At 61.7% G+C, this 225,944-nt stretch carries 209 protein-coding genes, 1 tRNA gene, 8 pseudogenes and 2 riboswitches (1 of these 220 only partly in view); of the genes and pseudogenes, 109 read left to right on the forward strand and 109 right to left on the reverse strand.

Going from position 1 to position 225,944, the window contains the following annotated elements:
* Window positions 1-1,234: the 5' portion of an MFS transporter gene (locus J2J99_RS11325; protein WP_168297122.1), read on the reverse strand. Its footprint begins 194 nt before the window's first position; 1,234 of the gene's 1,428 nt are visible here — the first part of the coding sequence; it begins with the start codon at window positions 1,232-1,234; its stop codon lies beyond the left edge, outside the window.
* Window positions 1,235-1,371: 137 nt separating this feature from the next.
* On the opposite strand from J2J99_RS11325, the gene J2J99_RS11330 reads away from it, so the two are divergent.
* The gene (locus J2J99_RS11330) at window positions 1,372-2,265 is read left to right on the forward strand and encodes a LysR family transcriptional regulator (RefSeq protein WP_168297121.1); all 894 of its coding nucleotides are present in this window, start codon (window positions 1,372-1,374) and stop codon (window positions 2,263-2,265) included.
* Between the two features lie 106 nt (window positions 2,266-2,371).
* A complete protein-coding gene (locus J2J99_RS11335) occupies window positions 2,372-2,596 on the forward strand; it encodes an alkylphosphonate utilization protein (protein ID WP_168297120.1) in 225 nt (74 codons plus the stop codon).
* 31 nt (window positions 2,597-2,627) lie between these two features.
* On the opposite strand, the gene J2J99_RS11340 is transcribed toward J2J99_RS11335, so the two are convergent.
* From J2J99_RS11340 to J2J99_RS11350, 3 genes are all read right to left on the reverse strand, one after another.
* Entirely contained in the window at window positions 2,628-3,437 is an 810-nt protein-coding gene (locus tag J2J99_RS11340) for a transglutaminase-like domain-containing protein (protein WP_168297119.1), read from the reverse strand.
* A 112-nt stretch (window positions 3,438-3,549) separates the two neighbouring features.
* Entirely contained in the window at window positions 3,550-4,443 is an 894-nt protein-coding gene (locus J2J99_RS11345; protein ID WP_168297118.1) for a transglutaminase family protein, read from the reverse strand.
* Window positions 4,444-4,944: 501 nt separating this feature from the next.
* A complete protein-coding gene (locus J2J99_RS11350) occupies window positions 4,945-5,100 on the reverse strand; it encodes an entericidin (RefSeq protein WP_168297117.1) in 156 nt (51 codons plus the stop codon).
* Window positions 5,101-5,674: 574 nt separating this feature from the next.
* On the opposite strand from J2J99_RS11350, the gene J2J99_RS11355 reads away from it, so the two are divergent.
* On the forward strand, window positions 5,675-5,929 hold the full coding sequence (locus J2J99_RS11355; RefSeq protein ID WP_168297116.1) for a GlsB/YeaQ/YmgE family stress response membrane protein: 255 nt from the start codon (window positions 5,675-5,677) through the stop codon (window positions 5,927-5,929).
* Between the two features lie 79 nt (window positions 5,930-6,008).
* Here J2J99_RS11355 and J2J99_RS11360 read toward each other — a convergent pair whose 3' ends face one another.
* Complete coding sequence (locus J2J99_RS11360) at window positions 6,009-6,290, reverse strand: hypothetical protein (protein WP_168297138.1); 282 nt, start codon at window positions 6,288-6,290, stop codon at window positions 6,009-6,011.
* Between the two features lie 220 nt (window positions 6,291-6,510).
* Here J2J99_RS11360 and J2J99_RS11365 point away from each other — a divergent pair, with 220 nt between their 5' ends.
* The 5 genes from J2J99_RS11365 (at window position 6,511) to J2J99_RS11385 (ending at window position 12,190) form a co-directional block, all read left to right on the forward strand.
* Window positions 6,511-8,403, forward strand: a complete 1,893-nt coding sequence (locus J2J99_RS11365; RefSeq protein WP_168297115.1) for a peptidylprolyl isomerase — start codon at window positions 6,511-6,513, stop codon at window positions 8,401-8,403.
* A gap of 229 nt (window positions 8,404-8,632) precedes the next feature.
* Window positions 8,633-9,649 carry an anthranilate phosphoribosyltransferase gene (gene trpD, locus J2J99_RS11370; protein WP_168297114.1) on the forward strand — a complete coding sequence of 339 codons (1,017 nt, stop codon included), beginning with the start codon at window positions 8,633-8,635 and terminating at the stop codon, window positions 9,647-9,649.
* Window positions 9,650-9,658: 9 nt separating this feature from the next.
* Entirely contained in the window at window positions 9,659-10,471 is an 813-nt protein-coding gene (gene trpC / locus J2J99_RS11375) for an indole-3-glycerol phosphate synthase TrpC (RefSeq protein ID WP_168297113.1), read from the forward strand.
* 1 nt (window position 10,472) lies between these two features.
* Window positions 10,473-10,970, forward strand: a complete 498-nt coding sequence (moaC, locus tag J2J99_RS11380; protein ID WP_168297112.1) for a cyclic pyranopterin monophosphate synthase MoaC — start codon at window positions 10,473-10,475, stop codon at window positions 10,968-10,970.
* Window positions 10,967-12,190 (forward strand): molybdopterin molybdotransferase MoeA, encoded by a 1,224-nt coding sequence (locus J2J99_RS11385; protein WP_168297111.1) that lies wholly within the window; start codon window positions 10,967-10,969, stop codon window positions 12,188-12,190. The genes moaC and J2J99_RS11385 overlap by 4 nt, the downstream gene beginning before the upstream one ends.
* On the opposite strand, the gene J2J99_RS11390 is transcribed toward J2J99_RS11385, so the two are convergent.
* The 5 genes from J2J99_RS11390 to J2J99_RS11410 form a co-directional block, all read right to left on the reverse strand.
* Window positions 12,159-12,866 carry a class I SAM-dependent methyltransferase gene (locus tag J2J99_RS11390; protein ID WP_168297110.1) on the reverse strand — a complete coding sequence of 236 codons (708 nt, stop codon included), beginning with the start codon at window positions 12,864-12,866 and terminating at the stop codon, window positions 12,159-12,161. The two genes, J2J99_RS11385 and J2J99_RS11390, sit on opposite strands and share 32 nt — an antisense overlap.
* Window positions 12,867-13,099: 233 nt before the next feature.
* Window positions 13,100-15,070, reverse strand: a complete 1,971-nt coding sequence (locus J2J99_RS11395; RefSeq protein ID WP_168297109.1) for a DEAD/DEAH box helicase — start codon at window positions 15,068-15,070, stop codon at window positions 13,100-13,102.
* 99 nt (window positions 15,071-15,169) lie between these two features.
* Window positions 15,170-17,026 carry a CHASE2 domain-containing protein gene (locus J2J99_RS11400; protein ID WP_168297108.1) on the reverse strand — a complete coding sequence of 619 codons (1,857 nt, stop codon included), beginning with the start codon at window positions 17,024-17,026 and terminating at the stop codon, window positions 15,170-15,172.
* Window positions 17,027-17,031: 5 nt separating this feature from the next.
* A complete protein-coding gene (locus J2J99_RS11405) occupies window positions 17,032-17,550 on the reverse strand; it encodes a FecR domain-containing protein (RefSeq protein WP_168297107.1) in 519 nt (172 codons plus the stop codon).
* A gap of 136 nt (window positions 17,551-17,686) precedes the next feature.
* Window positions 17,687-18,832 carry a citrate synthase gene (locus tag J2J99_RS11410; RefSeq protein ID WP_205918857.1) on the reverse strand — a complete coding sequence of 382 codons (1,146 nt, stop codon included), beginning with the start codon at window positions 18,830-18,832 and terminating at the stop codon, window positions 17,687-17,689.
* Between the two features lie 83 nt (window positions 18,833-18,915).
* On the opposite strand from J2J99_RS11410, the gene J2J99_RS11415 reads away from it, so the two are divergent.
* The gene (locus J2J99_RS11415; protein WP_168297105.1) at window positions 18,916-20,004 is read left to right on the forward strand and encodes a citrate synthase/methylcitrate synthase; all 1,089 of its coding nucleotides are present in this window, start codon (window positions 18,916-18,918) and stop codon (window positions 20,002-20,004) included.
* 59 nt (window positions 20,005-20,063) lie between these two features.
* Here J2J99_RS11415 and pyrG read toward each other — a convergent pair whose 3' ends face one another.
* The 4 genes from pyrG to J2J99_RS11435 form a co-directional block, all read right to left on the reverse strand.
* The gene (gene pyrG / locus J2J99_RS11420) at window positions 20,064-21,692 is read right to left on the reverse strand and encodes a CTP synthase (RefSeq protein WP_168297104.1); all 1,629 of its coding nucleotides are present in this window, start codon (window positions 21,690-21,692) and stop codon (window positions 20,064-20,066) included.
* 142 nt (window positions 21,693-21,834) lie between these two features.
* On the reverse strand, window positions 21,835-22,353 hold the full coding sequence (gene secG, locus J2J99_RS11425; RefSeq protein ID WP_168297103.1) for a preprotein translocase subunit SecG: 519 nt from the start codon (window positions 22,351-22,353) through the stop codon (window positions 21,835-21,837).
* Between the two features lie 137 nt (window positions 22,354-22,490).
* Complete coding sequence (gene tpiA / locus J2J99_RS11430; RefSeq protein WP_168297102.1) at window positions 22,491-23,261, reverse strand: triose-phosphate isomerase; 771 nt, start codon at window positions 23,259-23,261, stop codon at window positions 22,491-22,493.
* Between the two features lie 125 nt (window positions 23,262-23,386).
* Window positions 23,387-24,286 (reverse strand): alpha/beta hydrolase, encoded by a 900-nt coding sequence (locus tag J2J99_RS11435; RefSeq protein ID WP_168297101.1) that lies wholly within the window; start codon window positions 24,284-24,286, stop codon window positions 23,387-23,389.
* 208 nt (window positions 24,287-24,494) lie between these two features.
* On the opposite strand from J2J99_RS11435, the gene parE reads away from it, so the two are divergent.
* The 3 genes and pseudogenes from parE to J2J99_RS11450 all read left to right on the forward strand — a co-directional run bounded on the left by parE (window position 24,495) and on the right by J2J99_RS11450 (window position 28,384).
* Window positions 24,495-26,576, forward strand: coding sequence for a DNA topoisomerase IV subunit B (parE, locus tag J2J99_RS11440; RefSeq protein ID WP_168297100.1), 2,082 nt, complete (start codon window positions 24,495-24,497; stop codon window positions 26,574-26,576).
* 50 nt (window positions 26,577-26,626) lie between these two features.
* A pseudogene (locus tag J2J99_RS11445) lies at window positions 26,627-27,064 on the forward strand (esterase-like activity of phytase family protein); the annotation flags it as partial.
* Window positions 27,065-27,178: 114 nt separating this feature from the next.
* Complete coding sequence (locus J2J99_RS11450) at window positions 27,179-28,384, forward strand: AI-2E family transporter (RefSeq protein WP_168297099.1); 1,206 nt, start codon at window positions 27,179-27,181, stop codon at window positions 28,382-28,384.
* Between the two features lie 15 nt (window positions 28,385-28,399).
* On the opposite strand, the gene J2J99_RS11455 is transcribed toward J2J99_RS11450, so the two are convergent.
* Window positions 28,400-28,858 carry a GNAT family N-acetyltransferase gene (locus J2J99_RS11455; RefSeq protein ID WP_168297098.1) on the reverse strand — a complete coding sequence of 153 codons (459 nt, stop codon included), beginning with the start codon at window positions 28,856-28,858 and terminating at the stop codon, window positions 28,400-28,402.
* A 127-nt stretch (window positions 28,859-28,985) separates the two neighbouring features.
* Here J2J99_RS11455 and J2J99_RS11460 point away from each other — a divergent pair, with 127 nt between their 5' ends.
* Window positions 28,986-29,402 carry a hypothetical protein gene (locus J2J99_RS11460; RefSeq protein ID WP_168297097.1) on the forward strand — a complete coding sequence of 139 codons (417 nt, stop codon included), beginning with the start codon at window positions 28,986-28,988 and terminating at the stop codon, window positions 29,400-29,402.
* Here the strand turns inward: J2J99_RS11460 and J2J99_RS11465 are convergent.
* The 3 genes from J2J99_RS11465 to J2J99_RS11475 all read right to left on the reverse strand — a co-directional run bounded on the left by J2J99_RS11465 (window position 29,399) and on the right by J2J99_RS11475 (window position 31,846).
* Window positions 29,399-30,544 carry a DUF2336 domain-containing protein gene (locus J2J99_RS11465; protein ID WP_168297096.1) on the reverse strand — a complete coding sequence of 382 codons (1,146 nt, stop codon included), beginning with the start codon at window positions 30,542-30,544 and terminating at the stop codon, window positions 29,399-29,401. The two genes, J2J99_RS11460 and J2J99_RS11465, sit on opposite strands and share 4 nt — an antisense overlap.
* A 100-nt stretch (window positions 30,545-30,644) precedes the next feature.
* Window positions 30,645-31,262 carry a flavin reductase family protein gene (locus J2J99_RS11470; protein ID WP_168297095.1) on the reverse strand — a complete coding sequence of 206 codons (618 nt, stop codon included), beginning with the start codon at window positions 31,260-31,262 and terminating at the stop codon, window positions 30,645-30,647.
* Entirely contained in the window at window positions 31,262-31,846 is a 585-nt protein-coding gene (locus J2J99_RS11475; RefSeq protein ID WP_168297094.1) for a nitroreductase family protein, read from the reverse strand. The genes J2J99_RS11470 and J2J99_RS11475 overlap by 1 nt, the downstream gene beginning before the upstream one ends.
* Before the next feature lie 113 nt (window positions 31,847-31,959).
* Between J2J99_RS11475 and J2J99_RS11480 the strand changes: the two genes are divergently transcribed.
* A complete protein-coding gene (locus tag J2J99_RS11480) occupies window positions 31,960-33,057 on the forward strand; it encodes a hypothetical protein (RefSeq protein ID WP_168297093.1) in 1,098 nt (365 codons plus the stop codon).
* Between the two features lie 133 nt (window positions 33,058-33,190).
* Here the strand turns inward: J2J99_RS11480 and J2J99_RS11485 are convergent.
* The 5 genes and pseudogenes from J2J99_RS11485 to J2J99_RS11505 all read right to left on the reverse strand — a co-directional run.
* Window positions 33,191-33,460 (reverse strand): annotated as a pseudogene (locus J2J99_RS11485) (GNAT family N-acetyltransferase); the annotation flags it as partial.
* A 100-nt stretch (window positions 33,461-33,560) separates the two neighbouring features.
* Entirely contained in the window at window positions 33,561-35,567 is a 2,007-nt protein-coding gene (thrS, locus tag J2J99_RS11490) for a threonine--tRNA ligase (protein ID WP_168297092.1), read from the reverse strand.
* Between the two features lie 122 nt (window positions 35,568-35,689).
* Window positions 35,690-36,217, reverse strand: coding sequence for a DUF1697 domain-containing protein (locus J2J99_RS11495; protein WP_168297091.1), 528 nt, complete (start codon window positions 36,215-36,217; stop codon window positions 35,690-35,692).
* A 125-nt stretch (window positions 36,218-36,342) separates the two neighbouring features.
* A complete protein-coding gene (gene yidD, locus J2J99_RS11500) occupies window positions 36,343-36,741 on the reverse strand; it encodes a membrane protein insertion efficiency factor YidD (RefSeq protein WP_168297090.1) in 399 nt (132 codons plus the stop codon).
* A gap of 5 nt (window positions 36,742-36,746) precedes the next feature.
* Window positions 36,747-37,193, reverse strand: a complete 447-nt coding sequence (locus tag J2J99_RS11505) for an iron-sulfur cluster assembly scaffold protein (protein WP_168297089.1) — start codon at window positions 37,191-37,193, stop codon at window positions 36,747-36,749.
* Between the two features lie 309 nt (window positions 37,194-37,502).
* Here J2J99_RS11505 and folE point away from each other — a divergent pair, with 309 nt between their 5' ends.
* From folE to J2J99_RS11520, 3 genes are all read left to right on the forward strand, one after another.
* A complete protein-coding gene (folE, locus tag J2J99_RS11510) occupies window positions 37,503-38,117 on the forward strand; it encodes a GTP cyclohydrolase I FolE (RefSeq protein WP_168297088.1) in 615 nt (204 codons plus the stop codon).
* 24 nt (window positions 38,118-38,141) lie between these two features.
* The gene (gene hisI, locus J2J99_RS11515) at window positions 38,142-38,594 is read left to right on the forward strand and encodes a phosphoribosyl-AMP cyclohydrolase (protein WP_168297087.1); all 453 of its coding nucleotides are present in this window, start codon (window positions 38,142-38,144) and stop codon (window positions 38,592-38,594) included.
* A gap of 116 nt (window positions 38,595-38,710) precedes the next feature.
* The gene (locus J2J99_RS11520) at window positions 38,711-39,673 is read left to right on the forward strand and encodes a patatin-like phospholipase family protein (RefSeq protein WP_168297086.1); all 963 of its coding nucleotides are present in this window, start codon (window positions 38,711-38,713) and stop codon (window positions 39,671-39,673) included.
* Window positions 39,674-39,735: 62 nt separating this feature from the next.
* Here the strand turns inward: J2J99_RS11520 and J2J99_RS11525 are convergent, their stop codons facing one another.
* Together J2J99_RS11525 and J2J99_RS11530 are read right to left on the reverse strand one after the other, a co-directional pair.
* Window positions 39,736-40,170 (reverse strand): CBS domain-containing protein, encoded by a 435-nt coding sequence (locus J2J99_RS11525; RefSeq protein WP_168297085.1) that lies wholly within the window; start codon window positions 40,168-40,170, stop codon window positions 39,736-39,738.
* A 95-nt stretch (window positions 40,171-40,265) separates the two neighbouring features.
* Window positions 40,266-41,057, reverse strand: coding sequence for a rhomboid family intramembrane serine protease (locus J2J99_RS11530; protein WP_168297084.1), 792 nt, complete (start codon window positions 41,055-41,057; stop codon window positions 40,266-40,268).
* 263 nt (window positions 41,058-41,320) lie between these two features.
* Here J2J99_RS11530 and J2J99_RS11535 point away from each other — a divergent pair, with 263 nt between their 5' ends.
* The 7 genes and pseudogenes from J2J99_RS11535 to J2J99_RS11560 all read left to right on the forward strand — a co-directional run bounded on the left by J2J99_RS11535 (window position 41,321) and on the right by J2J99_RS11560 (window position 47,345).
* Entirely contained in the window at window positions 41,321-41,965 is a 645-nt protein-coding gene (locus tag J2J99_RS11535) for a PAS domain-containing protein (RefSeq protein ID WP_205918856.1), read from the forward strand.
* A 124-nt stretch (window positions 41,966-42,089) separates the two neighbouring features.
* Window positions 42,090-42,701 carry a PilZ domain-containing protein gene (locus J2J99_RS11540; RefSeq protein ID WP_168297082.1) on the forward strand — a complete coding sequence of 204 codons (612 nt, stop codon included), beginning with the start codon at window positions 42,090-42,092 and terminating at the stop codon, window positions 42,699-42,701.
* A 423-nt stretch (window positions 42,702-43,124) separates the two neighbouring features.
* Window positions 43,125-43,281: pseudogene (locus J2J99_RS33980) on the forward strand (prolyl aminopeptidase); the annotation flags it as partial.
* 375 nt (window positions 43,282-43,656) lie between these two features.
* On the forward strand, window positions 43,657-44,262 hold the full coding sequence (locus tag J2J99_RS11545; RefSeq protein WP_168297081.1) for a transglutaminase-like cysteine peptidase: 606 nt from the start codon (window positions 43,657-43,659) through the stop codon (window positions 44,260-44,262).
* A gap of 214 nt (window positions 44,263-44,476) precedes the next feature.
* Window positions 44,477-45,262 carry a hypothetical protein gene (locus tag J2J99_RS11550; RefSeq protein WP_168297080.1) on the forward strand — a complete coding sequence of 262 codons (786 nt, stop codon included), beginning with the start codon at window positions 44,477-44,479 and terminating at the stop codon, window positions 45,260-45,262.
* A 116-nt stretch (window positions 45,263-45,378) separates the two neighbouring features.
* Complete coding sequence (locus J2J99_RS11555) at window positions 45,379-46,956, forward strand: D-alanyl-D-alanine carboxypeptidase (protein ID WP_168297079.1); 1,578 nt, start codon at window positions 45,379-45,381, stop codon at window positions 46,954-46,956.
* Between the two features lie 113 nt (window positions 46,957-47,069).
* Complete coding sequence (locus tag J2J99_RS11560) at window positions 47,070-47,345, forward strand: hypothetical protein (RefSeq protein ID WP_009994808.1); 276 nt, start codon at window positions 47,070-47,072, stop codon at window positions 47,343-47,345.
* Window positions 47,346-47,380: 35 nt separating this feature from the next.
* Here J2J99_RS11560 and J2J99_RS11565 read toward each other — a convergent pair whose 3' ends face one another.
* The gene (locus tag J2J99_RS11565) at window positions 47,381-47,818 is read right to left on the reverse strand and encodes a DUF1489 family protein (RefSeq protein ID WP_168297078.1); all 438 of its coding nucleotides are present in this window, start codon (window positions 47,816-47,818) and stop codon (window positions 47,381-47,383) included.
* A 117-nt stretch (window positions 47,819-47,935) separates the two neighbouring features.
* Window positions 47,936-49,339, reverse strand: a complete 1,404-nt coding sequence (locus J2J99_RS11570) for an L-serine ammonia-lyase (RefSeq protein ID WP_168297077.1) — start codon at window positions 49,337-49,339, stop codon at window positions 47,936-47,938.
* Between the two features lie 403 nt (window positions 49,340-49,742).
* On the opposite strand from J2J99_RS11570, the gene J2J99_RS11575 reads away from it, so the two are divergent.
* On the forward strand, window positions 49,743-50,507 hold the full coding sequence (locus tag J2J99_RS11575) for a DUF599 domain-containing protein (RefSeq protein ID WP_168297076.1): 765 nt from the start codon (window positions 49,743-49,745) through the stop codon (window positions 50,505-50,507).
* Window positions 50,507-51,496, forward strand: a complete 990-nt coding sequence (locus J2J99_RS11580) for a heparan-alpha-glucosaminide N-acetyltransferase (protein ID WP_168297075.1) — start codon at window positions 50,507-50,509, stop codon at window positions 51,494-51,496. The genes J2J99_RS11575 and J2J99_RS11580 overlap by 1 nt, the downstream gene beginning before the upstream one ends.
* A gap of 25 nt (window positions 51,497-51,521) precedes the next feature.
* On the opposite strand, the gene J2J99_RS11585 is transcribed toward J2J99_RS11580, so the two are convergent.
* On the reverse strand, window positions 51,522-51,914 hold the full coding sequence (locus tag J2J99_RS11585; protein ID WP_011425479.1) for a MerR family transcriptional regulator: 393 nt from the start codon (window positions 51,912-51,914) through the stop codon (window positions 51,522-51,524).
* Between the two features lie 65 nt (window positions 51,915-51,979).
* Window positions 51,980-53,392 (reverse strand): magnesium transporter, encoded by a 1,413-nt coding sequence (mgtE, locus tag J2J99_RS11590; protein ID WP_168297074.1) that lies wholly within the window; start codon window positions 53,390-53,392, stop codon window positions 51,980-51,982.
* A gap of 240 nt (window positions 53,393-53,632) precedes the next feature.
* Here mgtE and J2J99_RS11595 point away from each other — a divergent pair, with 240 nt between their 5' ends.
* The 3 genes from J2J99_RS11595 to J2J99_RS11605 all read left to right on the forward strand — a co-directional run bounded on the left by J2J99_RS11595 (window position 53,633) and on the right by J2J99_RS11605 (window position 55,383).
* Window positions 53,633-54,127: a peptide deformylase gene (locus tag J2J99_RS11595; protein WP_168297073.1), complete on the forward strand. Its 495-nt coding sequence runs from the start codon at window positions 53,633-53,635 to the stop codon at window positions 54,125-54,127.
* A 71-nt stretch (window positions 54,128-54,198) separates the two neighbouring features.
* Entirely contained in the window at window positions 54,199-54,711 is a 513-nt protein-coding gene (locus tag J2J99_RS11600) for a BON domain-containing protein (protein ID WP_168297072.1), read from the forward strand.
* A gap of 306 nt (window positions 54,712-55,017) precedes the next feature.
* Window positions 55,018-55,383 carry a hypothetical protein gene (locus tag J2J99_RS11605; protein ID WP_168297071.1) on the forward strand — a complete coding sequence of 122 codons (366 nt, stop codon included), beginning with the start codon at window positions 55,018-55,020 and terminating at the stop codon, window positions 55,381-55,383.
* A 55-nt stretch (window positions 55,384-55,438) separates the two neighbouring features.
* Here J2J99_RS11605 and J2J99_RS11610 read toward each other — a convergent pair whose 3' ends face one another.
* Both J2J99_RS11610 and J2J99_RS11615 read right to left on the reverse strand, forming a co-directional pair.
* Entirely contained in the window at window positions 55,439-56,083 is a 645-nt protein-coding gene (locus J2J99_RS11610) for a methyltransferase family protein (RefSeq protein ID WP_168297070.1), read from the reverse strand.
* A 292-nt stretch (window positions 56,084-56,375) separates the two neighbouring features.
* Window positions 56,376-56,460: transfer RNA gene (locus J2J99_RS11615), tRNA-Leu, on the reverse strand.
* A 182-nt stretch (window positions 56,461-56,642) separates the two neighbouring features.
* On the opposite strand from J2J99_RS11615, the gene lipB reads away from it, so the two are divergent.
* The 7 genes and pseudogenes from lipB to J2J99_RS11650 all read left to right on the forward strand — a co-directional run bounded on the left by lipB (window position 56,643) and on the right by J2J99_RS11650 (window position 63,267).
* The gene (lipB, locus tag J2J99_RS11620; RefSeq protein WP_168297069.1) at window positions 56,643-57,362 is read left to right on the forward strand and encodes a lipoyl(octanoyl) transferase LipB; all 720 of its coding nucleotides are present in this window, start codon (window positions 56,643-56,645) and stop codon (window positions 57,360-57,362) included.
* Between the two features lie 175 nt (window positions 57,363-57,537).
* Window positions 57,538-58,457: pseudogene (locus tag J2J99_RS11625) on the forward strand (DMT family transporter).
* Between the two features lie 97 nt (window positions 58,458-58,554).
* Entirely contained in the window at window positions 58,555-59,259 is a 705-nt protein-coding gene (locus tag J2J99_RS11630) for a hypothetical protein (protein ID WP_168297067.1), read from the forward strand.
* A 75-nt stretch (window positions 59,260-59,334) separates the two neighbouring features.
* On the forward strand, window positions 59,335-61,344 hold the full coding sequence (locus J2J99_RS11635; protein WP_168297066.1) for an acetyl-CoA carboxylase biotin carboxylase subunit: 2,010 nt from the start codon (window positions 59,335-59,337) through the stop codon (window positions 61,342-61,344).
* Window positions 61,345-61,845: 501 nt separating this feature from the next.
* Window positions 61,846-62,331, forward strand: coding sequence for a GNAT family N-acetyltransferase (locus tag J2J99_RS11640; protein WP_168297065.1), 486 nt, complete (start codon window positions 61,846-61,848; stop codon window positions 62,329-62,331).
* A complete protein-coding gene (locus J2J99_RS11645; RefSeq protein WP_168297064.1) occupies window positions 62,328-62,795 on the forward strand; it encodes a YaiI/YqxD family protein in 468 nt (155 codons plus the stop codon). The genes J2J99_RS11640 and J2J99_RS11645 overlap by 4 nt, the downstream gene beginning before the upstream one ends.
* 157 nt (window positions 62,796-62,952) lie before the next feature.
* Entirely contained in the window at window positions 62,953-63,267 is a 315-nt protein-coding gene (locus tag J2J99_RS11650; RefSeq protein WP_168297063.1) for a DMT family transporter, read from the forward strand.
* Window positions 63,268-63,314: 47 nt separating this feature from the next.
* Here J2J99_RS11650 and J2J99_RS11655 read toward each other — a convergent pair whose 3' ends face one another.
* The 7 genes from J2J99_RS11655 to crcB form a co-directional block, all read right to left on the reverse strand.
* Window positions 63,315-63,707, reverse strand: a complete 393-nt coding sequence (locus J2J99_RS11655; protein WP_168297062.1) for a DoxX family protein — start codon at window positions 63,705-63,707, stop codon at window positions 63,315-63,317.
* A gap of 139 nt (window positions 63,708-63,846) precedes the next feature.
* The gene (locus J2J99_RS11660; RefSeq protein ID WP_168297061.1) at window positions 63,847-65,379 is read right to left on the reverse strand and encodes an acyl-CoA carboxylase subunit beta; all 1,533 of its coding nucleotides are present in this window, start codon (window positions 65,377-65,379) and stop codon (window positions 63,847-63,849) included.
* Window positions 65,380-65,404: 25 nt separating this feature from the next.
* The gene (locus tag J2J99_RS11665; protein ID WP_168297060.1) at window positions 65,405-65,863 is read right to left on the reverse strand and encodes a calponin homology domain-containing protein; all 459 of its coding nucleotides are present in this window, start codon (window positions 65,861-65,863) and stop codon (window positions 65,405-65,407) included.
* 67 nt (window positions 65,864-65,930) lie between these two features.
* Entirely contained in the window at window positions 65,931-66,716 is a 786-nt protein-coding gene (locus J2J99_RS11670; RefSeq protein WP_168297059.1) for an ATP12 family chaperone protein, read from the reverse strand.
* Between the two features lie 9 nt (window positions 66,717-66,725).
* The gene (locus J2J99_RS11675) at window positions 66,726-67,379 is read right to left on the reverse strand and encodes an HAD-IA family hydrolase (protein ID WP_168297058.1); all 654 of its coding nucleotides are present in this window, start codon (window positions 67,377-67,379) and stop codon (window positions 66,726-66,728) included.
* Entirely contained in the window at window positions 67,376-68,374 is a 999-nt protein-coding gene (locus J2J99_RS11680; protein ID WP_168297057.1) for an RluA family pseudouridine synthase, read from the reverse strand. The genes J2J99_RS11675 and J2J99_RS11680 overlap by 4 nt, the downstream gene beginning before the upstream one ends.
* Before the next feature lie 94 nt (window positions 68,375-68,468).
* Window positions 68,469-68,846 carry a fluoride efflux transporter CrcB gene (gene crcB / locus J2J99_RS11685; protein ID WP_168297056.1) on the reverse strand — a complete coding sequence of 126 codons (378 nt, stop codon included), beginning with the start codon at window positions 68,844-68,846 and terminating at the stop codon, window positions 68,469-68,471.
* A 120-nt stretch (window positions 68,847-68,966) separates the two neighbouring features.
* Between crcB and J2J99_RS11690 the strand changes: the two genes are divergently transcribed.
* Entirely contained in the window at window positions 68,967-69,233 is a 267-nt protein-coding gene (locus J2J99_RS11690) for a hypothetical protein (protein WP_097583869.1), read from the forward strand.
* A gap of 74 nt (window positions 69,234-69,307) precedes the next feature.
* Here the strand turns inward: J2J99_RS11690 and J2J99_RS11695 are convergent, their stop codons facing one another.
* Window positions 69,308-70,321, reverse strand: coding sequence for a copper chaperone PCu(A)C domain-containing protein (locus J2J99_RS11695; protein ID WP_168297055.1), 1,014 nt, complete (start codon window positions 70,319-70,321; stop codon window positions 69,308-69,310).
* A gap of 73 nt (window positions 70,322-70,394) precedes the next feature.
* Window positions 70,395-70,775 (reverse strand): hypothetical protein, encoded by a 381-nt coding sequence (locus J2J99_RS11700; protein WP_168297054.1) that lies wholly within the window; start codon window positions 70,773-70,775, stop codon window positions 70,395-70,397.
* Between the two features lie 158 nt (window positions 70,776-70,933).
* Window positions 70,934-71,025: riboswitch (glycine riboswitch) on the forward strand.
* Between the two features lie 157 nt (window positions 71,026-71,182).
* On the opposite strand from J2J99_RS11700, the gene gcvT reads away from it, so the two are divergent.
* From gcvT to J2J99_RS11720, 4 genes are all read left to right on the forward strand, one after another.
* On the forward strand, window positions 71,183-72,319 hold the full coding sequence (gene gcvT / locus J2J99_RS11705) for a glycine cleavage system aminomethyltransferase GcvT (protein WP_168297053.1): 1,137 nt from the start codon (window positions 71,183-71,185) through the stop codon (window positions 72,317-72,319).
* A 27-nt stretch (window positions 72,320-72,346) separates the two neighbouring features.
* On the forward strand, window positions 72,347-72,709 hold the full coding sequence (gene gcvH, locus J2J99_RS11710; protein WP_168297052.1) for a glycine cleavage system protein GcvH: 363 nt from the start codon (window positions 72,347-72,349) through the stop codon (window positions 72,707-72,709).
* Window positions 72,709-75,573 (forward strand): aminomethyl-transferring glycine dehydrogenase, encoded by a 2,865-nt coding sequence (gcvP, locus tag J2J99_RS11715; protein ID WP_168297051.1) that lies wholly within the window; start codon window positions 72,709-72,711, stop codon window positions 75,571-75,573. The genes gcvH and gcvP overlap by 1 nt, the downstream gene beginning before the upstream one ends.
* A gap of 209 nt (window positions 75,574-75,782) precedes the next feature.
* Window positions 75,783-76,823 (forward strand): glycoside hydrolase family 25 protein, encoded by a 1,041-nt coding sequence (locus tag J2J99_RS11720; protein WP_168297050.1) that lies wholly within the window; start codon window positions 75,783-75,785, stop codon window positions 76,821-76,823.
* Window positions 76,824-76,895: 72 nt separating this feature from the next.
* On the opposite strand, the pseudogene J2J99_RS11725 reads toward J2J99_RS11720, so the two are convergent.
* Window positions 76,896-77,658: pseudogene (locus J2J99_RS11725) on the reverse strand (IS5 family transposase).
* Between the two features lie 78 nt (window positions 77,659-77,736).
* Complete coding sequence (speB, locus tag J2J99_RS11730; RefSeq protein ID WP_168297049.1) at window positions 77,737-78,792, reverse strand: agmatinase; 1,056 nt, start codon at window positions 78,790-78,792, stop codon at window positions 77,737-77,739.
* Between the two features lie 96 nt (window positions 78,793-78,888).
* Here speB and J2J99_RS11735 point away from each other — a divergent pair, with 96 nt between their 5' ends.
* Window positions 78,889-80,049, forward strand: a complete 1,161-nt coding sequence (locus J2J99_RS11735; protein ID WP_168297048.1) for an aminotransferase — start codon at window positions 78,889-78,891, stop codon at window positions 80,047-80,049.
* On the opposite strand, the gene J2J99_RS11740 is transcribed toward J2J99_RS11735, so the two are convergent.
* The 4 genes from J2J99_RS11740 to hutC form a co-directional block, all read right to left on the reverse strand.
* Window positions 80,026-80,565, reverse strand: coding sequence for a flavin reductase family protein (locus J2J99_RS11740; protein ID WP_168297047.1), 540 nt, complete (start codon window positions 80,563-80,565; stop codon window positions 80,026-80,028). The two genes, J2J99_RS11735 and J2J99_RS11740, sit on opposite strands and share 24 nt — an antisense overlap.
* Window positions 80,562-81,917 carry an LLM class flavin-dependent oxidoreductase gene (locus J2J99_RS11745; RefSeq protein ID WP_168297046.1) on the reverse strand — a complete coding sequence of 452 codons (1,356 nt, stop codon included), beginning with the start codon at window positions 81,915-81,917 and terminating at the stop codon, window positions 80,562-80,564. Before J2J99_RS11745 ends, J2J99_RS11740 begins: the two co-directional genes overlap by 4 nt.
* 114 nt (window positions 81,918-82,031) lie before the next feature.
* Window positions 82,032-82,961 carry a LysR family transcriptional regulator gene (locus tag J2J99_RS11750; RefSeq protein ID WP_168297045.1) on the reverse strand — a complete coding sequence of 310 codons (930 nt, stop codon included), beginning with the start codon at window positions 82,959-82,961 and terminating at the stop codon, window positions 82,032-82,034.
* Window positions 82,951-83,694 carry a histidine utilization transcriptional repressor HutC gene (gene hutC, locus J2J99_RS11755; protein WP_168297044.1) on the reverse strand — a complete coding sequence of 248 codons (744 nt, stop codon included), beginning with the start codon at window positions 83,692-83,694 and terminating at the stop codon, window positions 82,951-82,953. The genes J2J99_RS11750 and hutC overlap by 11 nt, the downstream gene beginning before the upstream one ends.
* A gap of 223 nt (window positions 83,695-83,917) precedes the next feature.
* On the opposite strand from hutC, the gene J2J99_RS11760 reads away from it, so the two are divergent.
* The 6 genes from J2J99_RS11760 (at window position 83,918) to J2J99_RS11785 (ending at window position 88,168) form a co-directional block, all read left to right on the forward strand.
* Window positions 83,918-84,751: a transporter substrate-binding domain-containing protein gene (locus tag J2J99_RS11760; protein ID WP_425526053.1), complete on the forward strand. Its 834-nt coding sequence runs from the start codon at window positions 83,918-83,920 to the stop codon at window positions 84,749-84,751.
* Window positions 84,752-84,848: 97 nt separating this feature from the next.
* Complete coding sequence (locus J2J99_RS11765; RefSeq protein WP_168297042.1) at window positions 84,849-85,490, forward strand: amino acid ABC transporter permease; 642 nt, start codon at window positions 84,849-84,851, stop codon at window positions 85,488-85,490.
* A complete protein-coding gene (locus J2J99_RS11770) occupies window positions 85,487-86,155 on the forward strand; it encodes an amino acid ABC transporter permease (protein ID WP_097599285.1) in 669 nt (222 codons plus the stop codon). Before J2J99_RS11765 ends, J2J99_RS11770 begins: the two co-directional genes overlap by 4 nt.
* Window positions 86,152-86,943 carry an amino acid ABC transporter ATP-binding protein gene (locus tag J2J99_RS11775; protein WP_168297041.1) on the forward strand — a complete coding sequence of 264 codons (792 nt, stop codon included), beginning with the start codon at window positions 86,152-86,154 and terminating at the stop codon, window positions 86,941-86,943. The genes J2J99_RS11770 and J2J99_RS11775 overlap by 4 nt, the downstream gene beginning before the upstream one ends.
* Before the next feature lie 188 nt (window positions 86,944-87,131).
* Entirely contained in the window at window positions 87,132-87,437 is a 306-nt protein-coding gene (locus J2J99_RS11780; protein WP_168297040.1) for a flagellar basal body protein, read from the forward strand.
* 107 nt (window positions 87,438-87,544) lie between these two features.
* Window positions 87,545-88,168: a hypothetical protein gene (locus J2J99_RS11785; protein WP_168297039.1), complete on the forward strand. Its 624-nt coding sequence runs from the start codon at window positions 87,545-87,547 to the stop codon at window positions 88,166-88,168.
* A 77-nt stretch (window positions 88,169-88,245) separates the two neighbouring features.
* Here J2J99_RS11785 and sufA read toward each other — a convergent pair whose 3' ends face one another.
* The 7 genes from sufA to J2J99_RS11820 all read right to left on the reverse strand — a co-directional run bounded on the left by sufA (window position 88,246) and on the right by J2J99_RS11820 (window position 95,451).
* Window positions 88,246-88,638, reverse strand: a complete 393-nt coding sequence (gene sufA / locus J2J99_RS11790; RefSeq protein WP_168297038.1) for a Fe-S cluster assembly scaffold SufA — start codon at window positions 88,636-88,638, stop codon at window positions 88,246-88,248.
* A gap of 113 nt (window positions 88,639-88,751) precedes the next feature.
* Entirely contained in the window at window positions 88,752-89,132 is a 381-nt protein-coding gene (locus J2J99_RS11795) for an SUF system Fe-S cluster assembly protein (protein ID WP_004675587.1), read from the reverse strand.
* A gap of 12 nt (window positions 89,133-89,144) precedes the next feature.
* The gene (locus J2J99_RS11800) at window positions 89,145-90,386 is read right to left on the reverse strand and encodes a cysteine desulfurase (protein WP_168297037.1); all 1,242 of its coding nucleotides are present in this window, start codon (window positions 90,384-90,386) and stop codon (window positions 89,145-89,147) included.
* A 12-nt stretch (window positions 90,387-90,398) separates the two neighbouring features.
* Window positions 90,399-91,673, reverse strand: coding sequence for a Fe-S cluster assembly protein SufD (gene sufD, locus J2J99_RS11805; protein ID WP_168297036.1), 1,275 nt, complete (start codon window positions 91,671-91,673; stop codon window positions 90,399-90,401).
* A 24-nt stretch (window positions 91,674-91,697) separates the two neighbouring features.
* Window positions 91,698-92,453: a Fe-S cluster assembly ATPase SufC gene (gene sufC / locus J2J99_RS11810; RefSeq protein ID WP_168297035.1), complete on the reverse strand. Its 756-nt coding sequence runs from the start codon at window positions 92,451-92,453 to the stop codon at window positions 91,698-91,700.
* 192 nt (window positions 92,454-92,645) lie between these two features.
* On the reverse strand, window positions 92,646-94,115 hold the full coding sequence (gene sufB / locus J2J99_RS11815) for a Fe-S cluster assembly protein SufB (protein ID WP_168297034.1): 1,470 nt from the start codon (window positions 94,113-94,115) through the stop codon (window positions 92,646-92,648).
* A gap of 169 nt (window positions 94,116-94,284) precedes the next feature.
* A complete protein-coding gene (locus J2J99_RS11820) occupies window positions 94,285-95,451 on the reverse strand; it encodes a cysteine desulfurase family protein (protein WP_168297033.1) in 1,167 nt (388 codons plus the stop codon).
* Between the two features lie 217 nt (window positions 95,452-95,668).
* Between J2J99_RS11820 and J2J99_RS11825 the strand changes: the two genes are divergently transcribed.
* A complete protein-coding gene (locus J2J99_RS11825) occupies window positions 95,669-96,346 on the forward strand; it encodes an alpha/beta hydrolase (RefSeq protein WP_168297032.1) in 678 nt (225 codons plus the stop codon).
* 143 nt (window positions 96,347-96,489) lie between these two features.
* A complete protein-coding gene (locus J2J99_RS11830) occupies window positions 96,490-97,656 on the forward strand; it encodes an acyltransferase family protein (RefSeq protein WP_168297031.1) in 1,167 nt (388 codons plus the stop codon).
* A gap of 5 nt (window positions 97,657-97,661) precedes the next feature.
* On the opposite strand, the gene J2J99_RS11835 is transcribed toward J2J99_RS11830, so the two are convergent.
* Both J2J99_RS11835 and J2J99_RS11840 read right to left on the reverse strand, forming a co-directional pair.
* On the reverse strand, window positions 97,662-98,177 hold the full coding sequence (locus J2J99_RS11835) for a GNAT family N-acetyltransferase (protein WP_168297030.1): 516 nt from the start codon (window positions 98,175-98,177) through the stop codon (window positions 97,662-97,664).
* Window positions 98,174-99,292 (reverse strand): anhydro-N-acetylmuramic acid kinase, encoded by a 1,119-nt coding sequence (locus tag J2J99_RS11840; RefSeq protein WP_168297029.1) that lies wholly within the window; start codon window positions 99,290-99,292, stop codon window positions 98,174-98,176. Before J2J99_RS11840 ends, J2J99_RS11835 begins: the two co-directional genes overlap by 4 nt.
* Window positions 99,293-99,424: 132 nt before the next feature.
* Between J2J99_RS11840 and tyrS the strand changes: the two genes are divergently transcribed.
* A complete protein-coding gene (gene tyrS, locus J2J99_RS11845; protein ID WP_168297028.1) occupies window positions 99,425-100,681 on the forward strand; it encodes a tyrosine--tRNA ligase in 1,257 nt (418 codons plus the stop codon).
* Window positions 100,682-100,763: 82 nt separating this feature from the next.
* On the opposite strand, the gene J2J99_RS11850 is transcribed toward tyrS, so the two are convergent.
* A complete protein-coding gene (locus J2J99_RS11850) occupies window positions 100,764-101,045 on the reverse strand; it encodes a hypothetical protein (RefSeq protein ID WP_168297027.1) in 282 nt (93 codons plus the stop codon).
* A gap of 187 nt (window positions 101,046-101,232) precedes the next feature.
* On the opposite strand from J2J99_RS11850, the gene J2J99_RS11855 reads away from it, so the two are divergent.
* The gene (locus J2J99_RS11855; RefSeq protein WP_168297026.1) at window positions 101,233-102,894 is read left to right on the forward strand and encodes an alpha-amylase family protein; all 1,662 of its coding nucleotides are present in this window, start codon (window positions 101,233-101,235) and stop codon (window positions 102,892-102,894) included.
* Between the two features lie 18 nt (window positions 102,895-102,912).
* On the opposite strand, the gene J2J99_RS11860 is transcribed toward J2J99_RS11855, so the two are convergent.
* On the reverse strand, window positions 102,913-106,311 hold the full coding sequence (locus J2J99_RS11860) for a YhdP family protein (protein ID WP_168297025.1): 3,399 nt from the start codon (window positions 106,309-106,311) through the stop codon (window positions 102,913-102,915).
* Between the two features lie 125 nt (window positions 106,312-106,436).
* Here J2J99_RS11860 and J2J99_RS11865 point away from each other — a divergent pair, with 125 nt between their 5' ends.
* The 5 genes from J2J99_RS11865 (at window position 106,437) to J2J99_RS11885 (ending at window position 111,248) form a co-directional block, all read left to right on the forward strand.
* The gene (locus J2J99_RS11865; RefSeq protein WP_168297024.1) at window positions 106,437-106,910 is read left to right on the forward strand and encodes a peroxiredoxin; all 474 of its coding nucleotides are present in this window, start codon (window positions 106,437-106,439) and stop codon (window positions 106,908-106,910) included.
* Complete coding sequence (locus J2J99_RS11870) at window positions 106,907-107,734, forward strand: ferritin-like domain-containing protein (protein ID WP_168297023.1); 828 nt, start codon at window positions 106,907-106,909, stop codon at window positions 107,732-107,734. Before J2J99_RS11865 ends, J2J99_RS11870 begins: the two co-directional genes overlap by 4 nt.
* 104 nt (window positions 107,735-107,838) lie before the next feature.
* A complete protein-coding gene (locus tag J2J99_RS11875; protein WP_168297022.1) occupies window positions 107,839-109,161 on the forward strand; it encodes a M23 family metallopeptidase in 1,323 nt (440 codons plus the stop codon).
* A gap of 157 nt (window positions 109,162-109,318) precedes the next feature.
* Window positions 109,319-110,818 carry a DEAD/DEAH box helicase gene (locus tag J2J99_RS11880; protein ID WP_168297021.1) on the forward strand — a complete coding sequence of 500 codons (1,500 nt, stop codon included), beginning with the start codon at window positions 109,319-109,321 and terminating at the stop codon, window positions 110,816-110,818.
* A 7-nt stretch (window positions 110,819-110,825) separates the two neighbouring features.
* A complete protein-coding gene (locus tag J2J99_RS11885) occupies window positions 110,826-111,248 on the forward strand; it encodes an NUDIX domain-containing protein (protein WP_168297020.1) in 423 nt (140 codons plus the stop codon).
* A gap of 267 nt (window positions 111,249-111,515) precedes the next feature.
* On the opposite strand, the gene J2J99_RS11890 is transcribed toward J2J99_RS11885, so the two are convergent.
* Window positions 111,516-111,836, reverse strand: a complete 321-nt coding sequence (locus tag J2J99_RS11890; RefSeq protein WP_168297019.1) for a TfoX/Sxy family protein — start codon at window positions 111,834-111,836, stop codon at window positions 111,516-111,518.
* A gap of 32 nt (window positions 111,837-111,868) precedes the next feature.
* Window positions 111,869-112,363 carry a flavin reductase gene (locus tag J2J99_RS11895; protein WP_168297018.1) on the reverse strand — a complete coding sequence of 165 codons (495 nt, stop codon included), beginning with the start codon at window positions 112,361-112,363 and terminating at the stop codon, window positions 111,869-111,871.
* A 281-nt stretch (window positions 112,364-112,644) separates the two neighbouring features.
* Between J2J99_RS11895 and J2J99_RS11900 the strand changes: the two genes are divergently transcribed.
* The 5 genes from J2J99_RS11900 to purB all read left to right on the forward strand — a co-directional run bounded on the left by J2J99_RS11900 (window position 112,645) and on the right by purB (window position 117,142).
* Entirely contained in the window at window positions 112,645-113,727 is a 1,083-nt protein-coding gene (locus J2J99_RS11900) for an ABC transporter substrate-binding protein (protein ID WP_168297017.1), read from the forward strand.
* Between the two features lie 62 nt (window positions 113,728-113,789).
* Complete coding sequence (gene rpe, locus J2J99_RS11905) at window positions 113,790-114,467, forward strand: ribulose-phosphate 3-epimerase (protein ID WP_168297016.1); 678 nt, start codon at window positions 113,790-113,792, stop codon at window positions 114,465-114,467.
* Window positions 114,464-115,189, forward strand: coding sequence for a DUF2259 domain-containing protein (locus J2J99_RS11910; RefSeq protein ID WP_168297015.1), 726 nt, complete (start codon window positions 114,464-114,466; stop codon window positions 115,187-115,189). Before rpe ends, J2J99_RS11910 begins: the two co-directional genes overlap by 4 nt.
* 38 nt (window positions 115,190-115,227) lie before the next feature.
* Complete coding sequence (locus tag J2J99_RS11915) at window positions 115,228-115,704, forward strand: hypothetical protein (RefSeq protein ID WP_168297014.1); 477 nt, start codon at window positions 115,228-115,230, stop codon at window positions 115,702-115,704.
* A gap of 130 nt (window positions 115,705-115,834) precedes the next feature.
* Window positions 115,835-117,142 (forward strand): adenylosuccinate lyase, encoded by a 1,308-nt coding sequence (gene purB, locus J2J99_RS11920; protein ID WP_168297013.1) that lies wholly within the window; start codon window positions 115,835-115,837, stop codon window positions 117,140-117,142.
* 551 nt (window positions 117,143-117,693) lie between these two features.
* On the opposite strand, the pseudogene J2J99_RS11925 reads toward purB, so the two are convergent.
* Window positions 117,694-117,956 (reverse strand): annotated as a pseudogene (locus J2J99_RS11925) (integrase core domain-containing protein); the annotation flags it as partial.
* Between J2J99_RS11925 and tnpC the strand changes: the two are divergent.
* Window positions 117,937-118,902: pseudogene (gene tnpC, locus J2J99_RS11930) on the forward strand (IS66 family transposase); the annotation flags it as partial. The pseudogenes J2J99_RS11925 and tnpC overlap by 20 nt on opposite strands.
* A gap of 110 nt (window positions 118,903-119,012) precedes the next feature.
* Window positions 119,013-120,074, forward strand: a complete 1,062-nt coding sequence (locus J2J99_RS11935; protein WP_168297137.1) for a DMT family transporter — start codon at window positions 119,013-119,015, stop codon at window positions 120,072-120,074.
* A gap of 263 nt (window positions 120,075-120,337) precedes the next feature.
* Here the strand turns inward: J2J99_RS11935 and J2J99_RS11940 are convergent, their stop codons facing one another.
* Both J2J99_RS11940 and J2J99_RS11945 read right to left on the reverse strand, forming a co-directional pair.
* Window positions 120,338-120,829, reverse strand: coding sequence for a low affinity iron permease family protein (locus J2J99_RS11940; protein WP_168297012.1), 492 nt, complete (start codon window positions 120,827-120,829; stop codon window positions 120,338-120,340).
* A gap of 104 nt (window positions 120,830-120,933) precedes the next feature.
* Complete coding sequence (locus tag J2J99_RS11945; protein WP_168297011.1) at window positions 120,934-121,737, reverse strand: DUF2189 domain-containing protein; 804 nt, start codon at window positions 121,735-121,737, stop codon at window positions 120,934-120,936.
* A gap of 173 nt (window positions 121,738-121,910) precedes the next feature.
* On the opposite strand from J2J99_RS11945, the gene J2J99_RS11950 reads away from it, so the two are divergent.
* The 7 genes from J2J99_RS11950 to J2J99_RS11980 all read left to right on the forward strand — a co-directional run bounded on the left by J2J99_RS11950 (window position 121,911) and on the right by J2J99_RS11980 (window position 127,857).
* Window positions 121,911-122,468 (forward strand): alpha/beta hydrolase, encoded by a 558-nt coding sequence (locus J2J99_RS11950; RefSeq protein WP_168297010.1) that lies wholly within the window; start codon window positions 121,911-121,913, stop codon window positions 122,466-122,468.
* Between the two features lie 91 nt (window positions 122,469-122,559).
* On the forward strand, window positions 122,560-124,812 hold the full coding sequence (locus tag J2J99_RS11955; protein ID WP_168297009.1) for a putative bifunctional diguanylate cyclase/phosphodiesterase: 2,253 nt from the start codon (window positions 122,560-122,562) through the stop codon (window positions 124,810-124,812).
* Between the two features lie 271 nt (window positions 124,813-125,083).
* Window positions 125,084-125,848 (forward strand): phosphoribosylaminoimidazolesuccinocarboxamide synthase, encoded by a 765-nt coding sequence (gene purC / locus J2J99_RS11960; RefSeq protein ID WP_004676256.1) that lies wholly within the window; start codon window positions 125,084-125,086, stop codon window positions 125,846-125,848.
* Between the two features lie 15 nt (window positions 125,849-125,863).
* Complete coding sequence (purS, locus tag J2J99_RS11965) at window positions 125,864-126,106, forward strand: phosphoribosylformylglycinamidine synthase subunit PurS (protein WP_010017683.1); 243 nt, start codon at window positions 125,864-125,866, stop codon at window positions 126,104-126,106.
* A 45-nt stretch (window positions 126,107-126,151) separates the two neighbouring features.
* Complete coding sequence (locus J2J99_RS11970) at window positions 126,152-126,706, forward strand: RNA 2'-phosphotransferase (RefSeq protein ID WP_168297008.1); 555 nt, start codon at window positions 126,152-126,154, stop codon at window positions 126,704-126,706.
* A complete protein-coding gene (gene purQ / locus J2J99_RS11975) occupies window positions 126,703-127,374 on the forward strand; it encodes a phosphoribosylformylglycinamidine synthase subunit PurQ (protein WP_168297007.1) in 672 nt (223 codons plus the stop codon). Before J2J99_RS11970 ends, purQ begins: the two co-directional genes overlap by 4 nt.
* Window positions 127,375-127,458: 84 nt before the next feature.
* Window positions 127,459-127,857, forward strand: coding sequence for a hypothetical protein (locus J2J99_RS11980; RefSeq protein WP_168297006.1), 399 nt, complete (start codon window positions 127,459-127,461; stop codon window positions 127,855-127,857).
* A 28-nt stretch (window positions 127,858-127,885) separates the two neighbouring features.
* Here J2J99_RS11980 and J2J99_RS11985 read toward each other — a convergent pair whose 3' ends face one another.
* Window positions 127,886-128,143 carry a DUF1127 domain-containing protein gene (locus J2J99_RS11985; RefSeq protein WP_168297005.1) on the reverse strand — a complete coding sequence of 86 codons (258 nt, stop codon included), beginning with the start codon at window positions 128,141-128,143 and terminating at the stop codon, window positions 127,886-127,888.
* Between the two features lie 81 nt (window positions 128,144-128,224).
* Between J2J99_RS11985 and J2J99_RS11990 the strand changes: the two genes are divergently transcribed.
* The 4 genes from J2J99_RS11990 (at window position 128,225) to J2J99_RS12005 (ending at window position 132,945) form a co-directional block, all read left to right on the forward strand.
* Entirely contained in the window at window positions 128,225-129,643 is a 1,419-nt protein-coding gene (locus J2J99_RS11990) for an aminotransferase-like domain-containing protein (protein WP_168297004.1), read from the forward strand.
* 122 nt (window positions 129,644-129,765) lie between these two features.
* Window positions 129,766-130,341, forward strand: a complete 576-nt coding sequence (locus tag J2J99_RS11995; RefSeq protein WP_168297003.1) for an acyloxyacyl hydrolase — start codon at window positions 129,766-129,768, stop codon at window positions 130,339-130,341.
* 119 nt (window positions 130,342-130,460) lie between these two features.
* Window positions 130,461-132,692, forward strand: coding sequence for a phosphoribosylformylglycinamidine synthase subunit PurL (purL, locus tag J2J99_RS12000; protein WP_168297002.1), 2,232 nt, complete (start codon window positions 130,461-130,463; stop codon window positions 132,690-132,692).
* A 19-nt stretch (window positions 132,693-132,711) separates the two neighbouring features.
* Window positions 132,712-132,945, forward strand: coding sequence for a BolA/IbaG family iron-sulfur metabolism protein (locus J2J99_RS12005; protein ID WP_004676237.1), 234 nt, complete (start codon window positions 132,712-132,714; stop codon window positions 132,943-132,945).
* A gap of 185 nt (window positions 132,946-133,130) precedes the next feature.
* On the opposite strand, the gene J2J99_RS12010 is transcribed toward J2J99_RS12005, so the two are convergent.
* Window positions 133,131-134,276, reverse strand: coding sequence for an IS4 family transposase (locus J2J99_RS12010; RefSeq protein ID WP_168302472.1), 1,146 nt, complete (start codon window positions 134,274-134,276; stop codon window positions 133,131-133,133).
* 320 nt (window positions 134,277-134,596) lie between these two features.
* Complete coding sequence (locus J2J99_RS12015; RefSeq protein ID WP_168300691.1) at window positions 134,597-135,769, reverse strand: hypothetical protein; 1,173 nt, start codon at window positions 135,767-135,769, stop codon at window positions 134,597-134,599.
* 164 nt (window positions 135,770-135,933) lie between these two features.
* Here J2J99_RS12015 and J2J99_RS12020 point away from each other — a divergent pair, with 164 nt between their 5' ends.
* The 5 genes from J2J99_RS12020 to J2J99_RS12040 all read left to right on the forward strand — a co-directional run bounded on the left by J2J99_RS12020 (window position 135,934) and on the right by J2J99_RS12040 (window position 139,906).
* Window positions 135,934-136,164 carry a hypothetical protein gene (locus tag J2J99_RS12020; RefSeq protein WP_168300690.1) on the forward strand — a complete coding sequence of 77 codons (231 nt, stop codon included), beginning with the start codon at window positions 135,934-135,936 and terminating at the stop codon, window positions 136,162-136,164.
* Between the two features lie 236 nt (window positions 136,165-136,400).
* Window positions 136,401-136,736, forward strand: coding sequence for a Grx4 family monothiol glutaredoxin (gene grxD, locus J2J99_RS12025; protein WP_009994514.1), 336 nt, complete (start codon window positions 136,401-136,403; stop codon window positions 136,734-136,736).
* 137 nt (window positions 136,737-136,873) lie between these two features.
* Window positions 136,874-138,079, forward strand: coding sequence for a multidrug effflux MFS transporter (locus J2J99_RS12030; protein WP_168300689.1), 1,206 nt, complete (start codon window positions 136,874-136,876; stop codon window positions 138,077-138,079).
* 35 nt (window positions 138,080-138,114) lie between these two features.
* The gene (locus J2J99_RS12035) at window positions 138,115-139,395 is read left to right on the forward strand and encodes a multidrug effflux MFS transporter (protein ID WP_168300688.1); all 1,281 of its coding nucleotides are present in this window, start codon (window positions 138,115-138,117) and stop codon (window positions 139,393-139,395) included.
* Between the two features lie 34 nt (window positions 139,396-139,429).
* Window positions 139,430-139,906, forward strand: coding sequence for a GNAT family N-acetyltransferase (locus J2J99_RS12040; protein ID WP_168300687.1), 477 nt, complete (start codon window positions 139,430-139,432; stop codon window positions 139,904-139,906).
* A gap of 97 nt (window positions 139,907-140,003) precedes the next feature.
* Here the strand turns inward: J2J99_RS12040 and J2J99_RS12045 are convergent, their stop codons facing one another.
* From J2J99_RS12045 to J2J99_RS12090, 10 genes are all read right to left on the reverse strand, one after another.
* Window positions 140,004-140,828 (reverse strand): inositol monophosphatase family protein, encoded by an 825-nt coding sequence (locus tag J2J99_RS12045; RefSeq protein ID WP_168300686.1) that lies wholly within the window; start codon window positions 140,826-140,828, stop codon window positions 140,004-140,006.
* Window positions 140,829-140,868: 40 nt separating this feature from the next.
* A complete protein-coding gene (locus tag J2J99_RS12050; RefSeq protein WP_168300685.1) occupies window positions 140,869-141,696 on the reverse strand; it encodes an inositol monophosphatase family protein in 828 nt (275 codons plus the stop codon).
* A 48-nt stretch (window positions 141,697-141,744) separates the two neighbouring features.
* Window positions 141,745-142,617, reverse strand: coding sequence for a tRNA 2-thiocytidine(32) synthetase TtcA (ttcA, locus tag J2J99_RS12055; protein ID WP_168300684.1), 873 nt, complete (start codon window positions 142,615-142,617; stop codon window positions 141,745-141,747).
* 86 nt (window positions 142,618-142,703) lie between these two features.
* A complete protein-coding gene (locus J2J99_RS12060; protein WP_168300683.1) occupies window positions 142,704-143,633 on the reverse strand; it encodes a glutaminase in 930 nt (309 codons plus the stop codon).
* 72 nt (window positions 143,634-143,705) lie between these two features.
* A complete protein-coding gene (rpsD, locus tag J2J99_RS12065; RefSeq protein WP_011425572.1) occupies window positions 143,706-144,323 on the reverse strand; it encodes a 30S ribosomal protein S4 in 618 nt (205 codons plus the stop codon).
* Window positions 144,324-144,548: 225 nt separating this feature from the next.
* Entirely contained in the window at window positions 144,549-146,060 is a 1,512-nt protein-coding gene (locus J2J99_RS12070; RefSeq protein ID WP_168300682.1) for a helicase HerA domain-containing protein, read from the reverse strand.
* Window positions 146,061-146,189: 129 nt separating this feature from the next.
* Window positions 146,190-146,990, reverse strand: a complete 801-nt coding sequence (gene murI, locus J2J99_RS12075; protein WP_168300681.1) for a glutamate racemase — start codon at window positions 146,988-146,990, stop codon at window positions 146,190-146,192.
* Window positions 146,971-147,801, reverse strand: a complete 831-nt coding sequence (locus tag J2J99_RS12080; RefSeq protein ID WP_168300680.1) for an RNA methyltransferase — start codon at window positions 147,799-147,801, stop codon at window positions 146,971-146,973. The genes murI and J2J99_RS12080 overlap by 20 nt, the downstream gene beginning before the upstream one ends.
* Window positions 147,802-147,805: 4 nt before the next feature.
* Window positions 147,806-149,845 (reverse strand): FUSC family protein, encoded by a 2,040-nt coding sequence (locus J2J99_RS12085; protein WP_205919097.1) that lies wholly within the window; start codon window positions 149,843-149,845, stop codon window positions 147,806-147,808.
* 98 nt (window positions 149,846-149,943) lie between these two features.
* On the reverse strand, window positions 149,944-150,471 hold the full coding sequence (locus J2J99_RS12090) for a hypothetical protein (RefSeq protein ID WP_168300678.1): 528 nt from the start codon (window positions 150,469-150,471) through the stop codon (window positions 149,944-149,946).
* A gap of 188 nt (window positions 150,472-150,659) precedes the next feature.
* Here J2J99_RS12090 and J2J99_RS12095 point away from each other — a divergent pair, with 188 nt between their 5' ends.
* The 3 genes from J2J99_RS12095 (at window position 150,660) to J2J99_RS12105 (ending at window position 153,100) form a co-directional block, all read left to right on the forward strand.
* Complete coding sequence (locus J2J99_RS12095) at window positions 150,660-151,871, forward strand: NADP-dependent isocitrate dehydrogenase (RefSeq protein ID WP_004676199.1); 1,212 nt, start codon at window positions 150,660-150,662, stop codon at window positions 151,869-151,871.
* A gap of 66 nt (window positions 151,872-151,937) precedes the next feature.
* Window positions 151,938-152,384, forward strand: coding sequence for a GNAT family N-acetyltransferase (locus J2J99_RS12100; RefSeq protein WP_168300677.1), 447 nt, complete (start codon window positions 151,938-151,940; stop codon window positions 152,382-152,384).
* A gap of 89 nt (window positions 152,385-152,473) precedes the next feature.
* A complete protein-coding gene (locus J2J99_RS12105; RefSeq protein WP_168300676.1) occupies window positions 152,474-153,100 on the forward strand; it encodes a glutathione S-transferase family protein in 627 nt (208 codons plus the stop codon).
* A 49-nt stretch (window positions 153,101-153,149) separates the two neighbouring features.
* Here J2J99_RS12105 and J2J99_RS12110 read toward each other — a convergent pair whose 3' ends face one another.
* From J2J99_RS12110 to recA, 3 genes are all read right to left on the reverse strand, one after another.
* Complete coding sequence (locus J2J99_RS12110; RefSeq protein ID WP_168300675.1) at window positions 153,150-154,001, reverse strand: AraC family transcriptional regulator; 852 nt, start codon at window positions 153,999-154,001, stop codon at window positions 153,150-153,152.
* Window positions 154,002-154,144: 143 nt separating this feature from the next.
* Window positions 154,145-156,799 (reverse strand): alanine--tRNA ligase, encoded by a 2,655-nt coding sequence (alaS, locus tag J2J99_RS12115; RefSeq protein WP_168300674.1) that lies wholly within the window; start codon window positions 156,797-156,799, stop codon window positions 154,145-154,147.
* Window positions 156,800-156,951: 152 nt separating this feature from the next.
* On the reverse strand, window positions 156,952-158,040 hold the full coding sequence (gene recA, locus J2J99_RS12120) for a recombinase RecA (protein WP_168300673.1): 1,089 nt from the start codon (window positions 158,038-158,040) through the stop codon (window positions 156,952-156,954).
* Window positions 158,041-158,268: 228 nt separating this feature from the next.
* Between recA and J2J99_RS12125 the strand changes: the two genes are divergently transcribed.
* Entirely contained in the window at window positions 158,269-159,213 is a 945-nt protein-coding gene (locus tag J2J99_RS12125; protein WP_168300672.1) for a carbohydrate kinase family protein, read from the forward strand.
* Between the two features lie 89 nt (window positions 159,214-159,302).
* Window positions 159,303-160,229 carry a pseudouridine-5'-phosphate glycosidase gene (locus tag J2J99_RS12130; protein ID WP_168300671.1) on the forward strand — a complete coding sequence of 309 codons (927 nt, stop codon included), beginning with the start codon at window positions 159,303-159,305 and terminating at the stop codon, window positions 160,227-160,229.
* Between the two features lie 164 nt (window positions 160,230-160,393).
* Here the strand turns inward: J2J99_RS12130 and J2J99_RS33985 are convergent.
* Window positions 160,394-160,621: pseudogene (locus J2J99_RS33985) on the reverse strand (AAA family ATPase); the annotation flags it as partial.
* A 34-nt stretch (window positions 160,622-160,655) separates the two neighbouring features.
* On the reverse strand, window positions 160,656-163,259 hold the full coding sequence (gene cckA, locus J2J99_RS12135; protein WP_168300670.1) for a cell cycle histidine kinase CckA: 2,604 nt from the start codon (window positions 163,257-163,259) through the stop codon (window positions 160,656-160,658).
* A 298-nt stretch (window positions 163,260-163,557) separates the two neighbouring features.
* Here cckA and J2J99_RS12140 point away from each other — a divergent pair, with 298 nt between their 5' ends.
* Window positions 163,558-164,586 (forward strand): flagellar biosynthetic protein FliO, encoded by a 1,029-nt coding sequence (locus J2J99_RS12140; RefSeq protein ID WP_205919096.1) that lies wholly within the window; start codon window positions 163,558-163,560, stop codon window positions 164,584-164,586.
* Window positions 164,587-164,992: 406 nt separating this feature from the next.
* Entirely contained in the window at window positions 164,993-165,691 is a 699-nt protein-coding gene (locus J2J99_RS12145; RefSeq protein ID WP_246638588.1) for a DUF1062 domain-containing protein, read from the forward strand.
* Window positions 165,692-165,835: 144 nt separating this feature from the next.
* Here the strand turns inward: J2J99_RS12145 and dksA are convergent, their stop codons facing one another.
* The gene (gene dksA / locus J2J99_RS12150; RefSeq protein WP_008525884.1) at window positions 165,836-166,255 is read right to left on the reverse strand and encodes an RNA polymerase-binding protein DksA; all 420 of its coding nucleotides are present in this window, start codon (window positions 166,253-166,255) and stop codon (window positions 165,836-165,838) included.
* Window positions 166,256-166,530: 275 nt separating this feature from the next.
* Between dksA and J2J99_RS12155 the strand changes: the two genes are divergently transcribed.
* From J2J99_RS12155 to J2J99_RS12170, 4 genes are all read left to right on the forward strand, one after another.
* Window positions 166,531-167,025, forward strand: a complete 495-nt coding sequence (locus tag J2J99_RS12155) for a SixA phosphatase family protein (RefSeq protein ID WP_168300668.1) — start codon at window positions 166,531-166,533, stop codon at window positions 167,023-167,025.
* A 132-nt stretch (window positions 167,026-167,157) separates the two neighbouring features.
* Window positions 167,158-168,633, forward strand: coding sequence for a YcjX family GTP-binding protein (locus J2J99_RS12160; RefSeq protein ID WP_168300667.1), 1,476 nt, complete (start codon window positions 167,158-167,160; stop codon window positions 168,631-168,633).
* Window positions 168,630-169,709 carry a YcjF family protein gene (locus tag J2J99_RS12165; RefSeq protein WP_168300666.1) on the forward strand — a complete coding sequence of 360 codons (1,080 nt, stop codon included), beginning with the start codon at window positions 168,630-168,632 and terminating at the stop codon, window positions 169,707-169,709. The genes J2J99_RS12160 and J2J99_RS12165 overlap by 4 nt, the downstream gene beginning before the upstream one ends.
* Window positions 169,710-169,919: 210 nt before the next feature.
* Entirely contained in the window at window positions 169,920-170,471 is a 552-nt protein-coding gene (locus J2J99_RS12170) for a hypothetical protein (protein WP_168300665.1), read from the forward strand.
* Between the two features lie 68 nt (window positions 170,472-170,539).
* Here J2J99_RS12170 and folK read toward each other — a convergent pair whose 3' ends face one another.
* The 3 genes from folK to folP are packed head-to-tail and all read right to left on the reverse strand — an operon-like array spanning window position 170,540 to window position 172,282.
* A complete protein-coding gene (gene folK / locus J2J99_RS12175; RefSeq protein WP_168300694.1) occupies window positions 170,540-171,058 on the reverse strand; it encodes a 2-amino-4-hydroxy-6-hydroxymethyldihydropteridine diphosphokinase in 519 nt (172 codons plus the stop codon).
* Window positions 171,051-171,416: a dihydroneopterin aldolase gene (folB, locus tag J2J99_RS12180; RefSeq protein ID WP_168300664.1), complete on the reverse strand. Its 366-nt coding sequence runs from the start codon at window positions 171,414-171,416 to the stop codon at window positions 171,051-171,053. Before folB ends, folK begins: the two co-directional genes overlap by 8 nt.
* Window positions 171,413-172,282, reverse strand: a complete 870-nt coding sequence (folP, locus tag J2J99_RS12185; RefSeq protein ID WP_168300663.1) for a dihydropteroate synthase — start codon at window positions 172,280-172,282, stop codon at window positions 171,413-171,415. Before folP ends, folB begins: the two co-directional genes overlap by 4 nt.
* Before the next feature lie 102 nt (window positions 172,283-172,384).
* Between folP and J2J99_RS12190 the strand changes: the two genes are divergently transcribed.
* Entirely contained in the window at window positions 172,385-173,011 is a 627-nt protein-coding gene (locus J2J99_RS12190; protein WP_168300662.1) for a DUF922 domain-containing Zn-dependent protease, read from the forward strand.
* 386 nt (window positions 173,012-173,397) lie between these two features.
* On the opposite strand, the gene J2J99_RS12195 is transcribed toward J2J99_RS12190, so the two are convergent.
* Together J2J99_RS12195 and J2J99_RS12200 are read right to left on the reverse strand one after the other, a co-directional pair.
* A complete protein-coding gene (locus tag J2J99_RS12195) occupies window positions 173,398-173,718 on the reverse strand; it encodes a 2Fe-2S iron-sulfur cluster-binding protein (protein WP_011425597.1) in 321 nt (106 codons plus the stop codon).
* 268 nt (window positions 173,719-173,986) lie between these two features.
* Window positions 173,987-174,370, reverse strand: a complete 384-nt coding sequence (locus tag J2J99_RS12200; protein ID WP_205919095.1) for an Hpt domain-containing protein — start codon at window positions 174,368-174,370, stop codon at window positions 173,987-173,989.
* Between the two features lie 463 nt (window positions 174,371-174,833).
* On the opposite strand from J2J99_RS12200, the gene J2J99_RS12205 reads away from it, so the two are divergent.
* Together J2J99_RS12205 and J2J99_RS12210 are read left to right on the forward strand one after the other, a co-directional pair.
* Window positions 174,834-181,940, forward strand: a complete 7,107-nt coding sequence (locus J2J99_RS12205; protein WP_168300660.1) for an apolipoprotein A-IV repeat region-like domain-containing protein — start codon at window positions 174,834-174,836, stop codon at window positions 181,938-181,940.
* A gap of 102 nt (window positions 181,941-182,042) precedes the next feature.
* Complete coding sequence (locus tag J2J99_RS12210; protein WP_168300659.1) at window positions 182,043-182,603, forward strand: cysteine hydrolase family protein; 561 nt, start codon at window positions 182,043-182,045, stop codon at window positions 182,601-182,603.
* A gap of 23 nt (window positions 182,604-182,626) precedes the next feature.
* Here the strand turns inward: J2J99_RS12210 and J2J99_RS12215 are convergent, their stop codons facing one another.
* Together J2J99_RS12215 and J2J99_RS12220 are read right to left on the reverse strand one after the other, a co-directional pair.
* Complete coding sequence (locus J2J99_RS12215; protein ID WP_168300658.1) at window positions 182,627-183,145, reverse strand: P-loop nucleotide/nucleoside kinase family protein; 519 nt, start codon at window positions 183,143-183,145, stop codon at window positions 182,627-182,629.
* A 6-nt stretch (window positions 183,146-183,151) separates the two neighbouring features.
* On the reverse strand, window positions 183,152-183,301 hold the full coding sequence (locus tag J2J99_RS12220) for a hypothetical protein (protein ID WP_168300657.1): 150 nt from the start codon (window positions 183,299-183,301) through the stop codon (window positions 183,152-183,154).
* A 168-nt stretch (window positions 183,302-183,469) separates the two neighbouring features.
* Here J2J99_RS12220 and J2J99_RS12225 point away from each other — a divergent pair, with 168 nt between their 5' ends.
* Window positions 183,470-184,342, forward strand: coding sequence for a D-alanyl-D-alanine carboxypeptidase family protein (locus J2J99_RS12225; protein ID WP_168300656.1), 873 nt, complete (start codon window positions 183,470-183,472; stop codon window positions 184,340-184,342).
* A gap of 8 nt (window positions 184,343-184,350) precedes the next feature.
* Here J2J99_RS12225 and J2J99_RS12230 read toward each other — a convergent pair whose 3' ends face one another.
* From J2J99_RS12230 to J2J99_RS12250, 5 genes are all read right to left on the reverse strand, one after another.
* Window positions 184,351-185,604, reverse strand: a complete 1,254-nt coding sequence (locus J2J99_RS12230) for a sensor domain-containing diguanylate cyclase (RefSeq protein ID WP_168300655.1) — start codon at window positions 185,602-185,604, stop codon at window positions 184,351-184,353.
* A gap of 138 nt (window positions 185,605-185,742) precedes the next feature.
* A complete protein-coding gene (locus tag J2J99_RS12235; RefSeq protein ID WP_168300654.1) occupies window positions 185,743-186,354 on the reverse strand; it encodes an ABC-type transport auxiliary lipoprotein family protein in 612 nt (203 codons plus the stop codon).
* A gap of 25 nt (window positions 186,355-186,379) precedes the next feature.
* Window positions 186,380-187,750, reverse strand: a complete 1,371-nt coding sequence (locus J2J99_RS12240; RefSeq protein ID WP_168300653.1) for an MlaD family protein — start codon at window positions 187,748-187,750, stop codon at window positions 186,380-186,382.
* Between the two features lie 9 nt (window positions 187,751-187,759).
* A complete protein-coding gene (locus J2J99_RS12245) occupies window positions 187,760-188,599 on the reverse strand; it encodes an ABC transporter ATP-binding protein (RefSeq protein ID WP_168300652.1) in 840 nt (279 codons plus the stop codon).
* 1 nt (window position 188,600) lies between these two features.
* On the reverse strand, window positions 188,601-189,770 hold the full coding sequence (locus tag J2J99_RS12250; protein ID WP_205919101.1) for an MlaE family lipid ABC transporter permease subunit: 1,170 nt from the start codon (window positions 189,768-189,770) through the stop codon (window positions 188,601-188,603).
* 98 nt (window positions 189,771-189,868) lie between these two features.
* On the opposite strand from J2J99_RS12250, the gene dgcA reads away from it, so the two are divergent.
* A complete protein-coding gene (gene dgcA, locus J2J99_RS12255; RefSeq protein ID WP_168300651.1) occupies window positions 189,869-190,852 on the forward strand; it encodes an N-acetyl-D-Glu racemase DgcA in 984 nt (327 codons plus the stop codon).
* On the opposite strand, the gene J2J99_RS12260 is transcribed toward dgcA, so the two are convergent.
* Together J2J99_RS12260 and J2J99_RS12265 are read right to left on the reverse strand one after the other, a co-directional pair.
* Window positions 190,804-192,024 (reverse strand): MFS transporter, encoded by a 1,221-nt coding sequence (locus J2J99_RS12260; protein WP_168300650.1) that lies wholly within the window; start codon window positions 192,022-192,024, stop codon window positions 190,804-190,806. The genes dgcA and J2J99_RS12260 overlap by 49 nt on opposite strands.
* Window positions 192,025-192,200: 176 nt before the next feature.
* Window positions 192,201-193,040: a UDP-2,3-diacylglucosamine diphosphatase gene (locus J2J99_RS12265; RefSeq protein WP_168300649.1), complete on the reverse strand. Its 840-nt coding sequence runs from the start codon at window positions 193,038-193,040 to the stop codon at window positions 192,201-192,203.
* A 178-nt stretch (window positions 193,041-193,218) separates the two neighbouring features.
* Between J2J99_RS12265 and J2J99_RS12270 the strand changes: the two genes are divergently transcribed.
* The gene (locus J2J99_RS12270) at window positions 193,219-193,968 is read left to right on the forward strand and encodes a histidine phosphatase family protein (RefSeq protein WP_168300648.1); all 750 of its coding nucleotides are present in this window, start codon (window positions 193,219-193,221) and stop codon (window positions 193,966-193,968) included.
* A gap of 37 nt (window positions 193,969-194,005) precedes the next feature.
* On the opposite strand, the gene J2J99_RS12275 is transcribed toward J2J99_RS12270, so the two are convergent.
* Window positions 194,006-195,445: an FAD-binding oxidoreductase gene (locus J2J99_RS12275; protein ID WP_168300647.1), complete on the reverse strand. Its 1,440-nt coding sequence runs from the start codon at window positions 195,443-195,445 to the stop codon at window positions 194,006-194,008.
* A 220-nt stretch (window positions 195,446-195,665) separates the two neighbouring features.
* On the opposite strand from J2J99_RS12275, the gene J2J99_RS12280 reads away from it, so the two are divergent.
* Complete coding sequence (locus tag J2J99_RS12280) at window positions 195,666-197,978, forward strand: NADP-dependent malic enzyme (protein ID WP_168300646.1); 2,313 nt, start codon at window positions 195,666-195,668, stop codon at window positions 197,976-197,978.
* Window positions 197,979-198,023: 45 nt separating this feature from the next.
* Here the strand turns inward: J2J99_RS12280 and J2J99_RS12285 are convergent, their stop codons facing one another.
* The gene (locus J2J99_RS12285; protein WP_168300645.1) at window positions 198,024-198,542 is read right to left on the reverse strand and encodes a ribonuclease H family protein; all 519 of its coding nucleotides are present in this window, start codon (window positions 198,540-198,542) and stop codon (window positions 198,024-198,026) included.
* Window positions 198,543-198,694: 152 nt separating this feature from the next.
* Between J2J99_RS12285 and J2J99_RS12290 the strand changes: the two genes are divergently transcribed.
* Window positions 198,695-199,792 carry a DUF2865 domain-containing protein gene (locus J2J99_RS12290; protein WP_168300644.1) on the forward strand — a complete coding sequence of 366 codons (1,098 nt, stop codon included), beginning with the start codon at window positions 198,695-198,697 and terminating at the stop codon, window positions 199,790-199,792.
* 3 nt (window positions 199,793-199,795) lie between these two features.
* Here J2J99_RS12290 and bluB read toward each other — a convergent pair whose 3' ends face one another.
* Window positions 199,796-200,485, reverse strand: coding sequence for a 5,6-dimethylbenzimidazole synthase (gene bluB / locus J2J99_RS12295; protein WP_168300643.1), 690 nt, complete (start codon window positions 200,483-200,485; stop codon window positions 199,796-199,798).
* Window positions 200,486-200,527: 42 nt separating this feature from the next.
* A riboswitch (cobalamin riboswitch) is annotated at window positions 200,528-200,714 on the reverse strand.
* 235 nt (window positions 200,715-200,949) lie between these two features.
* Here bluB and J2J99_RS12300 point away from each other — a divergent pair.
* From J2J99_RS12300 to J2J99_RS12310, 3 genes are all read left to right on the forward strand, one after another.
* A complete protein-coding gene (locus J2J99_RS12300) occupies window positions 200,950-202,824 on the forward strand; it encodes a methyl-accepting chemotaxis protein (RefSeq protein ID WP_168300642.1) in 1,875 nt (624 codons plus the stop codon).
* A gap of 60 nt (window positions 202,825-202,884) precedes the next feature.
* Window positions 202,885-203,466: a hypothetical protein gene (locus J2J99_RS12305; RefSeq protein WP_168300641.1), complete on the forward strand. Its 582-nt coding sequence runs from the start codon at window positions 202,885-202,887 to the stop codon at window positions 203,464-203,466.
* Window positions 203,467-203,805: 339 nt separating this feature from the next.
* Window positions 203,806-204,873 carry a 3-deoxy-7-phosphoheptulonate synthase gene (locus tag J2J99_RS12310; RefSeq protein ID WP_168300640.1) on the forward strand — a complete coding sequence of 356 codons (1,068 nt, stop codon included), beginning with the start codon at window positions 203,806-203,808 and terminating at the stop codon, window positions 204,871-204,873.
* Here the strand turns inward: J2J99_RS12310 and J2J99_RS12315 are convergent.
* Together J2J99_RS12315 and J2J99_RS12320 are read right to left on the reverse strand one after the other, a co-directional pair.
* The gene (locus J2J99_RS12315; protein WP_168300639.1) at window positions 204,870-205,697 is read right to left on the reverse strand and encodes a TolB family protein; all 828 of its coding nucleotides are present in this window, start codon (window positions 205,695-205,697) and stop codon (window positions 204,870-204,872) included. The genes J2J99_RS12310 and J2J99_RS12315 overlap by 4 nt on opposite strands.
* A gap of 26 nt (window positions 205,698-205,723) precedes the next feature.
* On the reverse strand, window positions 205,724-207,403 hold the full coding sequence (locus J2J99_RS12320) for an NAD+ synthase (RefSeq protein ID WP_168300638.1): 1,680 nt from the start codon (window positions 207,401-207,403) through the stop codon (window positions 205,724-205,726).
* A 191-nt stretch (window positions 207,404-207,594) separates the two neighbouring features.
* Between J2J99_RS12320 and J2J99_RS12325 the strand changes: the two genes are divergently transcribed.
* Window positions 207,595-208,125 (forward strand): DUF1003 domain-containing protein, encoded by a 531-nt coding sequence (locus tag J2J99_RS12325; RefSeq protein ID WP_168300637.1) that lies wholly within the window; start codon window positions 207,595-207,597, stop codon window positions 208,123-208,125.
* Here the strand turns inward: J2J99_RS12325 and J2J99_RS12330 are convergent.
* Entirely contained in the window at window positions 208,122-208,520 is a 399-nt protein-coding gene (locus tag J2J99_RS12330; RefSeq protein WP_168300692.1) for a GFA family protein, read from the reverse strand. The two genes, J2J99_RS12325 and J2J99_RS12330, sit on opposite strands and share 4 nt — an antisense overlap.
* Before the next feature lie 295 nt (window positions 208,521-208,815).
* Here J2J99_RS12330 and J2J99_RS12335 point away from each other — a divergent pair, with 295 nt between their 5' ends.
* On the forward strand, window positions 208,816-210,654 hold the full coding sequence (locus J2J99_RS12335) for an ABC transporter ATP-binding protein (protein ID WP_168300636.1): 1,839 nt from the start codon (window positions 208,816-208,818) through the stop codon (window positions 210,652-210,654).
* Between the two features lie 136 nt (window positions 210,655-210,790).
* Here J2J99_RS12335 and J2J99_RS12340 read toward each other — a convergent pair whose 3' ends face one another.
* Together J2J99_RS12340 and J2J99_RS12345 are read right to left on the reverse strand one after the other, a co-directional pair.
* Window positions 210,791-212,161 carry an IS1182 family transposase gene (locus J2J99_RS12340; protein WP_168302470.1) on the reverse strand — a complete coding sequence of 457 codons (1,371 nt, stop codon included), beginning with the start codon at window positions 212,159-212,161 and terminating at the stop codon, window positions 210,791-210,793.
* Between the two features lie 99 nt (window positions 212,162-212,260).
* Complete coding sequence (locus J2J99_RS12345; RefSeq protein WP_168302014.1) at window positions 212,261-213,634, reverse strand: class II 3-deoxy-7-phosphoheptulonate synthase; 1,374 nt, start codon at window positions 213,632-213,634, stop codon at window positions 212,261-212,263.
* Between the two features lie 226 nt (window positions 213,635-213,860).
* Between J2J99_RS12345 and J2J99_RS12350 the strand changes: the two genes are divergently transcribed.
* A complete protein-coding gene (locus tag J2J99_RS12350; protein ID WP_168302013.1) occupies window positions 213,861-215,150 on the forward strand; it encodes a vWA domain-containing protein in 1,290 nt (429 codons plus the stop codon).
* A gap of 9 nt (window positions 215,151-215,159) precedes the next feature.
* Here the strand turns inward: J2J99_RS12350 and gor are convergent, their stop codons facing one another.
* Window positions 215,160-216,545 carry a glutathione-disulfide reductase gene (gor, locus tag J2J99_RS12355; RefSeq protein ID WP_168302012.1) on the reverse strand — a complete coding sequence of 462 codons (1,386 nt, stop codon included), beginning with the start codon at window positions 216,543-216,545 and terminating at the stop codon, window positions 215,160-215,162.
* Window positions 216,546-216,767: 222 nt separating this feature from the next.
* On the opposite strand from gor, the gene J2J99_RS12360 reads away from it, so the two are divergent.
* Entirely contained in the window at window positions 216,768-216,986 is a 219-nt protein-coding gene (locus tag J2J99_RS12360) for a hypothetical protein (RefSeq protein ID WP_039620082.1), read from the forward strand.
* Between the two features lie 49 nt (window positions 216,987-217,035).
* Here J2J99_RS12360 and J2J99_RS12365 read toward each other — a convergent pair whose 3' ends face one another.
* From J2J99_RS12365 to rpiA, 3 genes are all read right to left on the reverse strand, one after another.
* The gene (locus tag J2J99_RS12365) at window positions 217,036-217,317 is read right to left on the reverse strand and encodes an acylphosphatase (protein ID WP_168302011.1); all 282 of its coding nucleotides are present in this window, start codon (window positions 217,315-217,317) and stop codon (window positions 217,036-217,038) included.
* Window positions 217,318-217,411: 94 nt separating this feature from the next.
* Window positions 217,412-217,969, reverse strand: a complete 558-nt coding sequence (locus J2J99_RS12370; protein ID WP_168302010.1) for a DUF2059 domain-containing protein — start codon at window positions 217,967-217,969, stop codon at window positions 217,412-217,414.
* Window positions 217,970-217,984: 15 nt separating this feature from the next.
* On the reverse strand, window positions 217,985-218,683 hold the full coding sequence (gene rpiA / locus J2J99_RS12375) for a ribose-5-phosphate isomerase RpiA (protein ID WP_168302009.1): 699 nt from the start codon (window positions 218,681-218,683) through the stop codon (window positions 217,985-217,987).
* Between the two features lie 83 nt (window positions 218,684-218,766).
* Between rpiA and J2J99_RS12380 the strand changes: the two genes are divergently transcribed.
* Complete coding sequence (locus J2J99_RS12380) at window positions 218,767-219,627, forward strand: HAD family hydrolase (protein WP_375337299.1); 861 nt, start codon at window positions 218,767-218,769, stop codon at window positions 219,625-219,627.
* 162 nt (window positions 219,628-219,789) lie between these two features.
* Here the strand turns inward: J2J99_RS12380 and J2J99_RS12385 are convergent, their stop codons facing one another.
* Both J2J99_RS12385 and J2J99_RS12390 read right to left on the reverse strand, forming a co-directional pair.
* Window positions 219,790-221,700, reverse strand: coding sequence for a L,D-transpeptidase family protein (locus tag J2J99_RS12385; RefSeq protein ID WP_168302007.1), 1,911 nt, complete (start codon window positions 221,698-221,700; stop codon window positions 219,790-219,792).
* Between the two features lie 92 nt (window positions 221,701-221,792).
* Window positions 221,793-222,122, reverse strand: a complete 330-nt coding sequence (locus J2J99_RS12390) for a hypothetical protein (protein ID WP_168301988.1) — start codon at window positions 222,120-222,122, stop codon at window positions 221,793-221,795.
* Here J2J99_RS12390 and fumC point away from each other — a divergent pair.
* A complete protein-coding gene (gene fumC / locus J2J99_RS12395) occupies window positions 222,121-223,512 on the forward strand; it encodes a class II fumarate hydratase (protein WP_168302006.1) in 1,392 nt (463 codons plus the stop codon). The two genes, J2J99_RS12390 and fumC, sit on opposite strands and share 2 nt — an antisense overlap.
* Before the next feature lie 460 nt (window positions 223,513-223,972).
* Window positions 223,973-225,580, forward strand: coding sequence for a fumarate hydratase (locus J2J99_RS12400; RefSeq protein ID WP_168302005.1), 1,608 nt, complete (start codon window positions 223,973-223,975; stop codon window positions 225,578-225,580).
* The last annotated feature ends 364 nt before the right edge of the window (window positions 225,581-225,944 follow it).

The raw sequence follows: 225,944 nt of genomic DNA on the forward strand, positions 1-225,944 counted from the left end.
GCCCGAGATTGCGCGACAAGTTGAGCGTCCCCGAGATGACGCCGCGCTGGTCGGGAGCGACATCTGCCATGACGGCCGTGTTATTCGCCGCCTGGAATAGCTGATAACCGGGCGTGAGAATGACGATGGCGGCGATGTAGCCGGCAATGCCGGGAAGCAGGGCAAGTGCCGTGGCGCCTGTCACCATGGCGACGAGTCCCGCGGCGATCACGAATCGCGCATCCAGCCGATCAACCAGGCGACCGGCCGGAATGCCGCTCAGGATGGAGATAACCGGGCCGATGGACATGACTGCGCCAACGGCAGCCTCGCCGAGGCCGAGCGCACGGGAGAGATAGAAGGGCGCGACCACCAGGGTCGCCATCATGACAGTCGAGACCAGCGCGTTCGTGGCCAGGCTGGCGCTCAGCACGGGATTGCGGAACACCGCCAATCGGATCAGCGGCGAGGCCGTCCTCGCTGAGACGAAGATGAAGAGGCCGGCGCCGCAGACGGTCGCCGCCAGCAGGACCAGGTTCAATGGCCCGAAGCTGCCGCGGCCGATCGTCATTGCCAGCGCATAGGCTGAAAGCGTCGCGGCAAGCAGCACAGTGCCGGCCATGTCGAAGCCGGACTGCTGCGTTTTTCCGATCTTGGCATCGACAGGCAGAAAACGATAGGCGAGAGCGAAGGTGACGGCGCCGAGCGGCACGTTGACGAGGAAGATCGCCGGCCAGCCAAGCCCCGCGATCAGAACGCCGCCGAGCGACGGACCGAGAGCGGTGCCGATCGCCGACATGGTTCCGAGCAGCCCCATGGCGCTGCCGGTTTTCGCTTTCGGTACCGTATCGCCGACAAACGCCACGGTGAGAGCCATCATGATCGCCGCGCCGATGCCCTGCACCGCTCGCGCAGCCGTGATCAGCCAGAGCGCTGGCGCGATCGCACACAGGACGGACGCCAGCGTGAAAAGCAGGATGCCGATAAGCAGCAGCCGTCTGCGGCCGGTCAAATCGCCGAGCCGCCCGACGCTCACGATCAGAGTGGTGATGGCGAGGAGATAGGCCAGCACAATCCACTGCGCGTCCTGGAAGGAGCCATTAAATGCCCGCGCCAGGGCCGGCAGGCCGACATTGGCGATGCTGGTGCCGAGTGACGGCAGCAGCATGGAGAGCGAAAGACTGGCGAGCGTCCAGCGGACGGATGTCGGGCGTTCGACGCCCGCCGCGCCGTGTTCTGCAATGATCGGCTTCACTTTGACCTCCGTTTCGCGCTCCTAAAATGGAGCTCACGAAACCTAGTCTTGTCGTTGCCATGGCGGAAGGCGCAGCATTTGCAGTTCATCCATGCGTTTGACGCCACATGATGGGAAAGCATGTTACACTCGCATGCATGTCGACACCTGATCTCAACCTGCTTGTCACCCTTGATGTCCTGCTTGCCGAAGGCAGCGTTGCCCGTGCCGCCGAGAGGCTGCGTCTCAGCCCGTCGGCGATGAGCCGGCAACTGGCGCGATTGCGCGAAGCCACGGGCGATCCGCTGCTGGTGCGCGCCGGCCGCGGCCTGGTCCCGACGCCGCGGGCGGTCGAGCTGCGCGAGCAGGTCGGCCGGATCGTCGAAGATGGCCGGGCGGTGCTGCGGCCGGCCGAGGCGCTTGATATCAGCCGGCTCGTCCGAACCTTCACACTGCGCGCCAGCGAAGGCTTTGCCGAAAGCTTCGGCCCCGGTCTCATTGCTCACCTCAGCGGGCAAGCGCCCGGCGTGCGGCTGCGCTTCGTTCAGAAACCGGACAAGGACAGCACGCCGATGCGCGATGGAAGCGTCGATCTGGAAACCGGTGTCGTCGACGAAACGATAGGACCGGAGGTGCGGACGCAGGCCTTGTTCCGCGACCGTTTCATCGGCGTCGTGCGCATCGGACATCCGCTTTGCCGGGACGAGATCACGCCCGCCCGTTACACAGCTGGCGGTCACATCGCCGTCTCCCGACGCGGGCTCGACAAGGGATCGATCGACGACGCTCTGAACGCGCTCGGGCTGGACCGGCAGGTCGCCACCATCGTCGGCGGTTTTTCCACAGCGCTGGCGCTCGCCCGTGCCTCCGACCTTATTGCCAGCGTTCCCGAACGGCACACCGTCGCTTTGCGGGTGGGAATGCACAGTTTCCCGCTTCCCGTCCCGACGCCGGAGCTGACGATTTCACTGCTGTGGCACCCCCGAATGGAAGCCGATCCCGCGCATCGCTGGCTGCGCAACTGCGTTCGTGACGTCTGCGCAGCGACGTGACGGGAGAGCCCGCGAGGCCGAGGTCGGATCGGACTATCCGGGGGACGGCGGTTGACTATCCTGTGCCGCCGTGATTTCCCCTCCCGTATTAGCAAGTGAGGACATCATGGCCGAGGACATTATCGTAAAGGACAGCAACGGAAGCCAGCTTCACGACGGCGATTCCGTGACTCTCATCAAAGACCTCAAGGTCAAGGGCACCTCAGAGACGCTGAAGCGCGGGACTTTGGTGAAGGGCATTCGCCTGACGGACAATCCCGGCGAGATCGAGTGCAACACCAAGCAGGTCAAGGGCCTCGTGCTGAGAACGGAATTCCTGAAAAAGGCTTAGGCTTTGCTCGCCGGCGGCTCCTCCTGAGTGTCTATTCCGCCACTTCCTCGGTGACCACTTCGAAGCGGGAGAGTGTTGCAGGGCCGAACGCCGTCGACATGGCGACGTCGGTGGCATCGCGACCGGTCGCCATCAATATCCTGCCGATCCGCGGAGTGTTGTGCCGGGCATCGACCGTATGCCAATGACCGCCGAGAAAGACCTCGAACCAGGCGCTGAAATCCATTGGATTGGGATCGGCTGGAACGCCGATATCGCCGAGATAGCCCGTGCAATATCTGGCAGGAATATTCATGCACCGGCAAAGCGCGATGGCGAGATGGGCAAAATCACGGCAGACGCCGCTTTTGTCGGTAAAACCGCCATGCGCAGTCCGGAGAACGTCGGCCTTCTGGTAGTCGAAAGTGATGTGGTTGTGCACAAAGTCGCAGATCGCCTGCACGCGCGCCCAGCCGAGCCGCGTCGATGAAAAAGTTTCCCAGGCAAAATCCGAGAGCCTGTCGGTGTCGCAGTAACGGCTGCCAAGCAGGAAGACGAGCACCTCGTCGGGCAGGTCCTTGATCGCGTGCTGCACGGCCTCGGTGGGCACGACGTCGGCTTGCCCGGTATCGTAGATCTCAAACCGCGTCGAAATCGTCGTCAGCCCGGGCGGAGAGACAATCCGGCTGCAGGCATTGCCGAAACTGTCGGTATATTCCCAGGCGTCGATTGGCCGGTCGAATGTCAGGACCTGCTCGCTCAAAAGATCGGCACGACGGGAGGGGTGAATGTTGAGCACCAGCAGCATCGGCGTCGGCTGGATGCACTCATAGCCCAGATGAAACCCGGCGCGTATCTTCATTGTGGCTTCCTCGTGCTCTCCCCGCATCGGCGAAGGTGAGTATGGAACGCCAATCTCGCTGCCCGGTTCCAGCAGGCGGCGCACCTGTCATTGAACCGCGGGCGATCCACCATCACCCCTCTTTAATCCACGCCTGCCGCGTGGTCACGTTGACCTGCACCGTCATGCTGTCGAAATCCGACCCGTCGCCGTCATAGCTGCCGCTCAATGGAATTGCCTGGCGCGGATCACGGGCAACGGCCACGCGAATGAGATCGCGGTTGCCGACGATGCCATTGGTCGGATCGAACTCCGCCCACCCGGCCCCGGGAAGATAGACCTGACACCATGCATGCGTGGAGCCGCCACCGAGCACGGTGGAGCCGTCCCGATCGGGAACGTAAACATAGCCGCTGACGAATCGCGCTGCCAGGCCGAGCGTACGTGCTGCCTCCATCATCAGAAGCGCGAAATCCCGGCACGTGCCGGAGCGCAGATGCAAGGTCTCAAGCGGTGTCTGCGTGCCATGTTCCTGGCGCCGCGCATAAACGAAGCTTTCCCGAATGGCATAACAGAGCGTCATCAAGAGGTGCCCGGTCTCGGTCGGGTGCCCCAGGCGCACGAACCGGCGCGCCCAGCGGCCGATCTCATCGCCCGGATCGGGATAATGGCGCTGCATCGCCGGCGCGAGATCGGCGATTTCGTCCTTGTCGTAGGAGAAGGGATAGGTGAGCGCCGCCTCGTCGATTCGAATATCCGGGGCGAGCTGGGGTGTATGGTCGAGCGTGATCCAGGTTTCGAAACGAAGCTCGGACGACGGCCGCGAAAAATCGACGAGCGCCACGCAATTGCCGAAAACATCGTGGATCCAGCGCACATGACTTTGCTCCGGATAGGTCGTCAGGGACGCTTCGATCAGCCGCTGGTCGAAACTGTCGCGCGGCCGGAACATCAGACGATGCTCGCCGAAATCGACCTCCCTGCGGTAACGATAGGCCGTGATGTGGCGGACGGAGAAAATTGTCATGGCCCGCCACCGGCTGATCTATTCACCTTACTGCTCCCAAGATGGCGACTCCGTCTCCTCATGAAGCGCCCTTCCCGCTTCCCCGCCTATCCCGATTTCTTGTCATATAAGCAGGTTTGAAAGATTGCTATTGTACCTTCACCGATCGACGGCAGAGCCGTTCAAGCTGAGAGGATAACATGCACATCATCTGGGACGTTCTGACGCTTCTGCTGACCATCGGTTCGCTCTATGGCGGTCGCGAATATCGGATTATTCGCGCCCGTGCCCGCGCCCAGAATTGGGGCAACTTCTAAAACCGATCCTGGCGGTCGCGGCCGCAATCTGTCGGTCGCGATTACGTCGAATGACGCAATGTCAAACGCTTAAGGAAATGCTGTATTAGTCGAGACGGTTTCCATCCGTCTATTCTCTCTGTTATGCCAAGCCCGCCTCACCCCAGGCGGGCTTTTTTCATGCACGCTCGGCTGCTCGGCGACGGCGCGCGTTTCGCTGCTGCCGCTACTTCTTGGCGCCGGCCGAAAGCACCCGATGCGTCGCGTCGTCCATTGCGTGGCTGGCCTCCTGTCCATCCTTCTTCAGTCCGTACGCGGTATTGCCGCAGGCGGAAAGCGTCAGCAGGGAGAGGCAGGCGAAGGCGACAGCAGCTTTTGACATTGTTTTTTCCCGGATGGAGGCGACCTGCATGAAAAATGATGCAGTCGGCGCCAAAATCAATCCGCCGCTCAGGACATGAAAGCGGCAGCCAGCCGAAGAGCTCAACCAACTGCACCAGATCGGGGCAAGTTCCGGCGCCCATTCCCACACTGATCTAGGTTACGCCTGACAAAAACTCCATGGGCCGTTGCACTGCTTGAGGATTGGCGCAAGAACCACCAGTAGACCGTGTATTTACGCTTATATCAAATCGGGAAACCCTACCACGTATGTAGTAGTTATACTTTTATTTAAATATCATTCTTAACTATTCATTAACAATAACCTTGTGTCGCTCGCGCTTAGGCTTATTCTTTACTCCAAAGGGGAGAGGAAAGAATGTTTAGCAAAAGCCTGATCATGCCTTTCGGCTTCGCAATGCTTGCTGCGGCTGGCCTGCTGTTCCAGCTGATCGCCTACCTGCTCGAAACACCCGTCACCCTGCTGCAGCCGTAAATCGCCTAAGTTCCTCCAGCAGTGGAACTTTCTGCGGTTTCGTGCTTTCCTGCGAGTCGGTTTACCAGGAGGGATGACCATGGAAGGTGCAGGCGTGGGTTGGATTGCAGCCATCATCATCGGCGGTATCGCCGGCTGGCTGGCGGAAAAAGTCATGAGCAGCAGCATGGGCGTGCTCATGAACATTTTGCTTGGCATCGTCGGCGCGATCGTCGCCAACTGGATCCTCGGTATCTTGCACATTCAGCCGCTGGCCGGCTGGCTCGGCTACCTGATCACCGGCTTCATCGGTGCCTGCCTTCTTATTTTCATCGGCCGCGCCATCCGTCGCTGATGGCGCAGACATAACGATCAGACATGACTCAAAGCCGGGCGCGCTTTGCGTCCGGCTTTTTTCTGTTTCGAATTCCGTGTCAGCGGCGGCTCAGCAGGCCGAAAACATAGGCGATGCCCGCCGTCACTGCGAGCGCCATGATCGGCTCTTCGCGAACCTTGTCGCGCAGCCGTTCCGTCATCAGCGAAGCTTCGTCCGTCACCACCGACTTCGCCCCCTGTCCCAGCGCCCGCACGCTCTCCGTCAGTCTAGACAGATCTTCACGGAGTGCCGTGACCTGCGCCGACAGATCGTCTGCTGCAAGATCCGCCTTGACGCGCGCAGCGGTGGATTCGGCGGAAGCGGTTTTCAAATCTGCCATGGTCTGCTCCTGTTTCATGGGATGCCGCTTCAACGAAATGACGGCCCGAAAGGTTCCGCCGAAGCCCGACTTTTGTTGGCTGTCAACGCCTTGCATCGCCACCGCCTCTCTACGCAGCTTTTCGCGTGACAAACCCTTCATTTCCTGTTGGGTTTGTTCTAAGGAACGTCGAATGTCTGCCCGCGCGCGGGTCAATGAATACTGCGAGGTTTGCGTTTCCATGTTCCATTTTCTGAGAAGAGCTGCTCAGACCTGGGTTGCCAAGCTGCTCCTGCTTCTCCTTGTGGCCTCCTTCGGCATCTGGGGCGTATCGCGTGAGCTGATATCGGGCGGCAGCAGCACCACGGTCGTGACCGTCGGCGATCAGCATGTGGGCGTCAACGAGTTCCACCTCGCCTATCAACGCCAAGTGGCAAGCCTCGGCCAGCAATTCGGCATGCGCCTCACCCCGGAACAGGCCCGTGCCTTCGGCGTCGAACAGCAGGTCCTCTCCCAGCTCATCGCGGGCGCTTCGCTCGACCAGCTCGCCGAAGACATGAATCTCGGCCTGTCAGAGGATCGCCTCGCCCAGCTGATCGGCGATGATCCGGCTTTCAAGGCCGTCAACGGCCAGTTCGACCGCGAGCTGTTCGTCTCGCGGTTGCGCAATGCCAACATCCGCCAGGACGATTACATCAAGGAGCGCAGCAAGGTCGCCGTCCGCAGCCAGATCGTCGACGCGGTTTCCAACGGCTTCACTGCGCCGAAGACGCTGATCGACGCGATGAAGCTTTACGGCGATGAAAGCCGCAGTGTCGACTACCTCTTGCTCACCAACGCGAATATCGAGCCGATCAAGGCGCCGGCCGATGACGTCCTGGCCGCCTGGTTCGAGGGCGTCAAGCAGCGTTACCGCGCACCGGAATATCGTAAGATCGCCTATCTCAAGCTGCAGCCGGCGGATATCGCCGATGCTGCGACCGTCACCGACGACCAGGTCCGCGAGGCCTTCGATAAGGGCAAGGACAGCTACCGCACGCCGGAAAGCCGCACTATCGAGCAGCTGACCTTCACCAGCAAGGATCTTGCCGCAGCCGCCGAAACCGCGCTGAAGAGCGGCACCAGCTTCGATCAGCTGGTCTCCGACCAGGGCAAGACGGCAAGCGACGTGATGCTTGGCGAATTCACCAAGGACAAGGTTCCCGACCAGGCCGTCGCCGATGCCGCCTTCGCGGTTTCGAAAGACGGTGGCACGACGCCGGTTGTCGACGGTTCTTTCGGTCCCGTCATCCTGCGCATCACCAACATCAAGGCGGAAACGACGAAGAATTTCGACGAGGTGAAGGAGGAGATCCGCAAGCAGCTGGCGCTTTCCAACGCCTCGCAGGAAGTGATCAACGTTCACGACCACATTGAGGATCTGCGCGCTGGCGGCACTACGCTTGAAGATATCGCCGGCCAGTTGAAGCTCAAGGCCGTAACCATCGATGCCGTCGACGCGACCGGTGCAGACAAGGACGGCAAGGAGGTCAAGGATATCCCCGTCAAACAGCAGCTGCTCGGGGAAGCGTTCAAGACCGAAGTCGGCGTTGATGCGCCGCCGCTTCCGATCGGCAATGACGGCTATGTCTGGTTCAATGTCCGCGAAATCACACCGGACCGCGACCGCCCGATTGCCGAGGTGCGCGAAAAAGCCGTCGAGGACTGGACGGCGGAGCAGCAGAAGGCCGAACTCGCCAAAAAGGCCGAGGAATTGAAGGCCGAGGCGCAAAAGGGCATCGCCCTTGCCGACATTGCGACGCCGCTCGGCATCGCCGTCGAAAGCAAGAGCGGCATCACCCGCTCCACCGACGATCCAGTTCTCGGCCGCGCCGGCGTCAAGGCGGCCTTCTCCGGCCCTGTCGACACGGTGGCGAGCGCTGTCGGCGCCGATCCCTCGACGCAGATCCTGATGAAGGTCACCGAGGTCAACAGCCAGCCGACCGGCGACGTGCTGAACAACCGCGATGCCCAGCTCACCGCCATGGCCAACGCCGCCGGCGATGATATCCTCGATCAGATGGTCAACCTGCTGCAGACGCAGTACGGCGCGCAAGTCAACCAGACGCTCGCCGAACAGACCGCGGCACGCTAGAACAGGATGATTTTAGGCCCGGTCGGCCTGAAATCTGAATCCTGTTCTGATTTAGATATTAGAGCATGATGTCGTCCGAAAACCGCTCACACTTTTCGGCATCATGCTCTAGAACAGGATGATTTTAGGCGCTTGCCTAAAGTCTGAATCCTGTTCCGAATTCAACAGTTAGGGCATGATGTCCGCCGAAGGTCATTAGAGTTTTCGGCAGCCTGCTCTGGGAGGTTTTATGACCGATCTGAAGCCGTTCCTGGCCAAGGCCGCAAGCCGCGAGCCGCTGACGCGTGACGAGGCGCGCGATGCCTTCGACATCCTGATGTCGGGCCAGGCGACGCCTTCGCAGATCGGCGGCTTCCTGATGGCGCTGCGCGTGCGTGGTGAAAGCGTCGACGAGATCGTCGGCGCCGTCACCACCATGCGGTCGAAAATGCTGACCGTCGAGGCGCCCGCCGATGCCATCGATATCGTCGGCACCGGCGGCGATGCCAGCGGCACCTACAATATTTCGACGCTGGCGGCGCTGATCGTTGCCGGCGCCGGTGTGCCGGTGGCAAAACACGGCAATCGGGCACTGAGTTCGAAATCAGGCGCGGCGGACAATCTGTCGGCACTTGGCGTCAACATCGATGTCGGTCCCGAGATCATTTCCCGCTGCATTGCCGAGGCCAGCGTCGGCTTCATGTTCGCGCAGCTTCATCATTCCGCCATGCGCCATGTCGGCCCGTCCCGCGTCGAACTCGGCACCCGCACCATCTTCAATCTTCTTGGACCGCTTTCCAATCCGGCCGGTGTGCGCCGCCAGCTGCTTGGCGTCTTTTCGCCGCAATGGCTGGTACCGCTGGCCGAAGTCATGCGCGATCTCGGCTCCGAATGCGTCTGGGTCGTCCATGGCGACGGTCTCGACGAGATTACCACGACCGGCATCACCAAGGTTGCAGCCCTCGAGGGCGGCAATATCCGCACCTTCGAGCTGTCGCCGGCCGACTTCGGCGTCAGCCCCTGCGTGCTCGCCGATATCAAGGGCGGCGACGGCGTCGCCAATGCTGCAGCACTTCGCGCGGTTCTTGGTGGCGCGAAGAACGCCTACCGCGATGTCTCGCTGGCAAATGCTGCCGCCTCGCTCGTCATCTCGGGCAAGGTCGAAACGATCCGCGACGGCATGAAGCTTGCCGCGCATTCGCTCGATAGCGGCGCGACGGCGCTCGCCCTCGACAAACTCATCGCCGTTTCCAACGATATCGATTAGGATTGCCGGATGAGCGATATCCTGAAGAAGATCGAACTCTACAAGCGCGAGGAGATCGCCGCCGCCAAGGCGACGGTGTCGCTGGCCGACCTGAAGGCGATGCAGGCCGGGCAGTCCGCGCCGCGCGGCTTTTACCAGGCGATCACCGCCAAGCGTGAGGCTGGCCTTTTCGGCCTGATCGCCGAGATCAAGAAGGCAAGCCCGTCCAAGGGTCTCATTCGTCCAGATTTCGATCCGCCGGCGCTGGCAAAGGCCTACGAAGCCGGCGGCGCAGCCTGCCTTTCCGTGCTGACCGACACGCCGAGTTTTCACGGCGCACCGGAATTTCTGACGGCGGCGCGGGCCGCCTGCGCCCTGCCCGCCCTGCGCAAAGACTTCATGTTCGAGACCTATCAGGTCCATGAGGCGCGCGCCTGGGGTGCCGACTGCATTCTGCTGATCATGGCGTCGCTGACCGATGACGAGGCGGAGCGTTTGCAGGACGAAGCTTTCTCGCTCGGCATGGATGTCTTGGTCGAGGTTCATGACGCGCCGGAAATGGAACGGGCGCTGAAGCTCTCGTCGCCGCTTATCGGCATCAACAACCGAAACCTCAGGACTTTCGACGTCAGTCTGACGGTCAGCGAGATGCTTGCTTCCATGGTGCCGGCAGAGCGGCTGCTCGTCGGCGAAAGCGGCATCTTCACCCATGCCGATTGCAAGCGTCTGCAGGCCGTCGACATCAATACCTTCCTTGTCGGCGAAAGCCTCATGCGCAAGGACGACGTGGCGGCCGCCACCCGCGCGCTGCTCTTTGGCGAAGCCGCCGTCGCGGCCGAATGACATGAGCGGCGCAAAGCCCGGTCTGACCCATATCGATGCCTCCGGCGAGGCTCATATGGTCGATGTCTCCGACAAAGCCGAGACGGTGCGCGTCGCCACCGCCGAGGGCCATGTGAAGATGGCGCCGCAAACGCTCGCGCTCATCCGCCAGGGCAATGCCAAGAAGGGCGATGTCATCGGCACAGCGCGCCTTGCCGGCATCATGGCGGCAAAACGAACCGCCGATCTCATCCCGCTCTGCCATCCGCTGATGCTGACGAAGGTCACGGTCGAGATCGAGGAGGATGCCGCCCTGCCCGGCCTGCGCGTCACGGCAACGGCCAAGCTGACCGGCAAGACCGGTGTGGAGATGGAGGCGCTGACCGCGGTCTCGATCGCTTGTCTGACGATCTACGACATGGCCAAGGCAGCCGACAAGGCAATGGAGATCGGCGGCGTCAGGCTGCTCGAAAAATCCGGCGGCAAATCCGGCGGTTTCCGTCATCCGGAGGCGAAATGAACCTTCTGCCGGTCGCCGAGGCACAGAACCGACTGCTTTCCCGGGCAAAGCCGGTTACAGCATCCGAGACGCTGCCGCTCGCCGAAGCAGAGGGCCGCGTCCTCGCCACAGATCTCACGGCGAGCCTGACACAGCCACCCTTCAATGCATCGGCGATGGATGGCTATGCGTTACGCCGCGACGACGCGCCGGAGCCGGGTGCTGTGCTGAAGGTCATCGGCACCTCGGCCGCCGGCCACGGCTTTGCCGGAAACGTCGGCCACGGAGAAGCCGTCCGCATCTTCACCGGTGCGCCTGTGCCGTCAGGCGCCGACAGCGTCCTGCTGCAGGAGGATGCGGAGCAGATCGAAGGTGGAATCAGAACCAGTTTCCCTGTTCGCCCGGGCCAGCATGTGCGTCCTCGCGGCCAGGATTTCGTCGAAGGCGAAGCCGTGCTGTCGGCCGGAACCGTGCTCGATTTCCCGCGGCTGACGGTCGCCGCCGCCATGAACCGGCCCGATGTCGAGATTCTCAAACGCCCGCTGATCGCCATCCTCGCAACCGGCGACGAACTGCTGCCGCCCGGAAGCACGCCCGGCCCTTCGCAGATCATAGCATCCAATACGTTCGGTATCGCAGCCCTTGCCCGCAAGGCCGGTGCCGACGTGCTCGATCTCGGCATCGTCCCGGACAATAAGGCAAGGATTACCGCGGCGATCGATAAGGCGCGGGGCGCCGAGGCCGATGTCATCGTCACGCTCGGCGGCGCTTCGGTCGGTGATCATGATCTGGTGCAGGCGACGCTGATCGAAGCCGGGATGCAACTCGATTTCTGGCGCATCGCCATGCGCCCCGGCAAACCGCTGATGGTCGGCAGCTTCGGCCAAACGCATGTGCTCGGTCTGCCCGGCAATCCGGTCTCGAGCCTCGTCTGTTCGCAGCTGTTCCTGGAACCGCTGATCCGCAAGCTCGCTTCCCTGCCGCCAGTGCGCCGCGAGGCAACAGTGGAGGCGGCCGTCTCTCTGCGTGCCAATGACCATCGGCAGGACTATATCAGGGCGAAACTTTCGAAATCGGCCGCTGGCAATTGGCTGGCCGAACCTTTCGCCAAGCAGGACTCCTCGCTGATGAAAGTATTTGCCCAAGCCGATTGCCTCATCATCCGCCCACCGCATGCGCCGGAATTACCAGCCGGAGCGCCCTGCCCGGTCATGCTGTTGCGGCCGGACCTTCTGGTTTAGTTGCGTCGTCAGCTATCCCGGAAAGCGAAAAGACGCCCGCCTGCACCGCCTTGTCTGCCGATCCCGCCCCGAAATCCGCAACCCCATGGGTTGCGATTCGCGTGAGTTCCCCGTGTGGGAGATGGGCGCGCTCGGGATCGCCGATCAACACCTCGATACCGGCGGCCTGGCAGCGCCGCAGGAAGGCCATCACCCGTGAAGCAAGTGAGGGATCGTAGAACAGGTCGCCGACCACGAGGAGATCGAGTTCCTCCGGCGGCGGCTCGTCGATGATGTCGGCGGCAACCGCAACGATGCTCACACCGTTCACTGCGGCGTTGAGACCGATTGCGGCAATGGCATTGGCATCGACATCGACCGCCATCACGGCGACAGCCCCGGCCTTGGCCGCCGCGATGGCAACCAGCCCGGAGCCGGCACCGAGATCAATGATGCGGCGGCCGGCAACCACTTCCGGGCACTCGAGCAGATGGCGGGCAAGCACGACGCCGCCGGCCCAGGGATAGGCCCAGTAGGGCGCTGGATCGCCTTCTTCGCTGCCGGCAAGCCGCCAGAGCCCGCTCCTGGGGCCCGCGATATGAAGCAGGATTTCTGGGATTGAGGGAACCGGTGATATCGGCAGATTGGCCTGAATGAAGGCGGCGGGATCGGGATGCGGCATGCCGGAGCGTTTCATCGTCGTCTGCATCCTCCCCATTTAGACACAAGCAGTAGGAAACTGTCGCCCTAAGGGGTCGCCGCCTGCCCCGGCTGCCGCCACCGCCCGGAGACGAGCCACGGGTCTTGACCCCGGCCAGGGCCAGGGTTAGGCGCAATCTTCGTCCAACAAGACAGCAGTGCTGCCCATCGCGAAATCCGATTCAAAAGTCCTCATGTGAATGCGGCATATCGCTGTTCTGCCCGGCGAAATCAGCCGGGCTTCTTCTTCGAAAACTTGTTCTTCGGCCCCGCGTCGCCCTTGCCCTCATATTTCGGGCGTTCGGATTTGCCGCCTTCGAATTTCGGCTTGTCATATCCGGGCTTGTCGGATTTCTGGCGATCGAAGCCAGGCTTGCCGGGTTTCTTGCTCCAGGGTTTGCTGTCTCGCCGCTCCTGGCCGCCATTCTCAGCCGCGGCGTAACCGCCGGCCGAACCCTTGCCGAACTTCTTCGTCGGCCGCTCATCGCGGAAGGAGTCGCCCGGCCGTTCGTCACGCGAGGTCTTGCCGGCATAGGGCTTGGCCGCCGCCGCACGGCTGAAATCCGGTGTACCGGAAAGCCTGGTGACGCGGATGCCGCGTTCCAGCGTCTTGTTCGGGCCGAGAGCCTCCTGGAAACCGTCGGCGCTTGCTACGGCGATCTCGACATAGGTTTCCTCGGGCTGCATCTTGATCGCGCCGATCTCGCGCTTCGTCACGTTGCCATTGCGGCAGAGCATCGGGATGAGCCAGCGCGGCTCCGCATTCTGCTTGCGCCCGACCGAGACGGAGAACCACACGCTGGGGCCGAAATCCTCGCGCGGTCCCTTCTGTGCCGGCGCATAGGGCTCGGCATTGTCGCGACGCTTGCGGTTGCGCTCGTCCTGCACGCTGACTTCGATCAGATCTTCCGGAGCCGAATGATTGGTGCGGTAGAGGCGCAGGAAGGCGGCGGCGAGCTTCTCGGCGCCGTGGCTGGCGAGAAGTTGCTGCACCAGCCCCTGCTCTTCTTCCTGCGGCGCGTCGTGAAAAATCGGATCGGCAAGCAGCCGTTCGTCGTCGCGCTCGTTCACTTCCTCGGCAGATGGCGGTCGCGCCCAGGCAGCTGAAATGCCGGCGTTCTCCAGCAGGCGTTCGGCCTTGCGTCGCGCGTTCAACGGCACGATCATGGCGCTGATGCCTTTGCGCCCGGCCCTGCCGGTACGGCCGCTGCGATGCAGCAGCGTTTCCGGATTGGTCGGCAGGTCGGCATGGATGACGAGATCGAGGCCTGGCAGGTCGATGCCGCGGGCAGCGACGTCGGTCGCGATGCAGACACGGGCGCGGCCGTCGCGCATCGCCTGCAGCGCATGGCTGCGTTCGTTCTGCGTCAGTTCGCCGGAAAGCGCCACGACGTCGAAATTGCGGTTGTTGAAGCGCGCGGTCAGATGATTGACGGCGGCACGTGTCGAACAGAAGACGATGGCGTTGGTCGCCTCGTAATAGCGCAGCACGTTGATGATCGCGTTTTCGCGGTCACTCGGAGCCACGACAAGCGCGCGATATTCGATATCGACATGCTGCTTTTCCTCGGCCGCGGTGCTGATGCGCACGGCATTGCGCTGATAGCTCTTGGCAAGCTTGGCGATCGCCGCCGGCACAGTGGCCGAAAACATCAGCGTCCGCCGTTCGTCCGGCGCCGAATCGAGAATGAATTCCAGGTCCTCGCGGAAGCCGAGATCGAGCATTTCGTCGGCCTCGTCGAGCACCGCGGCCTTCAGCTTCGACATGTCGAGCGCATTGCGGCGGATATGATCGCAGAGCCGCCCCGGCGTCCCGACGACGATATGGGCGCCGCGTTCCAGCGAGCGGCGCTCGCTGCGGATGTCCATGCCGCCGACGCAGCTGGCAATCACCGCGCCGGTCATCTCATAAAGCCATTCGAGCTCGCGTTTGACCTGCAGGGCAAGCTCGCGGGTCGGGGCGATGACGAGGGCGAGCGGAGCACCGGCATTGCCGAAGCGTTCCCTGCCCTCAAGCAGCGTCGGCGCTAGCGCCAGCCCGAAGGCAACGGTCTTGCCGGAACCGGTCTGCGCGGAAACCAGGGCGTCGGACGCGGCGAGATCCGGATCGAGCATCGACTTCTGCACCGGGGTGAGTTCGACGTAACCGCGCTTCTGCAACGCCTTGGCGATCGCCGGAACGACGCCGTTGAATTCTGTCATGAGTTCGATCTTTCGGAGCTGTCAGGCGCGAAATGCGCCATGGCCGGAGCCAGCCGGCGGGATATTTTGCGCCGTTCCTAGCCGCTCCCGCAGCGATTGTCAAAGCGTGCGGCTGCGCCACAGCCAGGCGTCGATATGGCTTGCCCGGCCGCGCAGCTCCGTTTCCAGCGGACCATCCATCCGCCCGGCCTGCAGCAGCGCGCTGTCGGGGCCTGCGGCGCGGACGATTTCGTCGCTCAGCGCCAGTTCCACGCCGTTGCTGGCGGCGACCTCCATCAGCCGGGCGCCGACATTCACCGTGTCGCCGGCCGCGGTGATTTGCTGCCGGTCGCCAGTGCCGAGCCGCGATGCGACGATCGGGCCGCAATGGGCGCCGACCTTGAAGCCGATCTTCTTCTCGGCAAAGCCCGCATGCGCGCCAAGCCAAGCCCGCGTACGCTCGCAGAGGCCGACCGCACAAGCGACGGCGCGGGCTGCATCGTCATCGGCCGGCTCCGGCAGGCCGAACAGGATCATTGCCCCGTCGCCCATAAAGCTGGTGATGGCGCCGCCGTGAGCGCGGGCCTCCTCATCGATGATTTCGAAGAAACCGCTCAGAACTTCGCTGACCTTGACCGGTCCGAGCTTTTCGCTGAACCCGGTGAAACCGGAGAGATCGATGAAGATGACGGCAGCATTCTGCCGCACCGGCGCGGCAAGGAAATTAGGATCGCGCGCCAGCCATTCTCCAAGACCGGGAGCCTCAATGCGCTGCAGAAGGGCGCTCTGCTCGGCGAAATGGCGGGCGCGGCCGCGGTCGAGCCAGAGTTCGGCCGCACCGAGCATCAATGCCGGCGGCAGCGCTGCGGCGATCGGCAGTGCCGCACTCAGCCAATAACCATGGGCAAAGGCCGACAGATTGAGCATGGCCCAGACCACCAGAACCATCACGATGATGAGATAACCCGCAGCACTCCGCCGCCAGGCCACCAGCGAAACGAGCAGGAGCGCCAGGCCGATGGCCGTGCCGGCGTCGATCAGTCTCATCCTGTGATCGCGCACCATGCCGTCGCTGGTGACGAGATGGGTGATTGCCGTCGACATCACCTCGACCCCGGGCATCACGGGATCGAACGGCGTCGGGAAGACGTCGCCGCCGCCGGTGACCGTCGAACCGATGACGACGATGCGGCCTGCCACCGCCGCTGCCGGCAGCTTGCCGTCAAGCGCATCGGCGGCGCTGAAGGTGGCGATGCTGCCGCGCCCGCCATAGAAGGTCACCGGCAGGCGCTGTCCGATATCCGTGGGGATACGCAGCGCTCCAAGTGTGATGGCATCGCGTTCGATACTCGGATCGGCGCCGAGCGCCACAGAGGCGACACGCAGCGGAAAAGCCGGATCCAGCCGGTCGGCGCTGCGCGAAATCAGCGGAATGAAACGCGGCGTACCGGTCTGATCGGTTGCGACATTGACGATGCCGACCGCGGCCGCCTCGGCAAAGCGCGGGAGCGGCAGCAGAAGCTGGCTTGCCTCGGGGATGGCGGCCAACGGGTCTTCGGCGGCATTGCTGACCCGCTGTCTGCTTTGCGCAAAAGTGGCCGCGCCCGCAATAATGGTCGGCCCTTGACGCAAGGCGACGGTCAGGGCAGCATCACCCTCCTCCGGCCCGGGATCGACGAGCAAGATGTCGAGCGCCAGGGCTTTCGGCTTGCCCGCATTGATCGCGCCGACGAGGTGGGCAAGCGTCGCGCGGTCGAGCGGATAGCCGTGGACGGCGGCGGTTCGGTCATCGATCGCGACGATCGAAACGACGGCCGGCGGCTCTCTTGCCCCGACCACGAGGCTGCGGATATCCGCAAGCGTGGCTTCCACCCGGTCGAGAAGGCGGACTTCGCCGTTGAGATTGAGATAACCGAGTGACGCGCCCCAGAGACCGGCGAACAGCAGCGCGATCACGGTCAGCAGACGATGGCTCATGATATCTATTGGCCGAGGCGGGCAAGAAGGGCAGCGACGCGCGGCGCCGGCCAGCGGCGCACGACAAGGGGTTCGGTTGAGCTGGTCACATCGACGCCCTCGCCTGGCGACAGCACCACGGGTTCGCCGGCCGTTCGACGGACGGCAACGCTGCCCCTGACCACCAGCACCGAGGTCTTGCCGCCTGCGACGTCGACGGCCCATTGCGTGCCGCGCACGGCAGCAATCGCCTGCGGCGTCACCACCTGGAAACCACCTGTGTGCTGACTGCTGTCGACATCGACAAGAATGGCCTTGCGCCGCAGCGACGCTGAGTCGGGACTACCGTCATGGTTGCGGTCGGCAAGGCGGAAAGATGCTCCGGCTTCTGCCGTCACCTTGACGCCGCCGGGGCAGTTCAGCACCTGACGGGCGCCGGCGTCACGCGATATTGCACAGCCTGCAGACTGCGCGAAGGCCGCCCCATGCGGTATGAAGCCGGCAGCCAGCGCGGCGGCAAACAGGTTGCGAAGCGTCGTATGCATCGAAAGCCCCTTTGACCGTACGGAACAGCTTGTGCGAAAGCGCCCGCCAACCGTCTTCTTCCATATCAGCCATGATAGCCGAATTCCGATATTTCCCTAGGCGAAAAAGCAGACCGGTAAAACCACCGGCGACTTCTCAGGGACCACTTCTTACCTGCGGCGCCGGCCCGGCATAACGCGCGCGCGGCCGAATCAACTCTCCGCTCTCGATCTGCTCCATCGCATGCGCGAGCCAGCCGATGGAACGGGCAAGCGAAAAAATGATGATCGGCGCCTCTCGAGGCAGACCGAAGGCGGCGGCCATGGCGGCAAGCGCGAAATCGACATTGACCTTCTCGCCGACCATCTCCTCGCCCGTTTCTCGAAACTCGGCAAATTGCGGCGGCAGGGAAAAGTGCGAAAGCAACGCCAGAGCCCTGATATCGCCATCGGGATAGAGCGGGTGGCCGAAGGCCGCGAGGTGATTGCCCTGGACAAGCGAGCGGCGGATCGCCTGCTCCGCGCCGAGAGCCGAGGATGACTCGATCAGCGCGTTGACACGCTGCCAGGCCGCGCCGTGCAGCGGCCCCGTCAGCGTTGCGAGACCGGAGAGCACGGCGGCCGACAATGCGGCACCCGCCGAGGCGGTGACCCGCGCCGCAAAGGTCGAGGCGTTGAGCTCGTGATCGGCAAGCAGTACCAGCGCCCGGCGCAGGCAATCGGCGGCATCCGGCCGGTCCCAGCTTGCCGCCAGCCGCAGATGCAGCGGCTGGTCCGCAGGCCCCGCCGCCAGCGCATCGGCGATGGTCGAGACAACGCCGTGCGCCTCGCGCCGCAGGGCCACCTGCGATCGACCGAGCGCTGGCAGATCCGCCGTCACCCGCCCTGCCAGCGCCAGGAACGCAGCCTGAATCGAGGGCGGCGCACTTCCGGATCCTGTGCTTGAGAAGAGCGTTGCCGCGCCGTTCCAGAGAAGTGCCGCAGTCTGCTCCAGCGTCGCCGCCTCGGCGAAATCGGTGGCATCCTCTCCGCGATAGAAAAGCCGTCCTGCGATGATGGTGGCGATCGCCGAGGAGAGAACCGGGTCGCCCCAGCGTATCGTCTCGGCGGCAACCGTTTCGGCCTTGCGGCGGCCTGCATGGCGTTCGGCCAGTCGCTGCACGTCGGCAGCCTGGTAGAGGCTGCGGCGCGGATCGGCTGGATCGGGCTTGGCGCGGATGCGCCCGCGGCTGACATTGGCGTAAAGCGTCTGCGGCTTGGTCTTCAGTGCCTGCAGCGCCTGTTCGGCGGTCAGCCACGGCATCGGAGCCTCATATTGATCAATTGCATCAAGATTGACGTCAATGAAACTAGGCCGGATCATTTTTGTGGTAAAGGAGAAACAATATGAAAAATGGCTTGGAAGACGTCATTGCCGCCGAAACGCAGCTCTCGGATGTCGATGGCGAAGCGGGGCGGCTGATTATCCGCGGCGTATCGCTGGATCGTCTCGTCGCGGATGGAACCTATGAGGGCGTCGCCGCCCTGTTGCTCGATGGTCTGATGGAGCGGAGCTTCGATCAAGCGGAGTTGCGCGGCTGGCTGGCGAAAGCGCGAACGAAAATCTTCGTCCATACCGAGGCAGCCGACGCCACCCTGCTCGCGCTGCCGCCGGTCGATGCGATGCGGGCGCTGATCGCACGGCTGCCCGACGGAGAGGATTTCGACACCGCGCTCGGCCTTCTGGCGGCGCCCGCAGTCTTCCTGCCCGCGGTGCTCCGGCTGCAGCGCGGCCAAAAGCCGATCGCTCCCGACGCCGCGCTGTCGCAGGCGGCCGATATCCTGCGCATGTTGACCGGAAAATTGCCGAGCAAGGAGCAAGTGGCGGCGCTCGATACCTATCTCGTGACGATCTCAGACCATGGTCTCAACGCCTCGACCTTCGCATCGCGCGTCATCGCTTCGACCCAAGCCGGCCTCACCTCTTCCGTGCTGGCGGCGCTGGGCGCGCTAAAGGGACCGCTGCATGGCGGCGCGCCGGGGCCCGTCCTCGACATGCTGGATGCAGTGGGAACGGCGGAGAATGCCGGCCGTTGGCTCGGCGAGGCGCTCGATCGCGGCGAAAGGTTGATGGGCTTCGGCCACCGCATCTACCGCGTCCGCGATCCGCGCGCCGATGCGCTGAAAGGCGCGCTGAAGCCGCTGATAGCGTCAGGACAGGTGGACAGCGCCCGCGGTGCGCTGGCGGAAGCCGTAGAGGCCGCAGCATTGGCGATTCTGAAGGCGCGCAAGCCGGACCGGCCGCTCGACGTCAATGTCGAATTCTACACCGCGCTGTTGCTCGAAGCGCTCGGCTTTCCGCGGCAAGCCTTCACCGGCGTGTTCGCTATCGGCCGCACCGTCGGTTGGCTGGCGCATGCGCGCGAACAAGCGCTCAACGGGCGGCTGATTCGTCCGCGTTCGGTCTATATCGGGCCGTTGCCGGCTGCTGCATGAAGGCTGATCCGGAAGGATATCCAGATCGCGCGTAATCGCGCGATCTGGTGCCGCACTCGTCAGACGAGACGGCTCTGTTCCGTTGCAGCTTCGATGAAGCTGGCAAACAGCGGATGCGGGTCGAGCGGGCGGCTCTTCAGTTCGGGGTGATACTGCACGCCGATGAACCAGGGGTGATCGGGATATTCGATGGTCTCCGGCAGGACGCCGTCCGGCGACATGCCGGAGAAGACGAGGCCGCAGCTCTCGAGCCGGTCCTTGTAGTCGACATTGACCTCATAGCGGTGGCGATGACGCTCGGAAATATCGGTCGAACCGTAGATTTCCGAGATCTTCGTGCCCTTCTTCAGCGCCGCCTTATAGGCGCCGAGGCGCATCGTGCCGCCGAGATCGCCGGCCGCGGTGCGCTTCTGCAGCTCGTTGCCCTTGACCCATTCGGTCATCAGGCCGACCACCGGTTCCTTCGTCGGGCCAAATTCGGTCGACGAAGCGACCTGCACGTCGGCCAGATTACGCGCCGCCTCGATGACGGCCATCTGCATGCCGAAACAGATGCCGAAATACGGCACCTTGCGCTCGCGGGCGAAGCGCGCCGCATGGATTTTACCCTCGGAGCCTCGCTCGCCGAAGCCGCCCGGCACTAAGATGCCATGCACCTTTTCCAGATAGGGCGCCGGATCTTCCTTCTCGAAGATCTCGGACTCGATCCATTCGAGATTGACCTTGACGCGATTGGCGATGCCGCCGTGATGCAGCGCCTCGATCAGCGACTTATACGCATCCTTGAGGCCGGTATATTTGCCGACGATCGCGATCGTCACCTCGCCTTCTGGCGTACGGATGCGGTTGCAGACCTCTTCCCACTGGTCGAGGCGCGGCTTCGGCGCCGGCTCGATCCCAAAAGCGGCGAGCACTTCGTCGTCGAGGCCTTCCTTGTGGTAGGCGATCGGGACGTCATAGATATTGGCGACATCGAGCGCCTGGATGACGGCGGACGGGCGCACATTGCAGAACAACGAGAGTTTGCGGCGCTCCGCTTCCGGAATTTCGCGATCGGCGCGCACCAGCAGGATATCGGGATGAATGCCGAGCGCCTGCAGTTCCTTCACCGAATGCTGGGTCGGCTTGGTCTTGAGTTCGCCGGCCGCCGGAATATAGGGCATCAGCGTCAGATGCACATAGACCGCGGTGCCGCGCGGCAGGTCGTTGCCGAGCTGGCGGATCGCCTCCATGAACGGCATGGCCTCGATGTCGCCGACCGTGCCGCCGATCTCGCAGATGACGAAATCGTAATCCTTATTGCCCTCGGTGACGAAATCCTTGATCTCGTTGGTGACGTGCGGGATGACCTGCACCGTCGCGCCGAGATAGTCGCCGCGCCGTTCCTTGTCGATGATGTTCTTATAAATGCGGCCGGTGGTGATGTTGTCGGTCTTGGTCGCCGAACGCCCGGTGAAGCGCTCGTAGTGACCAAGATCGAGATCAGTTTCCGCGCCGTCGTCGGTGACGAAGACCTCACCGTGCTGGGTCGGGCTCATCGTGCCCGGATCCACGTTCAGATAGGGGTCGAGCTTGCGAAGCCGGACCCGATAACCACGAGCTTGCAGCAAGGCTCCGAGAGCCGCGGCCGCGATTCCTTTTCCGAGGGAGGAAACCACGCCGCCAGTGATGAATACGTATCGCGCCATGGGATTCACCGGATACCTTTTCAAAAACGATTCCACCAGCCCAAAAATTCTTTTCCAGAACTTTCGAAGCCTGACGCGGAATCTGAACAAAAGAAAACCGGCAGACCCGAGGGCCTGCCGGCGGTTTATGTCGAAGACCGGTTTACTGTCCCGTCGGGACGCCGGAGGGCTGAGCCGGCGCCGGCGCGGCCGGAGCTGCTGGCGTTGCGGGGGCAGTCGTTGCCGGTGCGGTTGCTGCCGGCGCATCCGTTGAAGGCGCGCTGGCCGCCGGGGCCTGGGCTGCCGGAGCCTGCGGAGCGGGCGCGGCGGCGCCGCTGCTCGGAACTCCGTTGCCGGCCGGCTGGCTGGCCGGAGCCTGTGCACCGCCGCCAAGCGAATCGAGAATGCCGTTGCCCTGACCACTCGTGGCCGGGATGCGGTTGAGGATGTCGCTTGGGCGGCCCTCGTAACGCGTCAGTATGCCGAGGCCAAGCGACGTCAGGAAGAACAGCGTGGCGAGGATGGCGGTCGTCCGCGTCAGCGCATTGGCCGTGCCACGGGCCGACATGAAGCCCGAACCGCCGCCGATACCGAGGCCGCCGCCTTCCGAGCGCTGGATGAGCACGACGCCGACGAGGGCGAGCACGATCATAAGATGGATGACAATCAATACTGTCTGCATGGGTCCAGTCCTGCCCGCCGGAAGACGGACATAATTGAAAATTCTGGCGGCTCTTTACATGAGGCGTTCATCTATTCCAAGCCCTTCGGCCGAGAATACGCCCGGATTGAACGAATAACCCGGGAATAAACAAAGCCTCAGGCGAGCAGCGCCTCGTACGCCCGGTAGATGGCAAGGAAGTCGGTGGCTTTCAAGCTCGCCCCGCCGATCAGCGCGCCGTCGACATTGGAAATGCCCATCAGTTCGCCGGCATTGGCCGGCTTCACCGAGCCGCCATAGAGAAGCCGCATCTTGCGGCCCTCTTCGCCGAAGCGTGCCGCCATTTCGGCGCGCATGAAGGCATGCGCCTTTTCCACGTCGCCCGAAGTCGGCGTCACACCGGTACCGATCGCCCAGATCGGCTCATAGGCGATGACAGTATTCTCGGCGGTTGCGCCATCGGGAACGGAAGCCGAAAGCTGGCGCTTGATGATGTCGAGCGCCTGCCCGGCGCGGCGTTCGTCTGCAGTCTCGCCGATGCAGATGATCGCCGTCAGCCCGGCGGCAAAGGCGGCCTCCGCCTTGGCGCGCACCAGGTGGTCCGTTTCGGCGTGATCGGTGCGGCGTTCGGAATGGCCGACGATCACGTAGGTGCCGAAGCTGTCAGCGATCATTTCGGCCGAGATGTCGCCGGTATGTGCCCCGGACGCCTTCTGATGGCAGTCCTGCGCGCCGATCGAAAGCGGGCTGTCGGTGCAAAGCGCGGTCGCCACATAGAGCAGCGTCGCCGGCGGGCAGATCAGCGCCTCGACCTTGTCGGCGAGCGGCGGGCGAACACCCTCGGCGATCGCCTTGATCTGATCCAGAGAGGCACGCGTGCCGTTCATTTTCCAATTTCCCGCCACGAGCGGGCGCACGTCAGGTGTCATGCCGGCCTTCCCTCAATCTGCTTATGCTGCGGCCATATCAAAAGCTTGCGGCAAAGAAAAGCGTGATGCCCTTGACGTAAGGGGAATCTCGGCGATCCCAGGCAGATTTTGCCGAAAATCCGCCGCTAGGCCGCAAGAATCCAATTCAACACCCTGCGCCAGTCGATCATCCGGATCGGCGTTCCGTGATTGCCGGTCTGAAACAGCGTGAAGCGCGTCGGATATTTTGCCTTGTGCAGTTTTTCGAACAGCGTCTGCTGGTCGCTGGCGGCATAGACCGGATCGCGGCTGCCATGCGCGAACCAGAGCGGCAGTTTCGCTTTGTAGAAGGCGCTTCTGGTGAAATCAGGATCGGTAACCCCGCTCATCACAAGCATGCCCTTCAGCCGTTGGACGCTGGCCTCGTCGCGGGCAATGCCCCAGCAGACCTGGCTGCCCATCGAGGCGCAGGAGAGAATGACCGGACGGCCGGGCGATTGGGCGCTGGCATAACGGATGAGGCCGGCAATGGCGGCAACGCCGTTGCTGTCGAAGCTCTTGACCGTCGGCGAATAATAGACGCCGCCATTGCCGGCGGCGAGGTTCTTCAGCCGGTTGAAATTGCCGCCGAAGCTGTAGTCGTTGGCCCCGAGCCGGCGGTCGCCGTCGCGGCCGTGGATGAAAATCACCGTGAATGCGGCATTTTGCGTCGGTCCCACCCTGGTGACATCGAGACTGATGCCGTCGAGGGAGAGCGTTTCGTCTGCCTGGGCCTTGCGGATGCCGAGCGCCACGTACTTCTGCTGCACCCGCTTTTGCGGGACCTGGTCGCGGCCGTTGATATCGCGCATCTCGTTATAGTCGATGACCTCGAACGCACCGTCGTCGCCCGTCTGGAGAATGGTCTGCTTCGAGAACAGTTCGTCCTTGAAGGGCGCCAGCGCGCCGGCCGCCTGCGCCGGCCCGCCTGATGACAGCATGGTCGCAGACAGAAAAAACGCCGCAATTGCGGTGATAACAGTGCAATCACTTGTGGACATTCGCATGCGGATGGTTTCCTGAAGCCTGCCGCCGCTTGCCATTCCGCGCCCGGCAACGCAAATCATGTGTCAAACTCCGCCAAAATTGGCGGTGTCGCGTATAGAGGTGCTTTCTGGCAGAATCTGCCTGATTCGCAAACGTGACATCAAATGCGGTGATTTTGGGTCGGCGGCGGATGCAAGCCCAAGACAGGATGAAGATCTGAACGGCTCCATGGACGACAGCAACGACCTTTTTTCCGGACTGCCCCTCTCTGAAAAACGCGAGGAGGCGCTCAAGCCAGCCACGCCGGCTGAGCGGCCAGCGCCCGCCGCTGCGACGCCGCCCGCCGCCTCTGCGCGCCCGGCGCCCGCCGGATCGAATGCGGACGAATACGGCGCCTCGTCGATCCGCGTCCTCGAAGGCCTCGAGCCGGTGCGCATGCGCCCGGGCATGTACATCGGCGGCACCGACGAAAAGGCGCTGCATCACCTCTTTGCCGAAGTCATCGACAATGCGATGGACGAGGCGGTCGCCGGACACGCCAATTTCATCGAAGTGCATCTCGATATGCAGGGTCATCTCACCGTCACCGACAACGGCCGCGGCATTCCCGTCGAGAACCATCCGCAGGTTCCGGGCAAATCGACGCTCGAAGTCATCATGACCAAGCTGCATGCCGGCGGCAAATTCGACGGCAAGGCCTACGAGACATCGGGCGGTCTGCACGGCGTCGGCGTCTCGGTCGTCAATGCGCTGTCCGACTTCCTCGAGGTCGAGGTCGCGCGCAACCGCAAGCTCTACCGCCAGCGTTTCTCCCGCGGCCTGCCACAGGGCGGGCTCGAGGAATTGGGTGACGTCCACAATCGCCGCGGCACGCGCGTGCGCTTCCATCCCGACGCCCAGATCTTCGGCGAGCATATGAAGTTCGATGCCGCCCGTGTCTTTCGCATGGCGCGCTCCAAGGCCTATTTGTTCGGCGGCGTCGAAATCCGCTGGAGCTGCGACGCGGGCGTTCTGCCGGAAGGGTCGGAGGTGCCCGACAAGGCGGTCTTCCACTTCCCCGGCGGCCTCAAAGATTATCTCCAGGCGACGATGGGCAAGGAGTTCACCGTCACCCGCGAGATCTTCGCCGGCAAGACCGAGAAGGCCAGCGGCCACGGCTCGATGGAATGGGCGATCACCTGGTACGGCGGCGATCCGCAGGTGCATTCTTATTGCAATACCATCCCGACCCCTGAAGGCGGCACGCACGAGGCTGGCCTGCGCATCGCGCTGACCAAGGGGCTGAAGGCCTATGCCGAACTGACGCAGAACAAGCGTGCGGCGCAGATCACCACCGACGATGTGATGATCTCGGCCGTCGGCATGCTGTCGGTCTTCATCCGCGAGCCGGAATTCGTCGGCCAGACCAAGGACAAGCTGGCGACCGTCGAGGCCCAGCGCATCGTCGAGAACGCGTTGCGCGACCCCTTCGATCACTATCTCGCCGACAATCCGAACGAAGCGGCCAAGCTGCTCGATTGGGTGATCGAGCGCGCCGAGGAGCGCCTGCGCCGCCGCAAGGAAAAGGAAGTCAACCGCAAGACGGCGGTGCGCAAGCTGCGCCTGCCCGGCAAGCTCGCCGACTGCTCACAGAATACCGCCGATGGGGCCGAACTCTTTATCGTCGAAGGTGACTCGGCAGGCGGTTCGGCAAAGCAGGCGCGCAACCGCGCCAACCAGGCGATCCTGCCGCTGCGCGGCAAGATTCTCAACGTCGCCAGCGCCGGCCGCGAGAAATTCGGCGCCAATCAGCAGCTCGCCGATCTCATCCAGGCGCTCGGCTGCGGCACCCGCGCAAAGTATCGTCAGGAAGACCTGCGCTACGAGCGCATCATCGTCATGACCGATGCAGACGTCGACGGCGCCCATATCGCTTCGCTGCTCATAACCTTCTTCTATCAGGAAATGCCGGAGCTGGTGCGCGGCGGTCATCTCTTCCTTGCCGTTCCGCCGCTCTACAAGATCACGCAAGGGGCGAAATCCGCCTATGCCCGCGACGATAATCATCGCGCCGAACTGATGCAGACGGAATTCAAGGGCAAGGCCAAGGTGGAGATCAGCCGCTTCAAAGGTCTCGGCGAAATGATGCCCGCCCAGCTCAAGGAAACCACCATGGACCCGTCCAAGCGCACCCTCCTCCGGGTGCTGATCGACGAGGTGGATTTCGAAGGCACCCGCAGCGCTGTCGACGATCTGATGGGCACCAAGCCCGAGGCCCGCTTCCGCTTCATCCAGGAGCGCGCCGCCTTCGCCGAGAACCTCGATATCTAAGCAGGCCCGAGGCGCCCCGAGCCTTCGACAGATACTTCCGGCGCACCATCACCGGCGAACCGAAGGCGCAATATGTTTACCCGGTCTCGCCGATCCCGCAGGCCGCCGCCAAGGCCGACGGCGGCAATGACAATGGCATGTCGGACATGCTCGCTCTCGACGATCACCGCCTGCTCGCCGTCGAGCGAAGCTATGCCGCGGGCGTCGGCAATAACATCAAGATCATGGTGCTGGATCTCGCCGACGCGACCGACATATCCGCCATCGCATCGCTCGCCAAGAACGACCAGCGTGTCGTCCCGGCTCGCAAGAGCCAGATCCTTGATCTCAGAGCAATCGGCCTTGTCCCCGACAATATCGAGGCCATGTCGCTCGGCAAGACCAAGGATGGAACCGACGTCCTCATTCTCGGCTCGGACAATAATTTTTCGGCCAGCCAGAAGACACAATTCTACGCCTTCAAGGTTCTCGGCCGACCGCACCAGTAAGACGCCCTGTTGACGGCCGAATAGCGATGCTTTGTATACGCTTTGACGGCGCGGACCTTGAAACCGCCGGGTTGATGGCCCATAACCAGAATACAAGAATAAGAAGAGGCGCGCGTGGGTGTGTTCAATCGTCAGAAAAGCAATCATGAGTCGCGATGGCTAGGGCCGTCGGCGCCAACTCGGACGCCGCTGATCCCCTCAATTTCGGCGGCGCGGTGGTTGCTGGTGCTGATCGCCGCCGCCGGCGTCTATTTCTTCTACGGTTTCCTGGTGCCGGTGCTGGCAGCCCTCGTCATCGGCTTCGCCAGTTGGCCGCTCTATCGCAAGCTTCTTACGCGCGTCGGCGGGAATACGACGATTGCCGCGACTATCGCCATCCTCATGATCATCACCTTCCTGGTCATCCCGATCGGGTTTGCAGTCACCTATACGACGGGCGAGGTGCGCAACTGGGTCGCGTGGGCGATCCATGCCAATCGCGCCGGTGCCGAAACGCCGAACTGGATCGTGGCTCTGCCCTGGGTAGGAGCCTATCTGGATGAAGTCTGGACAAAATATATCGGCAGTCCGGGCGCCTTGGGTGAACTTATTCAGGCCGTCAGCGGCGCCAATATCGGCAACATCTATCGGGCCGTGCTTGCAGCCGGCGGCGGCGCCTTCCACCTTCTCCTGACGCTGCTCTTCATGCTGATTGCGCTGTTCTTCGTCTATCGCGACGGCTTCTCCTTCTCCAAGCAGATCGACATGCTGGGCGAACGCATCCTGCCGAACCGTTGGGAGCGCATTTCCCGCGTCGTCCCGGCGACGATCAGCTCCACCGTCATGGGCATGACGTTGATCGCGATCGGCGAAGGCATCGTGCTGGGCCTTGCCTATTGGATTGCCGGCGTGCCGTCGCCGGTGACGCTCGGCGTGCTGACCGGCGTGATGGCGCTGATACCAGGCGGTGCGCCGCTCTCTTTCACACTGGTCTCAATCTATCTCCTGGCGAGCGGAGCGCATGTCGCCGGCGTCGGTCTTTTCGTCTGGGGCACGGTGGAACTCTTCATCGTCGACAAGACGCTGCGGCCGAAACTTGTCGGCGGTCCGATCAAGCTGCCCTTCCTACCGACCTTTTTCGGGCTCGTCGGCGGCGTCAAGACAATGGGCTTCCTAGGCCTCTTCATCGGCCCGGTGTTGATGGCGCTTATCGTCGCCATCTGGCGCGAATGGATCCACGAGGCCCGCAACGCCGAGAACAGCGAGAGCGTGCCGCAAATCGTCATCGACGAACAGGCTCCGCCGCCGTCTAAACCGATCCCCCGCGTCGCCGAAGGCTGAAGCCTACGCAGCTGCCTAGGCCAGCTGCTTTTCCATGAACAGGCTGAGCGGATCCGGCAGATAGGCGCCGAAGGCCTCGATCTCCCGATATCCGTATTTGCGATAGAGCGCGATCGCCTCGGGCTGGTAGATGCCGGTTTCGAGCCGGATCGCCATCACTCGTTTTTCCCTCGCGACCGCCTCCAGCGCCTTCATCAGGCCGCTGGCGATCCTCAGTCCCCTCGCCTGCGGGTCGACGAACATGCGTTTGATCTCTGCCGTACCGTCGCCGGCCTCCACCAACGCGCAGCATCCGACGATAGCGCCGTGGTTGCGCGCGACGAAGAAACTCACCGAAGGCTTTTCCAGGACAGAAAGATCCACCAGATGATTGCTCTCGGCCGGGTAGAGCGACTGCGCATAGGCATCGGAAAGGTCGAGAAGGCGGATGACGCCCTCCTGCCGCGGCGGCTCCTGGGCAATGGTGACGGACATGCTGGCTCCCGATACTTGCGAGGCGCAATTTTTGCCTGACATGACGCAGAGTAATGCTCCTGCCTTCATTCGGTTGGAATTGCGCCGTCTAAGACGATGTTAGGTTCAATAGCCAAGGAAGCAGAAGATGCAAGCGGTGCTCATCGCGATGACGATTCTCGGTTGCGACGATTCCGTCAGCCAATGCAGCTATGTAGCGACCGTCGACAAGCGTTGGGAAACGGTTGCCGCCTGCGACGCCGAGGCAGAGCGCCGGCTGAAGGCCTATGCCAATGTCAGCTATCCCTCGGTGATCGCGGTCTGCGAGGCGCCGAAAGCGGTCGCCGCCGCCGAGCCGCCGAAGCCGGCGCCCGTGCTGGGCCCGATTCCTGCGCCCGAGCCTGTCGAAGAACCCGTGGGAAAACTTGCGAGCTTCGCTGAAAATATCGCCGGCCAGGTCCGCGCGCATCTTCCGTCGGGACAGGACGTCAAGGAAACGCTTTCGAAGCCGGTGCATTTCGTATCCGCCGGCTATTCCTGGGTGGTGACACGGATATCCGATTAGGCCGCTGCAAGAGCCGCATAGACGCGCGCCGATTGTCGCTGTTCGGCGACATGCAGCTTCTCCACCATGTCGAGCAGTTCGCCGACCGCACCGTGTGCGCCGTCGTGATGGCGGAATTTTTCGAGCAGACGACCGCAGACCGTGCCGAGCACGCTGCCGGGTGCCTTCCGTGCCGCCTCGCGCCACAGAAGCGTCGCCTCCACGAAGATCACGCTGATATCCCTCGGCAGGCCAGCGGCTTCATAGAGCGCCCGCACCGCATGCATGCGTCCCGTCGCCAGGATCGAGCGCACGCGGCGCTCGCCGCAGCCTGTCAGATCGACAATCGCTCCAGCGAAGAAGTCCACCTTCCCGCAGCAGAGGGCGTGCATCAAAAACGACGGCGTCAGGCGGCCGTTGAGGCGCAAATGTTCGACGAGGTCGGGTATCTCCCGCGGCGCGATATCGCCAGCGATCGATACGATCGCCGCTTCCGTCGCCTCGCGGCTGATCCGCTGCAGCCGCTGCAACCCGATCGCCGCCTGAGCGAGCGGCAGACCGACGAGCGCATTGCTGACGTGCTGGGTGAGCAGCTGGCGGGCATCGGCCGGAAGATCGCTGCGCTCGAGAAGCAGATTGCGGATATCGCAGCAGTCGCCGAGCCGTCCGGCGATGCGCTTCAACGAGTGGCCGGAAATGACAGCGCCCTCATTATCGAGCAGGCAGAGCAATTCTTCTTCATCGCCAACCTCGGCAAGGGCGGCTGAAACCGGGCGCGTCACACGCGCCCTCGCCGCGATCAGCATTCGGGTTGCGCCATTGCCGCGAGCGGCGAGATCGACGAGATCGGCATCGGTCAGAAGCGGTGAACAGGTAACCGCGTGGCAGGCGATCTCAGGCTGATCCGCGGCAAGCGAAAGGACCAGGCTGCGCGGCGCATCTGGCGACCAGGCGACCGCCTCGGCAAGAGCAAGCCGAACGCGCGGCGACGGATCGTCGAGCAGAAAGGTCATCGCCATCTCGGCCGCTGCCCGCTCCTCCGCGCTCATCCGGGATTGCAGATAGGCTCGACCAAGTGCGTTCGCGGCCCGGGCCCGGTCGCCGGTCTTGGCGGTTTCGATCCAACGAAGGAAAGCTTCTATGATCACGCGACGCCCCAGCACTTGAACGCGATTCCCTCGCGTCCTTTCATTGCCGCGACCGTAGCGGCAAAAGGTTTAAGATTGGTTCACCATGTTTCTTAAGCCTTTGTATGCCTTGCGCTCAGGCCTCCACCTTCGGCAGTTGCGGCCGGAGCATCTCGAACACATCGCTGCCCTCGCTGTAATCCATGTAGCCCATGCGGGCCACAGGCCGGGCTATCGACATGTCGAGGCGTCCGTCCCTGACTATCGCCTCATCGAGGCGAATGCCAATGACCTCGCCGAAGACGAGGACGTTTTCGGACGGCGCGCCCGACAGCGTCGTCGGTTCGATGATCTCGGTAACCCTGCACTCGAGCACCGCGAAAGCCTCGCCGACATAGGGGGCGTCGATGAGTTCGGCCTGCTTCGGCGTCAGTCCGGCGAAGCCGAATTCGCTTTCGCCATAGGGCAGTGCAGCTGAAGAAAGGTTCATCTTCTCGGCGAGATCGCGGCTGACGAAATTGCATGTGAAGACGCCGGTCTCGGCGGCGTTGCGCTGGCTGTGCTTGCGCCCGGCGGAAGAAAACATCACCAGTTTCGGCCGGTCGGCGACGGCGTTGAAGAAGGAATAGGGCGCGAGATTGATCGAGCCATCCCTGCCCTTGCTGCCGATCCAGCCGATCGGCCGCGGCGACACGATCGCCTTGAAGGGATCATGCGCCAGCCCATGGCGGTTGGTGTCGGTCGTGTAGAACATCAATCCTCTCCGCCGATCCAGGTGACGGTGTCGGCAAGCTCCGGCCGCGGCCGCTCAATTGCCGGAAATGTCGTCGAGCCGATATGGATGAAGCCCGCCACCTTTTCATCGGATCCGACGCCGAGCAGCCGATAGGCGCGCTCGTCATAGGCGAACCACTCCGTCAGCCAGTTGGCGACGTAGCCATTGGCATTGGCTGACAGGATGACGTTGAGGCACAGAGCCCCGGCCGACATCAGCTGCTCCCATTCCGGGATCTTGATATGCGGCCCCGCCCTGCTGACTACGGCCACGACCACAGGCGCACGGGTGAAGCGGGTGCGCTCGACCTTGATCATCTCTTCCGAAAGATCCGGTTTAGTCTCGAGCGCCAGCTTCAGCAGCGCCTCGCCGAGACGGACTCGTTCCTGCCCGCGGTAGACGATGAAGCGCCAGGGCGCGATCTTGCCGTGATCGGGAACACGCAAGGCAAGACGCAGGATTTCCTCGATTTCGGCCTTCTCTGGGCCGGGTTCGCACATCTGGAAAGCAGGGATGGAGCGGCGCACGGCGAGGTAGTCGATCAGCTTGATATCGGATTTCATGCGGGAGAAGCTTTCATTTTTATGCTGCTGCAAAGCGTGGGTCTTGAATTTGCCATCGCGTTGGTCTTGAAGTGGCCTTTGCGATTTCAGAAGTCAATCGGTTCACGAAACAGATGTTTGGCATTTCGCCTTTTGCACGCCTCGGCCTCGCCATCGCCCTGATGGTCGTCACGCCCCTCGGCGCCGGCGCACAAGACGCCTTCAAGGACTTCAAGCAGATCGAATCGACGCCGAAAATGCCAAAGCTCAACGCTTTCGTGGCGCCCGGCACCGCCCCCGAAGCCGGCAAGTTGCGCGACGTCGCGATGGAAGCCAAACTGACCGCCGACGGCACGCCTGTCGAGGATGGTCTGTCCTGGTACGTCTTTAGCCCGATCGCCGGAACCGACGGCAAGCTGCCGCTGATCGCCAGCGCCAAGGGCGGACCTGCCGCCTTCCAGCTCGCTCCGGGCGATTATTTCGTCAATGTCTCCTTCGGCCGCGCCGGCGTCACCAAGAAGCTGACGGTACCGGTCGACGGCGCGGTCGACAAGCAGGTGATGGTGCTCGATGCCGGCGGCCTGCTGCTCAATGCCGTCTCCGGCACCGATGCCCGCATTCGACCCGATGAGTTGAGCTTCTCGATTTATTCCTCGGAAGTGCGCGACGATGGCGAGCGGGGCCTCGTCGTGGCCGACGTCTCACCGAACACGGTCGTGCGCCTCAACGCCGGCACCTATCATATCGTTTCCGAATATGGCAACGTCAACGCCGTCATCCGCGCCGACATCCAGGTCGAGGCCGGCAAACTGACCGAGGCGACGATCCAGCACCGCGCCGCCCAGATCACCTTCAAGCTGGTCTCCGAAGCCGGCGGCGAGGCGATCGCCGATACGGCCTGGTCGATCCTGACGGCGGCCGGCGACAGCGTCGGCGAAAGCGTCAGCGCCTTCCCGACCATGGTGCTTGCCGAAGGCGAATACTCGGCCGTAGCCCGCAACAAGGACAAGATCTACCAGCGCGATTTCACCGTCGTCGCCGGCAGGAACACCGATGTCGAGGTTCTGATGAAGGACCAGGAACCCCAGCAGCCGGCCAGTGCGGCGCGCACGGTGCAGCAGGTGCCCGCCGGCACGCCGCCGTCGCCGGGCGTCCAGCCGGCTCCGGAAGAACCGCTGCCCTCCTACGAACAGCTCGTGCCGCAGGGCGGCGACGGCGCCAGCCTCGATTGACCTTACCGCAAGCGGTGTCGGCTCAGCCACGGTCTCGGCCGCTTTGAGGGCGGCGCCATCGAGAATACGGCCTCATGGAGGCGGGCGAGCAGATCTTTGCAGTTGTTACCCGTGCTCAATGACTCCCAGCACTGCCGATGCCGAAAGGATGGTTGGCGACGACGACGATCGGTTCAGCGGGAACGGGTTCGAGCGGCCAGTGGCCCTTGACCTCGATCGCGACGTCGATGAGATCGAGCGTCCTGGCGAAGACGCGATCGCTTTTGTCGATGATGTCGCGGCGCCAGATCTTGTAGAGGCCGACATAATCATCGCGGCCCGAAAGCCCTTCGATCGAGCGGATCAGCCACCGCTTCAGCCGCGGGTCCGCGTCTGTGGCATAAGATAGTTCTTTGAAGCACACGCCGGCCTCGAGATGATCCGCTCTCCGTTGGCGACGACAATATTGCGATTTCGTATCAGATTTCCGACAGCGCCGGATGGCGCTGCCGGATAGGATGTTTTCACGCCGCCTTGGCGTTTTTTGCCTCGGCCTTGCGGCGAATATCCGGCGGCGTCGCCTCGAGCGTCAGGCTCTCGACAGCGGCGTCGAGCCCCATCGAAACCTGGTCCTGTCTGCCGAGGCGGCGAATATTGACGGTGCGCTCCTCGGCTTCCTTCCTGCCGCAGACGATGATCACGGGGACCTTGGTGACCGAGTGCTCACGGATCTTGTAGTTGATCTTCTCGTTGCGGAAATCGGTCTCGACGTTGAGCCCGGCATCACGCAGCGCCTCGGCCACCTCAAGCCCGTAGGCATCGGCCTCCGAGGTGATCGTCGCCACCACCACCTGCAGCGGCGATACCCAGAGCGGCATATGGCCGGCGAAGTTCTCGATGAGGATGCCGAGGAAGCGTTCCATCGAGCCGCAGATGGCGCGGTGGATCATCACCGGCTGCGTCTTTTCGGAGTTGCTGTCGATGTAGAAGGCGCCGAACCGTTCCGGCAGGTTGAAGTCGACCTGCGTCGTGCCGCACTGCCATTCGCGGCCGATGGCATCCTTCAGCGTATATTCGAACTTCGGACCGTAGAAGGCGCCCTCGCCCGGCAGGATGCCGGTCTTGATGCGGCCTTCTGACTGGGCCTCGATCGTCTTCAGCACATCGGTCATGACAGCTTCGGCGCGATCCCAGAGCGCGTCGGAACCGACACGCTTTTCCGGACGGGTCGAAAGCTTGACGACAATTTCCTTGAAGCCGAAATCTTCATAGACCGAGAGGATCAGGTCGTTGATCTTCAGGCATTCGGCCGCCATCTGCTCGTCGGTGCAGAAGATATGCGCGTCGTCCTGCGTGAAGCCGCGCACGCGCATCAGCCCATGCAGCGCCCCCGAAGGCTCGTAGCGATGCACCAGGCCGAATTCGGCAAGCCGGATCGGCAACTCGCGATAGGACTTCAAGCCATGCTTGAAGATTTGCACATGCCCCGGGCAGTTCATCGGCTTGAGGGCGAAGACGCGGTTGTCCGCTTCCTTGTCATCGGGATGGGTCATCGCATGCGCCGATTTCACGGCGAACATGTTTTCCTGATACCAGCCCCAATGACCCGAGGTTTCCCAAAGTGACGTGTCGAGCACCTGCGGCGCGTTGACTTCCTGATAATCTGCAGCGAGCCGGCGGCGCATATAGGCGACGAGCGTCTGGAAGATGCGCCAGCCCTTGCCATGCCAGAAGACGACGCCCGGGCCTTCCTCCTGGAAGTGGAAGAGGTCCATCTCGCGGCCGAGCTTGCGATGGTCGCGCTTCTCGGCTTCGGCCAGCATATGCAGGTAGTTGTCGAGATCGGCCTGATCAGCCCATGCCGTGCCGTAGATGCGCGACAGCATGGCGTTGTTGCTGTCGCCGCGCCAGTAGGCGCCGGCAACCTTCATCAGCTTGAAGGCGGTGCCGACCTGGCCGGTGGAGGCCATGTGCGGACCGCGGCAAAGGTCGAACCAGTCGCCCTGATGATAGATCTTCAGATCCTGCCCTTCCGGGATCGCATCGACGAGCTCGACCTTGTACTGTTCGCCCTTGGCGGCAAAAACTTCCTTGGCCTTCTCGCGCGACCATATCTGCTTGGTGAAGGGCGCGTTGCGGGCGATAATCTCCTTCATCTTCTTTTCGATCTTCGGCAGATCGTCGGGCGTAAACGGCTCGTTCTTAGCGAAGTCGTAATAAAAGCCGTTTTCAATGACCGGGCCGATCGTCACCTGGGTGCCGGGCCAGAGTTCCTGCACGGCCTCGGCCATCACGTGTGCGGCGTCATGGCGGATAAGCTCCAGTGCGCGCCCGTCCTTGCGCGTGATGATTTCGATCTTGCCATCCGTGACGGCATCGGAAAGGTCGCGCACGGCGCCGTTGATCGCGATGGCGACGGCACTCTTGGCAAGCGACTTCGAAATGGATTCGGCGACATCCTTGCCGGTTGCGCCAGCCGGGAAGCTGCGCACGGAACCATCGGGAAATGTCAGGGAAACAGCTTGGGACATTGAAATTCTCCTTGTCCAGTCCCGCCAACGAATGCGGGTGGTTGAAACGAAGCGCCTCCGTCCTTTGGACGGCGCTGCCGCCTGATACTCAGATTTCCCTCTGGAGTAAAGGAGGAGCGGGCCTACATGATCATTTGCGCGAGGCCGCAGACCGTGTTCCAGTTGCGCATCGTGCCAATGCCTATCCGCTTGGTCGTCAGCGCCGACAGCAGTTTGGATTGGCTCGGTTTGCCGGCAAAATCGATCCAGAGGTCGCCGCCGACGATGGCGATGCGCTGGCCTTCCATCATCAGCGGCTTCAAAGCCTCGACCTTCTTCGGGTCGACCGGCAGGCGCATCACCCGGACGATTACCTGGTCGCCGCTGCCGTCCCTGAACGGATTGGTGCTGCAAAGCGCCATCCAGGTGCAGTCGCTGCGCACGATGATATCGACATGTTTGCCGAACTTCTCCTCAAACGCGGCCTCAAGCGCGACTTCGAGTTCATGCGGCCGCATTTCGTCGGCCTCGAAAACGAGATTGCCGGTCGAAACCAGCGTGCGCGGTTCGCGATAACCAAGCTCTTTGGCAAGCGCGCGCAAATCTTCCATGATCACGCGGCGATCGGGCGTCAGGACGATGCTGTGCAGGAGGGCGATGAAGGTGCTCATGGCCGCCAGGACTCCTCGTTATCCCAGGTGAGAACCCACGATCACCGAATGGTGACCGTACCCCGTCCGTCGTCGCTGCAGGCTCTCCGCCACGCACGCATCATTGCCTGGTATCGTCATGGCGCTCACCCTCTTTTGCGTCCGAGGGAGAAATACCGCCAGGGCGTCCACCAGTAGAAGCCGTCGCCGAGCGCCGCAGGCACCGGGTCGAGCCCGCTGGTGCCTCCCGGGCCGCAGCGGCTGACGCGAAACAGCGTCAGCCAGCCGCCGGCCCACAATCCGTGCCGGGCAACCGACTCATAGCCATATTCGGAGCAGGTCGGGATATGTCGGCAGGAATTGCCGACAAAGCCGGACAGCGTCAACTGATAGAGGCGGATCAGCCCCATGCCGAGCAGGCGGTCGGGGGTCTTGCGGAACGCACCGGTATAATTGCGGGAATAGCGTGCAGCTCCTTTCTGAGGCTGGCTCGATCCGGCCGCGCCGCCATCCTCCTCAGCCTGCCGGGCGCAGAACTCGCACATCTCGGTTACGCCTCGATCACTTCCGCCCGTTTCGCCTCGATCTGCCCGATCGCATCGACGACCGCATCGAAGGTCAGCATCGTCGAAGCATGGCGGGCCTTGTAGTCGCGCACGGGCAAGAGGTAGCGCATGTCTTCGAACCGTCCGGCAGGCCCCGCCCCGTCGGCCTTCAGCATGGCAAGCATGTCCTCGCGGGCCTGCCGCAATTCACCCGATGTGGCGCCGACGACATGGCGAGCCATGATCGAGGACGATGCCTGGCCGAGGGCGCAGGCCTTCACGTCATGCGAAAAGGCGCTGACGACATCGCCGTCCATCTTCAGCCAAATCCGCACCTTCGAGCCGCAAAGCCTGGAGTGTGCCTGGGCGGTGGCATCGGCGTCCGCCAGCATGCCGGTCAACGGAATATTGCCGGCGAATTCGAGGATTTTGCTGTTGTAGATGTCGTCCATGCTGAGTTTCCGCTCCAAAATCGCTGCGGATCGGCCTTAATGGCGCTGTTATTGTTATTGAAACAAAAAACACACCGTGTCATGTGAGGATACTTACATACGATGGCCGTCTTCCTATATGTATGTCGTTCGAAGGCCATCAAAATGCAATGGCCTTGTGTAAGTTTGATTGGGAAACCGTGCCGGACGGGTATTGAAATTGCCCTGAAAGCCCCGGAGCCTGCCAAAGGTGCATGAATTCCCGCAGGGGACTGACCAGTGGCAATTCCGACAGATGGGTCCGCGATGCGGACTAGGAGACCATTGATCATGGACGCCATCGTAAAGAACTTTCCGCAGCCGAACCGTGACTCAGACCGCCCCTCACAGCAGGAGGCGGAGGACGCCGTACGTGTTCTGCTGCGCTGGGCCGGTGACGATCCGACGCGCGAAGGCCTCATCGAGACGCCCGCTCGCGTCGCCAAGGCCTATCGCGAGCTTTTCGCCGGTTACGACATGGCGCCGGAGGACGTGCTAGGCCGAACCTTCGAAGAGGTCGCAGGCTACGACGACATGGTCCTCGTCAAGGACATTCCCTTCTACTCGCATTGCGAACACCATATGGTGCCGATCATCGGCAAGGCCCATGTCGCCTATATGCCGGATGGGCGCGTGCTCGGCCTGTCGAAGATTGCCCGTGTCGTTGAGATCTATGGCCGCCGCCTGCAGACGCAGGAAACGATGACGGCCCAGATTGCCCGCGCCATCGATGATACGCTGCAGCCGCGCGGTGTTGCCGTGATGATCGAGGCCGAACATATGTGCATGGCAATGCGCGGCGTTCAGAAGCAGGGTTCGACGACATTGACGACCACGTTTACCGGAACGTTCAAGACGGAACCGGCCGATCAGGCCCGTTTCATGAGCATGGTGCGGAGCCGCTGATACCGGCTCCGCAGGAGGGCCGCGATGAGTCACTTGATCTTCAATCAACCATCCGAGGACAAGTCGGCGTTGGAAGACGCCGGCGATTTCACGCCACGTTTCGACGATCGCGGCCTGATCACCGCGATCGTGACCGACGCCTGCGATGGCGAACTGCTGATGGTCGCGCATATGAACGCCCAGGCGCTGGCGCTGACCATCCAGACGGGAACGGCCCATTATTTCAGCCGCTCGCGCGGCAAGATCTGGAAGAAGGGTGAGACCTCGGGCAACCTTCAGACGGTGAAGGAAATTCGCACCGATTGCGATCAGGACGCCATCTGGCTGAAGGTCGAAGTCGCCGGCCATGACGCCACCTGTCACACCGGCCGCCGTTCCTGCTTCTATCGCACGGTCACGCTTCGCGATGGAAAACCTATGCTCGATATCGTCGACGACGAGCGCCATTTCGATCCGCAGGACATTTACGGAAAATAGCCCGAACTTCTCGGCATTTGCCCCTTATTGCGCCAAAAACCGCTTCTATATACCATTTGGCAACTGCTAGGGCACACTATCTCACCATACGTGTTCTGCTGGGAGGGGAGAGCGCAATGCTGAACTGGAGTCTGCATCGTCAAAGCGCTGAAGGCGAAGGTTCCGGTTCCGGCATGTCGACGATACTCGAGACAATCCCTTCCCCTGCGACTGTCAAGAAAATCAAGATCGCGCTCGCGCTCGGCGGCGGCGCGGCCCGCGGCTGGGCCCATATCGGCGTATTGCGCGCCCTTGACGAAGCCGGGGTCGAAATCGGCATGATTGCCGGCACGTCGATCGGCGCCCTGGTCGGCGGCTGCTATCTTGCCGGTAAACTCGACGAACTCGAGGCTTTCGCACGCTCGCTGACCATGCGCCGAATCGCAAGCCTGCTCGATCTGACCATCGGCGGCAGCGGCCTGTTCGGCGGCATGCGGCTGACCAAGCGCATGCAGGAGCATCTCGAAGGCCTGAATGTCGAGGATCTGGACCGGCCTTTCGTCGCGGTCGCCGCCGAGGTCAATACCGGCCACGAGGTCTGGATCGCCAATGGTTCGCTGATCACGGCGCTGCGCGCATCCTATGCCCTACCCGGCATCTTCGAGCCGGTGCGCAGCAATCAACGCACGCTGGTCGACGGCGCGCTGGTCAATCCCGTTCCCGTCTCCGTTTGCCGCGCCTATGAGGAACCACTGGTTGTCGCCGTCAATCTCAATTACGATCTCTATGGCCGCTCGGCCGTCGTCCGGCACAATGCCAGCCTCTCGCAGCAGGAAGTGCAGAAACAGGAAGAAGCGCCCTATGCCCGCCTCGGCATGACCGGCGTCATGGTGCAGGCCTTTAACATCATTCAGGACAGGATTGCCCGCGCCCGCCTTGCCGGCGATCCGCCCGACATTTCGCTGCAGCCGCGCCTCAGCTATATCGGACTCTCAGAATTCCATCGGGCCGGTGAGGCGATCGAACGCGGCTACGAGGAAGCCAGAGCCAGGCTTCCCGAGATCAAGCGCATGCAGGAAGTCTATGCCAGCCCGCCATAAGGCGTCGCCCCCTGCGATAGGCGGCACGGGACGACGGCATCGTTCGGACAAATGGGCGAAGCTCAGCCGGCAATATAGGCCTTGATATCCTCGGCCTCGCGCTCGACTTCGGCAATCCGCGATTTCACCACGTCGCCGATCGAGATGATGCCGGCAAGCTTGCCGTTGCTTTCCACCGGAACGTGGCGGAAACGGCGGCTGGTCATCAGTTCCATCAGCTCGTTGACGGTCGTCTCCTCATGGCAGCGGTAGACCTTCGCGGTCATGACCTGGGCGAGCGACTGGTCAAGGCCGTCCTTGCCGTGTTTGGCGATGGCATGCACGAGATCGCGCTCGGTGAACATGCCCGAAATCCGATTCTCCATGCCGACGACGACGATAGCGCCGATCTTCTTCTTGCTGAGGATGACGGCGGCCTCGGCGACGGTGGTGTTCGGCCCGGCGGTAACGACGTCCCTGCCCTTCAGGTCGAGGATTGCTTTGACTGAACTGGTCATTCGAACCTCCTATGTCGAAACTGTAACGCTTGTCACAGCTATCCGCGGCGGTTTCTCCCCCCAATCGCGGATCGTTCGATGGTGCACTGCCCGGCTCAGGATTGCAACACATCCTTCTCGGTTCCGGCAGGTTCGATCGGCGGCTGCGGCGGCGCTCGGTCGAACAGCGAAAACAAAAAGAAGCCGAAGACGAAGCCACCGATATGCGCGTCCCAGGCAATCGCCTGATCGCTGTCGCCGACGAGCGGGATGCCGACGGCGATCAGGGCGTTGCCGACCAGCCAGAGCAGCATGAAGATGACGACTGTCCGGTTCTTCAGCGCCTCGATGATGGAAAGCCGGGCATTGACATGCGCCGCCAGCATCGGGCTTCGCTCGGCGGGAAAGGCGAACCGGCAGGCGGCTCCCATCAACCCGGAAATGACGCCGGAAGCGCCGATCAGCAGCGACACGTCTCCCCAGTTGAGCACCGCGTGCAGGGCGGCGGAGGCAGTGGCGGAAAACAGCCAGAAGAAAACGAAACGCAACGTCCCGATGCGGCGCACAACCGGCGCGCCGAAGGCCATCAGCCAGAACGCGTTGAAGACGATATGCTGGACGCTGCCATGCAGCAGCGAATAGGTGACCGGCGTCCAGAACAGCTCCAGGCCCTGCTGCGACAGCGGAATCACGTAGCGGGCGGGCACGAAGCCAAAGGTGAAGAGCAGCCAGCTGACGGCATCGTCGGACAGGACGAGCGCCTGCACCGCATAGATGACGACAAGCAGGCAAAGGCTGAAGAACAGCGCCGGCGGAAGGTTGAAGACAGGCACGCGCGGGGGACGCGCCGGCGGCTGGGCCTCGAAAGGTTCGGGCGCCTTCTGCGGCTCGCCCGTCTGCTCATTCATCTGTGTTCGCCTCGTTTTGGTCCCAGCCATACAGGAGCGATGGTCAAAAAAAAAGCCGCCCGAAATGTCGGGCGGCGTACCGGGAACCCTGAGGAAAGATCTCGGCCCGGGCAGGCTGTGCAGAACTTCGAAAGTCGAAGTGATGGCGCGACAGTGTCACGGCAGGCGTCACGCCTCAACTGAAACCCTTTCTTAACCTTAACGGTGGGGATTTGGCATGAAACCCGCAAGGTAGAAGTTGTCCGGGCAATGAGTGCCCGAAAATGATCCGGAATGGGACAGGTTGGTGTGAAATGCGTGTGCAAACGACCATCGAAATTTTTGACTATTGGAACCGTATCCGCGGCGCTGCCGATGCGCCGCTGAAATCCCAGGTCGAACCGTCCGCCGTACCCCATCTACTGCAAAGTCTCTTTATCCTTGAGGCGCGCGAGGACGGAGACATCGTTTTCCGGCTCGCCGGCACCCGCATCTGCGATCTCTTTGGACGGGACCTGCGCGGCGAACGGTTCTCCTCGCTCTGGGCGCATGGCCAGGACGGGGATATCGAACGCACCGCGATCGGGGTCATGGACCACGCCATGCCGGCCCTGTTCAATGCCACAGGCTACAGCACCGTCGGGCACCAGGCCTCCTTCGAAATCATCACGATGCCGCTGCGCTCCTCGCACGGCGCTTGCGATCGGGTGCTCGGCGCGATCGCGCCGGTGGTGGCTGCAAGCTGGCTGGAGATCGTACCGCTCGAATTCCTGGCGCTCGACCGCAGCCGCCTGCTGCCGGAAAAAATCAGCAAGGTCGCGCCGGCCGAACTGCGCCCGATCAACGAGATCGTCGCGGCAAAAAGCATCGGGTTTGGCGAGGCCATGCGCCGCGTGGTGTCACAGCTGCTGAGTGCCGAGGCGCGCTGAGCGTCTCGTTTCGGGACAGCGGCCATACTCGTTTTCGGCTAGGTCGAAAGCGGCCGAAACAACCTTCTGTTAATGGATTGGAGGTAAAGATTGGCCTCTGAGATTTTCATGAAGAAGCCTTTTGATGCACTCGTTCCAGCCAGCTCAGACGCAACGACCTGTGCCGCGCCCTGAACAAGGCGTTTTTCAGCGCGTGCCGATCAATATGCAGGGCCGGCTGATGCTTGCAAACTACGAGGAGTTTGAATGCATGGTGATCGACATGTCGCCCGGCGATATGTACGTCACCTGCTCCGGCCGGCCGCGCGCCAACGAACGCGTCGTCGCCTATATCGACCATCTCGGACGCGTCGAAGGTTATGTCCAGACGCTCGACGGCCGCGGCTTCACCATGTCGATCAATGCCACCGAGCGCAAACGCGAGAAGCTCGCCGCCCAGCTCACCTGGCTTGCCAACAAGCACGAGCTCGGCCTGCCGGAAGATCGCCGCCACGACCGCCTGACGCCCCGTGACGTCAAGACAGAACTGACGCTCGATGACGGCACGCGATATGCCTGCCGTATCATGGACCTTTCGCTCTCAGGCGCGGCCATCGACGTCGAGATGCGTCCTTCCATCGGAACGGCCGTACGTCTCGGCAATATGCGCGGCCGTGTCGTGCGCCATTTCGTCGAAGGTGTGGCGATCGAATTCCTGTCGATCCAGTCCCGCGAGACGCTGCGGGAGTTCCTCTGACAGCTGCTGGCAAGCGCGCTGACCTGCCGGGCATGTTCGGCGGCAGCATTCCGCCAGACTTTCACCGAAGCTGCCGCCAGCGCCGGCGCGCACCCGGTCAGGCCGCGTCGAGAACGCCTGGATTTGACCGCAACAGGTCTGCAAGCGGCAACATATCCGGCTTTGGAAAGCAAGCGCGAAATCCTGTCGCAAGTTGTTCCGTCTGATAGATACGCAGTCTTATGTGCGGAATAACCTGCGTCATCGAGCCGGTGGACGCAGGTTGCGCAAAAATTAGATGGCGATCTTGCGCCCGGCAGCGCCGCCCTTCCCTTCGTCATCGATATGATGGATAAGGTGCGCCTCGACCGCAGAGGCATGGATGTCAGTTCTCTATCCGGAAATCAAACCTCATTCCAGGCATCCTCTTGCAGGACGGTTCGAGTCGAAGCATCACTTGTGACCGCCTGGGAACTGGCGCGTCTGGCCCGAAAGTGAGCTCAGAATTCTTCCGCACACTGCCCATTCCACAGCAGATCCTGACATGAGCGCGGCGATCGTCGCCGCCGTCCACCGGCTTCGCGATTTGCCGCAAAAATAATTTTCGCGGTTGAGCCGGTCGGCGCGGCGATTTTCCCATCACGGGTCTGACGATTCGCGCCATTCCAGCCCTTTTGTCCGAAGACTGCGTGCCACCGGCAAGGGTCGGCTTCCCGCAGGAATTTACTCAGCTCAGGGAAAACTCTTAACGGTCGGGCGGCAGCACAGCGCTCTTCGAGCGCCAAAGCCTTGCTGCGTAAATTACAATTTTAATCGACTTCGAGACAAATGCACCTCGAATTTTATGCGCATTCGACTTTGTTTTTAGCCAAGTTTTATCGGCATTTGATTCAACTAAACCTTTAATTCTATTGCGTAATTTTGCATCGGATAAAAACGTCTGTGTCATTGTCGCCTCAACTTAGGGGAGACGGCAATGACGACTGCGAATATCCTGAAAGGCGGCCTTCTGGCCAGTGTCATCGCAATGACCATGGCGGGCTCTGGACAGGCGATGCCCGCCAGCATGGCCCTGGCTGGCAACGCCAGCCCGCCGATCGGACATTATGAATTCTGCAAGGCCAGCCCGAAAGAATGCGCCTATGCCGGCGGCGATGCCGGACCGGCCATCCTGACCGAGGATCGCTGGAAGGACATCCTCAAGGTCAATTACACCGTCAATTCGTCTATCCAGCCGGAAACGGATGAGCAGATCTACGGCGTCGAAGAGCGCTGGGCCTATCCGACCAGCGTCGGCGACTGCGAGGATTACGCCTTGCTGAAGCGCAAGATGCTGATCGACGACGGCTTCTCACCATCCGACACACTGATAACTGTCGTGCTGCAGCCGAACGGCGAAGGCCATGCCGTGCTGACGGTCCGCACCGATCATGGCGACTTTATTCTCGACAACATGCGCAACAAGGTGCTGCTGTGGTCGGACACCGAATATACCTATCTGAAGCGCCAGTCCGCCGACGATCCGGCCCGCTGGTCGAAGCTTCAGGACGGTCGCACCGTCGCCGTCGGTAGCGTCAAGTAAGCAGTGCCCGCCGGCCAAGCCGGCGCTGGTTTCGGCCCGGTCAGTCCCCGCATCCCGTCCCCGACCGGTGCCCAAGAGCCGTTCCCGCTGTCCCGGGAACGGCTCGCTTCATTTTGGGGCACAGGCGACGGCTTACGACTTTGAGATCTTAGTGATTTATTAACCCTGCCGGTCTGATCATACCGATCAGATTCATCATCGGCACCGGCGGCTCATGTTCTTCCTGCGGCGGACCGAAACGCCACGAGCCGTTATGAGCCATGCCACGCAAAGCGCCCCCGACGAGCAACCGCTGCTTTCCATGGGGTTTCTCCTACGCACGACGGCGGTGATATCAGTCCTGGCGATCCTGACTGTCGCCATCAGCATCGGCGGCCGTTGGTTCGGCCGACATATCTCCCTTGCCGGCAACAGCGACAGCCCAGCTGAAATTACGCTGACCATCGGCCGCGACACGGTGAAACTTCCCAAGAATGCCATCCGCTTCCCGAGCCAGCGACATGAAGGTGCAGCCGAGCGCGTCGATCTCTATCTCGCCTGGCCTGAGATGCGGGGTTACGGCAAGGACAACCATTTGCGATTCGACGATGTCGCCCAATCCTCTGGCCTGCTCTTCCTGCAGATCGCCCAGAGCACCATGTCGCGCGACATGTCCGGCCGGCTGGAGCCGATCTATTCGCATCTGATCGAAGGACCGGGCGAGGCTTTTCGCGACGGATTGACGCTCCACCGTCTTCGCGCCGACGCCGGTTACGGCGACGAAGTGCTGCTGACGGCAGCCGTCAAGGGCGGACCGGATTATGTTGTGCGCTGCATTTTGCCTTCCACTCCGGACAAGGCGACGAGCGGAGATTGCCAGCGTGACATCAAGGTCGGCAAGGATCTCAGCGTCCTTTACCGGTTCTCAAGCAGCCATCTCGACGATTGGGAACATATTGATGCCGCGATCCGCACCTTTGTAGAGGCGCGTCTTATGAACCGTTCTGCGACAGGTCCCTAAAATGCTTCCCGATGGCGAGTGAAACGATTCATCATAAACGGATTGGTAACGCTGAATCGGTAATTTCAAAAGACGAGCTGTGCGGCGGGGTGTGCGGTTCCTGCCCAATATCTGAAATGCAAGCAAAGAGTGAAATAGTGTCAAGGTCAGTCTCCTCCGTATCATCGTTCCGGTCCGGCAGCTTTTTCGCAAAGCTCCTGGCGATCCTTTCGATGGCAGTCACGGCCGTCCTGGTCGATTCGGTCAATGCCGAAGCGGAAGCGGCCAATCCGAAATATGCGGGCATCGTCGTCGACGCCAAGACTGGCAATGTCCTCTACAGCGAGAACGCCGATCGGCTGCAATATCCCGCATCACTGACCAAGATGATGACCCTCTATATGACCTTCGAGGCATTGGAGCAGGGTCGCATCCGCCTCGACACGCCGGTCCCCTTCTCCGCTCACGCTGCCGCCCAGGCCCCGACCAAGCTCGGCGTGCGCGCCGGCGGCACGATCACCGTCGAGCAGGGGATCCTCGGCCTTGTCACCCTGTCGGCCAATGATGCCGCGACCGCGCTCGGCGAGATGCTGGGTGGCAGCGAAGACCGCTTCGCCCAGATGATGACCGCCAAGGCGCATGCGCTCGGCATGACGCGCACCACCTATCGCAACGCCAACGGCCTGCCGAATACGGCACAGATGACGACGGCGCGGGATCAGGCTCGCCTCGGCATCGCCCTTCGCCAACATTTTCCGCAATATTACGGCTATTTCTCCACTCGCGCCTTCAAGTTCGGCACCCGCACGATCCGCAGCCATAACCGCCTTGTCGGTTCGGTGCGCGGCGTCGACGGCATCAAGACCGGATATACGCGCGCCGCCGGCTTCAATCTGGTAAGCTCGGTGCAGGTCGACGGCAAGTCGATCGTCGGCGTCGTGCTCGGCGGTGCTTCGGGGCCGGCTCGCGACGCTCAGATGCGCAATCTGATCGCCGCCTACCTGCCGAAAGCATCGAGCCGCGGCGGGTCGTCGCAACTCATGGCTCAGACAGCCCCTGCCCCGGCGATGATCGAAACGCCCGCTCCCGTCCAGCCGCAGAAGGCCACACAGGTCGCCCGGCAGCAGGTCGTTCCACAGCAGCAGGTTGCTCCCCAGCAGGTCGCAAAGACGATCACTGCAGCGCAACCGCCAATTTCCGCCGCTGCCGCCGATCTCAGTCTGCCGCATAAGGGCCCGCTGCCCGACGCCCGCTATCAGGTGGCCGCGACCGAAGTCGCCTATACTGAAACATCCACGACGAAGTCCGACAACCCGCTGGTCGCCCAGTCCATGCCGGCACCGACCAAGGTCAAGACCACGAGCTTCAAGCAGCAGGCTCCGGCCGCCGCACCTGCCAAACCGGACAGCGCCGCCGTCGATCACGTCACGACTGCTTCGACCAGCGCCGCCCCGGCAAGCGCCGTGCCTGCGGGCTGGGTCGTACAGGTCGGCGTCTCGCCGAGCCAGCAGATGGCTATGGAGCTCCTAGAGGGCGCCAAGAGCAAGGGTGGCAAGGCGCTGTCCTCGGCAAAACCCTTCGCCGTCGCCTACGGCAGCGGCAATGACCAGGTCTACCGTGCGCGCTTCGGCGGCTTCGACGACCAGCGTGATGCGGTCAACGCCTGCAAGGCCTTGAAGAAGGCCGGTATCAAGTGCTGGGCGGCTGCACAATGAGCTATTCGATGCTGCCTGCAACATGGCCGGCGGCATTGGTAACGGCCGGAATCGGTGTTTGCGTTTCCGGCCACCATTCTTGAACTCGATCAGTAGTGCGTACGGGGAAGACAATGGCGATTAATGAGAATGTTCCGGGAATGCCAGGCGACCGCCGCATTGGGGCCAAGGGGCGCTCAGCCCTGCATCCGCTGCACGAAGCGGCACTGCGGCTCGCCGAGATGGGCCTGCAGCGGCCGAGAGCGAAATCTGCCAAGACCCGCGATCTCATCAATCTGCTGCTTTGCCACGGCGCCCGCGCCTGGCGCTATTCCCAGCCGGAAGCCCGGATCCATCTGCATGTGACCTCGCCTGATGGCAGCGCCCCGGTGCAATTGCGCCTGCGCTAAGCCGCAGGCGGGAATAGTTCCATTCAGCGACAGCGTTAGAGCAGGCCAAGCTCGGTAAGCTCACGCCGCAGGTCCGCCGGCATTTCGGCGATGCCGGTGCCGAGACTCGCCAGATCGGCCGGCACGTCATCCTGCGTATAGTAGCGCCAGCCCTGGAACGGCCGCTTCGGCTGTACCGCGGTTTCGATGACTTCGGGACCGAGCATCAGGCGGCAGCGTGAAATTCCTTCGTCGTCGGTGAAGGTCTCGATGCCGAGCAGCCGCTGTCTCGCCTGCACCTGCCCTTTGATCACCCAGTAGAGCGAGCCGCCGTCAAGCAGCTCCTCCATGCGTTTGGGCACCATGCGGGTCGTATGCACAGAATGCGGCTCGAGCCCGGCGGCAATGGCGCGCAGCGAGCGCTCCGCCACCCATTCGCGCAGATCGTCGATCGAGTCGGCGCCGACACAGAGTTTGATGAGATGCAATGCCATGCCGCCGTTGAAATCCTTTTGGCGGCGAGCGTCAAGCGCCTAAGACATTCCGCACGAAACTGTGCAGCGGTTTTGCGCCGGCCTGAAATCCCGAACCGTTCTAACGCGCTCACAGACTCAGCATTCGACGACATTGACGGCGAGACCGCCGGTCGAGGTTTCCTTGTATTTCTCGCTCATGTCGTGGCCGGTCTGGCGCATCGTCTCGATGCAGGCGTCAAGTGGCACGAAGTGCTGGCCATCGCCCTTGACGGCGAGTGATGCCGCCGTGACCGCCTTGACCGCGCCGAGTGCGTTGCGCTCGATGCAGGGAACCTGCACGAGGCCCGCAACCGGATCGCAGGTCATGCCGAGATGATGTTCGAGCGCGATCTCGGCGGCGTTCTCGATTTGCTCCGGCGTGGCGCCCATGACGGCCGCAAGCCCGGCAGCCGCCATGGCCGCGGCCGAGCCGACCTCGCCCTGACAGCCGACTTCGGCACCGGAGATCGAGGCATTGTGCTTGATGATACCGCCGATGGCAGCAGCCGTCAGCAGATAATCGCGGATACCGTTCTGGTCCCAGTCCTCGTGGAAATGCTCGTAATAGCGGATTGTCGCCGGAATAACGCCGGCCGCCCCGTTGGTCGGCGCAGTGACGACGCGACCGCCGGCTGCATTTTCCTCGTTGACGGCCATCGCATAGACGCTGAGCCAATCGTTGGCGAGCAGCGGATTGGCGCGATTGCTGCGCCACTCTTCCTGCAGCTTGTCGTGGATCCTGCGGGCGCGGCGCTTGACGTTGAGGCCGCCCGGCATGACTCCCTCGACCTTGAGACCGCGCTCGATGCAGGAGCGCATTGCCTCCCAGATGCGGTCAAGCCCCTGATCGAGCTCTTCGCGCGAACGCTGGCTCTCCTCGTTCGCCCGCTTCATCTGCGCGATCGAAAGCCCCGAGCGCTCGGCCATGTCGAGCATCTGCTTGGCGGTGGCGAAGGGATAGGGGACACGGGTGCCGCCCGCGGCGTTCTTCTTTTCCCGCATCTGCTCCAGCTCTGTATCGGTGACGACGAAGCCGCCGCCGACCGAATAGTAGATGCGTTTCAGGAGCAGCCGGCCGTCGCGGTCATAAGCGGAAAAGATCATGCCGTTGGCATGGCCGGGCAGCGGCTGCTTCTTGTCGAACACCAGATCGGTCTTCGGCTGGAATTGGTAGGCCGGATGGCCCGCCGGCGTGATGCGGCCGGTGCGCTCGACGGTATCGATGATGCCGTCCATCTTGTCGGGATCGACGCTATCGGGTGCTTCACCCATCAGCCCGAGAATGACGGCCCTGCCCGTTCCATGGCCGATACCGGTATGAGCGAGCGAACCATGCAGGCTGACCTTGATCGCGGCGACCTGCGCGCCCGATGAAGGGCGTGGCCATTCATTCGACAGGATCAGATCGAGAAACCGGTTGGCAGCCGACATCGGACCCATCGTGTGCGAGCTCGACGGCCCGACACCGATCTTGAACACGTCGAATACCGAAAGAAACATGGATGCGCCTTTTGAATATGAAGTTGTAAGCTTAAGCAAGGTCGGTTTCCAACCCGCGCGGGCCACCGACATCGCCTGCAGCCGATGCGACATTCCCTGGACCATACACCCGGAGTAGGATGCCGAAAAGCGGCAGCAGTTTTCGGACAGTATTATGCTCTAACTAATTAATTTGGAACAGGATTCAAAGCTCGAGCCGAGCCGGCCCGAAATCATCCTCTTTCAGCGCATCGGCCGGAATATCGGAATCGCTTTTCGGAAGGTACGATGTATCGATGCAGAGCGTTGCAGCGTGCTTTCGGACACGCCAGGCGCCGAAATCCGGCGGCCCGGCCTTCCGGTCATTGCAGCATTTCGATGCATATGTAAGGTGGCCGCATTTCATGCGGAGACTGAATCACTGATGACGACGGCGGACTACATTGCTCTGGCCTTCTTTGCCTGTGTCTGGATGGGCTATTCCTGGCTACTGAAGGGCCGCACCTTCTTCGGCCGCACCAGTCTGACGCATGCGATGACCGAACGGCGCCGCGAGTGGATCTACAATTCGCTGCGCCGCGACCTGAAGATGATCGACACACAGATCATGGCCGGCCTACAGAACGGCACGGCCTTTTTCGCCTCGACCTCGATCTTCGCGATCGGCAGCTGCTTCGCGTTGCTGGGGGCCACCGAGAAGGTCGACGCGGTCTTTGCTGACCTGCCCTTCGTCTTCCATGGCGGTCATGCCGCCTTCGAGATGAAGGTCGGCGGACTGGCAGCACTTTTCGGTTATGCCTTCTTCAAGTTCGGCTGGTCATACCGGCTGTTCAACTACTGCACGATTCTCTTCGGCTCGATCCCGATGGTGCGCGACGCCGAGAGCGACATCATCGCCGCCGAGCGGGCGGCCGAACGCGTCATCCGCATGAACGTCATTGCCGGCAGCAATTTCAACGAGGGCCTCAGGGCGATTTTTCTGTCGATCGGCTATCTCGGCTGGTTCATCAACCCTTATGTCTTCATGCTGACGACGGCGATCGTCATCTTCGTCCTGGCGCGCCGACAATTCTTCTCGCAGGCGCGGCTGGCGATCACGGATGCCGGCACGCCGTCCAATCTCCACCTTTCTCCTATCCGCCGCGACCTGCCGTCGAGCGGCGGAAGCGATTTGCCCGAGGGACTTTGATGACAATGCCGGCAATGCAGGTCGATGCGGCAGCGAGACCCCCGCGCATCGGTCTATTGGATATGGCCCGCGGCGTCGCGCTGATCGCCATGGCGAGCTACCATTTCAGTTGGGACATGGAGTTCATGGGATATCTCGCGCCGGGTACGGCCGAGACCGGCTGGCTGAAGATCTATGCCCGGGCAATTGCCACGACCTTTCTCTTCATCGTTGGGGTCAGCCTGGTGCTCTCCAGCACGCCGGCGATTCGCTGGCCGTCCTTCTGGAAGCGTTTCGGCATGATTGCCGCGGCGGCCGCGGCCATTTCGATCGCCACCCGCATCGCCATGCCGGACGGGTGGATCTATTTCGGCATCCTGCATTGCATTGCGGTGCTCACGCTCATCGGCATCGTTTTCATCCGGCTGCCGCTCGCCGTCACGCTCGTCGTCGCGCTGGCGCTGCTGGGCGCCTGGATCATCGATAATTTCGGCCCGCCGGGCCTCCTGCGCTCGTCCTTTTTCGATTCGAGATATCTTGCCTGGATCGGCCTTGCCGCCATGCCGGAAAGGTCGAACGACTACGTGCCGCTGTTTCCCTGGGCAACGCCGTTCTTTGCCGGACTGAGCTTCGCCTCGATCGCCGTCAGAACCAGGCTGCCGCAGCGGCTTGCCGCCCTTGGCACCGGCTCCTGGTGGCCGGCGCGACTTGGCCGCCACAGCCTGGTCTTCTACCTCATCCACCAGCCTGTGCTGATCGCGATCGCCTATGGGCTGTCTCTTCTCGTCCCGCCGCCGACGCAGGATCCGGCGGAAACCTACCTAAGGCAATGCAACTCCACTTGCGTCATGCAGCAAGGCGAAGCGCTCTGCCGCAGTTTCTGCCAATGTACGCTCGCAAAATTGCAGGCCCAAAACCTGTTGATCCCGCTGCAGGCAAACGAGATCGACGTTCAGAAGGATGAACGGGTCCAGACGCTCGTCACCGAATGCAGCGCCGAGGCCGAATAAGGACGGGCAGAGGTCCCGCCCCTTGTCAGGTAGTGACGCCGATTTCGGCGAGGCGGCCGAGGCAGGCCTCTTCAATGTTGTCGAGTTCGGTCAGCGTGTCGTCTATATCCTTGCGCTTCTGGCGCAGGTCCTCACGCTTCTCGTCGACGCGCTTCATCAGAAGCTTCAGCTGGCCGAGTTCGCCCGGTGGCTCCTTGTAGACCTGGATGATCTCGCGAATCTCCGCGATGGTGAAACCGATCCGCCGCCCGCGCAGGATTTCGCCGATCAGCCGTCGGTCGGCCGGCCGGAAGAGACGGGTGCGCCCGCGCCGCTCCGGATGGATCAGTCCTTCGTCTTCGTAGAATCGGAGCGTGCGCGTCGAGACACCGAATTCGCGCGTGAGCTCCGTTATGCTGTAGTATTTGTTCACCGGCATGTCTTCCCCGTCGTCGAACCGGCAATAATATTGACTTTTACGTAATAGTCAATTTCGGCGACCATTCAAATGCCGAACCACCAAGTCGCGATGCCGAGAAAGGCGAAGAAACCGGTACAGTCGGTCACCGTGGTGACGAAGACCGAGGAGGCGATGGCCGGATCAGCCCCCATCTTGTCGAGCAGCAGCGGCAACAGGATGCCGGCAAGGGCTGCCGCCATCAGATTGATGATCATCGCCGCCGCGATCACCCCGCCGAGCTGGTAGTCGTGGAACCAGGAGCCGGCGATCGCGCCCATGATCGTCGCGAAGATGACGCCATTGAGAATGCCGACGCCTGCCTCTCTGCGGATGATGCGGCCGGCATTGTAGATGTCGAGATCGCGGGTGGCGAGCGCGCGCACCGTCACAGTCATCGTCTGCGTGCCGGCATTGCCGCCCATCGAGGCGACGATCGGCATCAGCACCGCAAGCGCTATCATCTTCTCAATCGAAGCGTCGAACAGGCCGATGACGCTCGCCGACAGCATCGCCGTGGCAAGGTTGATCAGCAGCCAGAGGAAGCGCGAGCGCGCGGTCGAAATCACATTGTCCGACAGCTCTTCGTCGCCGACGCCGCCGAGGCGCTTGATGTCCTCGTCCGCTTCTTCGTGGATGACGTCGACGACGTCGTCGATGGTCAGCACGCCGACCAGCCGGTCGTTTTCGTCGACGACGGCGGCCGACAGAAGGTCGTACTGTTCGAAGAGCTGGGCGGCCTCTTCCTGGTCCATCTCGGCCGGAATCGGATGGTTGGTTTCGCGCATGATCTGCTCGATCTTCGTCTGCCGCTTGGTGCGCAGGATCTGATCGAGATCGACGGCGCCGAGCAGCTTGAAGGTCGGATCGATGACGAAGATCTGCGAGAAGGAATAGGGCAGATTCTCCTCGTCGCGCATGTAGTCGATCGTCTGGCCGACCGTCCAGAACGGCGGCACGGCGACGAATTCCGTCTGCATGCGGCGCCCGGCCGAACTTTCGGGATAGTCGAGTGCCCGGCGCAGCCGCACCCGCTCGGTGAATGGCAGCTGCGCAAGGATCTCTTCCCGGTCTTCCTTGTCGAGATCTTCGAGAATGTAGACCGCATCGTCCGAGTCGAGATCGCCGATCGCGGCGGCAATCTGCTCGTTCGGCATCTGGTCGACGATCTCGCGGCGGATCGCCTCGTCGACCTCGGTCAGCGCCGTCATGTCGAAATCTTCGCCGAGCAGGCGCACCAGCGCCAGACGCTGATCCGGCTGGATCGATTCCAGCAGATCGCCTATTTCGGATTCATGCAGGCGGGCGACATTCTGGCGCAGGAACAGCGTATCGCGATCGGCGATCGCGGCGCCGACGAGGGCCAGGAAATCGCCGCGGACATTGCCGTCCTCGTCGTAAATATCCGCTTCCTCGTCATCGCGCCGGCGAATGCGGTCGTCCGTATCGCTCGTCGTCATCTGCCGCCCTCGCACCTGGTTCGAATTTCAACGACGGCCGCGCCGCACTCGCAAATGTCGGCCGAAAACACATTGTCAACAAGCGGATAGTAAATCCCGCGTGCGGCTCCCGCAGTCGGAATTCCAGCTCCTGCTAGCTCAAAGCGTCCCTGCCGTAAAGCGCCAAACCGCGCGTCCTGATGACAATGCCTGCGGCTGGCTATAGTTTCCCCCACCCGCTCAATCAGAGGAAGCCGCTTCATGCCCGTCCGCCCAATCCTGCGCTATCCGCATCCGGGCCTGAAGACCGTCTGCGCGCCGGTCACGGCCTTCGATGCATCGCTGGCCACGCTGGCCGACGACCTGCTGGCGACGATGCGCGCAGCCCCCGGCGTCGGCATCACCGCCGCCCATATCGGCGTCTTCCTTCGTGTGACGGTGCTCGAGCTGGACCGGGCCGACGGCGTTCGCCTCTATGTCAATCCCGTGATCACCTGGCGGTCGCAGGAGACGATGATCCACGCCGAGGGCAGTGTCTCCATGCCCGGCGCGACCGACGACGTCACGCGCCCGCGGGCGATCCGCTTCCGCTACCAGGATGTAGACGGCAAGATCCACGACGAGTCCGCCGACGACTTCCTCGCCATTTGCATCCAGCACGAGGTCGACCAGCTCGACGGCATCTTCTGGCTGCAGCGGCTTTCGCGGCTGAAGCGCGACCGCCTCGTCAAAAAATGGGAGAAAGCCCGAGGCTGACAAATCACCCGGCGCAGCGAACCATTCGCCTCTGTCGACGTTCTCCCGCAGAGAAACAAGGAGCGACTGTAATGGCAAGGATCGGTGACAAGCCCCCGATTTCACGCGAGGCCCCGGAGCTTTCCCGTGAAGAAGATTATCGCGACCTCGAAGAACGCAATCTCGACGATGGCTGGCCCTACGCTGACGGCACCGCTGCCGGCGATCCAGCCAACCGCCCTTACGGCGAGACCAAGGCAAATTTCGACAGCGACCCCAACCGGGGATTTCGCATCGATGGCACGGATAAGAACGGCAACGAGAACCGCCTGAAGGATTCGCTGCGCGCCGGCACGATCGATCGCGACGACAGCGACGAGCTCGAGGCGCGGGTAAACGACAATCTCGAAAACATTCCGGAAGTCGACATCAACAGCATCGAGGTCCATGCCGATGGCCATGTCATAACCCTGGAAGGTTCGGTGGAGACGATCGGCATTGCCCGCAAGGTCGAGCTCGGCGCGCTTTCTGTCGACGGCGTCCATCATGTCCGCAACAGGCTGCAGCTGACCGGCGTCGACGCCCATATCCCCAACGAAGACTGAACGTCACTCTCGACATCGCCATTAGGACGGGAGGCGGGCTGCTGCCTCCCATAGGCTCCGTTTAATATTACCAAAAGTTAACAATTTCCGATTGTAGTGAGGGCGGGCAATTCGTCGATCATTTTGTTAGGCGGCTGCCATAACGAAGACGTCGAGTTCATTGACAAGACCGTGATTTCATTTGAACAAAAGGTTTTCAACCAACCGTATTCCGTTCACAATTTCGCCTGAATTGCGGCGCGAATTCTTGAATCGCCGGGGATGGTTATGTTGTTGAATTCAACAACAGATTGAGGAGAAGAAACCATGCGCATCAAATTTGCCCTCGCCGCATCCCTGTTCGCCGTCAGCCTCGCGGGCGCAGCCTTCGCTCAGCCGACATATTCCGACGATTACACCAATGACAGTGACGGCTTCGCGCCGAGCCCGATGTCCAAGCCCGCTCCGGTCCGCTACAGCAACCGCAAGGCTCCGGCCTATTCCAGCGATTACACCAATGACAGCGACGGCTTCGCCCCGTCCCCCATGGCCGCTCCCGCCGTCGACAAGATGGCGACCGCAAGCATCAAGCCCCTGCCCCCGTGCCACAGCATGGTCGGTCCGAGCGGCTCCCATACGAAAGGAGCCGACAGCGGCGCCTCGCGCACCGAAGCCTGCCGCGCAACGCATTGATCCAACCGAAAGGGGCCGGCAAACCGGCCCCTTCCCTCCAATCCGCTTCGAACGCTTAGAACACGAATGGAACGAGCCGGTAACGCGTCGTGGCCATGAAGGCCCTGTAGGCGGGATCCTCCTTGAGCAGCCGTTCCTCCGCCAGCAGCCGCAGACATTGCGCGGCAAGCGCCGTCGCATAAATGGCGAAATTCAAGACCGACGGATTGGCCAGGAAGAAACTGACATGCGTCATCAAATAGCCCGCATACATCGGGTGGCGGACAAACCGGTAGGGACCGCCAATCTTGACGCCGCGATTGGCCGGCACCAGACCGAAGCTTCGCCGCAATACCAGCTTTGCGGAGATTTGCAGGATAAAGCCGAGACACATCACCATTCCACACAGCCAAAGCGGCGCAAGCGGCTCCGTCGTCGTTGGCGAGACGAGCAGCGGGAAGAGCGTTCCTATGGCGGTGACAGTCCAGTCATAGACCCGCAGCGACGCACTCCTCGTCGGTCGGCGGGTCAGGATCAGAAAGGCGGCAGCACCTTCCGAGACGAGCAGCAGGCAATCGATAATCGCTCTGTCACCGTGAGCCTGCGGCAGGATGCGCAGCACAATCGCGACAAAAAGATAAACGACGAGAACCTTCTCGATGATGTCGAGGACGAAATAGATGTCGAGGAACGACCCGCTTGCCGCGTTTTTTGTCTTCATTATACCCAATGCTTCCGCAGATACACACTGGGCCGACATATATCTTGGCCGCAACTAATGGCGGGTTAAGCCGTTTACGGGAAATCTCGCAGAGGTGTCTCAAAATCACATCGCGACCTTCGAGAACTGCTGATCGCGTGGGTCGCGGTTGAGATCGGTCCGACGTGTTTCACCGTCATCAACGCTCATGTCCGACGCGCGGCAATCATGGCCAACCGGCCGCGTCGCACATATCCAAAGGTAATCAAGCCATACCGAAATAATCGGCCGGCGAGCGTTCCCTGAAAAGGGATGGTGCGGTCGAGAAGACTCGAACTTCCACGGGTTGCCCCACAGCGACCTCAACGCTGCGCGTCTACCAATTCCGCCACGACCGCATCGTGGTAGGTGCCGATTTGCGTCGGCGGGGCAGCATGTAGCAAAAGCATTTGGGGTGCACAAGGGCGATGTGACAGTTTTTTTGAAATCCTTTGACAGCATTTGAATTGGCTGGAAAACGGGTCCATATAGTGTGCCTGCCGCCCCTAATTGTCAGGCATTTCAGGGCAAGCGGCAAGGAATGGCCATGCTTCGCACCGATCTCGAATTCTCCATGCTACCCAAACTCGATAGCCGCCCGGTGCGCTGGCGCATCGCCGATGGGCTCGTCGCCTATGAGGAAGCGGTAGAAGCGATGGAGCGGGAGGTAGCGGCGATCGCAGAGGGCGGCGACGAGCTTGTCTGGCTGGTCGAGCATCCGCCGCTCTATACCGCTGGCACCAGCGCCAATGCGAGCGACCTCGTCCAACCGGATCGGTTCCCGGTCTTTGCGACGGGACGCGGCGGCGAATACACCTATCACGGACCCGGTCAGCGCGTCGCCTACGTCATGCTCGACCTGAAGCGCCGGCGCCAGGATGTGCGCGCCTTCGTCGCCGCCCTCGAGGAGGTCGTCATTCGCACGCTCGACATGATGAACGTGCGCGGCGAACGCCGCGAGGATCGTGTCGGCGTCTGGGTGCGCCGGCCGGAAAAACCACCGCTGCCCAACGGAGCCATGGCTGAAGACAAGATCGCCGCCCTCGGCATCCGCTTGCGCAAATGGGTGACCTTCCACGGCCTGTCGCTGAATGTCGATCCGGACCTCGAGCATTTCGGCGGCATCGTGCCCTGCGGGATATCGGCCTATGGCGTGACCAGCCTGGTCGACCTCGGCCTGCCCGTCATGATGGCGGATGTCGATATCAGGCTACGCGCCGCTTTTGAGACGGTTTTTGGCGAGACCGTGAACGAGCCCTGACCGCGAGGCGCTTCGCGATCCTTCAGATCGCCTCTTGCGCTCTCGGTTTTTGTTTTCCGCTGTCGTTCCCGCACCGCTGCACCCTTTGCGCACATGCTTTAGCGAAGTTTCGTGGGCTTGATTTGTCCGGCTTTCCTGTGATTGATGGGCACCATTCCCGCAAGAATCGGACGTCATGTCAGAGCCCCGTCAAAACTCCCTGCAGGGCATGGCCATCATGTCCGGCGCCATGTTCATCCTGCCGACCATGGACGCCATCGCGAAATACATGGCAACCTTCGAGGCGATGTCGCCGGGCCAGGTGACCTTCTACCGATTCTTTTTCCAAATCGCTTGCACCCTGCCGATCCTCGTCGCTCTCTTCGGGCTCAAGGCGGTTTCGGCCAAACGACCGTGGATGAATATTCTGCGCGGCGTGCTGCACGGGGCTGCAAGCCTGCTGTTCTTCGTCGCCGTCAAATACATGCCACTTGCAGACGTCTTCGCCATCTATTTCGTCGAGCCCTTCATGCTGACCGCCATGTCGGCTGTGTTGCTTGGAGAGAAGGTTGGCTGGCGCCGCTGGATGGCGATCGCGGTCGGTTTCGGCGGCGCGATGATCGTCATTCAGCCCAGTTACGAGATTTTCGGCCTCAAGGCGCTGCTGCCGGTCGCATGCGCCTTTCTGTTCTCGCTCTATCTTTTCCTCAATCGCGCGATCGGCGAGGCCGATTCGCCGCTCACCATGCAGACGATGGCCGGCATTGGCGGAACGGTCTTCATGGCCGCCGCCCTTCTCGTCGGCAGCGCCGCCGGCAGTGCGGATTTCGCCATCTCCCTGCCTGCCTCCGGCCTCGGTCTCGCGCTGCTTCTCGCCCTCGGCTCGATCTCCGGATATGCGCATATGCTGGTGGTCCGGGCTTTCCGGCTTGCGCCGCTGTCGCTGCTTGCGCCGTTCCAATACTTCGAGATCATATCGGCCACCGTGCTCGGCTATGCGCTGTTCAACGATTTCCCGAGTTTTTCCAAGTGGATCGGCATCTACATCATCGTTGCATCGGGCCTTTTCATCATCTGGCGCGAGCGGCAGCAGCACAATCGCTAAAATCCTCCTGATTTCGGGAATGTCGGGTTAACGCCTCTTCTTGAGGGATCGTCAATTCGCAGGCGATAAAACTGTCTCCGGCTTCATGATGAAGCCTGGAGTTAAAACATGAGCGAATTCCGTCTCGCTTTTCCGGCCTGTGTCGTGGCCGGCAAGCATCGGCTGGCGGCCGAAGATATCGCATTACTGCGCAAACATGCTTTTCCTGAGGGAATCCGGACATCCCAGGATGTCGTGGCGATGTTGGCGCTCAACAATTCCTGTCCTGAAAAATGTGCCGAGTGGAACGCTTTCTTCGTGGAGCAGCTCGCCGGTTTCATCGTCAACCACACCTATCCGCAGGGCTCGTTGGATGAAATCAGCGTTGCCTGGATCATGCGCATGTTCACCACCGATGGCGTCGTCAACTCGGCGCTGGAGCTCGAGCTCATTCTCCACGTCATGGAGATTTCGGCCGATGTCCCGGGTGAACTGCGGGCGCTTGCCCTCGACCAGTTGCGCCTGGCGATCACCGACGGCATCGGCGGCTACAAGCTGTCGCGCGCCGCCGACAGAAGGAGCATAACCCGCCAGGACGTCGACTTTACGATGCGCATCTTCAGAAACATCGCCGCAGGCGGCGTCATTGTCGTGTCTCCGGCCGAATATGGTGTCTTTCAGCAGATCGAGCAGGCAACCCTGGCGGCCGCCAACCATCCGCATTGGGCCGGCATCATGGCTGCCGTCGAACTGCGCGATCGTCCCGAGCCACGCCGCAGCCGCTGGCTTCGCATCGTCGACGAAGAACCGGTTGTCGAAGCTACCTTCGCCTGAGCTTTCTCAAGCCCGATTGTGCGTTCCGGTGTTTTATGCGTAAAACTCCGGAACGCATTTCTGGGTGGAGTCTCGATGTTCAAGAAAATCCTGATCGCGAATCGCGGCGAGATTGCCTGCCGCGTGATCAAGACCGCGCGCCGCATGGGCATTTCGACCGTTGCGGTCTATTCGGATGCGGATCGGGATGCGTTGCATGTCGAGATGGCCGACGAGGCCGTGCATATCGGCCCCGCTGCAGCCTCGGAAAGTTATCTGGTCGCCGAAAACATCATCGCCGCCTGCAAGGCGATGAGCGCCGAGGCGGTGCATCCCGGCTACGGTTTTCTTTCCGAGCGAGCCTCCTTCTGCGCCGAACTGGAAAAACAAGGCGTCGTCTTCATCGGCCCGAAGCCGAAGGCAATCATGGCGATGGGCGACAAGATCGAATCGAAGAAATTCGCCAATGCCGCCGGCGTCTCCACCGTGCCCGGCCATCTCGGCATCATCGAGGATGCCGCCCATGCGGAAACGATCGCTGGCGCAATCGGCTATCCCGTCATGATCAAGGCCTCGGCCGGCGGTGGCGGCAAGGGCATGCGCATCGCCTGGAACAAGGCCGAGGTTCGCGACGGCTTCGAGCGCGCCCGCTCGGAGGCGAAAAGTTCCTTCGGAGACGACCGCGTCTTCATCGAGAAATTCGTCGTCGAGCCGCGCCATATCGAGATCCAGGTGCTGGCCGATGCGCATGGCAAGGTCGTCTATCTCGGCGAACGCGAATGCTCGATTCAGCGGCGCAACCAGAAAGTGGCCGAAGAGGCACCCTCGCCTTTCCTCGACGAAAACACCCGCAAGGCCATGGGCGAACAATCGGTGGCGCTGGCCAAAGCCGTCGAATATCAGAGCGCCGGCACCGTCGAATTCATCGTCGACCGCGACCGCAACTTCTATTTCCTCGAAATGAACACCCGCCTGCAGGTCGAGCACCCCGTCACCGAACTCGTCACCGGCATCGATCTCGTCGAACAAATGATCCGGGTCGCTGCCGGCGAGCCGCTCAGCTTCGAGCAGGCGGATGTCCGCCTCGACGGCTGGGCGATCGAAAGCCGGCTCTATGCCGAAGACCCATACCGCAACTTCCTGCCTTCGATCGGCCGCCTGACGCGCTACCGCCCGCCGGCGGAAGGCCGGATTGGCAATGTCGTCATCCGCAACGATACCGGCGTCTTCGAGGGTGCGGAGATCTCGATGTATTACGACCCGATGATCGCCAAGCTCTGCACCTGGGCGCCGACGCGCGGCGAGGCCATCGACGCCATGGGCCGGGCGCTTGACGGTTTCGTCGTCGATGGGATCGAACACAATGTCCCCTTCCTGTCGGCGCTGATGAAACATCCCCGCTGGCGCGAGGGCCGGCTTTCCACCGGTTTCATCGCCGAGGAATATCCTGACGGCTTCGCACCGATGAAGCCGGACAGCCAGGAGGAAGCAACGCTTGCCGCGATTGCGCTGTCGGCTTCGTTGATCGAGACGAACCGCCGCGAAGATTTTGCCGATCGCCTGCGCGCCGCATCCGGCACGCTGCGTGAGCATTGGGTGGTCAAAACAGACGAAAACTACGTCAATGTCAGATTGCTCGACGGCCTCGTCACCATCCCCTTCGCTATGGACATGGCGGTAGAGGGCGAAAACCGGAGCGTTGTCACCGACTGGCGACCGGGAGATCCGGTCTGGGGCGGCAAGGTCGGCGGCCGGGATATTACTGCCCAGATCCGTCCCGTTCTCAACGGCCTGCGCATTGACTGGCAGGGGCTGTCCGTCACCGCCAAGGTCTTTTCGCCGCGCCATGCTGAACTGGATAAGCTGATGCCGGTAAAGTTGCCGCCCGATACGTCGAAGCTCCTCCTTTGCCCGATGCCCGGCCTCGTCGTGTCCATTGCGGTCGCCGAGGGCCAGGAGGTCAAGGCCGGCGAGACGCTTGCGATCGTCGAGGCGATGAAGATGGAAAATGTCTTGCGCGCCGACCGCGATCTGGTGGTCGCGAAGATCAAAGCCGCGGCCGGTGAAAGCCTTGCCGTCGATGCGGTGATCATGGAGTTCGCTTGAGTGAGATGGCCGACCTTGAACTGATGCAATTCGGACTTCTGCTCGCAGCGTGAAACTCGTTTTGAATTTGCTCAAGAACTGGAAATTGAAACTGCGAACGGGAAGCTGAAAACGGCTTTCCGCCATTTCACCGCAATTGCAGACGGAGAGGTCATGATCTCCAACTCGGATTTTGGCACCACGGCGGGCGTGGCAGTCTTCTTTTCGATACAGGCTGGGCGAGCGACAACGAGACTATCGACATGGTCGTGACGATTGGTCGGGAGGTGGGACTTAATGCGTCCGGGCGAATCCACGTTCACTCGACCGAGCCGCAGCAGCCTCCGCTAGACGCTCCTCATGCGTACGGCTTGAACTTTCATCAGTACGTTCGCGAAATTTAGGCGGATTCCCGAAATGGGAGCAGCTATTTCCTCGCTTGAAGTCAGCCGTCCCGTCGTACATATACGGAAAACCTAGACCTCAGCACTCCGGCGAGGCAGCTAAACGTGGATTCTATTCATGGCTTCGACGGCTTACACGACCGACCTCAGGGGGTTCGATGAGTTCTCGGCGCGGGAACTCTATGATCTTCTGAGAATGCGCGTCGACGTTTTCGTCGTCGAGCAAAGCTGCCCCTATCCGGAGCTCGACGGCAAGGATGTCGACGCCCTGCATCTACGGCTGATGGAGAGCGGCAAACTCTTGGCTTCAGCACGGATTCTGAAACCGCACGAGCCGCAGGAACCCTCAAAGATCGGTCGCGTCGTCGTCTCGCCCGCCCATCGCGGCAGGCGGCTGGGCGATGCTTTGATGAGCGAAGCGATCTCCGCTTGCGAGCGACTTTATCCGGAACGAGCGATCGCCTTGTCGGCGCAGGCCCACCTGCGTCGATTCTACGAAAGCTTCGGTTTCGTCGTGGCATCGGAGGAATATCTGGAAGACGGCATTCCTCATATCGATATGGTCCGCCAGCCCGCCGTCCAGCCGGCAGGGATATTGTCATGATCTATGTCGATGCCGATGCCTGCCCGGTGAAGCCGGAAGTCCTGAAAGTTGCCGAACGCCACGGCCTCGAAGTTACCTTCGTCGCCAATTCCGGCCTGCGTCCTTCCCGCGATCCTATGGTTCACAACGTCATCGTCTCCAACGCCTTCGATGCCGCCGACAACTGGATCGCCGAGCACGCCGGTCGGGGCGACGTCGTGGTCACAGCCGACGTGCCGCTCGCCGTGCGCTGCGTCGCCACCGGAGCTTTCGTCAGCGGCCCGACGGGCCGTGTCTTCGACGAGACCAATATCGGCATGGCCAGCGCCATGCGCGATCTCGGCGCGCATTTGCGCGAAACCGGCGAGAGCAAGGGCTATAACGCCGCCTTCAGCCCGAAAGATCGTTCACGTTTCCTCGAAACCTTTGATCGGCTCTGCCGCCGCGCCAAGAGCCTTTCAGCCGAGGCTGGCGGTCAGTCCTGATCACGCGGGCATGAAACGGGTGGCATGGCGGCCATGCGGATTCCTACCTTGAACACAGCCGTCCCCTCACGCATATAGACACGATCGCAGACGACTGCGGCGTCCTGAGGACGCAACCGTCGCGGGGACGGCCTCGCTCTTCAACAAGGAGAGGCTTATGGCCTGGTTTCTGCTTTTTCTCGCTGGTCTTTTCGAATGTGGCTGGGCGATCGGACTTAAATACACTGAGGGTTTCACACGGCCGTTGCCGACGGCACTGACCGTCATCTCGATGGTGGTGAGCGTCGTCTTGCTCGGCATGGCAGTGAAGCACCTGCCGATCGGCACCGCCTATGCGGTCTGGACCGGAATCGGCACGGTCGGCACCGTGCTACTCGGCGTCTGGCTGCTCGGCGATGAGGCAAGTGTCTCGCGTCTTGCCTGCATCCTGCTAATTGCCGGCGGCATCGCCGGTCTCAAGCTGACCGCCTGAGAAGGAAATCGCTGCGGGGCATCGTCACGCCCCGCAGTTATATCTGCTCAGGCCGTCTTGCGGTTATCGACGGCAAGAGCGCCGGGACCGGAGAAAAACAGGTAGAGGAAGACGAAGCAGAACAGGATCGCAGCGTCGCCCTGGTTGATAGCAGGGAAGAAACTGTTCGGCGCATGCGCCATGAAATAGGCGACCGCCATTTCGCCGGCAAGCAGGAAGGCGACCGGACGCGTCAGCAGGCCGACGAGAATGAGGACGCCGCCGACAAGCTCGAGAAGAGCCGCGAACAGCATCAGCGGCGGCAGCGATCCGGACATCTGCGAAGCAGGAAAGCCGAAAAGCTTCATCGTGCCGTGTTCGATGAACAGCAGCGCGGTGATGATTCTGAGAGCGGCCAGCCCATAGGGGCGATAGGCGGAAAGACGCTCGAAAGTTGACATTAAACCTCTCCATTTAAGACAATGCAGCCGAGCGTTAGCTTGTCACCGGCAAGGATTGAACACACGGATCGCTGACGGACGTTCACTTTTTCGACAGCGGATAAACACCCGGCCGTGCGACTTTGTTCGGTGGAGATTCTTAGAGCGGGATGTTGTCGTGTTTCTTCCAGGGATTGGCGAGATCCTTGTTGCGCAGCATCTTCAGGCCGCGCGCCAGCCGCCGCCGGGTCGAATGCGGCATGATCACCTCGTCGACATAACCGCGCTCGGCGGCGACGAAGGGTGAAAGGAACCGGTCCTCGTACATTTTCGTATGTTCGGCGATCTTCTCAGGATCGGCGATATCCTTGCGGAAGATGATCTCGACGGCGCCCTTGGCACCCATCACGGCGATCTGCGCCGTCGGCCAGGCATAGTTCAAGTCGCCGCGCAGATGCTTCGACGCCATCACGTCATAGGCGCCGCCGAAGGCCTTGCGGGTGATGACGGTGAGCTTCGGCACCGTCGCCTCCGCATAGGCAAAAAGCAGCTTGGCGCCATGCTTGATCAACCCGCCATATTCCTGCGCAGTGCCCGGCAGGAAGCCCGGCACGTCGACGAAGGTGACGATCGGAATGTTGAAGCAGTCGCAGAAGCGCACGAAGCGGGCGGCTTTGCGCGACGCGTCGCTGTCGAGCACGCCGGCCAGCACCATCGGCTGGTTGGCGACGAAACCGACGGTGGAGCCTTCGATACGGCCGAAGCCGCAGACGATGTTTCCGGCAAAGCTCGCCTGGATCTCGAAGAAATCCCCCTCGTCCGCCACCTTCCGGATCAGTTCCTTGATGTCGTAAGGCTTGTTTGCGCTCGCCGGTACCAGCGTATCGAGTGAGGCGTCGGTCTCCGTCACAGACTGGTAACATTCGATCTCTGGCAACGGCGCGGTATTCGAAAGCGGCAGGAAATCGATCAGTCGGCGCACTTGCAGCAGCGTCTCGACATCATTGTCATAGGCGCCGTCGGCGATCGATGAGCGCGTCGTGTGCACCACGGCGCCGCCGAGCTCTTCAGCGGTTACCGTCTCGTTGGTGACTGTTTTCACCACATCGGGGCCGGTGACGAACATGTAGGATGTATCGCGCACCATGAAGATGAAATCGGTCATCGCAGGCGAATAGACGTCGCCGCCGGCACAAGGCCCCATGATCACCGAAATCTGCGGGATGACGCCGGAAGCCAGCACGTTACGCTGGAACACCTCGGCATAACCGCCAAGTGCCGCCACGCCTTCCTGGATGCGGGCGCCGCCTGCATCATAGATGCCGACGATCGGGGCGCGGTTCTTCAGCGCCATGTCCTGCACCTTCATGATCTTCTCGGCATGCGCCTCCGAAAGCGAACCGCCGAAGACGGTGAAGTCCTTGGCGAAGACGAAGACCGTGCGGCCGTTGACTGTACCCCAGCCGGTGACGACGCCGTCGCCGGCGATACGGCTCTTGTCCATCCCGAAATCGGTCGAGCGATGTTCGACGAACATGTCGAACTCCTCGAAGGAGCCTTCGTCGAGGAAGAGGTCGATGCGCTCGCGCGCGGTCAGCTTGCCACGCTTATGCTGGGCCTCGATACGCGTCTTGCCGCCGCCCAGGCGGGCAATGCCGCGGCGGCGTTCCAGTTCTTCGAGAATTTCCTTCATGCAATCTCCCTTGCCGCTGCGTAGGCTAGCGGCTTCGTCCGCTGAGCGAGAAAACCGAGCGAATCCTGGCTGCCACATCCTCGGCGATGATATCGTCGGCAAGCTTGGGATCGGCGGCCATGCTGGTCACGTCAAAGGCGCTGACGGCGATCACCGACCCATCCTCCACGGAAGCCGCGTCGACGCTGATCTTGGCGACGTTGCGGTCCTTTTGGAAGCCGAGACCTTTCTGGATGGAAACCACCCGGATCGTCAGAACAACCCGCGGCAGCATGGTATCACGCACGGTGGCATTGATCGCGGCATTGACGCGGTCGTTGATGCCGGAGAGCAGCTCGGCCGGCATGTTCGGTCCGGAGAGAACGACCGCACTACGCACATCGTAGAGCGGCGCCGCAGGCTTCGGGCCCAAAAGGTTGGCGCAGGCCGTGAGCGCAATACAGACGAGTGCGGCTCGGCAAAAACACGACCTCAGCCAATTCATCGCAAAATCCCGCACCACCCCGTTGGAGTCGCAGATTTCGTCATAATGCCCGGGAAGGCAATATGTTTCAGGTGCTTAGGGCGAAAAAAACGTCCGCCGCCGCCTTGAACTCGACAAAGCGCTTGGCGCGGCGCTCCTCGGCTTCCTCATCACGCCCCCAATGTTCGATTGTCCAGTCCTCGTCGAGGTGGGCAAGCGACCACACCTCCTCGACCGTCAGCCGAGCCTCGGCCAAGGCGAGCGCCAGAATCGCCGAGCCGGTCAGCGTCGTGATGGTGTGGAGAGCGGCGAGCGCAATCGGGCTCTGATGCCGCGCCAGCGTCACGGCGAAGGCTGCGGTCGCCTCGCGCGGCTGTTCATGGTGCATCACCCCTTCGATGAGGATGAAGCGGGCGCCCAGATCATTTGCCGCCCAGTCGAGGACCGGATCCCAGCGCTCACGCTGGCGCTCGACCAGCCGTTCGGGGCCGTCCGCGCGGTAGCAGAGGAGGTCGCTCGAGGAAAAGCGCAGGATATCTTCGAAGGTTGCCTGGGCATTGGTTGCCACGCCGTCGAGCGCGGTATTGACCAGCCGCGTCGCCGGCATGGTCACGGGATCGATCTCCTCGCCCTGGGCCTGCCATTCGGCGGAGACAAGCTGCGCGAGCGCCTCGGTCGGCACGGCGAGAACCTGCCGTGCCGGCGTGCGGACCATTTTGCCGTCGAGTGCAATCGAAAAACCACTCTCATGCTCGGCGACAGCGACTTCGGCGTAGAAGCGCTTCGGCAGCGGCTTCTTCATCTGGATCTGCGACCGGCGGATGGGATCGGGATGACTCAGGCCTTCGGAATGATCGTTCAGCAGATCGCGCATGGGCTCACCTCAGGAAAAATGGCGCAATATCTCGTTTGGATGATAGGCGATCGCATCGGCGCCATTGGCGATCAGCGCATCCACGCTGGCATAGCCCCAGGCAACGCCGATCGCCTTGGCACCGGCGGCCTTTGCCATCTGCATATCGTAAACCGCGTCGCCAATGACAATGGCGTCGCGCGCATTCATGCCGATTTCGTCACAGCATTCCGTCACCATGGCCGGATGCGGCTTGGACGGGCAATCATCGGCAGTGCGGGCAACGACGAAATGCTGGTCGAAGCCGTGCGTCTCCATCACGAGGTTGAGCCCACGCCGGGATTTGCCGGTCACCGCGCCGATCAGCAGGTTCTCGCGGCCGCTGATCGCGTCGATCATCTCGCGAATGCCGGGAAACAGCGGCTCCCTGTAGTCGAGATCCTGACGCACAACTGTAAACAGCGATTTATAATGCGCCGTCATGTCGATGTCTTGCTGCTCGACATGCGGCCTGCCCTGCATCCGGGCGATCGCGATATCTAGCGACAGGCCGATAATGGCCTTGGTGTCCTCGAACCGAGGTTCCGCTTTGCCGAACTTCTCGAAGGTGCGGCGCATGGTTTCGTGGATCAGCCCGGCGCTGTCGACCAGTGTGCCGTCGCAATCAAAAAGCGCAAGTTTCATGCTTCATCATCCAGGATAGGAGCCGAGTTTTCATCAAAGCCGAGCAGGTTCCAGCTCTGCACCATATGCGGCGGCAAAGGCGCGGTCACGCGCAGCCGCCCGCCCGAGGGATGCGGGATATCGATATGGCGAGCGTGCAGATGCAGACGTTTCTGAACGCCGCCTGGAAAATCCCAGTTCGGATCATCATCGAAGTATTTGGGGTCGCCGATAATCGGATGGCCGATATGAAGCGCATGAACACGGAGCTGGTGCGTTCGCCCCGTATAGGGCTCCATCTCCAGCCATGCGAGACGCTGGGCGGCAGTCTCGACGACGCGGTAGTAGGAGACGGCGTGGTCGGCCCCGTCCTCGCCGTGCTTGGCAATCCGCATCCGGTCGCCGTCGGCGGTCGGCTCCTTGACGAGCCAGGTCGAGATCTTGTCCTCGTGCTTGCGCGGCACTCCCTTGACCAGTGACCAGTAGGTCTTCTTGGTGTCACGCTCGCGGAAGGCGGCCGTCAGTTTCTGGGCGGCGCCGCGCGTTCGGGCGATGACAAGAACACCCGATGTGTCGCGGTCCAGGCGGTGGACGAGCCGCGGCTTTTCGCCTTTGGGGCTGATCCATGCTTCGAGCATCTGGTCGATATGCCTGGCGACGCCCGAGCCGCCCTGCACCGCAAGCCCGGGCGGCTTGTTGAGGACGATCACCTTTTCGTCCTCATGCAGCACCATGCGCGACAGGAGTTCGAAGTCGCTGGAGTGCTTGAGATCCTTGCCGGCAATCGGACCGGATTTCAGCTTCGCGTCGACATCGAGCGGCGGCACGCGCACCATCTGGCCGGGCTGCACGCGCGCATCCGATTTGACACGGCCGCCGTCGACGCGCACCTGGCCGGAGCGCAAGAGCTTCTGCAGCGGACCGAAGCCGAGCCCGGGAAAATGTACCTTGAACCAGCGATCGAGCCGCATGCCGGCTTCGTCGGGTTCAACCTTGATATGTTCTATGCCAGCCATCGTCGATCTTTCGGAAATTGCCGCACGGGCCGAGCCGGCGTTCTTGCCGCAGCCTTTAGAGCATTTTCACACAAAACGGAAACCGGAATCGAAATCAAGCCAAAGCGCGCATCACGGCAAGCCCGGCGATGACAGCCGCCATCGAAAGCCCGACGCTTGCAGCGATGTAGATCCCGCCGGCGACGGCCTCACCGCGCTCGAACAAGTAGATCGCATCCAGCGAGAAGGCCGAGAAGGTGGTGAAGCCACCGAGAAAGCCGGTAATCAGCAAAAGGCGCAGCTCTAGCGAGGCGTTGAACTTGCGCGCGATCAGCTCGGCAAAGACGCCGATGACAAAGCAGCCGACCACATTGACGGCGAGCGTGCCCCAGGGAAAGGCGGGCCCCACGAGCCTCAGCGCCCATTGGCCGACGTAATATCTGAGCACGGAACCGATAGCGCCGCCGAGGGCGACAAGGAGAGCCTGAATCATAAGCCGGATTTACCGCAATTCGGGATCAACTCCAATCCAATCGCGCGAATTCCCAGCACTCAGTAAAATGCCAATGATTTTCTTAGGATAGCGCCAAGATCATGCCGATACCGTGACGGCATGACGCAGCTCCTGTCCATATCGGCCAACACCGCCGCCATTGCCTTCGAATCGCTGAGGATCCCGCAGCGTGTGGCAACGAGCACGGCAGCGCGTGATGCAAAGCGCATTGCCGACCGGCAATTGAAGGCCGAAAGCCCCGACCAGGCCGAGGAGCCCTCCAGCATCATTCAATCGACGGAAGTGGCGCTCGACCTGATGGCCAAAGGCAACCGCCAGCCGCAGACCGGCCTCAAGCAGGCTCTGCAATCCTACGAGGACGTCTGAGGCAGCCGCTTTCCGAACGAAACCAACCCTGGTATGAGCCCGCAGCCAGGGCCGCGGGCTCTTGGACTGCGCTGTCACTTGCCCTGGGCCGACAGCACCTGCAGCACCAGGTCGACCTTGCCGGCCTTCTCGAAGGTCAGCGTCACGGGCACGGTATCGCCCTGCTTGAACGGCGTTTTCACCTTCTGGAACATCAGATGCAAATTGCCGGGCTCGAGCTTGACGGTTTCGCCAGCAGCGATGACGATGCCATCCTTCAGCTCCCGCATCCGCATGACATTGTCCTTGGTTTCCATCGCATGGAGTTGAACCTCGCCGGCAGCCGGCGAGGTTACCGACACCAAGCGATCGTCCGTCTGGCCGCTATTCTTCACCGTGAAGAAGCCGCCGCCGACCGGCTGACCGGGCAGCATCGCCTTGGCGAAACCGCCTGATATTTCGAGATCGCCGGCCTTGACCGTTTCGCCGGCCGACGCTGCAGCCGGCATGCCGGTCATGTCCATGCCGGCCTTACCGGTCATGTCCATGCCGGGCATGTCGTGGTCGTGACCATGGCTATTGCCCGCGACGACCTCAAGGAGCGGCGCCGGGCTTTTTATCCCATGCGGGTCGCTGCCCTCCTCCGCCACCTGATCCCAGGCGGCGACCGCATCGCCGCACATCTGGATCACCGGGAAGGCGAGCGAGGTGCCGGCTTCAACCCCTGACACCTTACCCTGGATGACGAAGGTGTCGTAAAAATCGTCAGAGAGATTGCCGTTCTTCCAACGAATCTCGACCGCGCCCGTCTTCAGCTTGTCACCGTGATTGTCATAGGTCTTCTGGTAGTCGCCTTTGATCACTTCGAGCTCCCAGCCGGCCTTCGGCTGCGGCTTGGCCAAGATGAAGCCTTCCGGCAGCTTGACCCGCACCTCGGTGGTCGCCTTGCCGTCGCAGCCATGTGGCACCTGTAGCGTGGCGATAATGGTGCTTTCCTGGCTCACCTCCTTGTCGAGAAAGCTCACATGCGCCTCGGCGCCGGCAAAGGCGGTTGCAGAAAGAAGGGCGGCAAGCGGGAATGTCTTGCCAAATGTCTTGATGGTCTTCATCGGATATCTCCTCGCCGGCCGCGATCTTCTGTTGGGCGAACCGGCACGCTTCATCTTCGGTTGCAAGGGCAGGTCAGATGAGGACCGGAGGGGCGCGGGAATTCGGCTGGGTGACGGCGCTGACGCCGGCAACGGCTGCGGTCTCGATCGGTGAATTGACGAGAGAGGCGAGCTTGCGCTCCAGCCACGAACCCGAATCCGGCTTCGGCAGGATCACCGAGGCAGACAGCCGGCAGGCTTCACAATTCGGCTTGAAGCCGACAGTCTTGCCTTCGGCCTCATTCTCGGTGACGCAGAGCGAGGCAAAGGTGCCATCGGGCAGCATGTAGGCCGCGGCATCATATCCATCGGAAGCGACAGCCTGCGGCGCTTGATGGGCGAATCCGAGCAAAAGCAGGCTCAAGGCGCAAAGCATGCGCAGGAAGAGCGTCGCTTTCAGTCCGTTCTGCCGCATGAGATCCCCTTCAACAGCAAGTCGCGATAGCCGTTTTTCCTGCCCAATGCAAAAGCAGATTTGCCGCAGCTCGGGGCCGGACCTGACTATGGCGACAAAAATTTGTCCGGTCACGACATTTGGCCTTGCCAAGCGCTACGCTCGCCGGATAATTGCCGTCAACCTTGTTGGGAGAATCCGGTGCTTTGCCACCGGTGCCGAAGGAGCAACCGCCCCGGAAACTCTCAGGCCAAAGGACCAGCAAGGGGCAGACGGAACTCTGGAGAGAAGCGTTCTCGAAACGCTCGCCGAAGGGATAACAATCTCAGGCGTCAAGGACAGAGGGGGCTCAGGAGAGAAGTGCGCAGCCGCGCCTTCAGATTTGAGCCCGCGCCTTCGCAACAAGGCGCAAACCCCGGAGGCGTCGTTTGGACGATACTGCTGCCCTGAAGAAAACCCCGCTGCATGCCCTGCATCTTTCGCTCGGCGCCCGCATGGTGCCATTCGCGGGTTACGACATGCCGGTGCAATATCCCGCCGGCGTGATGAAGGAGCATCTTCACACCCGTACAGAGGCCGGCCTCTTCGACGTCTCGCATATGGGCCAGGTCATCGTGAAAGCGAAGTCGGGCAGCTATGAGGATGCGGCGCTGGCGCTCGAAAGCCTGGTGCCGGTCGACATCCTCGGCCTCGCCGAGGGTCGCCAGCGCTACGGCTTCTTCACCGACGACACCGGCGGCATTCTCGACGATCTGATGATCACCCATCTCGACGACCACCTCTTCGTCGTCGTCAACGCCTCCTGCAAGGAAGCCGACCTCGCCCACCTCCAGGCCCATATTGGCGACCGGTGCGACATCACGCTTCTGAATCGCGCTTTGATCGCGCTGCAAGGGCCGCGCGCCGTCGAGGTTCTCGCCGAACTCTGGGCCGATGTCGCGGCGATGAAGTTCATGGATGTGCGCCACTGCCGTCTGCACGACGTTTCCTGTCTCGTCTCGCGTTCGGGCTATAGCGGTGAGGATGGCTTCGAAATCTCGATTCCCGCCGATAAGGCCGAGGATGTCACCATGCGGTTGCTCGAACATCCCGACGTTCAGGCGATCGGTCTCGGCGCCCGTGATTCGCTGCGCCTGGAAGCCGGCCTCTGCCTCTTTGGCAACGATATCGACACGACCACCTCGCCGGTCGAGGCCGCGCTGGAATGGGCGATGCAGAAGGCGCGGCGCGCCGGCGGCGTCCGCGCCGGCGGCTTTCCAGGTTCCGGCCGCATTCTCTCCGAACTCGAAAACGGCGCCGCCCGCCGCCGCGTCGGCCTGAAGCCGGAAGGCAAGGCGCCGGTGCGCGGCCATGCCAGGCTCTATGCCGAAGCCGAAGGCCGGACCGAAATCGGCGAAGTCACCTCGGGCGGCTTCGGCCCCAGCGTCGAGGGCCCTGTCGCCATGGGCTATGTGCCGTTATCTCACGCTGCCGTGGGCACGCTGGTCTATGCTGAAGTCCGCGGCAAGTTCCTGCCCGTCACAGTCTCCGCCCTGCCCTTCGTCAAGCCGACTTACAAACGCTGAAACCCAGTTTTCCGAGAGGATATTTCCATGCTGAAATTTACCGCTGAACATGAATGGCTCGAGCTTGACGGCGATGTCGCGACCGTCGGCATCACCACCTTTGCCGTCGAACAGCTCGGCGATCTCGTCTTCGTCGAGCTGCCGGAAGTCGGCAAGAGCTTCGCGAAGAACGACGATGCCGCGACCGTCGAATCCGTCAAGGCTGCTTCCGAAGTCTATTGTCCGCTCGATGGCGAAATCACCGAGGTCAACGAGGCGATCGTCGCCGATCCCTCGCTCGTCAACTCCGACCCACAGGGCGCCGGCTGGTTCTTCAAGCTGAAGCTCAAGAACCGTGCCGATGCCGACGGCCTGCTCGACGAGGCGGCCTATAAGGAGCTCACCGCGTAATGACGACGCCGACCGAATTCCAGTTCACCGATTACCAGCCCTACGACTTCGCCAATCGCCGTCACATCGGTCCCTCGCCCGCCGAAATGAACGATATGCTGAAGGTGATCGGCTACAACAGCCTCGACGGGCTGATCGACGCGACGCTGCCGCCCTCGATCCGCCAGAAGGCGCCCCTCGTCTGGGGCGCGCCGATGACCGAGCGCGAGGCGCTCGACAAGCTGCGCGAGACCGCCAACAAGAACAAGGTGCTGGTCTCGCTGATCGGCCAGGGCTACTACGGCACGATCACGCCGCCGGTCATCCAGCGGAACATCCTGGAGAATCCTGCCTGGTATACGGCTTACACGCCCTATCAGCCTGAGATCAGCCAGGGCCGGTTGGAAGCGCTCTTGAACTACCAGACGATGATCTGCGACTTGACCGGCCTCGATGTCGCCAACGCCTCGCTGCTCGACGAGGCGACCGCCGCTGCCGAAGGCATGGCGATGGCCGAGCGCGTCTCCAAATCGAAGGCGAAGGCTTTCTTCGTCGATGCCGACTGCCATCCCCAGACCATCGCCCTCATCCGCACCCGCGCCGAGCCGCTCGGCTGGAGCGTCATCGTCGGCAATCCCTTCACCGATCTCGATCCCGTCGACGTCTTCGGGGCGATCTTCCAGTATCCCGGCACCCATGGTCACCTGCATGATTTCACCGGCCTGATCGCACGCCTGCACCAGGCGGGCGCCATATCCGTCGTCGCCGCCGACATCCTGGCGCTGACGCTGTTGAAATCACCCGGCGAAATGGGCGCCGACATCGCCGTCGGCTCCTCGCAGCGCTTCGGCGTTCCCGTCGGCTACGGCGGCCCGCATGCCGCCTACATGGCGGTCAAGGACGCCATCAAACGCTCCATGCCCGGCCGCCTTGTCGGCGTTTCCGTCGACGCCCGTGGCAACCGCGCCTACCGCCTGTCGCTGCAGACCCGCGAACAGCATATCCGCCGCGAGAAGGCCACCTCGAACATCTGCACCGCCCAGGTGCTGCTTGCCGTCATGGCGTCGATGTATACGGTCTTCCACGGGCCTGATGGCATCAAGGCGATCGCCCAGCAGGTGCACCAGAAGGCCGTGCTGATGGCCAAGGGCCTGGAAAAGCTCGGCTATAAGGTTGAACCGGAAAGCTTCTTCGACACGATCACCGTCGATGTCGGCCACATGCAGGGGCTCATCCTGCGCGCCGCCGTCGCCGAGGGCGTCAATTTGCGCAAGGTCGGCGAGACGAAGATCGGCATGAGCCTCGACGAGCGCACGCGGCCCGCGACCCTCGAAGCTGTCTGGCGCGCCTTCGGCGGCAATTTCACGATCGCCGATTTCGAGCCCTCCTACCGCCTGCCGAAGGGCCTGCTCCGGACCACCGACTATCTCACTCATCCAATCTTTCACATGAACCGGGCCGAGAGCGAGATGACGCGTTATATTCGCCGGCTTTCCGACCGGGATCTCGCCCTCGACCGCGCCATGATTCCGCTCGGCTCCTGCACGATGAAGCTGAACGCAACGGCGGAAATGCTGCCGATCACCTGGCCTGAATTTTCCGATATCCATCCCTTCGTGCCGGCCGACCAGGCACTCGGTTATCGCGAAATGCTCGACGATCTGACGGAAAAGCTCTGCGCCGTTACCGGCTACGATGCCTTCTCGATGCAGCCGAATTCCGGCGCCCAAGGCGAATATGCCGGCCTTTTGACGATCCGCAACTACCACATCGCCAATGGCGAAGGGCATCGCGACGTCTGCCTGATCCCGACTTCCGCGCACGGCACCAATCCTGCCTCGGCGCAGATGGTCGGCATGAAGGTAGTCGTCGTCAAGGTGCGTGAGAATGGCGATATCGACATGGAGGACTTCCGCGCCAAGGCCGAGGAGCATGCGGCAAATCTTTCCTGCTGCATGATCACCTATCCCTCGACGCACGGCGTGTTCGAGGAGACGGTCAAGGAGATCTGCGATCTGGTGCACAAGCATGGCGGCCAGGTCTATCTCGATGGCGCCAACATGAACGCCATGGTCGGCCTGTCCCGCCCTGGTGACATCGGCTCCGACGTTTCCCATCTCAACCTGCACAAGACCTTCTGCATCCCGCATGGCGGCGGCGGCCCGGGCATGGGCCCGATCGGCGTCAAGGCCCATCTGGCCCCGCACCTGCCCGGTCATCCCGAGACCGACGGCCGTCCGGGCGCAGTTTCGGCCGCAGCCTTTGGGTCGGCTTCGATCCTGCCGATCTCCTGGAGCTATTGCCTGATGATGGGCGGCGAGGGCTTGACGCAGGCAACCAAGGTGGCGATCCTCAACGCCAACTATATCGCCGCCCGGCTGAAGGGTGCCTATGACGTACTCTACAAGTCGAAAACCGGCCGCGTCGCGCATGAATGCATCATCGACACGCGGCCGCTGGTCGACAGCGCCGGCGTCACCGTCGACGATGTCGCCAAGCGGCTGATCGACTGCGGCTTCCATGCACCGACCATGAGCTGGCCGGTGGCAGGCACGCTGATGATCGAGCCGACGGAAAGCGAGACCAAGGCCGAGCTCGATCGTTTCTGCGAGGCGATGCTGGCGATCCGCGAGGAAGCGCGCGCCATCGAGGAAGGCCGCATGGACAAGGCAAACAACCCGCTGAAGAATGCCCCGCACACGGTGGAAGACCTTGTCGGCGAATGGGACCGCCCCTATTCGCGCGAACAGGCCTGCTTCCCGCCCGGCGCCTTCCGCGTCGACAAATACTGGTCACCGGTCAACCGCGTCGACAATGTCTACGGCGACCGCAACCTGATCTGCACCTGCCCGCCGGTGGAAAGCTACGCCGAGGCCGCGGAATAACAGCAATTGCACAAGCCCTCCCGTTTCGTTCGGGAGGGCTTGCACGCCGGCCTTGTACAGGCGGCGAGCAGCGGAATGAACCCGGCCCCTTTTCAAGGCATTGGATTCAAATTTAACCTTTCTTAGCAAGTGTCTGTTAGCAATTCCAAATGGGCGGTTTTCCCGACCGGAAACGTCGCCGTCGATCTTGGTTTTGCGTGCAGGTTCTTATGCGTCCATCGGCTGTATCAGCAATTCTCCTCGCCGCCGTGATCCTGTCGGGATGCTCTACAAGTTCCGGCGCTGAAGATGTACTCACCCCTGTGCCATCGAAGGAAACCACCAACGCCATCACGAAGCCGAACGGCCCGATACCGGCCGCTGCCGTTGGCGACGCCGCCCCGCAGGCAAGCCCGCCGCAGGAAGCATTGAGCTGGACCGGATCGGTTCCGGAACCTCAGGCGCTGGTGCCGGCGGAAAGACCGGTCGGCATGCCGATGCCGACGGAACGGCCGGTTGCGATGTTGATGCCTGCCAATCCGGGGATCGACCCGGATGCCGGCCCGAAATCACCGACGCGCTCGCGAATTTATAGCCACCGGTTCCGCGACGCCAAACCGATCAACTTCGGCTCGACTTCACCTCGAAAGCTCGCCGTGCATGGCGTCGACGTCTCGCGCTGGCAAGGCGAGATCGATTGGGACACTCTGCGGCAGCAAGGCGCGAACTTCGTCTACATCAAGGCGACCGACGGCGGCGATCACCTCGATCCGATGTTCAGGAAGAACTGGCGCCGGGCCAAGGAAGCTGGCCTGAAACACGGCGCCTATCACTTCTTCTACTGGTGCCGGACGGCCGGCGAACAGGCCGATTGGTTCATCCGCAACGTGCCGAGAGAAGCAAACGCGCTTCCGCCCGTGATCGACGTCGAATGGAACGGCGAATCGAGCTGCAAGCGGCGCATTTCCCCGGCCCGCGTCCGGGAAAAGATGCAGGTCTTCATGGACAAGCTGGAGCGACACTATGGCCAGCGCCCGATCATCTACACGGCACCGGATTTCTACCGCGACAATTTGAAGGGCCAGATGCTCGATTATCCCTTCTGGCTGCGCTCGGTCGCCGCCCACCCCTCCAAGGTCTATCCCGGCCGCAAATGGCTGTTCTGGCAATATTCCGGCTCCGGCCTCTCCGAAGGCGTCGACGGCAAGATCGACCTCAACGTCTTTAACGGCAGCGAAAGCGACTGGCACGACTGGGTGGCGTCACGGTGAACCGAGAGGTTTGGCTCTAGAGTAGGATGTCGACCGAAAACCGCAACATGCTAGGCCGTGGTGACAAATTAACTATTTGATCCATAGCATGATGCTTGTGAGCTTTATGAAGCCGAGGAAGTTGTCGGCGAGCTTGTCGTAGCGTGTTGCGATACGCCGCCATTGTTTGAGCTTGGCGAAGAAGCTCTCAATGCCCCATCGCTGTTTGTAGGCAAGGCGATCATAAGCATGCTGGTGCTTGCGATGTCGACGTGGCGGAATGACTGGCTCGCCGCCTTGATCAAGAATGATGTCATGCAAGCTGTCGGCATCATAGGCGCGATCCGCGAGCACCTGTTTGGCTGGGAGTGCGCGGATAAGGTCGCAAGCCGGTGCCATGTCGTTCTGTTGTCCAGGGCCGAGTTGAAAGCGAACCGGCTATCCCAGTGCATCGACTACCGCATGGATTTTGCTGCCAAATCCACCTCGGGAGCGGCCGAGAGCCTGGGCTTGCGCTCCCCCCTTTTCGCCGCCCGCCGGCGGCTTGGGCCTGCGCCCGGATAACCGTGGCGTCGATGGACAACCACTCCATGTCTGGATCGACGGAAACCGCTTCGAAAATCCGGTCGAATATGCCCTGCTCGATCCAACGGTAATAGCGCCGTTTGACCGTCTGATAGGGGCCGAAACGGTCTTCCGGCAGATCACGCCAGCGCGCTCCGGACCGGGCAAGCCACAGTATCGCGTCGAAGAACCGGCGCCCATCACTGCGAGGGCCGCGCCTGCCTTTGCGACCACCGGGCACAAACGGCTTCAGCCGCTCCCACTGGTCATCTCGAAGAACCTCACCATCCATCGCCGACCTCCAAAAGTCAGCGTTGAATCTGATTTGCGACTCGAATGGAATCCCGGATCGTTAAATTGTCACCACAGCCTAGCGTTCGCCGACCGATGGGCTGAACACCATAAGGCTCAGGATCTCGAAAAGTACCTGTGCCGCGGCATGCGCAGTGTTGGTCGTTGCATCATATTGCGGGGCAACCTCGACGACGTCGCCACCCACCAGGTTTATCCCTTTCAGCCCCCGTATCAGTTCGAGGACTTCACGTGTGGTCAATCCTCCGACCTCGGGTGTGCCTGTGCCGGGCGCAAAGCTCGGATCGAGGCTGTCTATGTCGAAGGAAAGATAGGTCGGGCCGTCGCCGACGATGGATTTGGCCTTGGCAATCACCGCAGCAATGCCCATACCGCTAATCTCTTCGGCATGGATCACGGTCATTCCCGACGCATAGGAGAATTCCCACAAATATTCCGCCGAACCCCGGATGCCAATCTGGATTGTCCTCGTTGGATCGAGTGCGCCATCCAGCACCGCATTCCGGAACGGCCCGCCGTGATGAAACTTGGTTTGATCGAACGCGCCGCTTGTATCGCAATGGGCGTCTATATGGATGAGCCCGACCGGCTGTTGCCGGCCGATGGCCTTCAAGATCGGATGGCTGATGGAGTGATCACCACCGACCGAAAGTGGCGCAACGCCGGCGTCGACGATCTGGCGCATACGCTTTTCAATGTCGTCGTGGCTGAGTTCCAACCGATAGCGGCTTTGGAACGGCACGTCGCCGATGTCGGCGACCCGAAGATCAAAAACCGGCGCCGTAGCAAGAACGTGATTGTACGGACCGATCCTTTCTATGGCACGAAGCGCTCGCGGCCCGAAACGGGAGCCCGGACGGTTGGTCACGCCGAGATCCATCGGGATCCCCGTAATGGCAACCTGCAGATTGCCGAAGTCCGGCTCATCGGCAGCGACCTGCATATAGGGTGCGCTGAGAAAGGTCGGTATGCCGGCATATGGCGCCAGCCTCGTGCCGTTTTTGGAGATGATCTTCTCCGCCACTTTCCGAAACCTCTCATCGAATATCTCGCCGCCATTGGCGCCCGCGAATTCTGCGCGCAACTGTTCGAGTCGCGTTTTGTCCCACACCATGCGCATACGCCTCCGCTTCGGTTCCATCTCAGCCGACAAAGGGGTTGAGAAGGCAATTGGTATCGTTGTAGCAATTGCTATCAAAGAGAAATCGATATGATCGCCGCAAAACCCAATCTACTTGTTTCCCGCCTCTCTGCCCCGCCCATTCCTTCCGTCATCGCCTGGAGCCGCGAATATAAAGGGAACAAGGGGCCGCTCATCGATCTATCGCAAGCCGTACCCGGCTATCCCGCCCATCCGGAGATGCTTCGCCGGCTTGCCGAGGCGGCCGGACAACAGGCGATGACAGGCTACGGTCCAATCGAAGGCGAGCCTTCTTTACGCAAGGCCTATGCGGCTCATCTCGCCGCGCTTTACGGCGCCGACGTCTCCGCAGCCAATATCCACATCACCGCCGGCTGCAATCAGGCGTTCATGTGCGCGGCGATCGCGCTTGCAGGCGCGGGCGATACCGCAGCTCTCACCAATCCCTTCTATTTCAACCACGACACGACGCTGTCGATGCTGGGGATCGGGAGGCGATTGGTCGCCTGCGATCCAGTCCACGGCTTTCTTCCCGATCCGAGTTCGGCCGAGGCGGCACTTGCGGCCGGCGCCAAGGTGCTGGCAGTCGTCTCACCCAACAATCCGACCGGAGCGGTATATCCGCCAAGCCTGCTGCACGAGCTTTTTGTTCTTTGCCGGAAGTATGGCACCTGGCTGATCCTCGATGAAACCTATCGCGATTTCCTGGGCGAGGATTACGGCCGGCCGCACTCACTCCTGTCCGAGCCGGGTTGGGAGGACACGGTCGTCCTTCTTTACAGTTTTTCGAAATCCTTTTGCATCCCCGGCCACAGGCTGGGTGCCATCACGGCAGGACCCAAGCTCGTCGCCGAGATCGCCAAGGTGATGGACAATATGCAGATCTGCGCCCCGCGCTCGGCTCAGATCGCCGTTGCTTCGGCTATCCCGGCGCTTGCCGATTGGCGCGCCGGCAACCGGCTGGAGATCGCCCGCCGGGCGGATGCGCTGCGACAGGCCTTTTCCGACCTTGATTGGGAGATAGGCGCGATCGGCGCATATTTCGCCTTCGTCCGCCACCCTTTCGCCGATCGATCATCTTCAGAGATCGCCGAAAGACTCGCCAGGGAATCGGGCATCGTCTGTTTGCCCGGCGCCTATTTCGGCGAGGGACAAGAGCATTACCTCAGACTTGCCTTTGCCAATGCGGATGTTGCCTCGATAGGGCTATTGTCGGAGCGGCTCCGCTAGAACGTGGCAATCGACCTCCGCCGGAAGTTCACGATAGCCGCCGCGCCAATAGATGAGCGGCCCTATGCCTTGTCGGACTTGGATGGCGCAAATATGCCCGATCAGAATCGCATGGGAATGATGGTGGAATTCCGCTTCGAGCTTGCAGTCCAGCACGGTAAGAGCGTTTTCGAGAACGGGCGCGCCACTCGTGAGGCGATACCATCCCGCATTACCGAAGCGTTCCACGCCCTTGCGTCCGTCGAAACCTGCAAAGGATTGCGCCACCTGCTGCTGGTCGGCCGCGAGCACGTTGACACAGAAACAGCCGTACCGCTGCAACACCGGCCATGAGGAAGATGCGCGGTTGACACTGACGATGACGGAGGGCACCTCCGCCGAAAATGAAGAGACCGAGGTTGCGGTGAAGCCGGTGCGGTCTTGTCCGCCGCCGACCGTGATCACGCTGACCGCACCCGCCAGATGACGCATCGAAAGCTTGAAGTCCGTTTCGCTGATCAAAGCCTCGGGACTCATCGGGCTGGCGTCTGCGTTTTGGCAAAACGGTTTGCCGGCATTGAAAGACCGAGGTTTTCGCGCAGGGTCCTTCCCTCATATTCCTCGCGGAACAGGCCGCGGCGGCGAAGCTCGGGCAGGACAAGCCTCACGAAATCGTCGAGGCTGGACGGCAAGGTCGGAAACATCAGGATAAAGCCATCGGCAGCCCGGGTCTCGAACCATTCCTCCATAAAGTCGGCGATCTGGGTCGGCGTACCTGTAATGCCATTTCCGGTATGCTTCTCGGCATAGTGCCGGATGAGCTCGCCGACGGTATGGCCGCTCCTGACGAATCCGACCAGTTCGTCGAACAAGGCGCGTGAACCCTTCGGCGCCGCCGGAAGCCGATCCATGGGGAAGGGCTTATCGAGCGGCACGTCGCGCAAGTCCGCTTCCAGGAATTCGGAAAGCATCAACCGGCCGACATCAGGATGCATCTTGTCGATCAGATAGTCGACCTTCGCCTTTGCCTCGGCTTCCGTTTCACCGACGTTGAGAACGATGCCCGGCATGATCTTCAGGTCGTCGGCATCGCGCCCATAGGCCGGCATCCGGCACTTGACGTTTTCGTAGAAGGCCCTGTTCCGCTCGATATTCGACGCGAGGCTGAAGACGATCTCGGCCGTGCGCGCCGCCATGTCCATTCCGGGTTCTGAACCGCCGGCCTGGGCGATGACGGGACGGCCCTGGGGCGTTCGCGCAATGTTGAGGGGTCCGCGGACCTGGAAATGCTTGCCTTTGTGATTGAGGGTGTGGTGCTTGTCCTTGTCATAATAGACACCGTTTTCGCGGTCGAGAAGCAGAGCACCTTCCTCGAAGCTGTCCCAAAGGCCGAAAACGACATCGACGAATTCGTTGCCGCGCTCATAGCGTAGCGCGTGCGGATCAAGTCCCTCGCGATTGAAGTTGTAGCCGGTTTCGTCATGGTCGGAGGTGACGACATTCCAGCAGACGCGCCCGTTGCTCAGATGGTCGATCGAGGCGAACAGGCGGGCGACATTGTATGGCTCGTAATAACTTGTCGACACCGTCGCAACGAGACCGAGATTGCTGGTCGTGACCGCTAATGCTGATAGCAGTGAGAGGGGTTCGAAGCGATTCATCTTGGTCGGAATACGGGCAAGCGCATTCGGATCACCGACGGCGGCAGCCGGAGAATCCGCCATGAACATGAAATCGAACTTGGCCGCCTCGGATCGTTTGGCGACATCGAGCAGATGGGCGAAGTCATTGGCGCCGCCGACATCGCTGGCCGGATGCAGCCACGAGGCCGGATGAAAGCCGAAAGTGTAGACGAAGGTCCCAAGTTTCATCTTGTCAGTTCGCGCCATCGAGCTCTCCCCTTATGCATGCTGCCGATTGAAGGTGGCCGCGCAAATTATCACCAGGCGCAAATTTTCATCAACATCGCGGCGCTAGGGTCCGTTTTAGATTTTCTAAAACGTTCACCTGGGGGCTGACAGCAAAGCTTGCTGACGGGAAATAGCGACGAGCCAGTCGCGGAATTCGCGGCCGCGCGGCTTTTGCAGTGCCGCGCGGTCCCAGGCGAGAAAGTAGCTTTCGCGCAGCGGAATCCGCATGTCGACGGGAGTGACGAGCGTCTGCGCCTCGAGCTCATCGGTAATCATCGACATCTGCGCGAGGACGACGCCACGCTTGTTGACGGCCGCATCGATCGCGCTGCTCGACAGGGTAAAGGAGAGGCCGGGCGTCGACGCGTCGAACGGTATACCGGCCATGGCCGCAAACTCCGCCCAGCTTGGGTAAGGCGTGAAGTGCCTTTCCCACTCGACATGCAGAAGCGGCTGCTCGAAGAGCTCCCGGGCCGCGTGCGCGCGATCCTGCATTAGCGACGGCGAGCAGACAGGCACGACCCAATCGCGAAACAGTTCCGTATAATGGTCGTGCTGCAGAACGTCCGATCCGTAGCTCACGCGGAAGTCGACATCGTCGAAGCCGATCCTGGGCTCCTTGTCCCGTCCGATAATCCTTACCTGTACATCGGGATGAAGGGCCTGCCAGTCGAAGATGCGCCTGCCGATCCATTTGTTGACGACGGAAGAAAGCGCGCTGAGAACCAGCGCCGTCTCGTTGCGTGCCCTTTCCAACAACTGCTGGGCGAGCGCAAATTGCTCAAACCCCTTCGATATCTCCTGATGATAAAGCCGGCCCCAGGCGGTCAGCTCAACGGTTCGCCCGCTTCGCTCCAGCAGAGAAACGCCAAGAAAACTTTCGATCTTGTGAATTTGCTGGCTGATTGCCCCCGGCGAGACCTTGAGCTCCAGTGCCGCAGCCGTCACGCCGCCGCAACGCCCCACCACCTCGAAGGCTTGCAGACCCTTGAGCGGGATCGTCTTGAAGCGCTCATCGATCACTTGCAGAACCTCCCGTGGTGTGCGCCAACTTTGCCATCGGATGAAACGTCCCTGCGAACTGGAACCGGTCGCCTGGATGGATAATCTCGACATATGTCACCGTCCGGCCGTTCTGCCAGGTCTGCCGGATTAGGCTAAGGCACGCCTGGCCTCTTTCTGTCTCCAGCATTCGCGCCGTCGCCGTATCGGCCGAGACAGCGCGGATGACGTGTTTGGCCTTGGACCAGGGAACTTCTGCAAGCAGCCATTTGCCGGGCGGGATCGAGGCGAAGCTCTCGTCGCGCGCACGTGGGACGGCGTCGAGCATGATGATCCGCCGTTCGATGGCATTGGGTCTGCCGTCCACGATATGCAGGCATTGAAGCCTGAGTATCTCCGCATCGGGAGCTTCCGACAGCTGTTGTGCGTCCGTTTCTCCAAGGCGTTCGACTCTACGGGTGAGAAGCTCGAAGCGGTGCTCGTGCCCGGCCAATTCCGCTTCGGTGCTGATATCCTGAATATCCATTACCGTGCGGTCGATCTGGGGCGACGCAACAAACGAACCGGTCTTGCGCCTTCTGACGATCATGCCGCGCTCGACCAGAGCCGACAGTGCCTTGCTGACAGTCATGCGCGAGCATTGATATTCCGCGACCAGTTCATGTTCTATGGGAATACGGTCGCCGGGCCGCCAATCGCCGCTAATGATCTTCGCCTCGATATCCATGTAAATACGCTGATAAATCGACACCAAGTCCACACCTCGTTGGGCGTCACGATCAAAGTGCCGGAGCGGTCGCGTCACACCGGCAAAGATTGCCGCCACCCGGCACAATTTTTGCGTTCCTTGACTTTTACATTGACACTCTAGGCCAGCCTATATCTATTTGTATAGTCAAAAGCGGAGCATAAAAATCCGCGCATTGAAATCAAAATCGGGAACAAAACTCCTCCATCGGAGGAATAAAACTGGAGAGATGATCATGAAGGCAAAGTCACTGCTGACGGGTCTGGTCGGCGCTTCGTTCCTGTTAGGAGCAGCCTTTTGCGCCCACGCAGCCGATACGCTGGCGGCCGTCAAGGCAGCCGGCACGCTCAAGGTTGGCACCGAAACGGCTTTCGCACCGTTTGACTATATCGATGCGGGTGAACATACGGGCCTGAACGTCGACCTTTTTGCCGAGATCGGCAAGGAACTTGGCGTCAAGATCGAGTGGGTGGCACTTCCCTGGGACGGCGTCTTCCCCGCGCTTGAGGCTGGCAAGTTCGATATCGTCGCAGGTCCTGCAACGATCACCAAAAAGCGCATGGAGCGCTATCGCTTCACGCCGCCGATCGCCGAAGCGACGATTGCCATCCTTAAGAAGGCCGGCGACACGACGATCAGCAAGCCGGAAGACATTGCCGGCAAGACGATTGGTGTCGGCAAGGCAACTGCCCAGCTCGACCAGCTGAAGGAATTCTCCGACACGCTGCCGACCAAGGTCGATGTGCGCGAATATCCTGCCTTCACTGAGACCTACGCCGATCTCGCAGCCGGCCGTATTGCAGGCGTTGCGAATTCGCTCCCGAACATCGCCTTTGTCGCGAGCCAGCGAAAGGGCACTTTCGAAGTCGTCCTGCCGCCTTTCGGAAAGAAGTCCTATTTCGGCTTCATCGGTCTCAAGGACGCCGATCACGCCCCGCTGATGGACGCGATCGATGCCGCGATGCTCAAGATCAAGGCAGACGGGCGTATGGCAGAGCTGCAAAAGAAGTGGTTCGGTGCGTCTTTCGACACACCGGACGCTGTCAAGGATCCGGCATTCTGATCATTGCCGGTGAAATGCACGCGCCCCGCCATCGGTCGGGGCGCAATTTGCCGTGGGAACAGACGTCACGGCCGTAGCACGCAGGCAAGCACCGCCCATGTCCACCAAACTTTTCGAACTTCTTCTGCAAGCTTCGATCTACACGGTCACGATCAGCGTGGTTTCGATTCTGATCGGCTTTGCGATCTCGATCATTGTTTCCGCCATGCTCCTTTCGCGGCAACGGCTTTTCATGCTGCTAGGGCAGGTTTTCATCAGCTTCTTTCGCGGCGTACCGCTGCTGGTGCAGCTGTTGCTGATCTACAACCTTCTGCCGGTGATCGGCATCAACGTGCCGAGTATCGTTGCGGCGATCGTTGGCCTTTCGCTGTGCACGGCTGCCTATCAGGCTGAAAATCTGCGCGGCGGTTTTGCCAGCGTCCCCTCGGGCCTTGTCGAGTCCGCCGAGATGGTCGGTCTCACGCCCATGCAAATTTTCCGCCGGATCAAGGCGCCAATCGCTCTGCGGCTGACCTTTCCGGCGCTCGTCAACGAAGCGATCCTTATTTTGAAGGCTTCTTCGCTGGTCTCCGTTGTCGGGATCGTCGAGCTGACGCGCATGGCCCAGGACCTTGCCGGCAGCACCTTTCTGCCGCTCGAAATCTTCGCTTCCGCCGGTCTGATCTACCTCGCCATCAATTGGATCGTAGCACTTGCCGGCGGTCTGATCGAACGCTCCCTGCCGGGAGTACCGCGATGACGTTCGATATCAATGTGATTTTCAGCCATTTGCCGGAGATCGCCAGCGGTGCCTTCGTGACAATCGTCATCTGGATCGTCGCCGCTCTTGCTGCTGCCGTTCTGGGTTTCCTTGTCGCTGTCGCCCGGCGTTTTGGCGGGGTGCTCTTGGACAGGGCATTCGGCATTGTCATCGCAGTGCTGCGCGGCACGCCCTTCCTCATTCAGATATTCCTCGTCTACTACGGGGGCCCCTTCATCGGATTGTCGCTCAATCCGATCCCGGCAGGCGTCGTTGGCCTGTCCATCTACGGCGCGGCCTATTTCAGCGAGATATTCCGCTCGGGCTTTGCCGCCGTCCCGAAGGGGCATATCGAAGCGGGTCTATGCGTTGGCCTGACACACACGCAGATCGTCAGGCGTATATTGCTGCCTGAGATGACCATGCTGGTGCTGCCGCCATCGCTCAACATGACGATCATCCTCATGAAGGAGACGGCCGTGTTGTCGATCATCACCGTGCCGGAACTGACGGCAACACTGAGCGCCATCGGATCGCAGCAATATGCATTTGTCGAAGCGCTTTTTGTCCTCGCCCTCTTCTATTGGGCGCTGGTCGAAATCACCGGCTGGCTCGGTCGTCTCGCCGAAACGAAACTCACCAGATTCAGGTTTTTCAACATATGAGCGTTCCCGCGATTGCAGTCAAAAATCTTGTCAAGACGTTTGGCGATTCCACCGTGCTGAACGGTATCGATCTTGATATTGCCCAGGGACAGGTTTCCTGCGTGATCGGTCCATCGGGATCAGGCAAGAGCACGCTGCTGCGCTGCATGGCGTTTCTGGAAGAACCGACAAAGGGTAGCATTGCCGTCAATGGCGAGGTGCTCGGCTTTGCGGAAAATGCGAATGGCGTAAGGGAGCGGTTGCCGGCTGCCGCCAATCGCCGGATTCGCGCCCAGATCGGCATGGTTTTTCAGCAGTTCAATCTCTGGCCACACATGACGGCGCTCGGCAACGTCAGCGAGGCGCTGAAGACGGTTCACAAAAAGAACCGCAAGGAGGCAGAGGAGCGGGCAATGGCTCAACTCGCCAAGGTCGGTCTCGAGGGCCGGGCAAACCACTATCCGTCACAGCTCTCGGGAGGACAGCAGCAGCGTGTTGCTATCGCGCGGGCCCTGGCTCTCAACCCGAAGATCATGCTCTTTGACGAACCAACCTCATCACTCGATCCCGAACTGACCGGCGAAGTGCTGAACGTCATGCGCGATCTCGCCGCCGAAGGCATGACAATGGTCGTCGTTTCCCACGAGATCGGGTTTGCCGCAACGGTCGGCCAGCAGATCATCTTTCTCGATCATGGCAAGGTGCTGTTCACTGGTCCGCCCCAAGAGGTTTTCAAGCGACCGAGAAACCCGCGCCTCGAGCAGTTTCTTGATACCTATATCGATCGCGGAGCCTCGATGTTGCTGTGATGCTCGTCCCACTTGATCCGTCCAAGCGTTTTGGTCCTGTAGGTTTGTCCCGGCTGCGCGCCGTGCCATTGCGAAGCACGTCTGACGGCATGGTTGCGTACCCATAGGTCTTTGCTAATGCAACGCCTTCAGCATTCCCTAAGTCCTTGCGGGTAAAAAACGAAGATCCAGTTCTGGGGAAACGGCTGATGAGCATATCGACTATTGCAGGCACTGCTCTTTTGGGAATGCGGGCACAGACGACACGGATCAGCGCGATCGCCAGCAACGTCGCAAACAGCAGCACCCCTGGTTATAACAGGCTGAACACCAGCCTCACCTCCGTTGCCTCAGGCAGCGTCGAGGCCATCGTCGGTCCGACGGATTCGGATGTCGATGCGGCCACCGAACTCACCGACCTGATCGTAGCCGAGCAGAGCTACAATGCGAACGCCATGGTCTTCGAGACCGGCGCTGACATCTGGGAAATGCTGATGAGCATCAAGCGCGACTAGGCAATCCTCAAAGCCATGGCCCTATTCGTTACTCTATTTTCACACGTGCCAATCCGCATATTGGGATCGCCCATTGGTGCACAAATACCATTTCAGGAGTATGCCGCTTGCGTCACGTTGCCTTGCCAGTCCTTCTGAATTTGGCCCTCGTGACCAGTGCAGGTGCCAGCGAAGACCTGTCCGGTGTTTGGCGCGACCTGTTCACACGATGTCGAATTGCCGTGGAGAACGGCAAAGACTTTAATGCAACAGGATTACGCGACCTTGGCCGTCACCTCAGGACGGTAGCCCCCTTGACCGCTCCTGGAGTACCCTTTCCACTGACATCTGGATACCAGGAGGCTGAATGGCGCTGGGAAGTTCCCGGATCTCGTTTCGTGGTCGTGGAAGGCGAGCATCCATCAGATCGTGGCAAATCAAAACGTTCGTGCGAGATCAAACTCGCGGAGAAAGCAGAGCCAATCTCCACGGACGAGGAAAAGCTACTGAGGGCGACATTTCTCGTGGAACGGGATAAACTCCTGGTCACTGGACGCTATGAATATTGGAACCCGGATCCGTTATTTTCTACCAATCTCGGTATTCGGCTGGCCCGTAAGAACCCCCACGGCTGCCGCGTCGTCTCTTTCCTAGACATCGATACGCGATCCCACTCGCAGCCGTTTTTTATGACAGGTTCCGCTGAGCAGGACACAATATGTGGCGCGGCGCCTCGCCTTGCTCGTCCATAAGCGAGACACCGGCCCGCGACCGTTTTGTCAGGAAGCAGTTGATGGAGAATTCCCCATCAGCCTAAAGGGGACGGTTATCAGGAATGCGCCGGCTCGCTCTGGCGCTGCGCGGCAAGGGCAGCGAGATCGGCCGGCTTCAGCTCGACGGATTCGCCGCAGCCGCAGGCCGATGTCTGGTTCGGATTGGTGAAGGTGAAGCCGGAGCGCAGCGTCGTCTGCTCGAAACCCATCTCGGTACCGAGAAGATAGAGTACGGCTGACGGTTCGACCCAGACCTTGGCGCCGTCGCGCTCGATCAGGTCATCCTTGGCATTCGGCTCGGTCACCAGATCGATGGTGTACTCCATCCCGGCGCAGCCGCCCTTCTTGATGCCGACACGAATGCCCTTGGCTTCCGGTCCGGAATTTTCGACGATCGCGTTGACGCGGGCGGCAGCCCCTTCCGTCATGCTCATCACTGCAAAGCCCATCGGCTTTTTCTCCTTCCACAACCGGGGTCAAGATCCGGTGCTTCGTGAATCAAATGTAGTCGCCCGAGGTAAACGGATCAATACCGCCCGCGGGTACTGCGTACTAGCGCCGCTCAGTACCAGCCGACAGCGACCTGCGCCTCCTCGGACATACGGTCCGGCGTCCATGGCGGATCGAAGGTCATTTCGACCTCGACGCCCGACACACCTTCGACGGCGCCAACGGCATTCTCCACCCAGCCCGGCATCTCGCCGGCGACCGGGCAGCCGGGCGCGGTCAAGGTCATCATGATCTTCACCATCCTGTCGTCCTCGATGTCGATCTTGTAGATCAGACCGAGTTCGAAGATGTCGGCGGGAATTTCCGGGTCGTAGACGGTTTTCAGCGCGCCGATGACGTCGTCGCTCAGCCGCGCCAACTCATCGGCCGGGATGCTGGAATGCACGATGCCTTCGCGCACGTCGATCTTTTGTTCGCTTTCGTCCAGGCTCATCACGGACACTCCTCAAGCAAAGAACTTGCGCGCATATTCAAGCGCATCGGCCAGGGCATCGACCTCGGCGCGGGTATTGTACATGCCGAAGGATGCACGGCATGTGGAGGTGACGCCGAAGCGTTTCAAGAGCGGCATGGCGCAATGCGTGCCGGCGCGCACCGCAACGCCCTGCCGGTCGATCACCATCGAGACGTCGTGCGCGTGGATGCCGGCAAGCTCGAAGGAAAAGATGCTGCCCTTGTCGGGCGCCGTTCCAAAGATGCGCAGCGAATTGACCGACTTCAACCGCTCGACGGCGTAAGCGGCAAGATCGGCCTCATGCCGGGCGATCGCCTCGCGACCGACCTTCTCCATATAGTCGAGGGCATAACCGAGCCCGATCGCCTGGACGATCGGCGGCGTGCCCGCCTCGAAGCGATGCGGCGGATCGTTGTAGGTGACCGCGTCCTCGGCAACCTCGAAAATCATCTCGCCGCCGCCCTGGAAGGGGCGCATCTGCGAAAGCCGCTCCTTCTTGCCGTAGAGCACGCCGATGCCCGACGGGCCGTAGAGCTTGTGGCCGGTCATGACATACCAGTCACAATCGATATCCTGCACGTCGACCGGCAGATGGACGGCGCCCTGGCTGCCGTCGATCAAGACCGGAATGCCGCGCTCATGGGCGATGCGGCAGACCTCCTTGACGGGAACGATCGTGCCGAGCGCATTCGACATATGGGTGATGGCGACGAGCTTGGTGCGCTCCGTCAGGCTCTTCTCGAAATCCTCAATATGAAAGGCGCCCTCGTCGTCAACAGGCACCCAGACCAGTTTCGCGCCTTGCCGCTCGCGGATGAAGTGCCAGGGCACGATGTTGGAGTGGTGCTCCATGATCGTCAGGACGATCTCGTCACCTTCGCCGATCTGAGGCATGCCCCAACCATAGGCAACCGTATTGATCGCTTCGGTCGAATTCTTGGTGAAGACGATATCGTTGACCGAAGGGGCGTTGAGGAAGCGGCGCACCTTCTCGCGCGCCGCCTCGTAGGCATCCGTCGCGACATTGGAGAGATAATGCAGGCCGCGATGCACATTGGCATATTCATGGGCGTAGGCATGCGAGATGGCGTCGATCACCACCTGCGGCTTCTGGGCCGAGGCGCCGTTGTCGAGATAGACCAGCGGCTTGCCGTGCACTTTCTCCGCCAGGATCGGAAAATCCCGGCGGATGGCTTCGACGTCGTATGGCGTGGCCGGCACGATCTTGTCCATTGCTGTATCCGATCAGGCGTGCTTCTCGAGCCAGGCCGAAATCACGCCTTCCAGCGCCTCGACCAGGGCTTCGTCTTCCAGTTCCTCGACGATCTCGGCGACGAAGGCATTGACGAGCATGGCCCGCGCCTTGTTCTCCGGAATGCCGCGCGCCATCATGTAATAGAGATGGTTGGCGTCGATATCGGTAACCGTCGCGCCATGGCCGCACTGGACGTCGTCGGCGAAGATCTCGAGCTCGGGCTTGACCGAGAACTCGGCATCGTCGGACATCAGCAGGGTATTGCAAGCCATCTTGGCGTCGGTCTTCTGCGCATCGGGGGCCACCCGGATCATGCCCTGGAAGACACCCTTGGCACGGTCGAAGACGACGTTGCGGATCACCTCGGTCGAGCCGGTATGCGGCACGTCGTGGCCGAGCACCATTGTCACGTCGGTATGGCTGTCTGCCCCAAGCAGGTTGATGCCGCGCAGCGTCAGATCGGCGCCCTCACCCGTCACCTTGATGTGCAGTTCCTGGCGCACCAGCTTGCCGCCGGCATTGATGACGAACAGGCGAAGCTTGGCATCGGCGCCGAGATCGACGCGGATCTGGCCTAGATGCGTATCGTCGGCGCCCTGCTGCTGCAGGATGATCCAGGTCAGCTCCGTGCCTTTGCCGACGGTGATGTCACTGATATGGGACACGAAGGCGGCATCGCCCGTCACCGCACGGTGACGCTCGATAACTGTTGCCTTGACGCCGGCGCCGAACGAAACGGGAAGGCGCGTATGCGTCTGCCCGCCGGCATGGATGAACTGGATCTCGAGCGGATCTTCAAGCTCGGTATCATCAGGCACGTCGACCACATAGCCGTCGCGCACGAAGCTGCCATTGATGCGGCCGACCGCATCGTCGTTGCCGAGCGCATCGAGGCCGGCAGCGGCTGAGCCGTCCTGCAGATGTTCGCTATAGGCCGACAGGCCAAGACCCTCTGCGGCCGCCTTCTGATTGGCATGGCCCTGGATCACCGCCAGCACACTGGAACCCGCGACGAGCGGCTCGAGCGGGTCGGAGCCGGCATCGCCTGCCTGCGACGGCAAGCCGCGCAGGAGATTTTTGAAGTCAGTGTAATGCCAGGCTTCGATGCGGCGCGTCGGCAGACCGGCCTTCTTCAGGTCATCGAGAAGCCGGTCGCGCAGCGCCGTCACCGCGCCGTTGCCCGGCAGGTCGCCGATCTGCTGGTTGAAGGCCTCGATCAGCGCCGTTTCGGCCGCGGTCAGGCGACTCGTCGTCTGCATGTTCATGGAGGTCGTCCTTTCCACCCGAACTCAGGCCGCCGCGCCGATGATATCGGCATAGCCGTTGGCTTCGAGCTCATGCGCCAGCGTCTTGTCGCCCGACTTGATCACCTGGCCCTTGTAGAGCACGTGAACGGTATCAGGCACGATATAGTCGAGCAGGCGCTGATAGTGGGTGATGACGACGACGGCGCGATTGGGCGAACGCAGTGCGTTGACGCCGTCGGCGACGATCTTCAGCGCGTCGATGTCGAGGCCGGAATCGGTTTCATCGAGCACGCAGAGCTTCGGCTCCAGCAGCGCCATCTGCAGGATCTCGGCGCGCTTCTTCTCGCCACCGGAGAAGCCGACGTTGAGCGGCCGCTTCAGCATCTCGGTGTTGATCTGTAGTTTGGCCGCGGCATCCTTGACGCGGCGCATGAAATCCGGCGTCGTCAGCTCGTCCTCGCCGCGCGCCTTGCGCTGCTCGTTCATCGCCACCTTGAGGAATTGCATGGTGGCAACACCGGGGATTTCGACCGGGTACTGGAAGGCGAGGAAAATGCCCTTGGCGGCGCGCTCGGCCGGATCGAGTTCGAGAATGCTCTCGCCATTATAAAGGATGTCGCCCTCGGTCACTTCATAGTCTTCACGACCGGACAGCACATAGGAGAGCGTCGACTTGCCAGAGCCGTTCGGCCCCATGATCGCGGCAACTTCACCAGCCTTGACCGTCAGGTTCAAGCCGCGGATGATCTCGGTGCCGTCTTCGGCGATACGGGCATGAAGATTTTTGATTTCAAGCATCTTTGGTTCTTCCTGTTCATACAGCGGGCTCAAGTGCCGCCTGATTGACCGTTCGCAACGGCCTCAATCCATCATCCTCGGGCCTGTCCCTAGGATCTAAGCCTTCAATTGCAATTGCCCTGCTGTGCCGATGCGACTTCCGCATACGTGCGCAGATCCTCGGGACAAGCCCGAGGGTGACGGAGATCGCGTTTAGCCCACGCTACCCTCAAGCGAGATACTGATCAGCTTCTGCGCCTCGACGGCGAATTCCATCGGTAGTTCCTGCAGGACTTCCTTGACGAAGCCGTTGACGATCAGCGCGATCGCCGCTTCGGTGGGGATGCCGCGCTGCAGGCAGTAGAACAGTTGATCCTCGGAAATCTTCGAGGTCGTCGCTTCGTGCTCGAACTGCGCCGTCGAATTCTTCGCCTCGATATAGGGCACCGTATGGGCGCCGCACTTGTCGCCGATCAGCAGCGAATCGCACTGGGTGAAGTTACGCGCATTCGACGCCTTGCGGTGAGCCGAGACCTGGCCGCGATAGGTGTTGTTGGAAACACCGGCGGCGATACCCTTGGAGACGATGCGGCTCGACGTGTTCTTGCCGAGATGGATCATCTTGGTGCCGCTGTCGATCTGTTGATGGCCGTTGGAGACGGCGATCGAATAGAACTCGCCTCTGGAGTCGTCGCCGCGCAGGATGCAGGACGGATATTTCCAGGTGATCGCCGAGCCGGTTTCGACCTGCGTCCAGGAAATTTTCGAGCGATTGCCACGGCAATCGCCGCGCTTGGTGACGAAGTTGTAGATGCCGCCCTTGCCTTCCTTATCACCAGGATACCAGTTCTGGACGGTGGAATATTTGATCTCGGCATCGTCGAGCGCCACGAGTTCGACCACGGCGGCATGCAGCTGGTTCTCATCGCGCTGCGGCGCCGTGCAACCTTCGAGGTAGGAGACGTAGGCGCCTTCCTCGGCGATGATCAGCGTGCGCTCGAACTGGCCGGTGCCCTTCTCGTTGATGCGGAAATAAGTGGAGAGCTCCATCGGGCAGCGAACGCCCTTCGGCACGAAGACGAAGGAGCCGTCGGTAAACACCGCCGAATTCAGCGTCGCGTAATAATTATCCGAGGTCGGCACGACCGAACCGAGATATTTGCGAACGAGATCGGGATGTTCGCGGATGGCTTCCGAGATCGACATGAAGATCACGCCGGCCTTCTTCAGCTCCGCCTTGAAGGTGGTGACGACCGAGACGCTGTCAAAAACCGCGTCGACGGCGATCTTCGGCTTCTCGACCCCGGCCAGGATCTCCTGCTCACGCAGCGGAATGCCGAGCTTCTCGTAGACCTTCAACAGCTCCGGATCGACCTCGTCGAGCGACTTCGGACCCGGCGCGCTTTTCGGCGCGGCATAATAGTGGATGTCGTTGAAATCGATCTTCGGATAATTGACGCGCGCCCAGGTCGGCTCTTCCAGCGTCAGCCAGCGCCGATATGCTTCCAGGCGCCATTCCAGCATCCAATCCGGCTCCTGCTTCTTGGCCGAAATGAAGCGGATGATATCCTCGGACAGGCCCTTGGGCGCCTTGTCCATTTCGATGACAGTCTCGAAACCGTATTTGTACTGGTCCACATCGATCAGGCGTACCTGGTCGATCGTTTCCTGCACGGCAGCCATTTCGTTCTCCAATCTCGCCGGATACAAGGTCCGGCAGCTTGTAGCGTCTATGGGCAATTTCCTTGCCCTGATGGTCGGGCAATTCCTTGCCTTGATGTAAGAGGCCAAAAGGGACTTTTCAGCCCGATTGGCAAGCGGAAATTTGCATTTCCGCAAGTTTATGATGCGGTCAGGCCGCCTCGCCCGCCGATCTGCGCCGGCAGGCGATCTTCGCAAAAGCAGCAATCGCCCTGTCTATGTCCTCTTCCGTGGTCGAGAAGCCGAGCGATATCCGCAGCGCGCCGAGCTTGGCGTTGCGTCCCATCGCCGTCAGCACATGGCTTTCGCCGAGCCGGCCGGACGAGCAGGCCGAGCCCGCCGAAAGCGCCACGCCTTCTAGGTCGAAGGCGATCTGCCCGGTCTCGGCCTTCAGCCCCGGCAAGGTGAAGAAGATCGTATTGGCGACACGCTCGCCGCCCTCACCGTGGATGATCACGTCGACCGCCGCCTGCCGCATGCCGGCTTCCAGCCGGTCGCGCAGCGCTCCGATCGCCGCATTGCGCGCCTCAAGTTCGGCCACCGCCACCTCGGCCGCCGCGCCGAAGCCGATCAGCGCCAGCGAATTCTGCGTCCCCGACCGGTGACCACGCTCCTGCCCGCCACCCTGGATCAGCGGCCGCGGCATCAGCGCCTCGCCGCGCGCAATCAGCGCGCCGGCGCCCTTCGGCCCGCCGATCTTGTGCGAGGAGACGATCATGAAATCGGCGCCGAGCCTGTCGATATCGAGCGGGATGCGGCCGGCCGCCTGTACGGCGTCGACGACGAAAAGCCCGCCATGGGCATGCACGATTTTTGCCGCCGCCTCGACCGGTTGGACGATGCCCGTCTCGTTGTTAACGAGCATGACGGCGACCATCGGCAGGCCGGCAGCCTTGTCATGGGTATCGAGCAGGGTAGCGAGCGCGTCGAGATCGACGATGCCGGATTCCGTCACCGGAATCTCGGTCATCTTCTCCTTGGGAAAGCGTCCGCCCTCGCGCACGGCGGGGTGTTCGATCGCGGAAAAATAGAGACGGCCAAGCCGAAGCGGCGTACGCCCCATGCGGAAATCCGGCGTCAGCACCAGATTGGCGGCTTCCGTCGCGCCGCTGGTGAAGACCACATTACCGGCATCGGTGCCGGCCAGTGCCGCTACCTTGCGTCGCGCGCCTTCGATGGCGGCGCGGGCGGCGCGCCCCTCTCCATGCACGCTGTTCGGATTGCCAAACACATCGATGGCGCGCATGATCGCCTCGCGCGCTGCCGGGTGCAGCGGCGCTGTTGCATTCCAGTCGAGATAAAGGCGTGGCGGCGCCATGATCTTCAGTCCTGCGCTTGACGAGCTTGCTTCAGCACCCGCGGTTCATTTTTCTTGAAATTTCCGCCGGGCTTGCCTTATGACACGTTCCACGAAGCGTGGATCGCCATGCAAGTTTCGAATTGTTCTAAACTGCGTTTTAGAAAAGCTGACAACGTTAGTCAAGTCATGTTGTCGCCCAACGCAGCGCGAACGCGAAATAAAACCCGGAGTACCAATGCCCGAAGTAATTTTCAACGGCCCAGCCGGCCGTCTTGAAGGCCGCTACCAGCCCTCCAAGGAAAAAAGCGCGCCCATCGCCCTGATTCTGCATCCGCATCCGCAGTTCGGCGGCACGATGAACAATCAGATCGTCTACCAGCTCTTCTACATGTTCCAGAAGCGTGGATTCACGACGTTGCGCTTCAATTTCCGGGGCATCGGCCGCAGCCAGGGCGAATTCGACCACGGCGCCGGCGAACTGTCTGATGCCGCCTCGGCGCTCGACTGGGTGCAGAGCCTGCATCCCGATTCGAAGACGTGTTGGGTCGCCGGTTACTCCTTCGGTTCCTGGATCGGCATGCAGCTCCTGATGCGCCGACCGGAGATCGAAGGCTTCATGTCGATCGCGCCTCAGCCCAATACCTACGACTTCTCCTTCCTGGCGCCCTGCCCCTCCTCCGGCCTCATCATCAACGGCGAGGCCGACAAGGTGGCGCCCGAAAAAGACGTCAACGGCCTTGTGGAGAAGCTGAAGACGCAGAAGGGCATTCTCATCACCCATCGCACCGTGCCCAACGCCAATCACTTCTTCAACGGTCAGGTGGAGACCCTGATGAACGAGTGCGAGGACTATCTCGACCGCCGCCTCAATGGCGAATTGGTGCCGGAGCCGGCCGCCAAGCGTATCCGCTAAAGCGTAGCGCGAGACATCATCCCTTCAATGAGGCGCTCGGTCCCTGCGGACCGATTGTGCCGGAACAGATCACCTTACCGTGTTGCAATATATTTTGCAGTGCGGTAGGGTCCCCGCGATCCAAACAGAAGCGAGGTCCGCAAATGACCAAGTCGTTCGGGGAAGTCCTGGATAAGTATAAAGGAATCGGTCCAGGATTTGATTTTCTTAGAATTGGCCTCGCCTTTTCTATCGTCCTCACCCATTCTTTTTTGTTAACAAAAAATGATGCTTTCATCAGGGGCACCATATTCTGGTTTACCGAATATGCTCTTGTTCCTATGTTCTTTGCCTTGAGCGGATTCCTGATCGCCGGCAGCGCCCAGCGGCTGAGCCTGCGTAATTTCCTGATCAATCGCGGGTTGCGCATCGTACCGGCTCTTGCGGTCGATATCGTCGTCTGTTCGCTGATCATCGGCCCGATCGTCACGATCGTCTACCACTCCGAATATTTCACCGATCCGCGCTTCTTCAAATACTTCCTGAACATCGTCGGCTGGATCCATTACGAGCTGCCGGGCGTGTTCCAGGACAATCCGAGCCAGAAGGTCAATGGCGCTCTCTGGACGGTTCCCTGGGAGATCTTCTGCTACATCATCATGTCGTTTCTGATGATCACCGCCATTGTCAAGACGCGCTACAAACTGCTTGCGGTGACGGCCGCCTACATCGTCATCGGTCTCATCGTGCAGAAGATGCCCTACCTCCTGCCGGGCGCGATCAAGCCCGTCGCCCGCTTCCTGTTCATGAGTCGCGGCTCGCAGCTGATAACGGCGTTCCTGATGGGCATCGTCGCCTTCCAGTTCAAGGCGGTCATTCCCCATTCGCGGTGGCTCTTCGCCGCCGCCTGCCTCGTTTGCGTCGCCGCCATTCTCACTCTCGACAGCCGGGCGATTGAATCGGTGATCAACCGACCCATTGTCATCACCTCGCTTGTTTACATCACGGTCTTCATCGGTCTGTCGGAAGTCCCGATCCCCGCCTTCTTCCGGAAAGGCGACTATTCCTACGGCGTCTATCTCTATCACGACCCCTTCCTGCAGATCTGGATAAGCGCGTTTCCGTCGGTCTTCCTCTATCCGAAATATGGGGCGCTGGCGCTCTATGCCGTCGGCCTGCCATCGGCTCTCGCCGTCGCGGTGCTGTCTTGGCACTTCATCGAGAAGCCGATCCTCGGCCTGCGCAAGAAGTTCTCGTTCATCGCCCAGGTCAGGGGTGTCGAGGACGGCAATCAGGGCGGACGCGTGCGGCCGCTTGCCGTCAAGAGTTAGGGATTTTATGGCCGCATGTCAGCGGTCATCTCGAAAGCCATATCGAGCACTCCATCGATCAGGATCGGCGCGCGTTCGCGCATGCCAATCTTCCTGAGTACGCGCTGCGAGGCGACGTTTTCGGGATGCGTGAAGGCAATGAAAGCGGGCGCAAGTCTCCTTTCGAAGAACCAGTCGGCCAGGGCGCTCGCCGCTTCTGTTGCCAGGCCCTTGCCCCACGCCTCCTCGATCAAGGAGTAGCCGAGTTCGAACTGCTCGCTCCCAAACCGTGAAATGCCGGCGCGGCCGCCGAAACGTCCGTCCTCGGTGACAATCCTGTATTTGGTCGTACCGTCGCGCGCCTGTTCCTCGAACCAGCCCCGCAGCCGTTCAGCGGCCTTCTCGAGGCTCCAAGGCGCGCTGCCAGGAAGATATCGGGTCGTTGCCATCGTCGAATGCAGCTGCTGCACAAGGGCCGCATCGCCTTCGTCCCACATGACGAATCTCATCCGCGGCGTCTTCAGGATGAGCCTGTCGCTCATGGCGTTGCGAGCACACCGCCGCTGACGGGAGCGCTGACTCCGGTCGTGCCGGGAAACGTCAACGGCAGCCCGTCCAACGATCGGACGGCGAGATAGGCCCAGGCCTCTGCCTCCATTGCATCGCCGTCGAAGCCTGCTTCCTCGGCGCTCAACACGCGCGATCCCAAGCCTTCGGCCATCGCCGAGAACTCCGCCATCAAAGTGGCGTTCAGCCGGCCGCCGCCGCAGACGACATAGGTCGATGGAGTTTCCGGGAGAAAGCGGGCGGATTTGACGATCGAGGCGGCGGCGACGTGCGCCAGTGTGCGGGCACCGTCCTCGAGGCTCGCCTCATCGGACCGAAGCGGCGCGAAATCGCCGCGGTCGAGCGAACGGCGGACATTGCCGCGGAAAAACGGGCTCTGCAGGTATCGGTCCGCGAGCGCGGTCACGACCTTGCCGCGTCCGCCGATTTCGCCGCCGGGATCATAGGTTCTGCCGGTCTGCATCTCCACCCATTGATCGATCAGCGTATTGCCCGGCCCGCTGTCGAAAGCGACGATCCGGCCGTCCGTACCGATGAAGGTCAGATTGGAGATGCCGCCGATATTGACGAAGCAGACCGCCTGCCCCGCCTGCTGGAATTTTCCCGCGAGGGCGGCGTGATAGGCCGGCACCAGCGGTGCGCCTTGGCCGCCGTGGACCATGTCGTTGGCGCGCATGTCGTAGACCACCGATATCCCGGTTCGCCGAGCGAGGACGCCGCCGTCGCCGATCTGAATCGTCAGACCTTCGTCGGGCCGGTGAAGCACGGTCTGGCCATGAAAGCCGAGAACGTCGACGGCATCGGCTGAAAGCCCGAAACGCTCAAGAAATGCCGTAACGGCAATTGCATGCCGTAAGGTCAACTCAAGCTCGATGTCGCGAAGTTCCGCGGGCCGCTCGCTCCTGTGGTGAAGCGGACGCGCCAGGTCCAGCGCCCGCTTGAGCCGCTCTCGAAATTCGGGCTCATAGGGCCTGCCCAGGAACGGCCCGCGCTCGATGAAGCCGCGGCCGTCTGTCCTGACCAGCGCGACATCGATTCCATCCATCGACGTGCCGCTCATCAGCCCGATCGCGGTTCTGACCAGATCCATCAGGCTTGCCTCCCATGCGATTCCCGGATGCACTTTTGTAAAAACAGTGCTAAACGCGCCGCGACAGATCAACAACAACGAAGTTGCGTAAGGCCACACGGGACCGAGCGCAGACACCAAGAGACGAAAGCCATGTCCGAGTTCAAGTCCGATTTCCTCCGCACGCTGAAAGAACGCGGCTTCATTCATCAGATCTCTGATGAGCGCGGCCTCGACGACCTGTTCGCCAAGGAAACCGTGACGGCCTATATCGGCTACGACCCGACGGCATCCAGCCTCCACGTCGGTCATCTCACGCAGATCATGATGTTGCACTGGCTGCAGGCGACGGGCCACCGCCCGATATCCCTGATGGGCGGCGGCACCGGCATGGTCGGCGACCCCTCCTTCAAGGAGGAAGCGCGCAAGCTGATGACGATCGAGACGATCGAGCAGAATATCGCTTCGATCAAGAGCTGCTTCTCGAACTATCTCGATTACGAGAAATCAGGCAATGCCGCGCTGATGATCAACAACGCCGAATGGCTGCGCTCGTTGAATTACCTCGAGTTCCTGCGCGATGTCGGCCGCCATTTCTCGGTCAATCGCATGCTGTCCTTCGACAGCGTGAAGACGCGCCTTGACCGCGAACAGTCGCTGTCTTTCCTGGAATTCAATTACATGATCCTCCAGGCCTATGATTTCGTCGAGCTGGCCAAGCGCTACGATTGTCGTCTGCAGATGGGCGGTTCGGATCAGTGGGGCAATATTGTCAACGGCATCGATCTCGGTCACCGCATGGGGACGCCGCAGCTCTATGCACTGACCTCGCCGCTGCTGACGACGTCGTCCGGCGCCAAGATGGGCAAATCGGCATCCGGCGCGGTCTGGCTAAATGCCGATCTGCTGCCTGTTTATGACTTCTGGCAATATTGGCGCAACACCGAGGACGCCGATGTGCCGCGCTTCCTCAAGCTCTTCACCACCCTGCCGATGGATGAAATCGCACGGCTTTCGGCGATCGGCGGTTCGGAACTGAACGAGGTCAAGAAGATCCTCGCAACCGAAGTCACGGCGATCCTGCACGGCCGCGCAGCTGCCGAACAGGCAGCGGAAACGGCGCGCAAGACCTTCGAGGAGGGTGGCCTTTCGGAAAACCTGCCTTCCGTCGACATCCCGGCCACCGAACTCGACGGCGGCATCGGCCTGCTGTCGCTGATGGTCCGCGCCGGCCTTGCCGGCTCCAACGGTGAGGCCCGCCGCCACGTCCAAGGCGGTGCGGTCCGCATCAACGACGAGGCGGTCAGCGACGAACGCCGCCTGATCGGCAGCGACGAGATCACCGCCGACGGCGTCATCAAGCTCTCACTCGGCAAGAAGAAGCACATCCTGATCCGCCGAGCGGCGTGAGCGGCGGCAAATGGGAAACAGAGACAATGGCCGTCGCTGAGCCGGCCTTTTTCATTTCGCTGAAGGCGCTGGCGATAGACGATTACTGAACACCAGGCCGAGATGTCGCATCCATCCGTTCGACCGCTTGAAAGATATAGGGTGGCGGATTGATATCTGTAGCGGGTGGCACGCGTGACCACCAACTGATCGAGAAGATCGGCGGCGTCACCGTCGCGTCGAGGGGAACCATGAGGATATGGTCGGAGCGGATGGTCTGCGGCCTCAGTCGCGCTCCTTTTTCTGCGGCATAGGAAAACTGCTGGCCAAACGTGATTGCGATCACGGCGGCAGATGCGAAAGAGATTGTCCGGGCGCACGGCATGGCATTCTCCGCCGGCCATGGGTTTTTTCGGCCTAACGTTATCTTACATCAGAACAATCTAAAATGCTTCGGCATCGATCACGAAATTGTAGGCCGAGCCTGCCCGTCAGCCGCGCAGCACTCACCGCCTGCCCGGAACCTTTTCCGCCCGGTGGGATTTGCGTCCAGATGCATTTGGAGCGCCGGCATGATCAACGACCTCTGGTATAAGAACGCAGTCATCTACTGCCTGTCCGTCGAGACCTTCATGGATGCGAACGGCGACGGCGTCGGTGATTTTCAGGGCCTGATGCGCCGTCTCGATTATCTCTCCGGCCTCGGCGTGACGGCAATCTGGCTCATGCCGTTCCAGACTTCGCCCGGTCGCGACGACGGCTACGATGTCTCTGATTATTACAATGTCGACCCGCGCTATGGCTCGCTCGGCGATTTCGTCGAATTTACCCATGGTGCCAAACAGCGTGGCATCCGGGTGTTGATCGATCTGGTGATCAATCACACCTCGAAGGATCATCCCTGGTTCGAAGAGGCCAGGAGCGATCCGCAATCTCGCCATCGCGACTGGTACGTTTGGTCGGACAAAAAGCCTGCGAATGCCGATCATGGCATGGTCTTCCCCGGCGTCCAGAAAACGACCTGGACCTATGACGAAAAAGCCAAGGCCTATTACTTCCACCGCTTCTACGATCACCAGCCCGATCTGAATACATCAAACCCGGACGTGCAGGCTGAGATCCTCAAGATCATGGGCTTCTGGATCCAGCTCGGCGTCTCGGGCTTCCGGATGGACGCCGCCCCCTTCATCATCGCCACCAAGGGCGCCGAGGTCACCAAGCCGGTCGAGCAGTTCGACATGCTGCGGAAGTTTCGCGAATTCCTCCAATGGCGCCTCGGCGATTCCATCGTGCTGGCGGAGGCCAATATTCTGCCGAAGGACAATTTCGAATATTTCGGCGACGATGGCGACCGTATGCAGATGATGTTCAATTTCCAGGTCAATCAGGCGCTGTTTTACGCCCTCGCCAGCGCAGATACGCGGCCGCTGAAGAAGGCGATGGAGGCAACGAAACCGCGGCCGGCAACCGCGCAATGGGGCCTCTTTCTGCGCAACCACGACGAACTGGACCTCGGGCGACTAACGGACAAACAGCGCGGCGCGGTCTTTGCCGAATTCGGACCCGACAAGGACATGCAACTCTATGACCGCGGCATTCGCCGCCGGCTGGCGCCCATGCTTGGCGGCGACCGCCGCAGGATCGAAATGGCCTACAGCCTGCTGTTTTCGCTGCCGGGGACGCCCGTTATCCGTTATGGCGACGAGATCGGCATGGGCGACGATCTGAACCTGCCGGAGCGCGATTGCGCCCGCACGCCGATGCAGTGGTCGACGGAGCCGGAAGGCGGCTTCACCAAAAGCCCGAAACCGATCACGCCTGTGATCAAGGACGGACCCTACGGCTTCGAGCATATCAATGTCGCCGAACAGCGGCGCGATCCGAATTCGCTGCTGAACTGGACCGAGCGGATGATCCGAATGCGCAAGGAAGCCCCCGAGATCGGCTGGGGGGATTTCTCCGTGGTCGACACCGGCGATGACGGCGTGCTTGCGCTTCGTTACGACTGGCGCGGCAATTCCATCCTGATCCTGCACAATCTGCATGCGCAGCCGGCGGAAGTGACCTTCGACCCCGATATCGGTGAAGATGGGCGACAACTGATCGATATTGCCGATGGCGCAAGCAGCAGCGCGGACCAGAAAGGCCGTCACACCGTTCGGCTCGATGCCTACGGCTATCGCTGGTATCGTCTCGGCGGCCTCGACTATCTCCTCAGGCGCAAGGAATTTTAGGATCCAGCCTTGCCCGTCTTACTGAAACTCGAAGATTTGCCGGAAAACACCGGGCGCGATGATCGATAGCGGGTTGATCTGCAGGTTCGGCTGATCGAACTTGCCGGTCAGCTTGAAGGTGATGCCGATCAGGCCGCGGTCGCTGCCATTGCCGAGGATCACACCGATCAGCGGCAGTTCGGCGAACAGGCGATTGAGTCCGTATGCCGGCATGAAGGTGCCGGTCATATCCATATTGCCCTTGCGGTCGCGCACCACACCCTGGAAGGTCGCGCCGATCTGGTCGCCGCGCAGCACCCCGTTCTCGATACCGATCATGCCGTTGCGCGAGACGATGCGGGCAAAGCCGCGCTGGAAGCGTTGCGACGAAGTGTCGATGTCGCGTTTGACGGCCTCGTTGAGGCTGCGCTGCTCGTTTCCGACGGGTGTCGAGACGATCGAACGCAGGCGCTGCTCGTTGACGATCGAGAAACGGCGGACATCGAGCGAGCCGTCCCAGCCGCCCTCAGCCCCCAACCGGATCGCCAGATTGAGCAGGCCGCCCTGCATGTGCTGGTAGAGATCGGCGAAACGCGAGACTGCGCCGGCATCACCGCTGGTGATGTTGATGACGCCGCCGTCCTTCATCTGGCTGACAACGGCTTCGCCGCTGTCGGTGACGCCGGAAAAATTCAGGGCCTGCAACTTGTCGCCGCGCAGTGACAGCTGCGCCTGGAAGTTGCCGACCTTCTCGTCGTTGAAGCCGATGACATTTTTCAGCTTGGCGCGCACCGATACGCCGGTATTGTCGGCGTCCCCGCCAGCATCGTCGCCGGAGCCCGATTTCAACCGCGCGATAACCGGCCGCGCATCGGCGCTGTCGCCGGAGACGGAAACGTCGAAATTGCCTTTGCTGCGCTTCACCGACAGGGTGAAATCATCAAGCGAAGAGAGCTTGACGCTGTCGAAGTCGGCCGAAATCAGCCCCGCCTTGCCGACATTCAGCGCACCGCTGGCGCCGAAACCATCGCCCTTCAGCCGGAAGTTCCGGATCTGGATATTGTCGGTCGGGCCGGATGTTTCGAATTCGGCCATGGCGGCAATGCCGCTGCCCTTCGACCAGCCGATCCAGGGCAGTTCGAGCAGCGATCTGGTGAGATCCAGCTGGACGTCCTGCCGGTCCTCGTCGATCCGCGTCAGCACCATCTTCACGCTGCCGCCGACGATGCCGGAAAGACCGGGCACCAGCCTGTTGCGCTGCTCCTCGGAGAGCGTCGCGGTGATCACCCGCTGCCGCGCCGCGCTGTCGGACGCCTCGACCGGCTCGGTAAGGTCGATATCGGCCGGGACGCCGTCGATCTCAGCCTTGGCATCGAGTGTGATCTGTTTCGGGTTGCCGTTCAATGTGCCGTCGAGATTGCTGATCGTCCGGCCGGAAAACGGCTTGGCGAGATTGACGTCCGCAAGCTTCATTGCCGCCGTCCATTCGGCCGGCGGCGGGTTCTGCGAGGAGAGCAGACCGAAATGCGCCTTCACGTTCGCGTCGATGTGCCCCTTGAAATCGTCGGGCGTAAAGCCGGCGCGCTGCAGCACCTGGATCGGCTTGTAGGTCAGGAGCTCGCCGACGGCGTCCGCCGCACCCGATACCGCAAGATCGATATCGGCCATCAGCGGTTTGTCGTAGGCGGAGGGTATGACGAACGTTCCCTGCCCGAGTCTGACGGACCGGCCGGAGGGGAAATAGGAAGTGCCGCTCTTGATCGAAATCGTCGCAACAGGACCAGTCAGGTCGAAATGCGCCGCGGTATCGCGCACCGGCGGAATGTCACCGGCAACGTTCATCCGCGCGCCGGCAATGTCGAAGCCGATGCGGATCTGGTTGGCATCGAGCTTCAATCCCTTGCCGCCGGCTGCTTCGTCAAGCCGTCCGAACGGAATGAAGACGGATATGGCAGCGTCGGTGAGGGTGCCGCCGAAGAGATTGCCGTGCACCCATGTGCGCACCTTCGGCGCCATCCAGAACGGCCAGAGCTGCTTGATAGCCGTTGTCTGCAACTCTCTGGACTGGCCGGCGAAGCTGATTTCCGGTGACTCATCGCCGAGCCTGATGTGCAACGCGCCGTAAAGCGCGCCGAGCGGACTGGAAACGGTCATGTTGGGAAACAGGAATTCCCGGCCGGCGACCATATAACGTCCGGTCGCCTGAATATCGAAGGAGAGCGGCTGTTCGCCGGAACCGCCAGGCGCGGCGGTGCCGCCGCTGACAAGCAGGTCGATGCCGAAGCCCTTGCCGGCTTTGGGATCGAGCTTGTCGAGATCGATCAGCGCGCCGTTGAGGGGAACCGTGGTCGCGCCGAATCGGGCGTTCGACCGGGCGATCTCCAGCGTCTGCTTGGCGAAATCGTAGACCAGGTTGATTTGTCCGCCCGACAGTTCCTGCCGATCGCCATCCGCATAAATCAGGCCGGGATCGATATCGACCGTAGCGGCAAGCGCAGGCTGGACCCCGTCGCGTTCCCTGGTCGCCGACACCGTCAGGTCGGCGAAGGCGCTGAGCCCCTGCCGGATCACACCCTGATCATTGCGTTTCAACGCAAAGGGCGTGAGATCGGCGTGCTTGAGCGTCGCCACCACCTTCGACACCTGGCCGCCGTCCTTCTCGGCCAGCACGTCGAGCTCCGCCGCCTCACCGTTCAGTGCAACCTCGCCTGTCAATTGCAGCGAGGATGGTCCGGCATGCGCAAAGACGAGATTGTCGACGACGAGCGACAACGGGCCGGTTGCGGTATCGGCGAATTTGATGTCGATACCGGAGATGCGCACGGAATTGGTCGAACCGCGTGTGACGATGCTGTCGAACATGTCGAGCTGCGAGAAAATCTTCTCCATCGCCGCCGGCATCGCGTCGATGCGCAGATCGTCGAGCTTGACGGGGTTGCCGGAGGGCAGAAGCGCGGTATCGAGCGCGATATCCTCCGCTTCGATATCGGCGACGGCGATACGGCCGCGAAAAAGCTGCAGCGGATCGAGCCCCAGCCGCACCGAACCCGTGGTCGACAGGTGCTGGCCGCTTTGCTGGTCGATCATATTGACGTTGCGCGCTTCCAGCGCCAGCCGGAAGTCAGAGGTGAAGCGGATGTCGGCGGAGCCGACTTCGGCGCGGTAGCGCGGTCCGGCCACACCGTTCAGCGCCGCCTGCGCCTGCTGCGTCAGCGGCTTGTCGAACATGCCACTCTCGACGGTGAAGACGATGCCCCCGAGAATCAGGAGAATCAATCCCAGAAAGCCGCAGGTCAGCTTCGCCGTGCGTCGCATCGGCGAACGCGGCGGCGGGCAATGAACGATGATCGGATCCTCGGCCTGGGCGGACGGCAAGCGGTCCAGCGCAACGATATCCTTCTTGCGAAACGTGACCTTTTCGCCGCGGATGGCTGACATGCGCCCTCGGGCTCTCCTTTAAATCGAAGAATTGAACCCGGCCATGCTGGACGGGTTTCCGTCCACTATATAATTCGGGGAGAGAGAGTGTCATCCACAAACCCGGCAAAAGAAAGGTTTTCCCAATGGCGGTTCCCGGCATCGGTGCCCTGGCCCCCGATTTCAATCTTCCCCGCGACGGCGGCGGCCGTATCTCGCTTTCCGATTTTCACGGCAAGCCGCTGGTGCTGTTCTTCTATCCCAAGGATGACACAACAGGCTGCACCGCCGAATCGCTGGCTTTCACGGCGCTGGCGCCGGAGTTTGAAGCAGCCGGTGCTGCCGTGATCGGCATGTCGCCCGATTCGGTCGCCTGCCATGACAAGTTCATCAGGAAATACCGTCTTTCGGTGGCGCTTGCCTCGGACGAAGAGAAGACAACGCTGCAGGCCTATGGCGTCTGGAAGGAAAAGAGCATGTACGGCCGCAATTTCATGGGCGTCGAACGCACCACTTTCCTTATCCGCCAGGACGGCACGATTGCCACGATATGGCAGAAGGTGAAAGTGCAGGGTCATGCCGAAACCGTGCTCGAGGCCGTCAGGAATCTGGCCGCGTGAGCAATGATCTCGCCATAACCTCACTACGCGGCGGCGCGATCGACGCCATCCGCTCGGCCGATCTCGACCGCAAGACAGCCCTTGCGCAGGAAAGCGCCATCCGCTGGTTCGCCCGCCGGGTGTCGCTGCGCTCGCCGCTCGACGCTTCCCTGCCGGAGAGGCCCGGTCGCCCCGAAAAACCAGTGCTGACGCCGCCGACCCAGGTAGAGAAGCGCTCGCTGCACACGCTGAAAGGCCGCATCGCCCTGCTGCATGCCATCGCGCATATCGAGCTCAACGCCGTCGACCTGGCGCTCGATATCGTCGCGCGGTTCGCCATCGAGCCGGTGCCGAATTCCTTCTTCGACGGCTGGATGCAGGTCGCCTTCGAGGAGGCGAAACATTTCCGCATGGTGCGTGCGCGCCTCAACGATCTCGGCGCCGATTACGGCGATCTCCCCGCCCATGACGGGCTCTGGCAGGCCGCGCACTCGACGCGTAACGACCTGACGGCAAGGCTCGCCGTCGTGCCGCTGATTCTCGAAGCCCGCGGCCTCGACGTCACACCGTCGCTGCAGGCCAAAATGCGCGAGACCGGCGATCTCGAAAGCGCTGCCGTCCTCGACGTCATCTATAACGACGAGAAAGGCCATGTCGCCGTCGGCGCCAAATGGTTCCGCTTCCTCTGCGCGCGGGAAAAGCGGGACCCCGCAAAGGCCTTTCAGGAGCTGGTGCGCGCCAATTTCCGTGGACCGCTGAAGCCGCCGTTCAACGATCTCGCCCGTGCAGAAGCAGGTCTGACGCCATCCTTCTACCGTTCGCTCGCGTCGATCAGCCACGCCTAAGGTGATTGATTTTCTGACGTAAATGACGGCCGTGAAAGCATTCATTAACCATAACGGTGTCTAATTTCCGAAAGAGGCGTAGAGCATCAATCGGGAGAGCCTGCGTGAACAGCGGACATCAGCACCGGGTATTCGGCAGGCGGGCACAGGAACACATCCTCATCCTGGCAAGCGGCGACAAGGTGCGCCACGTGACGGTCCGGCCATGGATGGCGGCACTGGCCTTCTGCTTCGTCGGCGTCTTCGCGATCGGCTACCTCCTGGCGACCTCCTACCTTGTGCTGCGCGACGACCTGATCGGCGCCACCATGGCGCGTCAGGCCCGCATGCAGCATGACTACGAGGATCGCATCGCTGCTCTTCGCGCGCAGGTCGACCGCATCACCTCCCGCCAGCTTCTGGACCAGCAGGTGGTCGAGGACAAGGTCGACAAGCTGATGGAGCAGCAGATGGCGCTGACCTCGCGCCACGGCAAGCTCGACAACCTGCTCGACCGCGCCGAAAGTTCCGGCCTGACGGAAAAAGACGGCGCCCTGCCCGCTCAGTCATCACCCGTGCAGTCCTTTGCTCCCGATATCAAGGACAAGCGCGCCTCCCTCACCGGCGGCATTGAAGCGATCGAGAGACAGCTGGCGAGCGGCGCGCCCGCCGACGCGACGCCCGACAATTCGACTCTTGCCTATGTGCCTTCCGCCGAGACGGTCGGCGACCGCGCCGACCGGATCTTCTCCAAGGTGACGCTGTCGCTGAAGGATGTCGAGCAGGACCAGCGCAATCGCGTCGAGCAGCTGACGAATGACGCCGGCAACGCCGCCAGCGCCATCGAGACCGTGCTGACCCGCTTCAAGATTCCGGTGCCCGAGGAGACGGCCGCCGCCAGGCAGGAGGAAGAGAGCGCCGTCGGCGGCCCTTATCTGGAACCCGAGAGCAACGACGACTTCAACAATTCGCTGGCCGCCCTCGACGGCGCGCTGACCCGGCTGGAGGCCGTGCGCAGCACTGCCGAGTCCCTGCCCTTCCGCAATCCCGCCATCGGCAAGGAAGTCACCAGCCCCTTCGGCAACCGCCGTGACCCGTTCCTCGGCCGCCTCGCACTCCATTCCGGCATCGACTTCCGCTTTTCGCCGGGCGAGAGGATCCGCCCGACCGCCCCCGGCACGGTCATCACCGCCGGCTGGACCGGCGGCTACGGCAATATGGTCGAGGTCGACCACGGCAACGGCATCTCGACGCGCTATGGCCATATGTCACAGGTTCTCGTCAAAGTCGGCGACACGGTCGGCTGCAACGATGTCATCGGCCTTGCCGGCAGCACCGGCCGCTCAACCGGTACCCATCTTCACTATGAAGTGCGTCAGAACGGCCAGGCGGTCGATCCAGTATATTTCATGAATGCCGGACTTAAACTCGCCGCCTACATCAAGTAATACCCACCCGGTAACCATCGCATCACTCTGCATGGAGTGCGGCCTCTCTATTTCTTGACTTGCCGGCCATTCGGGGCTATGTCGCGCTGCATTGCGGCATGCAATCCCGCCGACTCGTTCAGAGCTCGGCCGAACCGGAACGGAAACAGTTTTCCCTTTGACGACATTCGCTGACCTTGGCTTGAGCCAAAAAGTGTTATCCGCTGTTACCGACGCGGGCTATACGATCCCCACACCTATACAGGCGGGAGCCATTCCCTTTGCGCTCGAGCGCCGCGATATTTGCGGCATCGCGCAGACAGGCACCGGCAAGACGGCGTCCTTCGTATTGCCGATGCTGTCACTTCTGGAAAAGGGCCGCGCCCGCGCGCGCATGCCCCGTACGCTGATCCTCGAGCCGACCCGCGAGCTCGCCGCTCAGGTCGCCGAGAATTTCGAGAAATACGGCAAGAACCACCGTCTGAACGTCGCGCTGCTGATCGGCGGCGTGTCCTTCGAAGACCAGGACCGCAAGCTTGAGCGCGGCGCCGACGTACTGATCTGCACGCCCGGCCGTCTGCTCGACCATTTCGAGCGCGGCAAGCTGTTGATGAGCGGCGTCGAGATCCTCGTCATCGACGAGGCCGACCGCATGCTCGACATGGGCTTCATCCCCGATATCGAGCGCATCGCAAAGCTCATTCCCTTCACCCGTCAGACGCTGTTCTTCTCGGCGACCATGCCGCCGGAAATCCAGAAGCTCGCCGACCGGTTCCTGCAGAATCCGGAACGCATCGAAGTGGCAAAACCGGCTTCGGCTGCCAAGACGGTCACGCAGCGCTTTGTCGCTTCGCACAGCAAGGATTACGAGAAGCGCGCCGTTCTGCGCGAACTCGTCCGTGCCCAGACGGAACTGAAGAACGCCATCATCTTCTGTAACCGTAAAAAGGACGTCGCCGATCTCTTTCGCTCGCTTGAACGCCACGGCTTCTCCGTCGGCGCCTTGCATGGCGACATGGATCAGCGCTCCCGCACGACGATGCTCCAGAGCTTCCGCGACGGCAATCTCCAGCTGCTGGTTGCTTCCGATGTCGCCGCCCGCGGCCTCGACATTCCCGATGTCAGCCACGTCTTCAATTTCGACGTGCCGATCCACTCCGAGGATTATGTCCACCGCATCGGCCGCACCGGCCGTGCCGGCCGCTCGGGTGCTGCCTTCACGCTCGTGACCAAGCGCGACACCAAATTCGTCGACGCGATCGAGAAGCTGATCGGTGAAAAGGTCGAATGGCTGAATGGCGATCTGAACTCGCTGCCGCCTGCCGAAGAAGGCAAGGACAGTGACCGTCCGCGCCGCAACGGACGCGAGCGCAGCGACAAGGATCGTGGGCGCGGACGCGGCAATCGCGGCGCTGCGAGTCATAAATCTGACAACGACATCCGGGATAATGACGTCCAAGTGATCGAAGCAGCACCAGCAAGGGCCGAAGTCTTGAAGAACGAGCGCAAAGCAGAGCAGAAGCCGCAAAACAATGCGCGCAACAATCGGCCCTACCCGGCAAACGACGACAGCCGCGACCGCCGCCGTCATCGCGATCACGACGACGGCCCGACCCCCGTCGGTTTTGGCGACGACATCCCGGCCTTCATGCTGATCGCCGGTAGCGCCAAGGTCTGAACGTCCGATGGGCAGGCCCGGCCTTGATTTCCCGGGCCTCGGCGTTGGTCTGGTGATCCTGCGAGACGACAGGATCCTGCTCTACAAACGGGTGAATCCGCCTGAAGCCGGCTACTGGAACATTGTCGGCGGCAAGGTGGATCACATGGAGCCGGCTGAAGAAGCCGCGCGTCGCGAGGCCGAAGAAGAAACCGGCCTCAAGATCGGCCGGATCGAACGGATCGGCGTGACCGAACAGATCATTGATGCCGACCGCCAGCACTGGATGTCTATTCTTTATCTCGCCCGCGACATTGACGGCGAGCCGCAATTGACCGAACCGGACAAGCTTTCGGATTTCGGCTGGTTTGCCTTGACGGATTTGCCCATGCCGCTGTCGGCCTTCACCAGGGCGGCAATAGCAGCTTTGCCGGCTGCCGAACGCGGTTAGAGCCTTTCCTGGTTAGATTGAAGCATTCTGTTGGCTCAAACGGAGTCGGATGGTCGACCGGCCGGCGCGCGTCGTAGCCCAGCTCTAGCCGGCTGACGCACTGATCGCTTCGCCATGGCGAAGCGGTGCGGCCCGCAGGCCGGGCATCTCTAGCCAGGATCAGAGGCGATCGGCTCGGACGTACCGAGGGGTAGGCCCGTCGCCGATCGCCTCTGCCCTGACGAAAACCTGCTTCGGCGGAATGGTTCAATCTAACCAGGAAAGGCTTTAGCCCTCGGCGCGTAGCGCCGCCTCATAGGCAAGCCTTACCCATTTCGCCATCAGATCGGGATCGTCATAGGCCTCTTCGGGAATCGACCAATAGGGCATCTTCACCGGCTTGCCCTTCTTGCCATCATAGGCCCATTGCGTGGCGCCGGCGGCGGCAAATTCCGGGGCACTTGTCTCATCGGCCTTCAGCAGCATCTCGTCGCGCACTTCGACTGCAATGATGCGCCCGAGGTGATAAATGCCTTTGCCGCCGAACATGCGCTTGATCGTGACGGGGCCGAGCCCCTGAAACATTTCCTCGATCCCGGCATTGTCCATTCTCTATTCCCTTGAAATTCCGGCTGTTGCGATCACAGCGTGTGATAATCCCGGTTCATGTAGATGAGCGCCGGGTGCTTCTCGCTGAAGCGGACGGCCGCGACTTCGCCGAAGATGACGTTATGGGTCGGCATCTCTTTGATGTCGGTCACCCGGCAGTCGAAGGCGGCAAGCGCATCGGCAAGGACCGGCGCACCGGTGACGAGCCTGTCGAAGCGAGCGCTGACGAAGCGCTCCTCATCGGTAAGCGCGGTGCGTCCGGAGAAAGCGTCGGCGACGCCCTGGTGGTGAGCGCCGAGCGTATTCAGCACGAAGATGCCGCTGCGGAAAAATATCTCGTTCTTCGGATTGGTGTTGTTGAGGCAGATCAGGACCGAGGCCGGATTATCCGAGACCGAGCAGGCGGCGGTGATGGTGACGCCCCGGCGGATGCCTTCCATCGCCGTCGTCACGAGTTGCACATGGCCGGCATAACGGCTCATGGCATCCCGATAAAGGCCGGGGTCGATATGCTGCCTGTTCAACACCTGCTTCTCCGTGCGCTGTTCTGCCGACTGCATACATCCATAAATCGGAATCGATTTGAGGACAAAATACGCAGCAATTCATAGTGCTGCAGCGTCCATTGCGTCACCGAAAGGACGCCCTGCGCTGCAGTTCGACTTTCCATCGCGCCAATATGGCGAGCATGGGTTACCTTTTCTACAATAGGACCGATGAAAAGCATGGAGTTACGCTTGTTTTTCTTTGACGATCGCTGCCTTGCGGCTAAAAGGGCATGGACGATGGCTAGGGATCTCCGCCTTTCATGATCTACATGCGTGGCATAGCAGCCGTTTTGATGCTGCTGGGAGCGGCGGCGCAAGGCTATGCGGCCGGCGTGACGATCGGTGTCGTCGCACCCCAGAATGGCCCGCTCGCCCTGCTCGGCGCCCAGATTGCCGCCGGCGCCGGTTTCGAGATCCAGCAGTCGGGCAACACGCTCGTCGCCGTCAACGAAACCTGCGAGGACAATAGCGGCGCGGCCGTCGCCGATGCGCTTGTCGCCGCCAAGGTGCAGATCGCCGTCGGCTTTCTCTGCAGCGAGACGCTGGAGGGCGCCCTGCCGAAGCTGAAGGATGCGCATATCCCGGCGATCACCGTCTCCGTACGCTCCCGCATCCTGATGGAGGATGCGCTGAAAAACGGCTGGCCGTTCTTCCGCATGGCGCCTGCCGATGGCGCCGAGGCTGCAAAGATCAATGAAGTGATCCTGAAGGACTGGGCTGCCGATCCGATCGCCCTGATCGAGGACGGCACTATTCACGGCCGCGAACTGACGGAAGCGGTGCGCAATACGCTGGAACAGAACGGCTTGAAGCCGGTCTTCACGGATAACTATCGTCCGGGGCAGGAGCAGCAGATCGCTCTTGTCCGCCGGCTGAAGCGGGCCGGCGCCACCCGGGTCTTCGTCGGCGGCGACCGTAACGACCTCGCCGTCATCGCCCGCGACGCCAAGGCCGAGAACATTCCGCTCTCCATCCTCGGCGGCGACGCCATGCGCGCCGCCGATCAGCCACTGCCGCTCGAGCCCGGCGTGCGCGCCGTCGCCCTGCCCGAATATGCCGTTCTGCCGGAAGCCGCGGCGACGGCCGAAACGTTGCGCGCCAAAGGGATCGAGCCGGAAGGCTATGTCCTGCCGTCGCTGGCGGCGGCACTGATTGCCGGCCAGGCAGCCGAAGCCGCCGCGGCGGCCGGCAAGCCCCTCCAGGAGACGCTGCTTGGCGCGACATTTCAGACCCCGGTCGGTGCCGTCGCCTTCACCGGCACGCATGAACTGTCGCAAAACCCGTACCGCCTGCTTGAATGGCGCGGCAACGGCTTTTTTCCACCGGGTGCGCCGACGCAATGAGCGGCCGCCAGCCTGAATTCCGGCACCGTGCTCGCATGGCGCCCATACGGGAGTAAGACTTGATGACGCTGCCCATTCGCATTGCCCCCTCGATCCTCGCGGCGGATTTCGCCAGGCTCGGCGAGGAGGTGCGCAATGTCACCGCCGCCGGAGCCGACTGGATCCACCTCGACGTGATGGACGGGCATTTCGTGCCGAACATCTCCTTCGGCCCCGATGTCATCAAGTCGCTGCGCGCCTACACTGACGCCACCTTCGACTGCCACTTGATGATCTCGCCGGTCGACGATTATCTCGAAGCTTTCGCCAAGGCCGGCTGCGACCGCATCACCGTCCATGCCGAATCCGGGCCGCATCTGCACCGGTCGCTGCAGACCGTCCGCAATCTCGGCAAGAAGGTCGGCGTGACGCTCAATCCGGCAACCCCGCTCAGCGCCATCGAGAACGTGCTCGACGATGTCGACCTCATCCTCATCATGTCGGTCAATCCCGGCTTCGGCGGACAGAAGTTCATTCCGGCAATGGCAGCCAAGATCGCAGCGGCAAAGTCACTGATCGGCGACAGACCGATCGAGCTCGAGGTCGACGGCGGCGTGACGGTGGAGACGGCGCCTGATATCGCCCGCGCCGGGGGCAACGTCCTCGTGGCCGGCTCGGCAATTTTCAAGGGCGGTACGGTCGACAGCTACCGTAGGACCGTCGCCGAATTGCGTCAGGCAGCCGAAGGGGCACGAACATGAAGAAGCGTCTGATCATTGGCGGCACGCTTGCCACCGCATTGGCCGGCCTGCCCGGCTTGTCACTGGCCGGAGACATTGCCAGCATCCAGCCGATCGGTTTTTCCGCCGACGGCAAGGTCTTCGCATTTCAGGAATTCGGCATCAAAGAGAACAGCAAGACTCCCTATTCGGAAACCTATTTCATCAATACCGACAGTGGCCAATATCTCGAGGGCACCCCCTTTCGCACCGAACTGACGGATAAGGACGCCAATCTTTCCAAGGCCCGCCGCCAGAACCTGACGGCGGCGCGCAGCCAGATGGATAAGTACGACCTTCTGACAAATCCGGGTCTGATTGCCGCCTTCAACCCGCCAACCGAGCTCGGCTCGCCCTCGAAGACGCTTCGCTACACCACACTCGCGATCGATGGGCCGCCGAAGACGCCCTATACGCTCTCACTCGGCGAGATGCCGGTGCCGCCGCCGAAGGAATGCGCAACAGTCGACAAGCGGGTCCTCGGTTTCAACCTGCAGATGATCGAGAAGGAAGGTGTCCCGAACCGTCAGGCGGCGCGGCAGGCAACGGCTGTTCCGGCCGAGCGCACATGCTCGGTCGAATTCAGGATCGGCGGCGCGGTGGTCTACCAGCCGGAAGGCGGAAATCAAATTCACATTGCGCTCGTCCTCGCCTTCGATGCTGAGAGGAACGGGCGCTGGATCGCCGTCCCGGTTCATCCCTGAGCCGGGATCATTCCAGAGTGGAGGGCCGGAGGAGCCGCATGCGAGCGGCATTGCCACCCTACCCCGATCTGGTTGCCGGCGCGCCGCTCTGGGGCATGCAGATGCTCGTCTCCGCCATGCTCGGCCTTTATCTGCGCAACGGCCTGGAGACGAGCCGCCTTGCCGAAGTCGCCGCGCTCTATTTCCTCGGCGGTCTGCTCGCCTGGCCCTTTGCTTTGCCGACCGCCCGCTTCCTCGCCTATGGCAAGCCGCCGGAGGCGCGTTTCGCCGCCTTTTTCGTGACGCTGATCGCGGCCACGATCGCGATGACCGCCTTCCTCTTCGCGATGGAATATCGGATCTTTTATTCGCGCTGGCACGCGCCCTTCGGAAGCGGCATCTGGATCTTCCAGTTCATCTTCACCAGCATCAGCGCCGTCTACCAGTTCCTGGTGATCGGCCTGCGCCTTTTCCTGCCGCTCGGTCTCGTCTGCCTTGTGGTCAACAGCTATTATCTTGCCAAACGCATGCGTTGAGATTGCCGCCCGTCTTTGCTACAGGGGCGCTGAAGCAATATCAGCAAAAGTGTTCCAGCAGTCTTGCGCCCGAAATTGCGCAAAAACAAAACATTGATGCTTAAACCTCTCGAAGTGAAGGCAGCCGCCCATGATCCCGCGTTACTCCCGGCCCGAAATGGTCGCCATCTGGTCTCCTGAAACCAAGTTCCGCATCTGGTTCGAGATCGAGGCGCATGCCTGTGACGCGCTGGCCGAACTCGGCGTCATCCCGAAGTCGGCGGCAAAGACCATCTGGGAAAAAGGCGGTGCGGCCACCTTCGACGTCGCTCGCATCGACGAGATCGAAGCGGTGACCAAGCATGACGTCATCGCCTTCCTGACGCACCTCGCCGAGATCGTCGGCCCGGATGCACGCTTCGTCCACCAGGGCATGACCTCATCCGACGTGCTCGACACCTGCTTCAACGTCCAGCTGGTGCGCGCCACCGATATTCTGATCGCCGATCTCGACCGGCTGCTCGCAGCGCTGAAAACGCGCGCCTTCGAACACAAGGACACCGTCACCATCGGCCGCTCGCACGGCATCCATGCCGAGCCGACCACCTTCGGCGTCAAGCTGGCGCTCGCCTATGCCGAATTCGAGCGTTGCCGCCAGCGCCTCGTCGCCGCTCGCGAGGAAGTCGCGACCTGCGCCATATCGGGCGCCGTCGGCACCTTCGCCAATATCGATCCGCGCGTCGAGGAACACGTCGCCGCCGCACTCGGCCTGAAGGCCGAGCCGGTCTCGACCCAGGTCATCCCGCGCGACCGCCACGCCATGTATTTCGCCACCCTCGGCGTTGTCGCCTCCTCGATCGAGCGCCTGGCGACCGAAATCCGCCACCTGCAGCGCACCGAAGTCCTGGAAGCCGAAGAATATTTCTCCCCCGGCCAGAAGGGCTCTTCGGCCATGCCGCATAAACGCAACCCGGTGTTGACCGAAAACCTCACCGGCCTTGCCCGCATGGTCCGTTCCTACGCCCTGCCGGCGATGGAGAACGTCGCCCTCTGGCACGAGCGCGATATCTCCCACTCCTCGGTCGAGCGCATGATCGGCCCGGACGCCACCGTCACCCTCGACTTCGCCCTCTCGCGCCTCGCCGGCGTCATCGAAAAGCTCTTGGTCTACCCGGAGAATATGGAGAAGAACCTCAACAAGTTCCGCGGTCTCGTCCACTCTCAGCGCGTTCTCCTGGCGCTGACCCAGGCCGGCACCTCCCGCGAAGACGCCTACCGCCTGGTCCAGCGCAACGCCATGAAGGTCTGGGAACAGGGCAAGGATTTTCTGGAGGAGCTGCTGGCCGATGCTGAGGTCAGGGCTGCGCTTTCAGAGGAGGATATTCGGGAGAAGTTCGACATTGGGTATCACACCAAGCATGTCGATACGATCTTCCGACGGGTGTTTGGGGAAGCGTGAGCTGCGGGCCAGGGGTCGAAGGCGATAGGTCGGTGCGAAAGAAGTTCAAGAGGTATTCGATCGACTACTCCACATCGACACTGCCGAGGAGCGCACCGAATAGGGACATGTTTCGTCATCGATCGTCGAACTGCACAGAAAAGACCACCACCGCCGTCACGCGCGAGTTCCTCCTGTTGCAGCCGTTCCCTACAAGATGACACCGTGCTCACTGCCAATGGGATCCAGTTCACCACGCCACACGAACACCGCTGTGCACAAGTCCTTCGTTGCACATTCGAAAAGAAGCTATCCATCGCGGCGATCTACGCGCACGCCCGTTCACCTTCTCTAGCGAACCTCGATCCTGCCACACGTTTCTATTCTCAGGGCCGGACCGCTGCAGGTAGCAATGCAAGGAAGAGCGCGCCGGGTGTACGTGGGTTGCAGCATATAGAAGGCAGTGGTTCAACGATTGCGCTGCGTTGAAGCAATGGCTTATCTCGCAAGGCGTTCAGGGCTAAGTGTGTACGGCGGAAATCGCCAAAATGACAGTGACCTTGCCCCAAGTTTTATCCAGTTTTGAGTTCGCTCCAGCGGTTTTGGGTTGCTGTATTCGGGGCGGTGGCGGCGGGTTGCGGTGCGGAGCCATTTCGGCTGCGCAGCATCGCATCACGTCGCGGGTGTTTTAATCGCTGCGCCAGTTTGAGAGCGCTGATCGAGCTTGGGTCAGTGATGAGAAGAGAGTTTCATTCAAGAACTCGTCTCGCAGCCGCCCATTGATGGGGAAGACGGCCCCGATCCGAACCGATTGGTCGGAGGCCACGGTCGCCCATGTGCTGGTTTCCAAATACGCCGATCATCTGCCGCTTTACCGGCAGGCTCAGATCATGAGTGCCAGGGCGTTGATCTCGACCGCTCCACGCTCGCCGATTGGGTCGGCCGGGCAGCTTATGAGCTGCGGCCTGTCTTTGACGCCTGATGGCGGACCTGAAGCGGTCAACCAAGCTCTTCATGGATGAGACGCGTGCTCCGGTTCTCGATCCCGGCTCCCGCAAAACCAAAACGGGATACTTCTGGGCGCTGGCTCGTGATGACCGACCCTGGAATGACGGCGCACCGCCGGGCGTGGCCTTTACCTACGCACCCGGTCGCGGCGGGCACCATGCCGAACGGATATTGCAGGGCTTCACCGGCATTCTGCAGGTCGATGGCTATGCCGGATACAACAGACTGATTACGCCAGAGCGGACTGGTCCCGATATTCGTCTTGCCTATTGTTGGTCCCACGCTCGGCGCAAACTCATCGAGATCACGCGCAACGGATCAGCACCCATTGCGGAAGATGGCGTGAAGCGGATTGGCGAACTCTATCGGATCGAGGCGGAATTGCGCGGCCTCGATTCCGAGGCCCGGCTTGCTGGACGGCGCGAACGATCTGCGCCGCTCGTCGCCGACATGCAGACCTGGCTCATGCATCACGGCGCTCGTGTAGCGACAAAGTCCCCACTCGGCGAAGCCCTGGCTCACATCGCCAAATACTGGGAGGGTCTCCAGTTCCACCTGGCCGACGGTCGCATCGAGATCGACAACAACAGCGTCGAGCGGACCATCGGACCAATTGCGCTCAATCGCAAGAATGCCCTCTTCGCCGGACACGATGCCGGGGCCGAGAACTGGGCGACAATCGCCTCGCTCATCAAGACCTGCAAGCTCGATGCCGTTAACCCATTCGCCTATCTGACTGCGACGCTGAGGCCATCGTCAACGACTACAAGTAGAACAGGGTCGATGAACTTTTGCCGTGGAACTATCCGACACAGACAGCCGGAAAGTCCTGTCGGTAAGAAGATAGTGGTTGTAGCATCATGACCTGTGGTAGTTCATGCGCATGATCAACAAGAGACACCACCTTTGGCCCGGCGTCCCGCTCGCTTTGGGTTCAGCCGTTCTGTTTGGGGCCTCCGCGCCACTCTCCAAGCTGCTCATGGGGTCAATCGATCCCTGGCTGTTGGCAGGAATTCTATACTTGGGAGCCGGATTTGGCCTCGCCATCCTCAGTTCAGGCCGCCGCCTGATCGGACTGCCAAATGTCGAGGCTCCACTCCAAGGAACAGATACTCCCTGGTTGTTCCTGGTCGTTCTGTTTGGGGGCGTGCTCGGTCCGCTGCTTTTGATGCTGGGACTTGCTCGCACCTCGGCATCGTCGGGTTCGCTGCTGCTCAATCTCGAGGGATTGGCGACCATGGGCATTGCGTGGCTTGTCTTCCGTGAGAACGTTGATCGGCGACTATTGCTGGGTGCAGCCGCCATTCTTGCAGGCGCTGTGCTTCTGTCATGGAACGGCGGCAAACTCCAACTCGATGTTGGTGGCCTGCTTATCGCGGCAGCATGCTTGTCATGGGGCATCGACAACAATCTCACGCGCAAGCTGTCATCGGCTGATCCAGTCCAAATCGCGATGATCAAAGGGCTTGTCGCCGGTGCGACCAATCTCGTGTTAGCCATCCTGTTTGGCGCATCCCTGCCTAGCCCCGCTCTTGTCTTGGCCGGTGCTTTCGTTGGCTTCCTCGGCGTGGGTGTCAGCCTTGTGATGTTCATGCTAGGGCTTCGACATCTTGGGACCGCTCGGACAGGAGCCTACTTCTCGCTGGCTCCCTTCATCGGCGCGGCTCTTGCAGTGCCTGTTTTGGGCGAATCTATCACGATTCAGCTCATTGGTGCGGGAACCCTCATGGGGATTGGCTTGTGGCTTCATTTGGCCGAGCGCCACGACCACGACCACTTACACGACGCGCTGGAGCACGAGCACTCGCATGTCCATGACGAGCATCACCAGCATGTCCATGACGGACCATTCAATGAACCGCATTCACACTGGCACAGGCACGAACCGCTTCGGCACAAGCACGCACATTACCCTGATCTGCACCATCGTCATTCACATAAATAGCGCCGGTGCGGAAATCCTGGACGTCAATGGTCGGCCGCATGTGTGTGCGGCACACCGCTTACCGCCCAATTCCCTGAAGAAAAATGGCAGATGACCCAACGTCAATCCGACAAAATAGGCCTGACAAAACAATTCGACCTGTGGTTCTCTGAGGAAGGAGTTGTTCATTTTTCCCTCCGGAAATCTGTGTTTACCGCCTGAGTGTGTTTTCGACTCGCGAAATGGCGGGTAACACACGAAAATCCCTATTAACGATATGAATCCTATTTAGGAATTCGGCTTTTCTCAAGCGGCCGTTGCTTTATCTTTGGGGCTTTAGCGTTCGCGGGGCGTTTACGCGCCTCGTTCTTTTTCGGCGTAGACGCCTCTACGGCCTCCGTTGTTCTGCAAGCCTCGGTCTCGCCCCGGCCCTTGGCAGCCTTGGCGACCAGTTCATCGAGGCGTTTCAGTTCCTCCTCGTCGAGATTTTCGATGCCGATGAAGCGGTTCTCCGCATGACTTGTCAGGATGATTTCGTTGAGCTTCGCCTGGATCGCCCGCGTGTCGCGCGTCTGCGCGTTCTGCAGCACGAAGACCATCAGGAATGTGATGATGGTCGTGCCGGTGTTGATGATCAGCTGCCAGGTTTCCGAATAGTCGAAGAAGGGCCCGAGCAAAGCCCAGATGATGACGATGCTCAGCGCCAGGATGAAGATGACGGGCTTGCCCGCCCATTCTGATGTCTTGGTTGCGAAGCGGGCAAACAGATGCTTCATCGTTCTCTCTGAAATATCCTTCGGAGCCACATTTAAACTCCGAGGCAGGTTCGAGGTTCCCCGGAGAAACGAAACCCGAAATCCCCGAGGGGGCAAGGCCGTGGCTACGCGGTCTCCCGCGCAATCAGCTTGCGGTAGAGATGCCAGGTCGCATGGCCGAGGATCGGGATGACAAGCGCAAGTCCGGCAAAGACCGGGATCGTGCCGATGACGAGGAGTGCAGCGACGATCAGACCCCAGAGGAGCACCGGCACCGGATTGACGATCGTGGCGCGGATCGAGGTCACAACGGCGACCACCGCCCCGACATCGCGGTCCAGCAGCAGCGGGAAGGTGATCACAGAGATAGCCAGCACCACCAGCGCGAAGCCGAAGCCGATGAGATTGCCCCAGATGATCAGCTGCAGGCCTTCAGCCGTACCGAAAACCTGGCGGGTGAAATCCGTCATGGTGCGCGGAAACACTTCTCCCAGAAGATTGGTGTAAAGCGTCTGCGCCGTCACCAGCCAGACGACGAAAAGCGCAAAAAGCATCAGTCCGACCGCGACGATCGAAGGCAGTGCCGGCGAATGGCGCACTTCGAGTGCATGCGTCCATGACGTATCGAGGCCTTCCTCGCGCCGGCGGCTGATCTCGTAAAGGCCGATCGCCGCGATCGGTCCGATCAGCACAAAACCGGACATCAGCGGGAAGACCATCGGCAGAAGGTTGGCGCCGGAGGTCCATAGCGTCAGGAACACGCCTGCGATCGGGTACATCAGGCACAGGAAAACATAATGCGAGGGTTTTTCCTTAAAATCGTCGAACCCACGCTTCAATGCGTCGAAGACGTCAGCAATGCCAATACGATTGACGACGGGCCGCGCGACGCTGTCGCTGGCACCCGTCATGACATGAAATGCCGCCATGGCTTTCTCCTCCTCAGCCGAGAGCTAGTCGGCAGCGGCACGCATCGGCGGGCAAGCCGATACGAAATCCGCAACCGGCACTGGAGCAATATAACAAATATCAAGGTGCATGTCGCTCTCTCCTTGATGCCCCTCTTGACATCTTCGATAGGCTTTCTCACATCGGCGGCACTATGAAAGCCTCAGACGCAGATATCCTCATCATCCCTGGCTATACCAATTCCAGCCCGGGCCATTGGCAGAGCCGCTGGCAAGCGAAACTCAGCACGGCGCGGCGCGTCGAACAGACGGAATGGACGAAGCCGGTCCGCGAGGACTGGATCGCCCGCATCGCCGAGGAGGTGAACGCCTCGACCCGGCCCGTCGTGCTTGTCGCCCATTCGCTCGGCGTGCCCTCGGCGATCCACGCCATCCCGCTTTTCCGCAACCGGGTGGCGGGCGCCTTCTTCGTCGCCCCGCCCGATGTCACCAATCCCGACATCCGCCCGAAGCATCTGATGACCTTCGGCCCCTACCCGCGCGATCCGCTGCCCTTCCCGTCGATCACGGTCGCCAGCCGCAACGATCCGTTCGGCAGCTATGAGCATGCCGACGATATGGCCAGCAGCTGGGGCTCTTTTCTCGTCGATGCCGGCGAAGCGGGACATATCAATGCCGATTCCGGTCACGGTCCCTGGCCAGAGGGCACGATGGTCTTTGCGCAGTTCCTCAGCCGTCTCTCCGCTGATTGAGGAAAACCGCCTTCTCGTTAATTCAGAAATTGCTTTCTAAGTCTTTCTTAATGGAAAGACAGCAGACTGCGCCCGAGATGAATAAGCGAGAATGCCCGTGAAGAAAGCCCATCCAGAGGCCGAAAGCCCGCAAGGCGATGCCGAACTGGCGGAACGGGAGAGCCGATGGAACCATGCACTGGTCGGCTCGGGCCTTGGCGTATGGGATCACAACTACCGTCTCAACCGGAAATATTACTCGCCCACATGGAAAACCATTCGCGGCATGGCGCCCGACGAGGAGGTCGCCGGCGATTACGATGCCTGGCTGCAGCTCGTCCATCCCGACGATCGCGATTTCGTCGCCCATGCCATCGAGCGCCAGAACGCCGGCGATCCGGATTATCAGATCTTCCAGTATCGCGAGCGCCACAGGGACGGCCACTGGGTCTGGATCGACTGCCGCGGCGCCTGCGTGGAATGGGACGAGAACGGCGTGCCGACGCGCGTCGTCGGCACGGATATCGATATCACCGCTCGCAAGGAAGCCGAGGAGACGCTGTCACGCCTGTCCCGCCGGCTCGACCTGGCGCTGGAGATTTCCCGCATCGGCGTCTTCGAGGCCGATATCGAGAATGATACGGTCGAATGGGACGATCGCCTCATCGCCATTTACGGCCTGCAGGGCGCCTCGCACCAGATTGCGGGCGATGCCTGGGCGAAAAGCCTGCATCCCGACGACCGCGAGCGCGTGCTCGGCCTGGCCGGCCGCAGCGTCGAAAGCGGCAGCGATTTCCAGCAGGAATATCGCATCATCCGGGGTGACGGCGTCGAACGCATCATCCGCGCCCGTTCAGCCTTTTTCGTCGATGGCAACGGCCAACGCAAGCTGATCGGCGCCAACTGGGACGTCACCGAGGACGTCGCGCTGCGCAATGAGCTGCAGCGCGCCAAGGATCTGGCCGAGGCCCGCAACCGCGAACTCGAAGCCGCCAAGGAGAGCATCGAGCGCCTGGCCCTGCATGATTACCTTACCGACCTGCCGAACCGGCGTTATCTGGACAAGATGCTGGACGAGCGCTCGGCCGAATGCCGCGCCAAGGGCCTTGCGCTGGCAATCCTCCATATCGATCTCGACCGCTTCAAGCAGATCAACGACACCCTTGGTCACCGAGCCGGCGACGCCATGCTGCAGCACGCGGCGAATGTGCTCAGACACTCCGTTCGCGCCGCCGATTTCGTCGCCCGCATCGGCGGCGATGAATTCGTCATCCTCTGCGCCGTCGACCCCGCCTCGAAGAAGATCGGCAGCCTTGCTCAACGGATCATCCGCGAATTGCGCAAGCCCGTCAGATACGAGGGGCACGACTGCCGGTTCGGCGCCAGCATTGGCATCGCCGTCGATAATGGCGCCAGGCTCGACGCCAAGCAGATCCTGCTCGACGCCGATATCGCGCTCTATCGCGCCAAAGGGCTTGGCCGCAACCGCTTCGAATTCTTCTCGGCATCGGCCCGCCGCGATATCATCTCGGCCAAGCGGCTCGCCGACGAGATCCTGATCGGCCTCGAGCGCCACGAATTCGTGCCCTTCTACCAACTGCAATTCGATGCCCGCACGCTCGATGTCACCGGCGTCGAGACGCTCGCCCGCTGGCAACACCCCCGGCACGGGTTGCTGACGCCCGACCGATTTCTCGATATCGCCGAGGATCTGGACGTCGTCTCGACGATCGACGCGCTGATCCTGGAGCGCGCGCTGGCCGACCGTCGCGCCTGGATCACGGACAGCTTGTCGGTCCCGAAAATATCGGTGAACGTTTCCGCCCGCCGGCTTGCCGATCCCGATCTCGGCAAGAAGCTCCGCGCCCTGAAGATAGAACCCGGCGCCGTCGCCTTCGAACTGCTGGAATCGATCTCGCTCGACGATTGCGACGAGGCGGTGGCGGCCAACCTCAAGAAGCTGCGCAAGCTCGGCATCGACATCCAGATCGACGATTTCGGCACCGGCCACGCCTCGATCGTCAGCCTGCTGCGCCTGAGCCCGAAGACGCTGAAGATCGACCGCGAACTGATCCGCATGCTGCCGCAATCGGCCGAGCAGCGCAAACTGGTCGGCTCGATCATCGACATCGGGCGCTCGCTCAACATCCTGGTCATCGCCGAGGGCGTCGAAACGGAGGACCATATCCGCATTCTTGATGAACTCGACTGCGACATGCTGCAGGGCTACGCGCTCGCCCGGCCGATGCCGGCCATGCAGATCCCTTCCTTTGTCCGCGCCGGCAGCTGGCGGCAGGGGCAAACCGCCGCTCGGGCCCTGCAGGCCCATCTTAGCCGCGAGCTGCCAAGCAGAGCGACCAAATAAAACCTGTATAATCGCCCCGCCTTTTCGCCTTCATTCCACCGTAGGGGAAAAGGCGCTAAACTCGTCTGGGGAATCCATTCGATTCCCTTGGCGGTATTCCGTAAAATCCGGGAGCCGAGGCCACGAAATCCGGAAACCGGGGCCAGAAACCCCGAAACCGGGGAAGGAGCGACAGCCGGATTGTGAAACTGACTCTTTTCCTTTAAGGGGACGCCACGAGATCGATCCACTCGCGCTATCCCAAGAGCGCCAACAACAGAGAATGACCACGATGAACCGTCGCCGCCGTATCTACGAGGGCAAGGCAAAGATTCTGTATGAGGGTCCGGAACCGGGCACCTTGATCCAGTTTTTCAAGGACGATGCCACCGCCTTCAACAAGAAGAAACATGAAGTCATCGACGGCAAGGGCGTCCTCAACAACCGCATTTCCGAATATATCTTCAGCCATCTGAACAAGATCGGCATTCCCACCCACTTCATCCGCCGGCTCAACATGCGCGAGCAGTTGATCAAGGAAGTGGAGATGATCCCGCTGGAGATCGTCGTGCGCAATGTCGCAGCCGGTTCGCTTGCAAAGCGCCTCGGCATTGAGGAAGGCGTTGTCCTGCCGCGTTCGATCATCGAATTCTACTATAAATCCGATGCACTCGACGATCCGATGGTTTCAGAAGAGCATATCACCGCTTTCGGCTGGGCCAATCCGGCCGAGCTCGACGACATCATGGCGCTCGCCATCCGCGTCAACGATTTCATGACCGGTCTTTTCCTCGGCGTCGGTATCCAGCTCGTCGATTTCAAGATCGAATGCGGCCGCCTCTTCGAAGGCGATATGATGCGCATCATCCTCGCCGACGAAATCTCGCCGGACAGCTGCCGGCTCTGGGATATCGAAACTCGCGAGAAGATGGATAAGGACCGTTTCCGCCGCGATCTCGGCGGCTTGCTCGAAGCCTATTCCGAAGTCGCGCGCCGTCTCGGCATCATCAATGAAAATGAGCCTGTGCGCGGCACCGGCCCGGTTCTCGTCAAGTAAGGCAGGATAGACAAAGTGATCAAGGCTCGTGTCACCGTCACGCTGAAAAACGGCGTTCTCGATCCGCAGGGCAAGGCCATCGAAGGCGCGCTCGGCGCCCTCGGCTTCTCGGGCGTCGGCCATATCAGACAGGGCAAGGTCTTCGACCTGGAGCTCGATGGCGCCGACAAGGCGAAGGCCGAGGCCGATCTCAAGGCGATGTGCGAAAAACTGCTCGCCAACACCGTGATCGAGAACTACGCGATCGCGATCGACTGACGATCGCAAACCGTCGGCCGACGGACTTCGAGGATTTGGCGCGTCATGACGAAAGCAAAGCTGGAGACGGAAGTCTCGAAATATATGAGCTATGTTTTGCGTCATGCGCCGGAAGCCGCGGGCTTGATCCTCGACGCCGAGGGCTGGGTCTCGTTCGATGCGCTCGAACAAGCGGTGGCGTCGAAATATGACGTTTCCCGCGCCGATATAATCGAGATTGTCGAAAACAATCCGAAGAAGCGCTTCTCGCTCGCCGATAACAGAATTCGCGCCAACCAGGGTCATAGCGTCGAGATTGATCTCGCGCTGACCGCGGTCGAGCCGCCTGCAGATCTTTTCCACGGCACATCCGCGACCGCCTGGCACTCGATCGAACGCGAGGGCTTGAAGAAGATGCTGCGGCACCACGTGCACCTGTCGGCGGATGTCGAAACCGCGAAAATCGTCGCGATGCGCCGCAAGGGCAAGCATGTCATCCTTCGCGTCGACGCTGCCCGCATGTTTTCAGAGGGTCATTCTTTCTTTGTCTCCGACAATGGAGTATGGCTCACCGAAAGCGTTCCAGTTCAATATCTTTCGCCAGACGCAGGGACCCCATGAAATCAGCTGTCGTTCAACTTCCGGGCCTCAACCGCGACCGCGACATGATCGCAGCCCTGACCAAGATCTCCGGCCGCGAGCCGGTGACGATCTGGCAGACAGAAGCCGAAATCCCGGATGTCGACCTGATCGTCATTCCCGGCGGCTTCTCCTATGGCGACTATCTGCGCTGCGGCGCGATCGCCGCCCGCATGCCGGTCATGCAGGCGATCATCGACAAGGCTGCAAAGGGCGTGAAAGTGCTCGGCGTCTGCAACGGTTTCCAGATCCTCGTCGAAGCCGGCCTGCTCCCCGGCGCGCTGATGCGCAATGCCTCGCTGAAATTCGTCTGCCGCGAGATCAAGCTCGAGGTCGTCAATGCCGAGACGGATTTCACCCGCGCCTACGCGCAGGGTCAGATCATCCGCTGCCCCGTTGCCCATCATGACGGCAATTATTTCGCCGACGAAGGAACCCTGGCGAAGATCGAGGGCAATGGCCAGGTCGTCTTCCGTTATGCCGAGGGCACCAACCCCAACGGCTCGCTTAACGATATCGCCGCCGTCATGAACGAAAAGGGTAACGTGCTCGGCATGATGCCGCATCCGGAAAACCTCATCGAAGCCGCCCATGGCGGTTCGGACGGCCGCGGCCTCTTCGCTTCGGCGCTCGACGTCATCGCCGCCTGAGCCCAACCTCAATGCATGCCGCCCGCAGGGCCTCTGCGGGCAATGGCATGCGAAAGTCCGTCATCCGGATCACTGGAACAGATCATGCGCCCTCGCCTCTCCGTCGCAAACGCCGCCGTGCTGACCGCTCTTGCAGCTGCCGTCGCCAGCTGCCAATCGCCGGCACCGGCAGCGGGTCCGAATCGCGCTGCGCTGCCGACCATGGAGCGCGTGGCCCTCGGCGCCAATGCCTGCTGGTTCAAATCGGCCGATCCGGCCTTTGCAGCCTATAAGCTCGCCCCGGAGCTCAATTCCTTCTCCGGCCGGCCGCGCATCCTGCTCGTCCACAAGGGGAGCCCTGAAAGCCGGCCGCTGCTCGTCGTGCAGGCCGAGGGCAGCCCGGCACGTCTGCAGGCTTTCGGTCCTATGATGCAGGAACCGGTTGCCGGCCGCATCGCCGCCGACGTCAATCGCTGGTCCGGCGGCAACAAGGCCTGCCGCTGACCATTGCCGCCAGGTTCGGTAAGCTGAATTAATCCCAGAAAAACGACTTGCTGACTTCGCGCGCCGCATCGGACTGCGACAGCCCGATATCCTTGAGTTCGCTCGCCGTCAGGCCTCGCAACGCGCGCCGGCCTTCTCGCTTCTGATGCCACAGAAGAATTGCGGCCCAGATCCGCCGCAAACGCGTCGTCGCCTCGGCGGGCGCGTCGGGGACAATGATCTGTCTCCTGTCTTCATAGGAGACAATCGGTACAATTGGCATTTTCATTTCGGGCAAGGCAGACATTCCAGGAATCCTCTCGGTTGTCCGTTGGAATTGACTCCTACTCTTGACAGGGACAATGTGACAATATAAGCAATTGTCACCATGACAAATTGGCTTCCCGATCTCTCCCGCGGCTCAGGACCGGTCTATCTGCGTCTTGCCGACAGCATTGAATCCGCGATATCCAGCGGCGCCCTGCCGGCCGGCAGCAAATTGCCGCCGCAGCGCAACCTCGCCTATGATATCGGCGTGACGATCGGCACGATCGGCCGTGCCTATGCACTTGTGCATGAACGCGGTCTCGTGGCCGGCGAAGTCGGGCGCGGCACCTATGTACTGAACCGTTCCGAATCGCCGCCCGGCGAACAGACCGATCCGCTGACGATCTCGCTCGGCGGCACCCGCCTCCAGGATGCGCCCGCCGACAAGATCCGTTTCGACACGACCGCCGCCCCTGATCTTGGCCAGGGCAAGATCATAGCGGGCATTCTCGCGGAGATCGGCGAGCAGCATCTCTCCGAAATCTCCTCCTATTCCCGAAGCTTCCCGAAGAACTGGTTCGAGGCAGGCCGCCGCTGGCTTGCCCGCAGTGGCTGGACGCCGGAGGCCGAAAACATCGTGCCGACGCTCGGAGCCCATGCCGCGGCGATATCGGTCATTGCCGCCGTCTCGGCGCCTGGCGATAAGATCGTCTTCGAAAATCTGAGCTACACGCAGGTCAGCCGCAGCGCCCGCCTTCTCGGCCGCCGCACGGTCACCGTCGATTTCGACGACCAGGGCGTGATTCCCGATGATTTCGAACGGCTCTGCCAGCAGCAGCATCCGAAGCTCGCCTTTCTGATGCCGACCGTTCACAATCCGACTGTGACAATCATGCCCTATGAGCGTCGCGCAGCAATTGCGGCAATCGCCAGAAAACACGGCGTCTGGCTGATCGAGGACGACCTCTATGGTGGCATGGCCGACGATGATACGCCGCTGATCGCTTCGCTTGCACCCGATCGCACCTTTCTCGTCAGCGGCCTGTCGAAATCGGTCGCCGCCGGCGTGCGTGGCGGCTGGGTCGCCTGCCCGCCGCATTTCGCCCAGCGTATCAGGGTAACGCACCGGATGATCACCGGTGGCCTGCCCTTCATCCTGGCGGAAACCTGCGCGCGCCTCGTCGAAAGCGGCATGGCGCACCAAATTCGCAAACAGAGCGTCGAGGAACTTTCGCGGCGTGTCCGGATCGCCCGCGAGCAATTGCAGGGCTTCGAGTTCGAATCGCACCTGCACGCGCCCTTCCTCTGGCTGAAATTGCCGGAGCCGTGGATGTCCGGCACCTTCAAGAACGCCGCCTTCCGGGACGGCGTGCTCGTCGATGACGAGGACGAGTTCAAGGCGGCGCGCGGGGACAAATCCTACCATCGCGTTCGCGTCGGTTTTTCCTCGCCGAAGACAGGGCAGGAGCTGATCGCCGGATTGATGATTCTGCGCCGGCTCCTGGAAAATGGCGGCTCTGCATACGACGGCGAAATCTGACCTGTTGCAAATACACGCCATAATTCGGAAAACACACACACGTCTGACGAGAGCGCTTTACCGCGCCCGCCCCCATGCTACCTCTTTGTTATCTATGCTTGGTGCGAATCAAAGGACAGCAGATGAGGGTCGAGTTCGGACGGATCGCGCAGCGCTTCCTGGCGCTGGCATCAGTGATGGCCGCAGCCGGCGTCTCGATGGCAGGTTCGGCAAATGCCAGCGAGCAAATATTCGATGAGTTGCGTTTCGGGGTCTCTGCCTCGGTACAATCGGGCCGTTCCGGGGAAGACGGCGTCTTCCCGGAGATTACCGCTCTGTTCGACCCTTTCGGATACGAAGAGGCCGTTGGCTGGCAGCAATTGCTGCGTCCACGCGTCCACCTCGGCACCTCGATCGGCACCGCGGGTGAAGCCACCCAGTTCTTCACCGGATTCACCTGGACGGTCGATTTCAACGACAAGCTGTTTGCCGAAGCCGGCTTTGGCGGCGTCATCCATACCGGCGACCTGGACGACAATGATCATGGCCCGGAACTCGGCTGCCGCGTCCTCTTCCACGAATATGCCGGTGCCGGCTACCGTTTCACCCCGCATTGGAACGTAATGGCCCAGATTGCCCACTCCTCACATGCCAATCTCTGCGATGGCCCGAACGACGGCATGACGCGCGCCGGCATTCAGATCGGCTACAAGTTCTGAGCAATTGCCGCCTTTACGAAAAGCCTGCCTGCCCTCTGTTGACGGCGGGCTTTTTTCTGTCGCGCGCCGCCGCTACATAAGCTAAAGACAGCGCAAAACGCGCCAGGGACCTTCCGCTCATGACCATTTCAAACACCATGCCGATCACGCCGGAACTCATCGCGGGCCATGGCCTGAAGCCGGACGAGTACCAGCGGATCCTGGATCTGATCGGCCGCGAACCGACCTTCACCGAACTCGGCATCTTCTCGGCGATGTGGAACGAGCACTGCTCCTACAAATCCTCGAAGAAATGGCTGCGCACACTGCCGACCAAGGGGCCGCGCGTCATCCAGGGGCCCGGTGAAAATGCCGGGGTGGTCGATATTGATGACGGCGACTGCGTCGTTTTCAAGATGGAGAGCCACAACCACCCCTCCTATATCGAGCCTTACCAGGGTGCCGCGACCGGCGTCGGCGGCATTCTGCGCGACGTTTTCACCATGGGCGCCCGCCCGATTGCGGCGATGAACGCGCTGCGCTTCGGCGAACCGGATCATCCCAAGACCCGCCATCTCGTTTCCGGCGTCGTTTCCGGCGTCGGCGGCTACGGCAATTCCTTCGGCGTGCCGACGGTCGGCGGCGAAGTCGAGTTCGATGCCCGCTACAACGGTAACATCCTCGTCAATGCCTTTGCCGCCGGCATTGCCAAATCCAACGCCATCTTCCTGTCCGAAGCCAAGGGCGTCGGCCTGCCGGTCGTCTATCTCGGCGCCAAGACCGGCCGCGACGGTGTCGGCGGCGCAACGATGGCCTCGGCCGAGTTCGACGAATCGATCGAGGAAAAGCGCCCAACCGTTCAGGTCGGCGACCCCTTCACCGAAAAGTGCCTGCTCGAAGCCTGCCTCGAACTGATGCAGACCGGCGCCGTCATCGCCATCCAGGACATGGGTGCTGCCGGCCTCACCTGCTCGGCCGTCGAAATGGGCGCCAAGGGCGATCTCGGCATCCTGCTCGAGCTCGACAAGGTGCCAGTGCGCGAAGAGCGGATGACCGCCTATGAAATGATGCTGTCGGAAAGCCAGGAGCGCATGCTCATGGTGCTGCAGCCTGACAAGGAAGAGCAAGCCAAGGCGATTTTCGTCAAATGGGGTCTCGATTTCGCCATCGTCGGCAAGACGACCGACGACCTGCGCTTCCGCGTCGTGCACCAAGGGGAAGAAGTCGCCAATCTGCCGATCAAGGATCTCGGCGACCAGGCGCCGGAATATGATCGCCCATGGCGCGAATCCGGCAAGCCTGCCCCCCTGCCCGCCGAGCTCGTCGCCGCACCCAAGAATTACGGCCAGGCGCTGCTGCAGCTCGTCGGCTCGGCCAACCAGTCGAGCCGACGCTGGGTCTATGAGCAATATGACACGCTGATCCAGGGCAATTCGCTGCAACTTCCGGGCGGCGACGCCGGCGTCGTGCGCGTCGATGGCCACAAGAGCAAGGCGCTAGCCTTCTCCTCCGACGTGACGCCGCGTTATGTCGAGGCCGATCCCTTCGAAGGCGGCAAGCAGGCGGTCGCCGAATGCTGGCGCAACATTACCGCGACGGGCGCCGAACCGCTCGCCGCCACCGACAATCTCAACTTCGGCAATCCCGAAAAGCCCGAGATCATGGGTCAGTTCGTTCAGGCGGTGAAGGGCATCGGCGAGGCCTGCCGCGCGCTCGACTTCCCGATCGTGTCGGGCAACGTCTCGCTTTACAATGAGACCAACGGGGTCGCCATCCTGCCGACGCCGACGATTGCAGGCGTCGGCCTGCTGCCGGACTGGCACAAGATGGCCCGCATCGGCAGCGCCAATGACGGCGACAAGGTGATCATGATCGGCCTCGACGGCAGCCATCTCGGCCAGTCCGTCTATCTCAGGGATGTGCTCGACAGCCGTGAAGGTCCCGCCCCCGAAGTGGATCTTTTCGCCGAGCGCCGCAACGGCGATTTTGTCCGCTCCGTCATCCGCAACGACCAGGCGACTGCCTGCCATGACATTTCCTCCGGTGGCCTTGCTATTGCGCTGGCGGAAATGGCCATGGCATCCGGCAAGGGGCTGATGATCGATCTCGGCGAATGCAAGGGTGCACCGCATGCGCTGCTCTTCGGCGAGGATCAGGCGCGCTATGTTCTGACGGTGCCGGCCGATGTGGCGGATTTCGTCTGCGTCAATGCGGAAGGCGCTGGCGTTCCCTTCCGCCGCCTCGGCACGGTCGGTGGAGATGCACTCGTCGTCGGCGATCTCATTGCGCTGCCGATTCAGCAATTGCGCGATACCCATGAATCGTGGTTCCCTGATTTCATGGAAGGCCGCGGCGAACTCGCCGCGGAATAATGCGCAAGGAGTAACGATCATGGCCATGAAACCCGGCGATATCGAAGACATGATCAAGGCTGGGATTCCCGGTGCCAAGGTGACGATCCGCGATCTGGCGGGCGACGGTGATCATTACGCCGCCGAAGTCGTCGCCGAAGCCTTCCGCGGCAAGAGCCGCGTGCAGCAGCACCAGATGGTCTACGAGGCGCTGAAGGGCAATATGGGTGGCGTATTGCACGCACTCGCGCTGCAGACCTCGGCGCCGGATTGACGTTTGAGGTGGCCCGCACCCTGCCCGCTCCTGACAAGCACAGGTGGTAACGAAGGGCGTCGTGCCGGGCTATGAAGCACCTGCTGTCGTGTGTCTTTGTACACTGGCAGCGAGTTTGGCGAGAACGCCAACCACACTCTGCGTCATCCCAGGCCTTGAGCCACTGGTGTCCGGTTTAAATTTGGTCACCATTGGAGGCTCATCTGGTGGGGACTGTGTGGTGGCCTGCCGGCGGGTTGCAACAGGCGGTCGATCCTGCGGCGATGCATGAGATTGGCGCGCACCAGGCGGGCGAAGGCGAGCGGGCTTGTGACGGTGGTCTGGTCGGCCTTGGCCATCTGCAGCAGCAGGTATGCGATCAAAGCGACGGCGATCTGGATGCGCACGGCATTCTCGCTGTTGCCGAGGAAATGGCGGATTTTCAGCGTCTGCTTGACCCAGCGGAAGAACAGCTCGATCGCCCAGCGGCGCTTGTAGAGCGCGGCGATCTCTTCTGCCGGGGCATCGAGATCGTTGGAGAAGATGCGCAATATCTTGCCGGTTTCGATCTGCACACAGATCTCCCGAACCGGCCCGCTCATCGGGTTCCTGCGGCTTTTTGCCATGCGCTGCGGCAGAAGGCCGACCCGATCCGACAGGATGGTTCCATCCGGGCTAACCGCTCTTTCCTCGATGACGGCCAATTTGGTATGGGATTTGAGGCGCGTGACGATGCGGCAGCCGGCGGCATTGAGCTTCGCCCACCAGCCGAAATCGTAATAGCCGAGGTCGAAGACATAGGTGGCGCCTGCCTCGATGGGCATGACCTTGGCGGCGGTGATGTCGTTGACATTGGCCGGCGTCACCGCCGCATAGATCGGCCGTTCGGCATTGGCATCGTAGACGACGTGAACCTTGGCGCCACAGGCCTGATCGGAAAAGCGTGCCCAGTGCGATCCCGCTCCGGAAAGGCGCAGGCTGCTGCTGTCGATTAGATGGACCGCCTCGCCGACGGCCCGCTTGAGCCCACGCCCGGCGCGGGACACCATCTGCGCGAACAGCTCGGCGAAAACCGCACTCGGGCGCAGGCCATTGGCGTCGGCAAGGGTCGATCGTGACACCGGTTGGGCGCCGAGATGGTAAAGACCGCTGCTGTGGCTTTGCAGGCCGCCGACGATCTCGCGCAGGCTGACGGCCCCGGAAAGCTGGCCGTAGAGCAGCGCGACCAGCTGGCTCTTCGTCGACAGCCGCCGCACGTGCTTGTCGGCCTGATGCTCCTCCACAAGTCTTTCGAAGGCCGCCCACGGAATCCGCTTCAACAGATCATGAAAGACGCTATTCTCATGCCGCACGGTGTTGCCCCTCTTTCGTGTCCGGGATTGTCGCCAAACATCCGAATACGAGTAGAATCAACACCGTGCGCCTTGTCCACCAAATTTAAACCGGACAGCAGTGGCCTTGAGCCTGGGATCCATGCGATTGCTGCTGTTGGATGCGGGTGTGGATGCTCGGTTCAAGGCCGAGCACGACGAGGTGGGTCGGTCTGTGGTGGTGAACGCCCATTGATCCCGACGCCTTGGCGGGCTGGAAATAAGTCAAGTCCCCAAAAAGAACCCGCCAACGAACTCGGTGTAGACGCTATACGTCCATCGCAATCGAGGGACTCGGGCCTTCAAGCCGGCAACCTGTCCTGCTCCGGATCGGCAAACGCCGAAGCCGGCATCGGCCCCGAGGTCATCAGCGTGAAGTCGAAGGGTGCCTTCAAATCCGGCCCCAGTACATATTGCCGGTGCACACGCAGCTGATCCTTGCGGATCTTGCGATAATGTTTGGGCGTCAGCATCTGCTTGACGCGGATCAGGAGCATCTTCGCCGGCGGGGCGTCCGCGTGGCCGCAGACGGCGACAACCGGCACTTTGTAGAAGTTGATCGAATCCGTCAGGCACTGCACATCGAGCCACGAAATCTCCGGGCAGCGGGCAATCAAGCCGACGCGGGCGCGCAGCAGGCTCGCCGATGACAGCAGTGCGCATTGCAGAATGGCGCTGCCGAGCGTTGCAAACACCACACGCTTGCCCTTGAAGATCTCCGGCTCCCTTTCCAGCAATATGCCGATGACATGGGCGGCCACGTTCGATCCCATACTGTGCGAGGAGATCACATACTCCTCCGCCTCTTCGTCAAGCGCCTTGCGCGCGGCGCTGGCCCGCTCTTCCAGCCAATCGTTGAAATCGGCCCGGTGCATGCGGCCAAGCGCCACCGCCATTGCCCAATCGGCAAAGAGATGCAGCGTGTGGAAGCGTTCGGAAAACGGCAGGAAGGCGAAGATGAAGAAGCTGAGCGCCACCGGCCCGCTCCAGAGCATGTGCCAGGGTGAAAAACCGAGACCATAGGGCGCGACGGTGATCTGCGCCGTCAGCGCGATTGCCAGCGCTGTCAGCAGGAACGGAAAGACGAAGAAGAGGCCGAAGCGCCAGGCATGACGGAAATATTGCCGCATGCCGCCTTCGAGCATGATCTGGGCGCAGCTGCGAAAACCTGCAACAATCTGGCTCAGCGTATTGCCGCTGCGCAGCCTGCGCACGAATATGTCATGATCGACCATGTAGATCCGGCTCTTCGTCTGCCACGTGGCAGGAGCAGCGCCCGGCCCGGCCGCACCGCTGGTCGTAACCTCGAAACTGAGCGGATCGCTGTCGGCGTCCGGCGCGCCGATCTCGAGCGAATAGCCCCAAACGGCGGAACTCTGCCTGGCGGAACGCTCGTAACGTGCCCGGTGGGCGACGCCGTCAAGCGGCTCGAAGCCCGGAAAATGCAGGACGACCCGCTTTCTTATCAGTCTCATTCCACTCTTTCGGCCGGGCCAATGGCCGGCATGTTCATGCGATCCGGCTGCTGTGCCGCCGATCTCGGCGAAAAAGCAGGTATGGACTCGAAGGCGTCTTGCTAACCGAACTCTTCCGGAATTCAATAGCAGTCATGTCATTTCCATCGTGAACGGAGGGGTTTGTGGCTGATCTTGTCAAAGAATTGATATCAGGCGTCGTCGACAGCGTATTGAAAGAAATCCTGAGAAAAACCACCGGCCGCATCACGACCAAGCGCAGGCGGCGCAAGACGCGCCCCGCTGCAACAACGGCTGCCGCCCGAAAGACGACCTCCGCCAAGCGCAAACCCGCCCGTAAACAGGTCAGCAAGCGACGCACGGCTGCCGGGCGCAGCCGCCAGCGCCGGAGCTGAGACGTGACGCATTTCATCCGCCCGCCGAGCGCCGCCCCCTCGACGGTGTCGAAATCGACCGGATGCAGGCTCATCTGGCCGGACAACCGTAACGTGGTAGCAACATCGCCGAAGTGGTCTGACCAGATTGGTCTTTTTTTAGTTTAGGCGTCTGGAATTCCTGCTGTCACATGCTATCTAAGGACAACGATTGAAACGGTGGGCCTTTAACCCGCCCGTTGAAAGGATCAGGTTCCATGAGCGGCATTCACGAATTCATCGACAACGAAATCAAGAGCAACGACGTCGTCCTCTTCATGAAGGGCACGCCGCAGTTTCCGCAATGCGGTTTCTCCGGCCAGGTCGTGCAGATTCTCGATTACATCGGCGTCGACTACAAGGGCATCAACGTGCTCGCCGATTCGGAGATCCGCCAGGGCATCAAGGATTATTCCAACTGGCCGACGATCCCGCAGCTTTACGTAAAGGGCGAGTTCATCGGTGGCTGCGACATCGTCCGGGAAATGTTCCAGGCCGGTGAGTTGCAACAGCATCTCCAGGAAAACGGCGTCACCGTTCGCGGCGCCGCCTGACCGGTCACCGGACGTCCGCCCGGTTTCCAAATCTGTTTCTCGAGTTCGAGGCGCTGCAGCCAGCAGCGCCTTGACCTGTTTATGGGAATTTCATTGTGACAGACTCATCACAAGCCGTGTCCGCGGGCCGCCTGCCCATGGGCAAGCGTGAATTCATCGCGCTCGCCGCCTTCCTGATGGCCGTCAACTCCTTGGCGATCGATATCATGCTGCCGGCGCTGCAGCAGATCGGGGCGAGTCTGGGCGTCGAGAGCGAAAATCATCGGCAATTCGTCGTCTCCACCTATCTGCTCGGTTTCGGCTGCGCTCAGCTGTTCTACGGACCGCTCTCCGACCGGTTCGGCCGCCGCACGCCGCTGTTGATAGGTCTCGTCATCTACATCCTGTCCGCCATCAGCATCGTTTTCGTCCCCTCCTTTGCGGGGTTGCTCGCCCTGCGCTTCCTGCAGGGCGTTGGCTCGGCCGCAACCCGCGTCATCACCGTCTCTATTGTCCGCGATATCTATGGCGGCCGGCAGATGGCCGAGGTCATGTCGCTGATCATGATGGTCTTCATGATCGTACCGGTGATCGCGCCCGGCACCGGCCAGGTCGTCATGTTCTTCGGCAACTGGCACCTGATCTTTCTCTTCATTGCCGCCATGGCGACCGGCATCGCCGTCTGGGCTTACATCCGCCTGCCGGAAACTCTGCACCCACAGAATGTCCGCCCCTTCACTGCCCGTTCGATCTTCGGCGCCTTCAAGCTGGTGCTGACCAATCGCGTCGCGCTCTGCTACACCATCGCCAGCACGTTCATTTTCGGCGCGCTGTTCGGCTTCATCAATTCCGCCCAGCAGGTCTATGTCGGCATTTACGGTCTCGGCGTCTATTTCCCCGTCGCCTTCGCCGGCGTCGCGATCTTCATGTCGCTGTCGTCCTTCTTCAACTCGCGCTTCGTCGGCAAGCTCGGCATGCGCCGCCTGTCGCACGGTTCGCTCCTCGGCTTCATCGCCATCAACACCATCTGGCTGATCGTCCAAATGGCGAGTTCGGAGCCGATGCCTTTCGCGCTGTTCATCACCTTCTTCGGTCTGGCCATGTTTCAGTTCGGCTGGATCGGCTCGAACTTCAACTCGCTCGCCATGGAACCGCTTGGTCACGTCGCCGGCACCGCCTCCTCCGTGCTCGGCTTCATGAGCACGGTCGGCGGCGCCATGATCGGCGCCGGCATCGGCCAAGCCTTCGACGGCACTGCGCTGCCGATGGTCGCCGGTTATTTCACGGTCTCGATCGTCGGGTTGGTCTTCGTGCTGATTGCTGAAAAGGGCCGCCTCTTCCAGCAGCACAATCCGGCCGTTTGAACGCCTGACCTCGTCCGTATCCAGGATTTCACCACATGACGCCGCCGCATAAACCCCACCAGGAAAACCAGGGCTCCCGCCGTATCGGCATGGGCTTCGGTGAATTCGTCGTCACCATTGCCATCATGACGGCCAGCATCGCCATGGCGATCGACAGCATGCTGCCCGCCTTGCCGAATATCGGCCGCTCCCTCGGCGTCACCAACACCAACGACGCCCAGCTCATCATCGGCGTGTTCTTTCTCGGCTTCGGCGTTTCGCAGATATTCTTCGGCAGTCTTTCCGACACGTTCGGCCGCCGCAACATCCTGCTCGGCGGCCTCGCCTGCTATGTCTTCGGCATGTTTGCCGCTGCCGCCACCGGCAGCTTCGAAATGCTGCTCCTCATGCGCTTTGTGCAGGGCGTCGGCGGTGCGGCGGTCCGCATCACCACCATGGCGATCGTCCGCGACTGCTTCGGCGGCCGCGAAATGGCCCGCGTCATGTCCTATGTCATGATCGTCTTCATGATCGTGCCGATCGTGGCGCCCTCGGTGGGCCAGCTCATCATCCTCTACGCCAACTGGCACTGGATCTTCATGCTGCTCGGCGCCGTCGCCACCATCCTCTTCGTCTGGGCACTTCTGCGGTTGAAGGAATCGCTGCCGCCGGAAGAGCGCCTGCCGCTGTCGGTCAGCTCGGTCGCGGACGGTTTCAAGACCGTGCTCACCAACCGCATCACATGCGGCTACATGATCGGCCTTACCATGTTCACCGGCGTCATCAGCGCCTACGTGATCTCGGTGCAGCAGGTTTTCGGCGAAGTTTACGGCCTCGGCGATTGGCTGCCGATCGCCTTTGCTGCCACCGCCGGCGGCATTGCGGTGGCGAATTTCGCCAATGGCTTCTTCGTTCGCAAGTTCGGCATGCGCCGCATTTCGCATGCCGCGCTGCTGATCTTCACGGCACTGTCGGCAGTCGGCCTTCTCATTGCGCTGGCCGGCAAGGCGGACTTCGCCACAGCCTACGGCATCTTCACCATCGTGCTGATGATGTTTGCCGTGATCGCCACCAATTTCACCGCCATCAGCCTCGAGCCGATGGGCAATCTCGCCGGGACGGCGACCGCCATCACCGGCTTCGTCTCGACGACGGCAGGCGCCATCCTCGGCGGCCTAGTCGGCCAGATGTTCAACGGCACGGTGCAGCCTCTCTTTGGCGGCTTCACGCTCTTCGGCATGGTGACGATCGCAGCCACCCTCTGGGCTGAGAACGGTAAGCTCTTCACCCATCCCGGAGACAGTCCGCAGCTCGATCCGGGCGCTGCACACTTCTGATATCGAAATCATTGGCGTCAGCGCAAAGACATCGATGAACGACCGAATTCTGATCAGGCCTTACACGCCGAACGACGCAGACGCGACGATCGAGATTTTTCTGCGCGCCATTCGGGAAGTTTCATCGAAAGACTATTTGCCTGCTCAGATCGAGGCTTGGGCAAAGGTGGAAGATCGCAGCCTATGGGCGCAGCGCCGGATAAGCAGACCTGGCTGGATCGCGGAAATCGATGGAGCGCCGGTGGGATTTTCCGACCTGACCGAAGACGGCTGCCTGGACATGATGTTCGTGCATCCTGAATTCCAGAGGCTCGGTATCGCAAGCCGCCTGTTGAGCAGGGTCGAGAAGGAAGCTCTGAACCTCGGATTCACACGAATCTATACGGAGGCGAGCCGGACCGCCCGACCCTTTTTCGAGCGCAGGGGTTTCCGCGTGACAACCAGGCAAACCATCGAAAAACGCGGGCAAAGCCTGGAAAATTTCATCATGGAAAAGCTCTACGCGAAGTAATAGGGTCGAACCACCGATACGCGCGTCGAACACAGCCGGCGTTCCACGTCGCAGTCTACTGCCGCAAAATCAGTATCCTGCGGCCGGTTTTCGTCGTTCAGACCGTGACGACCTCGCGGCGTAGCACCTCCCACGAGGCCCTATCGGGGGCGACCAGCAGCCCGCCGTCGAGATGGTGTGGCAGGTAGGCAGAACCGTCGAAACGGGCCGCATGGGCGCCGGCCTCCTGGGAAATCAGCGTACCGGCCAGATGATCCCAGGGCATCAGCTTGTTGTACATGAGGTAGTGCACATGGCCGCCCGCAAGGGTCCGGTATTCATGGGCAGCGCAGCGATAGTTGGTGAGGAAGCGCACCTTGGCGAGATTGCCGAGGATTTCGGCCCGCTTCTCCTGTGGCAAGTAGCCGGTGGAGGCCATGCCGACCATCTGGTCGAGCGCCACAGGCTCGGCCGCGCGCAGCCGCCGCGCTTCGCCATCCGGCCGCCGCAGCCAGGCGCCGCCTCCCTTTTCCGCCATCACCCAATCATCGCCCATCGGATCGTAAATGATGCCGGCAATCGTCTCTCCGCCTGATATGACGGAGGCCATGACGCCGAAGGCCGGGATGCCGGCGGCAAAATTGAACGTGCCGTCGACCGGATCGACGACGATGGCGAGATCGGCATCTGCCAGCCGGCCGAGCAGCGCCGGCTCGGCCGCCACCGTTTCTTCGCCGACGAACAGCGCGCCCGGCCAAAGCCGTTCGGCTTCCGCCTTGATCATCCGCTCGGCCCGCTCGTCGGCCTCGGTGACGAGGTCGGTCGCCTCGCTCTTGGCGCGCACGTCATCCCGGCCAAGCCGGCGGAAGCGCGGCAGAATCTCCGCCTTCGCCGCCCGGCGCAAGAGATCGGCAAGAGCGGTCACGTCGACAGTCGCAGTCATGTCAAATCCTTTCGCGTGTCAAATCCTTTCGCGTGTCAAATCAGATGCCGATGATCTCGCGGCGGATCAGCTGCCAGCTGTCCCTGTCGGGTGCGGAGATGATGCCGCCCGTCGTCTCGCCGGGGCGATAGGGCGTGCCGTCGAATTTCGCGGTATGGCCGCCGGCCTCCTGATGCGCAAGCACGCCGGCAAGGTGATCCCAGGGCATCAGCTTCGCATGGCCGATGAAATGCAGCTTGCCGGAGGCCGCCATCCAATATTCGTAGGCCGAGCAGTTGAAAGCGAAGGTCATCCTGATCTTCGCCAGGTTGGCGCAGATGCGCGAGCGATCCGGGTCGTCCATATGGCCCCATGAGATGCCCCCAACCATCTGGTTCAGGGCGGCGGGCTCCGCCACCTTGAGCCTGCTCGACTGGCCGTCCTGTCGCGTCAGGAAGGCGCCTGCTCCCTTGATCGCCGTCACCGTATCGCCAAGGACGGGATCATGAATGATGCCGGCGACCGTCTCGCCCCTGACGGTGACCGCCAGCATCGTCCCGAAGACTGGGAGCCCGGCCGCAAAATTGAAGGTGCCATCGACAGGATCGATGACGAAGGCGAGCTCGGCGTCGGCAAGTCCAGGAACGACGGACCGGTCGGCGTCATATGCCTCCTCGCCGACGACGAGTGCTGAGGGAAAACGTTCTTTCAGCGCCGCGGTGATCCTATGTTCGGCGAGCACGTCCGCCTGCGTCACCAGATCGGTCGCCGAGGTCTTTTCCGAAACATCCGCATCGCTGAGATTGCGGAAACGCGGCATGATTTCGACGCGTGCCGCCTCCCTGACGCTGTCGCCAAGAAAGAGAATATCCTTATCTGAAATGCTCATGCGAAATCCTGTCCTTCATGCAACGACCAGCCTCCCGCAGCGGGCCTTTCACGAAGGGTCGGTGACTGTCAAGCCGGAAAAGTCGAAGAGCTTCGGATCGAGCAGATGCGACGGATTCACATGCGTAAGCGCCCGCAACATCGTGTCCTTGCGCCCCGGCATCCGCTGTTCGATATCGGCGAGCATGTCCTTCATCGCATTGCGCTGCAGCCCGTCCTGCGAGCCGCAGAGATCGCAGGGGATGATCGGAAACTGCATGGCGGCCGCGAACTTGGCGAGGTCATCTTCGGCCGCATAGGCAAGCGGCCGCAGCACCATCAGGTCGCCCTCGTCGTTCAGAAGCTTCGCCGGCATCGAGGCGAGGCGTCCGCCATGGAAGAAATTCATGAAGAAGGTTTCGAGAATATCCTCGCGGTGGTGGCCGAGCACCAGCGCATCGCAACCTTCCTCCCGCGCGATGCGGTAGAGATTACCGCGCCGCAGCCGCGAACAGAGCGAGCAATAGGTCGCCCCTTCCGGCACCTTCTCCTTCACGATCGAATACGTGTCCCGGTACTCGATCCGGTGCCGCACACCGATCCTCGTCAGATAATTGGGCAGCACATGCTTGGGAAAGTTCGGTTGCCCCTGGTCGAGATTGCAGGCGATGAGTTCGACCGGCAGCAGCCCGCGCCATTTGAGATCAAGCAGCAGAGCCAGCAGCCCGTAGGAATCCTTGCCGCCGGAAAGGCCGATCAGCCAACGCTTCTGCCCCTTCAGCATATCGAAATCGTCCAAGACCTGGCGCACCTGCCTGAGCAGCCGTTTGCGCAGCTTGTTGAACGAGACTGAGCGCGGCGCGTCTGCAAACAGCGCGTGGCCGATCTCATCCCCTGATACGGCAGGCCCCAGATCCTCCGCGATATTGGCTGCGATATTCATGATCTCGTCCAATCGAAGATGCAGACCGAATTGCCTGCCCGTCTTATCAAGCAGCCTTTAGCAGAAAGTCGCCCGGCAACACAGCATCAATCACCGAATACCGACCAGCCGGTGCGCGCCGCCAGCATCTCGAGCGCGACGGCGCCGAGCTGCGAGTTGCCGACCTTGTTCAGCCCCGGCGACCAGACCGCGATCGAGGCAATGCCCGGCGCAACCGCGAAGATGCCGCCGCCAACACCGCTCTTGCCGGGCAGGCCGACATGATAGGCGAAGTCGCCCGAGCCGTCGTAATGGCCGCAGGTCAGCATCAGCGCATTGATGCGCCGCGCCCGCTTCGGCGAGACCACGGAATGACCGGTCATCGGATTGCTGCCGCGCGCCGCCAGGAACAGCCCGGCGCGGGCAAGCTGTTCACAGCTCATCGAGAGCGCGCATTGATGGAAATAGACGCCGAGCACGTGGTCGACGGGGTGGTCGAGATTGCGGTAGGCGCGCATGAAGTTGGCGAGCGCGACGTTGCGATATCCCGTCTGCGTTTCCGAGCGCGCCACCTTGTCGTCGATGGTGATCGACTCATCGTCGGCGAGATAACGCACGAAGCGCAGCAATTCGCCGATCGCCTCGCGCGGCGCATGGCCGGCCATGACGACGTCGCTGACCGCGATCGCGCCGGCATTGATGAAGGGATTGCGCGGAATGCCGCTCTCGTGCTCGAGCTGGACGATCGAGTTGAAGGCCGATCCGGACGGTTCGCGCCCGACCCGCTTCCATAGACCTTCGCCGACCTTGCCGAGCGCCAAGGTCAGCATGAAGACCTTGGAAATGCTCTGGATCGAGAAGGGGATATCGGCATCGCCGATACGATAGACCTTGCCGTCGACGGTGACGATCGCCATGCCGAACTGCCGTGGATCGACCTTGGCAAGCTCGGGAATATAGTCGGCGACCTTGCCCTCGCCGACCCGGGGCAGAATATCGGTATAGATACTGTCGAGGATCGCCTGCAGATCTGCCATCGCTTCTCTCCGGATAACAAAAAAGCCGCCCGAAAGAGCGGCTTTTCCATACGCGAAAACGCCTGGTGCTTCTTAACGCGAATAGAATTCGACGACCAGATGCGGTTCCATGACAACCGGGAACGGAACGTCGCTGAGCGTCGGAACGCGGCCGAAAGTGGCGACCATCTTGTTGTGATCGACTTCGATATAATCAGGAACGTCGCGCTCGGCGAGGCTGACGGCCTCCAGGACGGTCACCAGCTGCTTCGACTTCTCGCGAACTTCGATAACGTCGCCGGCCTTGCAGCGGTAGGAACCGATGTTGACGCGGACGCCGTTGACGGTGACGTGGCCGTGGTTGACGAACTGACGGGCAGCAAAGACCGTCGGAACGAACTTGGCGCGATAGACGATCGCATCCAGGCGGGATTCCAGAAGACCGATCAGGTTTTCGGAGGTGTCACCCTTGCGGCGGGCGGCTTCGGCGAAGATCGCGCGGAACTGCTTTTCGCGCAGGTCACCATAGTAGCCCTTGAGCTTCTGCTTGGCGCGCAGCTGCACACCGAAGTCCGAAAGCTTGCCCTTGCGGCGCTGGCCGTGCTGGCCCGGGCCGTATTCGCGGCGGTTCACCGGGGACTTCGGACGGCCCCAGATGTTTTCGCCCATACGGCGGTCAATTTTGTACTTGGACGATTCGCGCTTGCTCATCGCATTTCCTTTCATAGGTTTATGGCGGCTTGTTGCCAAACCGCGCGAAGGAAACACGCCCTCCTCTGATCTCTTTCGAGAGCTGACAGGATGTTTCGGTTACGCGAACAGAAACGATCCACGGGACATGTCAAATGAAACACCGGACATTGCTGCCCGGTGCTTGGCGCGGTCTTTAGAGGCCCGTCATGAAAATGTCAACTGCGCCAAAGCCCGAAAGCGCCACTATTCCGCAGCGAGCGGCTGATCGCCTGTATCCGGCGCGTTGGCGTCACCCGGTGCGGTCTGGCAATTCATGTCGGGGAAAGCCACGATGCGCTTGCCGGAGAAATCGGTGTGCACGACGACACCCCCCTGCTCTTCGAAATAACCGAGCAGACGGCGAGCGCGCCGCGCAGAATGGGTGCCATAGGCTCGGGCGATGCGTGCGTCCGACGGGCAAGGCTCGCCGCAGACAGCGGCCTTGGCGAGCATCAGAAAGACGCCTTGCAGATCGTCGGTGACGCCTGACGACAGCGACAGCGCCGTCGCCCACTCATCGCTCGCCGCTGTCGCGGCATCGACGCCGGAGCGAGAGATCGCCACGCGCCGGCGGAAATCCGGCAGCGCGATCGGCGGTCCCGGCACGCGGCGCATGCGCAGCCGCACGAGAAACTCCTGGTAGAGGACGGCGTCGGTGCGGAAGGCGGAGGCGGGATCGTCGAGTATTTCGGCAAGCACGCCGGCGAGGCGTTCCTCCCGCTCCTCGGCGGAGATTTCCACCTGACTTGCCCTCGGCTCGACAGGCGCCGGCGAAGCCGCCGGCGTCGAGCGTGAGAGCTCCGCCAATATATCGGTGGTCGGCCGCGGCGCCGGCGGCGCGCGGCGCACCAGCGGGCGCTGAAACTCCTCCGGATCGGGCGTGAAGATCAGGTCCTCGACATCCTGCGGCGCATCCGGCAGCGGCATCAGCTTCGGGCTGGAGGAGCGTGCCGAGGTTTCCACCGCGCCGATCTGGATCGGCAGCGGCCGGCGCGACAGCGCTGGGCCGAGAGCGACGAAATTACCGCGTTTCAGGTCGCGGAACATCTCGGCCTGGCGCCGGTCCATGCCGAGCAGATCGGCGGCGCGCGCCATGTCGATATCGAGGAAGGTGCGGCCCATCAGGAAGTTCGAGGCCTCGGCCGCAACGTTCTTGGCGAGTTTGGCAAGCCGCTGCGTGGCAATCACGCCGGCAAGCCCGCGTTTGCGGCCGCGGCACATCAGGTTGGTCATCGCCCCGAGCGACATTTTGCGCGCATCTTCCGAGACGTCGCCGCCGACGGACGGCGCGAACATCTGCGCCTCGTCGACGACCACGAGAACCGGATACCAATATTCACGATCGGCATCGAACATGCCATTGAGGAAGGCCGCAGCGGCACGCATCTGCTGCTCGATGTCGAGGCCTTCCAGCGTCAGCACGCAGGAAACGCGATGCTGGCGGATACGGTTGGCGATGCCCGCGAGCTCCGCCTCGGTGCGCTCGCCATCGACGACGATATGGCCGAACCTGTCGCTGAGGGTGACGAAATCACCTTCGGGGTCGATGATGACCTGCTGCACCCATTGCGCGGATTGCTCGAGCAGACGGCGCAGGAGATGCGACTTGCCCGATCCGGAGTTGCCCTGCACGAGCAGACGCGTCGCCAGCAGCTCCTCGATATCGAGCGTCGCCGGGCTGCCGGACGCCAATCCCATATCGATGCCAACCTGCAATGCCGATCCTCGCGACGAAAAGACTCACATGAACGAAGCGCCATTCTTCCGAAACGGCAACGCCCCGTCTATCAAAGAATCTACTGAATTTCAGGGCCGGATTTCGCCAACCCACAGGACAATTCCCCCTCAGGCTCTCAAGCCGAATCCCTGCATCAGCCGCCGCGTCGCGAAATCCTGCTGGCCTGACGTAAACACGGCGAAGTCGAAATTGTCGGGATGCACGGCATCGGCGATCAGCGGCACCAGTGTGCGGGCACGGCGCGCGATCGCTTCGGCCGGATCCAGCCAGTCGACCGGCCAGGGGGCAATCCGCCGGAAAAGATTGGCCATGAAAGGATAATGGGTGCAGGCGAGCACGACGATATCGGTCTTCTGACCGTCCTTCTCGACGAAACACTGGTCGATTTCGGCCAGCACGGCGTCATCGGAAACGGCGTCGCCGCGAATATAGGCTTCCGCCATGCGCGCCAGGTTCTCCGATCCGACGAGGCGGACATGGCATTGCTGCGCGAAGGACTGGATGAGATCGCGCGTATAGGCCCGCTTCACCGTGCCCGGTGTGGCGAGCACCGAGACGAGGCCGGAGCGCGTGCGCTCCGCCGCCGGCTTGATGGCCGGCACGGTGCCGACGAACGTCATATGGGGAAAGGCGGCGCGCAGATCGGCGCCGACGAGAGTGAAGGCGGTGTTGCAGGCGATAATGCAGACTTCGGGATCATACTCCGTCAGCACCTTGCCGAAGAGCCCGATGATCCGCTCCTTCAGCGCCTGTTCCTCCCAGCCGCCATAGGGAAAACCGGCATCGTCGGCGACATAGATGAAGCCGCGCTCCGGCATCAGCACGCGCGCCTCGCGCAGTACGGTCAGCCCGCCAATGCCGGAATCGAAGAGGAGGATGGGTTTCAGCTCATTCGTCGACGCTATCATCGGTGGGCGCCCTGTTGCCGGATCGGGTGGAGCCGCCTTTGCGCGGACTGTTGCGCGTAAAGCGGTCGAGGGAGGAGATGACGCCGCGCAGCACGCTGATTTCCTGTTCCGTGAATGCCCGGCGGGAGAGGACTGCACGCAGGTTGTCGACCATTTTCGGCTTTTTCGAGGGCGGATGAAAATAGTTGCGCGAATCGAGCGCCTCTTCCAGTTGATCGAACAGGCCGAAGAGCTGTTCCTTGGTGGAGGGGCGCTGCTCGAGCGCCTGGAACGGCACGGCTTCGAGATCCTCCATGCCCGATTTCATCCACTCATAGGACATGAGCAGCACGGCCTGGGCGATGTTGAGCGAGGCGAAGGCGGGATTCACAGGGAAGGTGACGATCTCGTCTGCAAGCGCCACTTCCTCATTGGTCAGACCCCAGCGCTCGCGGCCGAAGAGGATACCGGTCGCCTCGCCTGCCCGGAACTTCGTGCGCAGCGTCTCGGCAGCAAAGACCGGCGAGCGCACCGGCTTGTAGTTGTCGCGGCTGCGCGCCGTCGTGGCATAGACGAAGTTGAGGTCGGCGATCGCCTCGTCCAGTGTCGCGAAAACCTTGGTGCCCTCGATCACGTGGTCGGCCTTCGAGGCTGCAGCCTGCGCCTTCTCATTCGGCCAGCCGTCCCGTGGATTGACGAGACGAAGATCGACGAGCCCGAAATTCGCCATGGCGCGCGCTACCATGCCGATATTTTCGCCCATCTGCGGCTCGACCAGAATGATAACTGGCCCTTCGGCCAGAAGTTGACGCTCGCTGTTCGTGCCTGCCATGGTCTTATCCTTGTTTCGAGCGCGCAATAGCCTCGCCCGCCGCAAACGGCAAGACGTCGGCCTGCGGATAGAGCCTTTCCAGCGCCGAACCAATCATTTCGAGCCCCAGCCTGGCGCCCTCGCGCGACAGCGGCAGGTGTCGCCCTGTCGTCCGCGATGGCTTGCGCCTGATCAGGAAACAGCTCGAGCCACGCGGGGCGGCATTGTCGATCAGCGCCAGGTCCGCCGCGATCAGCCTGTTGAGATTGTCGTCGGCGGCCGGCGCTTCATAGCTTTTCGCCAGGATACGCGCCCAATAGGTGCAGGACAGGAAGATCGCCAGCGTCTGGCGGATCTGGCCGGGCCGCGTCACCACCGACCAGGGAGAGCCGAGTGGCCGCGCCGCGACCGTTACATCACGGTAGCAGGCATCGATCTTCTGCGACAGCGCCATCAGCTCGAACCCGCGCTTGCCCTCACCGAGGGCGCCGAGCAGGTCGCGCAGCGCCTGGAACCAGCGGGCAAGCGCGGAATCGAGCGCGCTCCGGGTGCGTATGGGAAAGACTACGAAGGCGACCGCCGTTCCGGCCGCCGCCCCGATCATCGTCTCCTCGATGCGCAGCTTCAGCAGCTCGAGCGTCAGCACGCCCGTCATGCCGTAGACCAGGCAGAGCACGATCGAGATGAAGAAGGTCATCGTCGCATAGGAAACCTGCAAAAAATAGAAAGCGAGGAAGATGCAGACGGCGGCAACCGGAATGGCGATATCAGGCTCGCCCGAAATCAGCGTTGCCAGCACAAGGCCGATAGCAATCCCGAACACGGTCCCGAGCGAGCGCGACAGCGCCCTCATCGCGGTGTCGCCGCGCGAATTGGTATTGGTGAAGACGAGGAAGGAAGCAAGCACCGCCCAGAACCAGCGTTCGCGCGACAAGAGCAGCCCGAAACTCATGCCGATCGCCGACGCAATGGTGATCTGCAGCGCCGCGCGCAACAGGGGATTGGCAAGCGAAAAGTCGATCACCTGGGATTGTGCTATATCCTTGATCGCATCGATCTTGAAGAAACCGGAGGCCTGCCCCTCGCCAATCGCCTGCGTCAACTGCAGCCGCGCCTCGCCGAGCCAGAGAAGCGCCCGCACGGTTTCGCCCTGCGGCTGATCCCTGATGGCGTCGGCCATCCCCTCAAATCTTGCAAGTTCGGCCGCGTCCGCCTCGATGACGGCATGGACGAGCGCGAAAGGCGGCGGGCTCTGAAAGCTCAGCACGATCGCACTCTCGGCGGCAAGATGGGCATCGAAGAGCCGGACCGCCAATTCGACGGCGGGGTCGGCCGCCCCATCGAAGACGCCGGCCGGCGGGCGCGGGATGAAGGTCTCCGCCATCAGCACCACTTCCTTCAACCGGTCTTCCAGCTGACGCAGCTCCTGCCGGTCGGAGTCACCGATCTCGGCGCCGCCGCCGACGGCGGCGAGCTTGCGGAGGATCTGGTTGATCCGGCCCCTGACGCTTTCGAGCGAACGCAGCAGGTCGCGCCGCCAATCGTCGGGCAGCAGCACCGCCCTCACCAGATGGCCGACAAGCGCCGCGACGACAGGGCCGATCGTCACTTCAGGCAGTTCGCCAAGCGGCGGCCGGAAATAAGCGCCCATGAAATAGGAGGTGAAGGCGAACATGCCGATGGCAAAACCGCGCGGCCCGAACACGCGGCCCGCCGATGCGAGCGCGATCACCACCAGGAAGACGAGATCGGAGAGAAGGCGGCGATCCTCGAGCGCCGCCGCGATGCCAACGACGGCAAGGCTTGCCACGCAGCCGAAGAGCCGCGTCACCAACTGGCGGGAATTGCCCTTGTCGCGCACTGCCACTCCGCCTTCGATCGACAGCACGATGCCGAGGCCGAAGGCCGCTGTCGGCAACGGCAGGATGAACATGTCGATGGCAAGAAGAACCAAAAAGGAGAAAACGATCGTCAGCGTCACCCGCAGGGCCATGCGCAAACGCGAGAGCGCCGGATCATTGGCAAGCAGCCAGTCGCGAGCCTGAAAGCCGGAAAACAAATGCAAAACCCCTCATGCCGCGGAAGGATCGACAGATAATGCCATGCCTGTGGCGAAAGCAAACCGCCCGGGATCGTATCTGGACGTTCTCGAATGTCGCGCGCCTATTGCCCCTTGGCAATCAACGCCATTGTCGCCTTCAGAGAATCGCGGGCCTGCGTTTCGACATTCTCGGTGACGATATCGTCGATCACCGGCTGGCCGGCCTCCTCGACCACCTCGAAGCGAACGGTCGTGTAGTCCTTCGCGTCAGGAGCGTCCGAGCAGGCGGATTTCTTGAAACGCACCGTGACCTCGGTCGTCCCGTTGACCGCGGGCGCCGCCGCCATCGTCAGATCCTCCAGCGGGCATGCATCCTGGCCGTTGACGATGACGTCGTAATCGAAGGGCGATATGCCGTCGTCGTCGACGGCAGGAAATTGCGCGGCCGCCTGGTATCTGGCGACGAAGTCCTTGCTGTAGAGATGGTCGAGCCGGCCCGCATCGAAAATGTCGGTCCAGTCGCTATTGTTGTCGGCCCAGTTGCTCTTGGTCGCGTCCATGATCTCTTTCACGGGAGCAGTGGCATCGGCCGCATGGGCGGCGCCTGAAAAGACGATAAGGCTTGCGATAACAACGGCGATTGTCTTCATTGTCGAATGTTCCGGGCGGGCAAATCAAGGCGGACACTAGCCAGATTTCAGCGCTTGGCAATGGCGGCAAAAACGCATTGTCAAACCCGTTGCAGCTTTGCGTTCCCGGTTCACAATGCTATAGCGCTCCTCATCACGTCACCCACCCGGGACGCATGTCCCCCTTTAAGCTCGAACGAGGCAGATACATGAACAAGATCAAGGTCGCCAATCCCGTCGCCGATCTCGACGGCGATGAAATGACGCGCATCATCTGGCAGCTTATCAAGGATAAGCTGATCCATCCGTATCTCGACCTCGACATCGACTATTACGACCTCTCGGTCGAAAACCGCGACGCCACCAACGACCAGGTCACCGTCGACGCCGCCAACGCCATCAAGAAGTACGGCGTCGGCATCAAGTGCGCGACAATCACGCCCGACGAAGCCCGCGTCAAGGAATTCAACCTCAAGGAAATGTGGAAGAGCCCGAACGGCACGATCCGCAACATTCTCGGCGGCGTCATCTTCCGCGAGCCGATCATTTGCCGCAACGTGCCGCGCCTCGTTCCCGGCTGGACCCAGCCGATCGTCGTCGGCCGCCATGCCTTCGGCGACCAGTATCGCGCCACCGATTTCAAATTCCCGGGCAAAGGCAAGCTGACGATCAAGTTCGTCGGCGAAGACGGCACGGTTATCGAGAAGGAAGTCTTCAACGCGCCGGGCGCCGGCGTTGCCATGGCCATGTACAACCTCGACGAGTCGATCCGCGAATTCGCCCGCGCCTCCATGATGTACGGCCTGATGCGCAAGTGGCCGGTATACCTGTCGACCAAGAACACCATCCTCAAGGCCTATGACGGCCGCTTCAAGGACATCTTCGAGGAAGTCTACGAGACCGAATTCAAGGATCAGTTCAAGGAAGCCGGCATCACCTACGAACACCGTCTGATCGACGACATGGTCGCCTCGGCGCTCAAGTGGTCGGGCGGCTACGTCTGGGCCTGCAAGAACTATGACGGCGACGTCCAGTCCGATACCGTTGCCCAGGGCTTCGGCTCGCTCGGCCTGATGACCTCGGTTCTGCTGACGCCGGACGGCAAGACGGTCGAAGCCGAAGCCGCCCACGGCACGGTCACCCGCCACTACCGCCAGCACCAGAAGGGACAGGAAACCTCGACGAATTCGATCGCATCGATCTTTGCCTGGACCCGCGGCCTCGCCCATCGCGCCAAGCTCGACGACAATGCCGCGCTTGCGAAGTTCGCTTCGACGCTGGAAAAGGTCTGCGTCGACACCGTCGAGTCAGGCTTCATGACCAAGGATCTGGCGCTGTTGATCGGCCCCGATCAGCCGTGGCTCTCGACCACCGCCTTCCTCGACAAGATCGACCAGAACCTGCAGAAGGCGATGGCGTAAGCCAACCCTTTCGGATAGCATTGAAACGGCGGGGATTTCCCCGCCGTTTTATTTGGGAATGAACCGATGACGGCCATCCTGCGACCACTTGAGCCCTCCGACCGCGCCGCCTGGGAACCCTTATGGGCGGCTTACCAGCGTTTCTACGAAGTAGTCATCCCGCCTGAAACCACGGACCTCACCTGGGGCCGCTTCCACGATCCCGACGAACCGATGCACGCGCTCGGCGCCTTCGACGAAGACGGCCGCCTCGTCGGCATCGTCCACGCGATCTTCCATCGCTCCTGCTGGCTGCCGCAATGGACCTGCTATCTGCAGGACCTTTATGTCGAGGACAGCCAACGCGGGCTCGGCACCGGAGCCGCGCTGATCGAGGCTGTCGCCGGGCTGGCACGGCAAAACGGTGCCGGCCGGCTCTACTGGATGACCCATGAAGGCAATGTCACCGCCCGGCGCCTCTACGACAGGATCGCCGAACGCTCGGGATTCATCCAGTACCGCAAGGCGCTTTGAACGCCGGGGGGTTGCACAAGGATCTTGCCGCTCTATTGATTCTGCCGAGCGGGAAACGCCTGAAATAATCGCTACACGATGAGGATGTCATGACCGAAGAACTGGTATTCTATACCAACCCGATGTCGCGCGGACGCATCGCGCGCTGGATGCTGGAGGAGATCGGGCAGCCCTATCGCACCGAACTCCTGACCTTCGGTGAAACCATGAAGGCGCCGGAATATCTCAAGGTCAATCCGATGGGCAAGGTGCCGGCGATCCGCCACGGCAACACCATCGTCACCGAATGCGCAGCGATCTGCGCCTATCTTGCCGAAACCTTTCCGGAAAAGGGTCTGGCGCCGAGGCCGGAGGAGCGCGCCGCCTATTACCGCTGGCTGTTCTTTGCCGCCGGCCCTCTTGAATCGGCGGTAACGATGAAAGCGCTCGGCTTCGAAATTCCCGCCGAACGCCTGCGCATGGCCGGCTGCGGCGGTTTCGGCGACGTCATGAACACGCTCGAAATGGCCGTCTCCGGCTCGACCTATGTCACCGGCGAACGCTTCACCGCCGCCGACGTCTATGTCGGCGCACATATCGGCTGGGGCCTCGGTTTCGGCAGCATTGAAAAGCGCCAGGCCTTCATCGATTATTTCGGCCGCATCAGCAAGCGCGAGGCGCATAAACGCGCAAACGCGCTGGACGACGAGGCCAGCAAGACGATGCAGGCCGCCTGACCGTCAAACCGACGCGACCGCCAAGCAGCCGCGTCGGGGATGTCCGCCGTCAGGCGAGCGGCATGTGAATATCCGTCATCAGTTCGGTCGGCGGCACCTCGCGCGGGTTGTTCAGATACTCCTCGAACATGATGCTGTCCTTCAGCTGCCGTCCTGACTTTGGCAGCCACTCCGCGTAGAGCCACTGATAGGCCTTATACATGTCGGCATAGGGACCTTTGTGGCGCAGCACGGCATAGTCGCCGCTGTCGATCCTGCGCCGCTCAAACGGCGCTTCGGCCGGAACATCGGCGGAGCCGGTCACACAGGCGATCGAGCGCAGCTGTTCGGCCGGCACAATATCGGGATCGTCGAGATAGACACCGATCATCCGCATGTCCGGCCTGGCGAGGCCGCGGGCGTAAAGCGTGCCGAACAATGTCTCGAAGGCTTTGCCGATCTGCATGTAGGGACCGCTATGGGCAACACCGATAAGCTCGGTCGGCGCGATCTCGCGTATGGTAACGTCGAACATGGCTTTGGTCTTTCCGTGAGGTGAGGGGTGGAAGGCTGTGTGGCTTCCCGCTTTCCGGTAACGGGCCGGCGGCATGCCGTAGACCGACTTGAAAATCCGATTGAAGGATTGGAGGTTGGGATAGCCTGATCGCTTCGCAATCTCACTGACGGCAAGCTCCGTGCCGACGATCTCTCCCGCCGCCCGATGCAGCCTGAGCCGTTTGACGGTGGCCGCCAGCGTCTCGCCATAAATCGCCCGGTAGATCCTGTGCCAGTGATAGCTCGACAGGCAGGCAATTTCGGCCAGGCGCTCCATATCCAGTTCCTCTTCAAGGTGGTCGTGAATATAGGCCGAAACCCGCCGCAGACGGGTTTCATAAAGCGCCCATGCCGTTTCGCCGTTCATGTCAAGGCCCTATGCAAATCGATCGCCTGCAGAAAACCATATCCCGATTTGACAAATCCTGCGGACCTGCCGCGAGGCTCAGATATGAAAAAAGGCGGAAGCCGAGCCTCCGCCTTTTCAAATAATTTGATGGATCCGACGCGTCAGCCGGCGAGCGCCAAAGCTACCGCCTCGATCGCCTCATCGGCCTTCGATCCATCCGGACCGCCAGCCTGCGCCATGTCGGGGCGGCCACCGCCGCCCTTGCCGCCGAGGGCTGCCGAGGCAACGCGGACAAGTTCGACCGCGCTGTAGCGCTCGACGAGATCCGGCGTGACCGCGACGACCGCACTCGCCTTGCCGTCTTCGGATACGCCGATAAGGGCGACGACGCCGGAGCCGATGCTGGTCTTGCCGTCATCGGCAAGACCTTTAAGGTCCTTTGGATCGACGCCCGATATCGACTTGCCGAGGAACTTGATCCCGGCGACGTCGCGCACGGCATCGGCAGAACCACCCTGCCCGCCACCCATGGCGAGCTTACGCCTGGCGTCGGCCAATTCCTTTTCCAGCTTGCGGCGCTCATCCATCAGCGCCTCGACGCGCGACAGAACCTCCGACGGCTGAACTTTCAGCGAGGCGGCGAGCGTCTTTACGCGATCATCCTGCTCGGCGAGATATTCGCGCGCCGATTCGCCGGTCACCGCTTCGAGACGGCGAACGCCGGCGCCGACGGCGCTCTCACCGAGGATGCGGACAAGGCCGATCTGGCCGGTCGCCGACACATGCGTGCCGCCGCAAAGCTCGACCGAGTAAGGCTTGTTGCTCTTGGCGCCACGAAGGCCCGTGCCCATCGAGACGACCCGCACCTCATCGCCGTATTTCTCGCCGAACAGCGCCATGGCGCCTTCCGCAATGGCGTCGTCGACACTCATCAGGCGGGTCGTGACCGGCGCATTCTGCAGCACGATCTCGTTTGCCATCTCTTCGACGATCTTCAACTCTTCGGCCGTCATCGGCTTCGGATGCGAAACGTCGAAACGCAGGCGCTCCGGCGCGACCAGCGACCCCTTCTGGGCAACATGCGTACCGAGCACCTCGCGCAGCGCTTCATGCAGTAAATGGGTTGCCGAGTGGTTGGCGCGCAGGCGCGAACGGCGGGCATGATCGACCATCAAGGCAACGGCGTCGCCGGCGTTGATTGCGCCTTCGACCACGGTTCCGGAATGCACGAAGAGGCCTTCGCCCTTCTTCTGCGTGTCGGATATCTCGATCTTTCCGTGATCGGACGATATGACGCCGGTATCGCCCACCTGGCCACCGGATTCGCCGTAGAACGGCGTCTGGTTGACGACGATCTGCACCTTGTCGCCAGCCTTGGCTCCTTCGGCGACAGCGCCGTCCTTGACGATTGCCTGCACCACCCCTTCGGCTGCTTCAGTGTCGTAACCGAGGAACTCGGTTGCGCCATGCTTTTCCCTGAGCTCGAACCAGACGGTTTCGGTCGCCTTCTCGCCGGAACCGGCCCAATGCGACCGGGCTTCGGCTTTCTGGCGCTGCATCGCGTCGGTGAAGCCGGAGATGTCGACACCGATTTCACGGGCACGCAGCGCATCCTGCGTCAGGTCGAGCGGGAAGCCGTAGGTATCGTAGAGCTTGAAAGCCGTCTCGCCATCCAGCATGTCGCCCTTGGAAAGGTCGGCAGTCGCATCGGACAGAAGCGACAGGCCGCGCTCCAGCGTCTTGCGGAATCGGTTTTCCTCGAGCTTCAGCGTCTCGGAGATCAGCGCTTCGGCACGCACAAGCTCCGGATAGGCCCGGCCCATCTGCTGCACCAGCGTCGGCAGCAGCTTGCAGATCAGTGGCTCCTTGGCGCCGAGAAGCTGAGCATGGCGCATGGCGCGGCGCATGATACGGCGCAGCACATAACCGCGGCCTTCGTTCGAAGGCAGGACGCCGTCGGCGATCAGGAAGGCCGAAGAGCGCAGGTGATCGGCGATGACGCGATGGCTGGCATTGCCCTCGGCCTTGACGCCGACGGCATCTTCGATGGCGCCGGTCAGCGTGCGGAACAAATCCGTGTCGAAGACGCTCTGTACGCCCTGGAGAATGCAGGCCATGCGCTCAAGGCCCATGCCGGTGTCGATCGACGGACGCGGTAGCGGATTGCGAACGCCGGGCTCGATCTGTTCGAACTGCATGAAGACGAGATTCCAGAACTCCAGGAACCGGTCGCCGTCTTCCTCCGGCGAACCGGGAGGGCCGCCCCAGACGTTCTCGCCCTGGTCGATGAAGATTTCAGAGCATGGACCGCACGGACCGGTATCGCCCATCTGCCAGAAATTGTCGGAAGTCGGGATGCGGATGATCTTATCGTCGGAAAAACCGGCAATCTTCTTCCACAGCGTTGCTGCCTCCTCGTCTTCCGAATAGACGGTTACCAGCAGGCGATGCTTCGGCAGGTCGAAACCTTCGGTCACGAGCTTCCAGGCAAGCTCGATCGCATTCTCCTTGAAATAGTCGCCAAATGAGAAGTTGCCGAGCATTTCGAAGAAAGTCAGGTGGCGCGCGGTATAGCCGACATTGTCGAGATCGTTATGCTTTCCGCCGGCGCGCACGCATTTCTGCGAGGTCGTCGCAGTGGAATAAGGACGCTTTTCCAGGCCGGTGAAGACGTTCTTGAACTGCACCATGCCGGCATTGGTGAACATCAGCGTCGGGTCGTTGCGCGGCACGAGCGGGCTCGACGGAACGATCTCGTGGCCGTTCTTCTGGAAATAGTCGAGGAAGGTCGACCGGATATCGTTCACGCCGCTCATTCTATGCCCTTCAATGCTGCCGGAGGCAGATAAATACAAATCCATCGGCTTTTAACGTTCGCCTCCGCCACTGTCCAGCCGACAAACGAAACCGGCCGCATTCTCATCAGGAATGCGGCCGGTTGAATGGTCGATGCGTTCAAAAGCGGAAATTACAAATCCGCGGCGGCATCGCCGTCGTCTGCATCCGGTCCGCCGTTCTGCAGGAAACGGTCGGCGATGAGACCGGCATTCTGGCGCAACGCCAGCTCGATCTCACGGGCGAGATCCGGATTGTCGCGCAGAAAGGTCTTGGCGTTTTCGCGGCCTTGGCCGAGACGCTGGCTATTATAGGAGAACCAGGCGCCGGACTTTTCGACGATACCAGCCTTGACGCCGAGATCGACGAGTTCGCCGGTCTTCGACACGCCTTCACCATACATAATGTCGAATTCGACCTGCTTGAAGGGCGGCGCCATCTTGTTCTTGACGACCTTGACGCGGGTCTGGTTGCCGATCACCTCTTCGCGCTCCTTGACCGAACCAATGCGGCGGATGTCGAGGCGCACGGAAGCATAGAATTTCAGCGCATTGCCGCCCGTCGTCGTTTCCGGCGAACCGAACATGACGCCGATCTTCATGCGGATCTGGTTGATGAAGATCACCATGGTATTCGACTTGGAGATCGAGGCGGTCAGCTTGCGCAGCGCCTGGCTCATCAGGCGCGCCTGAAGGCCGGGAAGGCTGTCGCCCATTTCGCCCTCGATTTCGGCGCGCGGCGTCAGTGCAGCAACCGAGTCGACGACCAGAACGTCGACGGCGCCGGAGCGCACCAGCGTATCGGTAATCTCAAGCGCCTGCTCGCCTGTATCGGGCTGGGAGATCAGAAGGTTCTGGAGATCGACGCCCAGCTTGCGGGCATAGACGGGATCGAGCGCATGTTCGGCATCGACAAAGGCGCAGATGCCGCCCTTCTTCTGCGATTCAGCGATGGTCTGCAGCGCAAGCGTCGTTTTACCCGAGCTTTCCGGCCCGTAAATTTCGATGATGCGGCCCTTCGGCAGACCACCGACGCCAAGCGCGATATCGAGCCCAAGCGAACCCGTCGAAATCGTCTCGATTTCGATGACGTTCTCGTTGGAGCCGAGTTTCATGATCGAGCCCTTGCCGAACGACCGCTCAATCTGTGAGAGTGCCGCTTCAAGCGCCTTGCTTTTGTCCACCGATTTGTCCTCTACCAGCCGCAATGAATTCTGAGACATCTGATCCACCTTTAGGTTATTGAAGCCGCCCAAGCAATGTCGAGTTTGTACCCTATTTGTTCTAGCCCCGCAATAGGCGATCAAACGATTGAAAGAAAAAGGTAAAACAGCCCGTGTTCTATATTTGTTTTATCGATGCAAAGCAACGGCTTAGGCGAGATCCGCCGGGTTTGTCGCGCCAGCTGGCACCGTCTCGATTCGCGCTTCTGGCATCGGAAGGCGATTGAAATGGAGAAAAAGATTCTTGTTCTCGGCGGCGCCCATATCGACCGGCGCGGCCGCATTTCCGGAGAAACGGCACCGGGCGCCAGCAATCCCGGCACCTGGTTCGAGGAGCCGGGCGGCGGCGGCTTCAATGCGGCGCGCAACCTTGCAAGGCTCGGTTTTCAGGTGACGATGATTTCGCCGCGCGGCGGAGATCCCATTGGCGAGATGGTCGGCGAAGCTGCCGATTTCGCCGGCATCGACGACCGGCCGTTCGTTTTCCTCGACCGCAAGTCACCGAGCTACACCGCGATCATCGAAAAGGACGGCAACCTCGTGATCGCTCTTGCCGATATGGATCTCTACCGCTTCTTCGTGCCGCGGCGCCTCTCCATCCGCTGGGTGCGCGAGGCTTTCGCCGCGCATGATTTCATCCTTTTCGACGCCAATCTGCCGGAAGAGACGATCGCGGCAATCGTCGCCAAGGCGCGATCGCTGGGCAAACCGGTTGCGGCGATCGCCATTTCGCCGGCTAAGGTCGTCAGGCTGAAACCCTGCATCGGGGATATCGACTACCTGTTCCTGAACGAGGCCGAAGCCGCCGCCCTTGCCGGTGAACGGCCGGACGACGCCGGCGGCTGGCCGCCGCTGCTGAACGAGATCGGCATCAGGAGCGCCGTCGTCACCCGCGGCCGACGCGAACTCGTCGCGCTTTGCGGCGGCCGCGCGGTGGCGCTGCAGCCGCCGATCGCCGAGACTCTCGCCGATGTCACCGGCGCCGGCGATTCCCTTGCCGCCGGCACGCTCGCTGCCTTGATGCATGGCCTGCCGCTCGAGCAAGCCATCCGCTACGGCACCGCGGCAGCAGCGCTGACCGTGCAGTCGCTGCATGCCGTCAACGAAAATCTGACCCCGGATCTGCTGAATGAGGCGCTTGCCCTTGTTCCCGAAATCAGAATTCTGCATTGAAGCGACCAAATGAAACAATTGAGCATGATGCCGTCGGCAAACCGCTGACACATTCGGCATCACGTTCTATCGACGACAGGACAAAGATCATGACCCAGCCCACCTCCCCTCTTCTGCCGATTGCCTATTCCAAGGAGGTCGCCAACGCCAAGCAGCGCGGCGCACCGCTGGTGGCGCTGGAATCGACCATCATCACCCACGGCATGCCCTATCCCGGCAATATCGAGATGGCCCGCAGCGTCGAGACCATCATTCGCGAACAGGGTGCGGTGCCGGCAACGATCGCCGTCATTCACGGCACGCTGCATGTCGGTCTCGAGGCAGCCGAACTGGAGCAGCTCGCCAAGGCGACCGACGTGATGAAGGTATCGCGCGCCGATCTCGCCTTTGCGATCGCCGAACGCCGCACCGGCGCCACCACGGTCGCGGCGACGATGATCGCTGCGGCGCGCGCCGGCATCCGCGTCTTTGCGACGGGCGGCATCGGCGGCGTGCACCGCGGCGCCGAGGAAACCTTCGATATCTCGGCCGATCTCGAGGAACTGGCCCGCACCGGTGTCATCGTCGTCTGCGCCGGCGCCAAGGCGATCCTCGACATTCCGAAGACGCTGGAAGTGCTGGAAACCCGCGGCGTGCCTGTCGTCACCTATGAGAGCGAAGAATTCCCGGCTTTCTGGTCGCGTTCCTCGGGGCTTCGCAGCCCGCTGTCGCTGAACAGCCCGGCGGCCATTGCCAATTTCCAGGCGACGCGCGAACAGCTCGGCATCGACGGCGGCATGCTGATCGCCAATCCGGTGCCGGAAGCCGACGAGATCCCGCGCGAGGAGATGGAGATCTACATCGAGCGGGCCCTGGACAGCGCCGAACGCGACGAAGTGACCGGCAAGGCGGTAACACCCTATCTGCTCTCGACGATTTTCGACCTCACGGACGGCCAGAGCCTGAAAACGAATATCGCGCTTGTCGAGAACAATGCGCGGCTGGCGGCAGAGATTGCGGTGGCGCTCGGGTCATAAGCGATTAGCGGCTTCGCCGGCCCGTCCCGCGCAACAATTGTACTGCCGTGAGGCACCCCTCTGGCCTGCCGGCCATCTCCACAAATCTGGAGATCCACAAGAGGCTTGCTCCTCCCGCTCCGCCATCTGTGGGGAGTTGGCTGGCAGGCCAGAGGGGTCGCGCGTCACGTAAAGGCGGTGATGGCCGGCTGGGTTGGCCGATCGTAAAGCGCCAACTCCCCAGCGGTTGGCGGCTCGAACAGCTTCGAACACCCAAGCAGGTCCGGCGGCGAGATGTCGAACGCGCCGACTGGACGCTCGGCGTTTCGCCGGGAGACTCGATCGCAAAGCTCGGCGAAGGGAACGTCGAGGAAGACGACCCGGGCGCCAACCGCGCGAGCTTCGTTCCAGCAGCGTCGCGTTCAGGTGGGATTCACAGCGGAGCTGCTAACTATCCAGCGTCTCCTTCACGACCACAGCCAGCTGTTTCAGCGAAAACGGCTTCGGCAGGAACCCGAATTTCGCATCCGGCGGCAGGTTGCGGGCAAAGGCGTCCTCGGCGTAGCCGGAGACGAAGATGAACTTCAGGTCGGGATAGTTCTTGCGCAGCTCACGCAGCAACGTCGGGCCGTCCATTTCAGGCATGACGACGTCGGAAACGACGATGTCGACCTTGCCCTCAAGCTCTTCCATGATGCTCAGCGCCTCAACGCCCGATCCCGCCTCATGGACGGTGTAGCCGCGCGTTTCCAGCATCCGCTTGCCGCCGCGGCGCACCGCCTCCTCGTCTTCGACGAGAAGGACGACGGCAGAGCCTGTCAGGTCCTCGGGCTGCTGCGCGGCGGGGGCCTCGGTGGGCGCGCCGACTGCGGCAATGGCGCTGTCGATCGCCCCGGCTTCGGCGGCAACCGCCGGCTCGGGGATATGGCGCGGCAGGAAGACGCGGAAGGTCGTGCCCTTGCCGACTTCGGATTCCGGCTGGATGTAACCGCCCGACTGCTTGACGATGCCGTAGACCATGGCAAGGCCAAGCCCGGTGCCTTTGCCGACATCCTTGGTGGTGAAGAAGGGCTCGAAGATCTTGTCCATGATGTCAGGCGCGATGCCGGTGCCGGTATCGGTGACCTCGACCAGCACCATGTCCTCGGCAGGCATATAGGAATAGTTGAAGGCAGACACTTCGGCAGCCGTCAGATTCCGGGTTCGCAGCGTCAGCGTGCCGCCATCGGGCATCGCATCGCGCGCATTGACGCAAAGATTGATCAGCACCTGCTCGAATTGCGACAGGTCGGTTTTGACGGGCCAGAGATCCCGGCCATATTGCACATCGAGTTTGACGTTGGTGCCGGAGAGCAGCCGGTCGACCAGCATGCGCAGGTCGCCGACCACATCCGTCAGGTTCAGCACCGACGGGCGCATCGTCTGCTTGCGCGAGAAGGCAAGCAACTGGCGCACCAGCACCGCGGCGCGGTTGGCGTTGCGCTTGATCTCCATTAGGTCGGCGAAGCTCGCATCGGAAGGACGTGCCTGCAGCAGCAGATGGTCGGACGACAGCAGGATCGCCGTCAGCACATTGTTGAAGTCGTGCGCGATGCCGCCGGCAAGCGTTCCGACAGCGTTCATCTTCTGCGTCTGCGCCATCTGCGCTTCAAGCGCCTTCTGCTCGGTCACCTCGACAGCATAGACGATCGCCGCCTCCTCCGGCGCCTCGTCGCTCTGGTCGATGACAGCATTGACATAGAAGCGGAAATAGCGCGCCTCGTCGGTCGCCGTGCGGGTATCGAGCGGAGCAATGTCACCCTGCCGGTCCTTGGCCGCCGCCAGCGCCGCGGCCAGCTGCGGCCGATCGCTCTCTTGCACGATGGTTTCGAGAGAGGGCGACTTCTCGAGATCGTCGCGCGACACGACGCCGGAAAACAGCTTCAGGAACGGCGCATTGGTGCGCAGAATGCGCCCGTCGCCATCAACCGAGGCGATCGCCATCGGCGTATTGTTGAAGAAGCGAGTGAAGCGCATGGCGGCGGCCGAAGCGGACTGGCCGCCCTCGCTGCTCTTTTCGCGCGCCAGCACGATCGTCCTGCTTTCGCCGGGCGCGCCGTCGCGCATCGAGGTGACGCTGTGGATGATCTGCACTGGCAGGCTCTGGCCGTTGGTCTTGCGCAGGTCGAGATCGAGAGTCACGGTCTTCTTCAGGCCGGGTTCGGCCTGCACCGACTGGATCAGGGCCAGCCCTTCGCCGGCCACGAGGTCGCCGATCGACATCGAGCCCGGCAGGAACTTGGTCAGGTCGAGGCCCAGCCATTCGGCAAGCGTTGCATTCAGGTAGAAGATTTCGCCCTTCCGGCCGGCGGAGAAGAAGCCGGCAGGTGCGTGATCGAGATAGTCGATCGCGTTCTGCAGTTCCTTGAAAAATCGCTCCTGATCGTCGCGTTCGGCGGTGATATCGGTGATCTGCCAGATCTGCAGCGGTTTGCCGCCATTGTCCTCCTGATGCAGCAGCCGCGCCTTCAGCCGATACCAATGCGCGCCCGAGCTGTTGGAGCCGGGGCCGACGGCGCGCAGAAGACGGAATTCCTCGCGCCCCTCCTTGCCCTCGCGCAGACCGTTGACCAGCCGGTAGAGCGCTTCGTTGGACTCGCGATGGCGCGATAGCAGCGTTTCGAGCGTCTGCACTTCGGTCGCCTTGCGCGCCCCGGTCAGCGCGCCGTAGGCAGCGTTCGCATAGATGATGCGGCCCTTGTCGTCGGTGATCAGCGTCCCGTCCGGGTGGCTGTTGAGAAAGGCGCGCGCCAGACTGTCGGACTGGTGCTGCGGCATCACCTCGATGAAGCCGATAACCGAAGAGACCAGGAAGAATATCCCGACCATGGCGAGCACGCCGAGGCCGCCGAGCACCATCTCGTTGTCGAGTGATCTTTTGAAGACGACGAAGGCACCGGCTGCCGCAATCAGCACGAGCGCCAATAGGAGAATCCGCAAAACCGTGCCAGAACGCCCCCCACGATCCACAAGCGGTGCGTTATAGTCGTCGGCCTGACGCGGTTTCGTCATGTATTCCTCGCATAAGCCCTTCCCATTTCATAGCACGAACACGAAGCAGGAATCAGGCACTCTTTCCTTCTTAGCAATTTGCCACGCCGGCAAAAACACCGGTCACCGGCAAGACTGCTTGAATTCACAGGCTAGAGTGCCATCTGCCCCGGAAGCCGCCGCCCGCGCACAAGGCGGCAGCCGACTTCCGGCACAATAGGAAATCGCCTTTGTGCGTCACTGGACAGGACCTTCGGCCCTTGTTTAAGGAACGGAAAAGTCGTCAATATGTGCCGAATGCGAAATGGAGTGAGTGACTATGTTCGATGATCTTGTCGCAGCTTACGGCAGCCGTTTCCTGCTTGCGGCCGGTGGCGTCGGCTTGGCGCTTCTCCTGCTCATTCTGGCGCTCTGGCTGATCCGAAGCCGCGCCCCCTCGCCCTTCATACGTGGCGGCCGCAACCGTCAGCCCCGCCTGCAGGTGCTGGATGCAGCGGCCGTCGATACCCGCCGCCGGCTGGTGCTGGTGCGCCGTGACGACGTCGAACATCTGATCATGATCGGCGGTCCGACCGACATCGTCATCGAAAGCCGGATCCTGGCCGAAGCGCCCGAACAGTCCGAAAGCGTCAGACGGCCCGAGCCGGCCGCTGAGCGGCCAGCAAAAGTCCCGCGCCCCGAAACACCGCCCGTTTCCGTAAGCCGTCCGCCGGTTGCCGCCCTCAGCGAGCCGGCCGCCGAACCCGCCTTCGCGGCCCCAGCCGCGCTGGTACCGCGTCCTCGCCCCGAACCGCCGGTCCAGCCAGCCGCGCCGCCGCCGGTGGCCACCAGCCCGCTTCCGGCGGAGCCCGCGGCGGCTCCGCTGTCGGCCGAACGCGATCATTCTCCGCGTCCCGCTCCGCTCCAGCCGCGCCTGCCGGAACAACCGGTTGCCCCCCGGGTCGCACAGCCCGCACCGTATCACGATACGGCGAGTGCTGCCGAAATCCTTGACGCCGCCCGCCAGCGGGTCCTGCCGCAGCAGCGCATCGATCCCGAGGTCTCCGCCCCCGACAGGCCGGCGCCGCGCACCGCGCCCGCGACGTCCGAGGACGAAGCGGCTGCGCAATCGGCAGCGGCGAGTCGCCATGATTTCCAGCGGGTGCTGGAACAGGAGATGGCAAACAATCTGACGGCCGAGCGCATCGTGCCGGCTCCGGCAAACCAGACCCCGCGCCCGGCCGCGCCGCAGCCCGCCAACCTGCCGCGCCGCGATCCCGAACTTGCCCCGATCACCGGCGCAGACACGGAACTGCAGAAGGAAGTTGCCCGCATTTTCGGTGAAATGAGCGTCAATCGCGACAAGTGATCGTTGCACCGCGGAAGCTCGGTTGCCCGCATTGGTCACTTCATCATGAAGTTGCAGAAATGCCCCAATGCGGCGGCTTCTCGTTCCGGGAGTTCTTCGGGCCTCCCCACTGCGTCGATCATTTGTTATCATCGACGTGAAGAGCTCTGGTGCATTGAGGTTACACTTTGCCTAAGTAAATGCCGGTCTCACTCCAGTTTCACCCCGTACTGCCGCACAGCAAGACGCTGGCGGCATGCGACCATGTTCATCGGGTGGTGGCGAGAGACCGGTTTGGCATTGTTACAATGTGCCAGCGCAGCTCCGCTGCTCAGCTCTTCAGCCGCCCACGACATCGCCACACCGCGCCCGCAAGGCTTTCTCATGCACCATCTTGGTGGACTTTCGAACGGAAGACCAAGACGATATGTGCAAGACGCTTCGGGTCCGATGGACCATCATTCCCAAGACAGCCCCCCAGCCATGGATTGCGTGTGGCGGATGCGGAGGCCTCAGAGCTTTCCGATCCAGCGGCAAGATCCGGCTGAATGCCAACGGTCGCAAGCTCGACGCCTGGCTGATCTACAAATGCCTTACCTGCGAAAGGACATGGAACCGGCCAATCTTCGAGCGCCGGAATATCCGCGACATCGATCCGCTGCTGCTCGACGCGCTGCAGTCCAATGACCCGGATTGGGTTCGCGCGGAAAGCTTCAATCTCGATGGGCTGCGGCGCAAATCACAGCGCGTGGACGAATTCGCCGAATTCGACATCGCCAAGGAGACGCGGCACGAGATCGCAGGCTGGACATGCCTGGAAATCGAGCTGGCGGCGCAGTTCGCGACAAGCATCCGCCTGGATCGACTGCTGGCCTTCGAGTTGAAAATGTCGCGCTCGCGCCTGCAGGCTTTGCACGATCAGGGCCTGTGTCGAACGGACCCCGGTGGCGCAGATATCATGCGGCGAAGGGTAAGGAGTGGCACGCTCGTCACGATCGATCTCGTCGTGGAGCCCGAGCGGGAGCGACTGTGGAAACCTCTGGCGACAAGCGGTCCGCTCCAATGCAGGTCGCCCCGGAGCATGCGGCGGCTCGGGGACGGCGACATGGATAAAACTAAAGGCTGAAGCGCGTCGCATGATTCAAATTTGATACGAAACGCGTTAATGGGCGGCGCACGAAGGCCGATCGAGAAGCCGGCAGTGCAACGACAAAGAAGGCGCCGCGATCAGATCGCGGCGCCCAATGTATCTCTGCCTGCGTGGAAACCGTCATTCGTCGCGATAGACTTTTTCGCGACGTTCGTGGCGCTCCTGCGCCTCGATCGACAACGTCGCGATCGGGCGGGCGTCGAGGCGCTTGAGACCGATCGGTTCGCCGGTTTCCTCGCAATAGCCGTAGGTGCCGTCTTCGATTCGCTGCAGCGCCGCGTCGATCTTGGAGATCAGCTTTCTCTGCCGGTCACGGGCACGAAGTTCGATCGCCCGGTCGGTTTCCGAAGACGCTCGGTCGGCGAGATCGGGGTGGTTTGCGCTTTCCTCAGCCAAATGGTCGAGCGTTTCGCGCGCTTCTCTAAGGATATCGTTTTTCCAGGCGACCAGCTTGGCCCTGAAGTAGGCCCGCTGGTTTACGTTCATGAACTCTTCCTCTTCCGAGGGAACGTAATTGCTAAGATCGATCTTCTCACTCAACGCGATTCTCCTGAAGAACATCTCATCTGGCCGGGTGTATATCCCAAGCGCTAGCCGCGATTCAAGCCAAATACGACAGCTAAACAGATTTTTAAATCTGTTACAATTTTCAGCTAACGGACTATTTTCTCATGATTATTCCCGCTGACATTTTTTGCTTCGCCTTCAAAACGCCGTGTTACCGGCCACGTTTTGCGGTTTTGCGACACGGCTGGCGGTTGACGGCGGCTGAGCGCAACCGCTACTGAAAAGACCCACCGATCCTGGATTTGCCCATGACCGTACCGCTGCCTCCGCCCCATCGCATCTACCTCCTGCGTCATGCCGAGGCCGCCCCGGCCGAACCCGGGCAACGCGATTTTGACCGGCCGCTCAGCGAAAAAGGTTATGGCGATGCCGAGATCATCGCCGACAAGGCAGCCGACAAGGGCTACCGGCCGGATCTTCTCATCAGTTCGACGGCGTTGCGCTGCCGAGACACTGCTGACGCCGTCCATCGGGCAGTCGGCGTCGCCCTCGACGTGCGCTATGTCGATGCGCTCTATGACGCCACCGTCGACACCTATCTCGAAATCATCGATGCGCAGGAGGCGACGGCCGTCATGCTGGTCGGCCACAATCCAACCATGGAGCAGGCGCTGGAGACACTGATCGGTCACAAGGCGATGGTCCGCGCCCTACCCGGCGGCTTTCCGACGGCAGGCCTTGCCGTTATCGATTTCGCTGCGTCCGTTAACGCCTGGCGTCTGATCGATTTCATTGTCGTCTGAAATCGTCGAAGCAATTCGAAGAGCGGCAGGAACCTTCCTTATCCGCGGAAAACGGAAATGCGTTCGCGCCACTTCTTTTTCGGACAACGCCGCCTTCCTATATTGCTGGCAGTCACCAATCGGAATCGCGCCTTGCCGCCACGCCTGACATCCCTTGCCGACGATGCTCGCATCGCCTTCGACAATCTCGCCGACCGGGCGAATGGGCTCGTCAATCCGACCGTGCGGCTCGGCGTCACTGGCCTCTCGCGATCCGGCAAGACGGTTTTCATCTCCTCGCTTGTCCACAATCTCCTGCATGGCGGCCGACTGCCGCTTTTCGAACCGGTGCAATCGGGCCGCGTTTCCGCCGTGCGGCTCGAGCCGCAGCCTGATGATGCTGTGCCTCGCTTTCAATATGAAGACCATATCCGGGCGCTGGTGAAGGACCGCGTCTGGCCGGATTCGACCCGCGCCATTTCCGAATTGCGCATCACGCTCGATTATCAGAGCGCCAGCGGCTGGAATCGCCTGTTCTCACCCGGCCGGCTGTCGATCGATATCGTCGATTACCCCGGTGAATGGCTGCTCGACCTGCCACTGCTCGGCAAGGATTATCGCACCTTCAGCGAGGAGACGATTGCGCTTGCGCAAACCGGCGTCCGCTCCGCACTGTCGCAGGGCTGGCTGGCGCTCACACGGGCGGCCGATATAAATGCCGGCGCCGACGAGATGGTGGCCCGCGAGCTTGCAACTGCCTTCGCCGACTATCTGAAGGCCTGCAAGGCCGACGAACGTTCGCTCTCCACCTTGCCGCCCGGCCGCCTGCTCCTGCCCGGCGATCTCGACGGCTCGCCGGCGCTGACCTTCGCTCCGCTCGCTCTGCAGCCCGAAGGACGCCCCGGTCGCGGCTCGCTCTGGGCGATGATGGAGCGTCGATACGAAGCCTATAAGTCGGTGGTCGTCAAACCCTTCTTCCGCGAGCATTTCGCGCGGCTCGACCGCCAGATCGTGCTGGTCGACGCACTGCAGGCGATGAACCGCGGCCCGGAAGCCGTCCAGGATCTGGAACGCGCGCTGACCGATGTGCTCGCCTGTTTCCGCCCGGGCACCAATTCGCTGCTCTCCTCGCTGCTTGGCCGGCGTATCGACCGCGTGCTGGTCGCCGCCACCAAGGCCGACCATCTCCATCATGAGAGCCATGACCGGCTCGACGCGCTGACCCGCCGCCTCGTCGATCGCGCCATCGCCCGCATCGGCATGGCCGGCGCCGGCATCGATGTCATGGCTCTGGCCTCCGTGCGCGCCACCCGAGAGGCGTCGGTCAAACGTGACGGCCATGACCTGCCCGTGATCGTCGGTACGCCGATGGCGGGTGAAACCATTGCCGGCGAGCGCTTCGACGGCCAGAGAAAGACCGCGATCTTTCCCGGCGACCTGCCGCAGGATCCGGAAGGCCTGTTTGACCGTATCGCCTCGGGCGAGATCGGTGGAACCCTGCCCGAAATCAATGTCGTCAGGTTCCGCCCGCCGCATCTCGAGGAAACCGGCGGCGGCGTCAAGCTGTCGGTGCCGCATATCCGCCTCGACCGCGCCATGCAGTTCCTGTTCGGAGACCGTCTCGCATGAGTAAGCCCCCGTCCGATCCGCCACGCCGCCCACCCGCAGCCTTCGCTTACGAAGACAAGGCATCCGAGCCGCACGTCAGCAGCCGTCAGCAGCAAGGCCGGCGCAAACCGGAAAGCTTCTCTGAAAATATCATCGAGACGCCCGACCAGGATGATCCCTTCATCAATCCTGACATGGATCTCAACGCGCTGCCGGTCGCGACGCCGCGCAAGCGCCGCACCTCCTTTGGCAAGATCGCCGCCGCCGCCTTCGGCATCCTGCTGTCGCTTAGCCTCGGGCTCTGGACCGACCAGTTGATCAGCGATCTCTTCACCCGCGCCGACTGGTTGGGTTACGCAGCCCTTGGCGTGCTCACGATCGGCATCCTCGCCGTGCTTGCCCTCGTCATCCGCGAGACCGCAGGCATGATGCGCCTTGCCGCCGTCCAGGCGATCAAGGCCGAAGCGGAAGCCGCCATCCTCGAAACTCGACCGGTGAAGGCGCGCTCCGTCGTGGCGAGCCTCACCACGCTGCTTGCCGCCAATCCCGAAACATCGAAGGGACGTGCGACGCTGAACGCGACCGAGGGTGAGGTCATCGATCCCCCGCATCTGATCGCCTTGGCCGAACGAGAACTGCTCGCCCCGCTGGACCGCAAGGCCCGTGCCCTCATCGTCAATGCCTCCAAGCGTGTCTCGATCGTCACCGCCGTCAGCCCGCGCGCGGTCGTCGATCTGCTCTATGTGCTCTACGAGGCCGTCCGCCTCATCCGCGCCATGGCGGAACTCTATGGCGGCCGCCCCGGCACGCTCGGCATGTTCCGCCTTCTGCGCGACGTGCTGGCGCATCTGGCGGTCACCGGCTCGATCGCCGTCGGTGACAGCCTTGTCCAGCAGGTGCTCGGCCATGGCCTGGCCTCGAAGCTATCGGCCCGACTCGGCGAGGGTGTCATCAACGGCCTGATGACCGCCCGCATCGGAATCGCCGCCATGGATCTCTGCCGGCCGCTTGCCTTTCGCACGCTGAAGCGACCGGGAATCGGCGATTTCATCGCCGATCTCACACCTTCGATGTCGTCCCGCGGCAACAGTCCTTAACTGACGAGGCGATTCCACGGCTTCCGCCTCCCCCAGCGTCAACATAGAATAAAGCAAGCATATTCAATAGGATATAGGAAGATCATTAATAACCGCACGGCATGACGGCCTAGCAGCCCCTCGCATTTCGGCACAATCGAAAGGAAGGGTTAACCATTCTTCGGCAAAACTTGCAGCCAGTTCGTGAGTGGTGTTTGCCAAGGAAAATCCATGTATTCGCGCAAGTTTCTCTTCGTATGCGGCCTCGCCGCCGCGGCATTGTCGCCGGTCGCAGATGTCGCTCCGGCAGCCACCGCCGCAACCCGTGACAAAGCCTTCTTCGATTCCGTCGCCGGCTCCTGGAAGGGCCCCGGCGAGATCGTCGCCGGCAAGTACAAGGGCACCAAATTCACCTGCAACCTGATCGGCGAACCCACCGGCGACAGCAATGCCGGCATCAAGCTCGACGGCACCTGCCGCGTCGGCGTCTTCAAGCAGCCGATGACCGCTGTCATCTCGCAGTCGGGCTCCAGCTATAAAGGCAAGTTTCTCGACGGCGCCGCCGGCAAAGGTCTTGACGTCGTCTCCGGTGCCGTCACCGAGGATACCGTCGTGGTCGGCATCAACCGCGCCAAGCTGAATGGAGCGATGATTGCCCGCGTGCGTGACGACAAGACGATGAACGTCACCGTTTCGGTCAAGGTCGAAAGCCAGATGATCCCTGTCATCGGCCTGACATTGACGCGGCAGGTCGATGAAATGGCCGTGGGCTCGATCGAGTAGACAGATCGCATGACGGATTTTCCTGAAGCGGCGGGTTTCCCGCCGTTTGGCGTTTCAGGAGCCCTGCTTCAGGCGCTCCGCCACCAGTTGCCGCTGTCATCGGCGACCTCGATGCCCGTCACGTCGGCGTCGAGTAGCCAGTCGCTGACCGGCCGCCCCCGGACGAGAAGGCCCGGGGCAATATCGGCAAGCGGCATCAGCACGAAACCGCGCTCGGTCATCCGCGGATGCGGCAGTTCCAGCCGCGGCGCGTCCTGGACGACGTCGCCATAGGTCAGCACGTCGATATCGAGCGTGCGCGGCCCCCAGCGCTCGATACGCTCGCGTTTCATCTCCCGTTCGATCGATAGGCAGACATCGAGCAAAGATTCCGGAGGAAGCCGGGTTTCGACGGCGGCGCAGGCGTTGAAGAAGAACGATTGGTCCGTCTTGCCCCAGGGCGGCGTGCGATAGAGCCGCGACACGGCGGTAACGCGGCAATCGTCACGCCCGTCGAGCCTCTGCAAAGCCGCTGCCATCGCCTTCACCGGCTCGCCGATATTGCCGCCGAGGCCGAGAGTGGCGGATCGCGATGCGGCCTCAGGCAAAGTGCTCAACGCTCACCTGCACGAAATCAAGCACGCCGGGCACCGGCGCGTTCGGCTTGCGCACCGTGATCTTCGCCCGCTTGACCTGCGGAAATGTCTCGCAGAGGCCCTTGGCGATATCGAGCGCCAGGGCTTCGATAAGATAGCGCCGCTTGCCGGTGACGATCTGCTCGATCACGGTGAAGGCGATGCCGTAATTGACGGTATCGTCGATCGAGTCGCTTTTCAGCGCTTCGCCGGCGACGACATCGAGCTCGGCATCGACGAAGAAACGCTGGCCGAGGAATTCCTCCTCGTCATGTACGCCGTGGCGCGCGAAGAAGGCGCAGTTCTGCAGCGTGATCGTGTAGGTGGTCATGTCGGCCGCTTCCTCTCAAATTCCTGGCGCGCATTGAGCATAGCATCGGCGACATCAAGCGCATCCCTGTTGATTGCGACATTGTGCACCCGGAAAACCGCAGCGCCTTGGAGCCGCAGCAGAACGCTGGTCGCAGCCGTCGCCACGTCCCGGTCCGGCGCATCCCGCCCCGTCACAGCGCCGAGAAAACGTTTGCGTGAGGTGCCGGCAAGCAACGGCAGGCCGAAGCGCGAAAGTTCGGAAAACCGCGCCATCAGTTCCAGGTTCTCCTCCGCCGTCTCCTTGGCGAAGCCGAAGCCCGGATCGAGCACGATGCGGTCGCTGTTGACACCTGCCGCAGCGGCGATCGCAAGCGACCGTTCGAGGAAATGGACCTGGTCGGCGATCACATCGGCAAGTTTGACCCTGTCGCGGCCGGTATGCATGATGCAGAGTCCCGCCCCCGTCGCCGCGGCCAGTTCCGCGATACCGCTCTCCTTCTGCAGTCCGGAGACGTCGTTGACGATATGGGCGCCAGCGCTGACCGCTAGCCGCGCCGTGTCGGCGCGATAGGTGTCGATGGATATCAGCGCTTGGGTGCGGCCGCGCAGCGCCTCGATGACGGGCAGCACCCGCGCCTGCTCCTCCGAAGGGCTGACCGACGCTGCGCCCGGTCGGGTCGATTCGCCGCCGATGTCGACAATCGCGGCGCCATCGCTGACTGCCTGCAGCGCGTGTTCGACGGCGGCATCGACAGTTTTGAAGCGTCCGCCATCGGAAAAGGAGTCCGGCGTCACGTTGATGATCGCCATGATCGCCGAACGACGGCCGAGTTCGATCTCCCGGCCATGGCCGACGCGCCATAAACTGCCTTCGAACCCTATCACCAGACTTGTCCTATTGATGATGAAAAAAGCCGCCACCCCATATTGCCCTTGCGGTGGCTATGCCCCAAGCTCCTGCCGATTTCAACATGGGTTGCGTTCAGAATGCCGCTTGCAGTGCGTTATATGTGCCTTCCTGTCGCCTTTTCCATTGCTCTTTCCATCAGCAGCCCCGCGGCAGCCGAAGTGATCGCATCGAAAAGCTATTCCTATTTCGACATCAGCGGCAAAACCGCCGATGAGCTCGACCGCGAACTCAGCCGGCGCGGCCCGACGGCGAGCGGCTCGTCGGCGCGCCATCCCGGCGCCACCAAGATCCGCTTCGGCGGCGAAGCCACCTATATTCAGGATGACGGCCGCTGCCGCGTCGGCAACGTCAAGGTCACGGTCCACACCCAAATCATCCTGCCGCGCTGGAACAGCCGCCGAGGCGCCAGCAAGGAGCTGTCGTTGATCTGGGACACGTTGTCGAGCGACATCAAGCGCCACGAGGAGCGCCATGCGGAGATCGCCAGAGATCAGGCCCGCGCCATGGAACGCGCCATCCGCGCCCTGCCGCAACAGCGCAGCTGCGAGGCAATGCAGGAACTCGTCTCCAACGAATCAGCTCGCGGTATAGAGGAGCACGATCGGCTACAGGCGCGATTCGACCGGGTTGAAGCAGTCAATTTCCAGAAGCGCATGCTGAGATTGCTGAATAATCGAATCAACGGTCGGGCCGGCGAAAAATAACGGTTTTTCAAACTTCTTACGAGGAGAAAAACTTAGCTGCGCAATGAAACTTGTGCGAAACTTGCGCGCGCCCCAGCGTTTTAATGGTCATTTTTCATCCTGGCAGACTCAACCGGAACGCGTTAATATGAACACATTCGAAAGTTCAGCTATGGCATCTGGACTTTTCTCGCTGGGTTCTCCTGGCGCGTTCTGAAGCCGCGGATGTTCCTCCCTCATCCGCAGGTAATGCGCCCGCCTCGCCTCGCTCGCACCAGCGCGCGAGGCGTCTTTTTGTGGCTATGGCAGCAAACGCGGCGAATGCACCCGCCCCGAATGCATAAAAACAAAGCGCTAAAGCGCCTCGCATGACTCAAACTTCATGCGAGGCGCTGTAGGGGCCGGCGTCAGGCCTGACGTTCAGGCACGTGCACGACGAGCCCGTCATAGGCGGCCTTCATCCGGATCTGACAGGAGAGCCGCGAGGTCGGGCGCACATCGAAGGCGAAGTCGAGCATGTCCTCTTCCATCGCTTCCGGCTGGCCGACCTTCTCCGTCCATTCTTCGTCGACATAGACGTGACAGGTTGCGCAGGCGCAGGCGCCGCCGCATTCGGCCTCAATGCCGGGCACCGAATTGCGCACGGCATTTTCCATCACGGTGGAGCCTTGATCGACGTCGAGGTCGAAGCGCGTGCCGTCGAAGGCGACGATGGTAAGTTTGGGCATCGGGACTATTTCCGGTCTTGAAAGGGTTGGGCGGCTTTACTTCCGACAATTCGACGCATCAGTCAACATTGGGAAATCTGCCATAACCTCGCAGATCAGGCAGTCGCCCGCCGTCTTCAATGCGCCATATCGCACGTCGCAAAAAGACCCGTGGTTCCGCAATGGAACAGCGGGTCCTCTGCGCAATTCCTTAAGGATAAGATTATACGGCTATTCAAACTGCTACAGCGTCTCAAAAAACGCGCGGCGAACGACGATGAAAGAGAGATCAGCCGCGGCAGAGCTTCAGGATGAAATTCTCCGCGTCGAGGACGGCAGCGCCCAGCGCCGCCATCGCACCGGCATCGCCGCCGGTCTCCTCGATGACTTCCGCCGTCTCTGACACGCGAAATGCGCCGACCGAACTGGCCGCGCCTTTCAGCCGGTGCGCGGCGGCCCCGACGCGCACGGTCTCGCCGCTCGCAATATCCTGAAGACAAGCGCGGGCTTGGCGGGCAAACATCTGAAGGACTTCAATTTCCAGCGTCTTGTCACCCATCGTCTGCTTTGCGAGATGAACCAGGTCGATCGGCCGGACCTTCGAGGGACAAGCTCCCTTTGCATTGTCCGGCGCTTCGAATAGGATGTTCAATGCTGCCATCTGGGCCACCATTTGCCAATTCTCCCGTCTCACGTCGTCCGCACTGGCAACAGTTCTGCGTCAGGAGGGTGGCCATCCCGTTAAATTCCGGCACAGCGGCCGCGGAAATCTCGGCATATGGTTAACGTCCGTTAAATATCCCTAAATTATTGGTTTTTAAGCGCGGTCCCGGATTTAAAATTGTTAACAACGGGTTAACGAGCCGCAAATCTCAAGCCTTCATTAATTGTGTGACGAGCCCAGATGTGTCACTACGATACTGGTGGAGCGGGTTTATGGTACGCGCCTTTGCCGAGTGAGTGGATAATGGTAGTGTTTTGATACCTTCCGTTTGAAAAAGCGGCTATCTACTCTGAAATGACGTGCTTATCCGTCCGCGGTTGGGATGGAGGGCCTTAACGGCAAAGTTGTTCCGGGCAAGGCGGAAACCTGGGCAGCGCTGGCGGACCGGCCGACAGTAACGAGGCGTAACCGAATGGCGAATAATAAATACAATGAGTCGATAGAGGACAAGGCGTTCAAGGCATTGGACGAGGCGCTCCAGATCGATTTCGGCAAGGACAACGTGCCGTCTCGCCGCGGCGACGCGCCTGAGGCGCCGGAGGGGAATGTGTCTGATCCATCGAATGCGCGTAATCAGCAAGCCCAGGAAGAGGCGCAGCGCCGCAATCGCCGCGGCGCCAACGGTGAGCAGGCTTCCAGGGCTCCGGCCTTCGCCCCCGCCAATGATGCCAATCGCAATACGCCCGCATCTATTCTGAAATCTTTCGACGGCGCCTCCAGCCGCTCGGCGGTGCGCACCGCCACCCTGTTTTCGGTCCTCTGGGTGATGGCGGGCCTCGGCCTGATGTCGCTGCTTTACGCGCCGCAGATCTGGCAGATCCGTTCGGTTGCCGATCTCGTCGCCCTGCCCGGTGTCATTGCCGGCCTGGTCGGCATCGTCGTTCCCGTGATGATGTTCTATGCTTTCGCCATCATGATCTCCCGCGCCCAGGACATGCGCAACGCCGCCCGCTCCATGGCGGAGGTGGCATTGCGCCTGGCAGAGCCGGAAACCATCGCCTCCGAACGCATCATGACCGTGGGTCAGGCGGTGCGCCGCGAGGTTTCGGCCATGAACGAAGGAATCGAACGCACCATTGCGCGCGCCACCGAGCTGGAGACGCTCGTCCATTCCGAAGTCAACGCTCTTGAGCGTTCCTATGCGGACAACGAATTGCGCGTGCGCGGCCTTGTCCACGAACTCGGCTCCGAACGGGAGGCAATCGTCAACCATGCCGACCGCATCCGCACCTCGATCGGCAGCGTCCACGACCAACTGAAGGAAGAACTGTCGCTTGCGACCGAAGAGATCGCCGTGCGTCTCGCCACATCGGGCGAAGCCTTCGCCTCGCTGATCGACACGCGGGCAGCGACGATCCTGGAAAAATCGGACAGCGCCCTTCAGTCGATGGGCAGCCTGCTCGCCGCCAAGACCGACAGCCTGCTCCAGACGCTCAACGCATCCGGGTTTGCGCTGGCCACCGAATTCGACAACCGCCTCGAGGCGCTCACCGTCAATCTCAACGAACATGGCGAAAAACTGCTCAGCCAGTTCGAGACGCGCGCCTCGACCATGGACAGCAGCGCCGAGAAGCTGAACGCGGCGCTGAACGAGCGCACGCATCAGCTTAACGAAATCCTGATCGCCCGCACCCGCGAGATCAACGAAAGCCTGACATCCGGCGAACGCACCATCGGCGGCACGCTCGACGACGTGCTGTCGAAGCTGAACAGCGCGCTTGACGAAAAGGGCGCGAGCTTCCGCCAGAGCCTGCAGACCACCGCCGACGACACCGTCATGGATCTCGATCTTCGCACCGGCTTCTTCGAGGAGCGGCTGCAGACGACCGTCGCCCAGCTTTCGACCGCCTTCGATGAACGAGTTGCCGAATTTACCAGCGCTTTCGACAAACGCACCGGCTCGCTCGACACAAAGCTGATGGAAAGCCTCGCCCGTATCAATGAGACGCTGAGCGGTGGCTCGGATTCGATCGACGGCATTCTCAATTCCAGCATCGACCGCCTCGGTTCCTCGATGACCGATCAGTCGCTGGCACTCGCTGCCGCGCTCGCCACCGGTCACGAAATGCTGGAAAGCACGCTCGGCACCCGCAGCGAAGAAATCACCACCGCGCTGACCAGCCGCACCGGCGAGCTGACCGCGGCGCTGCAGAACGCTACGTCGGACATCGCGCTGGCGCTCGCTTCAGGCACTTCCGACCTGCAGAACAATCTCCAGGCTCGCTCAGCCGAATTCCGCGACACGCTGCGCACCACCACCAGCGAGCTGACCGCCGCCGTCGCCGCCGGCACACAAGAGGTGACCACCGCCTTCGGCGGTCGCGCCGAGGAGCTGAGCGGCCTGCTTACCGCACGCACAGCCGAAATCAGCGATGCGCTCGGCGCTGCGCACGGACGCATTGACAGCGTCATGGCAGAGCGCGGCGGCGCGCTCGTCGAGGCGCTGACCAGCCATCACGGCCGCTTCGAGGAAGCGCTGACCACCCGCTCCGACGCGATCATCAATGCTGTCGCGGGCACCCACGACCGTCTCGCCGAAACGCTCGACGAGAAGGCCATGGCGCTTGCCATCTCGTTGAACGAGAGCCAGGCCCGCATCGAAGATACGCTCGAAACCCGCTCAGCCACCCTGCTGAACGCCGTTTCCGGCACGCATGACCGGCTGTCCGAGACGCTCGACGAGAAGGCAATGGCGCTCGCCATCTCCTTGAACGAAAGCCAGAGCCGCATCGAGGACACGCTCGAAACCCGCTCCGCAGCCTTCCTCGATGCCGTGTCGGGCACGCATGAACGGCTGTCGGAAACACTTGACACCAAGGCGGCGGCGCTCACGACGTCCCTCGACGAGAGGCACGCCCGCATCGAGGATGCGCTCGGGACACGCGCCGAAGCGCTGCTCAACACCATCGCCGGCACGCGCGACCGCCTTGCTGAAACGCTTGATGAAAAGGCAATGGCCCTCGCCATTTCCTTGAACGAAGGCCAGGCTCGCATCGAGGACACGCTGGAAAGCCGTTCCGCGGCCCTGCTGAACGCTGTCTCCGGAACCCACGACCGCTTCGCCGCGGCGCTGGATGGTCGGGCGTCGGCTATTGCCGCCTCGCTGAGCGAGACCCAGGCCCATATCGAGAATACGCTCGAAACCCGCTCCTCCGCCCTCCTGGATGCCGTTTCCGGCACGCATGACCGCCTCTCCGAAACCTTGGACGAAAAAGCGATGGCGCTTGCCATTTCGCTCAACGAGAGCCAGGCTCGCATCGAGGAGACGCTGGAAACCCGCTCCGCGGCCTTGCTGAATTCCGTTTCCGGCACCTACGACCGCTTCTCCGAAACTCTCGACGAGAAGGCTATGACGCTGGCCATCTCGATCAACGAGAGCCAGGCACGGATCGAAGACACGTTGGGGACCCGCTCCGAGGCCTTCCTCAACGCCGTCTCGGGCACGCATCAGCGTATCTCCGAAACGCTCGACCAGAATACATCGGCGCTCGCTGCTACCTTGAGCGAAGGCCAACGGCGACTGCAGGATACGCTGGAGACGCGCTCGGAATCCTTCCTCAACGCGGTTTCCGCCACCCATGACCGGCTGTCCGAGACGCTTGACGATCGGGCCATGGCGCTGGCCATCTCGCTGAACGAGAGCCAGAGCCGCCTCGAGGAGACGCTGACCTCCGGTGCCGATGCGATCACCAATGCGGTCTCCGGCACGCATGAACGCCTGAACGGCGTGTTCGACCAAAAAGCCAACGCGCTGGCCGCTTCGTTGAATGAGGGCCAGGTCCGCATCGAGGAAGCTCTGGGACACCGCACTGCCGCGATCATCGGCGCAGTGACGGCAAGCCACGACCGCCTCACCGATTCGCTCGACGAAAAGACCATGGCGCTCGCCATTTCACTCGACGACAATCAGAGCCGCTTCGACAGCGCGCTCGAGGCTCGCAGCAATTCCATCATGGAAGCCGTCGCCAGTGCCGAGGCGCGCGTCGCCGGCGCCTTTGCCGACAAGACCGATGCGATCCATAACGCCTATGCCGACAATCAGCAGCGGCTCGAAAATGCGCTTTCCCAGCACAGTGCAGCGCTCTCGAGCGCTCTCGATGCCGGCGGCGCCCGGTTCGAGGATCTCGTCGGCGGCTTGACCGGCCGCATCGAAGGCCGTCTGAGCGATGCCCATGCGCGACTCGGAGGCCTCGCCGAGGAGGCCGCGGCGCGCATCGAGAGCGGACTGGATTCTGCCCATGAGCGCATCCGCACGACGCTTGAGGATCGTGCCAACGCCATCGATCTGTCGCTGAACCAGGCCCATACGCTGATCAGCGATACGCTGACCGAACAGGCGACGAGCATCGGCACTTCGGTGGCGACGTCTGTCAGCATGCTCGAAATGTCGCTGGAACACCGCGAGGCCTCGATCCGTCAGGCGATCGATGCCGGCGCTCAGACATTGGAAGAGCGCATGCATGCCGGCGCTGGCCAGATCGCCGGCCGCTTCCAGGATGCGGCAAACACGATTTCGAGCTCCGCCCAGAACCTTTCCGCCCATCTCGACCAGTCGGTTGCAAGCCTTGCGGGACGTCTTGAAGAAACCGGTTCCCGTATGGAAGCGGGCCTGACTGCCATCGAGAGCCGCATCCGTGACGGCGTCGGCGGCGTTGCCGACAAGGTCGAAGCGGCCAGCAGCCAGCTGTCCGGCGTGCTTGCCGACGGCATTTCCCGTCTCGGAGCACTTGGTGACGACACGACCCAGCGCATATCGGCGACGCTCGAAGGCAGCGCCTCAAATCTCACCCAGGCGATCGACAGCCGGACCGCCAATCTGGCCGAGACCCTGGACAGCCGCACAACCACGCTGACGGGCGCCATCGAGGGCCGTACGGCAAGTCTCGGCGAAACCCTCGACCGCGGCAACGCCCGCATCGAGGAACGCCTCTCGACCATGGATCGCGCATTGACCGTCGGCCTCGAAGCCGTCAACCGTACCATCGAAGGCAAGGCAGCCGGCCTCGCTTCGACGTTGCGCAGCGCCGTGGCCGAAGCAGCTCAGGGAATGGAAGGCGAAGCGACGAGAACCACCGAACTGCTCGGCAAGACCGGCCAGCAATTCGCCGAGGATCTCAATGCAAAAAGCGACGAATTCACCCGCACCATGGATGAGCGTTCGTCGCAGATCGTCAACCGCGTCTCCGAAGCCCAGAACCGCTTGGCAAGCCAGGCCGCCGCCGTCGCCCAGACCTTCTCGGAAGCCGGCAATGCCATCGTCAACAAAGTGGCCGAGGCCGAGACCATCGTCGGCACGCAGGTCAATGCCATTTCCAGGGCCCTGTCGGATGCCGGCCAGTCTCTCGAGGCGCGCGGCAATGCCATCCGCACGACGCTGTCGGGGGCCGGCAGCGAGATTTCCGCCACCATGGCGGATGTCGACCGAGCGCTCGAAGCCCGCAGCAGCGCCATCCGCACAAATCTCGAGGAGCGCACTCGCGAGATCGATACCACCCTCTCCGACATCGACCGGGCGCTCGAAGCGCGCGGCAACTCGATCCGCACGACGCTCGAGGAGCGCACCCGCGACCTCAACTCGATGCTATCAGGCCGCTCGGTTGAATTGACCCGTATCCTCGACGAAACGGCCCGTCCGATCATCGATCGCTACACCGATGCCGGCGAGCAGGCTGCCGCCCGCATTACCGCCGCCGCCAACCTCAGCGCCGACCGTCTGCGCGCCGAAAACGAAGCGCTTGCCAGCGCGGTTGCCGCCCGCACCGAGAATGTCGCCAATGCCGTCAGCGCCATCGAGAGCAGCCTGGTCGGCAATGTCAACGGTCTGGTCCAGCGCATGTCGGAAAGCAGCGCGGCGATGGCCATGATGATGAACCGCGCCGCCGAGCAGTTGACGACCGTCGACGGACGTCTTGGCGAAACCACGACGCGCTTTGCCGACTCGGCCACCAAGGCTGCCGAAATGGTCAATGCCTCGACCCGGCTTCTCGAAGGCAAGGTCGATCGCCTCTCCGACATCTCAGGCCAGACACTGGCCCAGGTCGGCGGCATCATCGGCCGCTTCGACGAGCACTCCAAGGTTCTGACCCAGGCCTCGCAGCTTCTCGGTGCCGCCCAGTCCAACCTTGCCTCGACCCTTGAGGAGCGCGAAAGCGCGCTGCAGGCGCTGTCCGTCAGCCTGGTGCAGCGCTCCAGCGAGATCGAAAAGACCATGCTTGGCCTCGGCGGCATGATCGAGACCGTGTTCGAGCGGGCCGAGCAGCGCTCCAACCAGGTCACCGGCAATCTGCGCCAGGGCGTGCAGTCCTCTTTTGCCGATATCGGCCGCATTCTCACCGAAACCGAAAAACGCGCCCAGGAAGCGGCCGAAACGATGCGCCAGGCGATCACCCGGGCCGGCGACGAGGCCAATACCACGATTGACGGCACCTTCGCCAATGTCGAGCGCCGTTCCGGCGATCTCTCCAACCGTATTCGCGGCGGCCTCACCGCCTCGTTGTCGGAAGTCGAGCGTATGCTCGGCGAGGCCGGCCGCGCCTCCGACGGTGCCGCTCAGCACATGCGGGAATCGCTGCGCGAGGCGATCGAGGATGCCGTCGGACGCTTCTCCGGCGCCACCGAGGATATCCGCCGCTCCGCCGCCGACATTCGCAGCGAACTCGACGCCACCCGCGCCGAACTGAAGCGCGGCGCCTTCGACTTGCCCGAGGAAGCCAAGGAAAGCGCCTCGGCCATGCGCCGCGCCGTCGCCGAGCAGATCAAGGCGCTTCAGGATATCTCCCAGCTCGTCGGCCGCTCCAGCCAGCAGCTTGAAATCTCCGAACCCGTCGCCCGCTCGCTTGCCCAGGTGCAACCGGCGCCGCGCCCCGCTCAGCCGGTCGCAGCTCAGCCGCCGCAGCCGGCAGCACCCCCGCCGATTGAAGCAACGGGTCTGCGAGGAACGATCGCGCCGTCCGCTTCGCCTATCGCCGCTCAGCGCGCTGCCCCGCAGCCGGCCCCCGCTCGCCAGGAATCAGGCCGCCAGGAACCGGCCCGGGAAAGCGGCGGCTGGATCAGCGATCTTCTGCGCGGCGCATCCCGAGATGAAGCCGCCGACGAGGCGCCTGCCAGGACCCCGGCCCGCCCGGCGGAAACAGCCGCACCGACGACGCGCATCAACGACAGCCGCAATCCACGCCATGTCGTGGAATCGCTGAACTCGCTCTCGGTCGATATCGCCCGCGCCATCGACCACGATGCCTCGGTCGATCTCTGGCGCCGTTATCAGCGTGGCGAGCGCGACGTCTTTACCCGCCGCCTCTACACGCTGAAGGGCCAGCAGACCTTCGATGAGATCAAGCGCAAATATGACCGCGAGCCGGAATTCCGCACCGCCGTCGATCGCTATATCGGCGATTTCGAAAAGCTGCTCGCCGACGTCGCCCGCACCGACCCGAACCAGACTGTCACCCAGTCCTACCTGACCTCGGATACGGGCAAGGTCTACACCATGCTCGCCCATGCAGCGGGCAGGCTCCGCTAAGCCTGGCCGATAGCCGTGATCGGAAGCCGCTTGATCGTCTCAGGCGGCTTTCACTTTTGAGGCGGGTATGATCTGCTTCTCAGCCATGGAACCGTGAAACAAATGACCAAAGCCCTGCTGATCATCGATGTGCAGAATGCAATACTCTCCGGTAAGGCCAAGCCGGAGCGGCAGTCTCTCGTCGATGCCGCACTGGATCAAACCGTTGCTCGCCTCGCATCGCTGCAGGAACTGGCGAGACAGGCAGGCGCGCCGGTCGTGCTGGTCCAACACGACGGCGACAGCAACCATCGATTGGCGGTCGGCACGGTGGGATGGGCACTGCGCCAGGAGATTGCGCCACGGGAAGGCGAGGTCGTCGTCCGCAAACAAAGCGCCGACTCGTTCTTCGAGACCGATCTCGCCGAACGCCTGAATGAACGGGCGGTCACCCATCTCGTTATCGGCGGCTGCATGTCGCAATTCTGCGTCGACACGACCGTCAGGCGTGCCGTTTCGCTCGGCTATGACGTGACGCTGGCGGCGGATGGCCATACGACGGGCGATACGGCGACCCTCACCTTCTCCGAAATTGTCGCCCACCATAACGAAACGCTCGATGGGTTCGACGCGGGCAAGGCGGCGGTGGAAATCCGCCCCACGGCGAATATCGCCTTTTCATAAAGCACCGGCAGCAACAGACGATATCAGATCGGAAGCAGGCGCTCGGTCCTCAGCTTGACGACCAGCGCCTCGACAATCTCTGGCAGATCCCTCGCAGCCGTATCGACAATGATCGGCCTCTGCCCCCAATCGTCATATATTCGCTCGACGACTTCTTGCCACGTCGGCTTGACCAGACCTTCCACATCCGTTTTCCGCGTCTCGACCCGGCGGCGATGTTCGCTCTTGTCGGAACAGATCACTTCGACTTCGGCCGCGATCACGCCGGAGCGCGCAGCGACCGCCAGCCAGGCCTCGCGGGTTATCGTCAACGGGTTGACCGAATCTGCGATCACGACCCTGCCGAGCGCCAGATTATCCTCCGCAATCCCGTAGGCCACGACATACCCTGCCGGGCCGATGTCATGGGAAGGGTCAACCGACGTTCTAATCGCGTGCTCGATCGTATCGACCCGGACATGCACGGCTCCGAGCCGTCTGGCGAGGGCGTGCGAAATAGTCGTCTTTCCACTACCCGGCAAGCCGCCGAAGATTACCAGCATGGTGTCTCACTCGCTTCTGCATATGCCGCGGCGAAGCCGACCGACCTTTGCGGCCTCGTCCATCCCGTCTTTGTAGAGGAGATGCATGGCAAGGCCGATCGCAACCTGCAGGCAGGTGCTGATATCGCGGAAAAAAGGCACACTTTTCATGCTCATGACGATTTTTCTACGTGCCGTCAGCGCCCTTGTGCGCAAAGCAATCAGCTGTGGATAGATCCTTTTTATTGCCGCCTGTCCATCATTTCGTCACAAACTTTCTCGATCGGCTTGCGTTTAACCAAAGGCTGCTCACCCGGCCGTCCAGAGACAGAGACAGTAGTATCGATGACCAAGATGACCTCCCGCCTCTGCGCCACCGCGCTCTCGTCCGCATTGCTGATGGGCGCGTTCGCCCAGGCTGAGGCCGGCCAGGCAAGCTTCGTCGTCGATGCGGAGTCGGGTCAGGTCCTTGAAGCCTCGAATCAGGACGATCTGAACTATCCGGCATCATTGACCAAGATGATGACGCTCTATCTCGCCTTCGAGGCTCTGCATCAGGGACGCCTCACCTGGCAACAAAAGCTCAACATGTCGGAAAATGCCGAGAGCAAGGAGCCCTTCAAGCTTGCCGTCGGCGCCGGCCGTCAGGTGACGCTGCGCGAAGCGGTCGAAAGCATCGTCGTACTGTCGGCCAACGACTCCGCCGTGGCGATCGCCGAACAGCTCGGCGGCTCCGAACAGACCTTCGCCAAAGCGATGACCGACAAGGCGCGCCAGCTCGGCATGACGAACACGGTCTTCAAAAATCCCTCGGGCCTTCCCGATCCGGGGCAGGTCACCACGGCGCGAGATATGGCGACCCTCGGCGTCTCGTTGATGCGGGACTTCCCCGAGGAGTTCAAACTCTTTTCCATGCGCGGCTTCCAGTTCCGCGGGATGAAGCTGCGCGGCCACAACAACCTGATGTATCGCTATGACGGCGTCGACGGCATCAAGACCGGCTATACCGAGGCATCCGGCTATAATGTCGTGACGTCGGCGCTGAAGGGTGGCCGCCGCGTGGTTGGCGTCGTCATGGGCGAAAAGACTGCGAGCATGCGCGACGACAAGATGGCCGGACTGCTGGACAGCACGCTGTCGCCGACGACCGCTACGGCGTACGCCACACCTGGAAGCCAGCCCGGAGCGACGATGACGGATACGCAGCCGACGAAATAGGCCGCTATTTACCTGAACGCCACTTCCAGGTGCTGCCGGTCTTGCGCCATCACCCTGCACTTCGTTTCGAAGCCTTCTCCTTTAATGGCAAGGATGAATTCCGAGGGAATCCCCGTCGTATTGGAGACCGAAATGCCGGCGCTCTCAGCTCCGATGGATCTGACGGTGCAGTCGATGGTCGAACGCCGATCATTGAAGAGGATGAAACCCGCCTTCAGCACCCGCCGCCGAGCGCCGATCGCGTGATCGGCATGAATGGAACTCCATGACACGCAGCGATTCCGACCGCCGTGCTTGGCCTGATACATGGCGGCATCCGCCTGTGCTAAAAGGGTCTCGATGTCCTTGCTGACGATCGAGAGCGCCGAGCTTCCAAGGCTCGCCGTGACGTGCAGAACACCATGATCGCCGTGGACGGCCTGGAGGGCGATGGCGGCCCGGAGTTTTTCGGCCACCGCGAGGGCGCCTTGACGATCGACATGCGGCAGCACGACGGCGAATTCCTCGCCGCCGATCCGGCCGAAGAGATCACCGGCGCGAAGGGTTGCCTTGCAGACCGACGCCACCGCCTTGAGAACCGCGTCTCCCGCAGCATGTCCATGCCGGTCGTTTACCTGCTTGAAATGGTCGATATCGAAAACGATACAGGACAGGTCGTGCTGGTGCCGCAACGCGACCGAAATCAGCTGGTCGGCCTCTTGTTTGAAGGCGCGCCGGGTCATCGCCTCGGTCAGGCTGTCGGTGGCGGCCGACTGCATGAGATCGATGCGGTCCATCGCCACCCCTGCCAGTTCCTCGAGAATGCCAATATCTTTGCTGCCGAACGATCGTGGCCGGCGGTCGATCGCGCATACCGTCCCGATCATATGCCCGGCCTTGGTTCTGAGCGGCACGCCGGCATAAAAGCGGATATGATCCTCACCCGTCACCGAAGGATGCCGCGTAAATCGTGCATCTTTGGTGGCATCCTGCACGATGACGGGCTCGTCACAGTCGACCACGCAGCGGCAGAAGGTATCTTCCAGCGACACTTCGTCGGCCGAGAGGCCGGAACAGGCCTTGTACCACTGCCGGTGCCCGTCGATCAGGGATATGATGCCGATGTCGACGGAAAAGATCTGCTTGATCAGGCGGACGATCCGCTCGAATCCTTCGTCTCTCGGCGTATCGAGGAGATCGAGCTGCTGCAGCGCAGCCAAACGGTCGTTTTCGCGCTGGATCACCTCCTGCGACGACTTTCCGAACACTCGAGCGACCACCATGCAGCGTGCCTCCTGACAGCGTTAACATGATGGGTCCCACCAATTCATGAAAAATTTGAATACGATGGCCGCCCCGAAGCTGAATTTTTTCGGAATCAGCAACTCTTGATGTCGAGGGAGCGATCGCCTAACGCCATCTCAGATTGAGCGTAGCGTCCAGCTGACGATCTCGGAAACGACTGTGGAAAAGGCGCGGTCAAGAGCCTTGACGAAGCCGGCATTGTCCCCGCCGGCCGGCGCCGTGGCGCGGAACACCTTCTGGGCGCGCACCGAACCGTTGCGGTCGTTGAGAATCTTGACCGAGATTTCGACCACCGCCTGGTTGCCGCTCGACGCATCGATCTCGAAGGAGCGGATGTCGGTGACGACCTGGTAGTCGATCGCCAGCCCCTGCCCCGGCAAGCCGACGCCGCCGAGCTTGCCCGAGTTTTCGAAGGCCTCGACCAGTTTCGACTGCACCATGCGCGGAAGCTTGTCGCCCCACTGCGCCCGCGAAAGATATTGAATTTCCGAGGGTGAGACGCGGATGACGATCTGTTCGCTATCGAGCGCCCTCAGCGCCGTCGGGCCGGCAACCAGGATCTGGCGGGATTTGGCCGCGGGTCCGTCGCCGTCGACGGCGCCCGACAGGTCAAACGTGTCGTTCTTGGCCGCAGTGCCGCACCCGGAAAGGATCAGCGCCGTCAGCGGCAGCGCGATCACCGTTCCCCTGATCCATGAACGGCGCGACAACAGATGCGATGCGACCATATTAGGCTACCCCTGACTTCCCCTGTTAGCGCCGCGTTCGGCCGTCATACTGCTTGACCGTTTCTCCGCCGAAGATCAGGCGTTGCGGATTGCGGTCGAAGTTGGTGATCGTGTCGTTGAGATTGTTGACGGTTCCGCGCATGTCGTTGACAAGAGTCTGCACGTCGCGCAAGCCGCCGCTCGAGAATTTCTGCAAATTGTCGGCAATCGGCCCGATTCGCGAATTCAGATTGTCGGCGACCTTCTTGAAGGATTCCAGCGTTTCGCGCGCTTGCGCGAACATCGATTGCGTATTGTCGGTTCCGAGCAACGCATCGACCTTGATGAGAATGCCATCGATACGGGTCGATGCTGAATTCAGCTTGTTGGCCAGCTGCGATACGTCCTGGATCGTCTGGTCGATATCCTTCTGGCGCCCCGAAACCGTGTTGGCGACATCGCGAATCGAGGCGACGGCAGCGCGCGCATCCCTGGTGGCCTGTGAGATATCGTCGACCGACCCTTTGAGCTTGGCCGGATCGATCTGGGCGACGAGCGTATCGACGCGGTCGAGTGTGTCCTGCGCCTGCTTGCCGAAATCGTTGAAAGTGGTGGCCGTCTCGTCGAACTTCTGGATCGCGCCCTTGAGATCACCGGAGGCATCGGCGACGTTGGCGGTGATTCTTTCGGCATTCGAGACGATATGGTCGATCTTCTGGGCGTCGACCGCCTTGACCAGCGATTCCACGGCTTCAAGTGTCGAATCGACCCGGCCAGAAACCGCCTTCACCGTATTGGAGAGCTCACCGACGCTTTGCAGGAAGGCATCGATATTGTCGGAATTCTTGGCCAGCGCGTCCGAGAAGGTCTCGGCATTCTTGAAGGTTTGGGTCAGCGGCGCACGCGAATCCTCGATGAAGCCCTGGAGTTCGCCGACCGCATCGTTGGCACGGTCGAGGATCTTGTCGGCAGTGGCGAGAAGATTGGTGACGCTCGACTGATCGGCGACGATGACGGCGCGTTTGCCGTTGTCGATCGCGTGTTGGAGAATGCTTTCCTCGCCCTTGCGACCACCCGACAGTTCGATATAGGCGGCCCCCGTGAGGCCCTGGATTTCAAGAGCGGCCTTGGTCGAGGGATAGATCGGCGCATCGGTGCGCACCTGGGTGAAGGCCAGCGAATATTGCGGATCGTCGGCGTCGATCGACAATGTCTGCACCGATCCGATCTGGATGCCGTTGAAGCGCACCGGCGAGCCGACGCTGAGGCCGTTTGCCGAACCCGGTATACGCACGATCAACTCGGTCATCGGGCCGCCGCGGCCATATTCGGCCATCCAGTAGACGAAGCCGAAGGCCGCCGCGATCACCAGCACCGTGAAAAAACCGACAATCGTGTAATTGGCTTTGGTTTCCATCTTATCCGGTCACTTCCCGCTGCTGCCGTGGCGTGCGTCTGCGTCCTGCGGCACGATCGACCGCGCCCGCTTACCCTTGAAATAGGCCTGCACCCACGGATCGTCGTAGGCGAGCATGTCGTCGATCGTGCCTTCCACCATTACCCGCTTCTTTCCGAGCACGGCAATACGGTCGCAGACCGAAAACAGGCTGTCGAGATCGTGTGTTACCATATAAACGGTCAGTCCCAGGCTATCGCGCAGGTTGGCGATCAGTTCGTCGAATTCGGCCGCGCCGATCGGGTCGAGACCCGAGGTGGGCTCGTCCAGAAAGACGAGTTCGGGATCGAGCGCCAGAGCCCGGGCAAGGGCGGCGCGCTTGATCATGCCGCCCGACAATTCGGAGGGGTACTTGTCGGCAGCATCGGCCGCGAGCCCGACCATGCGGATCTTCAAATGCGCCAGTTCGTCCATCAGCGAGCGCGGCAGATCGAGATATTCGCGCATCGGCACCTGGATGTTTTCCTTGACGGTCAGCGACGAGAACAATGCACCCTGCTGGAACAGCACGCCGAGCCGCATGTCGAGCGCGTTGCGCTGCGGCTCATCGAGTTCGTCGAAGTCCTGGCCGAGGATCTTGATCGTGCCCGAGCGGCGCGGCAGCAGCCTGAGCACCGTGCGCATCAGCACCGATTTGCCGGTGCCCGACGCACCGACGAATCCGAGGATCTCGCCGCGATAGATATCGAGGTTCAGATTGTCCAGCACCACCTTCGAACCAAACGCGACGGTGACGTCGCGCGCCGAAAGTACGACATCCCTGCCCTGTCCCTCGCTTTCGATCGCTTGCTCGTTCACGCGGTCCGCCATGCTAGAAGTTGATCGCTGCATAGAACATCGCAAAAAGCCCGTCCATGAGGATGACGACGAAAATCGCCTTCACGACAGAGGCCGTCACGTGCTGGCCGAGTGATTCCGCGCTGCCGCCGACCTTCAGCCCTTCGACGGCGGCGACGATGCCTATGACGAGCGCCATGAAGGGCGCCTTGATCATGCCTGACAGCACGGTCGACAGCGTCACCGCCTCGTGCAGGCGCGCCAGGAAGTTGGCGAAAGTGATTCCGGAATAGCCCCAGGCAACGACGGCAGCCCCGGCCAGCGAGGCGAAGTTCGCCAACACCGTCAGAAGCGGCAGTGCGATGGTCAACGCCACGAGCCTCGGAAAGATCAGCACGCCGATCGGATTAAGGCCCATCACCTTCAGCGCGTCGATCTCCTCGCGCATCTTCATGGAGCCGATTTCGGCGGTGATCGCGCTGCCGGAACGACCGGCGATCATGATCGAGGTCAGCAGCACGCCGATTTCGCGCAATTGCAGGATGCCGACGAGGTCGACGACGAAGACTTCCGCGCCGAAGTAGCGCAACTGGAAGGCGCCCTGCTGAGCGATGATCGCTCCGATCAGAAACGACATCAGCAGGATGATCGGAACGGCGCGAACGCCCATATGGTCGATCTGGTTCACGATCGAAGCCGGCGAAACACCGCTGCCGCGGCCGAACTTCATCTGCGCGCCGCGTACCGCCGAGCCGAGAATATACATGGAGGCGGCGAGATTGTCCCAGACGTCGTAGGTCATCTTGCCGATCGGCGCGAGGATGCGAGCGGCAAGGGAAACCCTCTCCTTCGGCTCCGGCTCCGGTTTGGCCGGTTCCTCGGAAAACATCGCCAGCATTTCATCGATATGCGGATTGGAACCTTCGAACCGCACCGTCCGCCCGGCCGCCGCCTCTTCCTTCTTCAACCGGCACAGCAACCAGATGCCCGCCGTGTCGATATCGGCGATCTCAGACAGATCGACCGTTAGGTTACCCGGCTTGTGGTGCAGGAGCTTTTCGAAATCGCGCAGCACAAGATGCACATAGGCGCTGCGCCAATTGCCGCTAAGACGCACATGCTGTCCCGAACCATCGGACTGGTCGTCGACGACAAGCGAGGCAGCGTTGCGATTCTCGGCGTTCAAGATACTTGTGTCTTTCAAGGCTTGCAGCGACAGTGCCGACTCGCGAAGCGGTTCGTCGCCCGGCGCGTCAATATACAGAAGCAACGTGCAATTTCCATGCTCGCAGGACAGCAATAATGCCGCGCATCCTTGATATCCAGATGAATTCCTTTCCGATTGCCGGGACTTTTACCATCGCGCGCGGCGCAAAGACGCAGGCCGAAGTCATCACCTGCACGCTGACGGACGAACGGGCAGAGGGGCATGGCGAATGTGTGCCCTATCGCCGCTACGGCGAAACGATGGAGAGCGTTCTTGCCCAGATCGAAGCCGTGCGTCCCCTGATCGAGGCGGGCATCTCGCGGCATGACCTGCTGTCGGCGATGCCGCCCGGCGCTGCCCGCAATGCCGTCGACTGCGCTCTCTGGGATCTGGAAGCCAAACAGATGGGCCAAAGCGTCGCGTTTCGGCTCGGCATTGCCGATCCGAAGCCGCTGACGACAGCCTATACCATCTCGCTCGCCGAACCGGAGGTGATGGCGGCCCAGGCCCGCGAACATGCCGGCCGCGCCCTGCTCAAGGTCAAGGTCGGCACCGGCGACGATGAAAGCCGCATCCGCGCCGTCCGCGCGGCCGCGCCCGAGGCCGCAATCATCCTCGATGCCAATGAAGGCTGGCCCGAAGCGGTGCTGGAGCGTCACCTCAACATTGCCGCGGAGGCGGGTGTGATGCTCGTCGAGCAGCCGCTGCCGGCCGGCCGCGACGCCTTGCTTGCCGAGATCCGCCGGCCGCTGCTCGTCTGCGCCGACGAGAGCGTCCACCATACCGGCGATCTCGCAAGCCTTGCCGATCGCTATGACGCGATCAACATCAAGCTCGACAAGACAGGCGGCCTCACCGAAGCCCTGGCGATGAAGGCAGAAGCCGAGCGGCTCCGCTTCGCCATCATGATCGGCTGTATGGTCGGCACCTCGCTTGCCATGGCGCCGGCGGTGTTGCTTGCCCAGAATGCCGATTACGTCGATCTCGACGGCCCGCTGCTGCTCGCCCGCGACCGCGAGCCGGGCCTGCGTTACGCCGCTTCCCTGGTATTTCCGCCCGAAAGCAGCCTCTGGGGCTGAAGGTAATAGGCTGAGATGACGATGCCGAGGCCACAGAACGCGACCAGCGCCATGACGTAAAAGCTGACGACGCCAAGTCCGGCGTAGAGGTAACCTGCAGCAATGGTCATCAGCGCCATCGCCATGCCGACATAAAAGAAGTAGGCGCCTTGGGCCGAGGATTCCTGCGTCTCCTGCACCGTCGCCACGATCCGCCGCTGCACGCCGGTATGCACGAAGGCGTAGGTAAAACCGTGGAAACATTGCAGCAGGAAGAAACCGGCAAAGCCCGTGTTCATGGGAAACAGTATCCAGCGGCAGACGCTGACGGCGCAGCCGAAGCGGATCAGCGTCCAGGCATTGAAGCGCCGGTTGAGACGCTTCGACAGGAAGAATACCGTCACCTCCGAAGCGACACCGGCGCTCCAGAGCAGGCCGACCTCAGCGCCGGAGAAGCCGAGCTGATGCCAGTAGATCGACGAGAAAGCGTTGAGGACGGCATGGCTCGACTGCTGGATGGCGACGCCGATCAGGAGTAGCAGCAGATGCGGCTCACGCAGGCCGCTGCCGGTGGCGGCGGGAATGTTGATCGGCTGGCCGCGCCGCCGCGTCGGCCCGATGCGCGGACAGAAGATCGCCATGACGACGGTCATGGTGAAGCCGAACACCATCACCGGCAGCACCATCTCGCCGCCCCACCGGCTGATTAGCCGACCGCCGACCAGCGTCGACACGATGAAGGCGATCGAGCCCCAGACGCGCATCGACCCGTAATCGAGCCCCCAGCGGCGCACGCCTGAGATGACGATCGATTCGACGACCGGCAGATAGGGCGCGAAGGTGGCGCCCTGCAGCGCATAGACGATCGTCACCGGCCAGAAACTCGTTGTCCAGTAGAGCGTGATCGCCGTCAGCAGTGACAGGCTACCCGACCAGAAAAGCACATCGGCGCGCTCCTTCAAGCGGTCGGCGATCATGGCGACGATGGGCGCCACCAGCACGCGGACCCCCATCGGTATGGCAAGGATGATGCCGATCTCATGGTCGCTGAAGCTGTGAGTCGCGAGCCAGACGGGGAAGAACGGCAGAACGATGCCGTTGACCAGCAGCGGCGCGCAATAGGAAAGGGCGCTGAGCAGCCGGAAGCGCGGCGGCGCTCCCTCACCTGTCGGGGAATGTTGAACGGGAATCATGGGAGGACCTGAAGGAAACTGAATGTTGTCCTAACACGCCACCCGAAAGGCGACTATTGCGAGAAATAGCCTCCTGAAACGATTTAAGAAATAAATAGGGCCTGTCGCCTGACGGTAACGGCTAAATTACTGTTGGGCGGACGCAGACGCGCCAACGCTGGATCAAACGGACAAAATCAGGCAGCCTGAGGCGCCAGTTCTGCCTCTTCGCGCTCGACAGCGGCGAGCGCCGTCACGGTGCTTGCCAGCCTCCGCCACGTGATCAACTCGAACGTGCCGTCCTCGTGCTCGGCGACCGCCGTGCAGCTTTCCACCCAATCGCCGGTATTGATGTAGCGGATGCCGTCCATGTCCTGGATAACCGCATGGTGAATATGACCGCAGATCACCCCGTCGGCACCGCTCTTGCGCGCCTCTTCGGCGACGACGCGCTCGAATTCGCCGATGAAATTGACGGCATGCTTGACCTGCAACTTGGCCCAGGCCGAGAAAGACCAGTAGGGCATGCCGAGGCGGCGGCGCACGGCCGCCAGCAGGATGTTGATGCGGATCGCCGTGTCGTACGCCCAGTCGCCGAGGTAGGCGAGCAGGCGGGCATTGCGAACGACGACGTCGAATTCGTCGCCATGCAGGATCAGATATTTCTTGCCGTCGGCGCCGTCATGCATCATCCGCTCGACGACCTCGATGCCGCCGAAATGCATGCCCGGGAAATCGCGCAGGAACTCGTCGTGATTGCCGGGAATATAGACGACGCGCGTGCCCTTGCGCGCCGTGCGCAAAAGCTTCTGGACGACGTCGTTGCACACCTGCGGCCAATACCAGTTGCGCTTCAGCCGCCAGCCGTCGACAATGTCGCCGACGAGAACGATCGTATCCGCCTCGTGGTAGCGCAGGAAATCCAGCAGGAAGTCGGCCTTCGCGGCCTTCGAGCCGAGATGGACATCGGAAATGAAGAGCGTGCGGAAATGTCTGGGTTCCATCATGTCTATCACGAGCAACGGCTCATGCCCCATCTTTCATATAGCCTTCCAAAACCAGACTCGTGTTTCAGGAAGATGACAAACTGAGGATAAGCCCTGCAAAGCTGTGCTGGCGGGGCGCCTCGCCGCACGGCGCAGCGACCATCTTGCCCTGCCTATTGAGCGCGTCCATGATGACGGCGATTCCAGATCCGACACTGCGGGATGGCTGATGCGTCTCTTTCTCGTTCGCCACGGCGAATCCCTCGGCAACATCGATGAACGGGCCTACCGCCGTTTCGGCGATCACAACGTGCCGCTGACGCAATGGGGCTACCGGCAGGCGCTGGAGGCCGGCGGCGTGATCGCCGCCTATTTGCAGGCGCCGCCAAGTCCTGATCTCGGCAAGCTGCAGGTCTGGTACTCGCCATTCCTGAGGACGCGGCAGAGCAAGGACGCCCTGCTCGAAGCCCTGCCGACAGGCGTCGTCGGCGATATCAGGGAGGATTATCTGCTGCGTGAGCAGGATTTCGGTCTCTTCACCGAAATCTACGACCACGCCGAACGGAAACAGAAGTTTCCCGAGGAATTCGAGAAATGGGCGAGGCTGCGCAGCAATAGCGGCAAATTCTACGCGCGGCCGCCGGATGGCGAGAGCCGGGCAGATGTGGCCCAGCGGGTGCGCCTGTTCCTCCAGACGGTCATGCGAGATGCCGAAAACGACGATCACAACGTCGTCATCGTCGGCCACGGCGTCACCAACCGGGCGGTCGAAATGAACTTCCTGCATCGCCCGGTCGAGTGGTTCGAGCGCTCCGACAATCCCGGAAATGCCGACATCACGCTGATCGAAGGCACACGCGCGCAAGGTTACAAGTCCATCCTGCTGCACCAGGCCGCCGACCGGCAGCCGGGGCAGGAAGATCAGTTGCGCGACGCCTACGGCGCAGTCGTAACGATCACGCCGAAGCCCGGCGGATAGATTTGCGCAGTTGTGACAGCCGCCGACGCCGTATCGATCAGGCAGCTCGCACGGCCCCTGTCGGCTTCACGTTCTGGTTCATCCGGAACAGATTGTTCGGATCATAGCGCAGCTTGATTTCAGCCAGACGCGCATAATTGGCGCCATACGCCATCTCGACACGATCCGTCTCATCCTCCGGCATGAAGTTGATATAGGCGGTGCCCACCGCATGCGGCTTGGTTGCCTCGAAGAGTTCGCGCGCCCAGCCGATGCAGCTTGCATCCATCTCCGCTTCCCGCCAGCGCGCATGCACATTCATGACAAAATGCGAGCTCCGCTGTGGAAAGGCGGTGGCCTCGGTCGGAATTCGGCCGGCTGCCCCGCCGACATGGCCGATGAATATCTCGCATTCCGGCCCCGGCAACTTGCGGACGGCATCGAGGAGAACATCGATCGCCGCATCCGAAAGCGCGGCGAAATCCTGGCTCTTCCAGTAATTGCGCGCACCCGGTGTCAGAAGCGGGTCGAATGCCTGCTGCCAGCCGGTGAAAGGTACCGGGCCGACGACGTCGGCAATCGGCTTTCCGATCCCGCGCAGCCCGGCCGCAGCCTTTTCGCCCGCGGCGATATCGCCGCAATAGCACATTGCGAGCACGAGGATCTCCTTGCCGTGCCATTCGGCCGGCAGGAACGGCAGCGGCGGTGCCTGACGCATCACCGCCCAGCAGGTTAGCTCGTCGGGTGCTGATTCCAGCGCCTGCCGATATTCCCGGAGCACTCTTTCCGCATCGGCGAAGGGATGCACCACCAGCCCGGCCAATACCTCATGATGGAGCGGGTTGAGCTGAAATTCGAAGGAGGTCACGACGCCGAAATTGCCGCCGCCGCCGCGCAGTGCCCAGAAGAGATCCGGCCTTTCCGTCTCGCTCGCTTTGACCAGTTCGCCGTCGGCCGTCACCACATCCACGGAAACCAGATTGTCGAGCGTCAGCCCGAACTTTCGAGTGAGCCAGCCGAAACCGCCGCCGAGCGTCAGTCCTGCGATGCCGGTCGTGGAATTGATGCCGGTCGGCAGCACCAGCCCGAAGGCCAGCGTTTCCTTGTCGATGTCACCAAGCGTTGCGCCCGGCTCGATTCGGGCGCGGCGTATCTCTGGATCGACCCGCACTGATTTCATCGCCGACAGATCGATGACGATACCTCCTTCGCACACGGCGTTGCCTGCGATGCCGTGCCCGCCGCCGCGCACCGACAAGAGCAAACTGTTGTCGCGGGCAAACCGTACCGCGCGCACCACGTCGGCGGCCCCGGCGCAACGCGCGACCAGTCCGGGCCGGCGGTCGATCATCGCATTCCAGATCGCCCGAGCCTCGTTGTAATCCGTATCCTTGCTGGTCAGGAGATTGCCGCGAAATCCGGCAGCAAAAGCATCCATGGCCACGTCATTGACCATCGTCTGCCCCTTTTGCAGGGTCGTGAGGTTCAAATTGTCCATGACTTCCTCCCTGCGACCGGCGCCCCGCACCGTCGCGCGCGGCATCTTGCGCTTGCTGCAGCCGTCAAACAAGTTTCCCCAAAAGGATTAGCTGGCCGCAGCCTCTGCCACCGATAGCCACCGTCACGAAAACTTCTCCCATTCCCCATTTCCATACTGTCGCCCGTATCCGATTGATGTATGGAGGAAACTCCAAAAAAAGACGTGCACGGAGGCGGCAATGGATCAGCAGGATAAATCCAAGACGGACAAGAACCTGACGAGCGGCGATCTCGACGAGCAGGCGCTCTTCTTCCATCGCTATCCCCGCCCCGGCAAGCTGGAGATACAGGCGACCAAGCCACTCGGCAACCAGCGCGACCTGGCGCTCGCTTATTCGCCGGGCGTCGCCGCCCCCTGCCTTGCCATCCGCGACAATCCTGAAATGGCGGCCGAATATACCTCGCGCGCCAATCTCGTCGCCGTCATTTCCAACGGTACCGCCGTGCTCGGCCTCGGCAACATCGGCCCGCTGGCCTCCAAGCCGGTCATGGAAGGCAAGGCCGTGCTCTTCAAGAAATTCGCCGGCATCGACGTCTTCGACATCGAAATCGACGCAGCAAGCGTCGAGCAGATGGTCTCGACCGTCAGCTCCCTGGAGCCGACCTTCGGCGGCATCAACCTCGAGGACATCAAGGCGCCGGAATGCTTCGAGGTCGAGCGGCGCCTGCGCGAGAAAATGAAGATTCCGGTCTTCCACGACGATCAGCACGGCACGGCGATCATCGTCGCCGCCGCTATCCTGAACGGACTGGAACTCGCCGGCAAGGTCATCGAGAACGTCAAGATCGTCGCCTCCGGTGCGGGTGCGGCCGCCCTTGCCTGCCTCAACCTGCTGGTGACCCTCGGGGCAAAACGCGAAAACATCTGGGTTCACGATATCGAAGGGCTGGTCTATGAGGGCCGCACCGAACTGATGGACGAATGGAAGTCCGTCTATGCCCAGAAGAGCGACACCCGCACGCTCGCCGAAAATATCGGCGGCGCCGATGTCTTCCTCGGTCTCTCGGCCGCCGGCGTCCTGAAGCCGGAGCTGCTGGCGCAGATGGCCGACAAACCGCTGATCATGGCGCTCGCCAATCCGACGCCGGAGATCATGCCGGATCTCGCCCGCGCCGCCCGCCCCGATGCCATGATCTGCACCGGCCGCTCGGATTTCGCCAACCAGGTCAACAACGTCCTCTGCTTCCCTTATATCTTCCGCGGCGCGCTCGATTGCGGCGCCGAGACGATCAACGAGGAAATGAAGATGGCTGCCGTGCGCGCCATCGCAGCGCTCGCCCGCGAAGAGCCGTCCGATGTCGCCGCCCGCGCCTATTCCGGCGAAACCCCCGTCTTCGGCCCCGATTACCTCATCCCCTCGCCCTTCGACCCGCGCCTGATCCTGCGCATTGCGCCGGCGGTCGCCAAAGCCGCCGAACAGAGCGGCGTGGCGCGCCGCCCGATCCAGGATTTCGATGCGTATCTCGATCAGCTGAACCGCTTCGTCTTCCGCTCCGGCTTCGTCATGAAACCGATCTTCACCGCGGCAAAGGCCGCCGAGCGCAAGCGCGTCATCTTCTCCGAAGGTGAAGATGAGCGTGTCCTGCGCGCAGCCCAGGTGCTGCTCGAAGAGGGCCTTGCCGAGCCGATCTTGATCGGCCGTCCGCAGGTCATCGAAACGCGTCTCAAGCGTTATGGCCTGCGCATCCGCCCGCTGCAGGATTTCGAGGTCATCAATCCGGAAGACGATCCGCGCTTCCGCGAATATGTCGATCTCTATTTCTCGCTCGTCGGGCGCCGCGGCGTCATCCCGGAAGCCGCACGCACCATCGTGCGCACCAACACGACTGTCATCGGCGCGCTGGCACTGAGGCGCGGCGAAGCCGATGCGCTAATCTGCGGCCTCGAAGGCCGCTACGAAAAGCACCTCCGCGACGTCCGCCAAATCATCGGCAAGCGTCCGAACGTGCGTGATTTCTCCGCACTCAGCCTGATGATCTCACAGCGCGGCGCCACCTTCTTCACCGACACCTACGTCACCTTCAATCCGAGCGCCGAGGAGATAGCCGAGGCGACGGTGATGGCCGCCGAGGAGATCCGCCGTTTCGGCATCACGCCGCGCGCCGCTCTCGTCTCGCATTCCAACTTCGGCTCGCGCGAATCCGAGAGCGCCACGAAGATGCGCAACGCCCTGCAGCTCGTGCGCGAGACCGCCCCCGATCTCGAGGTCGATGGCGAAATGCACGGCGAAAGCGCCATCACCGAAGCGCTGCGCAAGCGCGTCATGCCGCATACGACGCTGCATGATGAGGCGAACCTGCTGGTATTCCCGAACCTCGATGCTGCGAACATCACCCTCGGCGTGGTCAAATCGATGACGGATGGTCTGCATGTGGGCCCGATCCTGCTCGGCGCCGCCATGCCGGCCCACATCCTTGCGCCGTCGGTCACCTCCCGGGGCGTCGTCAACATGGCGGCCTTGGCGGTCGTCGAGGCATCGCAGCCGGCTTAGGCCGGCTGCCGCCAAACGAGAAGCGCCGAACCCGGCGAAGCGATATCAGCCGCCGCCTGTTTCGGCGAGCGCATCGGCCCGTTCGTTGCCGGCAATCCCCGAATGGCCCTTGCACCAGGCGATGGTCACCAGGGCGTTTCGGGATAGCTGTAGGTCGACCGCCTTCCAGAGGTCCGCGTTGGCGATCGTTCGTTTCCGGCCGTTTCCATTGGGGCTGCTTTTCCTCCAGCCGTTATTTTTCCAGATTGGCCGCCAGCTGTTGCAGCCTTTGACGGCATAGACGGAATCGGACCAGATGATTGCGCCTTCGTCTGCTGCTTCCCTGTTGATCCATGTTGCTGCCTCGAGCAACGCGAATAATTCCATGGAATTATTCGCGGTATCCTCGACGCCACCGAAGCCGCAGGCGATTTCCACGGCATCTCGGAAAACGACGAAGGCCCAGCCCCCTTGCCCGGAACCGGGTTCATGACAACCGTCCACGAACAGGTGAAGGCCGCCTCCGGCTTCCGGTGCGTCGGTTGGTGTTGCGGGAGGTTGGATCCTGCCGGAAAGGCCTGCCATTTTAACCGAGTCTCGGGCAATTGCTGGATAAGATGACGAAAACACGCTAGAAATTTCACTGAGCTTGTTAAGAGAAATACGTTAAGGGAAACGCGCGGCCGGTTGAAGTCGCATGCGACCCATCGACCGTTTGCTCATTCCGGGACGACGCCGTGAAACGCCGAAACCTGTCTTTTGTGCTTCTCCTTGCCTTCGCGACGCCCGTCGCTGCGCAGACAAGCGCCATCTGTGATGACCTGCGCGGCCGTCTGGCCGACTTGCCGCGATCGATCGGCAACGGCAATGGTCCGGAGGCACGCCACTTTGCCGGCGCGATCGCCGAGCAGAATCTTGAGCTGCGCAAGGTCCGCAACGACCTGCGCAGCTATGGCTGCACTTCGGGTAGCATGGTGGTGATCGGGGGCGATAACGCCGAATATTGCGCTGAGCTCTCGCAGGCTGAAGCCCGGATGATCGATAATATCCAGTATCTCCAGGATCGTCGCGCCGAACTGCGCAGTCAAGGCGCCGGTGATGACGGCGGACGCCGCGAGCTGATGGCCGCGATCGAACAGAACGGCTGCAACAGCGAGAATTTCTACGACCCTTCCGAGCGTAGCGCCGACGACCCTGCCCCCAGCATCGAAGAGCAGGCGATGCGCGGCGATACCTTCATTCCGCTCGGCGGCGGTCAAGAGGTCGATCCGCGTTACGGCCTGCCGCGGGCCGAGATGATGTCGCCGGTCAGCACCATCTGCGTGCGCAGCTGCGATGGCGGCTTCTTCCCGATCAGTTCGAACGCCACCTCGGTCGATTTCGGCCGCGACGCTGAGACCTGCGCCAAGATGTGCCCCGGCATCGAGACCGAGCTTTTCTATCGTGACATCAGGAGCACGGACGCCTCGAATATGATTTCGGTAGCAACCGGCACGCCTTACAGCGCCATGCAGAACGCCTTCGTCTACAAGAACCGCGCGCCTGGTGAGAAAAACGCCTGCGCCTGCAATCTCACCGCCTATTACGAGGAGATGCGCGACAAGCAGGCCGTGAGCGAACCGCCGCAGCATGGCTCGATCACGACGATCCGCACCAATCCGGCGACAAAGAATGCAGCGACAACACCCGCGCCGCAGCCATCCGTTCCAGATCGTCCCTATGATCCCACGCAGAACAAGGTCCGCCAGGTCGGCCCGCAATTCTTCGCCGGCGACCAGGGCTCGATCGATCTTGCCAACCCGGCAACGCCAGGCCCTCAGCCGCAGCAGCAGTGACCGCTACTGCTCGCTCCGTCCCCAGCCATCATGGAAGACGAGTTCCTCGAGTGGCAGCCGCTGCCGCCAGCCTTTGACGGAAAGCTCCGGCTCGTCATACAGCCGATCGACGAAGCCGGCGCAGAGCCAGGCGACCACCTCGATATGATCGGGGATACCGAGAATGGTTTTCAGCTCGCCTTCGCGAAAGATACTGACCCAGCCGATGCCGATCCCTTCGGCGCGCGCCGCAAGCCAGAGGTTCTGGATGGCGCAGACCGTCGAATAGGAATCCATCCGCGGATTGTGCGTGCGGCCCAGCACGACGCTGCCGCTGCGTGTAGGATCGCAGGTCACGCAGATCCCAAGTGGCGCCTCGGCGATGCCTTCAAGCTTCAGGGAGCGGTACGCCTGCCGCCGCTCGCCGTCAAACATCAGCGCCGCTTCCTCATTCGCCTTGGCAAAGGCATCCCGGACACGCGCCCGCACCTCCGGTTTTTTCACCAGGATGAAATTCCACGGCTGCATGAAGCCAACAGAGGGCGCGTGATGGGCGGCCGTCAGAAGCCGCGCCACGACGTCATCCGGCAACAGATCGGGCAGGAACTGGCTGCGCACGTCGCGCCGCGTCATGATCGCGTGATAAACGGCCTCGCGTTCGGCGAGAGAAAAACCTGATGCCACCGACATGGCATCCTCATCAAAGGGTCGCATCGTCAAATCCCCAACAACGCAACCGCCCGCCGTCCGCGCGGGTTGGGTCTATCTTGCCAGGCCGGTCTTCTGACTTGGCGTCATCCGTCTGCCGCAGCCTTCCCGGCAATAGCCAGTGGCATGATGAAGCGGCAGGCGTCGGCCTTACAGCGTTGGGCACGTTCCGGTCCTGCACCGGATTCCCGATTCTCCCGCCTGACCGGCGGGCACCTGACCGGGCATCTATTTCAGTAAATGAGCACCGGGGCAAGAACCGGCGAGAGTGCGAGAGCGAAACAACTTTCGCCTGGCCTGCATCCCATTCCACTTTATCATTTATTCACATGTCAAATACACAATTCGTTTGCGCGTTTTGGGTTGCAACTCCGACATGGGCATGATCGCTCATAATGTGACCGTCAGCGTGGATGCCCGTGTCGATACGCCGGTCATGTCCGACCGAGCCGCAATTCCAGGCCCCGCGGATGTTCCAATTTTTGAAAACGATGCCTCTGACAGCCAAGCTGGCGGCGATTATCGTTGCCGTCAATCTTTGCGGCATTTCGGCCCTCGCCACCTATACCTGGGTGTATGAAACCCGGGCGCTGATCGACGGCGCCAAGGCAAACTGGTCGAAGGATGTGGAGCAGTTTGCCTCTCTGGCCGCAGGCGGCGTCAAATGGGGTAAGGCGAATGCGGTTCGCGAGGCCTATTCGCTTTACCGTGACGACCCCTCGCTCGATCTCGTGCAGTTTGCCGCATTCAACGCCGAGCCCACCGCCGTCGATAGCTGGTCACGCGACGGCATGGCCAGTTTGACCACGCCGGCCGATCTGGCGAAGCGCCTCAGTGCGAAACCCGACAAGACAACGGTCGATGATGGCGGGATATCAGCCGGATTGGTCACGATTATCGCCCCGCTGCCGGTGGACAAGTCAGGCAAGGCAACCGGTTACATCGTCACCAACTGGTCGGTCGAAAAGATTGCTTCCGAAGTCAGGCAGAAAGTCCTCGTATCGCTGCTCACGCAGTCGGTTATCACCGCGCTTGCCGTCATCGCCTTTCTTCTCGCCATGCGTAGCCTCGTTGGCCGCCCTCTCAGAATCCTCAGCGAGCGCATCGGCGCGCTGCAGAAAGGCGATCTGACCTCCCCCGTCACCTATAAAGAGAATGGCGATGAAATCGGCTTTCTCGCGCGGGCACTCGAGGTCTTCCGTCACGAGGCGATCGCAAAAGTCGAAAGAGAGCAGGCTGCTGCCGAGCAGAGCGCCGCTTTCGACGCCGAACGGGCCCATAACGCGTTGCTGACGGAAGAAGCCAACAGCCGGCAGCGACAGGTGATGATCAGCCTTGCCAACTCGCTGGAAAAACTCGCCGCCGGCGATTTCTCGATCCAGCTTGCCGATCTCGGTCCTGAGTTCGATAAGTTGCGGCAGGATTTCAACAATATGGTCCAGGCCGTCGCGGCCGCGCTGACAGAGATCAAGATCGCCTCTCTCGCAGTTGAAGGCGGGTCGAGCGAGCTGGCCTCCTCCGCAGATGAGCTCGCCAAGCGAACCGAGCAACAGGCGGCAGCACTCGAGCAGACCGCCGCCGCACTCGATGAAGTGACCACGACTGTCAAGTCATCGTCGCAGCGCGCTGAAGAAACCGGAGAATTGGTCGAGGAGACGAAGCGCAGCGCCCAGGTATCGGCGACGGTGGTGCGTGACGCGATCGGAGCGATGGACAGGATCCAGACCTCCTCCAGCCAGATCGGCCGCATTATCGGCGTCATCGATGAAATTGCTTTCCAGACGAATCTGCTGGCGCTGAATGCCGGCGTCGAGGCCGCGCGTGCCGGCGAAGCCGGCAAGGGGTTCGCCGTTGTCGCCCAGGAGGTTCGTGAACTCGCTCAGCGGTCGGCGAATGCGGCGAAGGAAATCAAGCACCTGATCAATGTCTCGGGCCAAGAGGTCGCCGCCGGCGTTGGACTGGTGAACGAGACCGGGGACGCTCTCCTGAAGATCGAGGAACAGATCAACCGCATCAGCGACAGCATCGCTTCCATCGTTCAGTCCTATCGCGAACAGGCAACGGGATTGCAGGAAATCAACGGCGCGATCAACCAGATGGATCACGCGACGCAGCAGAATGCGGCGATGGTTGAGGAAACCAATGCGGCCTGCCAGGAACTGCTCTCTCAAGGACGCCAGCTCCAGGATTCGGCCGGAAGGTTCGTCGTCGCTGCGTCTTCGGCAAGCCAGGTCAAGCCGGCTGCCCACAGCACTCGTCACTCTCGCTCCGAGCCCAGAGCCGTCGCGCCCCGGCATGCGGGAAATGCCGCCGTCGCCGCCTCTCCGGGCGCCTGGGAGTTCTGACGTCATCTACCTCCGACAAAAGCTTATTTCTCAGCAACTGATCACAGGAAGGGAACAGTCATGAAGAGAGTTGTGACCGCATTGCTTTTCGCCTCTGCTGCATTCGCCGCGCCCATGGGCGTAGCCATGGCCGAGGATGCCAAGCTCGCTCCGATCGCCGATTACGTGAAGAGCGACGTCAAGCCCTGGCTCAACGATCCCGCTATCATCGAGGCCATCAAGGCGCAGGACGCTGCGAATGCCAAGCTTAGCGAAGCCGACATCGACGCTCTCGACAAGAAATGGCGCGCCGAAGTCGATGGCTCCGATCACTCGATGATCGACGGCGTGCTAGGCAATGCGCTGTCGAAACTCCTGCAGGAAAAGAAGGAGGCCTCAGGCGGCAAGATTACCGAGATCTTCGTCATGGACGCAAAGGGGCTGAATGTCGGTCAGAGCGACGTGACCTCCGACTACTGGCAGGGCGACGAGGCCAAATTCCAGAAGTCCTTCGGCGCCGGCAAGGATGCCATTTTCGTCGACGAGATCGAAAAGGACGAGTCGACCCAGACATTGCAGTCGCAGGCAAGCGTGACGATTTCGGACGATGCGGGAACGCCGATCGGCGCCATCACGGTCGGCGTCAACGTCGACGCCCTGTGATCGCAGCAGCGGCCTTCAGTTAGCAGTTGTTATGAACACGGTGGCCCGGAGGCGTGCGCTCTCGGGCCACACGTCTTCAGGCTACGGCCGAAGCGATTACTAACCTTGGAGCATCCGATTTCAGGCAGCAAATTCTGCGTGACAACGGGGAGCCATGACGCTACATACGCCTGATGTCGACGACTTCAATTTACGCCTCGCGATTTTATTGGTACCGCTGCTGCCAGCGGATGCGGGTCCGTGCGTAACTGAATTCGACACGACGACAACCCGAACAGCCGCTAGTCTACCTGGCGGCTTTTTTGTTTCCGCACGGTATGACCAAACAGGAGCCACACCGTGCCCGATACCATTGATGATCTGCGTATCCTCGAGATCACGCCGCTGACCAAACCTGCAGATATCATCGCGGAAATCCCCCGAACCGTTGCAGTCAGCGCGACGGTGACCAGCAACCGTCGTGCGATCCATAAGATTCTCGAGGGAGAAGACGACCGCCTGATCGTCGTCATCGGCCCGTGCTCCATCCATGATCCTGCTGCGGCACGCGAATATGCCGAGCGGCTGGCGGAACAACGGCAGCGCTTCTCGAGCGATCTCGAAATCGTCATGCGCGTCTATTTCGAAAAGCCGCGCACCACGGTCGGCTGGAAGGGCCTGATAAACGATCCGCATCTCGATGGCAGCTACCGCATCGAGGAAGGACTTCGGATTGCCAGGCGCCTGCTGCTCGACATCAATGCGATGGGCTTGCCTGCCGGCGTCGAATTCCTCGAAACGATCACGCCGCAATACATCACCGATCTCGTGAGCTGGGGCGCGATCGGCGCACGCACGACCGAAAGCCAGATCCATCGCCAGCTCGCCTCCGGCCTCTCTTGCCCGATCGGCTTCAAGAACGGCACGGACGGCGGCGTTCGCATCGCGCTCGACGCTATCCTCGCCGCCTCGCAGCCGCATCACTTCCCCGCCGTCACCAAGGACGGCCAGGCTGCCATTGCGTCAACAAAGGGCAACGAGGACTGCCATATCATCCTGCGCGGCGGCAAGCGGCCGAATTATGAGGCCGCCGATGTCCAGGTGGTGGTCAGCGAAGCCGTCAAGCTCGGCGTGGATCCCCGCATCCTCATCGACGCCAGTCATGCCAACAGCAACAAGGACCCGATGAATCAACCGCATGTGGTCAAGGACGTCGCCGGACAGATCGCCGCCGGAAACCGCCACATCAAGGGCATGATGGTCGAAAGCAACCTCGTGGCTGGCCGTCAGGATCTCGTCCCCGGCAAACCGCTGGTCTACGGCCAGTCCATTACCGATGGCTGTATCGACTGGGATATGTCGGTCGCTGTGCTGGAGGACCTCGCTGTTTCCGCCCGCGAGCGGCGGAACGCGGCGGCCGCAGCCTAGGCCGCGGGGAAATATTTGACATAGGCAAACTCGTCACCGTCTGGTGACCAGCAGGGCACGTTGATCGTGCCCTGCCCGCCAAATAGCTCGAACAGCGTCTTCAGGTTGCCGCCATCCATATCCATCAGCCGCAGCCGCACGTCGAGATCGCGCGGGTGGTCAAAAACGTTGGCGTCGTAGGACAGGATCAGCACCTTGTCGTTCTTCGGCGACGGATGGGCGAACCAGTTCCCCTGATTGTCCGAGGTTACCTGCTCCAGCCCGGTACCGTCCGTGTGAATGCGCCAGATCTGCATCAAACCGGTGCGGCTGGAATTGAAATAGATCCATTGCCCGTCGGCGGAATAATCCGGCCCGTCATTGCGGCCTTCGCCATGCGTCAGCCGCGTCTCGGCGCCGCCGTCGACGGAGATCGTATAGATGTCGAAAAGGTCGTCGCGGATGCCGCAATAGGCGAGCTGGCGCCCATCCGGCGACCAGCCATGCCAATAGGATGGCTGGTTCTGCGTGACGAGCCGCGGCGTGCCGCCCTCGATCGGCAGCACATAGATCGTCGATTTGCCGAATTCGGTCTTGTCGGAGATGACAATCTGGGTGCCGTCGGGCGAAATGCCGTGATCATTGTTGCAGTTGACGGCAAAGCCGGTATCGACTTGGGTGACTTCGCCACCATCGAGCGGCAGCCGGTAGAGCAGACCGTCGCCGTTCAAGAGCAGGTAGGAACCGTCAGCCGAGAAGTTCGGTGCCTCGACCAGCCTGTCGGTCTGCCAGACTTCGCGAGCCCTGCCCGTCCTGACATCGTAGATCTCGACCGAGCTGCGCATGTTTCCTCCAAATAGCTTGGGTTAGCTCAGCGATCACGGAACCGGTTGGTGATGGGATAACGCCGATCACGCCCAAAATTCTTCTTGGTGATCTTCACGCCCGGCGCCGACTGCCGGCGTTTGTATTCGGCGAGATAGAGCAGGTGCTCGACACGGTGGACGGTCGCCACGTCATGGCCGCGCGCGACGATCTCCTCAACCGCCATCTCCTTCTCGACCAGGCATTCGAGAATATCGTCGAGAACAGGATAGGGCGGGAGCGAATCCTGGTCCTTCTGGTCGGGTCGCAGTTCGGCCGATGGCGCCTTGTCGATGATATTCGGCGGGATCACCTCGCCTGACGGCCCCAGCGCACTCGGCGGCACATTCTCGTTGCGCCAGCGGGCCAACGCATAGACCTGCATCTTGTAGAGGTCCTTGATGGGGTTGAAGCCGCCGTTCATGTCGCCATAGAGGGTGGCGTAGCCGACGGACATTTCCGACTTGTTGCCCGTCGTCACCACCATCGCGCCGAACTTGTTGGAGATCGCCATCAGGATGACGCCGCGCGCGCGGCTCTGCAGGTTCTCCTCGGTGATGCCGCTATCCGTACCCTCGAAGAGATCAGAAAGAGCGCTGCTGAAGCCCGTCACCGGCTGCTCGATCGGCACGATATCGTAGCGGCATCCGAGTGCCTTGGCGCAATCGGCCGCGTCCTTCAGCGAATCCTCCGAGGTGTAGCGGTAGGGCAGCATGACGGTGCGCACCCGCTCCTCGCCGAGCGCATCGACGGCGATGGCCGCGCAGATCGCCGAGTCGATGCCGCCGGAAAGGCCGAGCACCACTGTCTTGAAGCCGTTCTTGTTGACGTAATCGCGAAAGCCGAGCAGGCAGGCGCGGTAATCTGCCTCCTCGCCCTCGGGGATACGCGCCATCGGCCCTTCGGCGCAGTGCCAGCCGCTTTCACCACGCTTCCACGTCGTCACCGCAAGCGCCGTCTCGAACTCGCTCATCTGGAATGCAAGCGACCTGTCGGCATTGAATGCGAAACTCGCGCCGTCGAAGACGAGCTCGTCCTGGCCGCCGAGCTGGGCGGCGTAGATCAGCGGCAGACCGGTCTCGACCACCTGCTTCAGCACCACCTGATGACGGATATCGACCTTGCCGCGGTAGTAGGGAGAGCCATTTGGCGACAGCAGGATTTCAGCGCCGCTTTCGGCCAGCGTCTCGCAGACGCCGAGCTCGCCCCAGATATCCTCGCAGATCGGAATACCGAGCCTGATTCCGCGGAAATTGACCGGACCGGGCATGGCGCCCTGATGGAAGACGCGCTTCTCATCGAACTCACCGTAGTTCGGCAGATCGACCTTGTCGCGCACTGCGATGACTTTGCCGCCGTCGAGCACGGCGACGGAATTATAACGCCCCTTCTCGTCCTGCCGGGGAAAACCGATGATGACGCCCGGCCCGCCATCGGCAGTATCGGCTGCCAGGCTTTCGACCGCCTTCCAGCAGGCGCGGATGAAGGCCGGCTTCAGCACCAGGTCCTCCGGCGGATAGCCGGAGATGAAAAGTTCGGTCAGGACGAGCAGATGCGCGCCCTCCCGGCCAGCATCGGCGCGGGCCTCGCGCGCCTTGGCAAGATTGCCGGCCACATCGCCGACCGTTGGATTGAGCTGGCCGATGGCGATGCGGAAGATTTCAGAAAGAGCGTTTTCCTGTGTCATGTCATTTATTTAGCCTGCGCCTTCCGTTACCGCAACACGTTCGCGGTCAAAGCGTTGCATCGCGTCGACGAAATTTTTGTGAACGGCTGCACCAGGACCTTGCGGCACCGATCCGCATTGCAATTTTCTGGCGGAGCAGAATACTGGCGCCGAAATCCACTGCATCGACAACGGGCATCGGAAACAAGGCCATGCATAATATTTCGAACTTCATGCACCATCATTTCGACAAGCCGGTCGATGAACTCGGCGACATCGAAAAACGCGTGCTGGCGAAAACCCATGAGCGCAAGATCATCTCGACCGACGTCAATGCCGCCTTCTCCGCCGAGGCCTCGTTCGGTGAGCGTGTCGCCGACGGCATCGCCCGCGTCGGCGGCTCCTGGTCCTTCATCATCGCTTTCCTGGCTTTTCTCGCTGTCTGGACGATAATCAACACCATCATCCTGGCAACGGGGGCCTTCGATCCCTATCCCTTCGTCTTCCTGAACCTGATCCTGTCGATGATCGCCGCCATCCAGGCGCCGATCATCATGATGTCGCAAAACCGCCAGGCCGAGCGCGACCGCTTCGAGGCCGCAAAGGATTACGAAGTCAATCTCAAGGCCGAGCTCGAAGTGCTCTCCCTGCATCAGAAGATCGATATGCACGTGTTGACCGAGCTGACGGCGTTGCGCGAGGACGTCGCCCGCCTCAGCGCCGCGCTCACCGCCAAAAGCTAGGCAGGATATCTGTCATATTGCGGCAGACCATCCGTGATCTCGTAGAAGTCGCCCTTGTCAGTGCAATAAATGTGGTGACTGAAGGAAAGCCCGGTCGGCTCGTCAAAGCTTCCGGCCAGGACTGAAACCTCGGGCGATTCATCACCCTGCCAGAATAATGCCGAGCCGCAATTCGCGCAGAAACCGCGCTGCGCCTCACTGCTCGATCGATACCAGCGGACCGCTTCGGCGCCCTCCACCGAAAGAGCCGTGCGCGGCACGTTCGCCGCGGCATAATAAAACCCCGTCTGCTTGCGGCACTGCGAGCAATGGCAGCCGACAACGGGCCCGGGTTTCCCCGCGATCGAATATCGCACTGCGCCGCAAAGGCAGCCGCCTGTATGCCGTTCGGTCATAACCACTCCTCCATTTTGCTGGAGGTTGCCGCCGATCGCCACGGGCGTCAAATCCATTCCGTTCAACGAGAGATCAGAAAACTTGAAGTGCGCTCGCGTCGTATCGAGCGCGGTCGTGGCGACCTTCCGCTGTTGCTGTCGACAACACCGCCCGATCTCCTCCCGTCACCAAGTTGAATTAATCCAGCTTCTCGGTGATACTGAAGGTCCGATTCATTCAACCTTTGGGAGACAGACATGAGAGCGACCCTGTCCAAACAGAAAGGAAACATCGCCCACAAGGACATTCTGCCTCATGAACATTCCGTTCTCCCGTGCGAGGAAAAGCTCGCGACGTCATAACGCTTTCCTGAAATTTTTTCTGCGCAATGCCGAAGCCGCCGACCGCGGCCGGGGCTGGTTGCGCATACGGAAATTTCTCTCCTATTATCGCCCGCATCTTCCATTGCTGCTGGCAGACTTGTTTTGCGCCATCCTCGTCGCCGGTACGGCGATCGCCCTGCCGCTTTGCGCCAAAATCGTCACCAGCCGTCTTCTGGCCCTGCCCGATGCGCCGCAGGCCTTCACCCAGATCCTGGCAATGGGGGGCGTCATGCTGGCCGTTCTGGCAGTCCAGATAGCCGCGATCTTCTTCGTCGATTATCGCGGCCACGTCATGGGCGCCCGCATCGAGGCGACGGTGCGGCAAGAGCTCTTCGAGCACTGCCAAAAGCTCTCCTTCGGCTTTTACGACCGCCAGCGCACCGGCCAGCTGATGAGCCGCATCACCAATGACTCCCTGTGGCTGGGAGAGCTCTTTCACCACGGCCCCGAAGATCTCTCTATCGCCGTGCTGAAGTATGGCGGCGCCATGCTGGTGCTGTTCTTCATCGATCCGCCATTGGCGGGCCTCATCCTGCTGTTGACCCCAGTGGCAGTGGCTTATGCCCTTTACTTCAACCGGCGCATGAACCGTGCGCTCGAAGCCAGCAAACGGCAGATTGCTGCCGTCAACGAGCGCGTGGAGGACGCGCTTGCGGGAATCCGCGTCGTCCAGTCCTTCGCCAACGAGGCGCTGGAACAGGAACGTTTCGCCGAGCAGAACCGGCGCTTTCTGCAAAGTCGCGCCGATGGCTACCGCAGCGAAGCATGGTTTTCGGTCGGCACCGAAACCTTCGCCCAGCTCGTCACCATATTGGTGATCGTCGTCGGGGGGCTACGCATCCTAACAGCGCAGCTCACCGTCCCGGATATGCTGACCTTCCTGCTCTGCGTCGCCGTACTGGTTGATCCCGTCCAGCGGCTCGCCAATTTCGTGCGCCTCTGGCAGGAGGGCTATACCGGTTTCATCAGGGCGATGGAAATCCTGGAGATCGCGCCAGATATCACCGACCGGCCGGCCGCCCGGCCGATGCCGGCGCCGAGGGGCGAGATCCGTTTCTCCGATGTCGCCTTCGGCTATGAGGCCGACGGTCCCAGGGTGCTGGAGCGGCTGTCACTCACCATCGCGCCCGGGGAGTTCGTTGCCCTGGTCGGCCCTTCGGGAGTCGGCAAGAGCACGCTGTGCGCTCTCATACCGCGCTTTTATGATGTCGAGGCCGGAGCGATCCGCATCGACGGTACCGATATCCGCGATGTGACGCTGGCCTCGCTCCGCCGCCATGTCGGGGTGGTGCAGCAGGATGTCTACCTTTTTGCCGGCACCGTGGCGGAAAATCTGCGCTACGGCAGGCCCGACGCCAGCGATGCCGAATTGGAAGCGGCGGCCCGGGCCGCCAATGCGCACGACTTCATCATGGCTCTGCCCCAGGCCTATGATACCGATATCGGCCAGCGCGGCGTCAAACTCTCGGGCGGCCAGCGCCAGCGCATCACCATCGCCCGCGCCTTCCTCAAGGATCCGGAGATTCTGATCTTCGACGAGGCGACCAGCGCGCTCGACAATGAGAGCGAACGGGCGGTGCAGCAGGCGCTGCTGAGCCTGGCGAACGGCCGTACCACCCTGGTCATCGCCCATCGGCTGTCGACTGTCCGCCATGCCGACCGCATCCTGGTCCTGACCGGCGACGGCATCGTCGAACAGGGCACGCATGACGATTTGATGGCGCAAGGCGGCGTTTATGCCAACCTGCACAGCATTCAGGCCAGCATCTGAAGACAATGAAAAACCCGGCATAACGCCGGGTTCAGACAGCTGACAAACCCGTCGATATTTTTCGGCGGGTTTTATTTTGGAGTTGGCTGCTTCGAATTGGGTGCGGCTGCGGAGCGGAGGTGGCGGCCTGTGGCCCTCATGCCATGGCTGGTTTGGGTGCTTTGGTGAGCGCCATTGCGATCTTCTTGATGTTTTGGGCTGCGGCGGCCAGCAGGCACTGACAAGCGACGCGGGTCAGACTTCGAAAGCGCGCATAGCGGTGCCCGTGAAGCTGCTTGGCATCGGCGAAGGAGCGCTCGACTGTCTCCTTGCGGCGCTTGTAGATCGCCTTGCCCCAGGGCGTCAGGCGATGAGCGTCGGTGCGCTCCCGGGCGTCTTGCCAGACATGACGGGTGATGGTGCGGACGGCCTTGCTGTTGCTGGTGCACGACGCCAGCAACGGGCAGGAACAGCAGATGGCCGGATCGGATGTGTAGTGTTTGTAGCCGTTGCGGTCGGTGGTGGCATAGGTCAAGAGCTGACCTTCGGGGCAGCGGTAGCCGTCTGTCTCGGGCTCATAGTCGAATTTCGACTTGCGCATCATGCCGGCCTTGGGCGGCGTCGGATTGCGGTAGCCGGTGACGCCGAGAATAGTGCGATCTTCAAGACCCTTGGCGATGCCGGATGTGGCATAGCCGGCATCGAGCCCGACCGCCTTCACATCGAAGTCGAAGCGATGCCGCTGCCGGTCCAGCCGATCGAGATAGACGATACTGTCATGCACATTGGCCGGCGTCACATGCGTGTCGGTGATGATGGCGAGCTTGCCGTCCACCGTGCGGTGATCGAGATAGAAGAAGCCCTTCGGCTTGCCGTCGCGCACCATGTAGCCGGCCTGGGGGTCGGTACGGCTGACCTTGGTCTGCTTCACCTGCGGCTCGCGCTCCTTCTCCGTCAACGGCTTCTGCCCATGCAGCGCCCGCTCAGCCTCGATCGCCCGGTCGAGATCGGCCCAATAGTCGGCACGCGACTTCTCGATCATGGCAAGATCGTACTTGCCCTTGTTGGCATTGGCCTTCAGATGCGTCGAGTCGGTATAAAGCACCGTGCCGTCTACCAGCTTGTGGGCGATCGCCTGTTCGACGATATGGTCGAAGATATCCTGGGCCACCGATGTGTCGCTGAAGCGCCGACGCCGGTTCTGGCTCAGCGTCGAGGCGTCGAACACGCCATCTGCCAGCTTCAACCGCAGGAACCAGCGATAGGCGACGTTGACCTCGATCTCGCGCACCAGCTGACGCTCGGAGCGGATGCCGAACAAATAACCGATGAACAAGGCCTTGAACATCAAGGTCGGATCAAGCGCTGGCCGGCCGTTGTCCGGGCAGTAAAGCAAAGCCACACGATCATGAATGAAGGAAAAGTCGATCACCTGATCAATCTTGCGAAGCAGGTGATCCTTCGGCACTAGGCTATCGAGCGTCACCATCTCGATCGCCGTCTGTTCGGCAGAGGGTTTCTTCAACATGTCCCAATGAATCACAAAACCCCCGGCATCGCCAGGGGTTTGTCAGCAGTCTGAACCCGGCATAACGCCGGGTTTGTCGTCAGTCTATTTCGGCTATCCTCAGCCGTTGACGACCATGCGCTTCTCGTCGCGGCCACCCTTCATGCGCTCGGCAAGCAGGAAAGCGAGTTCCAGCGCCTGGTCGGAATTGAGGCGCGGATCGCAATGGGTGTGGTAGCGATCCTGCAGGTCATCGGCAGTGACGGCGCGGGCGCCGCCGGTGCATTCCGTCACGTCCTTGCCGGTCATTTCGACATGGATGCCGCCGGGATGCGTGCCTTCGGCGCGGTGGATCTGGAAGAAGCTTTCGACTTCCGACAGGATGCGCTCGAAGGGACGAGTCTTGTAGTTGTTGAGGGTGATCGTGTTGCCGTGCATCGGGTCGCAGGACCAGACGACCTTGCGTCCCTCACGCTCGACGGCGCGGATGAGGCGCGGCAGGTTTTCGGCGACCTTCTCATGACCGAAACGGCAGATCAGCGTCAGCCGCCCGGCTTCGTTAGCCGGATTCAAAATGTCGATCAGTTGCAGCAGATCGTCGGCCTGCAGCGATGGGCCGCACTTAAGTCCGATCGGATTCTTGATGCCGCGGCAATATTCGATATGCGCATGGTCGGCCTGGCGCGTACGATCGCCGATCCAGATCATGTGCCCTGACGTGGCGTACCAGTCGCCCGACGTGGAATCGACGCGGGTCAGCGCCTCCTCGTAGCCGAGCAGCAGCGCCTCGTGGCTGGTGAAGAAATCGGTCTCCCGCAGGCTCGGGTGGTTTTCCGAGGTGATGCCGATCGCCTTCATGAAATCCATGGTCTCGCTGATGCGGTCGGCAAGCTTGCGATAGCGTTCGCCCTGCGGGCTGTCCTTGACGAAGCCAAGCATCCACTGATGCACGTTTTCAAGGTTGGCGTAGCCGCCCATCGCGAAGGCGCGCAGAAGGTTGAGCGTCGCGGCCGACTGGCGGTAGGCCATGGCCTGGCGTTCCGGGTTCGGAATGCGCGACTCCGCGGTGAACTCGATGCCGTTGATGATATCGCCGCGATAGGCCGGCAGCGTCACGTCGCCCTGCTTCTCGACATTCGAGGAACGCGGCTTGGCGAACTGGCCGGCGATACGGCCGACCTTGACGACCGGCAGCTGCGCGCCGAAGGTCAGGACGACGGCCATCTGCAGGAAGGCGCGGAAGAAGTCGCGAATATTGTCGGCGCCGTGTTCGGCGAAGCTCTCGGCGCAATCGCCACCCTGCAGCAGGAAGCCGTTGCCCTCGGCGACATTGGCAAGGTGCTTCTTCAGGCGGCGCGCCTCACCTGCAAAAACGAGCGGCGGATAGCTGGCGAGCGTGGCCTCCGTTGCCGCCAAAGCGGCTGCATCCGGATATTCGGGAACCTGCAGGATCGGTTTCTGCCGCCAGCTGCTCGGGGTCCAATTCTCTGCCATCTCACTCACCTGTTCTCGCCTCCATTTCCTGGAATGCGGCCTACCCTTGATATGCGGCGGCTTATAGACCTTTAGTTCGGCCTTGCAAAGGCATTCCCAGAGGGTTTTACTTCACACACCCTCGCCCGGCCATTCGCCCGTTAAACCAGCATATACCATGTCGCTTTCCCCATATTTTAGACTTTGAAGGTAGAACCGCAAAAAGTATCAACAACGGGGACATGGCATGGCGACCCTTCCGCGCGGCTTCATATCGGACCGCTCCGGCAATTTCGGCATCATGACGGCACTGTTGATGGTGCCGCTTCTTGGAGCGGCAGGCATGGCGGTGGATTTTGCGCATGCGCTCAGCCTGCGCACGCAGCTTTATGCCGCCGCCGATGCCGCCGCCGTCGGTTCGATCGCCGAAAAATCCGGTGCAGTCGCAGCCGCCATGACAATGAGCGGCAACGGCACGATTTCCCTCGGCAAAGAGGATGCCCGTGACATCTTCCTGTCTCAGGTGTCGGGAGAGCTGGCGAATATTCCCGTCGATCTCGGCATCGACGTCACCAAGGCCGCCAACAAGCTGAACTCGCAAGTCTCGTTCACCGCAAGCGTGCCCACCACGTTCATGCGCGTTCTTGGCAAGGATTCCATTACGATCTCCGGCACAGCGACCGCCGAATATCAAACCGCCTCCTTTATGGATTTTTACATCCTGCTCGACAACACGCCGTCGATGGGTGTCGGCGCCACGGCGACTGACGTCGCCACGATGGAAAAGAACACCAAGGATAGCTGCGCCTTTGCCTGCCATGAACTGCAGAACAGCAACAACTACTACACTCTCGCCAAGAAGCTCGGTGTCAGCATGCGCATCGACGTCGTGCGCCAGGCAACCAAGGAACTGACGCAAACCGCCAAATCCACGCGCGTTTCGGACAACCAGTTTCGCATGGGGGTCTATACTTTCGGCACCAAGGCCGAGGACGCCAAGCTGACTACCATATCCGATCCGACCGATGACCTCGACAAGGTGCGCACCTATACCGATGCTGTCGATCTGATGACCATTCCCTATCAGGGCTACAATAACGACCAGCAGACGAGCTTCGACAGCGCGCTGACCCAGATGAAGACCATCATTACCACTCCCGGCGACGGCAGCACTTCCGCGGCACCGCAGAAAATCCTGTTCTTCGTTTCGGATGGCGTCGGCGACAGCGAGAAGCCGAAGGGCTGCACCAAAAAACTCACGGGCAATCGTTGCCAGGAGCCGATCGACACCTCCTTCTGCCAGCCGCTGAAGGACAAGGGCGTCAGGGTCGCGGTGCTCTACACCACCTATCTGCCGCTGCCGAAAAACAGCTGGTACAATACGTGGATCAAACCTTTCCAGGGTGAGATCCCGACGAAGATGCAGGCATGCGCTTCGCCCGGCCTCTACTTCGAGGTAACGCCGACCGAAGGTATCGCCGATGCGATGAAAGCCCTCTTCCTCAAGGCCATCCGCGCGCCGCGCATCACGAGCTAATCGTCCGCGTCAGACGCGCTTGCCGTCGCGAATACGGTAGCTCGGCGCATACATGGTGACAAGCTCCTCGGCTGCCGTCGGGTGCAGAGCCATCGTCTGGTCGAAGTCATCCTTGGTGCAGCCGGCCTTCAGCGTGACGCCGAGCAACTGCGCCATCTCTCCCGCATCGTGGCCGAGGATATGGGCGCCAACGACCTTGCGGCTCGCCGCATCCACGATCAGCTTCATGATCATCCGCTCGGCCCGGCCTGAAAGCGTGGCTTTCAGCGGCCGGAACTGAGCGCGATAAACCTCGAGTTCACCGTAACGCTTGCCCGCCTCCTCTTCCGAGAGACCGACGGTGCCGATCTCCGGCTGCGAGAAGACGGCGGTCGGGATCAGCTCATAATCCGGCCGGGTCGGGTTGTTCTTGTACTCGGTCTCGATGAAGCACATCGCTTCATGGATCGCCACCGGCGTCAATTGTACCCGGTTGGTGACATCGCCGAGAGCATAGATATTCTCGACGTTCGTACGGGAATAGACGTCGACGATGATGGCGCCGCGCGCATCGACGGCGACGCCAGCAGACTCGAGGCCAAGGCCCTCCGTGTTCGGATCACGCCCGAGCGCCAGCATGACAACGCCAGCCTGCAGCGTGCCGTTATTCATGGTCTCCAGAGTGAGCCCGTCTTCGCCTTTGGAGACCTTCTGCAGGGTGTCGTGGCAGAGAATGCGTATGCCCTTGGCGACCATCGCCTCGTGCAGCCCGCGCCGCAGATCCTCGTCGAAACGCGACAGGATCTCGGCGCCGCGATAGATCAGTGTCGTCTCGACGCCGAGACCATGGAAAATATTCGCGAACTCGACGGCGATATAGCCGCCGCCAGCAATCACGATCGATTTCGGCAGCTCTTCGAGATGAAAGGCCTCGTTGGATGAGATGCAGAATTCGTGACCGGGAAGGGCCGCATGCGGGTTCGGCCTTCCGCCGGTGGCAACGATGATGGTCTTGGCCGTCACCGTCTGTCCGGTTTTCATCAGCCGGATCGTATGGGCATCGACCAGTTCGGCGCGCGTTTCCAGGATCTCGGCATTGGCGCCGGCGAGGCCCTTCTTGTAGAGGCCTTCCAGCCGCGCGATTTCTGCATCCTTGGCCGTCACCAGCTTTTTCCAGTTGAAACTGCTTTCGCCGACCGTCCAGCCGAAGCCCTCCGCATCCTCGAAATGCTCATGAAACTGCGAGGCATACACGAAGAGCTTCTTCGGCACGCAGCCGCGGATGACACATGTGCCGCCATAGCGATACTCCTCGGCGATCGCCACCTTCTTGCCGAGCGAGGCGGCGACACGCGCAGCGCGCACGCCTCCGGAACCGCCGCCGATGACGAAAAGGTCGTAATCATAGGAAGACATGAGAAGCTCCGGAAGGGGAATCGCAGGAAGGACGTTCCTGATATAGGGGCGATCATCATGAAAACAAAAGCCCTGCTCCTGCGTCTTCCCGTACTCCATGCCGAATCTTGATCTGGACCGCTCATCGTTTACGGTTGAGCTCGGTCACCGCTTTACGGTTGACCCGGCCAGCTGAGGCTGGCAGGGCAATGCTTGAGACGCAAAAGGATGCCGGAGCAAAAGATGGATCAAACTCTGTTCGCCAAGCTGTGCAAGGCCGGCAAATTCAAGGAGGCGCTCAATCTCGCCATCGAGGGCCACGAAGACGAGAAATTCACGCCGAGCCGCTTTGCGATGGACAAGAAAACCGGACTGCCGATTTTCTACCGCGGCAACAAGCGCGTCGAGCCGGACGAGACAGGCGCATGGCAATTGGCCAAGAGCTCGAAGGATTGGGGCTGAGCCTCATACACATCTGCGATGGCCGTCCCCTGGCGCATTGCCGGTGTCATCAGGTGATGCGGAAATCCGTCGGGATCTTCTCAAGCCGCGTCGCTTCCGTCTCCACGCCAGAAACCGATGCCCCTGCGGGCCCGCGCCTCAAACGCTCGATCATCGTTGAGATCGCATTGTCCGGCCCGGCGACCAAGGCGGCGACGGATCCGTCCGCTTCGTTGCGCACCCAGCCGGTCAGCCGGAGCCGCAGCGCCTCATCGCGCGTCCACATGCGAAAGCCCACTCCTTGGACCCTGCCTGATATTCGTACTCGCACAGCCTCGTAACGATCGGACATGTCTGCCTCACCAAGCTTCGCCGCCGGGCCCTGATTCATCATAACAAAAAAGCCCGGACGATGCCGGGCTTTTGCGAATTCTGCCGGGCAGTCGTTACTGCTGGGCGGTCGGTGCCGGAGCGACCGGGCTGTCGGTTGCCGGCGGCGGTGCCTTGATCACCTTGGAAAGCTCGGCGTTGCTCTGCTTTTCCAAGTCGCGCGAAATGCCCTGCGCCCAGATGTCGGCAGCCTTGGCCGTTTCCCGAGAGGCGACCGGGCCATCGCGCAGCAGCTTCTTGCCGACGTCGGAATTATAGAAATCCGCAATCGCCTTCAGCTCGTCGATCGTGAAGGTTTTGGCATAGGTGAGCGCCGCCTCCTTTTCGAGATCGCCGCGGCGCGGCGCCAGCTTCAGAGCCTGCTCGTCGACCGTCGAGGAAATGATGTCCTGATAGTTCGGCGAATCCTGGATCAGGCCGGCCTTGAGGCGCTCGGCGAGACCGGGCAGGATGTTGTCGAACTGGGCAGTGGCGCCGATGGCGTCGATCGCGGCGCGAGACGCCTTCAACTGTTCCTCGGAGACTTCCTGTGCCTTGGCCGCGGAGCCGAAGGCAAGCCCGGAAAGAACGAGGGTCGCAGCGGCGAGACGGCCAAGACCTGCAATGTTCATCATGAGTGTATGCTCCTGTTATCTGTTTGCCTGCAGCGTGCGCGCACCTGCAGGACCGGCAATGATCGCAAGTGCCGCCATATTGATAAAGAGCCCGTGTTCGACGACGCCGGGTATGGAATTCAGCTCGCTCGAAAGCGCCTCTGCATCAGGAATGCGGCCAAAAGATGCATCGATGATGTGGTGGCCGCCATCCGTGGTAAACTCTCCGTCACCCGACTGGCGCAGGCTGAGTTCGCCGGAAAGGCCGAGCCGGGCCGCGACCTTCTCGATCGCGATCCGCGTCGAAACCAGACCGAACGGGTTGACCTCGATCGGCAGCGCATAGGCGCCAAGCATATCGACCAGCTTGCTCTCGTCGGCGATAACGATCATTCGTTCAGACGCGGCCGCAACGATCTTCTCGCGCAGCAGTGCGCCGCCGCCGCCCTTGATCAATCTGAGCGCCGGATCGACTTCGTCGGCGCCGTCGACCGTCAGATCGAGCGCCGGCAGCTCGTCGAGCGACTTCAGCGGAACACCGAGCTCGACGCAGAGCCGCGCCGTTCGTTCGGACGTCGGAACGCCCTCGACCCGGAAGCCGCCTGCGACCTTTTCCGCCAGCAGCCGGACGAATTCTTCCGCCGTGCTCCCTGTCCCGATCCCGAGGCGCATCCCGTCTTCGACATGGGCGAGTGCGGCCTCGGCGGCCTTGATCTTCATTTCGCGGGCATCCATGCGCCGCCAGCTCCGATTTATTGCGTTGGATGTGCTGTTTACACGGCTCGCCTGGCAAACGAAAGTCAAAATCATCACGGAAAATGAAAAGCCGAAACAGATGCCTGCGGCCGCTCCGGCCACCACAGGACGTTGCTTTCCGCCGCGTGATCGCCTACCTCAAGAACCATCCCTCGTCCCCGGGCGCGACCGCCGCTTCCCCCCGGGGACTCATCACTCAAAGAGGCAAGCCCTTGACCCCTGCCCCCGTTCGCCCGGCGCTCATCGTCTTCGATCTCGACGGCACCCTTCTCGATACCCATGCAGACCTGGTCGAAAGCCTGAACCATACGATCGCAGCCCTTGGCCTCGAACCGGTGAGCTATGACGACCTCACCCATCTCGTCGGCCAGGGCGCACGCGTGATGATCGAGCGCGCCTGCCGGCTGCGCGGCCATCCGCTCGAAAGCGCCGCCGTCCCGCAGTTGCTCGAACGCTTCGTCGCCCACTATGCCGGCAACATGCCGGGCCACACCGAACCCTATCCCGGCCTGGTCGCCGCGATGGACCGGCTGAAAGCGGCCGGCTACCACCTCGCCGTCTGCACCAACAAGATGGAAAGCCTGGCTTTCGGCCTGCTCGACAAGCTCGACCTTGTCGGCTACTTCAGCGCCATCACCGGCGGCGATACTTTCGAATACCGCAAACCCGACGCCCGCCATCTCACCGGCACCATCGACCGCGCCGGCGGCGACATCGCCCGCACGGTGATGGTCGGCGACAGCATCAACGACATCGCGGCGGCGAAGAACGCTGCCCTGCCGTCGATCGCCGTGCCTTTCGGTTATTCGGATGTCCCGGTTTCAAGCCTCGATCCGGATATGACCATTATGCACTACGATGAACTCACGCCGGCGCTGGTGGAGCGGTTGTTGCAGGAGTATGCGGAGAAAGTCGCGGTGTGAGGCTGTCACCCACCATATTCTCCTTCATTCTGTTGCTGCGTGTTGTGGCTGACCTCTCCTCGATCAATTCTTCCTCGCGCTTGAATCTAGGAGAACGATGACGTCGGCAAAACAAAACGGGCGACCCGAAGATCGCCCGTTCCAAACCCCAATAAACCGGCGTTAGATCTGCGCGCCGCGCGCCTTGGTCGTTGCGTCGAAAGCCTTTTCGACATAGGCGTCGCGGCCGTAGACGTCGTCAAAATATTCCACGACGCCGTCCTTGTTCGGCCAAGCGGTGAAGTAGGACACGTAAACCGGGACCTTCTGAGGCACCTTCACCGCATGATTTTGTCCGGAGGCAATCTGTCTGGCGACATCGTCGACCGTCGTGCCGAGCACGGCAGCTGCCATTGCGCGCGGATTAGCAAGACGCACGCAGCCGTGGCTCAGCGCCCGCATGTCGCGCTTGAAGAAGCTCTTCGACGGCGTATCGTGCATGTAGATCGCGTGGCTGTTCGGGAACAGGATCTTCAGTTCGCCGAGGGCATTATCGCTGCTTGGCGGCTGACGCACCGAAACATTGGCGGTCGAGCCGTACCAGTCGACGCTGGACGAGGCGACGGCGTGGCCGTTCACTTCGACCTCATAGCCGAGTTGATCGAGATAGTTTGGATCCGAGCGCAGCTTCGGCAGCATCTCGTTGATAATGATCGACTGCGGCACGCCCCAGAACGGGTTGAACTCAACCGTCTCGATCTCATCGTCGAAGAAATAGGTCTGATTGTTCTTGCCGCCGACGACGACACGCATCGACAGCTGTTCCTTGCCGTCATTGTGGTAGTAGGCCATGTAGGCCGGCTGATTGATCATGACGTAGCGCGAACCCAGATCTTCCGGCAGCCAGCGCACCTGTTCCATGGCGACGACGAGCTTGTCGATCTTCGAGGTATTGGTGTCACCGCCGGTCATGGCGCGCACCGTCGCCTGGCCGATGACACCATCGGGCTTCAGGCCGTGCTCTTTCTGGAAGTCCTCGACCATCGAGACGATGTCGGGCGAATAGTCGCTGCCCCCGGCGTAGGCTGCAAACGTCGCCGCATGATCGGTCTTCAGCGTCTCGGACCCGTGCTTCTGTAGGGCCTTGACGATGTTGGTGATCTCGGGCGAGCTGTCGCCGGGCTTCAGCAGGCCGCTCAGCGAAACGACAATCTGCTCCTCATTGCCTCCATCGTCGGCGCGAAGCTTGGCAAGCTCCGCCGTCAGCGCCTCGAACTGCAGACTATCTGGGGAGCGGCTGGCGATATAGGCGCCGGCATTGGGGCTCATGCGGGCAAGCTTGAGGACCGGAGCCAGATTGACCACCTTGCGCTGGAAATCGTGGTAGCCGGAAATCTTGTTCGGATCGATGCGGCCACGCACCGTATCCTGCACGAATGCAAGCACCTTGGCAGAGAGTTCGAGTTCGAACTGGGTCAGCGCCCGGTCGCGGGCGGCGGGATCGGGGGTGGCCGGATCGATCACCGGCGCCTGGACCGCGTAATCGGCAGGATCGAGACCGACGGCAGCCGCATCGGCAAGCGCTGCCATCGCCGACTTGGCGCGATCGTTGATCTGATTGGCCTCGACCCAGACGAGCGGATTGCTGCTATTGCTGTAATAGGCTTCAAGTGCCTTGGCCACATCGGCATTGGCGCGCACCTTGGCCTGCGTTAGGAAGCGGCGCTGTACTGCCGGTTCGGCGCTGGTATCGCCATTAGCTGAAATATCGGCGACCGCGCCGGTGACGATGGAATCGGCGAACTTGCTGGCATCGACGAACTGCAGCGTCTCGGGCTTATAGGTGTAGTAACGCGGACTGCTCACCTTCGGCAGCGCCGCTTCCGGATCAAGGCCGCCGAGCGAACCGCCATCGGCGCCACGCGGCACCGGCCGGCCGGGTGCCTGGTCCATGAAGATGGTGCTCTGGCTCCGCTGCCTGTCGCCGCGCAGCATATCCATCAGCGTATAGGCATGCGCGGGAGCGGCACTCATCACTGCTATGCCGCAGGAAATTGCCATTGCGGATACCGCGCTTTTAAAAACGAACGTCATATATCTTCCAGTCCCGGTGTCATGCTGTTTTATCACGAGCACAAAGCTCAAGCTCAAATCCCGCGAAACTCAAGCAGCGTCCGGCTTCTTGATCAGAAACCGGCCTGCGCCGCCAGCGCCGGCGAACTCAATTTCATGTGAGGAGAATCCTGCACGGCGCCGCGCAGCAGTTCACACAAAATTATGAAATTATTAGTTAATTTTTTACTGAATTTTTCCCGGCAAACCAGTCTGGCAAAAACGAGCAGGCGCATAAAATCTCCAAAGTGGCGGAAAAGGCACGCCTTTTTGCTGTCATAAATATGACTAACATATTCAACATTTTCGGCGAAGCCCGGTTTTCTTGCCCTGGTTTCCGACCTATAAGACCACATCTTTCGAAGATGCCAGAAAACAGCATGTAAAGGGGAGGCAAGAGCCATGACCGCAACCCGCACCGAAACCGATACTTTTGGCCCCATCGATGTCGCCGCAGACCGATACTGGGGCGCCCAGGCCGAGCGTTCACTCGGCAATTTCAAGATCGGCTGGGAAAAGCAGCCGCTGTCGATCGTGCGTGCGCTCGGCATTGTCAAGCAGGCGGCCGCCCGTGCCAACATGTCGCTCGGCCAGTTGGATCCTGCGCTTGGAAAAGCCATCATCGATGCCGCCCAGGAAGTGATCGACGGCAAGCTCGACGACCATTTTCCGCTGGTCGTCTGGCAGACTGGTTCCGGCACGCAGTCGAACATGAATGCCAACGAAGTGATCTCCAATCGTGCCATAGAAATGCTCGGCGGTGTCATGGGTTCCAAGAAGCCGGTGCACCCGAACGACCACGTTAACATGAGCCAGTCGTCGAACGACACCTATCCCACGGCCATGCACATCGCCTGCGCCGAACGCATCGCCCATCACCTGCTGCCGGCGCTCAAGCACCTGCATGCCGCTCTCGACATGAAGGTCACGGAATTCAGCCACATCATCAAGATCGGCCGCACCCATACCCAGGATGCGACCCCGCTGACCCTCGGCCAGGAATTCTCCGGTTACGCCGCCCAGGTCGGCTCAGCCATCAAGCGCATCGAGATGACCCTTCCCGGCCTCTGCGAACTCGCCCAGGGCGGCACGGCAGTCGGCACCGGCCTCAACGCGCCGGTGGGCTTTGCCGAGAAAGTGGCCGAAGAGATCGCCGCAATCACCGGCATGCCCTTCGTGACCGCGCCGAACAAGTTCGAGGCGCTCGCCTCGCATGACAGCATGGTCTTCTCTCATGGCGCCATCAATGCGGCTGCGGCAGCTCTGTTCAAGATCGCCAACGACATCCGCCTGCTCGGCTCCGGGCCACGCTCGGGCCTCGGCGAACTGGCACTGCCGGAAAACGAGCCCGGCTCCTCGATCATGCCCGGCAAGGTCAACCCGACCCAGTGCGAAGCGCTGACCCAGATCTGCATTCATATCTTCGGCAATCACGCCGCCCTGACCTTCGCCGACAGCCAGGGCCATTTTGAGCTCAACGTCTATAATCCGATGATGGCCTATAATTTCCTGCAGTCGGTACAACTGCTCGCCGACGCTGCCGTCTCCTTCACCGACAATTGCGTCGTCGGCATCGAGGCGCGCGAGGACAACATCAAGGCTGGCCTCGACCGCTCGCTGATGCTGGTGACAGCACTTGCCCCCAAGATCGGCTACGACGCGGCCGCAAAGATCGCCAAGACCGCCCACAAGAACGGCACAACACTGAAGGAAGAGGCCCTGGCCAGCGGCCTGGTGACGTCGGAGGAATATGACGCGATGGTACGTCCGGACACGATGCTCGGCCCGAAATAAGACGGCTGAGTGGGTGCCGCCTCTCATCTTGCTCCCTCTTCTCCCCCTCCCGGGAGAAGGTGGCCCGAAGGGTCGGATGAGGGGGCCACACGGCACACCATTGATTGCTCTTCGCTTATGCTCAGCGCATTCGCGCCGTTGCCGCTACCCTCATCACCTCGCTTTTGCTCCGGCCCGACGGGGTCGAGTCAGAGGTTGGTAATGGAAGCCCCGGCAGATTAACGCTGCCGGGGAATATGAACCGGACTCAAGCTAAAGGCAACCTGAAGTCGTCCTTTCGTGACAAATGTCGGTTTTCACCTGGCTTTCGCTCGCCTAACGCGCGTGACATGCCGACGGCAAAATGCGGCACGACATAGCCCCAACTCCAAACTCCGCCGCATGCAGATTGCTTTTGCCCGACAGGGGATTTAGATCGGTTCCAATCTAGCGACGCACGCCCACCAGAAAGGTCACTTCGATGGCTGACGATCTCTTTCCCCTTGGCAAGGATGCCACCCCCTATCGCAAGATCAGCAGCGATCATGTGTCGGTCGATACCTTCAAGGGCCAGGAGATCCTGACCGTCGAGCCGGAAGGCATCCGCCTGCTCGCCGAAACCGCCTTTGCCGACATCAACCACCTGCTGCGCCCCGGCCATCTGAAGCAACTCGCCTCGATCCTCGACGACCCTGAGGCGACCGACAATGACCGCTTCGTCGCCTACGACCTCCTGAAGAATGCTAATATCGCCGCCGGAGGCGTACTGCCGATGTGCCAGGATACGGGCACGGCGATAATCATGGGCAAGAAGGGCCGCCGGGTCTGGACCGAAGGCGGCGATACGGCGGCACTCGCCCGCGGCGTCATGGATGCCTATGAGAAGAAGAACCTGCGTTATTCGCAGCTCGCGCCGGTCAAGATGTTCGAGGAGAAGAACACCAGGAACAACCTGCCGGCCCAGATCGATATCTATGAGGAAGGCACCGACGCCTACGAGTTCCTCTTCGTCGCCAAGGGCGGTGGCTCTGCCAACAAGACCTTTCTTTACCAAGGCACGCCCTCGCTTCTGACCCATGACCGGATGATCGACTTCCTCAAGGAGAAGATCCTGACATTGGGTACGGCAGCCTGTCCCCCCTACCATCTGGCGATCGTCATTGGCGGCACCTCGGCCGAGATGAACCTGAAAACGGTCAAGCTCGCCTCGACCCGTTATCTCGACGAACTGCCGACCGAGGGTTCAGAAAGCGGCCACGCCTTCCGCGACCTCGAGATGGAAAAGGAAATCCACAAGCTGACACAGCAGATGGGAGTCGGCGCCCAGTTCGGCGGCAAGTACTTCTGTCATGACGTGCGGGTCATCCGCCTGCCCCGCCACGGCGCCTCGCTGCCGATCGGCCTCGGCGTCTCCTGTTCCGCCGACCGCCAGGCCAAGGGCAAGATCACCCGCGACGGCATCTTCATCGAACAGCTGGAAACCGATCCATCGAAATACATGCCCGAGATCGATGAGGCGAAGCTTTCGGAATCGACCGTCCATATCGACCTCAACCGGCCGATGGCCGAGGTGCTTGCCGAGCTGTCGCGGCATCCGGTCAAGACGCGCCTGTCGCTCACCGGGACGATCATCGTCGCCCGCGACCTCGCGCATGCCAAGATTCGCGAGCGTCTGGAAAAGGGCGAAGGCATGCCCGACTATCTGAAGAACCACCCAGTCTATTATGCCGGTCCGGCCAAGACGCCGGCCGGCTACGCTTCCGGCTCCTTCGGCCCGACGACGGCCGGCCGCATGGATAGCTACGTCGACCAGTTCCAGTCCTTCGGCGGCTCGATGGTGATGCTTGCCAAGGGCAATCGCTCGCGCGCCGTACGCGAGGCCTGCAAGAAACACGGCGGCTTCTACCTCGGCTCTATCGGCGGCCCCGCAGCTCGCCTCGCGCAGGACTGCATCCGCAAGGTCGAAGTTTTCGAATATCCCGAATTCGGCATGGAAGCGGTGTGGAAGATCGAGGTCGAAGACTTCCCCGCCTTCATCGTCATCGACGACAAGGGCAATGATTTCTTCCAGGAATTGAACCTGGGGTGATCGCGGCAGGCTCGATGGCCGCGGGCGGACTTTTTACTGGATTGTCCCGCCCGCAATATCCGCAGCATTCACCACATCGCCGTCATCCACCCTCGCCAGGATTTCCATCCGGAAAGCTCCGGCGAGAGCCGGTATAATCCAACAGCAAGGCGCCGGCGGCGAAGAGGGAGCGACTGCCATGATGCCGAAGAAAGTGTGACGCCACCTTTCTATAATCTTACGCCTGAAGATGCAGACTGCGACCGGCTCGGCCGTCAGAAAGTGTCATTGCAATATACTCGTTCTGAAATAGCCGGCGTCCACAACCAACTGTCGACAAGATGAATACGCAGTCCAGCACAAGAAGAACTGTAAGTCTTTCAAA

It is taken from the genome of Rhizobium binae (assembly GCF_017357225.1).
In the GTDB taxonomy this organism is placed as follows: Bacteria; Pseudomonadota; Alphaproteobacteria; order Rhizobiales; family Rhizobiaceae; genus Rhizobium; species Rhizobium binae.

What these genes read in the sequence shown, in the direction of transcription:
- J2J99_RS11330 (WP_168297121.1), top strand. Translation starts at nt 1,372, where the DNA reads ATGTCGACACCTGATCTCAACCTGCTTGTCACCCTTGATGTCCTGCTT.
- J2J99_RS11335 (WP_168297120.1), top strand. Translation starts at nt 2,372, where the DNA reads ATGGCCGAGGACATTATCGTAAAGGACAGCAACGGAAGCCAGCTTCAC.
- J2J99_RS11340 (WP_168297119.1), bottom strand. Translation starts at nt 3,437, where the DNA reads ATGAAGATACGCGCCGGGTTTCATCTGGGCTATGAGTGCATCCAGCCG.
- J2J99_RS11345 (WP_168297118.1), bottom strand. Translation starts at nt 4,443, where the DNA reads ATGACAATTTTCTCCGTCCGCCACATCACGGCCTATCGTTACCGCAGG.
- J2J99_RS11350 (WP_168297117.1), bottom strand. Translation starts at nt 5,100, where the DNA reads ATGTCAAAAGCTGCTGTCGCCTTCGCCTGCCTCTCCCTGCTGACGCTT.
- J2J99_RS11355 (WP_168297116.1), top strand. Translation starts at nt 5,675, where the DNA reads ATGGAAGGTGCAGGCGTGGGTTGGATTGCAGCCATCATCATCGGCGGT.
- J2J99_RS11360 (WP_168297138.1), bottom strand. Translation starts at nt 6,290, where the DNA reads ATGGCAGATTTGAAAACCGCTTCCGCCGAATCCACCGCTGCGCGCGTC.
- J2J99_RS11365 (WP_168297115.1), top strand. Translation starts at nt 6,511, where the DNA reads ATGTTCCATTTTCTGAGAAGAGCTGCTCAGACCTGGGTTGCCAAGCTG.
- trpD (WP_168297114.1), top strand. Translation starts at nt 8,633, where the DNA reads ATGACCGATCTGAAGCCGTTCCTGGCCAAGGCCGCAAGCCGCGAGCCG.
- trpC (WP_168297113.1), top strand. Translation starts at nt 9,659, where the DNA reads ATGAGCGATATCCTGAAGAAGATCGAACTCTACAAGCGCGAGGAGATC.
- moaC (WP_168297112.1), top strand. Translation starts at nt 10,473, where the DNA reads ATGAGCGGCGCAAAGCCCGGTCTGACCCATATCGATGCCTCCGGCGAG.
- J2J99_RS11385 (WP_168297111.1), top strand. Translation starts at nt 10,967, where the DNA reads ATGAACCTTCTGCCGGTCGCCGAGGCACAGAACCGACTGCTTTCCCGG.
- J2J99_RS11390 (WP_168297110.1), bottom strand. Translation starts at nt 12,866, where the DNA reads ATGAAACGCTCCGGCATGCCGCATCCCGATCCCGCCGCCTTCATTCAG.
- J2J99_RS11395 (WP_168297109.1), bottom strand. Translation starts at nt 15,070, where the DNA reads ATGACAGAATTCAACGGCGTCGTTCCGGCGATCGCCAAGGCGTTGCAG.
- J2J99_RS11400 (WP_168297108.1), bottom strand. Translation starts at nt 17,026, where the DNA reads ATGAGCCATCGTCTGCTGACCGTGATCGCGCTGCTGTTCGCCGGTCTC.
- J2J99_RS11405 (WP_168297107.1), bottom strand. Translation starts at nt 17,550, where the DNA reads ATGCATACGACGCTTCGCAACCTGTTTGCCGCCGCGCTGGCTGCCGGC.
- J2J99_RS11410 (WP_205918857.1), bottom strand. Translation starts at nt 18,832, where the DNA reads ATGCCGTGGCTGACCGCCGAACAGGCGCTGCAGGCACTGAAGACCAAG.
- J2J99_RS11415 (WP_168297105.1), top strand. Translation starts at nt 18,916, where the DNA reads ATGAAAAATGGCTTGGAAGACGTCATTGCCGCCGAAACGCAGCTCTCG.
- pyrG (WP_168297104.1), bottom strand. Translation starts at nt 21,692, where the DNA reads ATGGCGCGATACGTATTCATCACTGGCGGCGTGGTTTCCTCCCTCGGA.
- secG (WP_168297103.1), bottom strand. Translation starts at nt 22,353, where the DNA reads ATGCAGACAGTATTGATTGTCATCCATCTTATGATCGTGCTCGCCCTC.
- tpiA (WP_168297102.1), bottom strand. Translation starts at nt 23,261, where the DNA reads ATGACACCTGACGTGCGCCCGCTCGTGGCGGGAAATTGGAAAATGAAC.
- J2J99_RS11435 (WP_168297101.1), bottom strand. Translation starts at nt 24,286, where the DNA reads ATGCGAATGTCCACAAGTGATTGCACTGTTATCACCGCAATTGCGGCG.
- parE (WP_168297100.1), top strand. Translation starts at nt 24,495, where the DNA reads ATGGACGACAGCAACGACCTTTTTTCCGGACTGCCCCTCTCTGAAAAA.
- J2J99_RS11455 (WP_168297098.1), bottom strand. Translation starts at nt 28,858, where the DNA reads ATGTCCGTCACCATTGCCCAGGAGCCGCCGCGGCAGGAGGGCGTCATC.
- J2J99_RS11460 (WP_168297097.1), top strand. Translation starts at nt 28,986, where the DNA reads ATGCAAGCGGTGCTCATCGCGATGACGATTCTCGGTTGCGACGATTCC.
- J2J99_RS11470 (WP_168297095.1), bottom strand. Translation starts at nt 31,262, where the DNA reads ATGTTCTACACGACCGACACCAACCGCCATGGGCTGGCGCATGATCCC.
- J2J99_RS11475 (WP_168297094.1), bottom strand. Translation starts at nt 31,846, where the DNA reads ATGAAATCCGATATCAAGCTGATCGACTACCTCGCCGTGCGCCGCTCC.
- J2J99_RS11480 (WP_168297093.1), top strand. Translation starts at nt 31,960, where the DNA reads ATGTTTGGCATTTCGCCTTTTGCACGCCTCGGCCTCGCCATCGCCCTG.
- thrS (WP_168297092.1), bottom strand. Translation starts at nt 35,567, where the DNA reads ATGTCCCAAGCTGTTTCCCTGACATTTCCCGATGGTTCCGTGCGCAGC.
- J2J99_RS11495 (WP_168297091.1), bottom strand. Translation starts at nt 36,217, where the DNA reads ATGAGCACCTTCATCGCCCTCCTGCACAGCATCGTCCTGACGCCCGAT.
- yidD (WP_168297090.1), bottom strand. Translation starts at nt 36,741, where the DNA reads ATGTGCGAGTTCTGCGCCCGGCAGGCTGAGGAGGATGGCGGCGCGGCC.
- J2J99_RS11505 (WP_168297089.1), bottom strand. Translation starts at nt 37,193, where the DNA reads ATGGACGACATCTACAACAGCAAAATCCTCGAATTCGCCGGCAATATT.
- folE (WP_168297088.1), top strand. Translation starts at nt 37,503, where the DNA reads ATGGACGCCATCGTAAAGAACTTTCCGCAGCCGAACCGTGACTCAGAC.
- hisI (WP_168297087.1), top strand. Translation starts at nt 38,142, where the DNA reads ATGAGTCACTTGATCTTCAATCAACCATCCGAGGACAAGTCGGCGTTG.
- J2J99_RS11520 (WP_168297086.1), top strand. Translation starts at nt 38,711, where the DNA reads ATGCTGAACTGGAGTCTGCATCGTCAAAGCGCTGAAGGCGAAGGTTCC.
- J2J99_RS11525 (WP_168297085.1), bottom strand. Translation starts at nt 40,170, where the DNA reads ATGACCAGTTCAGTCAAAGCAATCCTCGACCTGAAGGGCAGGGACGTC.
- J2J99_RS11530 (WP_168297084.1), bottom strand. Translation starts at nt 41,057, where the DNA reads ATGAATGAGCAGACGGGCGAGCCGCAGAAGGCGCCCGAACCTTTCGAG.
- J2J99_RS11535 (WP_205918856.1), top strand. Translation starts at nt 41,321, where the DNA reads ATGATCCGGAATGGGACAGGTTGGTGTGAAATGCGTGTGCAAACGACC.
- J2J99_RS11540 (WP_168297082.1), top strand. Translation starts at nt 42,090, where the DNA reads ATGCACTCGTTCCAGCCAGCTCAGACGCAACGACCTGTGCCGCGCCCT.
- J2J99_RS11545 (WP_168297081.1), top strand. Translation starts at nt 43,657, where the DNA reads ATGACGACTGCGAATATCCTGAAAGGCGGCCTTCTGGCCAGTGTCATC.
- J2J99_RS11550 (WP_168297080.1), top strand. Translation starts at nt 44,477, where the DNA reads ATGTTCTTCCTGCGGCGGACCGAAACGCCACGAGCCGTTATGAGCCAT.
- J2J99_RS11555 (WP_168297079.1), top strand. Translation starts at nt 45,379, where the DNA reads ATGCAAGCAAAGAGTGAAATAGTGTCAAGGTCAGTCTCCTCCGTATCA.
- J2J99_RS11560 (WP_009994808.1), top strand. Translation starts at nt 47,070, where the DNA reads ATGGCGATTAATGAGAATGTTCCGGGAATGCCAGGCGACCGCCGCATT.
- J2J99_RS11565 (WP_168297078.1), bottom strand. Translation starts at nt 47,818, where the DNA reads ATGGCATTGCATCTCATCAAACTCTGTGTCGGCGCCGACTCGATCGAC.
- J2J99_RS11570 (WP_168297077.1), bottom strand. Translation starts at nt 49,339, where the DNA reads ATGTTTCTTTCGGTATTCGACGTGTTCAAGATCGGTGTCGGGCCGTCG.
- J2J99_RS11575 (WP_168297076.1), top strand. Translation starts at nt 49,743, where the DNA reads ATGACGACGGCGGACTACATTGCTCTGGCCTTCTTTGCCTGTGTCTGG.
- J2J99_RS11580 (WP_168297075.1), top strand. Translation starts at nt 50,507, where the DNA reads ATGACAATGCCGGCAATGCAGGTCGATGCGGCAGCGAGACCCCCGCGC.
- J2J99_RS11585 (WP_011425479.1), bottom strand. Translation starts at nt 51,914, where the DNA reads ATGCCGGTGAACAAATACTACAGCATAACGGAGCTCACGCGCGAATTC.
- mgtE (WP_168297074.1), bottom strand. Translation starts at nt 53,392, where the DNA reads ATGACGACGAGCGATACGGACGACCGCATTCGCCGGCGCGATGACGAG.
- J2J99_RS11595 (WP_168297073.1), top strand. Translation starts at nt 53,633, where the DNA reads ATGCCCGTCCGCCCAATCCTGCGCTATCCGCATCCGGGCCTGAAGACC.
- J2J99_RS11600 (WP_168297072.1), top strand. Translation starts at nt 54,199, where the DNA reads ATGGCAAGGATCGGTGACAAGCCCCCGATTTCACGCGAGGCCCCGGAG.
- J2J99_RS11605 (WP_168297071.1), top strand. Translation starts at nt 55,018, where the DNA reads ATGCGCATCAAATTTGCCCTCGCCGCATCCCTGTTCGCCGTCAGCCTC.
- J2J99_RS11610 (WP_168297070.1), bottom strand. Translation starts at nt 56,083, where the DNA reads ATGAAGACAAAAAACGCGGCAAGCGGGTCGTTCCTCGACATCTATTTC.
- lipB (WP_168297069.1), top strand. Translation starts at nt 56,643, where the DNA reads ATGGCCATGCTTCGCACCGATCTCGAATTCTCCATGCTACCCAAACTC.
- J2J99_RS11630 (WP_168297067.1), top strand. Translation starts at nt 58,555, where the DNA reads ATGAGCGAATTCCGTCTCGCTTTTCCGGCCTGTGTCGTGGCCGGCAAG.
- J2J99_RS11635 (WP_168297066.1), top strand. Translation starts at nt 59,335, where the DNA reads ATGTTCAAGAAAATCCTGATCGCGAATCGCGGCGAGATTGCCTGCCGC.
- J2J99_RS11640 (WP_168297065.1), top strand. Translation starts at nt 61,846, where the DNA reads ATGGCTTCGACGGCTTACACGACCGACCTCAGGGGGTTCGATGAGTTC.
- J2J99_RS11645 (WP_168297064.1), top strand. Translation starts at nt 62,328, where the DNA reads ATGATCTATGTCGATGCCGATGCCTGCCCGGTGAAGCCGGAAGTCCTG.
- J2J99_RS11650 (WP_168297063.1), top strand. Translation starts at nt 62,953, where the DNA reads ATGGCCTGGTTTCTGCTTTTTCTCGCTGGTCTTTTCGAATGTGGCTGG.
- J2J99_RS11655 (WP_168297062.1), bottom strand. Translation starts at nt 63,707, where the DNA reads ATGTCAACTTTCGAGCGTCTTTCCGCCTATCGCCCCTATGGGCTGGCC.
- J2J99_RS11660 (WP_168297061.1), bottom strand. Translation starts at nt 65,379, where the DNA reads ATGAAGGAAATTCTCGAAGAACTGGAACGCCGCCGCGGCATTGCCCGC.
- J2J99_RS11665 (WP_168297060.1), bottom strand. Translation starts at nt 65,863, where the DNA reads ATGAATTGGCTGAGGTCGTGTTTTTGCCGAGCCGCACTCGTCTGTATT.
- J2J99_RS11670 (WP_168297059.1), bottom strand. Translation starts at nt 66,716, where the DNA reads ATGCGCGATCTGCTGAACGATCATTCCGAAGGCCTGAGTCATCCCGAT.
- J2J99_RS11675 (WP_168297058.1), bottom strand. Translation starts at nt 67,379, where the DNA reads ATGAAACTTGCGCTTTTTGATTGCGACGGCACACTGGTCGACAGCGCC.
- J2J99_RS11680 (WP_168297057.1), bottom strand. Translation starts at nt 68,374, where the DNA reads ATGGCTGGCATAGAACATATCAAGGTTGAACCCGACGAAGCCGGCATG.
- crcB (WP_168297056.1), bottom strand. Translation starts at nt 68,846, where the DNA reads ATGATTCAGGCTCTCCTTGTCGCCCTCGGCGGCGCTATCGGTTCCGTG.
- J2J99_RS11690 (WP_097583869.1), top strand. Translation starts at nt 68,967, where the DNA reads ATGACGCAGCTCCTGTCCATATCGGCCAACACCGCCGCCATTGCCTTC.
- J2J99_RS11695 (WP_168297055.1), bottom strand. Translation starts at nt 70,321, where the DNA reads ATGAAGACCATCAAGACATTTGGCAAGACATTCCCGCTTGCCGCCCTT.
- J2J99_RS11700 (WP_168297054.1), bottom strand. Translation starts at nt 70,775, where the DNA reads ATGCGGCAGAACGGACTGAAAGCGACGCTCTTCCTGCGCATGCTTTGC.
- gcvH (WP_168297052.1), top strand. Translation starts at nt 72,347, where the DNA reads ATGCTGAAATTTACCGCTGAACATGAATGGCTCGAGCTTGACGGCGAT.
- gcvP (WP_168297051.1), top strand. Translation starts at nt 72,709, where the DNA reads ATGACGACGCCGACCGAATTCCAGTTCACCGATTACCAGCCCTACGAC.
- J2J99_RS11720 (WP_168297050.1), top strand. Translation starts at nt 75,783, where the DNA reads ATGCGTCCATCGGCTGTATCAGCAATTCTCCTCGCCGCCGTGATCCTG.
- speB (WP_168297049.1), bottom strand. Translation starts at nt 78,792, where the DNA reads ATGGTGTGGGACAAAACGCGACTCGAACAGTTGCGCGCAGAATTCGCG.
- J2J99_RS11735 (WP_168297048.1), top strand. Translation starts at nt 78,889, where the DNA reads ATGATCGCCGCAAAACCCAATCTACTTGTTTCCCGCCTCTCTGCCCCG.
- J2J99_RS11740 (WP_168297047.1), bottom strand. Translation starts at nt 80,565, where the DNA reads ATGAGTCCCGAGGCTTTGATCAGCGAAACGGACTTCAAGCTTTCGATG.
- J2J99_RS11745 (WP_168297046.1), bottom strand. Translation starts at nt 81,917, where the DNA reads ATGGCGCGAACTGACAAGATGAAACTTGGGACCTTCGTCTACACTTTC.
- J2J99_RS11760 (WP_425526053.1), top strand. Translation starts at nt 83,918, where the DNA reads ATGATCATGAAGGCAAAGTCACTGCTGACGGGTCTGGTCGGCGCTTCG.
- J2J99_RS11765 (WP_168297042.1), top strand. Translation starts at nt 84,849, where the DNA reads ATGTCCACCAAACTTTTCGAACTTCTTCTGCAAGCTTCGATCTACACG.
- J2J99_RS11770 (WP_097599285.1), top strand. Translation starts at nt 85,487, where the DNA reads ATGACGTTCGATATCAATGTGATTTTCAGCCATTTGCCGGAGATCGCC.
- J2J99_RS11775 (WP_168297041.1), top strand. Translation starts at nt 86,152, where the DNA reads ATGAGCGTTCCCGCGATTGCAGTCAAAAATCTTGTCAAGACGTTTGGC.
- J2J99_RS11780 (WP_168297040.1), top strand. Translation starts at nt 87,132, where the DNA reads ATGAGCATATCGACTATTGCAGGCACTGCTCTTTTGGGAATGCGGGCA.
- sufA (WP_168297038.1), bottom strand. Translation starts at nt 88,638, where the DNA reads ATGGGCTTTGCAGTGATGAGCATGACGGAAGGGGCTGCCGCCCGCGTC.
- J2J99_RS11795 (WP_004675587.1), bottom strand. Translation starts at nt 89,132, where the DNA reads ATGAGCCTGGACGAAAGCGAACAAAAGATCGACGTGCGCGAAGGCATC.
- J2J99_RS11800 (WP_168297037.1), bottom strand. Translation starts at nt 90,386, where the DNA reads ATGGACAAGATCGTGCCGGCCACGCCATACGACGTCGAAGCCATCCGC.
- sufD (WP_168297036.1), bottom strand. Translation starts at nt 91,673, where the DNA reads ATGAACATGCAGACGACGAGTCGCCTGACCGCGGCCGAAACGGCGCTG.
- sufC (WP_168297035.1), bottom strand. Translation starts at nt 92,453, where the DNA reads ATGCTTGAAATCAAAAATCTTCATGCCCGTATCGCCGAAGACGGCACC.
- sufB (WP_168297034.1), bottom strand. Translation starts at nt 94,115, where the DNA reads ATGGCTGCCGTGCAGGAAACGATCGACCAGGTACGCCTGATCGATGTG.
- J2J99_RS11820 (WP_168297033.1), bottom strand. Translation starts at nt 95,451, where the DNA reads ATGGCGCCGCCACGCCTTTATCTCGACTGGAATGCAACAGCGCCGCTG.
- J2J99_RS11825 (WP_168297032.1), top strand. Translation starts at nt 95,669, where the DNA reads ATGCCCGAAGTAATTTTCAACGGCCCAGCCGGCCGTCTTGAAGGCCGC.
- J2J99_RS11830 (WP_168297031.1), top strand. Translation starts at nt 96,490, where the DNA reads ATGACCAAGTCGTTCGGGGAAGTCCTGGATAAGTATAAAGGAATCGGT.
- J2J99_RS11835 (WP_168297030.1), bottom strand. Translation starts at nt 98,177, where the DNA reads ATGAGCGACAGGCTCATCCTGAAGACGCCGCGGATGAGATTCGTCATG.
- J2J99_RS11840 (WP_168297029.1), bottom strand. Translation starts at nt 99,292, where the DNA reads ATGGATCTGGTCAGAACCGCGATCGGGCTGATGAGCGGCACGTCGATG.
- tyrS (WP_168297028.1), top strand. Translation starts at nt 99,425, where the DNA reads ATGTCCGAGTTCAAGTCCGATTTCCTCCGCACGCTGAAAGAACGCGGC.
- J2J99_RS11850 (WP_168297027.1), bottom strand. Translation starts at nt 101,045, where the DNA reads ATGCCGTGCGCCCGGACAATCTCTTTCGCATCTGCCGCCGTGATCGCA.
- J2J99_RS11855 (WP_168297026.1), top strand. Translation starts at nt 101,233, where the DNA reads ATGATCAACGACCTCTGGTATAAGAACGCAGTCATCTACTGCCTGTCC.
- J2J99_RS11860 (WP_168297025.1), bottom strand. Translation starts at nt 106,311, where the DNA reads ATGTCAGCCATCCGCGGCGAAAAGGTCACGTTTCGCAAGAAGGATATC.
- J2J99_RS11865 (WP_168297024.1), top strand. Translation starts at nt 106,437, where the DNA reads ATGGCGGTTCCCGGCATCGGTGCCCTGGCCCCCGATTTCAATCTTCCC.
- J2J99_RS11885 (WP_168297020.1), top strand. Translation starts at nt 110,826, where the DNA reads ATGGGCAGGCCCGGCCTTGATTTCCCGGGCCTCGGCGTTGGTCTGGTG.
- J2J99_RS11890 (WP_168297019.1), bottom strand. Translation starts at nt 111,836, where the DNA reads ATGGACAATGCCGGGATCGAGGAAATGTTTCAGGGGCTCGGCCCCGTC.
- J2J99_RS11900 (WP_168297017.1), top strand. Translation starts at nt 112,645, where the DNA reads ATGATCTACATGCGTGGCATAGCAGCCGTTTTGATGCTGCTGGGAGCG.
- rpe (WP_168297016.1), top strand. Translation starts at nt 113,790, where the DNA reads ATGACGCTGCCCATTCGCATTGCCCCCTCGATCCTCGCGGCGGATTTC.
- J2J99_RS11910 (WP_168297015.1), top strand. Translation starts at nt 114,464, where the DNA reads ATGAAGAAGCGTCTGATCATTGGCGGCACGCTTGCCACCGCATTGGCC.
- J2J99_RS11915 (WP_168297014.1), top strand. Translation starts at nt 115,228, where the DNA reads ATGCGAGCGGCATTGCCACCCTACCCCGATCTGGTTGCCGGCGCGCCG.
- purB (WP_168297013.1), top strand. Translation starts at nt 115,835, where the DNA reads ATGATCCCGCGTTACTCCCGGCCCGAAATGGTCGCCATCTGGTCTCCT.
- J2J99_RS11935 (WP_168297137.1), top strand. Translation starts at nt 119,013, where the DNA reads ATGATCAACAAGAGACACCACCTTTGGCCCGGCGTCCCGCTCGCTTTG.
- J2J99_RS11940 (WP_168297012.1), bottom strand. Translation starts at nt 120,829, where the DNA reads ATGAAGCATCTGTTTGCCCGCTTCGCAACCAAGACATCAGAATGGGCG.
- J2J99_RS11945 (WP_168297011.1), bottom strand. Translation starts at nt 121,737, where the DNA reads ATGGCGGCATTTCATGTCATGACGGGTGCCAGCGACAGCGTCGCGCGG.
- J2J99_RS11950 (WP_168297010.1), top strand. Translation starts at nt 121,911, where the DNA reads ATGAAAGCCTCAGACGCAGATATCCTCATCATCCCTGGCTATACCAAT.
- J2J99_RS11955 (WP_168297009.1), top strand. Translation starts at nt 122,560, where the DNA reads ATGCCCGTGAAGAAAGCCCATCCAGAGGCCGAAAGCCCGCAAGGCGAT.
- purC (WP_004676256.1), top strand. Translation starts at nt 125,084, where the DNA reads ATGAACCGTCGCCGCCGTATCTACGAGGGCAAGGCAAAGATTCTGTAT.
- J2J99_RS11970 (WP_168297008.1), top strand. Translation starts at nt 126,152, where the DNA reads ATGACGAAAGCAAAGCTGGAGACGGAAGTCTCGAAATATATGAGCTAT.
- purQ (WP_168297007.1), top strand. Translation starts at nt 126,703, where the DNA reads ATGAAATCAGCTGTCGTTCAACTTCCGGGCCTCAACCGCGACCGCGAC.
- J2J99_RS11980 (WP_168297006.1), top strand. Translation starts at nt 127,459, where the DNA reads ATGCGCCCTCGCCTCTCCGTCGCAAACGCCGCCGTGCTGACCGCTCTT.
- J2J99_RS11985 (WP_168297005.1), bottom strand. Translation starts at nt 128,143, where the DNA reads ATGTCTGCCTTGCCCGAAATGAAAATGCCAATTGTACCGATTGTCTCC.
- J2J99_RS11990 (WP_168297004.1), top strand. Translation starts at nt 128,225, where the DNA reads ATGACAAATTGGCTTCCCGATCTCTCCCGCGGCTCAGGACCGGTCTAT.
- J2J99_RS11995 (WP_168297003.1), top strand. Translation starts at nt 129,766, where the DNA reads ATGAGGGTCGAGTTCGGACGGATCGCGCAGCGCTTCCTGGCGCTGGCA.
- purL (WP_168297002.1), top strand. Translation starts at nt 130,461, where the DNA reads ATGACCATTTCAAACACCATGCCGATCACGCCGGAACTCATCGCGGGC.
- J2J99_RS12005 (WP_004676237.1), top strand. Translation starts at nt 132,712, where the DNA reads ATGGCCATGAAACCCGGCGATATCGAAGACATGATCAAGGCTGGGATT.
- J2J99_RS12015 (WP_168300691.1), bottom strand. Translation starts at nt 135,769, where the DNA reads ATGAGACTGATAAGAAAGCGGGTCGTCCTGCATTTTCCGGGCTTCGAG.
- grxD (WP_009994514.1), top strand. Translation starts at nt 136,401, where the DNA reads ATGAGCGGCATTCACGAATTCATCGACAACGAAATCAAGAGCAACGAC.
- J2J99_RS12030 (WP_168300689.1), top strand. Translation starts at nt 136,874, where the DNA reads ATGGGCAAGCGTGAATTCATCGCGCTCGCCGCCTTCCTGATGGCCGTC.
- J2J99_RS12035 (WP_168300688.1), top strand. Translation starts at nt 138,115, where the DNA reads ATGACGCCGCCGCATAAACCCCACCAGGAAAACCAGGGCTCCCGCCGT.
- J2J99_RS12040 (WP_168300687.1), top strand. Translation starts at nt 139,430, where the DNA reads ATGAACGACCGAATTCTGATCAGGCCTTACACGCCGAACGACGCAGAC.
- J2J99_RS12045 (WP_168300686.1), bottom strand. Translation starts at nt 140,828, where the DNA reads ATGACTGCGACTGTCGACGTGACCGCTCTTGCCGATCTCTTGCGCCGG.
- J2J99_RS12050 (WP_168300685.1), bottom strand. Translation starts at nt 141,696, where the DNA reads ATGAGCATTTCAGATAAGGATATTCTCTTTCTTGGCGACAGCGTCAGG.
- ttcA (WP_168300684.1), bottom strand. Translation starts at nt 142,617, where the DNA reads ATGAATATCGCAGCCAATATCGCGGAGGATCTGGGGCCTGCCGTATCA.
- J2J99_RS12060 (WP_168300683.1), bottom strand. Translation starts at nt 143,633, where the DNA reads ATGGCAGATCTGCAGGCGATCCTCGACAGTATCTATACCGATATTCTG.
- rpsD (WP_011425572.1), bottom strand. Translation starts at nt 144,323, where the DNA reads ATGAGCAAGCGCGAATCGTCCAAGTACAAAATTGACCGCCGTATGGGC.
- murI (WP_168300681.1), bottom strand. Translation starts at nt 146,990, where the DNA reads ATGATAGCGTCGACGAATGAGCTGAAACCCATCCTCCTCTTCGATTCC.
- J2J99_RS12080 (WP_168300680.1), bottom strand. Translation starts at nt 147,801, where the DNA reads ATGGCAGGCACGAACAGCGAGCGTCAACTTCTGGCCGAAGGGCCAGTT.
- J2J99_RS12090 (WP_168300678.1), bottom strand. Translation starts at nt 150,471, where the DNA reads ATGAAGACAATCGCCGTTGTTATCGCAAGCCTTATCGTCTTTTCAGGC.
- J2J99_RS12095 (WP_004676199.1), top strand. Translation starts at nt 150,660, where the DNA reads ATGAACAAGATCAAGGTCGCCAATCCCGTCGCCGATCTCGACGGCGAT.
- J2J99_RS12100 (WP_168300677.1), top strand. Translation starts at nt 151,938, where the DNA reads ATGACGGCCATCCTGCGACCACTTGAGCCCTCCGACCGCGCCGCCTGG.
- J2J99_RS12105 (WP_168300676.1), top strand. Translation starts at nt 152,474, where the DNA reads ATGACCGAAGAACTGGTATTCTATACCAACCCGATGTCGCGCGGACGC.
- J2J99_RS12110 (WP_168300675.1), bottom strand. Translation starts at nt 154,001, where the DNA reads ATGAACGGCGAAACGGCATGGGCGCTTTATGAAACCCGTCTGCGGCGG.
- alaS (WP_168300674.1), bottom strand. Translation starts at nt 156,799, where the DNA reads ATGAGCGGCGTGAACGATATCCGGTCGACCTTCCTCGACTATTTCCAG.
- recA (WP_168300673.1), bottom strand. Translation starts at nt 158,040, where the DNA reads ATGTCTCAGAATTCATTGCGGCTGGTAGAGGACAAATCGGTGGACAAA.
- J2J99_RS12125 (WP_168300672.1), top strand. Translation starts at nt 158,269, where the DNA reads ATGGAGAAAAAGATTCTTGTTCTCGGCGGCGCCCATATCGACCGGCGC.
- J2J99_RS12130 (WP_168300671.1), top strand. Translation starts at nt 159,303, where the DNA reads ATGACCCAGCCCACCTCCCCTCTTCTGCCGATTGCCTATTCCAAGGAG.
- cckA (WP_168300670.1), bottom strand. Translation starts at nt 163,259, where the DNA reads ATGACGAAACCGCGTCAGGCCGACGACTATAACGCACCGCTTGTGGAT.
- J2J99_RS12140 (WP_205919096.1), top strand. Translation starts at nt 163,558, where the DNA reads ATGTTCGATGATCTTGTCGCAGCTTACGGCAGCCGTTTCCTGCTTGCG.
- J2J99_RS12145 (WP_246638588.1), top strand. Translation starts at nt 164,993, where the DNA reads ATGTGCAAGACGCTTCGGGTCCGATGGACCATCATTCCCAAGACAGCC.
- J2J99_RS12155 (WP_168300668.1), top strand. Translation starts at nt 166,531, where the DNA reads ATGACCGTACCGCTGCCTCCGCCCCATCGCATCTACCTCCTGCGTCAT.
- J2J99_RS12165 (WP_168300666.1), top strand. Translation starts at nt 168,630, where the DNA reads ATGAGTAAGCCCCCGTCCGATCCGCCACGCCGCCCACCCGCAGCCTTC.
- J2J99_RS12170 (WP_168300665.1), top strand. Translation starts at nt 169,920, where the DNA reads ATGTATTCGCGCAAGTTTCTCTTCGTATGCGGCCTCGCCGCCGCGGCA.
- folB (WP_168300664.1), bottom strand. Translation starts at nt 171,416, where the DNA reads ATGACCACCTACACGATCACGCTGCAGAACTGCGCCTTCTTCGCGCGC.
- J2J99_RS12190 (WP_168300662.1), top strand. Translation starts at nt 172,385, where the DNA reads ATGCCGCTTGCAGTGCGTTATATGTGCCTTCCTGTCGCCTTTTCCATT.
- J2J99_RS12195 (WP_011425597.1), bottom strand. Translation starts at nt 173,718, where the DNA reads ATGCCCAAACTTACCATCGTCGCCTTCGACGGCACGCGCTTCGACCTC.
- J2J99_RS12200 (WP_205919095.1), bottom strand. Translation starts at nt 174,370, where the DNA reads ATGGTGGCCCAGATGGCAGCATTGAACATCCTATTCGAAGCGCCGGAC.
- J2J99_RS12205 (WP_168300660.1), top strand. Translation starts at nt 174,834, where the DNA reads ATGGCGAATAATAAATACAATGAGTCGATAGAGGACAAGGCGTTCAAG.
- J2J99_RS12210 (WP_168300659.1), top strand. Translation starts at nt 182,043, where the DNA reads ATGACCAAAGCCCTGCTGATCATCGATGTGCAGAATGCAATACTCTCC.
- J2J99_RS12215 (WP_168300658.1), bottom strand. Translation starts at nt 183,145, where the DNA reads ATGCTGGTAATCTTCGGCGGCTTGCCGGGTAGTGGAAAGACGACTATT.
- J2J99_RS12220 (WP_168300657.1), bottom strand. Translation starts at nt 183,301, where the DNA reads ATGAGCATGAAAAGTGTGCCTTTTTTCCGCGATATCAGCACCTGCCTG.
- J2J99_RS12225 (WP_168300656.1), top strand. Translation starts at nt 183,470, where the DNA reads ATGACCAAGATGACCTCCCGCCTCTGCGCCACCGCGCTCTCGTCCGCA.
- J2J99_RS12230 (WP_168300655.1), bottom strand. Translation starts at nt 185,604, where the DNA reads ATGGTGGTCGCTCGAGTGTTCGGAAAGTCGTCGCAGGAGGTGATCCAG.
- J2J99_RS12235 (WP_168300654.1), bottom strand. Translation starts at nt 186,354, where the DNA reads ATGGTCGCATCGCATCTGTTGTCGCGCCGTTCATGGATCAGGGGAACG.
- J2J99_RS12240 (WP_168300653.1), bottom strand. Translation starts at nt 187,750, where the DNA reads ATGGAAACCAAAGCCAATTACACGATTGTCGGTTTTTTCACGGTGCTG.
- J2J99_RS12245 (WP_168300652.1), bottom strand. Translation starts at nt 188,599, where the DNA reads ATGGCGGACCGCGTGAACGAGCAAGCGATCGAAAGCGAGGGACAGGGC.
- dgcA (WP_168300651.1), top strand. Translation starts at nt 189,869, where the DNA reads ATGCCGCGCATCCTTGATATCCAGATGAATTCCTTTCCGATTGCCGGG.
- J2J99_RS12260 (WP_168300650.1), bottom strand. Translation starts at nt 192,024, where the DNA reads ATGATTCCCGTTCAACATTCCCCGACAGGTGAGGGAGCGCCGCCGCGC.
- J2J99_RS12265 (WP_168300649.1), bottom strand. Translation starts at nt 193,040, where the DNA reads ATGGGGCATGAGCCGTTGCTCGTGATAGACATGATGGAACCCAGACAT.
- J2J99_RS12270 (WP_168300648.1), top strand. Translation starts at nt 193,219, where the DNA reads ATGCGTCTCTTTCTCGTTCGCCACGGCGAATCCCTCGGCAACATCGAT.
- J2J99_RS12275 (WP_168300647.1), bottom strand. Translation starts at nt 195,445, where the DNA reads ATGGACAATTTGAACCTCACGACCCTGCAAAAGGGGCAGACGATGGTC.
- J2J99_RS12280 (WP_168300646.1), top strand. Translation starts at nt 195,666, where the DNA reads ATGGATCAGCAGGATAAATCCAAGACGGACAAGAACCTGACGAGCGGC.
- J2J99_RS12285 (WP_168300645.1), bottom strand. Translation starts at nt 198,542, where the DNA reads ATGGCAGGCCTTTCCGGCAGGATCCAACCTCCCGCAACACCAACCGAC.
- bluB (WP_168300643.1), bottom strand. Translation starts at nt 200,485, where the DNA reads ATGCGACCCTTTGATGAGGATGCCATGTCGGTGGCATCAGGTTTTTCT.
- J2J99_RS12300 (WP_168300642.1), top strand. Translation starts at nt 200,950, where the DNA reads ATGTTCCAATTTTTGAAAACGATGCCTCTGACAGCCAAGCTGGCGGCG.
- J2J99_RS12305 (WP_168300641.1), top strand. Translation starts at nt 202,885, where the DNA reads ATGAAGAGAGTTGTGACCGCATTGCTTTTCGCCTCTGCTGCATTCGCC.
- J2J99_RS12315 (WP_168300639.1), bottom strand. Translation starts at nt 205,697, where the DNA reads ATGCGCAGCTCGGTCGAGATCTACGATGTCAGGACGGGCAGGGCTCGC.
- J2J99_RS12320 (WP_168300638.1), bottom strand. Translation starts at nt 207,403, where the DNA reads ATGACACAGGAAAACGCTCTTTCTGAAATCTTCCGCATCGCCATCGGC.
- J2J99_RS12325 (WP_168300637.1), top strand. Translation starts at nt 207,595, where the DNA reads ATGCATAATATTTCGAACTTCATGCACCATCATTTCGACAAGCCGGTC.
- J2J99_RS12330 (WP_168300692.1), bottom strand. Translation starts at nt 208,520, where the DNA reads ATGACCGAACGGCATACAGGCGGCTGCCTTTGCGGCGCAGTGCGATAT.
- J2J99_RS12335 (WP_168300636.1), top strand. Translation starts at nt 208,816, where the DNA reads ATGAACATTCCGTTCTCCCGTGCGAGGAAAAGCTCGCGACGTCATAAC.
- J2J99_RS12340 (WP_168302470.1), bottom strand. Translation starts at nt 212,161, where the DNA reads ATGTTGAAGAAACCCTCTGCCGAACAGACGGCGATCGAGATGGTGACG.
- J2J99_RS12345 (WP_168302014.1), bottom strand. Translation starts at nt 213,634, where the DNA reads ATGGCAGAGAATTGGACCCCGAGCAGCTGGCGGCAGAAACCGATCCTG.
- J2J99_RS12350 (WP_168302013.1), top strand. Translation starts at nt 213,861, where the DNA reads ATGGCGACCCTTCCGCGCGGCTTCATATCGGACCGCTCCGGCAATTTC.
- gor (WP_168302012.1), bottom strand. Translation starts at nt 216,545, where the DNA reads ATGTCTTCCTATGATTACGACCTTTTCGTCATCGGCGGCGGTTCCGGA.
- J2J99_RS12360 (WP_039620082.1), top strand. Translation starts at nt 216,768, where the DNA reads ATGGATCAAACTCTGTTCGCCAAGCTGTGCAAGGCCGGCAAATTCAAG.
- J2J99_RS12365 (WP_168302011.1), bottom strand. Translation starts at nt 217,317, where the DNA reads ATGTCCGATCGTTACGAGGCTGTGCGAGTACGAATATCAGGCAGGGTC.
- J2J99_RS12370 (WP_168302010.1), bottom strand. Translation starts at nt 217,969, where the DNA reads ATGATGAACATTGCAGGTCTTGGCCGTCTCGCCGCTGCGACCCTCGTT.
- rpiA (WP_168302009.1), bottom strand. Translation starts at nt 218,683, where the DNA reads ATGGATGCCCGCGAAATGAAGATCAAGGCCGCCGAGGCCGCACTCGCC.
- J2J99_RS12380 (WP_375337299.1), top strand. Translation starts at nt 218,767, where the DNA reads ATGAAAAGCCGAAACAGATGCCTGCGGCCGCTCCGGCCACCACAGGAC.
- J2J99_RS12385 (WP_168302007.1), bottom strand. Translation starts at nt 221,700, where the DNA reads ATGACGTTCGTTTTTAAAAGCGCGGTATCCGCAATGGCAATTTCCTGC.
- fumC (WP_168302006.1), top strand. Translation starts at nt 222,121, where the DNA reads ATGACCGCAACCCGCACCGAAACCGATACTTTTGGCCCCATCGATGTC.
- J2J99_RS12390 (WP_168301988.1), bottom strand. Translation starts at nt 222,122, where the DNA reads ATGGCTCTTGCCTCCCCTTTACATGCTGTTTTCTGGCATCTTCGAAAG.
- J2J99_RS12400 (WP_168302005.1), top strand. Translation starts at nt 223,973, where the DNA reads ATGGCTGACGATCTCTTTCCCCTTGGCAAGGATGCCACCCCCTATCGC.